Consider the following 216,580-nt stretch of genomic DNA (forward strand, 5'->3'; position numbering starts at 1 on the left):
AAATACGTAATGAGTGCTTGGAAAAAGATTGAGAATGCTTTGGTAGACGTAACTTACGCAGAAGTTGGTTGCGGAACCATTTGTACTTGCTGCAAACGCTGCGGAAAGTAGAAAAAGCGCCGAAAGGCGCTTTTCTTTTTTTGCAACGTCAAAACCAGAAAGAGCAAGTAGGGTCAGTATAGCAATTACTTGCCTCTATTAAAAAATATCTGATTCGTTATCACTCCTGTGGAAGTCATTCCGCAGGTTTTTTATTTTATCTGGGTAAGAGGCAAGCGTCTTTTTGGGACTGAAAAAAAGGAATGTATGTAAACTGTGTTGTAGTAAAGAGTGCCTCGTGTTTGTGCTATCGATGTAATAGTCTAAATTTACTGACGATATGTGATCGATAAAAAATTTTTATGAGAATGGTGAAAAAATTGAATTTTACTTTATGAGTCGCGAGGCATAGTTACTCTTTCAACGGAGGAAAACAAAATGAAATACGTAATGAGTGCTTGGAAAAAGATTGAGAATGCTTTGGTAGACGTAACTTACGCAGAAGTTGGTTGCGGAACCATTTGTACTTGCTGCAAACGATGCAGAAAGTAGAAAAAGCGCCGAAAGGCGCTTTTCTTTTTTGTAGAAGAAATAAAATATATGTAAAAAGTGAAAATTTTCACTAGTAGTTTTATTCGATACTTAACGTCTTAATAATAAAATGATACTGTTTTCATCCTGTGGAAGAAGTTCTACAGGTTTTTTTATTTTAAGAGAGAGTTTTATTGTTCGTTAAAATGAGTAGTGCAGTGATAAAAATATTAAAAATAAAAAATTTTCGACTATAAAATTAGCAAAAGATAGTTCTACCTACCTATAAAGATCTGTAATAGTGCATTATTTTCCAATAATAAGTTTTTTTCATGAGAATAGTGAAAAAATTGAATTTTACTTATCAGACAGTGAGGCATAGTTACTTTCTTAACGGAGGAAAACAAAATGAAATACATTATGAGTGCATGGAAAAAATTTGAGAATGCTTTGGTAGACGTAACTTTCGCCGAAGAAGGTTGTGGAACCAATTGTACTTGCTGCAAACGTTGCAGAAAGTAAAAAAGCGCCGAAAGGCGCTTTTTTTTGGTCTTCAAAAAGACCACAAGCATTCTTGACTTTGGCTGTGTTTGACAGGCAGGAAGTGGTTGGACGGTATTAGACGGAATCATATAGGAGAATTCATGACACGTTCGCCGGAAACACAGCCGCAGAAACTCCCAGGCCAATCTGCTGGCACGGATAAAAAGAAAAAGATTACCTTAGAAACAGTATTCCCCGATAATCCTGCATGGCAGCCCCTTCGTATTGATCCGGCTGTTGGAGAACGCATGGCGTACGACGGGCTTATTGGGGGCTATGGTTGTTGCTACGGTGCATTTTACAGCATAATAGGGCAGATGGCAGAATTACACGGTGCCCCGTATAACGAATTTCCATTCCATGTCATGAAGGCAGGTCGTGGTGGCGTTGGCGGTTGGGAATCGACTTGCGGAGCATTACTCGGTGCAGCGTTTGCCTATGGATTGTTTTACGAGAAGAAAGAACATAACGAACTCGTGCGCGAGCTATTTTATTGGCATGATACAACACCACTGCCGATTTATCGCCCAGCTACTAATTGCAAGCTTGATGTAGAATTGCCGAGTTGTACTATCGGTAATGTTCTTTGCACGACGTCTAAAGTCCGTTGGGCACATGCTTCTGGCTTTCCGGTCAAATCAAAAGAGCGTTCTGAGCGTTGTGCACGTCTGACAGCGGATGTTGCACGTAAGGCAATAGAGATTTTGAATGCAAAAATAGACGGCTCCTTTGTTCCGACCGTGGATAAGAAAGCAGCCATACAATATACTGTCGATGTAGGGTAAAAACTCCTCCGCATTTAATAACAAAAAAGGCTGGTCTTCAAAGATGAAGACCAGCCTTTGTATTTTCTAGTAGATTGCGAGACTAGTTAATGGACTGGGACTCGCTGTTGCAAGCTTCAACGGTGCAGCGTGCAGCTTCTTCTGCTTTCTGCGCCTGATATTCGTGAATTTCAACGAATTTGATTGCGCCGAATTTACATGCTTTTGCACATGCAGTGAGTTCTTCACCGTTTTTAGCGCGCCATTCAGAGCACTGGTCGCATTTAATTGCAACCTTGCGGGAAGTAGGAGCTGCATCACCAATGATTGGTTCGTTGTGAGCAACGTTGATAGCACCAAAAGGACAAACCATTACGCACATTTTACAGCCTACACAAAGCTGCTGACGAACACGAACCATACCCGGTTCACGAACGAGAGCTGCTGTTGGGCAAACGCGAGCACAAGGTGCGTTGTGGCACTGGTGGCACTGTACAGGAACTTTAGCTTTCTCAATTTTGCATACTTTGATGCGGCTCAAGTTGGTAGCTTTGTTTTTGATAATCTCTTTGCGTGTAAGGCTGGTGTGTGCTTCAACACAAGCGATTTCGCATTTTTTACAGCCTTTGCATTTCTCAGCGTCAACAACCAATGCGTATTCTTTAGTTTCCATGAGAATCATCCTTATTAACAGGTTCCACTTCGAGACTCTTTACTTGCAGTTCCCGACCGGTAACCATGGTAAGATTTGTATTTGAACATCGTGGACATGTATCCGCGACGCGTTGTTCGAACGTGTAGTGACACTCTTTGCATTTCCAGCTTGCCGGAACATCAATGTATGTCAGTTTTACACCTTTAAGAGGAGTGTTCTCTGTGCAAACTTCAAAGCAACCTTCGAGAGTGTGCTTTTCTATGCAGGTATGTTGACCAATTTCTATGCGAATTTCGCGAACGATGACGTCTTTGTCTTTCACGGTCTCGTTGACTATGGCGATCATACTCTGAGTGATAGCTAATTCATGCATCAGATTATTCCTCTTACTCTACTGAATACTGTTGGTTGTCTCCTTTGCGGGCATAAGGGCAACGCCCTTGCCGCCGGAGGCAACCAAACAGCTATTGTCTCAACGTTGGACTCTTAACGCTCTGTACAAGAGAGGCAAGGGTCAATGCTGTTTACGATAAGTGCGATATCCGCAACTTTCGCTTTATCCAGCATTACGCGCAGACCTTCCCAGTTTACATAGGTTGGTACGCGCCATTTAAGACGTTCTGGGTACATGGTGCCGTTGGTACGCATGTAGTAGATAAGTTCGCCGCGTGGTGCTTCGGAGCGTGCCACAGCCTGACCTGCCGGAATATCCGGAAGTGGATCACAGCAGATAGGACCTTTAGGCATCTGGTCGAGGCACTGTTCGATAAGACTGATGGATTCGAATATTTCACCGAGACGTACGAGTGCACGAGAGCGAACATCACAGCCTTCTCCAAGAACAACATTGAAAGCAAGCTTGTCGTAAGCAGCGTACGGTGTTTCTTTACGGACATCGTTATCAATGCCGGAACCGCGTGCTACAGGACCACCAAGACCGTATTCAATGGCAGCTTCCGGTGGGAGGATGCCTACGCCTTGAGTACGCGCTTTTACCTGTGGGTGAGTTGCGTACATATGTCTGAACTCTTCCACTGGCTTTTTCAATTCTTCAAGGGTCTTGCGGAGATACGCTTCGAGTTCGTCATCAAGATCGTACTTCGCGCCGCCAATGGTGTTGGCGGAAATATCCATTCGGTTACCCCAAATGGTTTCTTTGAGATCCTGCATGGTTTCACGTACTTCCATGGCATGCATGAAGAGTGTGTTAAAACCGATAACGTGCAGACCGATGCCCACGTTGAACATGTGAGAAGCAATACGTTTTACTTCGTCTGCAATAACGCGCAGGTATTGACCGCGTTCAGGAACCTGAATTTTTGCGATGTTTTCCAGCGCCATGCAGTATGTCAGCGGGTGGTTGTTGGAACAGAGTGAACATACGCGCTCTGTGAGTACGATGTTCTGGAAAAAGTTACGTTCAAGCGCAAGGCTTTCCATGCCACGGTGAGCGTGTCCGGCAAACATTTCGATGGACTGGACTACTTCACCTTTTACATCCAACTGAAAGTACATTGGCTCTTCAAGAGCAACGTGCAGGGGACCGACTGGGATAGTGTATGTATTAGACATGCTAGCTCTCCTCTCCTTTCTCACCCATAATTTTTTCCCAAAGTGAGTTGGTAGACGCACTGTTGGTCATGGTGGAAAGAGGAACAAGTCGTTCCATTGCTTCGGACTGTACACCCTCATGCAGGAACAGCGGACGCGGGTTAGGGTGGTTAGCAACGGTAATTCCGTAGCTTTCCGCCATTTCGCGTTCAGTCCAGTCTGCTGACTTATGCCACTGTGTAATGGAAGGCACAGTCGGCTCAACACCGGTAGGCAGTACGGTAACAGTTACGGAAAGACCTTTCATAACAAAGTGGTAACACACTTCGTGGAAGGACTTTGCGTCGTCTGCTTTAGCGTTACACGCAGAGATGGTTACAAGGCGTCCTTCCGGCAGAATTTTTTCTGCAAACAAAGGAAGGTCTGCAACATCATTAAGGGTAACCCAGCCGTACTGGTTTTCTTTAAGGTCGGCAGTCCAGCTAAGTTCTGCACCTTTCGGCATGGCTTTAACGAGTTCAATCACTCGTTCTTTCATTGTGTTAATCATGGATCTGAGCTCCAAACTGTTGTGCGGCTTTCTGTCTTCTGCACTCAGGACAAAGACTGTAGATGTTCTCGAGTTCTTTAGTCGGTGTTCCGTAAATGTGGTCGAGCATAGCATGCGGCATATGCGGCATTGGCTGGTCACATTCGGAGCAACGAGCGTATGCAATAAACTCGTGTTCTTTCATCTTGTATTTGTCTTCGTTGCGATGCGCGGTAGACCAGTTGTTGGTCAGGCGGATTGCATCAGTAGGACAGTAATGCTGGCATAACCCGCAGAATGTACAGGTGTTGTGCCATACGTAGAAATCCTTACCGGAGCCGTCTTCACGTTCTACGTGTTTGATTGCGTTACCTGCACAAACAGTTGCACAGACACCACAGCCAACGCAGGATTCAGGGTCAACAGTGACCTTGCCGCGAAGTCGAGCCGGAGTGAAGGTTTCACCGAACGGAAACGGGTCAGTGGAAGGACCTTGCTTAAGGTTGTTCCAAAGAACTTTAAAGATACTAAGCATCGTTCTCTCTCCTAGATCCGTGTTTTCCAAATATCCAGTGCCATAGCTACACCTTCAAGAATAGCCTGAGGGCGCGGTGGACAACCGGCTACGTTCACATCAACAGGAATAATATCGTCCAGCATAATCGGTACAGAGTAGCTACCTCGGAACACGCCGCCGGAAATCGGGCATACACCCACAGCAACGGTTACCTTAGGATCTGGAATCTCTTCATAAACACGCAGCACCTTATCTTTAACCATAGCGGTCACAGGGCCGGTGATAAGAACAATATCAGCATGCTTCGGGCTACCGCAGTATTTGCAGCCGAGGCGTTCAACATCATAGCGCGGAATAAGCGCAGTGGTAGCAAGTTCTACGTCACAACCGTTACAGGAGCCCGCGTTAATACGGTACAACCACGGAGAACGGACAGCCTTGCTTTTAATAGCATCGATAATAGACATATCAGCTTTCCTTATTTGAGCAGAAGGGTCAGTCCAAGACTCACGTATGCCAGTACAGACGGGTACTTGAGGTAGAACTTGAAGGTCTGGTCAGTACGCAGGCGTCCGGTTGCAGAGCGAACAATGGTCACGGATACAAGCATGAGCATGAAGCATTTGAAAATGAACCATGCAAGGTTGGCGAAAGCACCACCCGGAACAGTTCCCGGGAAGAAGAGTGCAACACCAAGTCCCATTACAACAACCAGCTTGAGCGCACTCATAAGGTTGAACATGGCAAGCAGTGGACCAGAGTATTCAAGCAGCGGGCCTTCAAGCAATTCCGGCTCAGCTTCCGGAAGGTCAAATGGAACAGCGCCCATTGTGCCCGGAATAAAGCAAAGGAATGCGATGAATGCTGGAAGCATTGTCAGGTTGAAACCAAAAGAGCCGTTTGCATGCTGGTAGGCTACAACCTGTGCCAGTGAGAACTCGGAACCGTCTGCGCCGCCTGCTTTGAGAGCAACAGTAAGAAGCACAACAAGCAGAGGAATTTCATACGCAAACATGAGAACCATTTCACGGGATGTACCGATTGCACCGTACGGGGAGCTGGACGCGGAACCTGCGAGCATAAACGCGATTGCAGGAATCGGCAGCAAGTACAGAAGCATCAGCATATCGCCAAGACCGGTAGCGCCATCCCATACACCCGGTACAGGAATAAGCATTGCTGCTACCATCATGCCCATGAAGCCAAATACAGGAGCAAACTTGAAGATTGCTTTGTTTGCGGTATCAGGGATGATTGTTTCTTTCTGACTCAATTTAATGATGTCGTAGAAAGGCTGAAGGATCGGAGGACCTACGCGGCGCTGGAGGCGCGCGCAGATCTTACGGTCAAACCCTTTCAAAAGAAGCCCCAGAAGCAGAGCGAAAAGTCCGCCCGGGAATATGAGTAAGTGAAAGCTATGTGAAAGCATATCTAACATGACTATTTTTTCCTTCTACCGGAAAGGAATTCAGCTGGAAGATTCAGCCACTGTTCCAGTACGGTCAGTGCAGGTTCGTAGAAGTTTGAGCCGCTGACATGAGATTTTTCTGCGCTGATGTCGGTAACACCACAACCGTGGGTATGACAGATACGCTCAGATTTATTCATGAAGGAGAGGATCAAACGAGCCACACCGTAGGAAATTGCCATCACCAGTGCACATGAAATTGCGTCCCACGCGCCTGAACCGGTAGCGATACCGCCGAGGTTAATGTCAAGCGGAGCGAATCCGGTAGATTCGATGATGGAGTTTACAGGTGCCAGAAGCAGTCCTGGGAACACGCCGAAGAAGAGGGACGCGCCAGCCAGAATTGCCATCGGCATACGCATAAGTTTGCCTACTTCTGTTACTCCTTCGAGTCTTGGGTTCAACTGACCGAAGAACGCGGAGTGCAGGAACTTAATCATATATGCAAGAGTAAGCACGGAGCCGGACAAAGCAAGCAGTGCCAGCAGAATTTCGCCCTCATCCATAAGACCGTGGTAGAGCATCCACTTGGAAGTGAAGCCGCTGAGTGGCGGAACACCTACAGCGGAGAATGCTGCAATGGCAAATACGGTGAGTGTAAACGGCATCTTGCGACCAATACCGGAAAGCTCGTCGAGCGTATCGGCATGGGTGCGGTACATGATTGCACCTGCTGCGAGGAACAGAAGGTTTTTAAAGAACATGTGGTTCACAAAGTGCATCAAGCCACCGGACACTGTCAGCGATGTTGCCATACAGATACCGAGAAGCACATATGCCATCTGGGAAACGGTGGAGTAAATCAGCACACGTTTAATAGATGTCTGCATTACTGCTTTAAGTGCAGCGTAGAAGATGGTGATGCCTGCAACCCATGCAAGAGTGTACATAATTGCCGGTTGCGCCCAGTAGCCGGACTTGCCTGCAAAGAACCCTGCGCCACCGATAATGAAGAAGAGCTTCATAAGTCCGAAAGGACCTGTTTTCAGCAGTACAGAGGAAATGTAACCGGAAACCGGAGTCGGTGCGGTTGCAGGGTGCATCCAGATATCAATTCGCAGTGGAAGCATTGCAGCTTTCATAGCAAAGCCAATCGCGATGAATGCCATTGCGTACATACCGGTGGAGCCGGACATAGTTCCGAGCGCCTGAGCAAGTTCACCGAATCCGAATACACCGGACTCTGCTGTGAGCATTGCTACACCGAAGAACATGAAGGATGCGCCAAGAATGTTGAATGTGAAGTACTTAAAGCCTTCTTTGAGAGCACTCTTGGACTCTTCATGGATAATGATGGAGTAAAGCGGCCAACTGGACATGATCTCCCAGAAAAGGAAGAACGTGAAAATGTTGGAGCTTGTTGCAACACCCAGCAGACCACCGATCATCAGCAGGAATAGGGTGAAGAAACGCCATTGGGTGTGGCTGTGATCCATGTAGTTTGCAGAGTATACGATGTTGAGAATACCCATGAGGATAATGAGGAGGCTGTAGCTGATGCTGAGCGCGTCCAGAGAACCCCATGAGAAACCAAGACCGATAAATGCAAGTACCAGAACGCCTACGGAACCCCATGCAGATTTTTCCAGATTGTCACGCAGGATGTACGGAACTACTGCGCCAACCATTGGAATTGCTGCGTAGAGCGGCCAGCCGACAGCTAAGTCTGGCAGAGGCTGAACTGCAATTTTGCCTGCTGCAAGCAGAGACTGCATTACAGGAACAACAATAACAAAGTTCAGCTGCGGGAATACGCCCAGCAAGAGACATGCTGTAGCAAGTACACCCATTGGTATGAGACAGGTAAGCGGAGCTTCTGCAACCGGCTCACCTTCGTATTTTTCAAAGAAGAGGATGCGTACAAGACGGGTGTAGTACACAACGCCCATCAGACCACCGGCAAGAATCATAACTGCCAGAAGTGGCTGACCTGCATCCATCGCTGCGTAAACCATGAGGAATTTACTTACAAAACCGCCGAATGGTGGCAGTCCCATAATACCCATGAGACCTGCAAACAAACAAAGACCGGTAAGCGGCATTGCGCGTCCCATACCTTTCAGCTTGCTTATAGTGTATGTTCCTGAGCGGAGGATAAGCATGCCAACACCGAGGAACAGCAGGTTTTTCATGATAGCATGGTTCACAACGTGCGCCATGGAGCCAGTGAGCGAAAGGTATGTTCCAAGACCAAGTACCGCTGCAATCTCACCGACTTGTGCCATGGTGGAGTATGCGAGCATGCGCTTAACGTTGGTCTGCATAAGTGCCATGACTTCTGCAAACAGCAAGGTTACTGCGCCAAGCACGGTAATCAGCGTTGTGATATTGAATGCGCCTTCCTGATTAAAGTATCCGGCTCCAAAGAGGGCAAAGCATACCATGAGCATGCCGTAGATACCGGTTTTTGTAAGAATACCGGAGAGCGGACCAGAAATGGAAGAAGGTGCCACAGGGTGAGCAGCAGGTAGCCAGCTGTGGAATGGTACAAGACCAGCTTTTACAGCAAAGCCGAAGAAACAGAGCAGCGCAGCAATACCGGCAAGCGCAGGGCTTATGTTTTCTGTTGCTTGAGCAATGGCAGCATAATCAAAGCTACCTGTTGCACTGTGGATAAGGAAGATACCGAACAGCAGGGCATATGCACCGGCTGCACACATAAAGAAGTATTTAAAGCCTGCTTTAAACGCGTTCTTAGTTTCTTCGTGAATAACGAGGAAGTAAGAGCTGAAGGTCATCAGTTCCCAGAAACCGTAGAGAGAGCCAAGGTGCTGGGTAAGAGTAAGACCAATCAAGGAACCCTGCATGAGAAGCAGGAAGAACCAGTAGCGGGTTGCGTTTTCTTTATGAATGTATCCACCTGAGTAGACGGTGACAATAAGTCCGATGCCGGACATGATACATGCAAAAAGTTTGGAAAGCGCAGGTGCGTCAGTAGTGGTGGTTGCAATCAGTGCAACTGCAGATAATGCAGTCGCCAGTGCAAAGCGCCAGTCAAAACGCTTGAGTGCTGCCGGAATGTACTGTGACGGAATCAGCAACAGGAATGCGCCGACATACGGAAGTGAAGCAGCAAGTGGCCAGTGAGCTTCAAACTCAGGCAGGCTGACTTCTGAACCGAATATCGCCATAACCGGATGCAGGATCAGATCTGGGAAAATGTGAGATACAGCAACAGCTGCACCAATTATTACGGTGATACCACCGAGAATCATGGAGGTAGCAGGCTTGTCTTCTGCATTTTCCGGTGCTTCAAAGCACAGTGTTTGAACAATGGTGATGGTGTACCACAAGGCAATACAGTTGCTTACAAGCAGCATGATTGCTGGCAGGTACATTTCAGCACTGATAAGTCCATATGTGAGAGCCAGTTTGCTTAACGCACCCTTGAACGGAGTAAATCCGATGGCAGAAAACATGGCAAACCCGAAGATTCCTGCGAAAAGTGGAGCACGCTTGAATGCGCCACGCAGGTTAGTAAGATCGAGTGAGCCAAACTGTCTTGCCAGCCCGAACAGTGCAAAAACAGCCAGACCTCTTATGGAGAGCTGATAGAAAAGGTGTAATGCAGCGCCTGCATTACCAGAGATTGTTCCTGTCCCGAACCCTGCAAGGACAGCTCCGATTTCCGCAATGCTGGAAAAAAGGAGTACGGTTGTTAATTTGTTAAACTGCTTGCAAGCCCAAATTTGCGTAAGCAGCAGAATCAAACACCCAAAGTAGACTGAGAAGTGAGAAGTGGTAACTTCAAGTAACATGCAATTCTTGCTCCTTATGAAAGAAGACAATACCGACTGCCCAGACGCACCTATAGCAGGTACATCCACGGTATTCTTCCAGTACACCGCAGAGGAAACCCCATTTCCCTGAATATAGCGCGGCTATATTCAATCTGCGGTGTTGTTTCTTTCAATCCGAATCCAGTGCGCCGTCGCAACACGGCTCAGCACTTCCTGTATGACGGACTGTTCAACTGCACGTTGCCCTTTTAGTGCGGAAGAAACAGTCATACGCATGACACTTTTTCGAAAAAACGGGTCGGCACTCCCGTAATTTGAAACTGTGTGGTGAAGTAGCTGGCAGCTCGTTATTTTTCAGTTTGGTGATTACCCTTTCAAAGAAGGAAAAGAAAATTGAGCTGATAGGACACGATTGTGGGAATTTTCTTAACCACAAATCTAATCAGCAATATAGTTCTTTTACATTTCTTTACACTTGAATGAGTAATCAATTAAACAATTTAGCGACCATTCGTCTCTTTTTTTGAGTATTTTGGTCTACATTGAAGAAGAGCGATGTACTACTTCCTAGATTAACAGCCTGTAATTTTGTAACTTATTTGCAAAAGCTGCGCTTTTTTTTATGAATGCTTTTGAAAATAAGGGTTAATGCCCATTTACTAGTAGGTGTTAATCTCATGGATTAATGGATTGATGTATTTTTATTGATTGATCATGCAGTGAACCTATAGCTTGTTTTGATTGATCGCACAATCTTTCTTTTGATTTTTGTGGTGTCGTGTAATGCCCTGAAAAAGCAGCATTTAGAAGAGAACGCTTGACCGCTGTTGATGGCTGTTTTGGAAAAAAAGACAATAATATCGCAGGGTGAAGTGAAAAAGCTTCTGAGAGAAGAAAAAATGATGTTTTTTTTGTATGTAGAATCGTGTTTTTTCTGAATAAAATGATGGAAAAAAATAACTATGAACAAAAAAATATCGTAGTAAAAAATGAAGTTGTTTTATTTTGGCTGAAGATAGATAAAAAAAATGCATAAAAAAATTTTTATACAATAAAATAAGAATAAAAATCGCAAAAAAAAATAATTAGTGTCTATTTTTTAAAAATAAGATTCTAAAAACTTTCATTTAACACGTAACTACTGTTTTTTGCTGTTGATAAAAAACTATCTAGGCTCCATAAAAAATATATCATAATTGATACATAGTGATAAAACTCACAAGCTAGTGATAAGGCAGAATAGTGTCACTAATTCAGGTGATTGTAAGTTAAGTATAGAGTGAAATTTTTGTTTTGCATTGAGATGTGGTGAAAGTAAGAGTTCATTATCATTAATTCTGTAATTTAAAACGGGTAGAACCAAAAATGTAGGAAAAGTGTTGCAAAGCCTAGATAGCATGTGATAGTTTTCACATGAAAGCGAAATCTATATTTTCGAATAGAAATGCAAGGCACACCGCATCATCTTTTCATATGTTTTACGCCCAATTAAGCATATGAGCGAAAATTACGCCAATAGATTTAAATAATGTATGAGGCTGAACCTTGGTTCAGCAGAAAAGCCTGACCATAAAAAATGGTCAGGCTTTTTTTTGTTTCTTTCAAGATGGGGCAGAGTGTTGTCGATAGGAGGGGGGCATGGGAGAAGAAGCTTAGAGTGACTAGGGAAATGTGCATCGAGCAAAAAAAAAGATCATACTTTCGTATGATCTTTTGTAAGTGCATGGTGCCCAGGGGGAGACTCGAACTCCCACGGGCGTGGCCCACTACCCCCTCAAGATAGCGTGTCTACCAATTCCACCACCTGGGCACTTATATGAGCTTCGCTAATGCGTCGCTCTGAGGTGCGTTAAGCTTTTGTCCCTCAACGCGGAAATGTGTTTATGTGGAATAACAAACTTTGGCAAGTGTTTTTTATGTTTTTTTTCAAAAAGTTTTGAATCTAATAAAATATCATGGCTGCTACTCCCTGAGAATGGGTTACTATGTACCGTGTTTTTTCGTGCAAGCGAGAACGCACCGGAAAGCTACATAGAGTATAATCAGGAGATATTTCATGAAATTAGTACGTATTTTTGCGATTACCGCAATCGTTATGAGCCTTGCTGCCTCATCATTTGCAATGAAACAAGATATGATGGCAAAACAACCGATGATGAAAGACGGCATGATTATGATGAAGATGAATTCTGATGGAAAGCTCATGCCTATGATGATGAAAGACGGCGGAATGCAGCCAATGATGATGAAAGACGGCATGGAAATGAAAGATAAAAAAATGCCGATGATGATGGCAAAATGCGGCGTAATTAAAATGCCTATGATGATGAAAGACGGCATGCTCATTCCAATGATGAAAGATATGAAAAACGACAAAATGATGATGAAAGATATGAAGATGGAATGCATGATGGTGCCAGTGATGACGGGCAACGGCATGGTTATGATGATGCCTGTGATGATGAAAGATGGTATGATGATGCCAATGATGATGAAAGACGGCATGATGATGCCAATGGAAAAGCCAATGATGATGAATGGTGGAAAAATGAAATAGCATCATAGGCTGAGGGCTGCTCAAGCTATATACTAGTTCAGAAAAAAGAGAATATTATCTCAAGGGTTAGAGAGATTTTTTCTTGATACAAGTATGGGCTTGGGTGTTGAACTTAAGCTATATGTTTTTTCTAGCCATGATTTTGTAGCTATTATCGAGCGCTCTGCATACGCAGGGCGCTTTTTTTGCTCGTAAGCCAAGACTGAGTAGACCGTATCTTTTGATCTTTGAATTTGCTGATGGAAAAAAAATGTAACAAAAATAGTATCGATAACTAATATCTTTACAAGGTGAGCAGAAATACTTATTTGGAAAATACAGCAAAATTAAAGCACAAAAGTTGATTCGGAAGATTACGAGCTGGATTTCCCAAAAGTATTATATGTTGTAAAAATGAAACGATTACATTGAGTTGTGAAAAGAATATTTTGCTTTAATAGCCTGAAATGAGGTACTATTAAATTTGACAAATGATAACTTGAACAAAGCAAGTGTAACAATGTTATGGAACAACTAGCTTCGTTGCGTTTCTAGTTATTCAACGCTGAATAATAAGTATTTTGGCGACATAATAAAAAAAGTTTCTGCCTCGCCCATTAGCGCAGGAACAAAATATTCAGGAGATGAGTGTGCAGCGTTCAGAATCTATTGAAAGAATTGAAAGTCAGGATGTGTGGGATGTGCTGATTATCGGTGGTGGCGCTACCGGACTTGGTTCCGGTGTAGATGCTGCTTCAAGAGGGTATTCAACCGTTCTGCTTGAATCTGCGGATTTTGGTCAGGCTACTTCCAGCCGAAGCACAAAGCTTGCCCATGGTGGAGTGCGGTACCTTGAACAGATGAATTTTTCTTTGGTATATGATGCGCTGCATGAACGTGGTCGCATGCGTCGCAATGCACCGCATCTGGTGGATGACCAATCATTTATTGTTCCAACCTACAGCTGGTGGGAAACACTTTATTATGGTGCTGGGCTTGTCGTGTATGACCTGTTGTCAGGGCCGTTCAGCTTTGGATTCTCGTATCCAATGATACGTAACCGCGTGTTTAACCATGTTCCCGGTTTGAATCCTGCAAAAGTAAAAGCAGGCGTCCGTTATCATGATGGTCAGTTTGATGATTCAAGGTATGTAATGGCGCTGGCGCTCACTATGAATGACCTTGGTGGCTGTCCGGTTAACCATATGCAGGTTGTATCACTCATCAAAGAAGAAGAAACTGTACGGGGTGTGGTTGCTGTTGATTTGCTAACAGGCAAAGAACACAAAATTTACGCACGTTCAGTTGTTAATGCGACAGGTGTCTTTACAGATGATATTCGCCAGATGGATGATCCTTCCGTAACGCCTATTCTGCAACCTAGTCAGGGAATTCACTTAATGCTCGACAGAGAATTTTGTCCGGGCGAGGCTGGTATTCTTATTCCTAAAACTGATGACGGGCGCGTTGTGTTTGTTCTGCCTTGGCATGATAAACTTATTATTGGGACAACAGATACAGAAGTTGATGCCCCGGAAATGGAACCAAGAGCGACTGATGCAGAAGTTGATTTTCTTCTTGAACACGTTGGGCGCTTCCTTGCTCGTAAGCCTCAGCGTAAAGATGTTCGCAGTGTATTTAATGGTATCCGTCCGCTTATTAAAGCAGAAGGCTCAGGCGCAACATCCACGTTGTCCCGCGATCACTATTTGACTGTTTCTCCATCAGGGCTTGTCACAATTGCGGGTGGTAAATGGACAACATACCGTAAGATGGCAGAAGATGTTGTTAACACCTGTGCGAAAACAGCTGGATTACCGGAAGCAGATTGCCGAACCAGCAACCTGCCGTTGCATGGCTGGACTCGTGACTTTTCTAAGAGTGACCCACTTCGTGTGTACGGCAGCGATACAGAGAAGTTATACGATCTGCTGGACGAAGATGATTGCTTGGCAGAATTGGTGCACAGTCGTCTGCCATACCGTAAAGTTGAGGTGGTATGGGCTGTGCGTTCTGAAATGGCGCATACTTTGTATGGTGTTCTTGCGCTTCGTACCCGTGCATTGCTTCTTGATGCAGAAGCGACAATAGAAGCTGCGCCGGAAGTTGCGCGACTTATGGCTGCTGAACTTGGTCTCTCTGGTGACGATGCAGATGCATGGATTGATGCACAGTTAGCAGAGTTCCGAGAAGTAGCAGCTCTATACGTTGCAGGAAATTGCTGCGAATTGTAACCTGCTTTGTTTTACGTAAATGAAACCCGCCTCCAGTTGGAAGCGGGTTTTTTGTTTTGTTCTCATTAATAATGCGAAATGAAATTTTGCTTTGGTGAGTAAGCTTCGAAAATACTCTTTATGTACAATTGAGCTATATATAATGATGTAGCTAATGTGCGCCGTATGTTTGAGCCAGCCATAACAACCTCAACTGGCTGGACATATAAGCGCTTTAGTCCAATCAGTTGAGATTGTTTACGGGAACGCCTAACTGGCGTGGAAGTAAGCTTCAGGAAGAGGACTGCCAGTGGCATTGTCTTCAGTTGCTGTAAATCCATGCTGATTGCATAACGCTTGCTCAGCTGTGGCGTAAATGTTTTCTGTGCCAATTTTTTCTAATAAATGAGCACGTTGTAAGACTGCAAGCACTGTTCGGTTCGCAGAGCATAGAGAAAAAGTTATGCCATGCGCATGTGCTTTTTCAATGCTCAGCTCCAAAGCTTCAGCGCCTGAGCAGTCAATATCGTTAATCCCTCCTGCGGAGAGGATTATGTGTTTGAGTGAAGCGTTTTCCGTAATTTTTTCTGTAACAATATCTTCAAGGAAGCTTGCGTTGGCAAAAAAGAGCGGACCTTCAAATTGAATGACGGAAGTGTCTTTACAGTGTTCAAGTTCAGATATTGCGGTGTCTGTATGTGTCTGTTCCGGTGTGCGTGAGAAAAAGGAAACATTAGGACGCATACTTTTGTATAGGAACATGGCTAAAGAAAGAGCTACGCCCAACATGATGCCTTTATCCAGATGCGGAGCATATACGAGTGTTGTAATGAAGGAGATTACTGAAATTGCACCGTCGTACCATTTCACTTTCCATGCATGCACAAAGCTGGAAACATTCAGCAGCCCGAATACAGCCATCATAATGATAGCAGCGAGCACTGCTTGTGGCAGATGGTAGAGCAGCGGTGTGCAAAATTGCAGCGTTAGCACAACCATAATTGATGTGAATACGCTAGACATTCCTGTAACAGCACCGGCTTGCAGGTTTACTGCGGAACGGGAGAATGAACCGGATACAGGATAGCTCTTGCCGAAGGCTCCTACCATGTTGGCAAGTCCTTGCCCGATAAGTTCCTGATCTGGATTGATGCGTTGTCCTGTTTTGGCAGCCATGGCTTTGGCAATGGAAATTGCTTCCATGAAGCCAAGCAGCGAAATAATAATCGCAAATGGAATGAGGTGGAGCACAACAGAAAGATCAAGCGTTGGGGTAGCAAAGCTCGGAAGCCCTGAAGGAATGGAGCCTACAACCGCGCCTCCACCCATTATTGTTATGCCGGTAGCGTTGAGCGGTGCATTACCGACGCGCAAGCGCCACGTTCTTCCATCGGCTTGCATACCTTCTGGTACGTTGTTGGTCGGATAAAACATCAGAGTTCCGTCAGAAAGTTCTACTCCGGCAAAAAGCATTTCTCTAAGGCTTTTGCGCAGGGTGTGACTCTGAGCTTTAACTTGGTCGAGCTGTAAAGCAATTGTGTTCAGCTCGTGCTGAATATTCAAAGCATGAAGCGGTTCGCCAGAAGCTTCAGCAGCAGAGAGCTTTTTGCTCAATTCAGTCCGCTTAGCCGCAAGACTTTCTGCCTGCATCAGTGAACTGTTGAACTCGGTAATAGCATGTTGCGCTTGCGAAGATGAAATAGATGCCACCGGCACGGTCATGTCATGATTAAAACCGGTTGCGTATGAAAGACAGGTGGTGATGACAACCGCAGCCAGTACATTTGGAATCTTTGGAAAATATCGCTTACATCCCACCATAATTGCAAAGGCAAGTAGCCCCATGCCCAGTGTTGGCAGATGTGTGAAGTTGAAAGCGCTTTGCGCGACGCGGATAAGAGTTTCGTAATGGTGGCTGGCTTTATCTACATACACACCAGCAAGTTTTGATACTTGTGACGTTGCAATGATGATAGCAGCCGCATTAGTGAATCCGTTGATAACTGGGTGTGAGAGAAAGTTAACAACAAGTCCGAGTCGAAGGACGCCTAAAAGGAATTGAAAACCACCTACCATAAGAGCAAGAAGGATTGCGTAGGCGATGTAGCCTTCGCTTCCCATTGTGGCAAGTGGCTCAAGAGATGCCGCTGTCATTAAAGACACAACTGCAACAGGACCGGTAGCCAGCTGGCTGCTGGAACCGAACAAGGCGGCAATTAGGGGAGTTAAGAATGATGCATAAAGCCCGTAGTACGCAGGGAGTCCGGCAAGCTGCGCGTATGCCATAGACTGAGGGATAAGAACAAGAGCCACTGTTAAACCGGCGATAACGTCAGAGCGCAGAGAGTCTGTATTGTAGTCCTTAATCCAGTTCGTGAAAGGGAAAAGATTGGCTAGCATTCCAAAAACTTTCCTTTAGCAGGCTGCATCATCCTTTGTCTTAAAGTACGGTACATTGAGTTTCACAATAAGAGCGATCATGCCAGGATGGTGCAGCAGGCAATCAATTGTCAAAAAAGCATGTAAATCACATTGGTACATGTAATTGTGAATAATTACTCAAGCACGAGAGTAAGCACTATCACCAAGAATTAAGGAAGAAAAGAGCAAAGTTAGTACGCGCTGACGTGTTTTTTTCTTTTTTCATGGAAAAAAGTTTTTGAAAACAGGTAGTTGTCTTGTGAATATGTTTTTAAAACTAAAAATATTTTGTGAAAAAAATAACTAAGTAGAATATTAGTTAATACTTCAATGGTTATAGTGGTTTGGATGTACTGTTGCTGGGCTGGGTGGGGCTACTGACTATAGAGGTGGAGCCATTACAGTAAAGGGTGGGAGTACGAAAAAAGAATGCAGAATGAAGTGTGTCAGTCAAAAGGCAAAAAAAAAGATCATACTTTCGTATGATCTTTTATAAGTGCATGGTGCCCAGGGGGAGACTCGAACTCCCACGGGCGTGGCCCACTACCCCCTCAAGATAGCGTGTCTACCAATTCCACCACCTGGGCACTTATATGAGCTTCGCTAATGCGTCGCTCTGAGGTTGCGTTAAGCTTTTTTCCCTCAACGCGAAGAAGGTATTTATGTGGATTCCGCGTGTTTGGCAAGTCTTTTTTATATATTAAGCGAAAAAAGTATGTCTGATTCAACAAAAAAAGGAAGGTTGAAGTGTTTGTGAAATATAACATTCTAAATTAACAGTGGTTTTTCATCTGTTTTTACGTATCTTGAAAGCAGGGCAAGGAAAAAAACATACACCCTAGGCTTGGGTAGATGCGCAAAATGTGCAGTCGTTAGCAGGATACGATATATGACGGGATTAGGACAACATAAGCTGGAATACGAAACCGTAGGGCCTTTTGTAACGCATGTTCATGTGCACCATAAAGATGGCAGCAACAAATTTGCGGCACGACCTGTTAGAAAGGGGGTGCGGTGGATTCGTCCGATGATGCTCAACAAGGAAGATCAGGCAAAGTATGTTGTCTGCACAAAGCAGATAAATTATTGGGTAGCGGTTTGTTTTATGATTGGTGCAAGTTTATTTGCTGCACCGGGGTTTTTGCCGGACTCTCTTGCAGCATATTTTAATGCTACCTTTTTTTGTGGCTCGATCTTTTTTACTTCCGCAGGGTATCTGCAATTTGTGGAATCAATTAATAAAGATATTACGAATCCAGATTTATTTCGAACAGAACATTGCCATTGGATTCGTGCGGCGTGGCGTCCAAAAAATTTAGGGTATTTGTCCTGTGCCGTGCAGTTTGTGGGAACTGTTTTGTTTAATGTAAATTGTTCATCTGTCTTTTTCCCACTCACGATTCTGCAACAGAATGTAATTACATGGGGCTCAGGCATGCTTGGGAGTATTTGCTTTTTGGTGTCATGTCTTTTTGCGTGGATGGAAATTTTTCGTGACCCGGCGGTTCATCCTGTTACATCAGTCGAATGGTGGATTGTATGGGTAAACATTGCTGGTTCTGTCGCGTTTCAAATAGCCAGCGCCATCTGCTTTTATCTTCCGAAAACAGGAGCAGTGTACGCGCCGGAGGAAAGCAGCTTTTATCTGACGCTTGGTGCAGTCTGCTTTTTTATAGGTGCTTTTTTGTTACGTGTAGAAGATATCGCAGATTCACGAAAATTTATCGGTGGGGAATATTAGCAATAAGTCACGGAATATTTTCCGTTAGCTGTGCGTCGTACTTGCCTGAGAGTACATAGTTGTCTGAAGTGCTGCGGGGAGAGTTGCTGTGAATTGAGTTGCGTGGTGTCTTTTGCCTCAAAGGATAAGGGAGACTTGTATGTTCTTTGGTGAGACGAGTGAGCAGGCTTTAGGGTAGAAGAGTTGTGTAGGTTACGTTAATAAGAAGATATAAAAAAAGCCCACCAAATTGGTGGGCTTAGATCGTCGAAGCTAAATTCGCTTAGTAGCGAGGGCGACGTTCACGAGGCTGTGCTTCGTTTACACGAAGGTCACGGCCCTGGAAGTTGGTGCCGTTGAGTGCTTCAATAGCCTGAGTCGCGCCGTTAGCATCCATTTCCACGAAGCCAAAACCACGGGAACGACCGGTTTCACGGTCTTCGATTACACGAGCAGATGCAACTTCGCCGAAATCAGCAAAAAGGTTGCGAAGGTCTTGGTCAGTACAGCCCCAGGAAAGGTTGCCAACATAAATATTCTTATTCAAAACAAAAAACTCCAAAGAAATGATTGTCCCCCGCCACAGAGTAAACTCTGTTTGGGGCGTGTGTGCTGCAAACCCGAGGGAAAACTGAAGCACGATGTAAATACGATTTATTGAACGTAGCCGTGATGGAGCTATTGGTCAATCGTTTCCTGAACTTTTTTGCTTTTATTTGGTAAAAAAATATCTAACATAGCCCAAAATGTCTTTAGAACTAACGTGCTGGTTTGATTATGAAAAAAAGTTATAGTTTTATATTTTGTACGATGAAGAAAATAGAAAATTGCACTTTTGTATACGGTTACACGATGGTGGCGCTTTTAAAAAAAACAGTAAAAACTTATTCAAACCCTGTAAATATAAGTAGATACAGCGAAAAGAAGTTTTTGAAGAGAGTGAATTTTTGGCGAGAAGGATTCTGTGTATATTTTTTTGAAAAAGTACACAGGAAGTGAAAATATAATGCGACGATTTCGCTGAGATAAAAAGTCAGGCAAAAAAAAAGATCATACTTTCGTATGATCTTTTGTAAGTGCATGGTGCCCAGGGGGAGACTCGAACTCCCACGGGCGTGGCCCACTACCCCCTCAAGATAGCGTGTCTACCAATTCCACCACCTGGGCACTTATACGAGCTTCGCTAATGCGTTGCTCTGAGGTACGCTAAGCTGTTGTTCCTCAGCGCGGAAAAGTGTTTATGCGGAACTGCGGTGCTTTGCAAGTGTTTTTTTATGTTTTTAGCACTTTTTATTTTGCGGAATATCGTTTGAAAAACATGATTCTTGTACATCTAGTTGATTAAATTATATCTTTGTTGTTTTCAGAGAAAAAAAGTTTTTTTAGGCACAAACAATATAGCTAGCTTTTTGTGGTGCATAAAATTAACTATGCAGATGAAGTTACCCGCTGCATTGTCCGCAAAACGTTTTTTGGGGTAGGGCAATGCAATTGTGGTGACATAACTCCTTTGGAGCATATATGAAATCGACTCTTTTTCTCGATATTGGCAGCGGAACTCAGGACGTTTTGTATTATCGCGACGATATGGAACTGGAAAATTGCAGTAAATTTGTGCTGCCGTCTCCGGCAAAAATGGTTGCAAAACGTATTATGGAGCTTACCGAAGCCGGACGAGACATATATATGTATGGCTCAAACATGGGTGGCGGATTTTTCGGCGCGATGAAGCAGCACCTTACTGCGGGGCTGCATGTTGCAATCCACCCAGAAGCTGCCTTTGCTCTTAATGATGATCCGAAGCGTGTAGCTGCACTTGGGATAACTATTTGTGAAGATTGTCCTACGGGGTATGTCCCGGTTGAGCTTTCTGATTTTAATGCAGGGTGGTGGGGTGCATACCTTGGAATGATTGGTTTACCATACCCTGATGAAGTGGTTATTGCTGCACAAGATCATGGTGTACACAAAGATGAGGGCAACCGTATAGGGCGTTTTCGGTTATGGCATGACCTGTTAACCAAGCATGAAGGTAATCCCTATTCGCTGGTGTACAAAAAGCCTTCTGAACCTTTGACACGACTGGCTACTATTCAAAAAGCTTCAGGTGGTGGCTGCGTGAGTGATAGTGCTTCCGCTGCTGTGCTCGGTGCGTTGTTTGTGCCTGAAGTGGCACAACGCAGCTGGCGTACTGGCATTACTGTGGTGAATGTTGGCAACAGCCATATTTCGGCGTTCCTCGTGTATCAGGAAAAAATTTACGGTGTTTACGAACATCATACTGGAATGCTTACTGAAGAAGAACTGCTTCATGATCTTAAAGAATTTCGCCGTGGTTGGCTGACAGATGAAATGGTGCGTGATTCTGGCGGACATGGATGTCTTTATTTAGAGTTACCAGACGAGGGCGAAGGATTTTTCCCTACCTACCTGCTTGGACCAAAACGCTCCATTCTGGACGGTAGCGGTGTAATGCTTGCCCCAGGTGGCGATATGATGCTCGCTGGGTGTTTCGGGTTGCTTAAAGCAATGCAGAATGGTGAATAAAAAATACAGCTTCGACAATGTCGAAATTGACATCGTTTGCTAGCTACGTATAATCCCTCTTCACTTAGAGAATAAGGGGTTGCAGAATGTTATACTTTGATCCGGCAGAGGGTTGGTCACGGGAAGAAATTGAACAGGCGCAGATAGCGCGTTTGCGTACAACAATTGCACAGGCAGCGAAGGCGCCTATTTATCAGAAAAAATTTGAAGAAGCGGGCATTACGCCTGATTCAATCAAGTGTGTTGAAGACGTACGCAAGCTGCCTGTAACAACCAAAGATGATCTGCGAGCCCAGTATCCGGATAAAATGAATACTGTTCCGCGTAAAGATATTGTACGGATGCACGCATCCAGCGGAACAACAGGCTCTCCTACCGTTATTCATTACACACAGAGTGATCTTGATAATTGGTCTGATCTTGTTGCACGTTGTCTGCACATGGTCGGTGTTCGTCCAGAGCATGCGTTTCAGAACATGACAGGGTACGGCTTGTTTACCGGTGGACTTGGTTTGCACTATGGTGCGGAGCGCCTTGGTTGCCTTACCATGCCTTCAGGGCCGGGAAATACAAAGCGTCAGTTCATGCTGATGAAAGACTTCAACACGTATGCGGCACATATTATTCCGTCCTATGCATTATACATGGGGGCAGCCTTGCGAGACATGGGAATGTCTCCTGATGATCTGCCGCTCGGTATCATTATAACAGGTGCTGAACCGCATACGGAAGAAGCTCGTCAGCGTATTGAGCAATTACTTGGTGCAAAAGCCTACAACTCATACGGGTTATCCGAAATGAACGGACCTGGTGTTGCGTTTGAATGTACGGAACAAAACGGTATGCACATTTGGGAAGATGCTTTTTTACCGGAAATTGTTGATCCGGTGACGCTGGAGCCTGTCGCAGATGGAGAAGTCGGTGAGCTAATTATGACGACCTTGTGTCGAACAGGGATGCCGATTATCCGTTACCGGACACGAGATTTGACCCGATTTATCACTGATGAATGTCCTTGCGGTCGATTGCATAGACGTATAGACCGCATATTAGGACGTGCTGATGACATGCTCATCATCAAGGGTGTTAATATTTACCCGATGCAGATTGAGCGTGTTCTTATGGAGTTTGATGAAGTAGGTGAAAACTATGTAATCGAGCTTGAAAGGGATAATTTTATCGATCAGTTGCGTGTCAAAGTGGAAATTAAAGCCGAACATTTTGTAGAAGACATGCGTGTGTTGCAAGGATTGCAGCGCAAAATTTCTTCACGGCTCTGTAGTGAAATTCTTATCACTCCGCGTGTTGAAATTGTTCAGCATAACAGCCTGCCGAAAGCGGAAGGTAAAGCACAGCGGGTGGTAGATAAACGCGAATAAGGGATTCTGAGTGGAAACACTTCTCGCAGTTGTATTTACAGCTTTGATGGTAGCATTTCTCGGTCTTCATTTTTTGAGCATGCCCGCAAACTTTTTAATTATGGGTTTGCTGGTATTGTGGAAATACATGTATCCTGCCCAATCTGCGGACATGAATACTATGTTTTTCTGCGTAACCGGTGGGCTTGTACTTCTTGGTGAAGCACTGGAATTTATATCCCAGTTGATGGGAGCAAAAAAATACGGTGGCTCTAAAAAAGGAAACTTGGGTGGTATTATAGGTGCTATTTGTGGTGCTGTGATCGGTGCTCCATTTTTCCTTGGACTTGGTGCACTACTTGGTGCCCTTGGTGGCGCATATGCTGGATGTCTGATTTTTGAAATAGCTCATGGTCGTGATTGGGGTGAAGCCATGGTTGCGGCAAAAGGGGCTTTCTATGGAAAGTTCCTCGGCATGAGTATTAAATTCGGCATTGGTGTATTTGTTGTTGTGTACGGTGCGTCGCACCTTTGGAGCTAGCTGAGCCGTTGTAGCTATCTTGAAAGAAGTCAAAATGGTAAAGACTGTAAGATTAGCTCTTACAGTTCCAGACTGCCGACAAAGTTTTTTTCTTTATTTGTCTCCGACGGGCAGGGGAAATAATTCCCCCTGCACCCCCTATTAGGCGAGAAAATTTCTTTTTTGATCACCAGCTCCGGCTTACCAAAGACTTTTTTGGAAAAAATATAGATTTATTATCAAAAAAAGACTGCAAGACTAGTTCTTGCAGTCTTTTTTTATTTGCAAACTAAGATAGTTGCAGGCAGATAGGTCGCTATAAGTGTGTATAATGTCTGTGTTGAAAAAAATAATGGGGAAGATGATAGCGTAGCGGTGCGTGTATCGATGAGAAAAGGGTAAGGATAAAGTAGTGGGAGGGCAGATGTGGCTACTATGCACAGTGGCTGTAATGCGGCAGTACCGAAATATTAGATGTAAAGCGCTAAAATAAAAATAAATCAAGCACATAAGAAAAGCCCCCGGCGGGAATAGGGGGCTTTAAGAGACTGCACTCACGAAACAGTGGGAACGGTGCGTATCAGTGAAGAGACCGAGTTTATTGCACCTTATACATTCCAACCGTACATGAGGTCAGCGTAAGAAATTTTTTTAGAGCATCAAGTTGGCGACAACAATTTGTAGCGCAACAACTGTGGAAGCGAATACAATTGTTTCAATAATATTTCGTTTGTTCATGGTGTAATCCTTCAAAGGCGTTTTAAAACGGGGAACAGGTTCTGCACCACCTGTTCCCTATTTTTATGGGTGCCTTACGGTTTCAGCATGCTGTACATTTTTGTCCGTGTGCGGGGCAGGACGGTTTGTTTTAAGAATCCGAGTTTTTTTGAAAAACTTACGGATTTCTCCAGCATGATGAGAAGAACTGATGCTGAGTGATTTTTTCATAGGCAACCCCTTTAACTTATGCTTTTAGTTTAGCAACAAGGTCGTTAGCCCATGCATCAATGTCAGACTGTTCAGCTTTAGGGTCACCGTCAATTTTGAGCGAGTCTGTAAATACAGTTGCGCCTGCATTTTTGCATGCGTCTTCAATGGCATCTACAGCGCCGCAGTAATATTCGTAGCTGCTGTCACCGCAGCCGAAGCACGCAATTTTTTTGCCGGAAAGATCAATATTTTCGATTTCTTCGAATACAGGAATAAAATCATCCTGCAATTCAATTTCATCATCTCCCCAAGTGGAACATCCAAGGCAGCAAAGATCATACGTTTTGGCAAGGTCCGCAACGTTGATGTCTGAAACATCTTCGATTGTTACTTCATGACCGTTTTGTTCCAGTGTGCGCTGAACACTTTCTGCAACATAAGCGGTGTTACCTGTAGTAGAGCCGTACGTAATGAATACTGATGCCATAATATTGTCTCCTGTTTGGTTGTGCTGTTGTACTGTAATACAACAGCTATCTACAGTAGACAGAGTAGGGTTGCGGTGTCCTTGCCGCGGACAGACCGGACCGTCGTTGGGGAGACGGTCCGGCAGACTGCGAAGGAGTAATACTGATGTGTGATTTGATCTTCATTTTATATCAACCAGCTATGTTCGGGTTGAATTCTTTATATTGAAATTGAAATTCTTTTTCAATTAAAAAATGCAAAAAAGATAAGAAAGTTTGTAATAGCCTGATTACTTTGATGGAATTGAGTTTTTCCATTGCTCCCATGTGCTCCATGAAGGAGGGCACATGGCAGCAAAAGAGCCTAGTTCAATTTGATAGTGGTGTAGATACATAGTTTCTGAATGATCCGTGCAAGCATCTGCATGTGCATTTAGAGACGCGGAAGGATTGTACAGCGGGTCACCTACAATAGGAAAACCTTGTGAGGCGATATGTGCACGAATCTGATGACGCGCTCCTTTGCTGATAGCAGCCATAAGAAGCGTGGCTGTGCTTGATGGAGCATCTGGAACCGTAGTTTCTAAGAGTGGAAGAAACGTTGTATGGCGGAGCGGGTCTGGGTCTGATTTTGGCAATACTTTGGTAAGTTTGCGTTTTGCCATATCCAGCTTGTTTGTCACATGAAGTGGCGTCGTGACTGAACCATGAACAAGAAGCAGGTACAACTTTTCGATAGCGCCCGCATTCTCGAGTTCACGAAACATGCTGGCTGCTTCTGTTGATTTTGCAGCGATCACCATGCCGGAGGTCAGGCAGTCGAGCCGGTTAACAAGAATAGGCTTACATGCTTCATCCATGCTGTGTTTTGCAAACAGATCATGCAGTTCCCCTTCAAGGCTGAGAGTTTTTTTCCCTGCAATCGCTGCCGTATGCATTCCATCTGGTTTGTAAATTGCGGCAAAGTGTTTGTCTTCATGCACAATGCGAAGCTGTGCAATAAGGTCTTTCTCGCTATCCCCTGAACGAACTGAATTTCCACCTTCAGACTGGGTATCTTCGGCTTCCGGCGCTGTTTTTTCTACAAGCAAAATCTGGTCGCCAGCTGAAACTGTATACCCTTTAGAGCGTGGGATGCCGTTGACGAGTATAGTGTGCGTATCGAAAAGACGTTTGCGGATGCGGATTCCAGCATCTGGAAGAAAAAGAGAAAGAGCACTGTCTAAACGTGTGCCGTCCATAGTGTTGGGAACAGTGGATGTGGAAAGATTTGGTATCATGGGATGTTGAAGGAAAAGATTAATCAGAAATAGCTTCGAGGGGAAAGCTTATAGTAAACTGTGTGCCGCTGCCGAGTGAACTTGCTACGTCTACACTACAATTATGGGCACTAGCAATACGCTTTACGATGTGTAATCCAAGCCCATGGCTGGATTCGCAGCCTGTTGGTGTTGCAGTGCCTTTAGAAAATGGTGAAAACAGGTGTTCAAGGTCGCATTCTGCGATGCCGGGACCTTCATCTTTTACTATCAGTTGTATGAGTTGCTCTTTTTTTGTGGTGCGAATGTGGATAGTGCTCTCAGGGGCAGAAAATTTGATAGCGTTCGAAAGTAAGTTATCTAAAAGTTGACCGATGCGCTTCGGGTCACCGTGAATATGCAGTTCAGGTTCAAGGTTCTGATGGATAGCAATAGATTTGCGTGCTGCGGATAATCCGGTGAGAGTTATCCGTTGGGTAGCAATTTCGCTAAGATCAATAGTTTCTTTTTTAATGGAAAGCAGTCCGCTTTCAATTGTTGAAACATCTAGAATGTCGGTAACAAGTGTGAGCATATCGCCACTCGCAGTTACAATTGCATCAGCAATTTCTTTTTGCTGCATTGTCAGTGCGCCTGCATAGCCTTCCTTTAAAATTGTTGCCAGTCCTTGTACTCCGGTTATGGGAGTGACAAGGTCATGTGCTGCCATGCCGAGCATTTTGTTTTTTAATGTATTCAATTGTTCTAAATGACTAAGCAGTTCTGTCATTTTTAAATTTTGCATTATCCGGCAGTATAATTCTTCACGCTTAATCGGTTTATTTAAAAAGTCACTGGCACCACTTTTTAAAAACATGGCAGAAATATGCAAATCGCTGTCACCGGAGATCCCGATAATGGAAGTATGCTCAGATGGAAAATTTTTGCGGATACTGCGGGTAAGCTCGACACCGGGCATATCTGAAAGATGTGAATCAATAAGAATAAGTGAAAAATTGTGCGCTTCCATTTTCATAAGTGCTTCAGTGCCGGATGCTGCGGTGACTGGGTTCAGCATGTAGTTTTTCAGAATGTGGGAAAGGTAGTGCCGGATGGAGGCGGAACTGTCGACAATGAGAACCTCTGTGTTCCGATTTTGATTCAGGCGGCGCACCACTTCTACTGTATTTGGCACAACATCACTGTTCTTGATGACAGTATCAATAATAGTGGGAGATAGAGTGCAGGCAGAATAGGCTTCAGTATAGTTGTTTGTAAGAAGCAGTGTTGGAATTGATTGTTCGGCAGTTACGTAAAAGAGACTTTCTGTTATGCCTGTTAAATCTGTATCAAGAACAGCCAATGGTAGCTGGTCGCTGTATCGTGATGTAAGCGTAAACGCCTCTGATGAGGTGACAGCCACAACACACGGCAGTCCACTTACTGCTTCAATGCCTTTTTTTAACTGCGCTGCCAGTAAGTCATCTGCTTCAGCAATGAGTATGTACTGATCTTTTTTGGTATGCATGACGTTCTTATGACTACAGGATGGTTGTTACAGAGGCGTAGCCCGTTACATCACACTCTGGCAGTAATTCAGCAAAAAGCGCGTTGACGTCTTGCTGTTCGGTTCTGCGAAGTACGGTGTCTACATATTCAATACGCTCAAATGTGTTGAAAAAGGCATCAACTAAATGAGGGTCAAAATGATTTCCTGCCCCATCTTCAAGAATCGAAAGAGTTTTTTCCAAGGAAAATGCTTTCTTGTACGAACGCTCGGAGCGAAGGGCGTCATAAACATCTGCCAGCGCGACAATCCGTCCTTCAATCGGAATATTTTTTCCTGCAAGTCCTGACGGGTATCCTTTTCCGTCCCATCGTTCATGATGATGCAACGCGATGATTCTTCCTGTTTCCAGTAAGCCTGATTTTGAATTTGCCAATAATTTTGCACCTACGGTTGTGTGCGTCTTCATTATGCTAAATTCATTGGTTGTGAGTGACCCTGGTTTAAGTAGGATAGCATCGGGTATACTGATTTTGCCTACATCATGCATTGCTGCTGAGTTGTATATTGTAAGTACTTGCTCACTTGGCAAGCCGACTGCATCGGCAAGTAAGGCACTGAAAAAGCAGATACGCTGAACATGGTGTCCTGTTGCTTCGTCTTTATACTCAACAGCCTGTGCAAGCCTGCTGATGGTGTCAATGTATGCCATTTCAAGATCACGGTGCGATTTTTTAAGCAGATTAATCGTGGTATCCAGATCTTCTGCATATTTGATAAGTTGGGCGTATGCTTTTTGTATTTTGACTTTACAGGAATCGTTTTCCGGCATTGTGCATATCCTTTTTCAGAAGCTCACAAAGGGTCGTGTACTTTGTAAGCATATGCCCCTCAGGTAGGGAGGAGCTATGAGAATGGATTGTATAGAGTGTATTTTGCCGAAGAATTGATATAGAAGAATAAATAATAGAAGTGAGCTTATTGCGATGCGTTCACAAACTGTTGGACGTGTTTAAGGAGATCAATCGGGCTGAATGGTTTTGTAAGATATGCCACAGCGCCGGATTGCAAGCTTTCTTCCTGAAAATTTTTCGATCCTGTGAGCATAATCACGGGGATATTGGTTGTTTCTGGATTGGAATGTAATATGTGGGTAGCTTTGATTCCGTTGTATTCCCCGGGCATATCGATATCCATAAGAATAAGATGCACTGGGTGTTGTGCTGTATAGTCTACGGCTTCCGGAGCGGTTTTGCATTCTGCCACTGTGTATCCGTCACTGGAAAGTGTTATGCGTACCAGTGTGCGTATTTCGGGATGGTCGTCTGCAATAAGAATTGTTTTTTGCATAAACAACTCCGGTAGGGATTGAGAGAAAAAAAACTGCCAGACGATCATATCAGACCGTCTGGCAGCAGAACATGAAAAATGTTTTACTACTCGTCAGTGAATGGGTGATCTGCTTCGAGAGCAACAGGGCTAAGCTCATAGCCAAGCTCTTTTGCCATAAATTCGAGAGCAGTGATATCTTTAGTGGCACGCATAATGTCAAGCAGAGTATCCGCACCAAGCTTGGCGCTCTGGTCATACGGATTTAGTTCACGCATCATAGTTGGATAAGGTTTGCCGATTTGTTCTGCTACCCATTTAGACTGCCGTGCGCCTAGAACCATGTTTTGTGTCACGCGAGTTACAGTTTCTCTCATAAAGCCATCCTTACGATCAAAGTTAGACGAATTACCTTATATCCGCAGTCGTTGTGAGGTTCTGCGGATACTCTCCTACTCTGATACAAAATAGACCATATAGTTCGTGATGCGTGAATTAGGCGCATGCTGTATTTTTGTATTGAGAGTATCCGTATTTTTATGGTAGGGTATAGCTGGATTACTACTCCTATAATGGTAGGAAGTAAGGATGGTTAGCGTGTAAAATGAGCAGGTGCGTGAGTTATTTGTGTCTGAATATTGGGGGTAAAACCTAAAGGCAGGCGTGATGATGGGAGAGTTGTATCGTGTTGTTTTAGCTGAAGATCATGTATTATTGCGTGAGGGGCTGAAATCATTATTGCAAACGTTTGAAGGCTTTGAGGTAGTAGGAGAAGCAAGTGACGGGTATCAGGCAGTAGAACTTTGTGAGAATACGGCAGTGGATTTGGTGTTGATGGACTTGTCAATGCCAAAGCTGGATGGCTTGAAGGCGACAAAAATCATTAAGCGTACTCTTCCTGAAATCAAAATTCTTATTATTACTCAGTACGACGCTAACGACTATGTTCATTCTGCATTGTCTGCCGGAGCAGACGGCTATATTTTGAAAGATGCAACCAGCGAGGAATTTTTACTTGCAGTTACAAGTGTACTGGAAGGAAAAACGTATATTTCTCCGGGAGTCGCAAATAATGTTATCAGAGGATATTTAAGTGGCGGAGCGGCGACGGAAGCCCAGTCTCCGTTGGCGGGATTGACCCCGCGCGAAGAAGAAATATTCCAACTGGTAGCAGAAGGCTATAAAAGTAGAGAGATAGCGGAAATGCTTGTAGTAAGCATTAAAACAGTTGAAAAACATCGCTCAAATCTTATGCATAAGCTGTGCGTACATTCTGCTGCGGAACTGCGGGAGTTTGCAACACGGCAAGGAATTATTTTTAAAAAGCCGGAGCTAAGCGCGTAAGCTGGTTCTACTTGGGTATAAAAAATAAAAAGGGAAAGCATCCCAAGGATGCTTTCCCTTTTCTCGTATTTGGAGTGGAGTAACGGTTAGTTTTCCAACTGCTGGATTCCGTCAAGCAACCACATGGAGTCATCTTTGTGCGCTTTAAGGAAATGCCATACTTCACGTACCTGTTCTGGATGCTGAGCGGATTTATCTTCGCGCATGAGTACGTCAAAGTACACAGTTGCAAGTACACCTTCAGCGTCTTCTTTTACTTCCAGCAAACGGGCGTTTGCCATTAGAATTTCTGTGTGTGAAGGTTGAGGGTCTTCTTTTGCCTGCTGTTTGATGGATTCGAAGACTTCGAGAGTCGTGAATTGTTTAATGTCATCAAGGTCACGACTGTCCCAGCTTTGTTGCAGACGGTTGAATACGATTTTTGCGCCTTTCAGGAATTCGTCAGAATCAAATCCTTCCGGAATAGTTACATCCGGCTGAACATCCTGAGCTTGGCTGCCTCCTGCTGGTGTACTGCGAAGGTTTGCCCATGCGTCTTGCGCTTGGCGCTGCATGTTTGAAAAATCTTCCTGAGGGGGGCTGTAAGACTGCTGTTGACTATAGTTCGCAGCGCCACTGCCCTGATAGGCTGACTGCTGGGACTCCATTTTTCGTGAGCGGAACATTTTTCGGATAAAGAAAAATGCTAAGCCCAACAGAAGGATGTCCATAAATCCGATGCCGCCGAAGCCGCCACCGAAAAGAAGGGAACCAAGTAATGTACCGGCGAGAAGACCGCCGAACATACCGCCCATGCCTCCGAAGAGACCTCTGCGCGGTTGTTGAGTGTTGTTAAATGCTGACTTGTTCTGGTTCAGCGGAGTTTTTGGTACGGGTTTGGAAAAACTTTTGCTGAACGCTGGCTTGCTGCCGAATGACCTACCCCCGCCAAGACGTTTGGCGTCTGCAAATTCTGACATGCCGATTACAAATACAGCTGCCAGAACCGGGATAAGGAGTAAGGCAATAGGGCGGATCATTTTCATACAGTTCTCCATGTAAAATAGATATACCGTACCATGTAACTATATTGAGGCATCAGTCAAGAGCCCTGATGCCTCAAAAAATCCCTATTTTTGGAAATCGTCAACGTGAATCCACGTAACAGCGCCTAATTCGACATCTTTTTCTTTTCCGTCAGGAGCAGGAAGTTTGTAGTCTGCTGTGGTAAGCGCAGCAAAGCCCCACCATCCGGCTTTAGGACAAGTTACAGTAAACACGCCATTGCTGTCGGTTTTTGTAACCATAGTAACGTGGTGTTCTGTTGGTGCTTTCAGCCCTTCTTTATTATATAATTCGTATTCCACTTCAGCTCCGGCAACAGGTTTTCCGTCTTTCAGAACCTGACCGGTGAAGCTGCTTCCTGCATATAAACCATATGGGCGTGTCAGCGGAATAATTTCTGTTGGTAGACCTGCTGGTGCGTCCCATTCTTCTTCGGAGCCGAATGCTGCAACATAGGTTTTGGTGTAGTGGATGATAAAGCAGTTTTCTTCAGGTTCCCAGTATGGGGTTGGTACCATTACAAACTGGTACACGCCTGGACGCTTGAAGCGGAAATTTGTTTTCCATGCAGCTTCGCCCATTACTTTCGTTTCAGAAAGTGTTGAGAGCAGATCTGTTTTTTTTCCGTCTGTGATGACAAAAAATTGTTCAGGCTTCACAAGAGTCATACCTGCACCTTCGAATGGATGAGAAAAAGAAAGGGCGAGGTTGGTACTGCGTGTTTTTTGAGTCGCTACGTTAGAATCCGGTATTACCATGCCGAAGTGAGCAAAAGCTGTGCTCGTGATAAATAAAAGGGCACACAGGGTAAGAATAATAGTCCGCATAACTGCTCCTGAATCGTCTAAATATGAATAGAGTTGAACATCTACGATTTGGTTACACGAATTAAATATTCGTGTCACTATTAAAATAAAAAGACTAAAACAGTGTCACATAGGCGACAAATTACATGCGGTGCAGCGTTAGATGAGGACAAGAGCGAGCGTAGCTATCGTGCCTCGGGAATAACATTTTGTGGTTCTGGTGTTTTCGCCATAATTGTAACTTCTACAGAACCGGCTCCACCGTCAAGAAGAGTTTTCGTCGCCTGTTGTAGGGTTGATCCAGTCGTTGCAATGTCATCAACGAGCAGTAGGTGCGCGTTGCGGAGCGAGTCAGGGATATGGGCGGAAAATGCGCCGGAAAGATTACGTGCACGTTCTTTTTTGCTCAGTGTGGCTTGTGGTGTGGTCTCTCGATTTCTTCGGAGAACTTCTGGGAGCAGGGGTACGTTAATTTTTTGCGCAATCAGTTTGGCGCACAACATGGTCTGGTTATGACCACGGTGCAATAAACGGGTGCTATGTAATGGAACTGGGATAACTGCCGTTGGAGCAGTGACTTTACATGTGTAGCGTGCTGCAAGGAGTCGCGCCAGAGTTAGTCCAGAATCCAGCCTCCCATGAAACTTATGCTGAAGGAGCAGCTTTCGTAAAAGTCCCTCGTACCCGCTGTAGAGGGTGATGTGTGTCCATGGAGGAGGAGAGAATAGGCAGGAGGAGCAGCGGGAAGGTGTACCTATAGCTTTGGCATAGAGCATACCGCAGATAGGGCAATATCCTTCTGTTCGTGGCGCTAGCTGTAGCAGACAGTCTGGACACAATTGTGGCTCTAAGTTCCATTGGTGATGAAAACGTAGCTGAGATTGCGTGTTGTTCGTGACGGTGATGTGATCTTTATAGAGAGCGTGAAACGATATGTCCGTCACGGGAGAGTACGGTTCAAGGCATGAAGCGCAGCGAGCTTCATCAACTCCCATAAGCGCAACAATGCGTTTAAGCACTCTCCGTATACTGAACATAGGTAACGGTGGAAGCTTATTTATATCTGGTTAGAAGAGGGACGGTGTCATTATAGGCAGCCGCGCCATAATCAATAACTTCTTGCACGGTTTTAGGATCGTTTTTCAGGTCAGTTGGACCGTCTTTGCCGTAAATGAGTAATGGTTCTGCAAGGCTGATATTGAGAGGAGTTAAAAAGTATTTGAGTGTAAGCAGCGAGCCGTGGAAAAGCTGGTCGCCTACAGGACGTGCTGCTATTAGACATACGTAGGCTTTACGTGGAGGCAGCGACAAAATATACGGATCGCGGTTGTGATGTCTGAACCAGAAGCACTGACAACGGTCAATAAATGTTTTGAAGATAGATGGCAGGTGGTAGAAGTAAATTGGAGACGAGAAGCATAGAGCTGGAGCTTCCAGAAGCATGGAATACAGTTCAGAGCTGTCGTCTTTACCTTCCTGAACGCACTTTTTGTTACCGGGAACAGCGCATGTTTCGCACGCAGTACAGTGGCGCACTGTATAATCTCGCATGAAACGAGTCTGTGTTGTTCCACCAGCTGCTTCATACCCTTGAGCAAACAATCGGGCGGCATAGTCTGAGTTGCCGTTCTTACGGGCGCTGCATCCTAAAATTTGGAGAGCATCAGCAAAAGATTGCGGTGCGGTCATACGTGTTCCTTCCTGTTAGTGTGCTACTTTTTTTTGACACTGCGTCGACATAAAACAGAGAGTTCGATGTGATTGTCAGTTTGAATTTCACAATGCCACTGAGGGTATTTTTCCAGCGCATATGCAAGCGGATCATGAGCATCGGGAGGGAGGACGAGAAGCACAGTATTCTTCTTTTGAAATCCGAGATAAAAACTTATCTCAAGTCCCAAGCCTCAGCCTATGTTCCGCAAATCTGCTACAGCAGTTTCTTTATCTTCAATGTGTGTTGCCATTTTTACTCCTGAGAAACAGGGCTATGCGTTGCTACTGGCAATTTGGGGAATAACGTTCAGGCACAGTGCCTGCACCTGAACATTTACCTAGCGTTGAAAATCAGAAAAATACGGGTTGTTGATCTGTTCGTCCTGAACAGAAGATTGTGGGCCGTGACCAGAATATACTACGGTTTCCGGTGGAAGAGCGAAGATTTTTTCTGTTACGGATTTTTTCAGTACGTCAAAGTCGCCACCTGGAAGGTCAGTTCGCCCGATGGCGCGGTAGAATAAGACATCACCTACAAACACCACTTGTGCAGCAGGGAAGTAGAATGACAGGCTACCCGGAGAGTGACCCGGAGTTGCCAGTACCTTGCATTCCAAATCCATAAAAGTTTGGTCACCTTCTGTAATAGGGGTGAAATCAAACATAGGAACTTTAGGGAAGCCCCACATACCACCTTTGCCGACTTCTGAATCGAGAAGAACTGCATCGTCACTGCCGCCGATCACAATTGCATTAGTGGCGTCATGCAGTGCTTTTACACCGTAAAGGTGGTCAAAGTGGAAGTGCGTTACAAGGATATGTGTGAGGGTAAGTCCTTCTTCACGTAAAAAATCGATAACAGTATCCGGTTCACCGCCCGGATCAACTGCAACGGCTTTTCCTTCGTGAAAAAGAACATAACAGTTGGTTTCAAGCGGACCTAAAGGAAATGTTTTTACTTGCATTAAAATTGCTCCAGCATAATATCTTCCAGCGGCTTGCGTGAGGAAGAACCTTCCTTTGCAGGTTCGCCGATGGTAATAAAAGTAATAAATTCATAGGTTGCAGGGTCAAGTGAAAGAATATCAAGTACTTTTTCGGCATTATTCATCATCTGTCCCAGCCATACGGAACCAAGCCCCAGAGAATGTGCTGCAAGCATGATATTCTGAATACACGCTCCTGCGGACTGATGATCTTTCAGTTCATGATATAAACTGTTTTTGTCGAGGAAAACGCCAATCATAAGCGGAGCACTCTTTACGACATGCGAGTAAATCGTGCAATCTGCCAGTCTGTCCATGCGCGGGTCATCAGAGCGAACTACGAGAAACCGGAACGGTTGATTGTTTTTGCCGCTAGGTGCCCATCTGCCAGCTTCCAGCATGGTGGTAATTTCTTCACGGGTAATGGGACGATTTGTATATTGTCGAATGCTGCGGCGTTCCAGCAGAGCTGTAAGAACAGGGTTAGACATAAGTTCTCCTTATTAATGCTGTGAGATCAAACCAGTCGGCTAAAAGATTCAAGCAATCACGAAGGGGGTTGTAGCGTTATTTCCAGTCTTTTTGCTGTCACCTGTGCTGCACCACTAGATGTAGTCCGGCAGGTAAAGGCGTTAGCTATAGTTTCACCTACTGTGGTAGCGTGTTTTGGTATTTAATTCTAGGGCGTGGTGCTCACGTGTAAACTTGTGCTGCTATCTTCTTTTCCTTACTGCATTAGCAGCAAGAAATTTGTTTCGACGTAGCGTTGCTACGCTTTTAACGTTTTTTCTTTTGTCTTGGCAGGAGAAAAAATTGTTTAGTATCTCAGTGTATAGAATATCGAAATCAACCCTGCAAATGTACTATGGTAAACATTGTTGTGTAGTTTCCCTGTGTCTCGGGGAAAATGTAATAGATTCTTTCCTTTATGGTATAACCCATGTATAAAAAATGGTTATGAAAGCGCAAATAGATATTCTGAATTCAGAGCGGACACAATTGAGCCGGTATGATCTCATAACGTATGAGCATTTCCTAGCGGAGTCGATAAAATCTATCATCAATTATTCGTCGTATAGTTTGTATTTTCCACGGAAAATACAAAGCCTTGAAGCTGTGTGGGATGCAAAAGAAAAAAAACTTTTGCTACCACTGGTGATGAATAATAAATTTTATGGGCAGTTTGTCGCCAGAGGGGTAACGATCAGGGCTCCTAAAACGCTTGTCGCTATATTACCGGCTGTAGCAACGCTCGCTCTTGAAAAAATACAGGGTATAAAATCCAGTATCACCAACGCAAAAAACGGGTTGTTTAATCGTGACTACTTACATCACGCAGCAAACCGTGAATTGCGTATGATTCGCGAAGGCTTTCATCTTTCGGGTGAGACAGCAGGAAGTGAAGAGTATAGAGCCTCAGTAGGTGTTGTGCTGCTTGATCTTTCTGGCTTGCGCTCTGTTGCGATGGATTTTGGACATCTTTTTGCCGAAGACTTGGCTGTTCAATTTGCGGATGCGCTTTCTTCGGTGACTCCTGAACAGGCGTTTGTCTGCAACAGCGGTGACTATGAGTATGCCATTTTGATTCCGACAGGTACTTCCAGTTCATGTCGAAAAATAGCCGTAGAAGCTGTGAATACGCTTCGGGCTATCCAAAAAGTGCATGACGTGACCGAACACAGGGTTGGAGTGGATGTTGCGGCGGGATATGCTGCATTCCCTCAGGATTTTGAAGGGGCACAGTTTGATTTGGATAGCGATGAGCAAAGCCGTTTGCTGATTCGTAAAGCGCGCATTAGTTCAAATGTTGCTAAACGGCTTGGAAAGACCCTTACCACTCCGCATGTGCTTGGCTTCAACCGTCTTTTGCATGAAGGTGGAGCTGTGCGTGAGGTTCTGCCGCTAAATCGTGTTGTTGTAGATGTTGGCGGTTCTATGGGAGCACGGGAAGGGCAGCGTTTTTCCGTATGGTCATGTAACTACAGCTCAAGCCAAGCTGGTGGCACGCCATCAAATTCGTTGATTAAGCGCCACCCTCTCTACAAGGGTGAGCTAGTACTTATGGAAGTACGTGAAGCAGATTCCATTGCAGAAATTATGCACATGGGTGACCCTACATGGTCCTTTGAACCGACTGATGCAATTAAGCTGTTGCCGGAAGAAAAAGGGATCAGTTCCGCCGTTGACAATAACGATACAGCAGAACAGTTCGATTCTTTAACAGGGCTGTACAAGCATAGAGATTTTATTGCGCGATTTACCAAGGAGCGTGAAAAGACAGACTCCTTCGCTCTCGCGCTGGTACGATTATCCCGCATGCCGCATGACAATGGTGGAGCAGGGGAACAAATCTTAGCGGAAGCAACTCAGCTGTGCCGCGATCTTCTTGGTAATGACATGATTGGCGGGCGGTACGGCATAAACTCGCTTATCTGCTTTTATCCAGAAGGAAAGCCGGAATTTGTACAGGTTCTTTTCAATGAACTTTGTGTGCGTTTACTGGCTACCCTTGGAATCGAAGCATCTGTGGGTGTATTTTGTTATCCGTACCTTGATTACCGCAAAGGTGATGCGCTGGAATGTTGTTTGAAAGCGCTTGAGTATGCAATGCTGTTGCCGGAGCCACGAGTGGGGATTCTTGATTCCCTTGCTTTGAACATCAGTGCTGATAAATTTTATTCTAAGAATGACCCGTTCGGTGCAATCGAGGAATATAAGCGGGCATTGCTTGCTGATGAAGACAACACCCTTGCCTGGAACTCTCTTGGTGTCTGCTATGCTGGCTTAGGGCGTAAGGAAGAAGCCCGTAAGCACTTTGAAGGTGCACTTGCTCGCGATGAAGACGATGTAATGGCATTGTATAATCTTGGGCACATATCGCAAACGCTTGGGCATTTTGTTGATGCACGACAATATTATGATGATTGTCTTTCGCGCGACGACAAGCATTTCTTCTCCCTTATCCGCTTAGGGCAGGTGAGTGAGCAGGAAAAAGATTTTGCTAAAGCCCGTGAATTTTTTGAGCGCGCCCGTGCGTTAGATGAGAACAAACCTCTCGTGGAACGAAACTTTGCACGATTATGCCTGAAAGAAGAGAATCCGGTTAAAGCCCGTGAGCATTTACATCAGGCACTGTTGTATAATCCGCAAGACGCTGTAGCGTTGGAGTTAATGGCGCGTATTTATCTGGATGGGGGAGAAGATCCTGAAATTGCAGAAGTGCTGGCACGACAGGCAGCAGCGTTGCGACCGGATTTTAAAGGAGCATGGCTCCAGCTTGCGCGTGCTCTAGAAGCATGCGGTAAGAAACAGGAAGCGCATCAAGCGCTGGTGAAAGCAGGTGAGTTATAGTGCGGCAACAGGTTAAGGCGTTTTTTTCGACACCGTATATTGCGGTGCCGATTGGTGCGTTGATTATTAGTTTTTCTCCGGTTTTGGTGCGGCTTACTTCTGTATCTCCAGATAACTCAGCCTTTTATCGTGTGTTGTTTGGTGGCATTACGCTTATGTTGCTTTCTGCTGCCAGCCGAGAACGCATTTCGGTTCCCCTTAAAATTTGGGGGCTTGTAACGCTCACGGCTGTCTTTTTTGCAATAGATCTTCAATGCTGGCATAGAGCCATTGTGTATGTGGGACCCGGTCTCGCGACGATTCTTGGCAATCTGCAAGTTTTCGTTACGGCAGCATTCGGTGCTCTTCTGTTCAAAGAAATTATTTCCAAACGGCTTATAGCGGCATTGCCGCTTGCTGTCTTTGGGCTATTTCTTCTGATTGGACTCGATTTAAATGAAGTCTCATCTGATATTTTGTGGGGCTTGTTTTTTGGTATTCTTACAGCGGTGTCTTACTCTTGCTACATCATTACGCTTCGGCAGTCGCAGTCAACACCAAAGAAGCTGCCATTATTTGCCAATATGGGGATAATTTCATTGTTGACAGCCGCTTGTATCGGCGTCGCTATGCAGGCAAAAGGTGGTTCGTTTGTTATTCCGACAGTGCATGACTGGGGATACCTTGTTGCGTACGGTGTTTTTTGCCAAGGCATAGGGTGGGCTTTTATCTCGAAAGGACTTCCCGAATTACCAGCGGCAATTGCGGGACTTCTTATGCTGCTGCAACCTGCGCTAGCCTTTGTGTGGGATGTATTGTTTTTCAATCGCCCTACAGGAGCTTACGGACTTTTAGGAGTGGCGCTGGTTCTCTTTGCTATAGGCATGGGAATATATGGTCAACAGGCTGTTGCGGCAAATAAAAGAGATTAATCTTTGTGATGTTGTTTTAAGTTTAAGTGAGTTTTCTTCGCGAACTTAATTATATTTCAAACACTAAAAAATGGCTGTCCTACATAAGGTAGGGCAGCCATTTTTTTGTCGTAATTAATTTTCTTACAACGAGCGAATAAAACTCTAGCGCGGCTACGAACAATGTAAACAAGAATAGTTAGCCGCTCGTAAAAGTTTTTGGAGATTTTTAAGAACCTTTTGTCGCAAAAGGTTCTTAAAGTCCCGCTGGCAAGCGCCGCCGGAGGCAATCAGGGTGTTACTTTAAAAAGGCAACAGCGATTTAATCAGTAACAAATACAGGAAGATCAGGCATTGGTTTGCCAGCTAGCTCGAATGCTTTTTCTAGTAACAGTTGGATGGCATACTCTCCGTCAGCACCAAGTTCCATTGAAAATTCGTTTACGAAGGTTGCAATGTGTTCTTTGATAACAGCATCATCCATTTCTTGTGCATGCTCTTTAATATAAGCAGTTGCTTCTTCTGGATGTTGTTGCACGTAACTCAGGCTTGCTCGAATTGCTTTTTCCAGCTGCCTTGCTTTTTCCATACCGAGATCCCGACGGATGGCGATAGCTCCGAGCGGCAATGGAAGGTTCGTTGTGTTTTCCCACCATTGACCGAGGTCGAGAACTTTTTTGAGTCCAAAATTTTCGTATGTGAAACGCCCTTCGTGGATGACAACACCTGCATCTACTGCACCGGACTGCACAGCAGGCATGACTTGATCGAAAAGCATCTCAACACGTTCTCCCTTAAGGGAATTGTTGAGCGAAAGAAGCATGTTGGCAGTGGTAAGCTTGCCGGGAATGGCTACTTTTTTATCTGCTTCCCGTGCGGACTGGAAGCAGGTGTCTTGCTTAGTTACAACGATAGGGCCACAGCCTCTGCCGAGCGCACCGCCGGTTCGCAGTAAAATGTAGTCATCAAGGCAGTCCGTCATGGCGGCAACAGAAAGTTTGGTGGCGCTGATATCACCTTTACGGGCGCGAATGTTTAAATCTTCTACATCTGCCATATACATAGTAATGTCGAACGGCATATCAATTTTCTTGTTTGCAAGGGCAAAGAAAATCCATGTGTCGTTAGGACAAGGAGAAATTCCGAGTTCCAGCTGCATAAAAAAACCTCCGGTGTACGGGAGTATGTTGTTCTGTTACAAGCGCACTTACAATGGGTTGTTTGTGCATATTCTTACGGTTGACATAGCGCGCATGCAGGCAGATACTCAGCCCGCCGAAGACCACACGCAGGTGTTGCCGCTTTTTTATTATACTGTGTATTAATTGTTAGGTAAATTGGAACGTTTTGATTTGCTTTGCATACTGCGGTAACAACAGTACATCAAGATACTGTCTTTTGATAACGCGTAGAGCGTGGTTGTTTTAGTAGACATCTGGAGACTGTAATTATGTTAGATGCTGATTACTACACCCGTCTTGGATTGGGTAGTGTATTTGAAAAGGTTATGAACGGCGAACGGTTATCCATTGAAGATGGAAAAAAACTGTTCGACTGTGAAGATATAAATGCCCTTGGCGCGTTAGCGCATCACGTTCGTACCCGTATGCACGGGGATTCCACGTATTATGTTCTTAACCGTCATGTCAATTACACAAATGTTTGCGTAAATGCTTGTCTTTTCTGCGCCTACCAAAAGGAAAAAGATGAGCAGGAAGGAGCATTTTGCTTAACTGTGGATGACATTATTGCAAAGCTCGATCCTAAAGATGGTCTTCCGTATGATGAAGTGCATATTGTTGGTGGCTGTCACCCGAAACTTCCATTGAGTTTTTTTGAAGAAGCAATTGCACGTATTAAAAAAACATACTCGGATATTGTTGTAAAAGCATTTACCGCAGTTGAAATTGCACATTTTGCAGAACTGGAAAATATTTCAACACAGGAAGTATTAGAGCGATTAAAAGCTGCTGGGCTTGAAGCAATGCCGGGTGGCGGTGCAGAAATTTTTGCACCTGAAGTACGTGAAAAAATTTGTCCGCGTAAAGCTACCGGTGATGAGTGGCTTTCTGTGGCGCGCGAAGCACATAATCTGGGTATTACCTCAAACTGTACCATGCTCTTCGGTCATCTGGAGTCTATTGAAGACCGGCTTGACCATCTGGATAAGCTCCGAAAACTTCAAGATGAAACAAACGGATTCTCGTGTTTTATCCCGCTTCCTTTCCTTACTGAAAACAGCATGCTTGAGTTGCCGGAAGAGCGTAAAGGTAAACACACCGGTCTGGATAAATTACGGACTATCGCAGTTTCCCGCCTGATGCTGGATAACATTCCGCATATTAAATCGTACTGGGTGATGCTGGGCGTTAAGCTTGCACAGGCTGCATTGCATTTTGGTGCAGATGATCTGGACGGAACTATTGTAGAAGAAAAAATCGGTCACGATGCCGGTGCACAGTCAGATCAGGCTATGACTATCCCGCAGCTGGAAGAGATGATTACTCGCTCCGGTTTTAATCCGGTACGTCGTAACAGTTTCTTCAAGCCCGTAATTGTAGAGAATCAGGAGGCGTAGCCGTGTTTGTTCATAGTCCTTTTCATGAAAACGACGCCGTAATTGAAATTTCTAAAAAAGTTCTTCGCGGCAAACGCATCGATAAAGGCGAAGCAAATGTTCTGTATAGTGAAGCAAGCTTGCATACTCTTGCATATCTTGCCAATCAGGTACGCTTTGCAAAACATCCTGAACGTATTGTGACATATGTTGCGGATCGCAATATTAACTATTCCAACATTTGTAGCTGCGCATGCCGCTTCTGTGCTTTCTTTGTTGCACCGGATAAAGCAGAGACTGATGGCGGGTACGTCATCTCTAAAGAAGAACTTGGGCAAAAAATTGAAGAAACCATAGCTCTTGGTGGAACACAGATTCTTATGCAGGGTGGGCATCATCCTGACCTGACAATGGAATTTTATGAAGACATGATTCTATGGATTAAAACAACGTACCCATCAATTCATGTGCATGCATTTTCTCCACCTGAGATTGTGTTCTTTGCCGAAAATGAAAATTTACTTGTTAAGGATGTTATTGCACGACTGCGTGCTGCCGGTCTTGATTCTATACCGGGCGGCGGCGCTGAAATTCTTGTGGATGATGTCCGCAAACGTGTTTCCCCTAACAAATGTAGTGCAACCCGCTGGCTTGCTGTGATGGAAGAGGCACACTATCAGGGGCTGAATACAACAGCGACCATGATGTTCGGACACGAAGAGACGTTGGAAGATCGTATTGAACATTTGTTTGCCGTGCGTGAAGTACAGGATAGAACAAACGGTTTTACAGCATTCATTCCTTGGACATTCCAGCCGGGTAATACCAATATTTCTTGCAGACCAGAGCCGAGCTCCGGCTATCTGCGCGTACTCGCCATGTCCCGTATTGTGCTTGATAACATCGACAATATCCAAGCTTCATGGGTGACTATGGGACCTGAGATTGCACAGCTTTCCCTTTCTTACGGTGCAAACGATTTTGGTTCTTTGATGATAGAAGAGAATGTTGTTGCGGCGGCAGGAACCTCTTTCCGTCTTACACGCGATGAAATTCATTCCATTGTTGAAGCTGCTGGATTTACTCCGAAACAGCGGACAATGGATTATTCTCTCATTGAAGGTAAGGAAGCCTAGTCTGTGCAGGAATCCAAAAAAGTACGGGTCGGGCGCATTCGATACCTGAATGTACTGCCTATCTATCATCCTTTGGAATCCGGTCAGCTTGGAGAAAATTTTGAGCTGGTCTACGGTACTCCCGCAGAACTTAATGAGCAGATGGAAGCCGGAAATCTGGATGTGTCTTCCTGTTCATCTTTTGAATATGCGCGGCATCCAGAAAAGTACTTTTTGCTACCTGACATTGCGATAGGCAGCGCCGGGCCTGTTATGAGCGTGCTGCTGATAAGTCAGAAGCCTATTTCAGAGTTGGATGGGGAAGAAATTCTCACCACAGCGCAGTCGCATACCTCTGCCGCACTGTTACGGATGTTATTCCGTGATTGTTTAAAGCAGGATGTTTCGTACAAAACAGGCTCTGTATCTGACTATATAGATAAGGGCGATTTACCCGTTGCTGCACTATGTATTGGTGACGAAGCCTTGCGGCTTGCAAACGACGAGCGTTACCCGTACCGGCTTGATTTAGGTGAAGCATGGCGAGAGTGGACTGGACTCCCTTTTATTTTCGGGGTGTGGATTGTCTCTCGAAAATCTGTTGAGTCTGGTTGTTTTTCGCAGAATCCTGTTGAGTTGTTTGCAAATGCTAAACAATGGGGACGAGACAATATCGAATACGTTATCCGTCTCGCAGAAAAAGCAGGATATATGGGGAGCGATGGGCTTACTCAATATTTCAATAGCTTAGTGTATGATCTTGGTGAGGAAGAGCAGAAAGGCTTACGTTTGTTTATGAAACGACTTGCTGAGGCTGGAGAAATACCGTTCGCTCCTGAGCTTGAATTTTATTCCCATACATGCTGATTTTACTATCACTTACTAATGATGAAGGGCTGTCCTACATATAGGACAGCCCTTTTTTCTGGGTAAATACTGGGAGGGGCTATTTTAACGGGATTCGTATTTCGGTGCGTAACTCTGCTTCCGCAGTAACTGACGGGCAGTTGAGGTAGACTTCGAGCGGTGGATGGTTTGTAAGCTCTTCGCCTGAATCTGGCAGCCAGTGCCCTAAAATAGCGGTAAATGTTTGTGGCATGGTAGCATATGAACCTTTATGGATGCAGCATGCGTAGCGTCCACCGTGAATTACATATTTGCGTGCCTCACCTGCAACAACAAAGTTTTCCGGTATAGCCATGCAAGCATCATAGCGCAATTTTTCTTGTGGGGTTGTTCGCGGGTCATCATAACTAACCCCGACTACAGGTCTGTATGTTCCGTAAAGTCCGTTTGCTCTTGACCATTTGTGTAAGGTTTTGAATGCGTTTTTGCAGTTAGCGTAGGGACCTGTATGTCTCACTGCTGCAACAGTGATTGGAGTACAATTTTTTATAGTTACGGTAAGATCAGAGGTGGGGAGCGTTGTGGTATTCATAAGTTTTCCTCCAGATAACGTATTATACTGTGGCTGTAGTTTTCTAAACTTGAGTGGTGGAAAGTCGAAGCGTTTTTTGAAAGCACGGGAAAATCCTTCTTGCGATTCGTACCCTGCTTCTAAAGCGATATTCATGATCGATTTGTCAGTGAGCAGTAGTTGGCGTGCTGCCCGTTGCAGGCATAATCTACGTTGATATTCCTTTACACCTTCACCGACCATACCGGTGAAAATTGAATGGAAATAGAGTGTAGAATAGCCGCACTGCTCGGCAAGCATCTCAAGTGTCACAGGGGTATCGAGGTGTTCTTCGATGTACCGCTGTACTTGTTCGATTCGTTTCCGGATATGTACTTTTTTGGCGTTCATGTTGATGTCTTTACCACAACGCGGATTGTATTTCTTGATCGTTTTTTAGAAATTTAAATAAAAAATGCGGGCAGAAAGTGAATTCAGCCCGCAATAAAAAATACTACTTTCTAAACCCGTGTAAAAAGCCTGCATCATAAAGTTTTGAAAAATGTTCTTTGTTGTCCTCTCCGGGGAGAACAAGGAAAACGGTTTGGCGGTTCAGATTATGTTCTGCAACCACGTCGCAAAGTTCGCCGATGGTTGAACGGATAATCTTTTGCTCAGCCCATCCAACGCGGTAGGCTATGACAACCACTACGTCATCCTCAAGTCCTCCGGCGCGTAGTTCTTCAACAAGGCGCTCCGGGTGGGCAGCTGAAAGGTACACAGCCATTGCACAGCGGTGCTTTGCCATATCGCGTAGCTTTTCTGTTTCAGGTACTGGAGTTCGCCCTTCAAGTCTTGTGATTATTACGGATTGTGATTGTTCTGGCACAGTGAGAGGGGCAGCGGAGGCAGCGGCTGCCGCAAAGCTTGCTGTAACACCGGGGATAGTGCCGTAGCCGATTTGCTCTTTATCCAGCAAGTGCATCTGTTCTCGTATGGCACCGTAAAGGCTTGGGTCGCCAGTATGAACACGCGCAACCGTACCGCCGTTGCGGACAGTCTCAACGATTGCTGCATGTGTTTCTTCGAGATTCATAGGAGCAGAGTCCATAACGGTTGCTGACTCTTTTGCACCTTCAATGATGACAGGGGGAACAAGCGAACCTGCGTAGAGTACGAGATCTGCTTCTGCAATCATGCGGGCACCTTTTACTGTTATGAGCTCAGGGTCACCGGGGCCTGCACCGATGAACCATACAGGTGCGGTGTTCCATTCAGGACGTGTGGTTGTCATATCTATTCCGTATCGTTTTATTTTTCAGTGTGGTTGCCTGATGCAGGCTTGTGTGCGCTGATTATAAAAATGGGGTTCATACTGTCCAGCCGGACATCTCCTGCCAAAGGATGTGACGTAGCGGACTGAATGAGTGTCACCGCATATTCCCATCCAAGAGCCTTGAAGTGATTTTTGGCAATCTCAAGGCTTGAGAGTAAGGTACAGTTGGCAACAATAATTCCGTTTTGTCGAAGCCTGTCGCAAAGCGGTTCAAGTAGTGTGCTGTCTGAACCAAGTCCGCCACCGATAAAAATTCTGTCGGGTGTCGGGAGGTCGTCGAGGTTCTTTTGCGCGTCGCCATGTCGCACGTCAACATTGACTGCCCCGAATCGGGCACGGTTTTGACGAATCAAATCTATCCGTTCGCTCTTACGCTCAATTGCATACACCGCTCCTTTTGAAAGAAGATGTGCAGCTTCGATGCTGACAGAACCACTTCCTGCACCGATGTCCCACATAGTATGCTGTGGCTTCAGTTCAAGGAGACCAATGGACACTGAGCGTACTGGGCGCTTTGTGATTAAGTTTCGTTCCGTAGTAAGTTCTGTGTCAGGAATACCTATGCGCAGGGCATGCGGAGGCTGTCCGATGCGTTCAAGAAACACTGCATTCAGCTTGGAAAAACTGCGGTTGCTTGCTTCTTCAAGAGAGCAGGTTGAAACGACTTCGTTTTCGGTTCCCATATCTTCAAAAATGCTCATGCGGAACCAGCTTACGCCTCTATCTAGAAGCTTTTGGGCGATAACAGCAGGTATGTTGATGTTGTCTGTGAGCACCGTAATGTAGTCATATTGCATCACAGACGTATATAAAGGGACGTAGTTATTACGCCCGTGCAACGATACCATATGCATGTGCTGCCACGACACTTTGGCTTTGCTGGCAATTGCCTGCACTGTAGCGGTGTTCGGGTGGATAATAACGTTTTCAGATCCAAATTCTTTGATAATTCTGTCACCTATACCAAAAAAGAGCGGGTCGCCATCTGCAATGACTACTACTTTTTTACGTGCATGGTAGCTGGATGCCATAGCTTCGAAGACGCTGCTCAACGGGGCAGTGATAGCGATGGATTCTGTGTCGGGGGTAGCGTATGCCGCAAGCTGTCGTTTGCCGCCTACCAGTACGTCGGCATCTGTAATGAGTTGTTTGTGAGCTTCAGGGAGTATATCCGGGTCAATTCCAAGACCGACAATATGAATAGCCATACTATCTCCAGCAGGTTTCAGGTCGCAATAGGTGTGCATTAAACAATGGTAAGAAGTGAGCCGTCAAAATCGAAAAGATACACTGTTATCTTTACATTGTTTTTTGCCCAATGCTGTGCTTTGTCTCGTGCGATGGTGGCTACGTGATGCAATGCAGCATCTTTTTTGGGGTCGTTACTGATAATATCAAGAACTTGTCGTGCGGTGTTCGCATTAATTATTTCTGGTAACAGAGTTTTGTTGATACCAGCTTCTTGGCACCATGCAGCAAGAGTCACGAAATCTATAGGGGCTGTTTTAGCGTGGGTATACGCATGGCCTTGTGCCAGCTTGACGAGTTTTCCGAAAAAACATGACCACGCTGCACACTTGAATCCTTTTTCTGCCGCAGATTCTAAAGAGAACTGGGCAAAGTCTGCTGCTTGTACAAAGGCAAGCTCTTTCCAGTCTGGCAGTGCTTCCATGAGGAGTCGTTCGCTCCGCCTGCCTGTGGAAAAGCCGATGCACTCAGCACCCGCTGCAAGGGCTACATCCATACCTTGCAGCACGGTCGCTTTCCATGAACTGTGGCTGTATGGCTTCACAGTCCCACGGGTTCCTAAAATGGAAATACCACCAAGAATCCCAAGTCTGGAGTTCATAGTATGCTTAGCCTGCTCTTCGCCTTTGGGAACAACAATGCGTACCTTGACTCCTCCGGCATATCCAGCTGCTGCACATGCTTCGCGAACTGCTGCCTTAATTTGCTCTTGCGGTTCGGGGTTGATTGCAGGGTTGCCTGCTGGCACAGGAAGTCCGGGAAGCGTTACCTTGCCAACTCCTTTTCCGCCTTCAAGAATGATTTCAGTACGATCTGGTAGAAGCGATACGTGGGCTTCAATGTGTAAGCCGTGTGTTGCATCAGGGTCGTCGCCGCCATCTTTTATAACACTGCCAACAGCTCCATATTCAGTAAGAATAACGGAGTGGACAGGAATAATTTTTCGATTGTTAGGCTCATCTGTAGCTCCGTTTTCAGGTAAAAACGGAGGGAGAGCTATTTCTAGTGATGTTACCGTTTGTTGCATAAGCAGCAAACGGAGTGCTGCACCAGCTGCCGCCGATGCTGATGAACCAGTGGTGTAACCTTCGCGTAGTCTCTTTTCAGCCATCTACGATGTATACTGCTGAGAGCGTTATATTGCAAAAAGTAGTTTGCTCTCATTATGAATGATTGGTGAATCTATAGATAAAGCTGATACGAAGCTTGTATTGTGATGGGTATTATCGATTTGATAAAAAAAATGAGGGTGATAATTTATACGGTATGAATGCGCTTAATAACCTGATTCCATGCTTTTTTCAAAAAACTGCCGTTATTGTTTGTGTACGAATTATCCTTGGGGGATTGTTTGTATATGCCGGAGCAGGAAAGCTTTGGGATATTCGAGGGTTTGCGCTTATCATCGAAGAATTCGGTTTAGTTCCGCTTGCGTTACTGCCGTATGTTGCGGTGGGGCTACCTGTCCTAGAAATTGTGGCAGGTATCGGTCTCATTTTTAATGTACGTGGGAGTCTTCTGGCAATTACTGCCATGACGATAGCGTTTCTGGGCGTGCTTGGATACGCTATTTATGAGGGCTTAGCGATTGCGGACTGCGGGTGCTTTGCTGCTGGTGAAGTACCAGCTGGATATGATGATGGCAGTGCTTTGAAGGAAGCATTCATTCGTGATGTAGGATTGTTACTGGCTTGTTGTTTTCTTTTTGTGACATCCAAGCAAAAGAAACAGACAACGATTGTTTCGTAACGCTTTTGTATAAAACAGTTTTGTGAACTGGAGTGTGTTGTGCGTAAAATTTTTGTTATTAGCATGTTGCTGGTAGGTGTTGTAATGCTGAGCGGCTTTATGGGCATCGGCGAATCTGAAGTAGAACTTGAAGGCAAAGCTATTAAGCTGGCAAAAGAAGTTCAGCGTGGTGATTATAAAGTAATTTCTACACAGGAACTGCATGACGCACTGGGTAAAAACGATATTCTCGTAATTGATACCATGCCGTACGAAGCATCTTACAAAAAGAATCATATCCCTGGTGCAAAACAAATTTTATTCCCAATTCCAGATATGGAAACATGGGATACTAAAGAAACTGCTGGTAAAACTCAGGCAGACTTTGAAGCACTCCTCGGTGCAGACAAAGACCGCATGCTCGTTTTCTACTGTGGTTTTGTTAAGTGTACCCGTTCTCACAATGGTGCTGCTTGGGCACGTAAATTAGGTTACACTAATGTATATCGTCATCCAGGTGGTATTAAAGCATGGAAAGAAGCTGGTTACCCTGTAGATGAAATTAAATAAGTATTCAGAAGCATCACCTGTTGATGCTGAATTATCGCCTGAAGCTGAAGCCGTTGTTGAGCGGCTGAAGCTTCAGGCGGAAAATTTATTCGAAACCCGCGCATTGTTGTGTGCAGAAGCGGTGATGGTTACTTTGAATGAGGCGTTTGACGGTTCTCTTTCAGAGGAAGAAGCCATTAACCTTGGCTCCACGTTTTGTATGGGAGTCGGAACTGCCGGATGCATGTGCGGTGCACTTGCGGGTGGGTTGGCATCAGTAGGCATGTTTACGGGAAAAGGGCGTCTAGCTGACAGCAATGCCCACGCCCGTGATTGTGGTAAAAATCTGCACGATGCGTTTGTCCGTAATCATAAGACCACCTGTTGTCGTAGTCTTACTCGTCATGTAAAAAATGATTCTGCTAAGCATTTTGCTCAGTGTACAATGCTCACAGGTAACGCTACGGAGCTTGCTGCCCGTATTATTATTGCAGAACGGCAGGACACACATATTACGCCTCGTAAGGCACTGGCTAAAGGTCATGTGCTGGCTATGCGAGCTGGAAATGTACTCCGTAATGTTTGCAAAAGTGTCTGGCGGTTAGCTCACAGGTAGTTATTACGTTTGGACAGTTCGATTTGTAAGATGTGTTTCGATGTGTTGGAACGCAAAAAAGCCGTATGCTTAGCATGCGGCTTTTTTGCGTCATAGGGTCTTTCAGGTCGTAGAATAAAAAATGGCGAACCGACAAGGTGTGGGCATGTCGGTTCGCCGATCGAGAGATTCTTTATATATGTTGCAGGCATATAGTAAATGCAGAGGAGAAGACCACTGCTCCCTCGGTGGTTCAATCTGCCATACACGGGCTAGTTGATGACAGACTGAGTGGCAATGAGTGCACCCGAAGGTGCGCAGAGTGAAATTTGTGTGTTCGGTCTATGTGGTTTTTCTAGTTTGTACACTCAATCAACTTCAGAAGCAAGCCCCAAGACTCCTGATTCTACGCTGAAAAATGTGTCTAAAAATAACAAGTGATTAATAACAATATGTTATTGAATTTAGAGGTTGCGCGATTACGTTGCTTTTTTGCTGTGGCTCGTCTTTTTTCTATAGAGGCGCTTTCTAAATTAAACTTACTCCATACTTGCATGGGCAACTTTCGATTGTGGCTGCTTCCACTAAGCAATTTTTCTCCCAATGACTAAGACGGTCAGTGATAATTCTAAGGAAAATTTTCGCTGCTTCAGGGTCTTTATCAAGTTGTGATAACGCTTTTGGTCGTGGAAGAATTAAGCACATTGCCGGTTCGAGAGCTTCAACGGAGAATAAACGCTCTGTGTCAGCAAGTAGTGCAAGTGTGCCGAACACGCGACCTTCTGTGATTGTGCCATGCGCAATAGATTTATCTACATATGTGTAGGTGATTGAAAGTGAGCCTTGAACCAGCAGGTAGGCTTTATTATCGTAATCACCTTGATGGAATACAAAGTCTCCTGCCTGATAGTTCATCCGTTTGACAAGCAGGGCATAAGTGCGAAGCCGTTCAATGGGGATTTTGGCAAAAATTTCGGCTTTTAAGAGTAGATCAAGGTTCTGATCGTATTCACAGCAGGGTGGGGCTTTTGTGGTATCCATATATTCTCCCGATTTTTTAGCATGGTGAGTGATGCCTTTTATGCACCGTGGATGAGTTCGTACAGAGCACCCTTTTGTTCCATAAGTTCTTCATACGTTCCTTGCTCAACGAGCTTTCCGCTTCGTAATACTGCAACTTTATCATACCCCGGCAAGGTATCGAGTCTATGCACAACTGAAAGTATTGTGGCTTTGCCTTTGAGCATTCGCTCCATAACATTTTGGATGCGTTGCTGGGATGCGTTGTCTAAAGCAGATGTTGCTTCATCAAAAATATAGATTGGAGGGCGTTTCAAGAAGGCGCGTGCAAGTGCGACCTTTTGGCGTTGTCCACCGGATAGGTCTTCACCCATGTTACCGACATTATGCTCCAGACCGATTTCGAGAACTGTCTCAAGAACTCCTTCAATAATAAGAAGCTGATTGATATGTTGCTGCACACGCTCTTCGGCTCCTGCGTTATCAAGCTTGATGTGACCGTATGCGATGTTATCCATAATGGAGAGTGTATGCACATAGCTCTCGCGGCAATACGCATTGAATGCCCCCGGCATATGTTCATCCATATATTTTTTGAAAGACTCACGAATTTCACTGATAGTTGCGTATAGAGCGTCTGGGATAGAAGCAATGGAGTGGCGGCTCGGAGTGAAATTTAAACTCAGGTATAAAAGAGCAAGTCGTGCTGATTCGTCGAGTAATTGCACCCCATCTTCGGGTGTATCTGCCTTGCTCAGTTGATCTACAATGCGGCTGTACGAAGCCAGCTCATTAGCAGGAACGGGGCTTCGCTGAAGAAGTTCTTGTTCGTCTGGTGAGTTGTGCGCCAGTTCAACTGTTCGAGTAGCAAGTGTGACACCGAGTAATTCTAGCGGGGGAAGTAACTTGTATTCGTTAAGGAAGGCTATGAACTGCTTTTGCTGGTGCAGGTTTTCCATAGAAATTTCTTCATCGCATGGAGCACCAAAAACTATATTCTCTGCGATAGAGGCGTATTGCAGATATTTTTCCGGATCAAAGAACTCAATATCATTATGTAACTGCACGCCGTGCCGTTGCTGGAATTGAGCACGGGCGCGGATGAGGCTTTCTATTAATTCCGGTGACTCATCTTTTTTAAGTGTCGTGCGTAATCCAAAACCAAGCACATCTACAAAAAGACCTACCTGTTGTGCTACTTCAATAATTCTATCGAGATCAGGCAATTCAGGATCTGTTTCACCTTGTTGACGAAGTAGAGCTTCACTGCTGTACACGAGGTTGTTGCGGATAGTGCCATCAAAAATAAATGGATGCTGGGCAACAATGCCCATGTTTTCCGCAATATCTTGCTTCGTCATTTGTGCAACTTCATGCCCATCAAGCTGCACACTGCCGCCTGTATATTTTAACATCTGACTGACTGCACTGGCGAGTGTAGATTTACCGCTACCGGAGAAGCCTACAAGTGCAAGGTGTTCGCCCGGGGTAATGTGCATGTTGATGTTATCAAGTAAGCGAATGTTTGAACCGATGGTGAACGAAAGGTCGTTGATAGCAATGTCACCGTTGAAGCGATAGACATCCCGACCTTCAGGAATGGAAGGAAATTCTGCCAGCAAATCGAAATAATCCATCACCTGCTTATAGCGGACAACACAATCCTGATAGAGCTGGTAGAACTCCATGAGTTCTTTCCACGGGTCGTAGAGCTTTTCATACGCGGAAAGAAATGCAACCAGTGCGCCTAATTGAAATTTTCCCTGAATTGCCAGATAGCCGCCGATCAAAAATAGAATAAATGGACCGAGAGACTGAAATAGATTGTTTGTGAACTTGATACCGAACTTAACAATTAAGAGCCGGTAGGTAATGTCATAGAGCCAATGAGCGGATTTTTTGAATTTGTTTTCCTCTAAAGAGTACGCACAGTTTCCTTGAATTTCGTGAATACCTGTCATGGATTCACTGATAATGCTGCTGGTGCGTCGCAAGCTGTTAGTTCGTTCGCGATTAAGTCTGTTGTACGCACGTTGTAAAATAGGAATAACTAGCATTTCGACAGGATAAATTGCGACAGAAAGAGCTGCCAGCAGCGGGTTGAGATATAGCATATATCCTGCGAACGCGAAAAAGGTGAGAATATTAACAAGCGGTGCGGAAATAGCCATGCCAGCAAATGTTGCCATGGGGAGCAACTCTGTCATGAGGGTGGAAACAACAAGCCCCGGTGAGGTTCTGCGGAAAAAGGGCATAGGTAGCGTTAAAATATGCTCATACAGGGCGTTTCGTAAGCGGTAGAGCGTTACTTCACCCACTTTTGCCTGAAGAATATTAATCGCATATTTTAAAATACCTGCCAGAAAGACCGCAGTGATGTAGATCATGCAGTAGTAGATGAGGGCATCAATCTTTTTTAGTTGAATAGCATCTGAAACGATGCGTTTTTGCATTTCGATTGGAACCAGTCGCATTCCGACCGTTATAATAATGATTGTAATCATAATTAATTGTAACGGTCTGTTTTTATATAGTACCCAAAAGTACATGGAACGTTTCGTAACCGGAGGAAGTTCTTTTGGCATGCTGGAGTATCCTTTGGTCTGTGAAAGGCACATTGCTCTGGCATCTATAACAATATTAAGAAGCAAGGTACGGTACTATGTGTAATGGCTCGAAAAAAATTAACCTTCTTTCATAGATTATCTCTGCGGTGGAAACTGTTCCTCACACTGTTTTTGTTCAGTGTGCTGCCTATTTGCGGCACTTTGGTCACTGTTGAACGACTTGAAACTGATATTAAAGAGTATCTATACGAAAGTACCCGCAATGACCTTGTGACAGAAGCAAGTCAGTCTATAGAAAAAATTGCGGTCAACTCTGCTTCTGACCTTGAAAACAGTGAACGCATGCGAAGTCTCATTGTTGAGGTTGTGGCGCTTGCGGCTCAATATTTTCTGAATATGCAGCCAGTAGATGGAGAAGACATTCTCTATTCAGATCAGATTGACCCTTCAATTCCGTATCCGGAAGATTTAGTCGTTGATCCGAAGCATGCCCCTACTCGTGAGCATATTGTCAAATATGGCACAGATATAGGGAAGTATATTTCTTATGGGAAGCTAGGCTTTTCTCTGCCGTGGAAAGAGCCGGAAAAGGCTGTTGCCATAAGGCAGGCAAAGCAACTGGTTCGGTTGGCTCCCCTTTTTAAGGCGTTGAAAAAATCATACGGAGATGTGCTGTATAATTTGTATATCGGTATGCAATCCGGTTTATTTCTTTATTATCCAGCACATGCCGGATTGCCCGAAAGCTACGATCCTCGCGAAAGGATATGGTATCGGTTGGCTCTTGAGGAAAAAGGCATAGTGTGGCGTGCCCCTTTGCGTGGAGCTTCAACTGGGCGGTTGCTTTTTACGGTGTCTGCACCGTTATTTAATGAAGCAAAAGAAATTGTTGGTGTTGTTGGCTTAGATATTCTGATGGAGCAAGGACTTACTGGTGGTAATGTTACCGCCGTATGGTCTAAGAATGCGCGGCTGATTCTTGCAGAGGAAGCTGATGACAAGGGAACTGGTAGTGCAGGGCTGCGTATGATTGCTCATACTTATACGCATAGAGAGAATCGAACGCGGTATAGCTGGGTGATGGGACGCGGTGATAAGCAATGGATAAAATTCGAAAATACGGAAGCCAAAGCAAAATTCATGAATGCTATAGCCTCCGGAACGTCCGGCACGTTGCGAATGCGGTGGGATGGGGAGGATAGTCTTGTCGCATGGGCACCATTTAAGCGGAACAGCTATTTCATTGCAATTGTACCGGAAAAAGATGTGATGCATCTTACCAATCAGATATTGGCGTATTTACATTGGGCAAGCTCCGCCCAGCAGCGCATTGTTGAAATTGCTGTTGTCGTTATCATATTCTTAACATTTCTTTTTGCCATGTATGCCAGCCAGACTATTTCTAAGCCGATGAATTTGATGATTGAGGCATTCAGAGAGTTGGCAAAGGGTAACTTTAGTGCGCGGGTTGATTTTAAAACTGGTGATGAGCGCGACACACTTGTGGACACCTTTAACACAATTGGTCCACAGCTAGAGCATTTGGTGGAGACGCAACAGGCGCTGGATGTTGCCCATGAAATTCAAGAAAATTTACTTCCTTCGACAGACCCTAAGTTACCGGGGTGGCAGATTTCCGGTGCTATTCGATATTGCGATCAAACAGGTGGCGACTACTACGACTACTATATGACTGCGTGTGAAGGCGTGCCGGTTCTTTCTGTGGTTGTCGGCGATGTCTCAGGGCACGGTGTTGCGTCTGCATTACTTATGACAACAGCTCGTGCGTTGCTGAGAGTGCACACAGAATGTACCCGCATTAGCGCAGCCAAAAGGATATCACAGGTAAATAATTTGCTGGTGCAGGATGTTCATGGCACCGGTCAGTTTATGACATTGTTTTATCTAGAAATTATAGGACATAGCAACAAGCTTTGCTGGGTTCGGGCAGGGCATGACCCCGCCATTGTGTATTCGCCTGAAGAGGACGAATTTACAGAGCTGCGGGGGAACGGTTTGCCACTAGGAGTTCTTTCACGTTTTGAATATGAGCAAAGTGAAATTGAACTTACACAGGAAGGCACGGTAATACTGCTGGGAACAGACGGAATATGGGAAGCACGTAAAGGTGGCAACGGGGAGTTATACGGTAAGGATCGGGTTCGCGAACTGATACGTGAACACGCTTCAGAATCTGCCGAAGACATACGGAACCGCCTTCTTGATGCTGTAGAGGCATGGCAAAAAAATGTTCCGAACGCGGATGATGTAACATTAGTTGTGTTGAAAAAGGATAAACATATACATACCGGTTGTAAGGACGTTGCCGTTTGTAATCTTGATTTCTTTATGAAGAAAGAGGGATAAATGAGTAGTGGGCGCTTGTGCTATAGATTGATACTTCGCTCGCGCGATGACTTTGTCAAACTGGTTTCTGCCATTGATGATATTGCGGGACAGCGTTCTATTGCGCCTTCTGTTGTATTTAAAATAACGCTGGCACTTGATGAGCTTATTGGAAATATTTTTGATTATGCATTCTCAGATGGGCAGAGATCGCAGGTTGATGTTGTGGTGTGCGTCTCCCGTGGTATATTCTTCGCTAAGATTATAGACAACGGTATGCCGTTTGATATTTCTAAAATTCAAGAGCCTGAACTTGATAAGCCGCTTGCGGAAAGAGAAAGACCGGTAGGGGGGATGGGAGTATTTCTTGTTCGTAAGCTTATGGATTCTTTTACGTACTATCGGCATGCTGGAAAAAATCACGTAATTATTTGTACTAAAGTTAATCCGGACAATCACTAGAAAGGAGCCTGATATGGCAATGAAAACCATTGAATTACCGAATTGTACGGTTCTCGCAATGAGTCACCGTCTGGATGGTTCCCATACAAAAGAGCTTGAAACCAAGGTGGAAGAATTAATCGGCGGTGGGTATTCCCGCTTGTTGTTCGACTTTGAAGAGCTGGATTATATTAACAGCGCAGGGCTGCGTATTCTCGTTATGGCGTATCAACAGCTTCAACCTAACGGTGGCAAAGTGGCGGTATGCTGTGCGCGAGATTATATTCAGGAAGTTTTTGAGATTTCCGGTTATGACCAATTGTTCGGTATGTACTCAAATCGAGACGATGCAGTAAGCGACTTTTAAAACACTGCGTGGCGTTATTCATTGTGGTGCAAAATTGAGCAATAAAGATGCGAATAACAATGTGTTGCAAGTGACGTCTGCGCCTCAATTGGTAGTCTCTTGGGGATAACATGCGACTACCCCGCAGTCTTTTTAAAAATAAAAAACGGTCAGTATTACCTGACCGTTTTTTCATGCTATTTTGAAATTTTTATTTCGACATCGCTACCCAGTGCATATCCTTTAAGAGATCCGAGCATACCTTCAATGGAACCTCGGATAATATTCTCTACAAATGGGTTCAGCCCTACTGGTGAGCCGTTAACCGTAATAGTTAAGCCGGAACTGTTGATAGATTTACACGCCTTCATGGTCGCTTTTCCAGCTACAATTTTTTGAGCAATAGCCTCACAGGTAGCTTCGCCACAAGCTCCACAGTCAAGTGCGGGAAGCAGAAATGCCTTTTCTTCAATACAGTCTACTAGTTCTTCAATGGTTGTTTCGTCGAAGTGGGGAACGCCATCGGCGGAGACAGTCCCATAGGAACCAATGGCAAGCCCCCTGTCCAGCGTTGCTTGCTCTTCAGTTTCGCGTAGCAAAATTACTCGGGGGAGCCAGCTTAGTGTCTTTCCTCCCTCTACCAGCAGATAATCCGCTTGCGCGAGTGGGAGTACATCTGGAAGCATTTTTTTAGCGCCCCAGTGGATGCCACATTCGCTTTCGCTAAGTCCGATAACAGTTCTGCCTTCTTTCGCAAATCGTCCGGTGTCAGTGTCCGGTTTAGTTAAGCCGGAATGGGTGAATTTTGCGATAGTTACCGTTTTACCGCGTGCTTCGAGTGCATCGGCAATTTTACGGGTGAGAGTTGTTTTACCGGACTTTTTGTAGCCAACAATGCTGACAGCTTTCATGGAGCACCTCGGTTCGTTGTGAAAAAATTCAGTTTCGGTCTGCGGTGGAGAAAATGCAAGAACTAATCAGGTTAGTTGCAGTCATGCACCACGTTGGAGATATTCAGATAATTATACTCAAAGCTGACAATGTTGAGGGGCGGAATTTACGAGACCAGTGCAGCATTAGCTTTTTTCAAAAGCTATCACTGGTATGTGGTGGTGATATATGCAGCGCGAGCTGCTCTGCGCTGGTGGCGAGTTGTATTAAAAAAAAGAGGCACGCATGTAGGGGATGCGTGCCTCTCGTATAGGGTTTCGCGAATTATTATGCCTTAGTGCCGAGCAAACGTGCAAACATTTGCTTACGGTTCATCATGACCGGGGAAGCTGCTGCAATTGCTTTTTCAAAATATGTGGTCGGGTCTTGTTGGAACAAGTAGACCACACGTATGTCGTCTGGGTCGCCTAGAACGGCTTTCGGGTAACGTTTTTTGGCAGCAGCCAGTCGCTCTTTTGCTAATGCGTCAATTTCATCTTCTTCACCGAACGTCATAGCGCCTGTAGGACAGGAAAGTACACAGGCTGGCTTCATGCCGTTCTGGATACGGTCGATGCACATGTCGCATTTGGAGAGCTGCCCCGAGACAGGATCCTTGCGTGGAATGTCGTATGGGCAAGATTCGCGAACGCCTTCGGCGTCAACATTTTTAGTGTATTCTGTAAAGACAACAGCACCAGTTGTTTCGTCCTGAATAACAGCACGTTCGTCATCAAGCTCCGCCTGACCTAAGCAAGGCGGTTCGTAGCAATGACGGCACTGTTCTGGGAAAAACAGCCAGTCAACTTTGCCGTTGACTACGACTTCTTCAAAGCGCACAAGTCGTATTGTGTTAAAGCTCAGATCCTTAGGGTTTTGGTGTGAGCCCCAGTTCACTGTTTCTTCCGCCGGAAGCTTTTTCCATTGTTTGCATGCTACCTGACAACCACGGCATGCCGTGCAGCGGGTAAGATCGACGAGGAATTTTTTAGCCATGGCTTACGCTCTCTTTATCTTGCTCACGTTAACCATGAACGCCTTTGTTTCCGGAATACCGGTGTTAGGGTCGCCCACAGAAGGAGTGAGGAGGTTTGCAGAATCACCACCGTTTTTCGGTGTCACCCAGCCATAGTGCCAAGGAAGACCGACAAGATGCACGTCCTGTCCCTGAACTTTGTATGGCTTGATGCGCTTGGTTACGATGGCAACACACTTGAGCTTGCCGCGCAGGCTGGAAACATTCACAGTTTCGCCGTTCGCAATGTTTTCTTTCTTTGCCAATTCTTCACTGATTTCACAGAACAACTGTGGCTCTGTTTCAATCAGCCATCCCTGATAACGAGTCATCAATCCAGTCTGCCAATGTTCTGTTACGCGGTATGTGGTTCCAACATACGGGTATTTAGGGTTGGCAACTGCTTTTTCCTCACTTGCAATTTGATATGCAGTAGGGTTGTGCAGCTGGGATGAGAACGGATGCTTTGCAATAGGGCATTCAAGCGGTTCATAGTGCTCTGGGAATGGACCTTCCTGACGTCCCGGGCCGTAAATCTGACCGAAGCCGTGCTTACGCATGATGAACGCATGCTTTGTTCCCGGTTTCCATCCACCATCAGGTACATCGCCCTGCCATTTGGTTTTATCGCCAGTCCAGTTAATAACCGCTTTTTTAGGTGCGTACGGTTTACCTGTAAGGTCAACAGAAGCACGGTTGTAGAGAATGCGGCGGTTTACAGGCCAGCACCATGCCCAGTTAGGGTACAGCCCGATATTCGCTTGTGCTTTGTTTTGTGTTTTGTCACGGCGGGCAGCCATGTTGCCTTTGTCAGTGTAAGAGCCACAGTAGAGCCAGTTACCGGAACATGTTGAACCGTCATCTTTAAGGTATGCAAAACTCGGAACCTGCTGACCTTTTTTGAACTTCTTACCCTTAACTTCGGTATCTTTCATAAAGTAACCGTTGATAAGTTTAGCAATGCCGTGTGGGTCAAAGTGACCGTGGCTGTTCTGCCAGTCGTTCAGTCCAAGGTTTATGATAGGGTCCGGATATGCACCGCCGTCCTTTTTGTAGAGTTGCTGGATTTTGTCGGTGAGTTTCAGGATGATGTCACCGTCAGGAAGAGTCTGTGCATATGGTTTCGGACCCTGATAACGCCATTGCATCCAGCGACCGGAGTTTGTAACGGAGCCTTCTTTTTCGATGGAAACAGCACAAGGCAGGAAGAATACTTCTGTCTTGATGTCCTCAGGTTTCATATCCGGTCCACGCCAGAATGAAGCTGTTTCGTTGTCGAAAATGTTGACGTTGACGAGCCAGTCAAGCTTGCCCATAGCTTCACGGTTTTTATTGGCGTTTGCGCCGCCGCATGCCGGGTTCTGACCCCAAGCAAAGAAACCGTCAAACTGCCCCTGATTCATTTTTTCAAACATGGACAGCCAGTAGTATTCTGTCATCGGCTTGTGTGCATCAAGCTTAGGCAGCATTTCGTACCCTTTTTCCGGTGTTGCCTTCGGGTACATTGCTTTTACGAAACTGGATACATACTTTGGCTTGTTGCCCCACCAGTTTGCGGACATAGGGTCTGCTGATTTAGGGGTACAGTTTTTGTTGTATGCTGCAAGATCAGACCACTTGGATTTAGGGGTTCCAAGGTATCCCGGCAGAATATGTACGAGGAGACAGTGGTCAGTTGAACCCTGCACGTTGGATTCGCCGCGCAGAGCGTTAACACCACCGCCAGCAACGCCAATGTTACCGAGAAGCAGCTGTACTATTGCCATGGTGCGGATGTTCTGAACACCTACTGTGTGCTGTGTCCAACCCATTGCGTACATGATGGTTGCAGATTTGTCCGGCGATCCGGAAGCTGCATATGTCTTGTATACCTTGAGGATATCTTCTTTAGGCGTTCCTGTGACGTCAGACACAGTATCTACATCATAACGGGCAAAGTGTTTTTTGAGCAGGTTGAATACACAACGCGGGTTCTTTAACGATTCGTCGCGAACAGGGACACCATTTTTGTCCAGTTCGAATGCCCATTTGGATTTGTCATATGAACCTGTTTTAGGATCAAAACCGGAGAAGACACCGTCATCAAATGTATAATCTTTGCCGACAACAAAAGATGCGTTGGTGTAGTTAACAACATACTCTTTGAAGTATTTGTTGTTATCGAGGATGTATTTGACCATGCCGCCAAGGAAAGGAATATCCGCACCGGAGCGAATAGGAGCAAACATATCGCACTTGGCAGATGTACGGGTAAAGCGCGGGTCAACATGGATGAGTGTTGCGCCCTTGTCTTTAGCTTTCATTACCCATTTGAAGGAAATAGGATGGTTTTCGGCAGCGTTACTGCCCATGATTAATACACAGTCACTGTTCTTAAGGTCGATCCAGTGGTTAGTCATCGCACCGCGTCCAAACGACTCTGCCAGAGCCGCTACAGTTGCGCTGTGTCAGATACGCGCTTGGTGTTCAACATACACCAAGCCAAGAGATCTGAGTAATGACTGGTATGCCCAGCATTCTTCGTTATCCATTGCGGCGGAACCGGCAGAAGCGATGGCTTCCGTGCGGTTAACTTGCTCGCCTTTTTCATTCTTACGTTGGAAAGACGTATCGCGGGTTTTTTTAACGCGCTTTGCAATTTCTGTCAGTGCCCAGTCCCAGGAGACAGGTTTCCATTCTGTGCTATTAGGAGCACGGTACAATGGAGTTTGGGGGCGGTTGTCGTTTTCAGCAAGCTGCCATATTGCAGCACCCTTAGCACACAGAGAACCTTCATTGATCGGGTGATCTGGATCACCTTCGACATTGATTGCACGACCATCACCGTCTTTAGCTGTGTTGACGATAAGTCCGCAACCTACAGCACAGTAGCAGCATACGGATGTTGTCTGCTTGGACCATTGTAGTTTTTGCAGCTCAGCTTTCGCGACGGTCGGCTTTAAAGAAATACCAAGTCCGCCAAAAGCAGATGCGGTGGCGGCACCTGCTGAAAGCTTGAGGAATTGCCTACGGGAGACTGTCATTGTTCCTCCTGATAATGAAGCTGGTCAACGTCCTCTAATTTCGCAACCAAACGCAAGGAGCATTGCAAATCCGTTACCATATCCTTTGCAGGCAGGCAGAGCATTCACTTGTGTCGGCTGCGGTATTTGAATCGGTATTTCTTTAGGGACAGGCGAAAGTTCACACAAAGTGGCACGTGTGTGTACGTCGGTCAGAGAAATTCCGAGTCCTGAAAAAGGAAGCAAAGTCGCTTCATCGTGTTGAGAACGATTTATACGTTCCATAACAAAAACCCCTTCCAACTTGATTGGAGTGCTGGCTGCACCACGCAATCGTCATCTGATAGAAGCAGGGTAGTCGTGAAAGAAGGTGTTCAACAATGGAAATAAACTTACAAGGTCTACTGCACTCGGTAAGTGCTATATTATTATAGAAAACAGTACTTTAAAGAATGTTGGATTTTGTATACGCACTGTTTGACACCGGATATGCGCACGGTTTGACACCATAGAGATGTGAGGTGTGTATCTTATTGAAAATAATGCAAACTTTGCCGTAAGTGCTTACTTTTTGAATGGGTCAAAGTCTGGAACAAGGTCGCATAACTGAGACAGCAATAAGGAGAGAATGTCTCCATCCTTGTTGTTATAGCGAAATTCCAGTTCTTTGAGGTAGAGCGGGAAACGTTGTGGGGTGATACCCTTAAAACGTTTTAAGCGGGAATGTCCGAATTCCCAGAAGGAGCCTTCCCGAATTGGGAAGTCATGGTCGTATTTTCTGATGTACTCGTATGGCAGGGAGTCATCGCCACATAGAATGAGCGCATCGTACTGGCGATATTTTCCAGTGTATATAATGTTACCCGCACGGAAGAGGGTAAGGTGGAAGCTGTGATTGAAGTGAAATACTGTTTCGGCTTCAATACCGCTCACTAAGTCAATAAAAACCCAGCCGTTGCGTTCCATTATGCCGAAAACAGGGATAGCACCCTTTGCTCTGACAGGCGGTGCACCGGTAAGTTTTTTTCCTTTAATATATCTGCCCAGTCCGGTTTCAGGACCAAGTAGCTGGCGGGCATCTGTTGCGTGTGCCAGCAGGGCAAAGCGAATAGTTGTTACTGCCTTGTAGGCAGCATTGTAGGAAAGATTAACTTCCTGCGCCAGTTCATGAACTGTGTATTCTTGCAGGAACATGTGAGCAAGGTGGAGCCATGTAGAAGGTGACAGGCTGCCGTTGTTAATCCAGCGTCCGCTGAAATCCTGAAATGTGTATTTGCAAGTGGCACAGCGATATCGCCCCCCAGAAAGAGTATAAAGCTTGTGTTGTCCGCATCTTGGACAAAAGCGTACACCGGAAGGCCAGCAAAAAGAAAGAAGGTATTCTAATGCTGCGTCTTCAGAACTAAGCATGGAGATGTCGAAAGCTGCTGTTTCTTGCATAGTCACTACTTACTGTTAAATTGACACTAGGGCAAGAACTACCTTTGTTTTAGTTGGTTGTACAATCAAAAGCGTGAGTGCTTCCTGCATTATACATTTTGTTATATACTGTGTTTTGAAACGTTATTCTTCTGCAAGAGCTGGTACTTACTTACAAAAAACTTGCGATTACGTATTTGAAAGTATACGTCATATAAGAAGTGTCCCTTTGTTTTTTCTGTTTTTCAAGGGAGAGTGTATGCGGCTAGCATTCAAGTTTGCGACTTGGGCTGTGTTCTGTATTGCGTTGCTGGGTTGTGAAACAAAATTAGAAAAGCCAGCGCAGTATGTGCGGGTTCCCGGTGTTTCTTCTACAGAAATTACTATTGGTTCCTCACTCGCTTTGGAAGGACACGCAAGTTATCTGGGGACACAGACCCTGCGTGGTGCGCAAAGTTATTTACGCAATGTAAATGCTCTTGGCGGCGTGCACGGAAGGCTCATAACTTTGCAGGCTATGGATGACGGCTATGACCCCACCAGATGTTTAGCAAACACGCACCGCCTTGTGAGCAGCGGTAATATCTTCTCTCTTTTCGGATTTGTCGGAACTCCCACCACCGTACGCGTACTGCCACTTATTGAAGAAGCAAAAATACCTCTCGTCGGTGCTTTTTCTGGTGCCAATGCGTTACGTGTACCGTTTAATCCCTATGTATTTAATATACGAGCTTCATACTATCAGGAAACAAAAGCGGCTGTGGAATTGCTTGTTTCACAAATGCAATGCAAACGTATTGCTGTTTTTTATCAGTATGATGCCTATGGATTTGACGGGCTTATGGGAACAGAACTTGCTTTACGTGAAGTAGGGCTTGCGCCTGTGGCGCGTGGCTCATATGTTCGGGGGGCTGTAGATATTGATGAGGCTCTGCATAAAATTGTTACGGCACAGCCTGATGCTGTTGTTCTTGTAGGTACATACGAGCCTTGCGCAGAATTTATTACTAAAGCGGATGCCCTCGGGTTGGATGCCGCTTTTTTTAATTTGTCTTTTGTCGGTGCAGAAGAGCTTGCCAGACTTCTACCTGACGACATAAAGGGAGACGTGCTTGTCTCGCAAGTTGTTCCTCCACCATTCTCCCCTCAGGTACATGAGTTGATGGGAATAGCAGAGGAGTATGTGCGGCATTTGAAAGAATTGTATCCAGATGACGTGCCGAATGCAGTCGGGCTTGAAGGATATGTGAATGCGAGGGTTATGGTGGAAGGGTTGCGCAGAGCTGGAAGAAATTTGACCCGCGAAAGTTTTATGAAAGCTCTGGAGTCAATGGGGAAATTTCCACTTGGGGGAAAAGCATCTGTGGCTTTTACACCGGAAGATCATCAGGGTTTAGAGATGGTATATTATACCGTGTTGGAAGATGGCGAATTTAAATTGATTGACGACACATACCTGCACTTAAAACGGAGTGCTGCGGTTAAATTTGAGGAGCAGGTTACCCAATGATTCGCTCAAAATTTGCACAGTTAAGTTTGAAGAATAAGTTCTTCTTTTCGATTCTGATAGTTATTTTGCTTATCAGCGGTACTATTGCGTTGCTTGCGCGCTGGATTCTTATTTCCGGTTTGACGCAAGAGCTGGAAATGCGTGGTACTGCGATAGCCCATAGTGTGGCAACTCGCGGTACTGAGTATATTCTAGAGAATGATACTGCGCATCTGTTGAATGTTCTTTTCGATGAAAAACAACTACATGAACGCAGAAATCTTGTTGCATACATATATGTTGAAGGAAAGAGCGGCAAAATTCTTAGCCATACCTTTACTACGCCTTTTCCAAAAAGATTAAAGGGCGTTAATCCGGTTACCGAAAAGGTAGAGAAGAGTGTGCAGGTTGTGCCATTTGGTGGGCATGAAGCATATGATATTGCAGTACCCATTAAAGAGGGTATTTATCAGATAGGAACAGTGCATGTGGGATTATCTAAAGCGCACATAGATAATCTTGTGGGTAAGTTGCGCGCAATGTTTCTGGGCTTTATCTCGGCGGTAATTATCATCACATTCTGGGTCAGCCATAGGATGGCAAAATATATTGCGGACCCTGTTATGACGTTGACACAGATTTCAGATGATCTGTCGCGGGGGAGTTTTACCTCTTCTGACCTTATTTATACGGATGAACAGGCGGGGTGTCCTGCCTTCCATGATACAGATTTGCCGTGCTGGCATTTTGATGAACAGCGGACAGGGGCGAATAATACTGGAGCCAGACCACATAGATGTAAGAAATGTGCATTTTACAATGAACCGGGTGACGGTGACGAAGTACAGCAGCTTACAACTTCGTTTCGGAATATGGTGTGGTCGATTCGTTTGTATCGTCGAAGACTTCAGGAATCTGAAAGCACGTACCGGTCTCTCTTCCGCAGTGGACCTGATCCTATTTTTGTTGTGGATGTGCTTACACAGAAGCTTGTGGATGCAAACCCGCGAACAGAAGAAGTCTACGGGTATACTCGCGATGAATTGGTAGGCATGCGGTATACGAGTTTCGGTCAAGAGCATGCCAAAGAATGTTTCGAATATTTCAGTAACGACGAACTGTGTGCTGAGGCTATGCGGTCTGCGCGTGTCGTGCATTTACGTAAAGGCAACATACCTATGTATGTTAACGTGACAGCGTGCTTTATCAGTTACCGTACACGTCCTGCCATTATCGTATCGACAACGGATGTTACTGATCTTGTTGAAAAGGATGCCCAGCTTATTCAGGCATCTAAAATGAAATCTCTTGGTGAAATGTCTACAGGTGTTGCCCATGAGCTTAACCAGCCGTTGAATGCTATTCGCATGGGCAGTGACTTTTTAACGATGGTGCATGAACAGGGTATCGATATACCTAAAGAACAGTATGCACAGGTTGTTACAGAAATCAGCACACAAGTGGACAGAGCGTCTGACATTATCAATACACTCAGGTCGTTCGGTCGTAAGGCAGATTTATTGCTTGAAGATGTGAATTTGAATGAACCTGTGGGAGCTGTTGTTTCGTTGTTGAGCAGGCAGTTCCTGATTGAAGATGTTCATATTGTTACAGAACTTGATCCGGTACTGCCGTATATCACTGCACAGCACAACAAATTACAGCAGGTGCTACTGAATCTGGTTATTAATGCACGTGACGCAATTGTAGAAAGAAATGAAGAGGGAGCGGGTGTGAGAGGCCGCATCCTGATTCGGACTGAATATGACGCTGAAGGAGTATCTGTTTCCGTAGAAGATAACGGAACCGGTATTCCTGACCATGTAGCACAGAAGGTTTTTGAACCATTCTTTACAACAAAAGCTACAGGGCAGGGAATGGGGCTTGGACTTGCCATTTCTTACGGCATTGTACGTGAATATGATGGGGAACTGAGTATTCAAAGTACAGTAGGTAACGGCACGTGCTTTACAGTTCGCTTCCCGCGTCAAGAGGTGGCTCAAGTAGCCAATTAAAAAAGGTACATAATTTAATGAAGATTTTAGTTATTGATGACGAGCAACCTACATTAACAATGTTTGAATTGTTATTAAGTACGTTAGGACACGAAGTCCTTCTGGCAAACTCTGGTGAGCTGGGGCTTGAAGTTTTTGCAGAACACCGTCCTCCACTGGTGTTAACTGATATTAAGATGCCGGGGATGGACGGTATCGAAGTTCTTGGTCGCCTCAAAGAAGAAGAGCCGAACGTCGAGGTAGTCGTCATTACCGGTCACGGTGATATGGATGTTGCAATCAAAGCGCTGAATCTTGATGCAACTGATTTTATTAATAAACCGCTTCGGATAGATGTGCTTGAGCAGGCGTTAGCGCGTGTGGAAGAACGTATTAAGTTGAGCACAGAAAAGTTTGCATCGCTTTCAACAGATTTTACTAGCGACACAATGGTAATAACTGTTTGCGGTACTCTTGGCACAGCTGATGAAGCTGAGATAAAGCATGTTTTTAAAGGTGCGGGCAAAGCCAGAAGAATTGTGTTGGATTTTGCTGAAAATACTTCAATCAACGGTGCTGCCATTGCACTGCTGACAGATTCTATCCGTTCGTTCTACAACGATGGCGGTAAAGTTATTATCTCCGGTTTGTCGGAGAATTTTCGTAATGTTTTTCAAATAATGGGTGTAACAAGATTTGCAACCTTTGTAGATAATATACAGGATGCAGAGTTATAGAGATTGCTCACGATACTTGATGGTTAGGACATGTGATGCGTTTTAGATACTTGAATTGACAGACTTTCACAAAAAAATCGTGTCCTGTAAGGTGACTTTTTTGTATTTTTTTACAAGGTACCTAATCATCAGGAGGTGAGACATGACCTGGTCAACACTAAAACGGTATCAACTGGTTCTGGTCTTGATTGCACTGACGGTTCTTGCGGGCTGCACAAACAGATATAACCCGAATGTTTATTCCGGCGATCAAGCAATGCAAGCTGACAGCATCAGCTATGGAACAATCACTCGAATGAATGCAGTTACAATTAAAGACGATAATACAGGTGTAGGACTCGTCGGTGGCGGACTTGCCGGTGGGCTTGTCGGCAGTACAATCGGTGGTGGTTCCGGTCGGGTCTTAGGGGCAGTCGGTGGCGCAATAGTTGGCGCTACTGCCGGTGCTCTGGCTGAAGACGAGTTCCAGAAAACAGATGGTATCCAGATTACAGTGAGATTGGATTCCGGACGCTCTGTATCAATTGTACAAGCGGCAGAAGGGTCTAATTTCAGCTACGGACAACGTGTTCGTGTTATTACATCGCCAAACGGAAAATCTAGAGTGCTTCCGTACTAGGCGAAACGTATAGCTAGAATGAAAACGGATAGATGTGATTTGCATCTATCCGTTTTTTTGTTGATGACGTAATGTGATGTAGCATCATCGTGATGATGCTTATCGAGGAATTTATCCGCCGATAGCGTTCATGCGGGTTTCTGCCACTTCATTTTGTCGTTTTGCATTAAGCAATTCAATTCCAAGCGGTTTACTGATGTTGGATTCATGAATGACATTGGCAATATCAGTGTCAGTTATTGAAGGGTTGCGAAGCATGGTGCGCAAATCGATTTCGTTGTCAGAGAAAAGACAGGTGCGAAGTTGTCCGTTTGCGGTAATGCGAAGCCTGTTACACGATGCACAGAAGTGGTTGGACATAGGGGTAATGAGACCAAGACGCCCTTTGCCGCCTTCAATACCAAAAAGTTTTGCCGGACCGGAGCGGCGTTCTTTCTTTTCAAGTTTTGTGAGAACAGCGAGTTTTTTTGCATCACTCAGAATTTCATCAGCAGACCAGAAGTTGCTTTCACTCCATGCGCTGGAACTTCCCATCGGCATAAATTCAATAAAGCGCACATCTACAGGGTTATTTTTTGCAAAATTAATAAAGACCGGAAGCTCATCGTCGTTAATGCCTTTGAGCGCTACGGTGTTAATTTTTACCCCCAGCCCATGCTCCAGACAGTCATCAATAGCCCGTGTCACATTGCGGAGCATGTCGCGACCAGTTATTCTCTGAAATTTCAAACGATTAAATGTATCTAAAGAAATGTTTACATAGCGCACACCAAGCTCGGCAAGTGCTTTTGCTTTGCCGTTCATCAGTGTTGCGTTGGTGGTAAGGCGTACGTCAAGATCGGGATGTTTTGTGAGCAACATCTCCACAAGATCAAGAAAATTGCGTCTGGCAAAAGGTTCACCGCCAGTAAGGCGGACTTTGCGCACACCCATTGCGACAGAAATATCGATGAGTCGGGCAATTTCTTCGTATGTGATAATGTTGCTATGCGGGATGAACTGCATACCGTCAGCTGACCAGCAGTACATGCAGCGCAGGTTACAACGGTCTGTAATTGAAACGCGGAGATAATCGACAGTTCTTCCGTGGTTGTCAGTAAGCGTAACGGATGAGCTGTTTTGTGTATGGATAGATGTATGTGTCATATTGCAGCTATGATCCGGCGGGCCATTTCAAGGTCTGCGGGATAGTTTACGTTAAAGAACGGTAGCGATTCCTGTTGAGAATACGACAAACGGTGCTGGTGTTCTTCGGGGATAACACGGCTCAGTTTGTATATTCCAAGATCGACAGCCCGTTCAAAAAGGGGCAGTGCCTCGAACTCATAGATGGAAACCAGAGCTTCGATGAAGCCTGTTTCCTTTTGCAAAAATGTTGTCTGTAATGTTCCCTCAGGGCGTGCTTTCCAGAAGTCGATGAGTTTTTGGAGCAGGGGTGTGTCCATGAACGGTAAATCGCAGGACAATACAAGCACAGGTCCCTGTGCTGCACGCAAAGAGGTCATAATGCCTCCAATGGGACCTGTGCCTTCAACTTCATCTTTGACCCAGAGATAGCCGTCAGCATGGGGTTTAACATCTCTGCTGGAAATCCATACCTCCGAGCATACCGACTCAAGCAGCTTGCATGTGTATACAAGCAAATCCGGTTCGGAATCTCCGTGCACATGAAGGCGGGTCTTGTCGTGACCCATACGGGAACTCAGCCCTCCGGCAAGGACGATTCCGGTGAGTCTTTCAGAATCGTCTTTGTACATTATGTCAGTACCCTAGGTGTTTGCAGATCATGGAAGACCGTGAATCGTTTTTCCTGATCGCGGGCAAAGCCAATGAGTGTAATGTCGTGTTCCTGCGCCATCGCAATAGAAGCACTGGTTACCGCAGAGCGGCTGATAATGAATTTATATCCGGCACGGATGGCTTTAGCGCATAAGCTTGCGGTTACTCGTGCTGAGACCATGAGTACCAGACCGGAAAGCGGTGTTTCGGTTCGGCTTGCCCATCCGGCAAGGCGGTCAATGCAGTTATGACGCCCGATATCTTCGGTGCGATGCAGCATAGTATGCGTTTTAGCATCATATGCGCCTGCGCGGTGAAAACATCCGGTGCCATGCCATTGACCTTCTTCGTCGATAAATTTTGCCATTGCGCCGAGCATTTCAGCACCATGTAATTTACCCGGATCAAGTTCGTTTTCTATGGCATCACAGAGTGTTACGTTGTATTCGTACTCGCCAATTTTTTCGACAGTCGTTTTGGCACTGCCACCGCCAAGATCAAGCAGAGCGTGACCGGCAACAAGGTCTTCAAGATATTCCGGCCATGCCCACAATGTGTGCGAAGTGCCGTTAAAATGGAATGTTACAGGTATTTCAATGCTCACTATGTCAGGGTGAACAGCCCATTGACCGTCTTTGTACTGGGTTACAGTAATCGGTTTGGGTTCGCAGTTAGAACAAGATTCGTTTTTTGGCATTAAAACCCCCAAGCTGAGAGTGTAGGGCGAGCGTATCCTTGTTTTCGTGCAAGAATGTCAAGCGTCAGAGATTCCAGATCATCAAGGACAGGGATGCTTACCCGATCAAATTCGCGGAAATCGCTGATTTTGATATAGCAGCTGCACGTTTTACAAACGTGAACTTCGTATCCTGCTTCGCCATCAGCTTTAAAGTATTCAAGTTTATTGTGGTCTTCTTCCCCGCAAAAAGCGCATTGTAAGCGTTTTGCGCGGTATTCAAGACGACAGAAAGAACATGTAAGATATTTAAGTCCTTCTTTTTCTTTTAACGAAGCAATCAGCGGTTGTGAACCACAATGTGGACAATGTCCGTATGGCCAAGGTTCTTCATCACTTCTGTGTTCTTTCAACAGCTCTGTTTGTGCCTGAAGAGAAGGAGTAACACTACCCTGAGCAAGGAAGCGTACAAGGCTTGGAGACTCAGGGATACGGGCTGCCCAGTCAGCAAAGAACATATTGTCGTCAGAAATAAAGGCGTCGCATGCTTCCTGAATGCTTAATTCTTTATCTTCAATTGCTTTGCGGATTTTTGTTGCGGAAGAGGCGAGCGGCTCTTCTGCTTTATCCAGCATAGCCAGCATTTTTCCAAAAAGAATAGCAGTTTCTTTAGGATCGTATGCAAATGCAGCTCTGTTAACAAGAGGAGCACCTTGAATATGCATGCCTGATGTAACCTGCGGTTGCAATGGTTGCACAGTAACATTGGCGCGGCTAGCAAGTTGAAGCACAGCTGTGTTGCTTACGATTTGTAAGAGTTCTTGAGGTAAAAAACCTTTTTCAGCGATATGTGTAAGCTTACGTTCAAGTCTCTTAGTTTCTAATTCCAAATTGAATTCCATGCTATCTCCTCAGGAAGATTTATATCTGAACATTCAGGAGCACGTACTGTATCGTGACTACGAAAGAGGACAACGCTTTTATTTCCTGCTCATAGTGTTACACAACGCGGCTTTTTGTAGAAAAGCATAACACGATGTTGCGTAACTAAAACAAACTAAAAATAACCAGAATGAACTTTGCTTGTTGATGTTGAAAAATATGTAACAGCATGCACAGGTAAAAGAAGAAAACTGCGCAGCCAGTCTAGGCATTGATAGAGCAAATGTATTTACAGGATGAATGCCGTTCTGTGAAGGAAGCACAAGGCATGCGAGGTGAACAGGGAAGGGCGTTGACTGTACAATTGTATTGTAAGGTGTGGATACGGTCTGTCAACGATGGAAGAGAATAGAATAAGGCACCGGAAATTTCGAATATGGTTTCCGGTGCCTTTTTTGTTTTAATATGCAAGTTGGCTAAGAGATTTAAGAATGAGAGTGCAGCCCATGGCAAGCATGCCTGTTAATCCCATGCCGCAAGAAAAACCAGCTAGCAATACCGGCGCATAGTGCCGCCACTCCTTGCCGTATTTTTTGAGGAAGAAGTACCTCCCCAATAGTGCGCCGATAACTTCCAATATGACCCCATGCGGTGTTGATTGCCCTAATCCGCGAACCACGCCGTAAATTAGCATGATCGGTAGTCCGAAAATAGAAAGGAAGCCGTATAGTATCAGCCCCAACCCGATTCCTGATCCGACATACACAACATTGAGTGCTTGATAGAATAACGAGTTGCCTTCGAGAGTCGAGGATTGCATCAGCAGTGAGTTAAGTGCTTGTAAATGCCATATTTTCTGCGCATACGGATAGCTTGCGGAAGGTATCGGGGCAAGTTTCCAAAGGAATTGGGAAAAAAGCAACGACGCAATAATTACAATTGGAAAGACGACAAATTCTGCTTTGATAATACCGCGTAAATTGGTTCCGGTCAGTTCAATTTCACGGAATTGCACTGTTGCTTCACCGTAGTTATGAAGCGGGATAGGGGCATACCATATCTCAATTCCGCTGTACCCAAAGTACTTGGCACCTGCTATAAAACTTGCTTCTCGCACAAATGGTAAGGAGACAAATTGTCCTACAATGCCTTCCATTCGGGCGCTGATGTATGATGCAATCGGCGTGTAGATAAATCCATACAACAGGAAAAATACCCACGGAAAGCTTGGAACCAACCAACGGCAGATCAGTATGTAGGCGATAGTTGAGAAAAAGTAGATGCCGATAGACAGCCAGAAGTTAATGTCACCGCGCCCCGGAGGTGGGTTAAGAAGCTTGGAAAAATCCAGTGTGCCGCTTTGTGTTCTAAACGAACGGATAACCTGCCATACACCGATAATGGCAATGGCAAGCCCAAGCCCGATACCAAACGACATATAAAAATCAAAGTTGTTGGCAAAAACTGTTTCAACAGTTTCCATCCCCGGTTTCCAGCGGTGCAAAATCCCCATGTCAAAGAGCACTGGGTTGGCAGCGATTGTTACTATCAGTCCGATTAGTCCGCCGATAACAGCCCAAAAAGGTAGTACCATACCGACAAAGACCAGAGTGAGGTCAAATTGTAATCCAGTGGCAACTGCCGGTAAAACTGACTCTGTATGACGGGTTAACTCAATCCACGGAATAGGGATGAGCCGTATCGGTTCTTCAAAAAGCAATCCCGAAAGCGCAGGGAGTAGAATATAGAAGAACCCAAAGATAAGTCCGATGACGCCACCCACTGAAAAGATACGCCATTTCCAGCCGGATTTACGATCTTCAGTGGATTCCGCAAGTGCCATTGTGCCCAGAGCACCAACAGGCGCCATAGGGAACGGCAGTTTTTCCACATCGGATGTCAGACGATACAAAGCATAGCCTAACCCAAAATGGTCAATGCGTTGTACAATCTGCGCTCCCACTAATAGCAGAATCGGTATGAGCCAGTCATTGTGGAAAAAAGTACGTTCTGCAAGCGCCTCGGAGCCGGGTTGTGGTGCAATCCACGTGGGAATAAATTCAGTCAAACCCAGCATCTTCGCAGCATCAGACTGCACAAGATACTGGTTCCATAGTAAGCCGGAAAATGGCGATGCGAGCGCAGCACCAGCCATGTAGAAAAGAAGAAAAACTTCCTGTTGTTTCAGTTCGGTATATGAACGCTTTGCAACTTCAGCAAAAAGAATAATCGTCACCCAACGTGCAGCGGGACCGATTCCCTGACCGATAACAAGCTGAAGGTACATGCTCCCCGGCATCATTAAAAAGCCGATGAATATTGCGCCAATGATGGTTTTCCAATCAAACCCTTGGTCAAATTGATCCGGCGGTTGTAGTAGATCACGATATTCTTGTAATTCTTTATCCTGATACATGGTCTACCCTCCCAGTTCCGGAAATACCGGATACACAATCCCTGAGAACAGGCTCACAATAGCCCACACGCCTCCCATAAGCATGTCACCGATAATCAACCCTACAAAGAGCATCTGTACTTTTCTGTATAGAGAGGTTCCGCCGTAGTGGAGAACAAGATAGTTGCAAAGCCAGCCGAGGAAGAAGCAAACCCATAGGATACGCATACTTTTGCTATATGCTGCAAGAAAACCGAGCGGATGTAGTGGCCACCACGGGAATTTATAGAAACAAAATACCAAGATACACATGAAGATAGCACCAAGCAGTGCAAAGCCGCTGATCCATGAATTCGCGCTGAGTGGTGCATCAATAAGTCTGCCTGCGTTTTCGTAAATTGAAAGTACGGATTGTGTTTCAACTTCAAGCTGTAAGTCACGAAGTCCAGTTTTGTAGCCAAGTACCAGCATTGAGCAGAATGCTGTGCAAACACATAATGCTAGAAGAATTGTCAGCGCTATGAAGAAGCGTCGTTTGCTTTGGGTATGTTCAGAAATTTTGTTGCCGTGAACGAGGTTCGGCATGAGAGATTCCTGCACATCAAGAAACATCATTTTTTGTATGACTGCCGTAATGGCAATACCGGCTGTCCCAAGGATGCGAGTTCCAAGAACACCGGCAGCGCCGTCTGATGGCGCAGCCGTCAGCATGAATTGTGGAAGTCCACCTTGTGTGATGACACGGGAGACGACCAGCATAATCATGAAGAAAACAAGAGGCATGACTACAGCACCACCAATCGACATACCAAACCAGTAGCACCAGATCATCATGATAAGTATACCGGCGATAGCTCCCCACATTGACCATGCCGCAGGAATAATTTCACCATGATGGACTTTAGTATCTTGCAAACCGGACTTAAAGACGCTGACGAGGTGTTCGCGCGCAAGCCATAGAATGAACAGAAAGAAAACAAAGGTTGAGCCGATAACGGTTGCTTCTGCCGGACGCGCAAGGTTGGGACCAAAGTTAATTCCCATAGCGGACTGAGGAATATTAAAGCCCATAACATACAAAATACCCATGAGCAGCGCACCGAAAATGTAGAAAAACCAAAAGCTGAAGGCAATTTGCCGAGTGGCAAGAAAGGCAAAGCCGACATAGGCTGGGACAAGGTACAATTGCAGTTTGTTGAAACCGGAAAAAAGTCCATATTTAGGAAAATATTGTCCAGCAAGAACAAGTAAAGGAAGTTGCGGTATAGACGGGTAGTGATAGCTTAACCCGTTAATCAGGTGAATAAATACCGGAATGCCAATCCCCCAGAGCAGAAATTTGTTGGAAAGGAATGTTCCCATTTTCCCTGCATCCAAAGCTTCGCTCAGAAATTGCGGTACGCGGAGCAGTGGAAAATTTACACGTTCGTTTTCAATCCACTGTCTACCAAAGAGGTTAACAAGGCAGAGCATCGTGAGATAAGCAACCATGATGAAGAATCCCCACAGGAGGAGGATGCCTATCCATGCTGACCATGGAATGGCTGCGAATATCTGTAAGAAATTCATGTCCCGTCCACCGGAAACACCTTCATAAAGTGGTTTTATCACGGTGGGGTCATTCATGTACCAAGAATCAGGAAGATATGGTGCAAGCGTGGTTACCCATGTGTACCCTCCTGTTGCGTAGTATGCTGGAGCAGTGATGTTGAGAAAGAAAGACTCGGCAAGTCCTGAGTACCCGATGCCGACACCGATAACCATAAAAAGCCATATGATGAGCTGCTCTGTGCCGTTAATAAGTGGTTTGGTTTTGGTGACAGCGGCGAGCATTGCTGTTCCCACAAAAAGAAAGAATGAAATAAAGAATGGTGCGAGGGGGAAGTGCCCGCCACCAAGCGGAGTTCCTCCAAGCCATGCCGTATTAAACGGACCAGCAGCACACATGAGTATACCAAGTAGAATGGCAAGAGCTAGAGCGGGGAGCCGTAACGGATTCATGCGCTGCCTCCTATTTTATCCATAGCAGTGGACGGTATATCTTTTCCTTTTTCAGCTAGAGCTGTTTGTAATTCTTCTTCATAGCTTCGTCGTGCGTCTTTATCTATTGACCGCCATACAAGAAGTTGTTTGCGCAGCCCATGCAGGAATGATTTATTCAAATTTTGCCAAACCCGTTTTTCGCCAGCCTCGCGGGTAAGAACCACATGAATCTCTTTGAAACCGTGGTGAGATTCAGAAGGGCACATAATCAACTGAACGTTCTGCCGCACACCAAAGTCAAACGGGGCAAGCCATGTTTTAAAGTCAAAATTCAAGCAGGCATCGCCAGCCATATCCTGTTGCACTGCTTCTGGGATAAGCCCTTTTTTTACAAGGTCATCCGGTGGGAGGAAGGAACATTTTATGTCCTCGGTAGAAAAATCTCCGTGCGAGATATCTGCATGCCCACTGTAGTATTCAAAAAGGAATCCTCCAGCAAAAGCCTGCTCTGAACTGCGCACAAGGAACGGCAGCTCGATGCGCATAACATCCCCTTCCGGCTCCGGTAGTTTCCATGCGCGTGTAACATCGGGAATGGCGATTTCTGATGCAACGCGGGACGGATAGATTGAAGAAATGAGGACGACAACGATGATAAGCAGCATTGCCATGACACCGGCAGTGGATGAGTAGTTTGCTGTCATACCCGCCCATAGCTCTGTGCCGGACATAAAGCCCGAAACCGTCTGAGCAATGAGGTAGCCGAAGACTGCGCTGATGACGGCAAAGGCTAATGATTCTGCAACAAACAGGAATGCAACATGCGACGGAGCAAGCCCGACAGATGTGTATACCCCAATTTCGCTGCGGCGTTCATACACAGAGCCGATCATGGTGTTCAGCACAATCAGTACGGCGATGCCGATAGGTATAAGAATAGTTGAGAGTCCGCTGTAGCTGATAAAGTTGGAAGCGTAGTACAGGTAGGTTCCTGTACTTGTTCCGCTGAATATAAGCATGCCGAAACGATAGCCGAGATCAAGGACGCCGTGGTTAACATCATCCGGCTGATTGTTTCCTGTTTTAATGGCAACGGCTTTTAGCGCTCCGCCTTCGGAGAGCAACGTACGCGCAGGAATAATGACCGTGCGAGCACCGCTGATATGTTCATAGCGGCTTTCATAGCGTAGCAGGTCTTCCCCGCGGCTCAGAGCTTCAGCTTCGGTTTCGCTTAAATCAGAAGCAGCAATATTAGGATAGATGATCGGTGTAATAGGTTCACCGTCAAGGTCACTGCTTTCTGCAAGCGCTTTATCTTTTATGATGCCGCGTACTGTGTATGGAATACCCCAGAATGTGATCTGTGGTGGTATAGCTCCAATGTTGGAAATACCGAGTTGTGCGGCTATTCCTTCCGGCAAAATGATCGCGTGCTGGTCGTCATCCGTAAACCATGAACCGGAAACAAGGTGCTGGCTCAGCGTGCTGACTTCGGTTTCATCCGGTGAAAGTCCTATGAGTGCCCGCGCTGACGATTCTTCACCCTTGTATTCCATAGGGAGGAACGGTGCGCGTGTTTTGTCTTCTATTTCAAACCAGACACGCGGGGCGATAATGCCTTGCCTGCCGAATAAGTCATTGGTGATTTGTAAGGCTTCAACCGGCATGTCACGCCAGTTCGGATTTTTGAGGAGCAGCCCGTAATAGGGTGTGGAGTTGCTAAATTCTACCCAGCCTGCGGTACGCACACTTTTGGTAGAGGTGAAGTTCATGATGGTGAATGTCAGGATTGTCAGCGTGATAATAGTTAACGCTGTACGCAACGGTCTGCGGCGCAGGTTACTGACACCGATAGCCATAGCGGCGGCAAATGCAGCACCTTTGTTTGCTTCGGATACTTGTATGTTATGGGCTTGTTCCTGAAAGTTTTTTACTTCTCGCTCGAACCTGAAGAAGATGAGTAACGACACAAGGAACGATAGCCCGATAATGAAAAATGCTAGAATTACAATTAACGGACTGTACGTAAGCTGGAATGCCGGATGAACAAAGTAGACGATAAAGATAGTTGTGCAGAGTAAGGCGAGGAAGGCGAGTATGCGCTTATAAATAGATGCGAAGCCGAAAAGCAGGCGTTCGAGGCAATAGGCAAACGGCACAAACAAGGCAACATAAAAGAGCACACCGGAGAGAACATCCCGCTGGGTTCCTTCAATATCGTTATACACGAGAGAAGCCGTCGCTAACGATGCACGAGACGTGTTTAGTAATCCGACCCAGTCTTTTGCTTCATAGTATTCATCAGCTTGCGCCAGTAATTGCTTCGCCTGCTCGTACAGTGTGGATATCCGCTCGTTTTGAATTCCCTTCTCTTCCAGATTTTGAATGCGGGGAATGAGCAGCGTCCACATGTCTTTTGCAGCACGGTATTCAGTGAATGGAATAGTAGGCCACTTGCTAATAAGGTATCCTTTGCCAAGTGGATTCTTTGGCGTGTTGTTCAGAAGAAGAACTTTTTTGCCAAGAACTGTGTCAGAAAGGGTCAGTTTAAATGGTACATCCGGTTCAAGGAAAAATGTTCCAAGCGTCGAACTGCGGGTATCCAAGCGAGAGTACCAGTAACGCAGCGGGCTTGTTTCTGTACGGGCATCGATAATTTCAGTCCGATACAAATATGCTAGCGTGCGGGCATCCAGCAGGTTGAAGAGTGTGGACTGTGCGCAGTCAAACATGGTGAGCTGTGTCCCCATTTCATTACGGCGCATTTTTACACGGTAATTACTTTTGCCTGTGCTGGGTTTATCCACAGCCCATACCGCTAAGCCGGTATCTGGATTAATTTTAAATGCTTCAATAACTGCTTTGTGGACAGTTTGCTGTGAAGTTGCAAGTCCCGGTAATTCAAACTCTCCATCTGTGTTTACCAGAGCATAAAATCGTGATGGACCTTGATACGTAAGCACAAGTGTGCCCACTGCGGGCTTATCGGGAAATGGTTCGCCTTGTCGTTGCAGGTTTACACTGCCGCCAAGGGTTGCAAAGCCGTCTCTACCACGTTTGATAATGGGTAACGAACCCGCTGCTATGTTTGTAATAAGTGATGTTGTAAATTCATTTTGTTCAAGTGCATATGCCCGATCTGTTGATTTCAGAACATCATATGGTGTGCCCCATAACGGACGGAAGTCATGTAATGAGGCGATAGTAATCATCGGGAATCCTGCAATAGCCAATGTTTCACTGCTGAATTTAGGGCGATCAGGAAGATAGCTTTGCCACGGGGTGGTAGGGGTAGGGTGCAACGAATCTTGCCAAAGTTCGCTGGCGTTTGGCAGTGCCATGGCACTTTCCGTAACGACCTCAACTAATGGTTCGAAGAACGATGTACGGTTGATGCTGGATTTTAATTCATACATATACCCGCGAGTGAAACCGCCAACACCTGTACCATGCGTGGATAAGTATAATCCGAAGCCTGCCTGCATGGTGCGCCCGTTGATCGCTTCTTTTAAGAGATGCTTACTTTCGGCGCTGCGCAGTCGGATAACAAGATCTGCAAACTTTTCCTGCTGCTCTGCAAGTGCCAGAGAAACAAGACCACGAAGTAGAGTTAGTTCTTCTGGCGGGATAGGGCGTTGTGCTTGTTGCCGTGAACTGATCCACACAAGATTTCGGAACGCAAGGCGTTTTGCGGCGATATCTTTTATGCGCTGGCTGTCTTCTTTACTGCCTGTTGCAGCAAGGCGCAGCCGGACAACTTCGCGGGTGAGCATATCGACCTGAGTTTTGGACACAGATTCTAATGCGGTACGGAGTAACTCCCGCTGCTCACTTGAATAGGAATTTAAAGATTCCGGTGTCGAAAGTAAGTCGGGATTGAGCAGTATGGCTATAGTTTCCCGTGCGTCCGAAGCTTTTTTTGCCAGTTCTTCGGACTGTTCTTGTATGTCTTCGAGAGATTGGGTGAGAACTTTGGCGAAAGAACGTATGCCTGCGTTTGTCTGGGTATGCCCTGAAGTGGCAAGAAGCAGTACGGATTCTTTCGGTGGATTTTTTGCCAACCGCTTTGCAATGGAAAGCAACGTTGCAATGGATGTGGATTCATCTGCACCGGGGGCGTGTTCTGGAACATAAGCTTCTGTGTCGTAAAATGCTTCTACAAGCATAAAAGCGGTGTCTGCATCATCCCCTGTGCCGGGAATAAAAGCCCATACGTTTTCCCCTTCTGCTTGAACCCAACGAACGTTTGCAGACACAGTAACCATCGACGCTGTATCTTTCGATGTTTTTTGTTGATAGAGCGTTTCAAGGTTACCAAAAATTTCTGTTGCTTGCTGATGTGAAATCCAGAACCGCGGGAAATTGATTGGTGTGAGTTCAAACTTATCTATGAAAAGTGCTTTTGTGGGTGGACTGGTCTGTTCAGAATCAACATAGATAACGGCGGACGCGCCTAGTTGAGCGGCGTTAATCCAGTTTTTACCGGATGCTAAGTCCATTAAAACCACAGCGCCCTGCACATCTTTACCGTTAAACTCCGCAAGTTCGCCGCTTTTGACATAGATGCTGTGTCCGGTGATGCCTTCGGCTGTCGTGGTTGGCGGCGTTACAGCGTTTAATCGTAACGGAGGCAGGGAAATTGATCGCGCAATTGCCGTGCCGGAATGTTTGAGCATTCCCTTTTTAAATTCAGTAACTGGAAGTAAAAAAGACTGGATGCCTGTGAGTACATTTTTTTGCTTAGCAAAATCTGTTTTGAAGTGCTCATGAATAAATCTGGCAGCTTCTTTCGCTCCTTCCGAACCGGTGTACCTGTCTTGTAATAAGGAAAGAGCGTAGATTGTTTTGTTAAATTTACTGGCACTTTCTGTTTTTTCTTCAGCAAAAGCGCATGACGGAAGAGCACAAAGTACAAGCCATACAATGACGAACAGTGCTATGCATACTACGCGGGCGTACGTATCTGCTGTTTTGGCAACGATGGAGTTCATTCGCGCTCCTTTTCTCCAATGGTTCCAAGAGAAATATTCAGTTCGTCGCGGTACTCTTCTTTATCAACCCGTCCGTCTTTAACCCAGACTACACGGTCGGAAACATTAATCATCTTGTAGTCGTGTGTCGCTGTAATAATGGTTACGCCGCGTTCCCTGCAAAGAGAGCGTAATAATTCAATGGCTTCTTCACCTGTTCTTTGGTCGAGGTTGCCCGTAGGTTCGTCAGCAAGAATAATTGCGGGGTCGTTGGCAAAAGAACGTGCAATTGCTACCCGTTGCTGCTGACCGCCGGATAATTCCAACGGCTTGTGCTGATGGCGGGAGCCTAGTCCTACAAGGTCAAGCAGTTGCAGTCCTTTTTCTGTAGAAGCATCACTATGCATACCCGCGAATGTCATGGGCAGGGTGACGTTTTCCAGCGCTGTGAGAGTGGGGATAATGTTGAAGGTCTGGAATATGTAGCCGATTTTACGGTTACGCAGCCATGCCAGTTCATAGGCATCCAGTTGAGAAATATCCACCTCATCAATGAATACCTTGCCTTCTGTCGGTTTATCCAATCCACCGATCATATTGAAAAGCGTCGTTTTTCCGCTACCGGATGCTCCCATAATTGAGAGGTATTCCCCTGCGAAAATTTCCAGATCTACACCGCGCAACGCGTGTACATGCTGTTTCCCCATCTTAAAGGTCTTTTTTACGCCTTCAACGCGGACAATTACTTGCTTTTCTTCCATCTAGCCTCTCCCTGACTCTGCGGTCGGGTATGCCCTTTAGCTGGAGTTGCCAGCTTGTGGGCGCGGATGGTTACTTCGAAAAATTTATCTGGAGTTATGGCAAATTCCTGATAGGTCGCTGCCAGTTTTTTACGTGTATAGATGGCACAAAGCGTGTTTGATGCATGGTACAGGTTTTGGTGCTCCTCTGGTGGAAGCCCGTCCAGAATTCCTGCCAGAACCGCCCAGCGAATTTTTTCCGGTGAGTCAGCGTAATCGTGCCATACGATCATGGAGTTATCATTTTTCAACAGAGAGAAAATATTACGGGTGTCACTGGCAACGGCTGCGGCATGATGGTCGCCATCAATAAAAATGAGATCGAATTTTGCGTTCAGGCGTGAAAAGTCGAAGCTAAGTGTATCGCAATTGATGCACATAATATTCGGGTATTGTTCAGGCGTAATAAAAAATCCGTCCTGCCGGATCATAGAGTTGCTGAACCCTGCCTGTGATTGTTGGGCTGGAGAAAGGCTGAGTGATAAGCAGGTATTTGTGAGCGGTGCGACATTGGTGATGGATTCGCCGCGCCACCTGCCAATTTCCAAGTAATCGCATGCTTCGTAAGAACGTGCCAACCCCTTCAACAACGCAATATCCATGGGCGTTGCGGCGGCTTCCAGCATGGCATAGGGGGAAATAGTTTCTTCAAATTCAGGGATAAGATCGAGCAGATCTACCTGAGGCAGACCCCGTTCCATATCGTATTGTTCTGTAACGTATTTTTGCCACCATAGTGCATCATGTCTGTCGCGGTAGATAGATTTGAGCGCTTTATGGGGCTTACGGAGTAAATACCAAAGAGCGGTGAGCATCCGGCGGCGCTTAGGCTGAGTCAGAGTGTTGGACATTGCTACTCCCTAATGTTGTGCATTGAGCGCTTTTACAGGTTCCATTCGAGCTGCAATAATCGCAGGATAGAGTACTCCAAGAATACTTAAAGAAAAGCCCACTGCCGTGGCTGTAAGAAATGAAATAAAAACGTCAGCTAGTGAGACAAGAATTAATGAGGCAACTCCGAAGTTTACGAGTCCGTTTAAAAACGCAAACACGATTCCTGCTCCGGAACCGATGGCAGCACCGATGATGCCGATAATGGCAGCTTCGATGAGAAACAGGCGTAAAATGATGGAGTCTAGCGCACCGAGACATTTGAATATTCCGATGATGCGAAATCGTTCAGTTACAGACATGAGTTGTGCATTGATGATGCCGACAGTGCACACAAGTAGAGAAAGGATAACAATCCAGCGTTCTTTAGGACCCGTTGAAACAGTGCCGAGGGATGTATCAACATCAAATCCCATTTCAGTGAGAAGCGGAGCAAATTTAGAACCGCCAAACTGAATAAGCCCTGTAGCGATGTTCAGGTTAACAAGAATAAAGGCAAGAAAGGCAACCGCAAGAATAAGGCTGCTCATTGTAATAAGTGAGCGTGTGAATCTATTACGCAGATTTTGTACGGCAAAATCAAAGGATTTACTCCAAGGAAACCCGATGTGCTGACTTGCCTCTTTGGTAAAAAATCCGGTTTTGGAGATGTGTTCCGACATAGCTATTCCTACGGTTGTTGCTCGTCGCCGCAGTATGGAACTGACGTTTGCGAATACATGCGGTGGAGAATGGTTGCATGTTCCGCATGCAATCAAATAGCTGGGAATGGACGAGCAGAATCATGAGTAACCGTCATCATAGCATATAGTAATTTATGGGAACAGGTTGAACGGGGTAGCTTTGTAAGATTATCAGGAGTTGTTGCAAAAAGTCTTCTGCGGCTTTGTTCATTCTGTCGTGGTGCAGCATTATGCCGCATCTGCCGGAAGCGATTCCTGCGCGTAATTCTGCCAGCAACCCGCTCCACCCTTTGGCTGCTGTGAGTTCGCTACGGGTATGCAAATCAACATTGATAGGGATATCGGGTAGGATATTTTGATGTGGTGCGGATGCCGCACGGGAAATGGCTTTAAAGCCTGTATCCTTAAGAAGTTGGATGTTGGTATTAGAAATGCGGTTCCACGGTGGCGTGAAAATCGGACAAAATGAATTTCCGAGCAGTGATTGCAGCGTATCGTATCCCTGTTGTAGGTCTTTAGCGCATTGGGGGGTGGATCTGTCATCGCCAAATTCACATTTGCGTCCTTGTTTAGCATTGTTTTCGTGCGCCCATCCGTGTTGGTGCCAGCACCACAACGCGTTTTTTTCAGGTGCGACGGAAAGTAATGTTTCAATATGCTCCGCAGTACTCCATGCAGGAACAGCTGCAAGACCAAGAGGGGTGTCAGTCTGTGCAAAAATTCGCAACATGGTTTTACAGCGGTCAGAAGGGATTGCAATGTCATCTGCACGGAAAAATATGGTGGGGGAGGCACTTACGGGGCAACCATTCGCTCTATGCTCTTCGATTCCTGCAAGAATGGTTTGAGCAAGCTGAGTTTTGATATCAGAAGGAACAGCATGCCATAACGCAGAAATATAAGGTCGTTGGTCAGCCATATGTTCGCTCCTTTTTGTTTGTAACTCCACAGGAGGCTATTGTGGAGATGTGTGCAAGGCTATCTATGCTCAAAGAATGTCTTTCTAGATTGTTGTGCTGTGCCTCTATCCAGTTGTGACCAGCCGTTCCAGAAGGCGTGCGGATTCTGTTGCACCATGAAGATTAATAGAGTGCTGTGGCTTCCTATTTGGTTTTGTAAGATATTTTGCAAGCAAAGAGCACAGGTTTTGCGGTTCCAGATCTTTTTGTTCGAGGATTGAAAGCGCTCCTAATTTTTCCAGACTGGAAGAGCGCATGCGTTGCTCACGATTTTGATCGAATGGATACACTAACCCGAATGTATTCACTGCGAGAAGATTCATTGTCGTGTTGTATCCTGCCATACTCACCGATAAATCTGCTGCGCTTAATTGATCGATAAAGTCTGCAATGAAATCTGTAACTGTGATGTGTGGATAAGCTGCACAAAGAGCACGGATTTGTTGCTGATACTCTTGCGGCATGAAAGGACCAGTGGATATGAGCAGCGAGTGTGGGGTACTTTCGTTGAGTAAAATGGAGGCTTCTGCAAGGTGCTGCATGAGTTCTGGATGAACAGAACCGCTACCGATGCTGCCGAGAATGAACGGAATAGTATCAGGTATGGAGTGTGATTTACGCACAATATCAGGTCGCACCTTAGCGGGGAGTGGGGTAATGTACCCTGTATTATATATGGGGATAGTTATATCGTCGATTCGAGTAAATGTTTTGTCCAGCGTAATAACTTGCGGGTCAGTATGTACAAGGACTGCATCAAAGTAAGTGTTAAGTGTAGAAACAACGCGTTCTTCAAACTTTTCTTGATGTTTTTTTTCAACAAGAATGTCACGAACACTGCATACCGTGTACATGTACGGAAATGCGTTTTGTGTTGCTAGCTGGAGAACAGGCATAAGTTCAAAGCTGAATTGCTTACGCCCGAAAGGAAAGAGTTCTACGAGAAAAATGTCCGGTTGCAGTGCAAGAAGTGTTTCAGTCAGAATTGTTGTTCGTTGCGCTTTAATACTGTCCAGTTCTTGCTCACGTAACACTCGTTTAGTGCCGTCTTCTTCTGTGTGTACAAATGCGCCAAAATTTTCATCCATTGAGAGTGACGGCAGTTCAATGACTTGAAGATGCGGTGGATACGTGATTGAGAGTGGAGAACCGCCGGTGATAAGTGTGACTTCGTGTTCAGCGAGAGCCTTATCTATCTCCAAACTACGGAAAAAGTGTCCCATGCCAAGAACATGCTGGCAGTAGTGTACAATACGCATTAGAGCGCCTCGTTCATGGCGATAAAAGAGTAGTGTGGAGCTTCGGTGTACTGGCTGTCTGCAATTAAGCGATGCAGGGCATGTTTTTCAACAAGCTTACCTTCTTCAGGAAGAAACTTTTTATCCATGAGATGGTTTGCAATAGTCATAATATTCCCCTGATGTGTCACTACGAGAATATTTTCACCTGCCCATTGCTGTGTTGCTTCGTGGAGCGCTTGTAGTGTTCGAGTGAGAACTTCGGTTCTGCTTTCACCACGAGGTGGAGTAAAATCCCAACCTGCTGCCTCTTGTCGTGCTACTTCTCCCGGAACAACTTTCCGTAGGCGCTGAATGGAGTCTCCCGTCCAGATGCCCCAGTCCTGTTCCCGTAAGCGCGAATCAATTTCAATCGGAATATCCAAATGTTGATTTAGAGCCAATGCGGTAAGGTAAGCACGAGACAAGTCGCTGGTGACAATACGTGACCACGGGTACTGCTTGATGACAGGAAGCCAGTCGTTGATGACATCGTAGCTTTCATGCAGCAGCGGAATGTCAAACTGACCTTGAATTCGTTTTGCGTTGTTCCACCCTGTTGGCGCGTGGCGCAGAAGACCTATATATGTTTCTTTCATAACTACCTCCTATGTGAGGAGAGCTTTACGAGTCTGCTTGCTCTTTAACTATGGCACGTAGCTTTGCTTCTAACGCAGCATAGTTGTGTTGAATATTATGATTGATGGCTGCATGTGTTGCTGCCGCTATTCCCATGTTTGCACGCAGAGCAGGAGATGCTGCCAGTTTGCCGATAGCCTGCGTAAATGCTTCCATGTCATATGACGGAGTGATTATTCCCGTTACGTTGTCATTCACAACTTGCGGTGCTCCGTCATGATCCCATGCTACGACGGGCAAACCACAACTCTGCGCTTCCAAGTATACCATACCAAGTCCCTCATTGATGCCGGGAAATGCGAAAATATCGCAGCTGGAGTACAATTGAGGGAGCTGTTGTGTTGGAACGACGCCAAGAAAATGATGTTTTTCCGGTAATAAATTTTGTGCAAGTGATTCAAGCTGAGCGCGCATTTCACCATCTCCGGCAATGACGAGAGAGATGTTGTGCCCCTCGGTCACCAGAGCATGGCAGGAGCGGATGACATGTTCGACTCCTTCAGCTTTTGTGCCTTTTCTGAGCATGGCAACAGTAAGAACTACAACGGCATTGTTTGCTTTCCACTTTGTGCGGTTTCTTGTGCGTTCAGACTCATCCCGTACAAATGCTGCTGTGCGAATTCCAGGAGGGATAAATGTGATGTTTGCAGGCGGTACAACCTGTTCTAAACATTCAATGTCCCGATGTTTGTTCGCAAAAATATGCGTTGCGTTTCGGAGTGCATCTTTATTGAGATAATATCCCGCTTTGGTGCTCCATGGCTTTTTGCGTTTGGGGGCATGGGAAGGGGCAAAAATTATGTACGGGATATTTCGGCGGGCAGCCAGTGTCCCTAAAATATCCGGCGCCTTGTAGTATGAATGATAGGTAAACCAGATGTCGGGTTTTTCGGCGCTTAACAGTGCTGTTTCAACCTGTTGCATGGTTGTATATGCCTGTCCCCACGTATAAGGCTTTTTCCAGATGTTGCGGGTGGAGATGTGCGGTACGTTCCACACATCGTGCCCTTGTTCCTGAAAAAAGTATGCGAGGTCTTTCGCAATGGTCACATCCCCCGATATCCGAGGGTGTGTCAGCGGCTTAAATGGGGTACAGAACGCAATCTTCATGAAGATGACCATTCCAGCTCAGATACGGTTTCGACTTGTTCGCGTATGACGCCATTTTGTTCAAAAATATCTGCAAGCTGAAGAATAAGCTGTCTGTTGTTGAATACTTGATGCACCTTGCGTTCAGCACTGGAGATAACACTTTGTCGCAAGGCGTTGTTTGTAAGGAGTACTTCTGTGGCATCTGCAAGTGCTTCAGGTTGTTCACACGGTGCAAGTAATCCGGAAACTTGATCTTCAACAAGCTCTGGTATGCCTGAGACTTTGGTTGCGACAACCGGAACTCCCATTGCCATTGCCTCCGCCAGCACATTCGGGATTCCGTCCCTGTCCCCGTTTTTTGCTAGCTTGCAGCCTAAAAGAAATACATCTGCCTTGCGGTAATGCCGTAAAACTTCTTCATGTGGCAGTGTGCCGGTAAAGTTCACAAAATCGCTTAGTCCGTATTCATACACTTTTTGTTTGAGAGTACTCATGAGAGGACCTTCTCCGATGAGCGTATATTGAAAAGAAATATTACGTAAAAAAAGCAGGCGTAGGGAATCAAGGATGGTAATCAGCCCTTTTTTTTCTACCAACCGTGCTACGGTGAGAATAGAATACGGTGTATGCGTAGTGACACCGTTTTGCTGCGTGGAAAAAAGGGATAAGTCGATACCGTGATATACGGTATGAACCGGACAATACCCCGGTTGCGGTGAGCGTACGGGGGAACCGTCAGTTAATGGAGGCAAAGCATAGAGTGGTGGGGCGTCTGGTGCCGGATATGATCGGGCGATGGTTTCTAGCGTAAGTTTGTTGTATTTTGTGCAGGTGACTGCAAAGAGGGCATGCCGCATTTTTTCTGCAACACGGCGGGGCTGCTGAGTGTAAATATCTTTAGCATGTGCTGTAAAACTAAAAGGGATATCAGCAAGCTTTGCGGCATACATGGCTACCGATGTAGGGGTATGCACAAAGTGGCTGTGAATGTGTGTGATATTGTACGGAGCTACTTTGTTCGCTACCACGCATGCCTGCATAAAATGTTTAATCCATGTGTGTATTTTTTCTGTTCCGGCAAATCGGGAAAGAAATAGCTTGAACGTCTTGTGGAAGGTTGATGTATGTAACAGGGCACAAAGGATTGTGTTCCACAACAGGCGTGGGAATCCTAGTGACAGATGTTCAGGCAGGTAGGTAACCTTGGCGTTGATACTTTTTACGGACTTATGCGAAAAATTTTCGCGGGGCTTTCTCATGGAGAATATATGAATGGTGAAACCTTGCTCTTCCAATAACTTTATTTCATTGGAAATGAAGGTTTCAGAGATTCGAGGATATCCTTTGAGAATAACACCAAGAGTGGGAGTACTATGCATCGATGGAATCTCCTTTGAAAGCGGATAATCTGGAGCGGATGACATCAAGTCCGGTCATAGAGAATGCGTTTATGCTTTGTTCATACTCTGTGGAGTCATTCAGCATGGAGAGAATTTTTTCACGCAGTGAAGAAGCGGTGAGGCAATCCCATTTAATGTAGTCTGCCAGCTTTGCAGATTGTAGAACCCGGGCACGTATTAATTGCTCAAGCCGTGGGCTTTCTCGTGGGATAATAAGAGAGGGTTTTTTCAGGGAAAGTATTTCGCAGATAGTATTATAGCCGCCCATGCTTACAACCAGATCTGCTGCTGCCATAATTTTTTCCAGCCGCTTGTGGAAAGTAGCAAAGATAACTCCCGCTTTTTTAGCTCGTTTTGCCAGAGCATCTTGTAGCTCATGCGGAACAAAAGGCCCCGAGACCATGTAGGTTTTAAAGGCAATGTCGGGTGTTTCTTCAACCATAGAAAGGTAGGTGTCGAGCATGTGGTAGCCGTCGCCACCGCCACCTGCGGTTACTACAATGAGTTTGCTTGAATCGCTGCTGCCGTTGCCATTTCCATTTATCAGCTGTTTGAGAGTGACCTCTTTTTTGGGTGTCTGGCGTGGAATGTATCCTGTGAAGACACACTTGTTACTGATAGATGACGGAAGCCCGTATTCAACAATGGGGTTGTAGAAATTTTCTTGACCGTAAATCCATATTTCAGAATAGAGGTCGTTTAAGACATTAAAGTAATTTTTGTCGTTCCACTCTGCGCGAGTTGAGGCAGAGTCGTCCAGAATATCACGTAGTCCTAATACTACTTTAGTATTAGGGCGTGATGTTTTGAACCATTGCAGAACGGGCAGCACTTCCCCTTTGAGTCCGACTGGTACTTTGTCCACAATAAACAGATCTGGGTCGAATGATTTTGCCGTTGCGGTGATGATCTCTTGTCGTATTTCAAGTGCTTTTTGCGGATCAACTTTGATGGAGTGGGGGACATATACTGTGTTGCTTTGCTTAATCATACCGGGGATGCGCACAAAGTCGACTCCGTAAGGAATGGGGAATCGACCGGCAATAGGAGAGCCAGTAAGAATAAGAATAGTAACTCCCGGAGCACTCAGGTTTCGCGCAATAGCCATTGTTCTTCGAATGTGCCCAAGCCCGTACGTATCGTGGGAGTACATGAGGATATTATAAGTAGAACTCATGAGTAATTACTACACCTTGGTAAGAAGTTCGCAGAAGTACGCAAGTATGTAATTCTGTGAATCATTCCGATGAAAAATAACATTATTGTTTTTGTAATGAGGATACTGCGCGTTATTTTTTATCCGTCATAGGGATTGCCTGCCCTGTTGCGGCGAAGTGTTCTGGGGTTGTGGCGCTTGGGCGCACTATTTCACTTAATTCTGGAGAGGTCGAAGGTGATTCCTCATTATCGAGGCTTTCTTCAACTAGTGTCAGGTTTTCTTTATACAGCATGATATGCGGATGGATTTTATGAGCACGCTCAAATAGGCGCTTCGCGTGCGCATAGTTTTCATTTTCCCATGCGATGACACCTGTGTTGTTTAATGCGCTGGAGTGTTCGCTGTCGTAAAGAAGTGTCTGGCGGAATGCGTTTGCAGCATTATTGGATGTGCCTGTGAGAAAAGCACGCATGCCTTCGATGAACCAGCCTTCAGCCGGATTCAGGTCAACATAATTGATTCCCTGACATGGGCATCTGTCCACAGCACAGGGGGTAGCTCTCGTGTTAAGCTTTACGTGGTCATGAATGTTCCCCAGAACCGTCTTGTCTCCAGGGCAACGGAAGATTGTTCCGTCCGGTTCCATTCGGACAAAAGAGTGTCCGCTTTTGCAGTCGACCCCACGGAAATTGAAGACCATTTTTATTCCTGCTGCTGGATGACTTGTAAAAATGTTTTTGATCGCTGCGGAATAGTTTTGCGGATATTTGACTCCATTGAATATTCCTTTAAACGGGCGTGGGGTGATAGGAACCCCGTGGTCGCGGAAGAAAGCAACATCGTCTGGATATCGTTTTTCTAAGGACGGATGCAGTACGTAGTTTACCTTGATGGTAAAGCCTGCATCAGCAAGTGTGTGGTAGTTTTTAATGAATTGTGGAACACCATTTCGTTTTTCACGTTCTTCAATGTGCAGGGATGCATAGATGTCGTTTACACGGTGCGGAGAAATGGCGTCAGCAAATTCATTAACCTGTTTAGTAAGGCTTAAATTAGTATCAAGCCCTATGTAGTGGTTCTTTGTAATTGCTTTACAAAGGGAGACAAAATTGGGGTAGAGTAGCGGCTCACCTCCTGTCATTCCCACTAACCAACTGTTGTTATCCGTATTTAAAAAGTAGAGTAATGTATCTACTGAAATTGGATTTTTTATTTTGCCGTTCGTGTGCGGGAAATAACAGTAGGAACATTGAAAATTACAATTTCTTGTCATGTTCCAGATCATTGATTTGTTGTAATTAAGCATAGTTAATAAGCCTTGATGTGGTTTGCAAATAATAGGTTGAAGTGGTAGGGAACCACTTCATTTTTTCATAAAAAATATTCCTGTTTAAATAAGTCAGATTGCTTCTGATGCGAGTACGCCGTAGGAGATGTGGTATAATGGATTTACGTATTTTAGCAGAATTAAAAGAATATCTTGCAATAAAACAGCATACACCAGGCAGACTGAAAGTTAAGGTTGATTTGGCAATTCGTAATCATCCAAAGCTTCCTGAGTTACAGAATGCTGCCAAGGGCAACACTTCTGCTATCAAGAAGACCAATCTGAATGTTTTTACGCAGACATTGACTGTAGATTACGACAGCAACGTGTTGCCATACGAAGGGTTGCAGGAACTGCTTACCAGTAGCGACCCTGAAAGAGTTGCACAGCTGGCAACAGAGCTTTCGGAACAAGTGACTGCGTAGTCGCTGTAGCTTCAATATGCTCTAGTAAAAAGATACAATTGCTGAACCCCGCAGATAGTACTATCTGCGGGGTTTTTTTGTTATTATAAATAGTAATAATATGTTGGTATTGTTAGTAAAAAAAGGCTGGATGTGGCTTTGCGGAAAGTTGTAGCAGCTTCTAGACGGAGAAACGCTTTAGAAACTGTGCCAATATATTGCAATTAATTTTGTTTTCCGTATGACTAAGAATACAGAGCATCCGTAATCTCATTCTTGTTTCATAATAGATGACAAATGTAGGGCTTTCTGGGTGAGGAGAGAACGTGTCGTTACCCTCAGGTAGAACGCATCGGAAAGAATGGACTGGGCTTATTCAGTGTTGTTTTTATGGTCTTATCAGGAGAATTTCATGCCCGATGTTTCAGGAAAGAATAGACAGGCATTGTCGCTGGATGATGAAGAGCAGTGTACTGGACGTTTGGAGCGTTTCGTAAAAAAAGAATCTTGCCAAACTGAAGAGTTGCATTGTGCTGTAGCTACTTGCTCTTCGCAGTCTATTCTTTTGGCTAAGCTGAATGCGATACTGAAAGAGCAGGCTGAGCAGAGCAAAAGACAGCAGCAAGCGTTGGCTGAAAGTGAAGAGCGATTTAAAAATATTTTTCTGAATAAACATGGAATTCGGTTTTTATGGGATGCGGAAACATGCTGCATTGAAGAGGCAAATATTGGTGCTGCCAAATTTTATGGATATGCGCTTGATACAATGATCGGGCAATCTGTGCAGCAGGTTACAGGCATGTCGAACTCTGCTGTTCAGGACAGAGTTGAAGAGGTCAAGCGATCAGGGCAAGCGTCATTTACTTCCTTGCACAGACAGGCTGATGGTGAAATGCGCTATGTGGAAGTGCACTTTGTCGGTGCGAAAGATAAAAATCGTAGGCTGATATATTCATTTACTATCGATATAAGTGAGCGGATTGAGGCTGAACGTAAGGTGCACGAGCATAAAAACAATCTCAAAGCACTTATGAACTCAACTAGTGACTGCGCGTTGCTGATCGACACTTCTGGGCAGGTTATTACAATGAATCAGGCAGCGCATAAAGAATTCAATGCTCCTGATTCGGATCTCTCGGATGTTAATATCTTCATGACGTTGGATGAACGGATTGCAAGCGCATGGCGTGGTGCATTTGATGGTGTGCTGGCAATGGGTACGGCGGAGCATATTGAAACAGACGGTGGCACTTGTTGGAGCGTATCCTTTTATCCTGTATTTACAGAAAGTTTAGATATTAGAGCCGTGGCGATTTACGCAAAGGACGTCACTGTAGAAAAACGCACGGCAGAGCAAATGAAACAACTTTCGAAGAGAGTACTGTCTGCGCAGGAGAGTGAGCGAAAACGTATCGGGCGTGAATTGCACGATAGTACTGCACAGACGATATCCGGTATAAAATATATGCTGGAAAGCGAAGTTGCGCGTATGGAACGCGGGGGCGAGGCAGACTCGACACGGTTGTCCAAGATGATTGAACTATTGCAGGGCGCTAGCGCTGAATTGCGACACATCATAATGGCATTGCGTCCTACCATACTTGATGACTTAGGATTGATATCCGCGTTGCGCTGGCTGTTGAATGAGGCAGCGCTTATGCATTCGGATATTTCATTTAGCAGCACATTTGACCTGTCAGAACAGGTGTTTTCTGAATTGCAGAAAACGGTGTTGTTCCGAGTGGCACAAGAGGCATTGTCGAACGCAATACGACATAGTCAGGGCGACAATGTATCATTACATATTAAGCAGGAAGCTGAAAGTTGCGTGCTGTATGTGCAGGATAACGGTAAAGGGTTCGTTGTGGATGCCTGTACAAAATCTGGTGTCGGATTGGGCAGTATGCGCGAAAGAGTGGAGCTAGCAAATGGTATTCTTGATATTCTTTCTGTAGAGGGAGAAGGCACGCTAGTTCGAGCAGCAGTTCCCGTCTGTGTAACTGATGTTGTAGAATAAGTATTATTTTAGAATGTTGGAAATAGATCGAGAAAGGCGCACATATTGAAATAGTTACTGTTTTTTCTACATGGGATTGTGTGGTTGTGTTGTCGTATTTACGCACTCTTGCGGGTAACCATCGCATACGAGTACACTGGAAAGCAGTCGATATTTGTGCATTATCTGATTAGACATTATTTTTAGTCTCAATTATCATTACAGCTAATTAGGGCGTGCCTCTAACGTGTAACGTTGTGCAGCAGTCTTTTTTTCCTCCACACTGGGTATTAGCAAAATATTTTTTTCAACGTAGCCTTGCTATGTTTCGAACGTATTTGTCTTTTCAGTCTTGGAAGAAACGAAGGTGGTTAGTTCATCTGCACATACAAATTAGCAACACGCCCAAGAACTATTTTGCATTTACTAACTTCGCAGGAGGAGCGGGTGGCAGATTCTACACCTGTTTGCCAGATAACTTGTGTTCATGAAGAGGCTGTAGCCAAGGTGCAACAGGCTATGCTTCCTGATGAACATTTGAGCAGCCTTTCAGAGATGTTCAAAATTTTGGGTGATAGAACACGTATGCGTATTTTGCATGCGTTGTCTCATCATGAATTATGTGTATGTGACCTTGTGACAATTATTGGCATGAGCCAGCCTGCTGTTTCGCACCAGTTGCGTTTGTTGCGAACAGCAAAATTGGTACGCTATCGTAAAGTTGGAAAAAACGTGTACTACTCTCTTGCGGACGATCATGTGATTGTGCTGCTTGCAACGGCTTTGGAACATGTTCTGGAAGAGTAAAAATCGTCGAAATACACCATAATAAATGGGGATTCAGGCATGCTTGCATGGTTTTGAATCCCTTTTTTTATGGTTAATGGTACGAATACACGTGAGCATTATTTTCGGAAATTCTTTATATATTTCAAGTGACGTTGGTAAGGTGCTTTTTTCTTAGAGGAGCATTTTGGGTTTACAGATGATTATGAGCTTGCTATCAAGTGTGAGATTGGTCTGACCAATCTTGCACAGTGTATGTCCACTCATGCTATAGTGTGCTGCATATGTAAGGAGTCGATATGTCACCAACGAAAAAGATCGTGAAGGCGCAAAATCCAAACCAGCGAAGAGTGCATGAAAGTATTGTAAAGCAATTGCATGACCTCATAACCCGTGGGGAATTTCCTCCGGGCAAGCGCCTTCCCTCAGAGCGTAAGCTGGCAGAAATTTTTGCAGTATCTCGTCACGGCGTGCGTGAGGCATTACGCAAGCTGGAAGAACAGGGACTAGTGTTTTCCCGACAAGGTGACGGGACGTATGTACGCAAAATAGAAGAAGTACAAGGCAGAAAGCCCGTTGCGGCGGCACTTGATAGAAATAAGTGCCGGTATGTTGAGGTACTTGAGCTACGCAAGGTCATAGAACCGCAGATAGCAGCACTTGCTGCACGGTACATAACGGAAGAAGAACTGGCTGAGTTGCGACGTGTCCTTGATGAGCAGATTGATGAGATTGCTCAGGGGCGAAACGGTGCCGAAGCTGACTGTGAATTTCATAAACTTATTGCTGCCGGAACTAGAAACAGCGTGATGCTGGAAATGGTGACACGTATTCACGACATTGTGGCGCAAAGCCTCGAATTTACTTTAGAGAACAGCCACCGAAGGCACTGGGCAGTTGAAACACATGAGCGCATATTGCGTGCCCTTGAAAATAAAGATCCTGAAACCGCACGTAAAGAAATGTATGAACATATAGCCTATGTAGAATCGCTTGCACTTTCTGAATTGGAAGAGGAAGAGTAAATCTATACATGCGGCTGCAAATAGTGTTCGGAGTTGTTTGGTTGAACTATCTTTCAGTGGAATACATATGCAGAGCGGGCAGCAGTGTACGTTACTGCACGATGCGTTGACGCTGGAAGGTATGGTGTGACTGGTATCAATCTGGAAATGGAGAGTGAGTATGATTTCTGTAATGCTGTTGTATCTGGCTGTCGGTGCGTTTGCAGGTGTATTAGCCGGTCTGCTGGGTATCGGTGGGGGACTGGTAATTGTTCCACTGCTCGTCTTTAGTTTTACGCTGCAAGGAATTCCTCAAGAAGTGCTTATGCACCTTGCGTTGGGTACGTCTCTTGCCTCTATTATATTCACATCAATTGCCAGCTTTAGAGCGCACAGTAAGCGCGGCGCTGTCCGCTGGGATGTATTCAGATTGATTACACCGGGGATTATTATTGGTAGCTTTTTCGGTGCAGAAATCGCCTCCCGTATGTCTTCTGGAGTACTAAAGGGCATTTTTGTGTGTTTCCTTTACTACGTCGGGACACAAATGCTGCTGGGAATTAAGCCGAAAGCAAGCCGTGAATTACCGGGTAAGGCAGGCATTACTGGTGTCGGCGGTGTGATCGGCACGGTATCTAGTATTGTAGGTATCGGCGGCGGCACTATTTCTGTACCGTTTCTTTCATTTTGTAATGTGCCGATGCATGTTGCTATCGGTACAGCTTCTGCAATTGGGTTCCCTATAGCTGTAGCATCCACCATCGGGTATATTTTTACTGGTTTTTCTGACCCTGTGACTCCTGCGTATTCGCTGGGGTATGTATACCTTCCAGCACTTATCGGAATTATCAGTGCAAGCTGGTTTACTGCGCCGCTTGGAGCTAAGCTTGCTCACTCATTGCCAGTGGCAAAACTGTCGAAAATTTTTGCGGTGTTGCTCTTTGTGGTTGGAACAAAAATGTTGTTCAGCTTGTTTTAATTGATAGAAGTAGATTGAATATATAAAGGCACTCTATCCATGTTAGATAGAGTGCCTTTTTTTGTTTGCAATGCTAAGGGAATGTGCAAGTTGGCGGTTGTTATTTTTACGCAGCCACAATACAGATTGTTGTAAAATTAGTTCTTGAAAAACACATAAGTATTGACTGCGGCTATGGTGTTAGATTGTGCCGTACAATTGACGACTCGAAGAATTTGCAAAAAAAATTCAGCCTGTTGATATGTGCAGGCTGTGAATACGTTGAGGGGAGTTATGAAATCATTTTTTCGTCTTTGCATGACAGGGCTGGCGTGCCTGTGCTTACTGTTTGCTGCCGGATGTGGTTCTGAAGAAAAACAGCAGGCTGTAAACGACTTGAGCTGGGATGAGCATGTAGAGCGTGCAAAAGGGACAACAGTTCGATTTTATATGTACGGCGGCATGAACAACGTAAACGACTGGGTTGATACTGTGGTAGCACCAGCAGTGAAAAAAAACTATGGCGTGACGCTTGAACGTGTACCCATGAGTGCTCCAGTCTTTATGAATAAAATGCTGGCAGAGAAAAGTGCTGGCAAAAAAACTGGCAGCATCGATTTATTATGGATTAACGGAGAGAATTTCAAAAACGCACGAAAAGCAGATTTGCTTGCTGGTCCTGTTACGCATTTGCTGCCTAATTTTGCAAAGTACGTGAATCAAGATGAAGCCGCGACAGACTTTGGATACCCTGTGGAAGGCTATGAAGCGCCATATGGTCGTGCACAATTTGTTTTTGAATATGACAGTGCCCGAACACCGAATCCGCCGACATCGTTTGTTGAACTTAAAGAATGGGTGAAGCAACATCCCGGGCGATTTACCTATCCATCTCCACCGGATTTTACGGGGTCTGCATTTATCCGTCAGGCTTTTTATGCTGTGACAGGCGGTCATGAACAGTACCTTGGTGGCTTTGATAAGGCACTGTTTGATGCCAATGCACCTAAGCTTTGGGCGTATCTTAACGAAATTTCTCCATACCTGTGGCAGAAAGGGCAAGCATATCCTAAAGACCCTGCTTTTCAGGCAACACTTTTTTCCCGTGGTGAGATTGATTTGATGATGGCATACCACCCGACCCATGCACAAAATCGAATTTTAGACGGAACATATCCCGAAAGTGTCCGAACTTTTGTCATGAAAGAAGGTTCAATTTACAATACGCACTTCACCGCTATTCCAAACAATGCTTCCAATGCCTCCGGTGCATTGGTTGTGATGAACTACTTATTGTCACCGGAAGCTCAGCTTTCTAAGTTTTCGCCAAAAGTCTGGGGAGATTTCCCTGTGCTGGATATGCAGAAGTTATCACCGGAACAGGCTGCACAGTTTGCAGACGTAGAACTAGGAGTAGCAACATTGAAGCCTGCTGAATTGGGGGCTGTGGCGGTTCCCGAGATTCCTTCAGAGTGGCTGGAAGCCCTTGAAAAAGGGTGGGAGAAGCATGTTCTTAAAAAGTAGTACTGCGATTCCGGTTGTAATTGATACTGACAATGCGTTTGGAATGCCTGTGCGCGATCTTGATGATGGTATCGCGTTAATCATAAGTCTTGTATCTGAACAAATTGATGTGAAGGCGGTAGTTGCCTCTGCATGTAATTGCAGAGCGCATGAGGCGGCATGCAATACCTTGCATTTGTTAACGCAATTTGGTTGTACGAATATCCCCGTTGGGCTAGGCGCTGAAATACCTCTGTCTGGCGATAGGGAGCCGCATCATCAATATTTAGATACAAAGGCAACAGGCAAAGATATTGCCTACTGGCGCAGTGCACCAGAAATTCCCGCACAAGATGTTGCCCAGTTGCGTTTTGGCGCTGACGTTTTGATTGATACTGTGCGGGCTAATCCGCATGAAATTGTTGTGGTTGCACTTGGAAGCTTTACTAACATTGCGCTGGCATTGCAAAAAGCTCCAGATATTGCCCCTCTTATTAAAGAGATCGTCCACATGGGCGGTTCTTTTGAGCCTCAGGAAGGGGAGCTTGCTTTTGAATGGGATACAGGGGACATCCCTCAAGAAATATGGGAAACCACACTTAGATTTAATACGTGGTACGACAAGCAGGCAACCGCAATTGTTCTGCAATCATCTGTCCCCGTTCGTTTCATAACTGCAAATGTGACCAGCCATTTTTATTTGCGGCAAGCGCATATGCAAGAATTGCATGCCGCTGCTCGCGGTGCGCTTGGTGAATATGTGATGCGAACAATACAGCCATGGGTCGAATGGAGCATTGCGGAGCGAAAACTTGTTGGTGCGCATATGCATGACCCGTTGACGATCATCTCGTTGCTGGAAGAGTCAGTGTGTACCTACCGTTGTATTGACGCGGATGTGTGCGGATTTATAGCAGGATACGAACTTTTTCCACAGAAAGAGGAAAGTCTGTGGAAAACACCTGCGAATAAGGTTGTTCCCAAAGTGAAGGTCGCCGTTAACGTGCAGACTGCAAGGGCGGAACAGCTATTGTGCAATTTGCTACTCAGGGCTGTTGTATTAGAATCTAAGCCATAAATAAATAATAGGATTTTAAAGACGTTGCTTGCTACTGTTAGCATGCTTAGCGTAATGATCTTATTTATAGTTGAACCATTTTTTGAGCTTAAAAACTTCTGTGTATCATTAAAATACTTGGATTTGTTCCTAACTTTCTTGCAGTTGTGGAAAAAAATATACTTGTTGCAAAACTACCTCCGGTCTAGTGTGCATTTCAAGCAAGAGAAAGAAATGCTTTCAGGGTAAAAAGTCCTGTAAAATTAAATAACTAGAACACACTTTCTAGGGATGATGTAACAAAATCCTGATAGCTGAGTTTTTCTGTAAGGCAGGAAAATGAAGCACAAAAAAGAAAGTGAAATAGATACGCTGGAGGGGCACCGTGCTCAAATATACAATGGATACTATGATTGTAAAACTTGGGAAAGAGTTCTCTGAATTTTCTGGAACATTACGTTCTGTAAAGAAAAATGATTGTGGCGATTTTGTCGTCTCTCCTGAGATAATGCGCAACATTGTGGGGCATGTTGAGAACCTGTTTGGAACAATGCGTGAAACACAAGAGTCTGTGCAATTAGCTCTGGAAAGCGAGTTGCTGCAAGCGGAGAGGAAATGGATTGATTTGCTTGATAACGTAGATATGACTACAGAGCATTAAGCTATTATCATATCAAGCTGTTAGGCGATTTAGTTGTGACATGTGTCCCCTTGGTGCAAAGGCATCAAGGGGACGTGTGTTTTGTAAGCAAAACAGTGTTGTTTGCGCAAAAGAAAAGCGGGAGATAAAAATCTCCCGCTTTACATGCTCAAACTGTAAGATCTGCTGACTATACGCAGCCGGTAGGCTTAGGAAGACCAGCCATCTTACATGCTCCCTTACCTGGGCCGGAAGGGAAGAGTTCGTATACCTGCTTCAGTTTGAAGCCGGTGTTTTTAGAAAGGATACGCACCATAGGAGCGATACCGTTCTTTTTGTAGTAATCCTGAAGGAAGTCGAGGATTTTCTGGTGATCTTCAGAGATCTCAGTGATACCTTCAGATTCTTTAACGTAATCTACCCACTCAGGGCACCATTCTTCGAACTTAAGCAGGAAGCCGTCTTCATCAACTTCGAAAGTTTTACCTTCATAAGTAATTTCAGCCATTTTGTCCTCCTTGGACATGGTCTATAAGCGTTTTTTTAGCTCAGACATATGCCGGGTTGCAGCAACAGCTGACAACCTGATGTGAAGCAGTGATCCACTGCTTGTCTCCATCCAGATTTGCTCAATAAAGCAAACACTGACTTGTTAAAGCCGTGATAGTCACTTTGTCAATGGGCAAGCCCAGAAAATTCGATTTTTCTTGTTGTATTACGAAACAGAAAAAAGAAAAAACAAGTGCTAACAACCGCGCTAAGATGCCATAGTGTGTCAAAAAACACAAGCGTCCAGATGCGAGCTTATTGTCACAAATAATAGAGGGTTACGGTGGGTAGAATAAATTAAGAGTACCTTTTTAGTACGGATTGTAGAGCTGTAAAGGAGTGAATTGTCTGCCAAGGTATACAGAAGCAGTTTTGTGACGGTGAAAAAGTAACCAGAATGGAATTAGGAAAGAGCGCATAAGGCACAAGAGCATTGCAATACGCCATAAAAAAGCGGCTCATGCAGAGCCGCTTTTGGCATACCCAAGTTGAAGGTTCTATTGAGGGTGCACGTTGTCGCGTGCCCAAAATATAACATCAAATTGTTTTTTCAGGACATCAATAATCTGGTTTTCCTTGGTTCGTTCCATAGGCATAATACGGATGTTGACCTCACGTGTACCTTTCCCTTCCTCTTCTTCCATAGAGGAGAGAATAGAAACGATACGCGCTTTGTGTTCGCGCATTACGTTCAAAATAGGACGCAGGGTTCCAGCTTCGTTTGGCAGCCGTATACCGAATTGCACACCGCCTTGGCGTACACCGGTAATGCTGATGAGAACATTGAAAATGTCGCTTACGGTGATAATACCCACAAGCTTGCCGTCGTCATCAACCACAGGAAGCCCGCCAAAGTCTTTTTCAATCATCATCATAGCAGCGTTTTCAACCGTGTTGGTCGGGCTTGTAACAAGCGGGTCAACTGTCATGATATCTTTAACTTTGATTTCTGAGAGCAGGTAGTACAGCTCATGAACATCAAGTGTTGTTGCTTTGGAAGGAGAGGCTTCTTTAATATCCCTGTCAGAGACAATCCCTACTACACGACCTCTGTGATCCACTACGGGAATACGGCTAATGTCGTGTGCTTTTAAAGCCTTGGAGGCCTTCATCATTGATGTATCGGGCGAGACAGTAATTACATCTTTTGCCATCCAGTCGCGAATCAGCATGATTTTTCCTCCTGAAATACACTCATACGCTTGAACTTTTATAGTATACTTGTTTTATATATAAGCATTTATTTTATGGGTGAACAAGCGAAAATTGGCATATTACCATGGCTGTACTTTGTACTATTGTTAGCTTAGTAGTTATTAGATGAAATTTGTCTTAAATACCGGTTATTACCTTGGGTAATAGCGTTATTGATTTTTGTGATGAAAGGATACTGAGATGAAGACACTGTATTTGGATTGTCGATATGGACTTGGCGGCGATATGTTTTTGGCTGCCATGTATGAACTGGGTGTCAGCTTATCTCAGTTACAGCGCATTTTTATTGAGGCTGGCGTGTATGTTTCAATTGCGCCGGTAAGTACGCTGCGGCAATCAATTGTGGGAGCGAGTCTTTCCATAGAATGGCCGGAAGGGCAGCCAATGCGCCATTTGCCGGAAGTTATCACGATAATCAAAAAGCTGGCAGTGTCAGAAGAAGTGCAAGCCCGCTCCATACGTGCGTTTCAACGCCTTGCAGAGGTTGAAGCAACCGTACATGGGAAAGCAGTGCAGGATATTCATTTTCATGAAGTCGGTGCGATAGACACGCTTGTCGATGTTGTTGGAGCCTTTTGGGCAGTCGAACAGCTGGGCATTGCCGAAATTTATGCATCAAAGCTCCCGTGGTTTTCTGGAACGGTAGAATGTGAGCATGGTGTCTTGCCGCTCCCTGCTCCTGCTGTGCTGGAACTGCTCCAAAAAAAGCCTGTGTTTGCTACAGACGAAGAACAGGAACTTATCACTCCAACAGGTGCGTTATTAATCGACCAGCTTGTGACTAATTTTACGTCAGGTGCTGAAGGTATGTTAGTGAAAACCGGCACGGGCTATGGTCAACGTGAGTCTGGTGGCGGTTTGCGGGTAAGTTTATTTGAATCAGAATTTTCAACAGAACAACCAGCAGAAACAGCTGAATCTGATGCAACTATTGATGAGATTTATGTACTTGAGAGCCACATTGACCACTTAACTGGTGAAGAACTGGGACGCTGCTTTGATATTTTCATGGACTCCGGTGCGTTGGATGTCTTTTTTACTGCTGGAATAATGAAGAAAAACCGACCTGCCGGAAGCCTTAAGGTGTTGTGCAAGCCGGAAGATTTAGCAAAGATGGAGCAGCTATTCTTTGCGCATACGCACACTCTTGGTATTCGCAGGCAAAAAACAGAGCGGGTGCTATTGCCACGAAAAGAAGAGCGCACAGGTACTCCTTTTGGTGAAATGGACGGAAAAAGTTATACAATCGACGGACTGACTATTTCTAAACCGGAGTATGAAGAGCTGGTAAAGTTTTCTAAAAAAACGGGGCGTAGTTTACCGGAATTGAGGTACATGTTGTTTGGAGACGCGCAAAAGAACAACAAAAGTTAGATAACACAATATATAAAGGCAGCCCTGAATAAGCAGGACTGCCTTTTTTAAACATATTGCAAACAGCAAGCGCAATATTTCGTGCTTCTGCTTGAATGTTGTTAGTCTTCAATCTCTACAGGCACAAAAGAGAAGGTGGTAACATCAAATAGACCGCCATCCGTAAGTTTGAGCGCCGGAATTACAGGCAGACTCATAAAGCTGAGTGTCATGAATGGCTGTAATTTGGGATTGATGTTGAATTCTTTTGCCAGAGTCAGCAGCTCTTCCATTTGGGTTGCTACTTCCTGCGCTGGCTGGTCGGACATCAGTCCTGCGATTGGCAGTGAAAGATGACCAAGGACTTTTCCTTCACGAACCAGAGTGATGCCGCCGCCAATCTCTTTTAGATCATTAATGGCAACAAGCATGTCTTCGTCGTTATCACCTGCTACCACGATGTTATGTGAGTCGTGAGCTATTGTTGTTGCAATTGCACCGTTCTCAATGTGGTAGTTTTCAAAAATACCTAGACCGACATTGCCAGTAGCATTGTGACGCTCTACAACTGCTATTTTAGCAAGTCCTTTGTTCTGCTGTGCGTTAAAGCAGCCTTCCTCGTCTAAAATAACTTTTTTTGTGACTGATTCTGTCAGTACCGTATCTGGGATGACGTGAATAGTCCGTACGTTGTTGCTGGAAAGCTTGAGCTTCAGGTCGTCAAGTTTGATGTCGGAAATATTAACGGTATCGCGCACGGTGTCGCGGACAAGCTCTTGCGGCTCAACAAGTAGCGTGCCGTTTTCTGCAATTTGTTTACCGCTTGTAAATACATGACTTACTTCAAACTGAGTAAGATCACGTACGATCATTATGTCTGCATCATACCCCGGAGCAATTGCACCTTTGCCTTTTAAACCATAGCATTCCGCTGCGTTCAGTGTGCCGATGGTGATAGCTTGAAGTGCGTCAATGCCTTCTTCAACAGCAATCTTGAGGTTCTTATTGATGTGACCATTTGCGATAATATCTGCTGGCTCACGGTCATCTGTGCAGAAAACACAGCGGCGGTAGTTAGCATCTGTCAGCCCTTTTGCAAGGGTTCGTAAATCTTTGGTTGCAGAGCCTTCGCGGATAAGGACATACATGCCAAGGCGAATGCGTTCTTCCATTTCTTGGACACTTGAGCATTCGTGGTCGGTTTTAATGCCTGCTGCGGCGTATGCAATGAGATCCTGACCGGTTAAGCCGGGGGAGTGACCATCAGAAAGCAAGCCGTGGGAAGTCGCCATGTCAATTTTATCCAGCACAGATGGGTCGCTGTTTATGACACCCGGAAAGTTCATGACTTCTGCAAGTCCGTGAACCCCTTCGTGATCGATGAGTTCGGATAACTCTTTTGCACCGAGGGTAGCGCCGGAGTTTTCAAATGGTGTTGCCGGTACGCAGGATGGAAGCATTATACGTACATTCAACGGCAAATCTTTCGATGCATCCAGCATATAGCGGATACCTTCGAGACCGCATACATTTGCGATTTCATGCGGGTCGGCGATAATAGTTGTTGTGCCGTACGGGAGGACGCATTTTGCAAACTGCGCCGGAGAAACTACAGAAGATTCAATGTGTACATGACCGTCGATGAGTCCCGGCATAAGGTAGCCGTTTTTAGCATCAATAATTTTTTCTGCTTTATATTCTCCAAACCCTACAATTTTTCCATCGCCGATAGCGACAGAACTTTCAAAAATGGTCTGAGAAAAAACGTCAACAACCTTACAGTTGGTAATAAGTGTGTCTACGGGAATTCGTCCGGCAGCCATATCAATGCGACGGGCGAGGGCTTCACGTTCTGTCATGTTTTGTCCTTATTATATATGATGTGCAACAGTAGTCTGTTGGATTACGTGCAGAGCAAATATCATGTAACACTTCCAGATGAAAGGAGAAGGCGTGTATTTTTTGAACCTGCATCTAACGTATTGATGATATTGTATTGTACCGTTGCATCATTATGAAAACGTTATTTTTTGCTGCGCAGTGCAGCTCCGGTTTTGTAGTAATTTTGGAGCTCATCTGGAGGAACCATGCTTCCGCCTGTGCCCCATACAATGTGGGTGGCAGAGTGCATGCTGTCCTGCAACTTATGCTGATGTATGTATTCTTCGCAATTTTGGATGCGTGCAATGCCTGGCATTCCGGCAAGAGCAGATGGTTCCAGTAGAATATCTTCTGTGTCGGAAAGTAGGGCGAGCAGTGTGAACATAGTATCATCACTGACGGTGAAAGCACCATTTATGAGATGCTGCATTGTGTTGCTGACAAATCCTGAAGGGCGCCCGACTGCAAGCCCGTCCGCAGCTGTGCGGTTGTCGATATCAAAATCTTGTACACAAACATTGTCATGCAGCTTTGTGTAAAGACCCAATAGCATGGCAGGGGAGCGGGTTGGTTCTGCAAAGAAACAGTGGACGTTGTTACCAAACGTAAGTTTAAGTCCGAATGCCACTCCGCCGGGGCCACCCCCAACACCACACGGTAGGTACACAAACAGCGGATGCTTTGCATCGACCACGATATTTTGTTCATCTAGCTGTTCTTTAAGTCGCTTTGCTGCTACAGCGTAGCCGAGAAACAGGGTGACGGATCTTTCATCATCAACAAAATAACAATGCGGGTCGCTGTCAGCCTGTAGCCTGCCCTCGGCAACCGCAACAGAGTAGTCAGAATCATGCTCTACAACCACTACGCCTTTTGAGCGCAGCATGTCTTTTTTCCATTGCCGTGCGTCAGATGACATATGTACGATAACGGAAAATCCTAGCCTAGCCCCCATTATTCCTATGGATAAGCCAAGGTTGCCAGTGGAACCGACGGCTATAGAATAGTCACTAAAAAATGTCCTGAATTCTTCTGAATCAAGTTTAGCGTAATCGTCATATTCTGAGAGCATTCCTGCTGCGAGCGCTAATTTTTCTGCGTAGTTCAACACCTCGTAAATTCCACCTCTGGCTTTAATAGAACCGGAAATGGGAAGGTGGCTGTCACATTTTAACAGGAGATCTCCAGAAAGGGACTTTGCAGCGTACTCAGCCAACGCTGCCTGCATATGCGGAATACGGCGCAGCGGCGATTCTATGAGTCCCTGCGTTGCTTCTGTCTCAGGAAAGACTTTAGCAATATAGGGGCGGAACCGTTCGAGCCGTGCTTCTGCATCTGCAACATCAGCTGCGGAAAGTGCAATGTCCTTAGTTGCTTCATCGAAAGAGAGAATGTCTGGATTGAGCCAAATTGACTCTGTAAGTGCTTTCAGGTTTTGAATGAAAGCGTCCTCGTTCCAGTTTTGAATGCTCTTATTCGAATCAGCGGACATGGAGACCTCCTGTCTAAGGCAGTAATTAGCTAGAGCTTACGTTTTGAATGGCAGTGCGAGCACGGTCAGGGAAGTCGGAAATCAAACCGTTTGTTCCCCAGTTTGCAAACGTGTGTAGTTCGTGTTCGCAGTTGATTGTCCAGATATTAACCAGCATACCAGCTTCGTGGAGTGCTTTAATATCATCTGAAGTCGTGAAGCGACGGCAAGGGTGATAGGCCGCTGCGTGAAGTTTTTTGCAATATTCAACAGGCTGTTCAATACGTTCTTCAGTTAAAACGCCGAGTGGCATTTCAGGCATTTCTTCATGAATTGTTTTGAGGTAATCATGGTTGAATGAAGAAATCATGGTTTGATTTTTAACATCAAATTTGCGGATATGCTCGAGCACTGTGTGCACAATAGTATGGCTTTGATCGCCAATTTCCGTTTGATCTTTGATTTCAAGGTTTAGCAACATTCCTGATTCTTTAATGAAGGCAAGCAGTTCTTCCAGAGTTGGAATGCGTGTTCCTACAAAACCTGCCGCAGTCTCTTTAGAAACAGTCCCCTCTTTGATTTGTTCAAATGGATCATTTTCCATGTACCACTTGCCTGCATCAAGAGTGCGAACTTCTTCGAGCGTAAGGTCGTGGATGCCAGTCTTTTCACCTTTTTTTTGTAACGCTGGAAGCTCTGCGATATTGGTTGTACGGGTAAGTACATAATCATGATAGATTACGGCGACACCGTCTTTAGTTAAATTGACATCAAGTTCGAGAGCTTCTGCTTTAAGCTCAAGAGCTTTATGAAATGCGGGCATGGTGTTTTCCGGTGCGTAGCCACGGGCTCCGCGGTGTGCATGCGTGATGTGTGCATTCGTTTTATCGGTAAACACAGTTTGCTCCTGTAAAGGCTGCCAGTAGTGAAATGAAAAAACGGCAAGATGTGACGGCAGCAAGCGCACTTGCTTGAAATGATATGTCTATGAGGACGCCATAACACTCATAGAACAGAGAGTGAAGCACATAAAATGTGCCACTTGCAGTAAACAATACACTATTACACAATAAAATTGTCGCCTGATTATTGTTTGATTCTCGGTGTATTGCAGTAGGAAGGAAAAAACATCAACGTGTTGCAGTGAAAAGTGAAGAAAAACACGTAATCTTCACTAAGTGACTCGGTAAGGGGTTTCTCTAGGAGGATGTACCGAGCCACATAGTGAAGGAGGACGCGTTATTGTTGTAAATCATCGATAAGCGTTTTTAAGCTCTGTGCTAGTCTGGAAAGCTCAAGAACTGCATGTGCTGATTCCGTGAGAGCTTGGGCGGATTCATCTGCAAGGCGGTTCACTTCGCCTGAAGCGCCTGAAATCTGTTCAGCAGCAGCAGATTGTTCTTCCGCAGCAGTTGCGATTGAACGGACTTTATCTGAAGCTCCTAAAACCGTATCAACAATCTGTTCAAGCGCTTTTCCTGCTTGTTGTGTGTGGGCTGTGGTACCTTCAATAAGGCTCGCAACCTCATTCATGTAGGTAAGAGTGCTGGCGCTGCTGCTTTGAATACCTTGAACCACTGATGCGACTTCTTTTGTTGCATTCATGGTTTTTTCTGCAAGCTTACGTACTTCATCTGCTACAACAGCAAAGCCTTTTCCTGCTTCACCTGCTCGTGCAGCTTCAATTGCTGCGTTTAATGCAAGCAGGTTCGTCTGGTCAGCAATGTCATTAATAACATTTATGATGTTTCCAATGCCGTCAGCTTGAGTGCTCAGTTCGCTCAGAGTGCTTTGCATACGTTCTGTATGAGAATGAACTTCCTCTGCGGAGCTGATAACTTCTGTAACCACTCCAGCACCTTCTTCAGCAATTGTTTTTGCATTTTCTGCTGTTTCTGCTGCATCGGATGCATTGCGAGCTACTTCGAGAGTCGTAGAGTTCATTTGCTCAATAGCAATGGCAGATTCGCTAATTCGCTCTGCCTGAATTGATGCCCCAGACCTACATTCCTCAACTTGTGCAGAAAGTTCTTCAGATGCAGACGAAACTTGATCTGCAATGGAGTAGGCTTGTGCTGCGGTGTCGGCAATGCGCTCATTTTGACGAACAATGGTGGCTTGGCTTTCGCGGATTTCGGTTATGTCATGCCAGAAGGCAACAGAACCGAGTAGCGTTCCATCCATGTCGTAAAATGGTGTTACACTAGCGTAAACATACAATTTTTTTCCTGATGGGTGTGTGTATTCAACTTCTGTTTGAATTGGTTGTTCTGTTCGGATTGCTTTGTCGGAAATCGTTTCGACATTTTTATCTTTATAGAAAAATTCGCCAGAGCGTACACCAACGTAACTTTCAGGCGTTCCGCTTTTGGCAATAAAGGTACAGAGTTCCTGATTAACCCATAGTACATTAAAGTCAGAACCGATAATGGAACACGGCATTGGTATTCCGTTAAGTACCCCTTCGGAGAACCCAAGCTTATTTTTTAGCTCTGCAACCATAGCATTGATTGATGTGACAGTGCTGCCGATTGCGTCGTCTAGCTCGTAATTTGAGCGGGCATTAAGGTCGCCTTCAGCAATTTTTTGTGCGGTGTCGCTAAGGTCTTCAAGCGGTGATAAAAGCTTGCGAAGAAGAAATACAAGTACAATACAGGAGATGATAATTCCACAAACGATGCTTGCGATGCTCAACTCCATAAGTGTTTTGTCTGCTCCGAGGCTAAGGTCTTTGACAGGCAACGTAAAATAAATATGCCAGTCTCTGGATTCGATTGTGTGGACAAAAGAAAGTCTTTCCTCGCCTTTATATGTATAGTGCGTAAATCCAGATTTGTTTTTTCTAATTTCTTCACCTGCCTCCATATTAGACAAATTACCATTTTTCATGAGGGAAGAGTCTGGATGGTAGACAAAGCTTCCGTCAGAGCGGGTGATAAATGGGTAGCCGTGACCATCGTAGGTGATCTTTTCAATCATATCCTGCAATGGTTTTGTCATCATAGGGCGTCCACAGTAAACTACGGCGATGATGTTACCATTTTTATCTTTGAGAGGCTTATATGTGGTGACAAACCAGTCGTTTACTACAAAAGCTTTACCCGTGAATGTATTGCCGTTCACGACAGTTTTATACACTGGACTGCTGGAAGGAATGTAGGTTCCGGTAGCGCGGCTGCCATCAAGTTTTTTTACGTTGGTAGATATGCGGAGAAGTTTATCAGGGAGAACCTGAAAGATAGTAGCAGTGCCACCGACAATACGTTGAATGTCGTCTACAAGCTTGTTGCTGTTATTGAGTGTTTTTCTTCCAATGCCTGCGCCTAGGGATAGAGTAGGGATGGTTACAGAATCGGAAACTTTAGTGACCTGATTGGTAATTGTAGTAGTAATAGTATTCGATGTATCTACATGTAGTTTACCATTACTATTAATTTCAAATTCAAAAACGCTAATATCTGTTGCAAGTTTTTCAAGTGTAATTTTGTGTTGCATTTCTACACTGTCTTTCAAACTAACAACCATGGCACTAATAAATTGTTTTCCGAGCTTGTCGAAAGTGCCATGTGAAACTTTATAGTTAGTAAAGCTCAGAACACTGAGCAGAGTCACTATCACACATAAAACAGATAAAATTAATTTTTTATTGAAATTCAGCCCCATCTTCCCATCCCCTGAAATTTGAAATTGATCTAGAGAATTCGTCGTGTTTTTGGCGACGACGCAAAAAAGTCATGAGCAGGTCTAAAAAGCACAGTGAGTGCTAGGTATATTCGATATTCTCCCAAGCAGAATGAAGTAAGTGTTCGATACAGCGCCTTGCAGTACAGGTTTGCTGTTGCGCGTTAACAAGCTATATTTAATAATGAATATTATAGCAATTCTCCTTTATTACATATCGGTATTTTCCTGTATGTCTTTAAATGTAGTGAGTTTCACTTTTGATAAAAGTATAGGCAATATATTGGTATCATTCGGAGAAAAAATTTTAGTGACCCGTCTTTTTTGTATAAAAAACGGTGTCAGAGTACGACCAAGAAAAGAAGTAGGCAGTTCTTTGTATGAAGAATAAAAAATTAGCTTGACTAAATTCAAACAATGTTTGAAATAACGATTCAAACGTTGTTTGAATTTTATTGCTTATGAGGATTTATGGGAAAGGTTGTTGGTCCAGAGCGATTTAGGGATATTGCAGTCAAATATTTCCAATTGCGTGACAGTTCTTTACAGGCGTGGCAGGAGCATCGTGCTCAAGTGCAGAGTGCGCCTGATACGCGGAGTCGTATTTTTAATACCGCGCGTACAGTTTTTGCCCAACACGGGCAAAGTGCTACCGTTCGGGAAATTTGTCGTGCTGCTAATGCAAATGTGTCAGCTGTTAATTACCATTTTGGAAATAAAGACAGGTTGCAGGCATCAGTACTGGAAGATTTTCTGTACGAAATACGAGGCATCTACCCTTTGCATGGTGGAGTAGATGACTCAGCAGAGCCGGAAGAACGGCTGTTCGGTTTTACGCTTGCCTGTATAAGCGGCATGCTCATTTCGCATGGTGATGAGTATTGGAACTTAAACAGGCTGCTGCATGATGCTTTTATCAATAGATTTGAAGCATTTCAAAATGTTGCACACGAAAACAATATGCTGCTGCGAGGGATAGTTACCCCGATAGTAGATACGTTGACAGGGCATAAATGTAACGAACAGCAACTGGACGCCTTATTGAGCGGATATTTTTCCCAACTGTTTTTTTATGTAATGCATATCGATGACTTGCTACTGGCTAAAGAGCAAAAGTTTTTTACGGATAGTGATGCTTACGGTATCGCACAACATATTACTGCCTTCTCCATTGGAGGCATTAAGAATTATTCGGAGTTAATGGATGCAGAAATTGATTTTCCAAGTTTGTGGTGTACTGCTTGCTGTGAGTCTACTCGTTATCCAGATGGGGTGCAGTAACGGCGAAGCAAGCGAAACAGCAACAAACGTACCTTCAACAAACGAATATGTCGTAAAAGTAAAAGTAGAAAAGATAGCTCCGGCAGCCATCACTGATACTATTATGCTGCCGGGTGAAACAGAAGCGATGTACGATGTTGCCTTGGCTGCTGAACAGGAAGGGCTTATCGAATGGGTTGGCGTGACTGAAGGTGATTCTGTTAAAGAAGCTGGAGAGATCGTTCGCATTGATTTGAAAGCACTTACCGCAGTTAAAGATCGTGCTGAAGCAAACCTCAAGATGAAACGACATCAGCTCAACCGACGCAAGAAATTGTATGACGGTAATGTGCTGTCTCAGGAAGAGCTGGAACGTGCAGAGACAGAATTTACTGTTGCAAAAACAAACCTTCAGGAAGCTGAAGTAAACTACGAACACGGTATTGTTGTCTCACCTGTTTCCGGCATTGTTAATAAGGTCAATGTTGATCCCGGTGAATATGTTTCCAAGGGTGCTGCTATCGCGAATATTGTGAATGTCGATCAGATTAAAATAACCTTCAACGTGCCGGAAATGGATGTTCGTTTCCTTTCAAAAGGGCAAGATGCACCTGTTGTTTTTGATGCATACCCTAACGAGAAATGGAGCGGTGTTGTCGATTTTGTGGCATGGAAAGCTGATCCTGCGACCCGTACATTTCCAGTACGTATCATCGTCAAAAATGATGATGGAAGAATCCGTCCGGGCATGATTGCCCGTGCAAGTTTTGTACGTCGTGCACTTAATGATATTGTTTCCGTACCTCTTTTCTCTATTATTGATAAAGGTGGAGAACGTATCGCTTTTGTCGAAAAAGACGGTGTTGCACAGGCTCGTACTGTCACCCTTGGTGTTATCAACGGTGATAAGGTGCAGGTTCTTGCCGGATTGAACGTTGGAGATCATCTGATTATTGCAGGGCATCGTGAAGTTGAAGACGGCGTGAAGGTGGAAGTTCGATGATTCTTAATCAGGTAGCGTTGAAAAGACAGCCTGTTGTCTTTGTTCTGTTGTGGTTGATAATTCTAGCCGGTTTAAGCAGTTACTTCTCACTGCCGCGTGAAGCGGAGCCGGATATCACAATTCCATATGTATTTGTTAATACATATTATGAAGGGGTAGCACCGGAGGATATTGAAAAGCTTGTTACTATCCCTCTGGAAAGAAAGCTGAAAGGTCTTTCGGATGTCGAAGAATTGCGATCAACCTCTAAAGACGGTGAATCTGCTATCGCCATTAAATTTTTGCCTAACGTCATTATTGATGATGCGCTGCAAAAAGTACGCGATAAGGTAGATCAGGCAAAAGGCGATCTCCCGAGTGACCTTGAAGACGACCCGTTTATTTCTGAAGCGAACTTTGCGGACATGCCGACCATGCAGGTTGTATTGTCCGGTCCGTTCAGTTTGAAACGGCTGAAGGTTTTTGCAGAAGATTTAGAAGATAAACTTGAGTCTGTTCCAGGCGTGTTGGATGCCCGTCTTATCGGGGGGCTTGAGCGTGAGATTCATGTTGAATTCGATCTTGATCGTATCGGCGCATACAATGTTCCTTTCAGCTCACTGGTGAACGCTGTTCAAAAGGGTAACGTGAACATGCCGGGCGGCTCCATGAATATTGGTGATGCCCGTTATCAGGTTCGTGTGCCGGAAGATTTTCAAAACCCTTCTGAAATAAATAACATTGTTGCATTTGTGCGCGATGGTAAACCTGTTTACCTGCGCGATATTGCTTCGATCCGCGATCATTATAAAGACCCGACAACGCGAAGCCGTATGAACGGTCAAAATGCCGTAACGCTACAAATTATTAAGCGAAGCGGTGAAAATATTATTAAAGTAAACCAAGGGGTAACTGAAGCTCTCGAAGAATCGAAGAAGTTTCTTCCGCCCACCCTTGATTTAGATGTCGTTGGTGACATGGCAGAAGACGTGCGCAATATGGTTTCCGACCTTGAGAATAACATTCTTACAGGTCTGGTTCTTGTACTTGCTGTTGTGTTCTTCTTTATCGGCGGCAGGTCTGCTTTCTTCGTGTCTATTGCTATTCCTCTGTCTATGCTCATTACCTTTGTACTACTGCGCTTGCTTGGGATTACGCTTAACATGGTTGTGCTGTTCTCACTGATTCTCGCTCTTGGGATGTTGGTAGATAACGGTATTGTAATCGTAGAGAATATCTACAGGCATATGCAGGAGGGCAAAAGTAAAGCTCAAGCTGCTTTGGACGGAACAAACGAGGTTGCCTGGCCTGTAATTACATCCACATTAACAACTGTTGGTGCATTCTTTCCGATGATTTTCTGGCCGGGGATTATGGGGGAATTTATGTCCTACCTGCCTCGTACAGTAATCCTTGCGCTATTTGGTTCGCTTTTTGTGGCGTTGGTAATCAACCCTGTGTTTTCAGCACGGTTCCAGACTGCTGCTGCACCAAAGTTTGCAGATGATGGAACAGAATCAATAACCGGTGCACGCCGTGTGTATCTCGGCATGCTGAAGTGGTCGCTGAATCATCGTGTTATTGTGCTGGCGATTTCGGTGCTCATGTTCTTTGCCTCCATTTTCTCCTTTGGGGCATTTGGTAAGGGCGTAGAGTTCTTCCCTAAAGTTGAACCAAAACGCGCCAATGTAAACATTAAAGCGCCTGTAGGCACTAACCTTGATGCGACCGACCGGCTTATGCGCGTCGTAGAGCGTGCAGGTAAAGAATATAAAGATGTCCGGTTTGTTATCGCAAATACGGGTTCCGGTTCTGGAGGTACTTTCGGCGGTGGCGGCACTGGTACACATCTTGGTGCTGTAACTCTGGACTTTGTGCCGATTGCTGAGCGTGGTGTATCTTCATTTGATGTTATTAATGAAATGCGTGAGCGCCTTACAGCAATGATTACCGGTGCCGAAGTGCGCGTTGAGGAAGAAAAAGGTGGGCCGCCTACCGGTTCTCCAGTCAACCTTGAAGTGTATGGTAAAGACATGCGTGAACTGGGTGCTGTTGTTGAGAAAATACGCAGTGTGTTCCGTGAAGTCTCAGGGCCTGTTGATATTAAGGATGACTTTGTTTCCGGTAAGCCGGAAGTACAGATTCGTGTTGATAAAGAGCGTGCAGCACTGCTTGGGCTGGATACATACGCCATTGCGTATACCATCAAGGCTGCAATTAACGGTGTAAAAGTTGGCGTGTACCGAGAAGGTAAAGACGAGTACGATATTCTGACAAAATTGCCGGAAAGCGAACGTCAGTCTATCGAAGCCTTGCGTCGTCTTACTGTTTCCGGTCCTAGTGGGGAACCTATCCCGCTTACTTCAGTGGCGAGTGTAAAGCTTGCGTCTGGACTGGGTGCAATTAACCATAAAGACCAGAAGCGTGTTGTAACTGTATCTGCAAACGTTGAAGGACGACTTGCTAACGACGTTATTCGTGACATTGATGCCCGCTTGAAGCAAATGAGCTGGCCGCGTGGATATTCGTATACATTTACCGGTGAGCAGGAAGAACAGCGCAAGGCATCTGAGTTTTTGACAGAAGCCTTTGTTGCAACGATCTTCTTGATCTTCATCGTCCTTGTTGCACAGTTCAACTCTATGGCAACTCCGTTTATTATTCTTACTTCGGTATTGCTGTCGCTTATCGGTGTATTCGGCGGACTTCTTATTTGTGGAATGCCTTTTGGTATTGTTATGACAGGTGTAGGGGTAATTTCCCTTGCAGGGGTTGTTGTTAACAACGCAATTGTTCTTATTGACTACTTTGAACAATTGCGTGCCAGAGGTCTGAATACTCGTGATGCGTTGCTTAAAGCTGGTCTGACTCGCTTCCGCCCTGTATTGCTTACAGCAATTACAACCATTTTGGGGCTGCTGCCGATGGCAGTAGGGGTTAGCTTTGACTTCTTTACGTTTACGTTCATTACGAAGTCTGACTCTACAGCGTGGTGGAGCCCTATGGCTGTCGCCGTTATCTTCGGTCTGTTTGTCGCAACAATGCTGACCTTGCTTGTTGTGCCAGTGCTTTGTTCCCTTAAAGATGGTGCGAAAGCACGTTGGGAACGAATGACCAATAAAAAAGCACAGAAACAGAACGATGCTGATAGAGCGTTGCAGGAATCCATTGAAGAAAGTGAAAAGCGTAAAGGGTCACCTGTCGCACCGGGAGATGCCGCTTAGCCGCTACCTGTTATCCTGAAATAGTAAATGCCCCTGATAGAACATCTGTCAGGGGCATTTTTTATGGTAACTTAATTGGTGAATCGTTACGTAAGGTGACATGTGCTAAAGGCTTCGTTCACTTCTTCTTCGGTCATGAATCCGAGCTTGGCAGCTGCCTGTGCAACTGGAATTCGTTCTTTTAGAGAAAGTTTGGCGATATCTGCTGCTTTTTCGTAGCCGATAACTGGAACAAGTGCTGTTGCCATAACTGAGCTTTGAATGAGCAATTCGTTGCATCGGTCTTCATTGGCGGTAATGCCGTTAACACATTTAGTCGCTAGCGCGTGCATTGCATTTACAAGCATGTGTACGGACTGAAGTACATTCAAAATAATAACAGGTTCCATTACATTAAGCTGAAGCTGCCCTGCTTCTGCTGCCATGGTGACAGTGACATCGTGCCCAATGACCTGATAGGCTACTTGGTTAACAACTTCTGGAATTACAGGGTTTACTTTACCCGGCATAATCGATGATCCAGCCTGTACTGGCGGCAGCGAAATTTCTCCAAAGCCTGCGCATGGTCCACTACTAAGGAGCCGAAGGTCATTGCAAATTTTAGAAAGCTTTACGCTTATGCGGCGCAACGTGCCGGAGAAGGTAACGAAGGCTCCCATGTCGGAAGATGCTTCAATGAGGTTGGCTGCGGGGATAAGCTCGTATCCAACCAATTTGCTGAGATGCCTAACTGCTTTGTAAGAAAAATGTGGTGGTGTGTTGATACATGTGCCGATGGCGGTACCACCAAGGTTAATTTCTTTGAGAAGCTGAGAGAGTTGAATAACACGCTCTACGTCTTCTTCAATAGTCACAGCATACGCGGCAAATTCTGAGCCCAACGTAATAGGTACAGCATCTTGTAGCTGAGTTCTGCCGACTTTAAGAATGGTGCTGAATGCCTCTGCACGTTCTTTAAATGCTGCGCTTAGTTCCAGTTGCTGGTCGGTGAGTGCCTTGCACTTGCTTAACACCGCAATGCGGGCGCTTGTCGGGTACACATCATTCGTAGACTGCGAGCAGTTAACGTGGTCGTTTGGATGCAGGTGCTCGTATTGACCTTTAGCGTATCCCATTTTTTCCAACGCGAGGTTTGCAATAACCTCGTTGGCATTCATGTTGGTTGAGGTTCCAGCACCGCCTTGCATCATATCAACAATGAACTGATCGTGATGATCGCCTTCTATAATGTCGTCACATGCTTCAATAATGGCGTTGGCTTGAATATCTGTGAGTAACTTACTTTCAAAGTTAGTAAGCGCGCATGCTTTTTTAACGCGTGCAAGAGAAACTACAAGTTCTGGAAAGTGATGTAGTGGGATGCCGGTGATGGTAAAATTTTGTGCAGCACGGGCTGTGTGAATTCCGTAGTATGCATCTTTAGGGACGCTAAGTTCGCCCAGAGAGTCGTGCTCAATGCGGTACTGATCGTTCATAAGGACTCCGCAACGTAGTGGCTGTTAGTGGAAAATAACCATGTCCAGTAATAACGGTATACTCAGTTAAACATGAAACACAGTTAACCGCGAGTGTTATCTGGCAGTGCGGGATGATGGGAGTTGTATTGGTATGTGTGAATGGCGTAGGATGACTCTGCTGAACAGCAGGCACAAAAAAAAGGGTTGTATCTTTCGATACAACCCAAATAAACACTGGCGATGAGGGAGAGATTCGAACTCTCGATACGCTTTTAAGGCGTATACTCACTTAGCAGGCGAGCTCCTTCGGCCAACTCGGACACCTCACCGTGTTTTGTGGTCTTAACGAAGTCGTTCCTTCGTTGCGACGAAAGAGTGTTTACAGAAAACGGGTGGTAACTGTCAAGCACAATTTTAAAAATATTTTTACTTTATACGGAGTTTTCTATCAAGTTACACGAAAGTCGTTGCTAACTGCGATAATCCGCGTTGATAGAAATATACTCGTGTGTGAGATCAGATGCAAATAATTCCGCTTTACCTTCGCCATTTCCTACCACAATGTCGATGAGAATATCACGTTCTTCTAAATATGGCTTCAGCAGGGTGTCAAAATCAACATCTGAAGGCTGTCCGTTTTTGAATAATTCAATACCGCACATGGTAAGCTGAACGTCTGTTGCTTCAAAGTCTGCACCGCTTCGACCGATTGCAGCGACAATGCGACCCCAGTTTGCATCTTTGCCGTAAATTGCTGTTTTGACAAGCGGTGAATGTCCTACGGTGCGGGCAATCATATCTGCTTCAGCGTTATTTTTTGCGCCTGAAACAAGAATCTGCATTACCTTGGTAGCCCCTTCACCGTCCTGCACAAGCTGGTATGATAACTCACGCATAAGTGATGTAACAGCCTGTTGGAATTCTGTTTCGGTTGCATCTGTGATATAGGCTTCGCTTGCACCGTTGGCTAACGCTAACACGCAATCGTTTGTAGAAGTATCGCCATCTACCGAAACGCAGTTGAACGAACCATCAACAGCAGTTTTGACGATTCGTTTCCATAGAGCACCATCAATTTGAGCATCAGTAATAACAGTTCCCAGCATGGTTGCCATGTTTGGGCAAATCATACCCGCACCTTTTGCCATACCTGCAATGGTAACAGTTTTTCCATCAACAATGATGGAACGGCTTGCAGTTTTCGGGAAGGTGTCCGTAGTCATTATGGCGTTGGCAAAATCATCACCTGTGTGCTTGCCCACTGCATCAACTAATACAGGCGCGGCGGCTTCCCATTTTTCCATATCGAATTGTAAGCCGATAACTCCTGTAGAAGCAGGCAGTATAGCATCAGAGCGAAGTCCAAGGCGGGAAGACACCAGCTCAAGTGAGCGCTTGCAGTTGGCAAGCCCTTCTTCGCCAGTACATGCGTTGGCACTGCCAGCGTTAATCATAATTCCCTGCACGTTAGTAGAGTTTTCTACAAGTTCTTTTGCCACAACTACAGGAGCAGCCTGAAATTTGTTTGTGGTAAATGTTCCAGCAGCCACGCAAGGTGTGTCGCTGACGATGAGCGCAAGATCGAGTCTGCCAGAATACTTTAGATTCCCTTCAATGGCAGCGTATTTGTATCCTTTAGGAGTATCCACAGCATTTCTCGTATTTGTTAGTGTTTAGAATATAGTACTAGCCAGTACCGCTTCATAATTTGCGAGACTTTGCAGAATGTCAATGAGGAGTTCTGGTTACCTGAGAAGAACGCTTTTTTTGTTGGCATACCGTAAAATGTATTGTGAAAAATTATGCTGTAATGAATGATGACTAAAGTGTGTTTCCAAACAGTATGATCATAAAAAAAGGGTGGAGTAAAAACTCCACCCTTTACCAAAGCATAATTAAGCCGTGGCTGACTGTTGAGACGTAGGTTCTTCGCTTATCGGGTCAAGGGGGATTCCCCCTTGCGGGGTGGAGGGGCAGAGCCCTTCCCCGTCGGAGACACCAGCAAAACATACGCGCCGCAGGCTTGCTTTTTTATACAAAGCACCGCAGGCACATTCTTTGACTACGTAATACTATGCACCACAGCATTTTTTGTATTTTTTGCCACTGCCGCAAGGACACGGTGCATTGCGACCGATTTTAGGCTCGGCGCGCTTTGCAGGCTTGTTATCTTCTTCACCACCGGAGTAGGTGACAGCAGTTTCTTCTTTGTGACGGAATTCATCACGCAGCACTTCCTGCTCTTCTTCTTCGGCACGCTGAATACGCAGACGGGTAAGTGCTTTGAACACGTTTTCGCGAATGCGGAAAAGCATATCTTGGAAAAGTTCAAAGCCTTCACGTTTGTATTCCTGCTTAGGGTCACGCTGACCGTAACCGCGTAAACCGATGCCCTCACGAAGGTGATCCATGTTGAGAAGGTGTTCTTTCCAGCAGCGGTCAAGTTCTTCCAGCAGGAAGTAACGGAGCACATCTTCGTATACTTCGTTTGCATCGTTTTTAAGAACAGCAAGCCGCTCTTGAACAGCCTTGTGTGCATATTCTTCTGAAGGAACAGATGTAAGGTCGATGGATGCAGAAAGGTTGAAGATTTCGTCAAGCTGAACAGGCAGTGCTTCGGCAAGTTCGCCGCGATCTTCCGGCTTGGTTGCGTTCCACTCTTCGTAAAGCACATCCATGAGGTCAGAGAGAAATTCCTGAATCAGTTCTTCCTGACTTTCATTCATCATGATTTCACGGCGAAGGGTGTAGATAACCTCACGCTGCTGGTTCATAACGTTGTCGTAGTCGAGAAGCGTTTTACGAATTTCGAAGTTGCGACCTTCAACACGTTTCTGAGCATTTTCGATTGCTTTAGAAACCATGCTGTTTTCGATAGGCTCACCTTCATCCATGCCGAGTTTCTGCATCATGTTAGACATACGCTCGGAAGCAAACAGGCGCATCAGGTCATCTTCAAGAGACAGGTAGAAACGTGAAGAACCCGGGTCGCCCTGACGACCGGAACGACCACGCAACTGGTTGTCGATGCGTCGGGATTCATGGCGTTCTGTACCCAGAATGTGGAGACCGCCAGCTTCTTTTACGCCTTCACCAAGCACGATATCAGTACCACGACCCGCCATGTTGGTTGCGATGGTAACGCGACCTTTTTGACCGGCTTCAGCAACAATCTGCGCTTCCTGCTCATGGTGCTTTGCGTTCAACACATTGTGAGGAATGCGGCGCTGTTTGAGCAACTGAGAAATAAGTTCGGATGTCTCGATAGAAATGGTACCGACAAGAACTGGCTGATTGTTCTTATGCAATTCTGCAATGGAATCGGCAATTGCATTGAATTTTTCGCGATTGGTGCGGTAAATGACATCAGGGAAATCTTTACGGGTCATCGGACGGTTTGTCGGAATGGAGCAAACTGCCAGATTGTAAATTTGCTGGAATTCAACAGCTTCTGTGTCCGCTGTACCAGTCATGCCGCCCAGTTTTTCGTACATGCGGAAGTAGTTCTGGAAGGTGATGGAAGCAAGTGTCTGGTTTTCTGCTTCAACTTTAACGCCTTCTTTAGCTTCCAACGCCTGATGCAGACCATCGGAGAAACGTCTGCCCGGCATGAGACGACCGGTAAATTCATCAACAATAACAACCTGACCTTCTTTAACAATGTAATCAACATCGCGTTTGAAGATTTTATGCGCTTTCAACGCCTGCAAAACGTGATGCTGCAAGGTGATGTTTGTCGGGTCGTACAAGTTGTCGATTTTAAGAAGCTGTTCGACACGGATGACGCCTTCATCTGTGAGAGATACAGAGCGGGCTTTTTCATCCATTGTGTAGTGCGTTTCTTCTTTAAGGGAAGGAACAATATTATCAATTTGACCGTACAGAGCGGTGGAATCTTCAGATGCACCGGAAATAATGAGTGGTGTACGGGCTTCATCAATGAGGATGGAGTCAACTTCATCGACAATCGCAAAGTGATGAGGGCGCTGAACAAGCTGCTCTTTGTAGAACTTCATGTTATCACGGAGATAATCGAAGCCGAATTCGTTGTTTGTACCGTAGGTAATGTCGGAGCCGTAGGCTGCTTTGCGCTCTTCATCACTCAGACCATGAACAATGATGCCGGTAGTAAGACCAAGGAAGCTGTACAGCTGTCCCATCCACTGAGCATCTCGTGTTGCAAGATAGTCGTTAACGGTGATGACGTGTACACCTTTGCCGGTAAGGGCATTCAAAACAACAGGCAGTGTTGCTACAAGAGTTTTACCTTCACCGGTTTTCATTTCAGCAATTTTACCGTCGTGCAGCGCACAACCACCGATAAGCTGAACATCGTAGTGACGCATGCCGAGTACACGGACACCAGCTTCACGGACAAGTGCAAAAACTTCAGGGAGAATTTCTTTAAGTTCTGTTCCGTTGGCAACTTCTTCCTTGAGTTCGGCTATGCGTGCTGGAAAATCTTCATCCGGTAAAGCTTGAATAGTTGGTTCGAGGTCGTTGATCTGCTTGATAACCGGACGCAGACTTTTTAGATAGCGGTCATTTTGAGTGCCGAACACTTTCTTTATAACGAAGTTGATCATTATTTCTCCTGAAAAACAGTATAAAACTCCATATAAGTATGGAGAGAAAATTTATAATAGCCGCAGAGTTATGCCGACCGTGCATTATTCTGCGTTAGTTTGAAAAAAAATCACTGTACTATACGCATTAACAGTATGCTTTTCTTTTATCTTTTTTCTGTTTACCGAATTATGCGGCTACACAGTGTGGTGCATAGACTGTATTTTGAACGTAACTAAGTACAGAAGGGCGTGTTTGTGACTCAAACACAGGTCAATCCGGTAATAGGTACTGGAAATCAATTAATAACGCAATGAGGATTGGCAAGGGCTAACAGCTTCTTTTTTTGCTTTTCAAAGCGTTTCTTAGAGCACTATGGCTCAATGATATCCAGCCAATGCCCAACCTTTACTTTTTCTCCATTACAAACTGGAGCGGTGCCGCGTAACTGAAGGGTGCAGCCGCTGCATCCAGTGATGACTAAATACGTGGATTCGACTTCGGTACAGAGGTCGGATTCAAGCTCGTCTTCGTCATCATACAGGTCGCATAAGCAGTTCCCCATGGGCTTGCTGTAGCAAGGGATGCTGTCATCCTTTTTCGGTGGTTGCTGTAATAAGTTTTCCCAGCAGCGGGTGGCTACCTTGCGAGTAAGTTTTCGGTTGCCAAGCTGAGCTATACCGCCCATACCGCAGCATGAGGCGGAGTCGGGGGAGCTTATTTCATCGTAGAGAATTTCTTTGAGCCAAGTGTAGTCAAGGTCATTGCCGTGCCAGTGGCAGGGTTGATGATAACGGATGACAAGATTGCTCGGAGTATCCACTGTAAAAAGAGAGTTTCCCCATAAGGTAGAAATGGGACGCAATGCTTTTGACCATGCTTCCTGTTCGCCTTCCGCCCAACCTAGCGAATCATCGCGAACATATTCTGCAAGTCCAAGATAACAGGTTGCACAAAATGTTACGATGAGCGGACGCTCTGCTGCACGCCATGCCCGCAGGTTTTGCATGCGACTTTTGTGCGCGGCTTCCGGTGCTCCGGCATGATCCAGTGTTAGCCCGCAACATGTTAAATCTTTGGTAGGAAGCAGGGTATAGCCAAGATTTTTGAGTATCGATTCGCTTTTGTACTTCCAACTTTTTTGAACACGGTTGGCTGTGCAGCCGGAGAAAAGCAGTACATGCTGACCTTCTCCTATTTCTTTGTCATATGTTGCAACAGATATGTAGGCAGGAATATCAGTTGCAGGCTGCATTGCCTGAATAGATTGCACTAAACGGGTTGCTTCGTTTTTACCTTTTGAATCTGGTGCAGCTTTGCTCAATGTAGAAAGCATTGGCCAGAGAACAGCACCTTGGTTAATCCAGCGCTTCCACATCCATTGTTTCCAACCGGGGTGTGCGGCTCGCATGTTTGCAAGCTGTTGCGGAAAGTTGAGCCCTTGCGGGCAGGTTTTAGCACATTTTCCGCAGGAAAGGCACATTTCAGCAAGTTTAGTACAGTCTGTGACTTTGAGCTGCTGCGCATTTTCTTTCAGGGCAGCAATAGTACGCTGCTTTGCTTTGGGGGTAAGCTCTTCCTGCTTTGTAGAAAGATATACTGGGCAGACTGATACGCACTTTCCGCAAAGAATGCAGGCAGCCTCGCGTTGCTTGGGAGTTTGTGCTTTTTCAGGAGAGGTAGTGGTTGTGGCGTTGTCTTGAGTCATACTACTGTTCCCCTAAAATGCTTTGCCCGGATTCATAATAGAGTGGGGGTCAAAAATTTGTTTGATTTGTTTCATGAGCAAACGCTCTGTCTTACTAAGCTGTAAGTGCACATATGGAGCCTTGATAAGCCCTACACCGTGTTCGCCGGATAGTGTTCCTTGCAGTGAAAGAACAAATTTTGAAATTTCTGACTTGGCAGATTTTGCCCGTGCCAGCTCCTGCGCGTCAGATGCATCGTGCATAATGTTCACATGAATATTGCCATCGCCGACATGTCCAAAAGTAAGAATCGGTAACGTGTGTTTTTCCGCAATATCACGAATGCCTGTTACAGCTTGAAGCAGCTTGCCGCGAGGGACGGTAACATCGTCAGAAAATTTGTTGGGTGCAACTTTAAAGGACGCAGGGTTGATAGAGCGGCGCACATCCCATAATGGCTCCTCCTCTTCTTTACCCATACCTGTGGTAGACCATAACACGTTGCATGCTTTGAAAATGGCTTCGGCTTTTTCTACATCAGCTTGCAAAGCCTGATGTGAACCGTCAAAGCGCAATAAGAGAGAGGCTGTTACAGTGGAAGGCCACGCTACAGCTCCCGCATCTGACAGGGCTGTAAGAACTTCCGGCCCCATAAATTCGAGCGCAGCCGGAAGCATCCCCGCTTTAAACATAATTTTGATTGCGTGCAGTGCTTCTTCAAGGTTCGCAAAACCTGCGAGGATAGAAGCTGTTGATTCCGGCTTTGGGATTAACTTCAGCGTCAGCTCAGTCATAAAGGCAAGTGTGCCTTCGCTGCCTGTAAGAAGACGAAGCAGGTCAAGTCCGACAACATTTTTGTGGTTGCGTCCACCGCAGGTAATTGTTTTACCTCCGGGGAGTACCGCTTTGCAGCCAAGCACCCATTCGCGCGTCACACCGTATTTCAGTGCACGCATCCCACCAGCACACGTTGCGACATTTCCGCCGATGGTGGATATCCCCAGACTGGCAGGGTCTGGTGGGTAGAAGAGTTTTTCTTGCTCGACCCGTTTTTGCAAATCGCCGGTGATGACCCCCGGTTCGACGCGGGCAATAAAGTCATCTGAATCAACCTCAAGAATCGAATCCATTTTGAGGGTTGAAACAACGATGCCCGGTTTTTTAGGAACACAAAGCCCTACAACGTTTGTTGCACGGGCACGAGGGTAGAGCGGTATGCGCTCTGTATGTGCCCAGCGCATAAGCTCGACAATCTGCTCTTCTGTTTCTGGACGAACCACAGCAAGCGGTGTCCCTTCAAGGCGGCTTGCATCGGCTTCAAATACAACCATTTCTTCCGGTGTCAGCAGACAATCTGAACAGGGAAAAAGGTTTTGCAAAAATCTACGTTGGGGAAGAGAAAGTAACGTCATACAGCTATCCTGAAAATGGTGAAAAAATTGTTAGCAAAATTTTTACACCAGCAGTTACTTGCAAATATACATTTGTGAGAGGGCAAAAGGGCAGTGATCTGGTAAGTACAATCCATTCGAAATGCAGGAATTAATGGTGCAGGTTCGTTTGTGGATTCTAGTATGACTTCAATATGTCCCTGCTTGTCACTCTCATGGTATTTAACAATAGAATATGCCGGAAAGAACGCACTGATGCGCTGTTTCCGGCATATAAAAAACGTTAGCGATCCATCATCTGTCGCGCAAGGTCGCGGGCTGCATCGCGCTGCTTGATGGTTTCACGTTGGTCATGTAATTTTTTACCACGGCACAAACCGATTTCCAGTTTGATTCGTGAGTTTTTGAAGTAGAGTTTAAGCGGTACAACTGTGAGTCCACGTTGCTCTACTTTAGTCATCCACATTTCAATTTCTCGACGGTGGAGGAGAAGCCTGCGGTCACGGTCTGGATCGTGTTGTGAATAGCCAGCATTTTCATAAGGGGCAATGTGCATCCCTACAATCCATGCTTCACCATCTTTGTAGCTGATATAGCTGTCGGTGAAGGCTACTTGTCCGGCACGCATAGATTTTACTTCTGTGCCCAGCAGCGAAAGACCTGCTTCCTGTGTATCAAGCACTTCGTAATAACGACGTGCTTTTTTATTAACGGCAATAGAGCTGCCGCCACTTTTCTTTTTTTTCTTTTTGCTCATTACGGTTCCGTTATATCATCCTGCTCAATGAGTGACGCAAAGAAGGACAGTTCTTCAGGGAAGCGTTTAAAAATACGCTTGCGAACTTTTGTATTGATTCTGGAGACGGTAGCGTGCGTGAGCACATCCCCTAGCAGTTCAATGCATTCTTCCATGTCAATTTGGCGGATTACGCGTTTAATTCCCGGAATAGCTTGCGGCGCAATAGAAATTCCGTCAACTCTCATACCCATTAAAATAGGTACGCAATACGGGTCGGATGCCACCTCGCCGCAGACTGAGGCTTCAATACCTTCCTTGTGCGCTGCATCAATAACGAATTTTATCGAGCGCACAATGGCTGGGTGAAGCGGTTGGTAAAGATACGAAACATGTTTATTGGTTCTATCAATACCCAGTGAATATTGAATAAGATCGTTTGTTCCGATGGAGAAAAAATCTACTTCGCGGGCAAGAGTGTCTGCAATCATTACAGCGCTTGGCAACTCAATCATAATCCCGACTGGAATATCCGGATTGTATGCAATGCCTTCCGCATCAAGCTCGCTCTTAACAGAGTTAAGTACAAAACGTGCCTGACGCAACTCTTTTAAGCCGGAGATCATCGGGAACATGATGCCAATATTGCCATGAACGGATGCACGAAGCATTGCGCGTAACTGTGTGCGAAAGACTTCTTGGTACCGCAAACAGAATCGGATGCCACGAAGTCCTAGCGCAGGGTTAGCTTCTTCGAGCATCGCATGCTTGTCTAACAACTTGTCTGCGCCGACATCAAGTGTACGCAAAATAACTTTTTGCGGTGCAAGCTGCTCCGCAAGGGTTGCGTACTCTTCGTACATGTCTTCTTCGTCCGGCATTTTTTTCTTATTAAAAAATGCATACTCGGTACGGTAGAGTCCTACCCCTTCGCCACCATTATCTTTTACTTGAACAAGTTCTTCTGCAAGCTCAATGTTGGCACATACCTCCAGACGGTATCCGTCTACTGTTTCCGCAGGAAGATGGCATTGTTTGACGATGGCTTTCTGGTAGTCTTCGAACTGATATTTTCTGTCGCCGTAATGGGCAAGCTCATCTTCGCTTGGGTCGATGAAGATAAGCCCTTTAAGCGCATCAATAATGACAAGATCACCATCTCGAATGGAATCTTCAAGGTCTTCAACACCGACGATGGCTGGAATTTGCAACGAACGGGCAAGGATACCAGTGTGGGAGGTTTTGCCGCCTTCTGCCGTAGCAAACGACATGATTTTGTTGAGCTCAAGCTCGATGGCGTCTGCCGGAGTTAAGTCATGCGCCATAAGAACGCGACGACCTGCGGGTAAATCGACAGGCTTTGGCGTTCCCATAAGTGCTTGCATGATTTTATCACCAACAACACGTACGTCCTGCATGCGCTCTCGGATGTACGGGTCATCAATAGCGCTGAAAGCTTTTGCAATGGTATCGATGGAGCGTTCCAGCGCCCACTCGGCAGTGATTGCGCGTTCCGCAATATTATTTGCTGCGGATTCAATAAGCTTAGGGTCCTGACAGATCATCAGGTGGGAATCAATAATAGCTCCGTGCTCTTTCAATTCTTCAGGAACGCGCGCACGAGCATCCATGAATCCCTGTCGCACTTCTTCTGCCGCATTGCGGAGGCGCTGGGTTTCAATTGCCACCAGATGGTGTGGAATGGTTTCGCGCGGGATGCGGCGCTCTTTCTGGCGGTTAACAAAGTAAGCCTTACCGATAGAAATACCTGCTGAAACAGGAATGCCGCGAAGAATTTTACGAGCCACTATGTATCCCCTTCGAACTTGTCATAAAAAAGTTGACTGATCTGTTCAAGGGCTTCACTGGCATCTGTGCCGGAAGCTTTAATACAAATTTCTGTGCCCTGCGGTGCTGCAAGAGCTAAGATATCCAGAATGGATTTTGCGTCTGCTCTTTGGTCTGCCATGCAAAGAGCAATATCAGCTTTAAATGTTTGCGCCAGTTGAGCAACTTTACCAGCGGGGCGTGCATGCAGCCCTAGCTCATTTTCTACGCAAACAACTGCCTCTAGGCTGTTATTTTCACCTGTAGGTTCCATTGATTGTCAGTTCCTCTAGATTGGGGAAAGTGGAATAACTGTGCTAATCCACGGTAGTATAAAAAACATTAGAAAGCATAAAAGATATACAAGTAATACACGTGATAAATGCAGTCTTCCCACAACAAAACTTGCGCTTAGTAGTGTGCCCGCAATAAGCGACCACTCAATAGTGCTGTGGGTTCCCGGCCAGAACAGGTAGAGCATGAGAACGAGGATGAGGGAGTTTGCAATTTTGATGCGTTCCCCCCAGTTGATTAAGTCCCAATTTTTGAGAGTCGTAATCATTTGCAGCCCATTCCGGACTCCTGATACAAAGGTGACGAATTTAAAGACCTGCAAGGCTGCAAAAAGTAGCAGCGTCCATGACAGGGCAAGAGCTTTGAAGCCTGTAACAAGCATACAGACACTCGATAATGCCCACATTGCGAGCAGGCTGCCGCCAAAAAAAGAATCGCCGATAGCAGAGAGGGTATACGTTGTTGTTTCTTTAACAGAGCTAAGCATTTTAGGAGGCAGATTGCCCCGTGCAATGTGAGACTCCAGTGAAAGGAACACACCGACCAGCAGAGGGGTCCAGAAAGGGTGGGTGTTGTAAAGCTCTAAGTAACGGCTTCTGGCTTCGCGCAGTGCTTCAGGAGTGTTATACAGTTCCCGCAAACCCGGTTCCATAACAAACACCAAGCCTGTATTTTGCAGACCACGAGTGTTGAATCCGGTACCTATAAGGTACGTACGGAGAAAGCAGGTAATAAGAGTGCGGGCAGTAAGCATATAAGTTCCTGATCGTACGATGTATCTGGCTTAAGTATCTTGCATGAACTGGTATACAGCTTTTACTGTCCAGCCGGAAGCTTCTTCCTTAACTCGGCGCGCAATTTCTTTCGGTTTACCACCAAGTTCTGTTTCTTCAGCAATAAGCTTGAGCAGTTCAGCTTCACTTGTTTTTCCACTGGATTCAGGCGGGCCGATAACAACTGTTATTTCGCCCAGCAAATCCTCTGGAATTTCATCATGTTTTTCAAGTCTGCCTAAGATAAACTCCTCATGCCGCTTGGTCAATTCACGAGCGACACATAGTTCCCTTGCTCCCAGAATCTCATACGCCGTTTTAAGTGTTGCGGCTAAGCGATTTTTGCGCTCAAAAAAGACAAGGGTAGAACGGAGATTTGAAAATTCTTCAAAAAGTTTTTTCTGATCGCTGGTTTTACGTGGAGGAAAACCTACGAATGTGAACGGTTGCGGAGCTATTCCGCTGGCTGCAAGTGCTGTAAGTGGTGCACTAGGACCCGGAACAACAGATACGTTGATGCCGTTTTCACGCGCGAGTTTCACAAGGCGGTAGCCGGGATCTGAAAAAAGCGGCATACCTGCATCAGAAACAACGGCAAAGACCTGTCCTTCCTGCATTGCTGCGATAATACCGGGTGCTTTCGCTTCTTCGTTATGATCGTGGAAGCTGACCAGTTTTTTGGCGGTAATACCTGTAGATTTTAAAAGCAGACCGGTGCGGCGGGTATCTTCCGCAAGTAAAATATCGACAGTCTGGAGCACTTCTCGTGCTCTGGGAGAAAGATCACCATGGTTGCCAAGCGGTGTTGCCACCACCCAAAGGCTGGGAGAGTTCGAAGGCATCTTGAATGTGCTCCACCTGATACCGTTCACCGGTTTTGGTGACTGCAAGCAGGTCGAACCGGCAAGGGGTATCCCAAAGATTGTTTTGAGAGATATAGTGCTGTGCAGCGTTGCACAGCTTTTTTATTTTTGATGCAGACAGGGCGTTGATAGCCGACTCCATGCTGGAGCAGGAGCGTGTTTTGACTTCTGCAAAAACAACATACTCACCCTTTGTACAGACAATATCCAGTTCGAGGTGTTTAGCACGCCAGTTGCGGGTCACAATTGAGTACCCGTGGTCAACTAAATAGGCGGCGGCTGCATCTTCTCCGGCTATGCCTGTTCTAAGGTGTGATGCTACCATAGTAGGTTTTGTTCTTGTTTTGCAGGTTCCGGCTTTACCTTCGCAAAGGTGAGCCTGTGCATTTTACACGGTCCCTTTGCTGCAATGGCTGCAATATGTTCTTTAGTGCCGTATCCTTTATGGCCTGCAAAGCCATAGCCACCATATCGTTTATCGAGTTTGACCATAAGGTTGTCTCGGAACGTTTTGGCGAGAATAGATGCGGCGGAGATTGCTTGAATTTTTAAATCACCCTTAACGATGCTCTGCTGCTCAATGGTGCCTGCTATCTCGGTAGGTATAGTTGCATTGCCGTCAATAGCAAGAAAAACAGGGGCAACGCCCAAGCATTGCACTGCTCTGTGCATCGCTTGAAAGGTTGATTGCAAAATATTAATGCGGTCAATTTCTTCCGGCCACGCAACACCAATTCCCCAAGCAAGAGATTTTTCTTTGATTTGAGGATAGAGTGCTTGCCTGCGTTTTTCAGTCAGCTTTTTTGAGTCCGTGAGTCCTTCAATTGGATTGGAAGGATCAAGAATACAGGCACCTGCTACAACAGGTCCAGCAAGACAGCCGCGACCGGCTTCATCAATACCGGCGAACGGTGTTGGCCAGTCTGTCTCTTCAAGCGAAGCAGTAAAAAGCGTGAGAGTATTTTGTTTCATAGCGGGCTGTTACATTCCTGTACGCAGGGTAGCATGTGTTGGAAAGAGAATACAGAAGTTGTTGATCGTAAAAAAGGGAGCTGGCATCGCCAACTCCCTTAGAAAAACTAATCGATGCAGTCTTGAGACTACCAGCGGTTTTTCGGCTTGATACGAGCAGCTTTACCTTTGAGGTTACGGAGGTAGTAAAGGCGGCTACGACGTACGCGACCTTCCTGAACAACTTCAACGCGCTCAATAGATGGGGAATGCATTGGGAATACACGCTCAACGCCAACACCGTCAGAAATTTTACGAACAGTGAAAGTTGCGTTGGTTGTACCGTTGCTTACACGGATTACTGCGCCCTGGAAAACCTGAATGCGTTCTTTTTCGCCTTCGATAATACGCATGTGAACTTTTACAGTGTCACCAGCTTTAAACTCAGGGATATCCATGCGAAGCTGTTCGCGTTCGATTTTTTCAATAATATTCATTTTAAAATGCCTTTTTTCGCAGCACAAGTCTGCGTTAAAAAATTACGTTACGGGTCAGCCCTATAAAGCATCACCCAGTATCCGGTCAATAATGATAGCAGCAGCAGTTCTTACAGATAAGTGGTTGTACCCATCAAGGTATCTAACCGGACGCAGCATTCTGTCACACATATCCAGAACCTGCGGTGCAAGACCATGAGCTGTACCAAACAGGAGCAGTATCGGTCGGTCCACCATTACGTCACGTAGTTGTTCGTAATGCATGTCGCCAGCCCCTCTGGCACTCGTCGCAACCAGTAGAGGGCGTTGGCCGGTACGCTCTATAATATCCTCGATCGCTTCCTGAACATAGCGGACGCCCTTGATAATCTGTAGGGCTTCCCCTCTATCCGGGTTAGCTGTTGTTCCCGCCCCTGTTACCCAGTGCTTGAGAATATCTGCAAGCATCTGTTGCTGGTCTTCAATCGGGGTAGAAATATAGTACCCACCAAGACCATAGGTGCATGAACAGCGGGCTATATCGTGGATGTCAAGATTTGTCAAAGAAACGGCAACAGATTTATTTTCTTTATTGACCACAGGGTAGTGCACCAGTGCGCAATAAAGGTTTCTTCCTATTCGTTCTCTGTCTTCATTCTTCAATGTTTCCATATCATTAGCGTCGAGTGGGGCACTATGAAGAATGTCGGGTCTTTCGTGCAGAGTAAGTTTTAAAGATTGTTCCTTGCGCCACTCTGCAATGCGCTTATGATCACCGGAGCGAAGAACCTCGGGAACTGTCAGCCCTTCATACTCGACGGGACGAGTATAGTGTGGGTATTCCAACAGTCCAGAGGAAAAGCTTTCCTCTTCACCGGAATCTTCGTGCCCCATGTAACCCGGAACAAGGCGGGCGGTAGATTCGATTATTGAAAGAGCAGCTGTTTCGCCACCGTTAAGAACGTAGTCTCCAATGGAAACCGGCTCGATGTCGAAAAGCTCTTCTAAACGGGCATCAAACCCTTCGTACCGACCGCAAATAATCGTGATATCTTCTTCCTTGGAAAGCTCTTTAGCCATGGACTGGGTAAATGGCTTTCCTTTAGGCGCCATCATAAGAATGCGCCCCGGCTTTTTGATATTGCGTAATGTTTGCACCAGCGGATCAAGCATCATAACCATACCGGGACCACCGCCATAAGGGCGATCATCAACAGTTTGGTGTCTGTCGGTCGCAAATGCACGCGGATTGTGAAAATCAAAAGCGACCAGACCGGAGTCCGACGCTTTTTTCATAAGTCCGCATGTTAACGCAGAGTCAAAAAACTCTGGGAAAAGGCTGACAATATTAAATTGCATAATGTGCGCTACTTCTCGCTTAGGTAAAGATCCAGCAAGCCGGGAGGCGGCGCTATGGTTACTGTATTTTCGTCAAGATCGATGTTGCTGACAAACTCTTCTGTAGCAGGGAAGAGTACTTCTTTTTTGTCTGTAGTTGTAATAACCCAGACTTCAGCTCCAAGGTTGAACTGAAATGCAGTAATACGACCAACTACAGAGCCGTCTTCTTGCACAACAGTCATTCCTTCCAACTGATGGAGGTACACTTCTTCTTCAGTAAGTTCCGGCAATTCAGCATCAGGAACCAAAACCTTCACATTACGTAACTCTTCAGCACAGTTTCTATTACGGCAACTTTCAAGCGTGAGTAATTCCTGCCCCTTGTGAGGGCGGGAAGAAATAACCTTGTGTTCAACAGGTTTATTTTTGCCTTTTTGAAGCCAGACTGTGTCTTTCAAGAGAAAAGGGGAGTCCGCGAAGTAATTAACGCAGACTTCCCCCCGCAATCCGTGTGGCTTGACTATCAATCCAATTTCAATGAAATGAGTTTCAGTCATATGCCCTTAGGACGTTCTATTCAAGAATTTCCAGAACAGAACGTTTCTTGGCTTTTGTGGAGGCGGCGCCGAGGATGGTCCGCATTGCACGAGCAGTGCGTCCCTGTTTGCCGATTACCTTGCCAAGGTCTTCTTTTGCAACCTTGAGTTCCAGAACAGAGGTCTGTTCACCTTCAACTTCGGTAACGATAACTTCGTCAGGGTTGTCCACCAGTGACTTAGCGATATACTCAACTAGATCTTTCAACACGACTCACCTCCACTCGTTGTTCAGCATGATATCAATATCAACTATCGATGACCTGCTGAGAGAAAGCTGTCAACAGAAAAAGCTACTTAGCTTTCTTGATAAGACCACGAACGGTTGGAGTAGGCTCAGCGCCTTCTGCAAGCCATTTCTCGATCTTTTCCATGTCGAGCTTGATTTCAGCTGGTTCTACCATAGGGTTGTAGTAACCGAGGTACTCAAGAGGACGTCCGTCGCGACGGCTCAGGTTGTTAGCAGCCACCACGCGGTAAAATGCACGCTTCTTGTTGCCCATACGGGTCAGTCTCAACTTAACGGCCATATTGGTGTTCTCCCATTATATTTTGTAATCATATGGTTTTTTTTCAAGAAAGCAATACTGACATTGTTGAGTCAGCGTATTTCTTTAACAGGAGCGAAATTATTTCTTTTTGCGCCCTTGTTTTTTCTTTTTCTTTGCTTTTTTGCGGGCGTCACGTTTTTTCTGGAGTTCCTTTTTTGTAGGGCCGGAGGAATCATCCATGCCCATTCCAGGAAATCCACCCATGCCCGGGAGTCCACCCATACCGGGTAAGCCACCCATGCCAGGCATGCCGCCCATGCCGCCAAGAGCATTCATATCAGGCATTTCGCCGCCACCTAAACCGCCCAGACCAGGAAGTTTAGGGAATTTGCCTTTTTTGCCCTTACCGCCACCCATCATTTGTTTCATCATTTGACGCATTTGGGTAAAGCTTTTGATAAGGTCGTTAACGTCTTTGAGTTTAAGACCACAACCTTTAGCAATACGCTCTTTGCGGCTCTGATTGATGAGCTGCGGATTGCGACGTTCCTGATTCGTCATTGAGTTGATAATAGCTTCAATGCGATTCAGTTCGCTATCCGGTACATTAAGATCGCCAAGTTTGTTCTTGAGCGCTCCCATGCCCGGAATCATTTTTAAGATGCTGTCCAAAGAGCCGAGTTTTTTCATACGGCGCATTTGAGTGCGGAAATCTTCAAAGTCGAATTCCGCTTTTTGCATCTTGCGCGCCATTTCTTCGGCTTCTTCTTCGCTTACTTCAGCTTGCGCTTTTTCAACGAGCGTAAGCACGTCGCCCATTCCAAGAATGCGACCTGCTATACGGTCCGGATGGAAAATTTCCATCTCAGAAAGTTTTTCACCCATACCGACAAATTTAACGGATTTGCCAGTGACGGATTTAATGGAAAGTGCTGCACCACCGCGTGCGTCACCGTCCATTTTGGTGAGTACTACACCAGAAATTTCAAGCTGGTCATTAAAGGATTCCGCAACAGTTACGGCGTCCTGACCGGTCATTGCGTCAGCAACAAACAGAATTTCCTGTGGAGAAACATCTCGTTTAATATTCGAGAGTTCTTCCATCAGTTGTTCGTCAATATGCAAACGACCTGCGGTATCGATGAGGACAACGTCGTATTCGTTCTCTTTTGCTTCAGCAAGAGCGGCGTTGGCAATATCTACCGGATTCATGTCCGGTGTTGACTGATACGCAGGAATACCAAGCTGTTTTGCCAGAGTATGCAACTGGTCAATCGCAGCAGGGCGGTATACGTCAGCAGGAACAAGGAAAGGTTTCTTGTTTTGCTTACGCAGTAAATTTGCAAGTTTTGCAGAGGAGGTAGTTTTACCGGAACCCTGCAAACCGACCATCATGATAACTGTCGGTTTTGAGCCAGAAAGATTGAGTTCTGTGGTGTCACCACCAAGCAGATCCACAAGCTCGTCGTGTACTATCTTGATTACCTGCTGTGCAGGGTTGACACCTTTCAGTACATCCTGACCAAGACATTTTTCGCCAACACGGGCGATAAATTCTTTAACAACTTTAAAGTTAACGTCTGCTTCGAGCAGCGCAAGGCGCACTTCTCTCAGGCCAGCCTGTACGTTTTCTTCGTTCAAGGTCTTTTGACCACTGAACTTTTCAAATACACCGTTTAATCTGTCAGATAAGGTCTCAAACATCAGCACTCCGCAAGATAGACATAAGAGATGGTTCGTTAAGTGAGATTACGAAATAAGTCAAGTTTAGAATGGCAAATGCCCAAGCCCTGACCGGCAAGCGAGGTTTACTGTATTTCATAATGAAAAGAAAGTATGCATTTTATCTAAGACAATGAGACGCAACGCTTATTATATTTATTTACAATATTTCAATATGTTAGAATTGAGTAGTTGTTTTTTGTCTGGTGATGGAGTGGTCGGTTTGTGTGTGAGGTTAATCTGAGCTCGTTGTAATCTGTTTGAATGTCGACTGAAAGATTGTTGAAAAAAAGTGCATAAAGTTTGAATGCCATTTCTGCGTATCAAGCGAGTGAATGGTCTGTAAGGGTAAGACCGTTAGTCAACGTTACCATGCGGAGTTTTACCTTTGCTTGCAGGGATTATGTGTCTGCTCAGATTACGCTTATGTCATGTGCGGGAAGTAACTGCTGCAACACATATGTCTTGTGGATGGATGCTGCTTGGTAGAATTTAACGATATCTAACTCTGTGATGAGTGCGCAGTCAGGACAGCTTGCGAGTTCTTCACATCTGTTTTTCCACATTTGCCCTTGGTATGGGGGGATTTCTTCCTGTCGTCCTTGCAGGAACGCTCCTTGCTCCATCGCAAGCTGCCAATATCCAGACCGCTGGTGTTTGTTGCCGGGGCTTGCAAAAATGATGGCAATTGAATCTTGAATTTTTTCAAAAGGAACTGGGTGAGGGTCGGAAAGGTCTGGTCTGCGTTCAGCAAATTGGATGAAAAGAGAATAAAGAGCCTCTGCGGCTTCCATGAAGTCGTCAGGATTATGTCTTCGGATTTTTTCACCCTGCGCAGTGGGTTGGTATGACCACGTCAGGTAGGGGATATCTGGAAACGAGGTCGCAGCACCGTGTCCTAGTGCTGCTGTTGTTTGCGCTGCTTGGATGTCTGGTTGAATGTATTTGAATTTATCTAGAAAGTGGGCACGCTCCGAATCAAGGGTTGCAACCTCGGTTACAGGCTCATGTATTGCGATGGTTTCTTGCGTGATTTGATTGTACTGAGAACTGGCACCGGAAAAATTATGATGAGAAAAGGTATCTGCGATAACATGTGCGGCTATACCTATTAGCATAGGGGCAAAAGTAGTGTCTGCCAAAAGCAAGTGATGTGCTGCCATTTCAGCAGTCGTCGCACTGTTTTTTTTGCAGATGAGGCGTTCTGTAAAGGTGCCGCCGGAGGCTCCCGGTAGAAAATGAAATGGAATCCAGATGTTGCGTTGTGCGTCTGTAGAACAGTGCGCTGTTTGCTGGAAGTGGTGTCCTGTCGGAGTAGTGTTTAGTTGTCCACCATCTGCAAAACAAATGGATGATGATTCGACATTATCATCCACAAATTGAGAGGCTGTGGCAACAAGCTCTGCAGTCTCTTGATTCAGTCCAGCTGCACGTGCAAGTGTATATGTTCCGTAATAATGCATATCTATCTGCATAGGGTTCTCCTAGTTCAGCGATGATAGTGTAGAGCCACCCCGATGCAGAAGACATAGTTTTGTTGAGATTAGAACTCAGTTATTTAATACAATTTCTTCTTTTGCCTGATGCTATTAGAAAAGGGTGCAGCCTTCACGGTTGCACCCTTTTTATGTAACTAAAATGTGTTTTGCGGTTATGCGAAGCTTTCAATAGCGCGTTTAAACCCGTCAGCTGATCGTTTGATGACTTCTTCTTCTACGCAGAAAGTGAGTCGGAAATATCCAGGGCCGCCAAATCCGGAACCTGGTACTGCGAGGATTTTTTCTTCCATAAGACGGTTGCAGAACGCCACATCGTCTCCACCCGGTGCTTTAGGGAAGAAGTAGAATGCACCTTTAGGCAAGTGGAAGTCATAGCCTGCATCAGTAAGAACTTTTGCCATAGCATCGCGGCGTTTTTCATAAATTACGGGATCAACCTGAGCGGTAAGCGCTGCTTTGAGCATATGTTGTCCCACAACCGGAGGGTTCACAAAACCGAGGATGCGGTTTGTAAGCATCAGTCCGTTAATAAGCTCCTGACGAGCTTCCATGCGTGGAGTAACGGCAATATACCCGACTCGTTCTCCTGCCATAGACAGGTTTTTGGAGAACGAAGACATAACAATTGCGTAGTCATACAGTGGAAGGACGCTTGGAACATCTATGCCGTCAAAAGCCAGAAAGCGGTAAGGTTCATCAGAAATAAGGTAAACAGGGCGATTGTTCGCCTTGGTATGTTTTTCAAGAACCGCTGCAAGTGCTGTGAGCTCTTCTTTAGTATATACAGCGCCTGTAGGGTTGTTTGGAGAATTTATGATGAGTGCCCGAGTTTTTGGTGTAATGGCTGCATCAATTGCGTCAATGTCTAGTTCGAAGGTGTCCGGCTTGGACATAACAGTGCGGAACGTGGCTTGATGGTTGGAGGCGTAAAAGCCGTATTCAACAAAAAAAGGTGCCACAGCGAGTACTTCGTCACCCGGTTCCATGACTGCACGGAAGAAAGCATTCATAGCACCAGCAGCGCCGCATGTGAGCACGGTGTCTTCTGCTGTGATTGCAACGCCTTGTTCCTTCAAGACTAAATCAGCAATAATCTGGCGTGCCCACGGAAAGCCGCCGTTCGGCATATAACCGAAGGTAAACGGGGTAGTTGTCTCTTTTGCAAGATCGCCGAGGATGTCGCCTATCATTGATGGTGCGGGAACGTCAGGGTTGCCGAGACTAAAGTCGCAAACCGCATCTGCACCATATTGTTTCTTTAAAGCGATGCCGGATTCAAACATTTTTCTGATCCATGAAGAGTTTTCGATGAATCCGGAAATTTGAGAGGAAAGAAGTTGCATGAGATACCTCGTATAAAATGCGTCAAATTTTACTAAATTGTTATCAAAAATTGATAGGCAATCTTGCGCGAAGTGTCCAGTTAAGGGCTACAAAAAAACGCCGCACTCAAGAGTACGGCGTTTTTCGCTTTAAAAAGGTTCAGCTTCCATGCGGAGTCTGTTCCGTCTGTTCACTGCAAACTGTCTGTTGACTTCTGCAATGTTCTTTTTCTGACGGTTTTCATGAATTTCGCTTGCATGGAAAATTCCTTTTGCAGGATTTTCTGAAGCAACGAGTTCGCGAAAAGCGTCTTCAATGGCTTTCAGCTCGCTGTCATATTGCTTAATCAGCGCTTCTACCTCTGGAATTGTTGTCGGCAAAGACTCTACGTCTTTTTGGTTTGTCTCCACTCATTTCCTCCCTAGGCTTACGAACCATAGTTGGTTCTGGAAGTGTATTGTAGAACATCCAGAATGTAGGCATCAGGTCTGTGATGGTGCCAGGGTTGGACAACTGAAGCGGACGGTTGATGAACGCAAGCTGTCCAAGAGCCATGGTCCAGAACGCATCTGGGCTTGTCCAGATTTTGGCATGAGGAATGTCTGCATTTGGATGCACTTTGTTATCTTCAAGCAGCATGTTGGCTTGAGCTACAAAGCTTTCGATAACTTCAACAGAAGTACCGGCAGGTGCAGCAGGCAACTCAACAGGGCTTTTGGTGGCAGCAGCCTTGATGCAGGTAAGTGCCATTGCCAACGGGAAGTAGTTGGAAGACAGGTTCTGCATGTTAACAGCGTCGGTGGAGTGACCGCGTTCAGGCTTGGTAGCTACAATGCTATCCGGCTTGATTGCAATTGTAAGACCGACAGATTTAAGCAATGCAACAACAGCATCACCTTCGGCAGTATCAAGCGGCCATGTACCGCGCAGTGCAACTTTACCGCCTGCAAAAGCAGGGTAGGCAAGGATGCTTGCACAGATTGTCGGGTCCATGGTGATTGCCGGATATACAGGGAAATCTGGTTCTTCTGGAGAAATAGCGCAGCTAGTGCCTTCGATGCTGTATTCAATACCTGCGGATTCGAAGATAGGGTCGACGATTGCAAGTGCATTGGTAGCCGCAGCGTTTTGTGAAAGATCAATTGTAACGTCTGCTTTCCATGTAGTTGCAGCAACGAGTACTGCAACAACAGCTTCTTCAGAAAGATTTTCTGGAACAACGACTGTCTCTGGAATGATGCCGGAGCATTCGAGACGAGCAGGCAGTCCATTGGAGCGTGGTATAACATGCGCAATACGTGCTCCAAGCTGTGGAAGGAAATTGCGGAATGCAGAGAGGTCTGCATCCTTTAATGTAGAGCCGCCTGTCAGCTTGAGTGTGCCGTGGCTTGCCGCAGCCTGAAGAGCTAAGAGGTATACGTTGAATTCGCTGTTACCTGCGAAAATAACCTTGTCGGCAAAGTCAAGAGCTTTTGATTCTTTGCAGAAAAGGTCGTTGCCTTTCCAGCTAAGACGTGCGCCAGCCTGATTAAAGCCTTTTACAAGGTCGGATACCGGATGAGCAGTAGAAATACCTGTGAGGTTGCACTCTACGCCGTTTGCAGCTGCGAGAGCAATCCAGATTTGTGTAGGACAGAGCGCAGCAGGACCTGTAATGTCAACATTTACAGGCTGTGTGTTTGGTGCAAGACCAAAGCTGTTCTGGTCTTCTGCATCGTCACGAGAGATAAACTCAATGTCCTGAAGCAGTGTAAACATCTGATGCGCGAGGCGAGGGTCTCTGCTGAATTTGGTAGCAGATTCTTCCCATGCCAGACGAATTCTTTTTTCATTAGAAATTGAATCTGTGCCCGCGCCTTCTTTTTTGCGGCGGCGGGTTTTCTTAAGAAGCTTGGATCGACGAGCCAACAGTTTTAAAAGCTCGACATCAAGCTCGGAAATTTCTTCAACGAGGGTCATATTTTTTTTCATTAGAATGTAGCCTTACTTTGGTGGTGTGGCGTTCCCCCTAGCCTGAAACCGCGTGAGTCGCAAGTGGAAATTGGGCTTTCAGAAAAAAAGTCGCGTTTTAAGAAATGTAACATACCAATAGAAGCCGTGCGATTGATAGACAACAAGCTTGCGATATTTAGAAAGGACTCAATGGCATGCTGGAGCAGGTATTAACTGAGCACTCAAACTAATGTGATATTTTTCACAAGGGTGTGGATTGAGTAAAACAGGATAGCTATCGTGAATGAGTGAACAAGCTGTAAAAGAGGTGAGTGCGTGCGACTCTCTGTTTAACTTATTGAATTTAAGTACTATTTGCTGGATGGTGCTCAGAGGCTATATGAGCAAGTGAAAAAAGGTATAAAGTTCTGGCTGAATCGCTTGCAACATCCTGCCAATAATTGTAAATGTCTTGTGTCCATTAGGTCTTATCCAGTGGGGCAAGATTTTTGTTTCTTGAAAAAGTGAATGTAAAAACAGTAAGTTAAAGAAAAAGGCAAAGTCTTTGTGAAAAAAGTGAACAAGACGCTTGACCTTATCTCCAAAGCTTTGTTAGAACTTTCACAAGCGATACGGAAAGCGCCCGTATCGTAGTCTCCCTCTGATTCGGTGGAGCCTAGATGAGGCAGGAACAGATTCCTGCTTTATCGACTCCATCGAGTGGTGGACCCCATCGTGGGAAAAAAGTTTTTAGGTAAACCCCTTAATCGTTGTGTTGGAGGATTAGGTATGCCGACATATGTAGACCCGTCCAAGTGTGATGGCTGCAAAGGTGGCGAGAAAACCGCTTGCATGTACATCTGCCCCAACGACCTCATGATTCTCGATGCAGATGAAATGAAGGCCTTCAACCAGGAGCCAGAAGCATGCTGGGAATGCTACTCCTGTGTTAAAATTTGTCCTCAGGGCGCAATTACAGCACGTCCATACGCTGACTTTGCACCTTTAGGTGGCACTTGTATCCCAATGCGTTCCGCTGATTCTATCATGTGGACCGTTAAATTCCGTAACGGTAATGTAAAACGCTTCAAATTCCCAATCCGTACTACTCCTGAAGGCTCCATTAAGCCTTTCGAAGGTAAGCCGGAACCAACAGATCTTGACAACGAACTGCTCTTTACTGAAGCAGAGCTTGTTGCTCCGATCGAAGCTATGGGTCAGAAGTTTGAAGTTGCAGATGCTGACATCACAATGGTCAAAAAGGCCTCTGCAGTTTAATTTTTACGGAATTTATTCCTAAGGAGATATTATCATGCCGATGATTCCCGCAAAGGAACAGCCAAGAGGCGTAGCAATTGCTGAACCTGCAATTGTAGAACATGATGTTGATATCCTCATGGTTGGCGGTGGTATGGGTAACTGTGGTGCAGCATTTGAAGCCGTACGTTGGGCTGAAAAATACGCACCAGAGCTGAAAATTCTGCTCGTTGATAAAGCTGCACTCGAACGTTCCGGTGCTGTTGCACAGGGTCTTTCTGCTATTAACACCTACCTTGGTGATAACACTGCAGATGACTACGTTCGTATGGTTCGTACTGACCTCATGGGTCTCGTACGTGAAGACCTTATCTTCGACCTTGGTCGTCACGTTGATGACTCTGTTCACCTCTTTGAAGAGTGGGGCCTCCCTTGCTGGATCAAAGACGAGAACGAAAAGAACCTCGACGGTGCTGCTGCTAAAGCTGCTGGCAAGTCTCTCCGTAACGGTGACGCACCAGTTCGCTCCGGTCGCTGGCAGATGATGATTAACGGTGAAGCATACAAATGTATCGTTGCTGAAGCTGCTAAAAACGCACTCGGCGAAGAGCGCATTCAGGAACGTATCTTTATTGTTAAGCTTCTTCTCGACGCTAACGAAGAAAACCGCATCGCTGGTGCTGTTGGCTTTAACCTTCGTGATAACGAAGTACACGTTTACCGTACCAATGCTATGGTTGTAGCATGTGGTGGTGCTGTTAACGTTTACAAGCCACGTTCTACCGGTGAAGGTATGGGTCGTGCATGGTACCCAGTATGGAACGCAGGTTCCACTTACACCATGTGTGCTCAGGTTGGCGCAGAAATGACCATGATGGAAAACCGCTTCGTACCAGCTCGTTTTAAAGATGGTTACGGTCCGGTAGGTGCATGGTTCCTTCTCTTTAAAGCTAAAGCTACTAACTTCCGTGGCGAAGACTACTGCGTAACTAACCGCGCAATGCTCAAGCCATACGAAGATCGCGGCTACGCTAAAGGTCACATCATTCCGACCTGTCTGCGTAACCACATGATGCTCCGTGAAATGCGTGAAGGTCGTGGTCCAATTTACATGGATACCAAGACTGCACTTCAGACCACATTCGAAACTCTTACTCCTGCTGAACAGAAACACCTTGAGTCTGAAGCATGGGAAGATTTCCTCGACATGTGTGTTGGCCAGGCTAACCTCTGGGCTGCAATGAACATTCAGCCTGAAGAAACTGGCTCTGAAATCATGCCTACAGAACCTTACCTCCTCGGCTCCCACTCCGGTTGTTGTGGTATCTGGACTTCCGGTCCAGACGAAGAATGGGTTCCTGAAGACTACAAAGTACGTGCTGCTAACGGTAAAGTATACAACCGTATGACTACCGTTATGGGCCTCTGGACTTGTGCTGACGGTGTTGGTGCATCTGGTCACAAGTTCTCCTCCGGTTCTCACGCAGAAGGTCGTATTTGTGGTAAGCAGATGGTTCGCTGGTGCATCGACCACAAAGATTACAAACCTGCAGTTGCTGAAGACTCCAAAGATCTCGCTAAGCTGATCTACCGTCCATTCGACAACTACATGGCTGGTAAAGACGTATCTACTGACCCAGTTGTTAACCCAGAGTACATCTCTCCTAAGAACTTCATGATGCGTCTGGTTAAAGCAACTGACGAATACGGTGGCGGTGTTAGCACATACTACACCACTTCTGAAGCAGCATTGAACACAGGTTTCCACCTCCTCGATATGCTCGAAGAAGACTCCCTCAAACTGGCTGCTCGTGACCTTCACGAACTCCTCCGTTGTTGGGAAAACTACCATCGTCTCTGGACTGTACGTCTCCACATGCAGCACATCGCATTCCGTACTGAAACCCGCTACCCTGGTTTCTACTACCGTGCTGACTTCATGGGTCTTGACGACGCAAAATGGAAGTGCTTCTGTAACTCCAAATACGATCCAAAGACTGGTGAAACCACCGTCTTCAAGAAGCCTTACTACCAGATCATTCCTACTGCATAATCTGTAGAGCTTCTTACTGAACGTCCGGGGCGGTTGCGGGACACCGCAATCGCCCCTTTTTCTTCCCTTATCAATCCGGTCTAAGCTGAGACAGTGAGCGCTCAACTTATTGTCTTAGCTTAGGCCGTTTTGACTATAGGCCCGAAACAATTGTAGGGAGGATTGCTAAATGTCGAACTCCATACTCGTCGTCGGAGGCGGATTCAGCGGCCTTACAGCCGCCCTTGAAGCTGCTGAGCTCGGCTACGAAGTGTACATCGTTGAGAAATCACCATTTCTCGGCGGCAGAGTGGCACAGCTGAACAAATATTTTCCAAAGCTCTGCCCTCCATCCTGTGGATTGGAGATTCAGTACCAGCGCATCAAAAAGAATCCGAATGTTAAGTTCTTAACTATGGCTACTGTGGATTCTGTTGAAGGTGAAGCTGGAAACTTTACTGTTAAAGTTTCTATTGCTCCACGCTGTACTGCTCCGAGCAGTGCTGATCTTGGTGAACTTGCTGCTTCTCTTGAAAGTGAAGTTGCAGATGAGTTCAACCTTGGTCTTGCAACCCGTAAACCACTTTACATGGACACGCCGTTTGCGTTCCCGAACCGTTACGTTCTGGAACCGAATAAACTGAGCAGTGCTGACGCAATTAAAGTCGGTGCTTCTGAAGCGTGTGATATGAATGAAGCTGCAAAAGAGATCGAACTCTCAGTTGGCAGCATCGTTCTTGCTACTGGTTGGAAACCATATGATGTAACCAACCTGACCAACCTTGGCGCAGGCCAGATTACCAACTGTATTTCCAACATGCAGATGGAACGCCTCGCATCTCCTAACGGTCCTACAGATGGTGCTATCTCTCGTCCTTCAGACGAAAAAGCACCTGAAAACATTGCTTTTGTGCAGTGTGCAGGTTCCCGTGACCAGAACCACTTAGGCTTCTGTTCTTACATCTGCTGTATGGCTTCTTTGAAACAGGCTCTGTACGTTCGCGAACAGTACCCTGATGCAGATGTTACCATCTACTACATTGATATGCGTACTCCTGGTCGTTACGACAAGTTTATGCGCAAAGCTATTGCCGACGAGAAGCTGCACCTCGTTAAAGGTAAAGTAGCTGGTGTAGAAGAAGATGCTGCAACAGGCGATGTGATTGTTGAAGTTGAAGATGCTGTTAAAGGCCACAAAGCCAAAATTCGTCATGACATGGTAGTTCTTGCTACCGGTATGCAGCCAAGCCTTGCAGGTGAAGCTAACCCGTTTGGTGTCACTCTTGATGACGAAGGCTTTGTTGTAGATGGCGAAGCTAAAGGTATCTTCTCCGCTGGTTGTGCTCAAAAGCCTCTGGATGTTATGCGTACTGCTCAGTCTGGTACTAGCGCTGCGCTTAAAGCAATCCAGACGGTTCGTGGGAGGTAGGTAGAATGGCCGAAAAAATTGGCGTATATTTTGACCAGTCTGCATTAGGCATCATTGATGCTGAAGAGCTGAGCACTGGCGTATCTAACAAGTTTGGCGATGCCTGCCCTGTAGTAAAAGTTTTTCCTGTGCTTGCAGCACCAAGTGCACGCGAAGAAATTAAAAAAGACATCGTTGAACAAGGGTTGGACGGAATCGCAATTTGTGGTTCTTCCCCTCGTGTTGACTGGGATATCTACGAGTTTGAGAACGTTATTGTAGAGCGCATTAACCTGCGTGAACAATGTGCAATGGCGTACAAAAACCCGGATGGAACTATCCCTGCTGCTGGCGGCGCTGCTCCTGAATTGCTTATGGCCATGGCTAAAGACTACGTAACCATGGGTATTATTAAGCTTCAGAAAACAGCAGTACCAGAGCCACCTGAGTTTGAAGCTGTTAAAACCATTCTCGTTCTCGGTGGTGGTTGGGCAGGTCTTACTGCAGCAAAACAGGCTGCTGATTACGGCTATGATGTAATTCTTGTGGAAAAAGATGCTCAGCTCGGCGGTAAAGCGCTGAACATGCTCAAAACTGTTCCACTTGAGTTCCCGTATGAAGAAGCTCACGACACTGGTCTTGAAGCAAAAATTGAAGAAGTAACAGCACACGAAAAAGTTACAGTTGTTCTCAACGCAACTGTTGAAAAACTTGCTGGTACTCCAGGTCAGTACACTGCACAGGTTGCTGGTCAGGAATACAGTGTAGGTGCAGTTGTTCTTGCTGCTGGCTGGAAACCAATGGATAACGAACTGCTCGCTCCATTTGGTTACGGTAGCATGCCGAACATTGTTACTTCTGCTGAATATGAAAAGCTTGCTAAAGAAGGCAAACTTGACGCTAAGCGTGTTGCATTTATCGTTAACACCGAAACTGTGACAGGCGGCGACATTTACGCAGCTCCGGAAGAAGCAGAAGCTACTGAATCTGATGAGGAAGCGGAAGACGGTTACGTACATGAGGACTTAGAGTCCGTTCGTCACCTTGCTTACTCAAGCTACGTAAACTCAATGATTGCTCTTAAACAGGCAAACTACCTTTGTGATGCGCATGAAGATGCACGTGCATATGTATTGTACGATTCCATGGTAGTTCCAGGTATTCATGAGCGTTACTACAAAGCAGCTCAGGATCGTCTTGGCATTATGATGTCCAAGGCTGATATCAAAGGCATTACTGAAGAAGAAGGCTCTCTCGTAGTTTCAGCTGGCAACACTCTTATGGGTGATGACGTTGAAATTCCAGTAGATATGGTTGTTCTTCCTACCGGTATTGTTCCTGCGACTGCTAAAGATCCGGTAATGAACTTTGAATACCGTCAGGGACCTGCGTTCCCTGATCTCGACCTCTTCGACGGTTATGCAGATTCTAACTACATCTGCTTCCCATATGAAACTCGTCGTACCGGTGTTTATGCAGCAGGTTGTGTTCGTCAGCCAATGATGATGGACGCTGCTGAAGAAGATGCAATCGGTGCTACCATGAAAGCAATTCAGTGTGTTGAATCTTCCAACCACGGTGTTGCAGTTCATCCTCGTTCCGGTGACCTTAGCTACCCTGTATTCAACTTTGTTCGTTGTACACAGTGTAAGCGTTGCACCGAAGAGTGTCCGTTTGGCGCTTTGGATGATGACGAAAAAGGTACTCCGCTTCCAAACTTCAGCCGCTGTCGCCGCTGTGGTACCTGTATGGGTGCATGTCCAGAACGTGTTATCTCCTTCGATAACTACAACATTGACCAGATCGGTTCTATGATCCGTGAAATCGATGTACCGGACGACATGGAACAGGGCGGACCGCGTGTTCTGATTCTCGCATGTGAAAACGACGCATACCCTGCACTCGACATGGCTGCAATTCGTGGCAAATCATGGAGCCCATACGTACGTATTATTCCAGTACGTTGTCTTGGTTCTGTTAACGCCATCTGGGTTGCTGATGCAATGTCCAAAGGTATTGACGGCGTTATGCTGCTCGGTTGTAAGTACGGTGATGACTACCAGTGCCACTTTGTAAAAGGCTCTGAGATTTGTAATCGTCGTAAAGACAACATCGCTGAAACTCTGGAACGCCTTGGTGTAGAACCTGACCGCGTAGAACAGTATGAAGTTGCAATTGACGAGTACGACAAAGTACCTGGCATGATTGATGACTTCATGGACATGGTCTTCGAGAAAGGTCCTAACCCATTCAAGGGCTACTAGGAGGAGATGGAAAATGGCTCAAAGAATCGAACCTGATCTTCAGTTTGTGAAAGAATTGCAAGCTGTAGGTGGGGACTCGCTGAAAAAGTGCTACCAGTGCGCCACATGCAGCGTAGCCTGCCCCATCTCTCCGGCAAGCAATCCTTACCCTCGTAAGGAGATGGTATGGGCTTCTTGGGGGCTTAAAGATAAGCTCCTGAATAACCCGGATATCTGGCTTTGTCACAACTGCGGTACTTGTTCCGACATGTGTCCGCGTGGTGCAAAACCGGGCGATCTTCTTGCAGCTCTGCGTAATATGGCATACCAGCGCATCAACCCGCTGCCGGTAATCGGTAAATGGCTTTCTAGCCCTAAATACCTGATTAACCTCATTGCCATTCCTGCAATCATTTGGGCCGTTGTCTGGTTCATTCGTGCAGGGCAGATCGGTTCCTTCTTCCCTGAAGGTGAGATTGTTTACGGCAAGCTTTTCCCTGGTGATTTCACCATTGACCCTATTTTTATGATCACTTTCTTCGGAATGGTGGGCATATTCTTCAAGGGAGCTAAAAATCTTCTGGCTACCTTTAAGCCGGAAGGTGAAGTACTCGTACTTGGTAAACAAAAATCCATGTTCCGATGCTTCATTGATGTCCTTGTTGAAGAAGTGGCAACACATAAGAAGTTCAAAGATTGTGGCGATGATAAGTCTGATCGCAAAACCGGTCACTTGCTTGTTTTCTACGCATTCCTTGCTCTTATGGTCGTAACCGGACTTATTGCTGTATCCCACTGGGGCGGCAAACTTATCCCGATGATTGATCTTTTGCACACACCACTTAACCTGCTTAACCCTGTTAAGATTCTGGCTAACCTCGGTGCTATTGCTTTGATCGTTGGTATGGCAATCCTTACCAATAACCGTCGCGGTAAAGATCCGGAAAAAACCAAGTCTAATTACTACGACTGGTATCTGTTGAATGTTATCTGGGCAGTCGCTCTGACAGGCGTATTATCCGAGCTTTTCCGCTTGGCCGCTATCCCCCAGATTGCGTACTCCGTGTACTACGTTCACTTGGTAACTGTATGGATGCTCTTCGCGTACCTTCCTTGGTCTAAACTTGGCCATATTGTGTACCGTACCATCGCGCTTACCTATGTACGTCACATGGGACGCCAATAAGAAACGACTATGTGCCTGCTTAGGCAGGCACACTTCTTAAAACAAGAAAAGACAATCACAAAAACAAATCTTTCCTTGATAATAGGAGGCCCCAATGTCTGATGAAGCTCGTAGAGTTTTCAAAATGGAAACAATTCTCGGTTTAATCGCTGGTAAAGGCGGTACCGATGTTTCTGATTTGCTTTGCTACCTCACCCAGCGTGAACTTTCCGCTGAAGAAGAAGGTGTAGTAGCACCTATGTCTAAAGGCTGGCTGTACAGCATGGAACCTCGTTTCATGCAGTGTTGCTACGAAGAAGGCGAACCATTTGATGCTTGGACTAAAAAACAGGCATCTAAGCTGGGCGGCAACGTTTCCGTTGAACCAATTCCAGCTGCTGATATGGCTAGCATTTCTATTGTTCTCGATAAATTGGCAGACGCTAAAGCTACAGTAGCAGAACAGGCTGCAGCAATCGAAGGTCTTCAGGCTAACGTTGCTGAGTTTGAACCGTTCAAAGCTCAGGCTGCTGATCTTGAGAAAAAAGTTGATGATCTTTCTGGCAAGCTTGAAGCTGCTCAGACTGATCTTGCAAAAGCTAAGAAAGAACTCAAAACTTTCGATGGCAAAGTTGCAATCAACGAAACAGAAGTTGAGTCTTCTGTTAAAGATATCGTTTCTCGCGCAGTTAAAGACGCTCTTGCATCTCTTCCTGCTGGCGCAGCAGTTGCTGCGGCAGGCGATGCTGAAGAAGCTCCAGCTACAGAAGAAGCACCAGTTGAAGAAGCTGGTGGCGGCGTACCGGATGATTTCGGTTTCGGTGCTTCTGGCAGCGACGATAGCGGGTTTGGTTTCTAAGCATAGCTCAGCTTTACCCCATCCAGTATTAAAGCCCAACTGTTATTCAGTTGGGCTTTTTTTGTCGGTAGTGAAAAATAGCTTTGGATTGAAGTAGCTTATTTAGGGGGATAAGCGCTGTACAAACTTTAGTGGTAAGGAAGTGCTCTGGGAGCTAATAAGAAAATATCAGATGAGGTTACGATAGAACTGGTCAGGTAAAGAATAGGTTAGCGGCTAGTATGAAAAAATGAGAGGGCGCGGTCGCTTAGGCTTGTATGGTTAATAAAAGACTAGTAGCTTTGTTCCTGCAAATGTCATTGAATAGGGTGGTTGGAAGCTTATCGGAAAGTTAGCTATTAGCTAACAGTTCGAGTTGTTCATTAATTTTACTTGCTTTGCTTTGACGCTTCATATCGTACATTGAAGCATCAGCGGCTTTAAGCAATTCTATGACAGTGCTTCCATCTTCTGGGTGCTGGCTTACCCCAGCGCTAGCAGATATATAGTGAACAGCGCCACTGAGTTGGATAGGCTCTTCAATTGCTTTAAGCATTGCGGCTGTTTTCTTTCTCAACATTTCTTTGTTATTAATGCCTTCCAAGATAACGATGAATTCATCACCACCCAATCGAGCTACAAAATCTGTACGGCGGCAACCTTTGGCAAGACGCTGAGCAATAATTTCGAGTACCTTATCACCAGTATAGTGTCCGTGGTTATCGTTAATAGGTTTAAAGTTGTTGAGATCCAAAAAAATGACAGCAAACGGCACGGAAGGCTGGGCATTGAGAAGAGTGGTAAGGTGATTCTCTAGTGCGTTTCTGTTGCTGATACCTGTCATGCTATCGATAGAAGCACAGCGGGCTAGCTCCAGCTCAGATTGTTTTTTCTGTGTTATGTCAGAAACGATTGTTGCAATAGACTCAAGCTCACCATTATCATTAAATTTTCCACTGGAACTAATTTTCATCCAACCATATGTGCCATCTTTTCGCACAAACTCGTACTCATAGCCGACAGCAGTTTTATTTTTCAAGATAAGACTACGGTATTCTAAGCGCTGCTCTGGATAGCGCCAAAGCTGGTCTACGAATTTCACTTCATCTAAAAGTTGTGTTGGAGAATCATAGCCGCACATAGCCGCAACAGCAGGATTCGCCTCGGTGAGTCGACCATCGCGTTGCACTGTGGTGATCCCTTCAGCTGCATTCCAGAAAATATTTTTGTAACGGTGAGTGGTATCGCGCAAATCTTGTTCAATCTTTTTGCGGTGCGAAATATCTGAAGCCACCCCAACTTCACCATAAATTTGTCCATCTTTCTCTTTAAGAGGGCGACGCTGGACTTCGAAGTGGTGCAGGTTGCCGTTCATTGTTGTTGTAAATTCTGCCTGATACGTTGCAGAATCAATCATGAGCAGGTTTGTAAAGTTTGCCTGAATGTCATGTTCGTTAAGATCAGATGAAACTAAGAAAGAATATTTATTCGAAGAGTCGTCAGTTACGTTACCGAATGTTTCGGTAAATGCTTTGTTAGTAAAAAGACATTGGTGGCTTTTGTCATTAACAAACACAGGAACGGGCAAAGCGTTGAGCACGTTTTGCAAGAAGAGGTATTGATCTTCAATTTTTTGATAAATGTTCATGTGCTTTGTAATGTTGATGAACATTGCTTCAACATCATCATTGGTATCTTTTTCTGCTGTAATAAGAATATTTAGTACAGTGTCGTTGATACTGCATGTCGCAGGATAGTTTTCGACACGACTATTTTTATCAAGTTTCTGGAGCAGCGTGTCTTTTGCATCTCCTAAGAGAACATCTTCAAGAAAAAGTTTCTTTGATGGATCTGTAAGATTAAGAATAGTTGCAGTTGTTGCAGTGATGGGGATAAGTTCCCCCGTCTTGATATTAAAACGGATAGCGAGCACTGCACCACTTTTGTAAAGATTAGAACGGAAATGTGGGCTGAATCTTTTTCGGTTATCAAGCATACCCAAACTATTGCATACCCAGTTGTAGATAAACCGTGGTTTTCTACGGACAAGCACAAAGTACATACCTGTAACTATTGCACAGGTATACAGGAATAGTAAAAGAATACTAAGGGATGGAGATTGGGAATATAACATAGATTTATGTTCTATACTATCCGACAAAAAATAAGTAAATGGCGCAACTACTTAATCTTTTCGTAGTTGCGCCACATATACTATAGATGAAAGAAAAAGAAACCGATTATTCTTATTTATCAACCAGATTGAAGTCTACTTTAATTTTATAAAGAGCGGTTGCTGGAAGATTAAGAATTTCTATGCCGGTTTTTTCTGTAATACCATTTAGCGTGTCTACCACCGCATCCCAATTTGGACCAATGAATGTGAACCAGATATTGAATTCGTGGTCGCGCAAGTAGTTATGTGTCACTCCTGCGTGGGAATTAACTTCGGCAACGAACTCTTCGACTTTTTCTTCAGGAACTTTAGCAGCGCATAATGTAGAGCGCCAGCCAAGTCCTTTTGAGTTAAAGTTTGCACCAAGTCGTCTGATAATTTTACGCTCTTTTAAGGAGCGAACGGTAGCAAGTGCTTCAGCTTCTGTCAGTCCAACCTGCTCGCCGATAACCTCGTACGGGCGTGGAGCAATCGGAAAACCGGATTGAATAATTGTCAGAACTTTACGGTCAGTGCTGCTTAATGCAGATTCCAGTTGTTTATCCATTTCGACCTCGATGGTGTGGCGTTACAGGCTGTGTTATTTTTGACGGCGCGGAGTGTAGCTGCACAGTGGCTCTTCCGCCATATGTGAGCCTTTCATGGAATATCCACGTGCTCGGCAGCCGCCGCATACATTGTGGTATTCGCAGACACCGCATTTTCCGTCGTATTCTTCTTTGGTTCGGAACTGACGGAAGTGTTCAGATTTGCGCCAGATTTCTGGGAATGGTGTCTCTTTAATCTGTCCACAGTCCAGCTCTAAGTAGCCGCATGGCTGAACTTGTCCTGTGTGTGAGATAAAGCAAAAACCGGTACCGCCAAGGCAACCGCGGGTGAAGGCATCCATACCGAAGTTTTCAGCATTGACTGCAAGTCCTTCTTCTTTCGCACGCTGGCGCATAATGCGGTAGTAATGCGGTGCACATGTTGCTTTAAGGTGCATGTTAGTTGTTTTGCGGAAATCATAGAACCAGTTGAGCACTTCTTCGTACTCTTCAGCGGTAATAACTTCTGCGCCCATTTGTGCTGCGCGTCCGGTAGGGACAAGCAGGAAAATGTGCCATGCAACAGCTCCAAGTTCTTCACACAAATTAAAAATTTGTTTGAAGTACGGCAGGTTTTGACGGGTAACAGTGGTGTTAATCTGGAACTCAATGCCTGCCTCTTTGAGGAACTCAATACCACGAAGAGACATGTCAAAAGCACCTTCGACACCACGGAAATCATCATGAAACTCTGCACTTGGGCCGTCAATGGAAATAGAACAGCGTTGCACGCCGGACTCTTTCATTTTTTGCGCGGTTTCTGGAGTAATCAGTGTTCCGTTAGGAGACATAACACAACGCAGACCCTTTTCTGTCGCATAGGCGACAAGTTCGTATACGTCAGGGCGCATCATAGGGTCGCCACCTGTGAAGATGATGATAGGATTCCCTACATCAGGAAATGTATCGATCAGTGCTTTTGCTTCATCAGTATCCAGCTCTCCTGGATATGGCTCTTCATGTGCTTCAGCACGGCAGTGTTTGCACGCAAGGTTACAGGAGCGGGTTACTTCCCACGCAATGAGTTTGCAGGATGGTGAACCGTCTTCCAGAGTGCGAGCCATAGAGCCGGAAAGACCGCTGGCATGAGGATGCCCCGCTGGCATTTTTCCACCGGGATGTCCGGCAGGCATAGGGTGACCTGCTGGCATTTGCGGATGTCCTTCCGGTTTGGCAGGGCGGTTCTGTGGTGGCAGCCCTGTGTCAAGAATTGCTTCTTTATGAGCATGCTTATGATCGAGCGGTGCTTTTTCAGCAATGCGCCCAATATCTTTTGAAGCGCAACCGCAAAGGGATTCTTTTTTATTAGACATACTATTGTACCAACCCGCGTTTAATAAGGTCTTCAGCAAAATATGTGATGATTAGGTCAGCTCCTGCACGTTTGATGGCAAGGAGTGATTCCATGGTAACAGCATCAAGATCAATCCAATCATTTTGCGCTCCTGCCATAATCATAGAGTACTCTCCGCTTACTTGATACGCCGCCATCGGCTGGTCGAAACGGTCACGCAGCATGCGAATAATATCAAGATATGGACCTGCCGGTTTTACCATGAGGAAATCGGCTTCTTCCAAAACGTCTGCTGTTGCTTCGCGCAGTGCTTCGCGACTGTTTGCAGGGTCCATTTGATAGCTTTTGCGGTCGCCGCTTTGAGGGGTAGATTCTGCTGCATCGCGGAATGGACCATAAAATGCGGATGCATACTTAACAGCGTATGACATGATTGGCAGGTTAACAAAACCTTCTGCATCCAGAGCTTCGCGTAACGCTTGAATGCGACCATCCATCATATCTGAAGGAGCAACAATATCAGCACCTGCTTTTGCATGAGAAACTGCAACTTTTTGAAGAAGAGCAAGTGTAGAATCGTTTGCTACGGTCACATCATCTTCAACGTGCTGAAGAATACCACAATGCCCATGGTCTGTGTATTCACAAAGGCAGACATCAGTCACTACAACAAGCTGCGGATGACGAGCTTTTGCAAGGCGTACTGCTTGCTGTACAATCCCGTCTTCTGCATATCCTTCGGTGCCTGTAGCATCTTTGCATTTAGGAATGCCGAATAAGATGATGGCGCGCAGCCCTGCTTCTACAGCTTCTGCAAGCTGCTTTTCAAATTCATTCAAGGACAGCTGAAATTGTCCGGGCATGGAAGGAATTTCTTTGCGGAAACTGGTATCGTCAGTATCTACAACGAAATATGGCATGATAAGGTCTTGTGCTGTTACACTATGTTCACTCACAAGTGCGCGTAAGGCTGCTGTGCTACGAAGACGTCGTCCTCTAAAGAAGTCCGCCATTGTATCCTCCTGATCTTTGGAGATCGGTTCATTGTATGTTTCAGTATGATGAGTAGAAGTGAAAAGAACCGGTGCACTGTTGCAACCGTGCAGGGGTTCGGTGCTGAAACAGTATGTATAAAAGGGCTCCCGCTCTTCCAGAGCGGAACAGCGGGAGCCGATAGAATCATAATTTAGCAGTAGGGGCTGTTACTCAGGACGAATTTCGTCGTCGGTGAGGTAACATGCCGGATCCTGTGCCCACTCGTCGCCGTATACAGCTTCTGCACGAGCACGGAAGTTACCGCCACAGATGTTGAGGAAGCGACATTTTGCACAGCGACCGCCAACATACTGTTTTTTATCTTTCATTTTAGCAAGCAGTTCGATATTCGCATCGTCCCAGATTTGGGAGAAAGGACGTTCAAGAACGTTACCGAATACTTTTTCTCTCCAGAACTGGTCTGGGTGAACGCTGCCATCCCAGCTGATACAACCGATACCGCGACCGGAGCTGTTGCCTTCGTTGAACTGAAGCAGTTCAAATACTTCTTTTGCACGCTCTGGGTCTTCACGCAGCATACGCATCCACACGTATGGACCGTCTGCATGGTTGTCTACAGTCAGAACTTCTTTTGGATGACCTGCATCGTGAAGTTTTTTGGTTTCATCCATGATGAGATCAACAACGTCACGAGTTGCCTGATGATCGAGATCTTCTTTAATGATTTCGGAACCGCGACCGGAGTATACGAGGTGATACAGACAGATGCGCGGGATTTCCATATCTTTAAGAAGCTGGAAAACTTTTGGAATTTCAGGAGCGTTCTGTTTGTTGATTGTAAGACGAAGACCTACTTTAAGACCTTCTGCTTTACAGTTCTCAATACCTTCGAGTGCTTTTTTAAATGCATTTGGAACGCCGCGGAATTTGTTGTGTACTTCTTCCATGCCGTCAAGTGAAATACCTACGTAGGAAAGACCAACTTCTTTAAGTTCGCGGGCTTTTTCTTTGGTAATAAGTGTTCCGTTGGTAGAAATAACAGCACGCATACCTTTGTCGGTTGCATGTTTAGCCAGTTCTACAAGGTCCTTACGAACGAGTGGCTCGCCACCGGAGAAAAGCATAACTGGTGCGCCGTACTGAGCAAGATCGTCAATGATCTCTTTACCTTTTTCTGTGCTGATGAGGTCTTTATGCTTATCTGGATCGATAGCATGTGCGTAACAGTGAACACATTTAAGGTTACAGCGCTGGGTCATATTCCATACGACAACAGGCTTTTTATCTTTTGAAAACTGCAGCAGGTGCGAAGGAAGTTTGCCAGACTCCCTGCCGTAACGCAGTGCGTCGGAAGGTTCTACCTGACCACAGTAAAGTTTTGAAATGCCTATCATTGTAACTCCTTATAATATGAAAAGGCGTAAAGCCATCTGACCCGATGAGGGACTGTAGTAGTCCCGATAATAAATAAAAAAAGAAAATATCCTTTTTTTACACAACGTCTATGTAATTAGCTGGCGCGCAGAACGAACAACGTACGAACAACGCAGCTTTTCCTTACCAAACTACCTTGTACAGCGCAAAGAATTTCCTGAATCGTGAATGGAATCAAATTTTTTGTGTGATTTAGTACCACTAACATTGGGAAGGCAGTCTTTGCATTCATACACATATAACGGTAATGGTAGCTTTGTGCCGTGCAGCGTGATTTCTTCTTGGGTTTGATTTTCTAACTAGTAATTTAGTAGTAATCATTACTGGTATGTCCAGTTATATACCGCATAATTCTACTATGTCCAGCATGCTCTGCGTTTAATTTTTACAACGAATAGTAATAAAATATGCCAGTTACACTTCTTGAGCCGTATTTGCGACCAACAAAGTTTTTTTCTGCACAGCATTCATCACGCTCCCTGCTAGGCAATCTGCTTTTTGCTGTTACAGTATTTGCCAGTATTCCTTTTCTTCGGATTGGGCTAGGAAATATTGTGGGGATGCTGGGTGAAAGATATTTTGATCCTCATGTTGTTATTTTTGCCTTTTCATTGTGGCAGACCCCGTTGGCTGCTGCGCAACAGCAGGTAATGCTTGTACCGTTTTATGCTATTGGTTTACTATTGTTCGGTATATGGTTGCATGGTCTACTATGGCTTGCAGGGGGTAAAAAAGCTTCTTTTACTGCAACAATGCAATGTGTATGCTATGCTGCACCATGCTTTTGCTTAACAATTTTCCCATATTCAGGAACACTGACAGCAGAAGTGTATTTTTCTATTTTTCTTGCATACAGTCTGCGTGCGACGCATGATACCCGATGGAGCCGAGTGTTACCCGCGGTTGCGTTGAGTTTTCCGGTGGTTTTTATCGTAGGCAACCTGCTCTTTCCCTAAGGTCATAATTTGTATATTGCATTGATGCAGGTCACACACAGTGAAAATTTGTAGTACTCTGGAAGCTGGTACGTACCGTTCCGGAGATAGCGTTATATATAAGGATAGAATATGGAAATCCGTTGTCCAGAGTGCGGCTATACTCGTAAAATAAATCCAGATTCAGTTTCTCCAGAGTTGACTGTAGCCACCTGTCCTAAATGTAGTTCTAAGTTTCGCTTTCGCCCTTCAGAAGACAGCATTTCATCACAGGAACCGGAAAGCGAACAGCTTGAGATAGCAAATTCTGATATGGCACAGGAACAAAATTCTGTTGAAAAGACTGATGAGCAGAGTCGCCCTGTGCGTCCTGAGGATCTTTATCCTCCTTCTGTTCATGCCGAAAACGGTTCGACTTCTGAGCAAAGAGACTTTTCAAGCAAGAAGTTGGATGATTTTGAGGATGAGCAGCGCGAGGAGTTTACTGACGATCCTTTGCGCATGGTATATTCCGACGGTAAACCCTTAGATGGTATGCCTTCAGATGTCCCATGGGCAGAAGTAAAAGAACTCGGCTTTTTCCCTGCGATAGCAGCAACAATCAAAGGCGTATTTTTTAAGCCGACGCTATTTTTTGAAATTATGAACAAGAGCGGAAAGTTTTCGATTCCGTTCAGTTACTTTATTCTTATCTCGCTTACAGCTGTGCTGGTAGAAACGGTGTGGCAGGGCATTTTCGGTAACCCGCTCCTTCCTGCTGAAGGTCAGGCTATGGGCATTGAGGAATTATTTTCCGTCATGTTCATCAGTCCGCTGATTCTTGTTGTCTATTTATACACAACAGCCTTGGTATTGCATGTTGCATTAAAACTGACAGGGGCGGCGAAAAAACCTATAGGCGTTACACTGAGGGTTCTTTGCTATGCCTCAACTGCTGATTTGTGTTCGATAGTTCCGGTGGTTGGACCGTTGATCGGGGGCATAATGAAGCTGGTGATTATAGTAAAAGGACTTAAGACCGCGCATAACACTACGTATTCACGAGTAATTCCACCCGTGGGTATTTTGGTTCTTGTTATTCTTTCGGTAGTGGTTCATACATTACAATCTTTAGGGACTTTTGCATTTTAAGTATGCAGTGCGCAGCCCTCAGCACCAGTATTTACCGCCGTTTTATGTACATATACAGCGCGAGAAGTTTCGATTTTAAGAGGATTGGTTCATGCTTATAACATGTCCTGAGTGTCAATTTGCTCGAAATATTAATGCCAGCTCAATTCCTTCTAAGGCACAGCTTGCAACATGCCCGCGATGCAAGACAAAGTTCAGGTTTCGTATTTTACATGATGAAGAAAAGCTTGTTGTAGAAGGTATTGAAGAGAGACCTGAAGCACAGCCTGTATCTGAGCCTGAAGGGCGCCAGAGTGAACCGCATGGAGACGATGCTGTTCATGCCGATGCTGGAGCATATGAAGAAGCGGTGCAAGGTGAGCCGGATGCTGCTGACGACTATGTTGATTCAGCAATGGTTGATGCAATGCAGGAAGAGATCGAGCAGTTACTTGGTGGCGGGGATGTAGACGCTTCTGTAGATTCGGATGGAATTGCAGGTGCTGTTGTTGGTGATCTCTTAAAAGAGCTTGAGGAAAATGAACAAGCGGATGCATCGGAAAATGTTTCAGATACAGCGGTGCACGGTGCAGAGGAACTAGTAGATAGCTCTGAACATAGTTCGGTGTCTGCTGATTTAGCAGATCATGAAGCAGTAGATGTTGCTGACAACGCACAGGATAAGAGCTTTGAACAATCTGCTGAAGTTGCTGCTTCTGTAGATGAAGCTGCTTCAGTAGGTTCCGAGCGTCAGGAAATAGACGGTATTGAAATTTCTCCGGCAAAAATGATGGATGCTACTCCGACAGAACAGGTACGTGATGCTGTTACAGAAGAGAGTAGTGAAGCTGAAGAAGAGGCAATAAAGCGTTATATACAGGTGCAGGAATCCAGCGAGCGCGAAGCCGCTTCTGCGCACATTGTCCCAGCAGCCAAGGAAAAAACCGATATATGGGATGCCATTGCCGCAATGGGCGAAGAGCATGAATGTACGGAAAGTTTTATTCCTGGATGCGGAGCGCATGTGCATATTCTTCCGTGGGAAGATGGGCGCTTAGGCACTCTGGGGCGTGTGGTCAGCACATTTACCAGTTTGTACGGAAGTCCTGTACGCTTTTGGCGTGGCATCAATGCTAAGCCTTCAGCATTGCCCTCGGTATTGTTTTTCCTGCTGATGTCACTGATTGGTTATGGCATTGTTGCTGGTTGGACACATGTTTTAGTGAATAATTGGGCAGATATTTATGCCGCTATGCAATCGGTGTTGCCAGTTGCTGATGTGTTGCCACAGGCTTTAGTTCTTCCACAGTTGACCCTTTCCAGCGGACTAGCTGCCATTGGTGGAGCTTTAGTGTTACTGCTGCTTGTTGGCGGCATAACACATGCAGGTGCAAGAGGGCTTGGTGGTGAACCAGCGCCGCTTAGCAGTGGCATAAAGTGTGTAGCGTATAGTTGTGGTGCTTTTGTGTGGCTATTGCTACCAGTGATTGGTGTCATTGCTACCATCATATATTTTCCTTTGTTATATGTTAGCGGCATTCGTGCTGGTTATAATTTGTCATTATTCAAAACAGTTGTACTTGTATTGACAGTTTTTCTTTTGGTTGCAGCTTCAGTGTTTTTTGCGACAGCTGCCGGAGTTACCTTTATGTAGCATAAGGAGTAGCGAGCATGTTTGCATGGCTTGCCAAAGCATTGAGCAGTATAAAAGATAGTATTCGCTACAAGGAAAAAGTTTCACCTGAAGCTATTCGAATCCTTGCTGCCGAGTTGCGCGAACTTGCTCGGGCGGCGGAAATGTTTGCGAATGAGGAAGCAGCTCCCATTGACCGAATTAAACGGATTCAATCTGAAACCGGACAATTAATTGAACTGACGGGGAAAGCAGAATTTCGTAAGCTTTCCGTGCAGCGTCGATTAGAACTGCATGAATCGTTGGTTGACTCAAAACGCCATTTGCTTAACACAATGCAGGAAACTCCAGTCGCGACAGATGTTATTCAATAAGAATAAATAGTTAGTATATAAAAGAACGCCTGATAGCAGCCAGTAAATTAACTGGTAATGCTATCAGGCATTTTTTTTGCATAATGAGACATGTAGTTAATAAAATGCCATTTTCCTGACATTGTGAGTAAAGGTTGTTATGAAAAACATCGTATCTTTTGGTTTGCTGGTAATGTTGTGTGTTGTCTCACTAACTCTTGGCGGTTGTTCTACTCCAACAGTACAGACAGCCATTGAGCCTATTCCATCCGGATTCACACCTTCTATGCTGTGGAATGAACAATTTGTGTGGGATGAGTGGGTTCGCAGTAGTGAAATGCGCGTTTCCGTATATCCGCAGACAAAGCCGGATGCCGCTCCAACAGCGGTGTTCTTTCCATTTATACCTACTGTGACTGTACGTGACCCGCTTGATACAGGCACTATTGTCGCAAAAGTTTTTTGGCAGGAGTGGTTGCGCGAAGCACCATTTTCTGTGCTTGAATTTCGTGAATTGACGACTTCATATACGCCTGCATATGCAGTTAAGCTTGCTAAAGAACGTGGTGCGCTGTTTGCCGTAACAGGTACTTTGACTGATTTTTATGATGGCGGCAGTGTTACCGGTGCACGACTCGGCGTAACATTGAATATTTACGACACACGAACTGGTGCGTTGATTTGGTCTATGAACCAGTTTGCGTATATGGATAAAGATAGGACTCGTGATTTTCTGCTATTTAAAGCAAGAACACGACTGCCGTCTGATCCTATGTGGGTAGTTACCACAGCTATAGCAGAATGCATGAAAAAGCCTGTGAAGCAATGGACTGGGCAATGGGCTGCTGTTGAACAGCAGAACAATGCAGAAGAAAATGCCGCTTTCTAGAAGAGTGAAGCTGACAAGGCATGCAGTGTTACCCTGTAAGGGTTAAGTGAGCTACGTCTTCTTGATGTTTGCTATAATGGTATTGGTGGATATGCCAAATTGGATAGCGGTTTTTGCCTAGTAGATGTAGCACAATGTGGCTTGCAAATTGATATATGAAACTTTTGATCTTGCTGAGTAGAATTACTATTGTTGCTCCATAGAAGATAGGAAAAATGTTCAGCATAAAAAAAGACCGCATCATAACGATGGGGTCTTTTTTTACGCTTAATGATAAGCGAGGGGGCGCTACCGAGTTGGTTAAGAACCGGCAACTTTTTGGTACATCGCAGCGCCAGCACGTTTTGCTGGTTGAGCGACAGGCTGCATCGGTTGCTGATTGAATACACCGGAATTTGCGTGGGCAGTGGTTTGTGTGCTTGGCAAAGACTTGTTGCTCTTCATAGCTTCAATAGCTTCCGGGGTATCAATAATCTGAGCATACGCATCGCGTACGCCGTCAATAATCTTGATAACCTCGTCAATAAGAGCTGTGTCCATATTCAGGTTTGCTTTCAGCAACCGAGTGTTACAGAAGTAGTAGAGTTCGTGAAGGTTTTTCGCAATATCACCACCAGCTTCTGTGTTGAGGCTACCATCAAGTTCGTTGATAATGTCCATTGCACGGGTGATGAGCATGCCCTTTTTTGCCACATCTTTTTCTTCAATGCTGGTCTTTGCCTGATTCAAGAATTTAATGCAGCCCTCATACAGCATAATCAGTAATTGACCCTGTGAGGTAGTGGAAACTTGAGTAGAGAAATAGGCTTGTGCGGCCGTTTTCATTGCGTGCTCCTCATAACTTCTGACAAACGATTATAGATAACTGGGAATTGCAGCGATAGTACGGAATTTTCCGTTCGGGAAAAGTATGCAGTCATAATGCGGCAAAATTTTCCTGCTTGCAATAATCCCTAATAGATAAAGCAAAGTAAATGCCAATAGGGGGCGGTAAGTTCTTCCACTTCCCCTTGTTTCTGGCGCTTACTAAGAGTATCGGCATTTGCGACGATGCCTTTAGAATTTGATTAGTAAGAATAAGTAAAGAAGCCTGTATGCTCATGCTAATCGAGCTGTTACTACACTAGTTGGTAGCAATAACGTGTGTATCTGAATGTACTATCTGGAAAAAATAGTTTTTTGACTGGGTACAATAGAGGTCTTTTTGGTTATAGCTCGAATGATAGTATACTACTACTGTAGTATTTTAAGTACTGCAAAACTCTGAGGGTAAGATTAATGGCAAGCTATGGCAATGTAGCAAGGCAGTGCTGGTGACGCGAGAAATAAGAAAAGGTGAAGTCTGTGACTTCACCTTTTTTATACTATCGTGAAATGTAATCTTGCCTGTAACGCCAACTTGGCAGTTAGCTATTCAGGTAAGGTTGTTGTGAGCCTCGCCAGACGCTGGCGGGCTTCTTCAGGGTCAACACCTTTCATTGATACAATGTAGTCCAGATTTTCCTCTGCGTCGCATGGACGCAAGTACAACGGATCAACTGGGGCATCTCCGTATTCTAATGTTGCTGCAATATCCAGCAATGTCTCTGGCTTTGGATGTGAGAAGCGTTCATTGAGCAGGGTGGCATTAGAAATGGCATCTTCAAAAAACTCACGGTTCTTTTGCACACCAGTACCGAGGAGGACTGATGCTGCATCTCGTGAATTAATAGTCTCAGCAAGGAACTCAATAGTGCCTGCCGCAGGTTGTGTTAACGGGATTGGCAAGCCGTCAAGAGCTACCCCCTGAAATGCTTGGTAATGCACCTGACCACGTCGTGCGTGGGTGATGACCCAAACCTCTTTGTCTGTAGCGGCACACACATCCATTGCAACTGCTGGAAGATAATCAATTCCTGCCATTGGAAAGTCATGTGCACGGGCAAGACCGAGCGCTGTTGCAAGCACAAGGCGAAGACCGGTAAATGAACCGGGTCCACGAACACAAGCAATTTTGCCGATATTTTCTAACGACAATGACATTTTTTCCAGCCCTTCCATCAGTGCCGGTAACAGTACTTGCATGCCTTGTCGTGGAGAAAAAAGTTCTTTTGAAAAAAGCAGTTGTCCTTTTTGTCCGCAAACTATTTGCAAACGGGCTTCTGCGCTATTGAAAACAAGAGTAATTTTACTAGAGAAGTCTGCTGACATCGTTGAATGTAGCCCATACCATGAGAGTTAACAGTAAGAAAATTCCGACGCGAATAGAGTAGTCCATGACTTTTGCAGGAACTGGTTTGCCCACGATTGTTTCGTAAACCAGCATGACAAGGTGACCGCCATCCAATACTGGTACAGGCAATAAGTTGAGGACACCAAGGTTTATGCTGATAAGTGCAGCAAGGGCAAGAACAGCAACGAGCCCTTGTTCTGCCTGCTGGCTGACCAGTTGAGCAATCATAATAGGACCGCCAACCGTTTCTGCCGGAATAACTCGCTCGATAAGTTTAATGAATCCCTCAACGGTGAGCACCGTCATAGACCATGTTTGGTCAAGTGCCGCAGCCGCAGAACCTATGAAACCAAGACTGATGTTTTCAGTCTTTCCTGCTGCCTGTACACCGATGAGGTATGTTTTTTCGTCTTCACCAAAAAGATTTTTGCGGGAAAGCAATGACGGAGTCACTTTGAAAGTAAGGTCTTTGCCGTCTCGATTCACTAGGATTGTTAATTCCTTGCCACCGTGTTTAGCAATGGAGTCGGAAATATCTTCCCAGTATTTGATTTTTGTGCCGCTAATGGACAGAACAGAGTCGCCTTTTTCAAGTCCTGCAATAGCAGCGGGACTGTCGGGACGGACAGCACCAATTTCTGGAAGCAGCTGGAATTGACCATTGGCAACAAACAGTGCCCAGTAAATTAAAAAAGCAAGCAAAAGGTTGGCAATAGGACCGGCGGCAACAATGCACATACGCTGCCATGGCTTACGCTTAGTAAAGCTGTCCTCTTCGGTAAACTCGCTGTTTTCAGGAGAGTTGATGTCGTCATCCGGACTTTCACCGACCATGGAAACATATCCGCCGAGAGGAATTGCAGAGAGTTTATACTCAGTTCTGCCGCGCTTGAACTTGTACAACGCAGGTCCGAATCCAAGAGAGAAGGTGCGGATGCCCACACCGAATGCACGGGCTACACTAAAGTGCCCAAGCTCATGGAAGAAAATAAGCCCGCCCAGAACAAGAATGATTGCTATTGCACTGCTTAGCATACTGTTTAGGTACTCCGTAGTTTATATATACTGGTTACAGCGTACGTGCCCATTCCAGAGAATGTGCACGTGTTGCGGAATCCAGCGCGATTATGTCGTCAATAGAAGCCGGGGTGACCATGTCATGTTTTTCTATAGCCTTTTTGATAAGCTGCGGAATTTGCAGAAACTCAATGTTGCCTTTCAGGAAAAGGTCAACAGCAATTTCGTTTGCTGCATTAAGAACTACACAAAGCCCTTTACCGCCCCGTAATGCTTCGCGTGCCAATTCAAGGCATGGAAAAGAAAGTATATCAGGTTTTTCAAAGGTCAAGTCGCCGCAGGAAATTAAATCAAGAGGCGTAACGCCCGTCTTCATTATTTTTGGCCAGCCAATGCAGTAGCCTATGGCAATACGCATGTCCGGTGGTCCCATATGGGCGATTTGTGAACCGTCATTATATTCCACCAGAGAGTGAATTATAGATTGAGGGTGCACTACAACCTCAATAGTGTCCAGTGGAACACCGTATAAATGATACGCTTCAATGACTTCAAGACCCTTATTCATAAGTGTTGCAGAATCGATACTTATTTTGGGTCCCATAGACCAGTTTGGATGGGCGAGTGCCTCCTTGCTGGTTACGGTGGAAAGAAAATCTCGTTTTTTACCGCGGAACGGACCGCCGGAAGCAGTTAGAATGATGCGGCGAACTTCGGCTTTGTCGTGTCCTGAAAGCGCTTGGAAAATAGCGTTATGTTCGGAATCGACAGGCAGAATAACTGCCCCTGTGCGCTGGCAGACATCGCGTATCAAATCGCCTGCAAGAACGAGTGATTCTTTATTTGCAAGGGCAATGACTTTTCCTGCTTCTGCTGCTGCAAAAGTGGCACGTAACCCAGCTGCGCCTACCTGTGCAGAAAGTACGGTGGAAGCTTCTTCAAGACGTGCCATGTGGGCATAGCCATCACCGCCAACGAGAATTGTCGGGGTATAGTCCGCAGGCAGTTTCTTTTGCAATTCAATTGCAGCATCATCTGTCAGAACTGCAAGGTACGCAGGGCGCCAGCGCATGGCTTGTTCTGCAAGCAGGCTGATATTGCGTGCTCCAGCTAAACCAACAACTGTAAATTGCTCCGGCTGTTCTTCAACTACTTTGAGCGCACTTGTTCCAATGGAACCGGTTGAACCCATTATAACAAGTGAACGTGGAAATGTATCCGCATATGCCGTGTTCGGCATTGATGATATGTACTGTATCACAAAATATCCTAAGCATGTAGAGCTGCAAGCTTTGCGCCTGCCTCGGTCATAAAGTTGAATAGCAGCGTTATATCATCACTGGTTGTGCGGTGATTGGCAACACACAGCCGGATAACGCCTTTGCCGCAAATGCGGGCGGGAGTCATAAAACCGAGACCACTTTTTTCAAGCTCGCCTAGAATTGCGACTTGTAAATTGTCCAGCTCTGCTTCTGACCAGTCACAACAGTTATCGGGAATGTACCGTGCACACGCCATAGAAAGCTCTACATCGCAAACAGTTTCCCAGTTTGGAGAATTTTGAGTGAGGGAGTAAAATAGTCTGGCATGCTCGTGATTGCGTTCAACAATTTCCGCAAGACGTTTGATGCCGTATGTTTTAAACGCAAACCAGAGTTTTAATGCGCGACCTTGTCGGGAAAGTTGAAAGTTTGTATTTTTCAAATCCCAGTCTGTCTCTTGACCAAGGTACACTGCTTTTGCAACAAATGTCTCTTTTTGTTGCTTTTTATTTTTAAAAAGCGTTATGCCGCACTCAAGTGGAATAAAAAACCATTTATGCGGGTCTACCGCAATAGAGTCTGCGCGCTCAATGCCGCTGAGGATAGGGCGCAACTTTTCAGAGATCATAGCCGCGCCACCGTAGGATGCATCTACGTGCAGCCACAGATTCAAATCTTCGCAGATATCCGCAATAGCATTGAGCGGGTCAACAGAACCGGTTGAGACAGCGCCAGCTTGTGCAACAACACAGTATGGTTGCATACCGGCAAGCCTGTCAGCCTGTACCATGCGCTGTAATTCCTCAGGAATCATGCGGCAGTGTTCGTCTGTTGGAACGCTGCGTACATTATCATGCCCGATGCCAAGCAGCATTGCAGAACGGTATACCGACATGTGCCCTTGATCGGAAACATAGACGGTAAGAGGTTTTTCGAGGGACTGCATTCCCTTGTCGGCGACCTCTGGAGCATGCGTGTGGCGACCTACTGTCATCCCCATAAGGTTGGCAACAGTGCCGCCAGAGACAAGTGTTCCACCCCATGTATCAGGGTAGCCGAACATTTTTGCAAACCAGCCGAGAACTACTTTTTCTAGAATAGTAGCAGGCGGACTGCCTTTATACAGTAACGGTGCCTGATTGAAGCCGACACTGAGCAGTTCACCAATGGTGCCAGCTGGCGCAGGGCTTGTTGTTATCCATGCCAGAAAGCGAGGATGACCAATACGGGTGCAAACAGATTTAAACGACCTTTCGACCTGATCGAGAACTTCATCCGGCGGGGAACCCTCCATCGGAATATCTTCAAACAGAGATTCCTTGATGGTTTCCATTGGAATTTGAGTAACCACCGGAGCATCTGAAATATGGGCGACATAGTCACCGATAATTGAGGCTACCCGTTGTAGGTGGTCGTCAAAGTGTTCTAGATCGAGAGACTGATGCTTATGTTTGTCACCCATAAGTCATTCCTGTCTGGTTAAAAGAATGAATAAATACTCTGTGCAAACCAGTACGTTGGCAATACCAATAAAATGGAGTCAATACGATCAAGTACGCCGCCATGTCCTGGCAGGATAGCTCCAGAATCCTTTACGCCGACGGTACGTTTGAGAGCAGATTCAAAAAAGTCACCAAGCTGAGAAGCACAGTTAAGAACGATGCCAAGCAGAATAAGAAGATACCAAGGAGCTGTGCCAAACGCCAGACCAAGGCTGACTGTAACAAGACAGCAGCCAAGCATGCCGCCGAGGGAACCTTCTATGGTTTTTTTAGGACTTACACGAGGCCAAATTTTGTTTTTTCCAAAGAAACGTCCGGCGTAGAAACCGCCGATGTCTGATGCAAATGCTGCGAGCAGAATAAGAATGAGTTCAATGCGTTGAAAGCTGAATACAGCCTGAAGAAGTACTGGCAGGTACAGTACGCCGCCAGTGATAATCTGGGACTGCGGGAAGCTTGCATCGTCGCGCATGGTAATGCCGTATTTACCGAGGAAAGCAAAGTTGCTAATCCAGAATGTTAGAGCAATAAATCCGATAACGGCATGCGGCAGGTTCAGGTAAGATGCGATAAGGATTGCAATACCCATAAGGCAGCCGAACAATTTAAGCGTCATCTTTTCGTTGCGCGCCCAGAACATGGTGTAAAATTCGTACTGTCCTATAACGCTGGCAGCAAGGATGCCTGCGAGCAGTGCCCAATCACCAATAACGAGAATGGCTATAAGTACAGGTAAGGCAATAAGTGCGGTCATCCAACGCTGTCTGTGAGAATTAGTCATTGTTAAGCTGGTCTCCGGTCTTTCCGAAACGGCGTTCCCGTGCGGCATAAGCCCTGAGCACGTCGTGGAATTCCTCAACTGAGAAATCCGGCCATAAGGTTTCGGTAAAATACATTTCGCTGTAAGCATGCTGGAAGAGCATGAAGTTTGAGAGGCGAACCTCTCCACTAGTGCGGATCATCAAGTCGGGGTCAGGGATGCCGGAAGAATAGAGTCTTGCGGCAAAGTTTTCTTCTGTTACGTCATCAACCGTTACGGAATCCGCTACAAGCTGCTTTGCAGCACGAATAATCTCATCTCTTCCTGAATAGTTTAAGGCAAGATTAAGCGTCATAGAGGTATTCTTTTGGGTTTTCTTGATGGCATGTTGTAAGGCTGTGCGTGCAGCAAGAGGTAACTCATTAATTTCACCAAAAATATTGAGTTTGATATCTTGCTCCATAAGATCGGGAAGCTCTTTTTTCAAAAAACTTACCAGCAGTTCAAAAAGAAAGCTGACTTCTTTTTGCGGGCGTGCCCAGTTTTCACGAGAAAACGTGTACAGGGTCATGTGCTTAATGCCCAATCTGCGAGATTCACGTACAATACGCTGTACTGTTTCAGACCCGGCACGGTGTCCTGCCGTGCGTTCGTCACCCCGTCGTTTTGCCCAGCGTCCGTTTCCATCCATGATGAATGAAACATGAACAGGTAGTGCTTCAGGGGAAGTCCAGTCCTGTAATTGTGAATTTGACAAAACATACCTCAGCATGCGTTTGAGTAATAAAAGAAACGTTGAGTTATAATGGGAAAGCCTATCCTCCGTCAAGAAAGCGAATCGGCTGACAAAAAGCGTGTGGAGGATGGGGACATACGTGAAGGTACACTCGCATTGAACGGCATTCGCTGCAAGGTAAGAGTCTGCTGCGGCTTGATATATATCCTGTAAATACGTTTTGTATGCAGTCGGCATTAGCTGGAAATACCATCAAAAAAAAAGGTCGGACATGATGTCCGACCTTTTATGACTGAAATTCAGCCGAAGCATTCAGGAAATTAAATTTCCATAATCTCTGCTTCTTTTTCACTTCCTTTTACGTCTGCCTTAGCAACGAATGAGTCAGTAAGTTTCTGAACCTCATCCTGACCGCGGTGGCAATCGTCTTCGGAAATGTCTTTTGCTTTTTCGAGCTTTTTCATCTGCTCGTTAGCGTCACGACGAACGTTGCGGATAGCAATTTTTGCATCTTCCACACCTTTTTTAGCAAGCTTAACAAGCTCGCGGCGACGTTCTTCAGTCAGCATCGGGATAGAGATGCGAATGATTTTACCGTCGTTCATCGGGGTAAGACCGAGATCGGAATTAAGGATAGCTTTTTCTACAAGAGCAAAAGCGCCTTTATCCCAAGGCTGGATAGTGATTGTGCGGCTTTCCGGAACAGCAACAGATGCAAGCTGTCCAATCGGAGTTGGTGCGCCATAGTAGTCAACAACAATGTGGTCAACAAGGCTGGCGTGCGCGCGACCAGTGCGTAAGCGGCTGAATTCACGATCCAGAGCAACTAACGCTTTTTCCATTCTTTCTTCGGCATCAAGAAGAATATCATCCATGATTAGCCTCCGTGTACGATTGTACCAATTTCTTCACCAAGAATAACTTTACGAACGTCACCCTTGAATAAGTTACAAACCAAAATTGGCACATTGTTTTCCATGCACAGCGAAATGGCAGTAGAATCCATTACTCGCAAGTTTTTCTGAAGTACCTCAATAAAGCTGAGAGACTTGAACATCACTGCATCATCGTTTGATACAGGATCTTTATCATAAACGCCATCTACTTTGGTAGCTTTAATGATAGCCTCACATTTTAATTCCATGCCGCGCAGTGCTGCTGCTGTGTCGGTAGTGAAAAACGGGTTACCGGTACCTGCCGCACAAATAACAATGCGACCTTTTTCCAGATGACGTTCAGCACGGCGTCGGATGTATGGCTCACAAACTTCCTGCATGGTGATAGCGGAAAGAACACGTGTAGGGTGACCGTGTTTTTCAAGGTGATCCTGAACAGCTACTGCGTTCATAACGGTTGCCATCATACCCATGTAGTCAGCAGAGGAGCGATCCATACCCTTTGCAGAGGAGGAAAGTCCACGGAAAATGTTACCACCGCCGATAACCAGAGCAATCTGTAAGCCCATGTCAGCAAGTTCTGCAATCTCGGAGCAAACACCTGCAACAGTTTCAGGGTCAATACCAAACTTGCCGTCACCAGCAAGTGCTTCGCCGCTCAGTTTAATCAGCACGCGTTTAAAGCGTAATTCGCTCATACATATCCTCTTTTCAGTTATAAAAAAATAACAACACAGGGTAGTGTCTTAGTTGTCAGCATCAAAAGGAGCACCCCAGTTGCCTTCCGAAACACGAACGTATTTGAGGAACGCGTAAAATGCTCCATGTATTGCATTAATAAACCCGGCTTTGCCATCGAGAAAACCGAGTTTAATGAAATAAAGTTTAATAAAACGCATTGTGCCGTGGGTAATTCCTTTCCCCAGCCCGCCTTTTTTCCCTTTGGCGTGTAGGTCATCTGCACCTTGCTGTGCGTAGGAATCAATTTTCTGCAAGTGCTGCGAAAAGCTCATGTAAGGGTAATGTAGGATTTCAGCGTCCAATTTCTCAGTCTTGCCTTTCGGGTGGAATGAGTAGTGCGCACCGCTTACCTTTACTTCGAGTTTTTCCGGTCTAAAAACACGGAGTAGCCAGTCGGGATACCAGCCGGAGTGTTTCATGAACCGATTGTAGTACCAGCTTTTGCGTTTTGTGTAGTAGCCTGCTGTATCCTGCGGAGCATTGGCGATGGCTTCAACTATCTTTGCCTTCAGTGACGAGGTGCATACTTCGTCCTGATCGAGACTGACTACCCAGTCCGCATTGATTTGAGAAAAAGCAAAGGTGAATTGAGCCGCAGGTCCGTTCCATGCATTCTGGATAACGGTCGCACCAAGGTTTTCAGCTATTGCAACGGTCTTATCAGTAGAAAATGAGTCAATAACAACAACTGAGTCGCAAAAGTGTAACGATTCAATACATTGTTTCAGTGTAGCTTCACCGTTGTATGTTAATATTAAGCCTGTGGTGGTTGTCGCCATAATGTTCTCTGTAGGTATGCTGTGGCAGTGTAAAATAGTCGGCTACAGTTTGTGTAAAAATTCAGATGCGATTTCGATAACCTGATCTGTACTGTCGTTTGTCAGGTCGTAGTACATTGGTAAACGTACCAACGTTTCGGAAACAGAATCTGTTACCGAAAGCGTGCCGCTTGTGCGTCCATACTTCACGCCTGCCGGAGCAGAGTGCAGCGGCACATAGTGGAATGGCGCTGCGATATCGTGCTGCTTCAAGTGGCTGATGAAGTTGGTGCGGACTTCAAGGTTCGGAAGTAAAATTTCGTACATGTGGGCATTGTGCGTGCAGTGCTCAGGAATAGTCGGGCATTTGATAATGCCTTTTTCTTCGAAAGGACGGAATGCTGCATCGTATCGATTCCAGATATCCAGCCTGCGTGCCGTAATGGCTGAGGCATCTTCCAGAAGAGAGTAGAGACATGCTGCAATAATGTCGCTTGGCAGGTAGCTGGAACCAGTATCTACCCATGTGTATTTATCTACTTGCCCACGGAAAAATTTGCTGCGGTTTGTGCCTTTTTCACGAATGATTTCTGCGTGCTCGGAATACGATGTGTCGTTGATGAGCAGCGCACCGCCTTCGCCGGACATGATGTTTTTTGTTTCGTGAAAACTGAGGGCGCCAAGTTCACCTATGGAGCCAAGGGCTTTGCCTTTGTATGTAGCCCCGAAGCCTTGGGCGGCGTCTTCCAAAATTGGAAGGTTGTGTCGCTTGGCAATATCGCAGATAGTATCCATTTCGCAGCCAACGCCAGCGTAGTGAACAGGTACAATGGCTTTGGTGCGGGGGGTGATAGCCTCTTCGATGCGTGTTTCGTCGATATTGTACGTATCCGGTCGGATATCTACAAAAACCGGTGTTGCTCCACGGAGAACAAACGCATTTGCTGTAGAAACAAAGGTGAATGAAGGCATGATAACTTCATCGCCAGCTTTTACAGAAAAAAGAAGAGCACCCATTTCGAGTGCTGCGGTACAGGAGTGGGTAAGAAGAGACTGAGCTACAGAAAACTGTTCTTCGATCCATTTATTACACAGTTTGGTGTAGGCGCCGTCACCAGCAGTTTGGTTACGCTCAAAGGCATCGCAGATGTATTTGAGTGTGTTGCTGTTATGACAAGGCTTATTGAAAGGAATGTTCACGGTGTAACCTTTATATGTTTCTTGCTCGTGTCAATATACACACAATAGTAGGACAGCGGTAGGAAAAAAACAGCCAGTTTTACGTTTGGTTCTACAAAATTTTGGGCTACGCGTAAAAAAGGGGGAGAGAAAACTCTCCCCCCTTATAAGCTGTTAGATAACCGTAAGGTTTCTATTCAGCGTCTTCTGCTTTAGCGTCGTCTTCACCAAGTTCGAAGCGAGCGAAAGAAGCAATAGATGCGCCTTTAAGAAGGTCGCGAATAGTCATTTTGTCGTCACGGATGTAAGGCTGGTTAACAAGGGTGATTTCCTTGAAGAATTTAGCCATACGACCGTCAACGATTTTGTCAACGATATTCTCTGGTTTACCTTCTTCGAGAGTTTTCTGACGCTGAACTTCACGTTCACGTTCAACAATCTCAGCAGGTACGCCGGACTCATCGATAGCTACTGGGTTGGTTGCAGCAATCTGCATTGCAACGCCTTTAGCCATGTCAGCATCGTCAGAACCGATGATCTCTACGAGAACGCCGATTTTGCCGTTGGAGTGAATGTAAGAACCGATGATGCCTTCGCCGGAAAGTTCCATGCGGTGTGCACGGCCAGCAGACATGTTTTCACCGAGGGTAGCGATAGCATCGTTAACTTCAGCTTCAACACGAGATGTGAAATCTTCAGCACCGTTTGCAAGAACGTCAGCAGCGAATTTAGCAGCGATTTCCTGGAATTTTTCGTTACGAGCAACGAAGTCAGTTTCGCATTTAAATTCAGCAAGAGCAGCGCAGTTGCCTTCAACTACACAACCAACGAGACCTTCAGAAGTCGCGCGGCCTGCTTTTTTAGCAGCTTTAGACAGACCTTTCTGGCGGAGCCAGTCGAGTGCTGCAGCTTCGTCTGCGTTGTTTTCTACGAGTGCTTTTTTGCAGTCCATCATGCCAGCGCCGGTTTTTTCGCGCAGGCTTTTAACCATAGCAGCGGTAATAGTAGCCATGATCTCTATCTCCCTCTGAATAAATTATTCGGATGCGGTAGCAGCAGCTTCTTCAGCTTCAGCAGCTTTAACCATCTCAGCTTCAGCGTCTTTGCCGTCTTTAGACATAGCGCCGCCTTCAGCACATGCATCAGCAATGTGAGAAACGAAAAGCTTGATAGCGCGAATAGCGTCGTCGTTACCTGGAATGATGTAATCAATAACGTCAGGATCGCAGTTGGAGTCAGTTACCGCAACGATTGGAATACCAAGTTTGCGACACTCTTTTACTGCGATGTCTTCACGTTTAGGGTCAACAATAAACGCGAGCTGTGGCAGGCGTTCCATGTTTTTAATACCACCGAGTGTAGCTTCGAGTTTGTCCATTTCGCGACGAAGACGAAGGATTTCTTTTTTCTGGTAGCGGTTAACGCTGCCATCTTCGAACATAACTTCGAGCTTTTTGAGGCGGTCAATAGATTTGCGGATAGTCTGGAAGTTGGTGAGTGTACCACCCATCCAGCGGTTGGTTACGTAGTACTGATCAGCACGGCCAGCTTCAGTTTTCACAGCTTCGTGAGCCTGACGCTTGGTACCGATGAAGATAACTTTGCCGCCATTAGCAACAGTTTCTACTACTTTGTCGTGAGCACGACGGTACAGTTTTACAGTCTGCTGAAGGTCCATGATATGGATGCCGTTACGAGCACCAAAGATAAATGGACGCATTTTTGGGTTCCAACGACGGGTCTGGTGACCGAAGTGAACGCCGGTTTCCAGCATTTGTTTCATAGTTACGTAAGCCATTGTAATCTCCTTCAATGGGTTTTTCTTCCACCCCGTGCCAAGTCCCGCCACCTTTACAATCTTACGTATTGCATAGGCACCCAGGGAAGATGCATCGGAGTGTGCTTTGTATTAAAAGGCAGGGATACATACTGCGAATAAGTGAGTTTGGCAAGCATTCTTACCGCTCAAACGCATTTTTATATGTATGCATTCTTTCCTTCAATGGCTGAGTGTAGCGCAGATTCTATTGAACAGGAAGCCCTGTAGAGCCTTCGCGCTTTGTAAAGTTTTTAACTGGATTGATAAGTGTGCCGATACCGTCGATTTCAACCTGAATTTCGTCGCCATCCTGAATAGGTCCGATTCCATGAGGGGTTCCGGTCAAAACAACATCACCGGGGAGCAAAGTCATAACATGGGAAATATTCGCCACAAGTTCCAGCGGGCTGAAGAGCATATCGGAAGTATGCCCCTGTTGTACGAGCTGATCGTTTTTGTATAACTTTACGGACAAATCTGAAGGGTCTTGAATATTGGTTTCAAGCCACGGGCCAATAGGTAAAAACGTATCAAACCCTTTGCATCTGCCGAACATTCCGTCGCTTTTTTGCAGGTCACGCGCAGTAACGTCGTTCGCACAGGTGTATCCGAAAATATGGTCAGGGACAGCATGCGTAGAGAGGAATCGAGTTTCGCGTCCTATAATAATGGCAAGCTCGGCTTCGTAATCTACTCTGGTGGATTGCGGCGGAATGTATATGGGCTGTCCGGTGTTGATGATGCTGGAAGGTGGTTTAAGAAAGAACATAGGTTCTTCCGGCAACGGCATGCCGAGCTCTGCCGCGTGCCCTTTGTAGTTCAATCCGACACAGACCACTTTGGAAGGGTTCACAAGTGGAAGCAGTTGTGCTTCTTCCAGCCGGAACCGCTCCGTAACACCAATTTGTGGGGTGAGGCAGCGTAAGAGTCCTTCTTCAAGCGCGGCATAAAATGTTTTATATTGATAATGGACTCTGACTATTTTCATGACACACTCCTGTTCTGTTCTTTACATCTTATACAAAGACATACTTTCAAAACCTATATCCATAGCTGTACACTAACAGTTCTATCCATGGCTATGGTGTTTTCAGTATAAATTGCGGGTATAGGTGAGAAAAAAGTGTTAAATTACTTTTTGTTATGTACTATTATGTGATTTATCCAATTATTATTGGAGTTAGTTAGGGTGTGTTTACAATTAGAAAAAAATTTTGCTGGTTCAATATAAGAATTTTTAAGCACACGCGACTCTGACTACTATTGGATCTAACTGTCGTCAGGAAACTGGAGGGAAGATGCCTCACATGACTGGAACGGGAATGCTGGCAATGTTTGCACTGTGTCTTGTCGGAATAACGGTGTATTCCTTTCTGATCTTTTTACCTTGCTGGATAATTGCGAAACGACGAAATGTTGCGGGTAGTTGGTGGAATTGGGTGATTCCGTTATGGAATTCATATATTGCCTTCCGTCTTGGAAACGGGTCTATTAAACAGGCGACAGTAGTTGCTCTTTTGCTTGTGGCAGGCGCTATAGGATTTGTGCTTAAAGATATTTCACAAATAGTAATGGTTGCAGGCGGGTTGCTGCTGGGCAGTGCGGTCGTGATGTTCTTTTATATATCGTATAATTGGTTAATGCAGATAGGTATTCTTGCCGGAGTGCATAAACATTTATTGCCGATGGTTTTGCTTGTGCTGCAAGTTACAGTGGTGGTGGGGCTGGTTGCATATTCAATTCTAGACTTAGGAACAACGGAGTATGTCGGTGTTATCGATAACACCGTTAACCTGTTATCGTGGATATTCTTTTTGATTGTTGCTGTACGAACTCCCCGTGCAGAGAATCCCCCGCAGGCATTGCTTTGAAAAAAGGAGGGCGTTTATGAGTTTGTTGAATTCAGTGCTTCCTGAGTATGACGTGAAAGAGCATCATGAGATAATTGTGAACAAACCTGTGGAAGCTGTTTTTGAAGCTGCGAATACGGTGGATTTCAGCACGTCAAAAATTATTGTCATCCTTTTTAAGCTGCGAGGCATTCCGGTAGGGCGACTGGATTTACAGGGCATGGTGGAAGAGGGCAGGTTTGTCCGCTTTGGTGAAATGCCTCCTTGGGAAACGGTCTTAGGTTTTACGGAAGCAGATGCAGTGAAAACGATTGATGATGTTGCAGCATTCACAACAAACACCATAGATGCAAAATTTCGCGTTGCATGGAACTTTCAGTGCGAAGCTCTTGATGAAAACACAACACGGCTGAGCACTGAAACTCGCGTAGCTTTGCTGGGGACATTTCTAAAAATATTTTTCAGGTGCTATTGGTTCTTCATCAAACCATTCAGTGGTTGGATTCGAACTATTATGCTGCGGCTTATAAAGGAAAAAGCGGAGGCGTCTTGAGACAACAAAAAAAGCCTCTGGAAAGATAGACCATCCAGAGGCGTTGTATTCGTAGAAAGCGTTGCTTGTCGATAAATTATACCATCGTAATAACAGGAACAACTACAGGGTCGCGTTCCAGTACTTTTCGGAAGAAGCGGCGTAAACCGGAGCGGATTCTGTCCTGCAAGAGTTCGATATCTTCAGGACCTATGTTTTCGAGCAGTTCCAGAATAATGCATTTTGCGTCCTCAAGAACATGATCGAAATGTGCTTCAAAAACAAAGCCTTTGGAAACAATGGTAGGACCATGTAAGATTTCCCAAATTTGCTCGTCGAGTACCATGAAGACTACAACCATTCCTTCGCCGCCAAGTATCTGGCGTTCTTTTAGAACCGTTAGCCCCACATCGCCGACGCCTTTTCCGTCAACTAGAATTTCTTCCAATTCCAGCGGTGTTTCTTTGGTGAGCGTGCCGTCGCAAAGTGTTACGGGTTGACCGTCCTCAACTATCAACGTGTTTGCTTCTTCCACACCACATTCTTGTGCAAGACGGCAGTGTTTTACAAGATGTCGATACTCCCCGTGCACAGGAATAAAGTGCTTAGGAGAGACCGTGTTGAGCATTTCGCATAATTCTTCACGGTAGGCATGACCTGATGCATGAATATTGCGGAAGCTTTCGTAAAAAACTTCGGCTCCCATGCGGTACATATCATTAATCATACGTGTGATTGCAAGTGTATTGCCCGGAATAACACGGGAAGACATTACGACCGTGTCGCCTTCCTGAATGGCAAGATGTTTGTGTTCACCACGAGCAATTCGAGAAAGCGCAGAAAGTGGCTCCCCTTGAGAACCTGTGAGAAGAAGCACTGTTTCTTCATCCGGCAGTTCAGGCATTTCTCGTGTATCCATGTATACAGGAGTGCGGATACGTAAGAATCCAAGCTCATTTGCGATTTCGATATTTTTAACAAGACTGCGACCAGATACAGCAATTTTACGTCCGTAGCGGGCAGAGATATCCAGCACTTGCTGAATACGTTGAATATGACTGGAAAAAAGAGTGACGATGATACGTCCTTTTGCGTTGGCAAAAAGATCTTCAAAGGCGCTTTTGATATCACGCTCGCTTAGCGAATATCCTTCGCGCTCGATGTTTGTAGAGTCGGAAAGAAGTAGTTCAACGCCGTCTTTTGAAAAATTATGAAAGCCTTCAAGGTCGGTTCGATGATTATCAAGAGGCGTTCTGTCGAGTTTAAAATCGCCTGTATGAACAACCTTGCCCGCAGGAGTTTCAACACCGATACCGTATCCTTCAATAATGGAATGGCATACAGGGAAAAAGTTGAATGCCATATCGCCAAGCTGGATACGTTCTCTTGGGGAGACAGGGATAAGTTCTGTGCGGTGCAGCAATTCTGCTTCGCGCAATTTGCTTTCAACAAGTGCAAGTGTGAAGCGGGAGCCATAAATCGGAACACTGAGCCAGCGAATAAGCCAAGGGAGAGCGCCGATGTGATCTTCATGCCCATGTGTAAGCACAATCCCTTTTACTTTTTCTTTCTGATTAAGGATGTGCTCAAACTGGGGAATAATAACATCAACACCGAGATGGTAGTCATGTGGAAACATAAGACCGCAATCGACAATGACTGTTGTGGTGTCTGTAGACCACATGGTGCAGTTCATGCCGATTTCACCCATGCCGCCGAGCGGTGTGAGTGTTAGGCTTGCTTGTGATGGCATGCGCGCATCTCCATGTATTCTTTATTCATGACATCCCGGAGCATATCGCTAAATTCGTTACGCTGCTTTAATGTGTACTCTTCTGTGCTGATTGGTGCCAACGCTTTAACGTACACTTTTCTGCGAGGGCTTAATGCAATACGCCCTTTAGGGAGAATGTCACCTGTACCTTCTATAATAACAGGAACAATAGGAACACCGGCTTTCAGTGCCAGCATTATTGTGCCTGTTTTAAATTCACCAAGTTCCTCGTGCTGCTCCTGACGTGTGCCTTCTGGAAAAATAATAACAGAGCGACCTTCGCGGATCATGGCGGCGGCAGTATCGAGTGATTTCATTGCAGCGCGTCTGTTGCTGCGATCTACAGAAATATTACCGAACAGATTGAAGCAACGTCCGATCAACGGAAGTTTTTGCAGGCTTGCTTTTGCCATAAAAGCAGGCAGTGCTTGCTCAAGTGCAACAAGAGAGAGTGGAATATCAAACTGGCTTTGATGGTTTGCGGCAAAGATAACAGGTTCGTTTGTCGGGATAGCATCTGTTTCTGTAATTAATTCTATCTGAGAACAATTGCGTGCCGCTTTACACCAGAACAATGCGTAATAGCGAACCATTTTTCCAGATTTATCAAGTGCTGCCGCAATGGGCATAGCAATACAAACATACAATGTTGTAAGCAGGAAAGAAACATAAAACCAGATTGTGCGTATCATATCGTATCCAATAAAATGAGCTGGTAAATTATCAAAAAGGTGCACCAGGCTCCAATTAATAAAGCCGCAGCGCAATGTAATGGTGCGGTGCTTGTAGCATGGAGGCATGAAAAGTCGATAGTACTTTATTGCGTCAGAAAAATTTATGGGTAGAAGAGGTTACCGGCTCGCGCTGTGGCTGCTCAAAAACAATACATACACAACTGGTTAGAGTGCGTAATAAAAAAGAGCCTGTCGCTAGAACAGGCTCTTTTCTCGTTGTGTTGCTGGTGGGGAATTAGCTTGCTTTTTCCGCCACAACTTTATCAATTACAGGTGGTGGTGCTTCTTCGTAATGGTCAAACTCCATTGTGAAGACACCCTGACCGCCTGTGATGGATCGGAGATCTGGTGCATAGCGGAGCACTTCGCCCATTGGCACATGTGCTTTAATTTCAGTTATGCCCGCTTTTGAGTCAGAACCGAGAACCTTACCACGACGTGAGGACAAGTCACCGATAACATCACCCATAAACTCGTCCGGTATATGCACAGTCATTAAAACAACAGGCTCAAGCAACGTAGGCTTTACCTGATCCATTGCGCCCTTAAGAGCCAGTGAACCTGCAATTTTAAATGCCATTTCAGAGGAGTCTACAGAGTGATATGAACCGTCGTAAAGTTTTACCTTAAAGTCTACAAGCGGGTATCCTGCAAGACAACCACGCTGTGCTGCTTCCTGAATACCTTTATCGACTGCCGGAATATACTGACGAGGAATAACACCGCCCACGATGGCGTTTTCAAACTCATATCCAAAGCCTTGCGGCATACCTTCAATTTCAATCCAGCAATCACCGAATTGTCCGCGTCCACCGGATTGTTTTTTGTGTCTGCCTTGAACTTGCGCTTTACCTTTGATTGTTTCGCGGTATGGAATTTTTGGAGTTTTCAAGACCATGTCGCACTTGTAGCGGCGCATGGCGCGTTCTACACTTGTTTCAATATGAAGCTGTCCCATGCCGGAAAGTAGAATGTCACTGGATTCTGCATCACGGGAGAGGGTAAGCGTGATATCTTCATCAAGCAGCTTTTGAACCGCAGCATAGATTTTGTCTTCGTCGCCTTTTTCTTTAGGAGCGATAGCGTATGAAATAAGAGTCGGTGGAAGGTCCGGCATAAGAACTTCAAAACTATCTTTTGGCTCAGCCAGCGTATCGCCTGTCTTGGTCACCTTGAGCTTTGGTACAGCAATGAGCGAACCTGGACCGATCTCGCCTTTGGCTGGAGAGTGATCCTTACCATTCATGAATAATGGCGAGTTGATGCGTTCCACTTCGTCTTGATTCACATTTTTAAGGGATGCGTCTCCTGAGAACGAACCGGAAACAACGCGCATGACTGAAAGTTGACCGGAGAATGGGTCGGATAACGTCTTAACTGTAAGCAATGCAAGAGGCTCATCTGGTGATGATGCACGCTCGTTACCTTCTTTATCCATCCACGCAGGGTGTTGTAGCGGTGAAGGTAATAAATCTTGCACAGCATTAAGAAGTTCTGCTCCACCTCTATTTTCTAGAGAAGAGCCAAGCATGACAGGGATAAGCTCACGCGAGAGCACACCGTCACGCAAACCGGTGGTAATTTCTTCTTGAGTAAGTTCGCCAGTCTCAAGATAGTTTTCCATTAATTCTTCATTACTTTCAGCAATGTTCTCAATGGTAGTTTCGCGGAGTACAGAAATTTCATCGGCGAGGTCTTCCGGTACATCACCTTCTGTTGTTGAACCATCTTCATTGTAGAAGAATGCTTTGTTGTTAAGAACATCAACATAGCCTTTAAAATTGTCACCCTGTCCAATTGGCATTTGCAGCAACACAGGGCGGATTCCAAGGATTGAAGAGAGACCGTTGAATGCTGTGTCGAAGTCAGCGCGGTCACGATCCATTTTGTTGATGAAGATGATGGAAGGAAGGCTAGCGTTTTGGACAAAGTTCCAAAGACGGCTGGTTAAAGGGCGGACGCCGTCTACTGCGTCAATAACAAAAATGGCGCTATCAACCCCGAATAACAGGTGGTTGATATCGCCAACAAAGTTATTATCGCCGGGAATGTCCATGAGGAAGTGACGGTTCTTGTTCCAGTCCATGGTGGCAAAACCGGGCTGGATGGAACCACGTCGTTTTACTTCCTCTGGTTCATAGTCAAGCGAAGTGGTGCCTTCTTCAATTTTTCCAAGGCGATTGATAACCCCGGACTGAAACATAAGCATTTCAGCCAGCGAGGTTTTCCCACTTCCTCCTGTGCCCACAAGGGCATAAGTTCTCTGAGAATCAAGTGTCTTGGCCATATACCTCTCCCTTAGTGTGGTTTTAGGGGATTAAGCCTGCTAAAATTGCAAACTGCGGTGTTCCATTACTTGTCTAGAGGGGGTGCCGGTGCGATGCGTCAGGGGACACCCCTATAGTTCCACCTTGTATAACGCTTCATCAGTTGTCAACCTTTGATGCGAAAAATTCAAATTCTCAAATGGATAGTGATCTTTATGTTGAATTTTATCGTAACTTGTAGAAGTATAATCCGTCGTGAATTTTTTGACCTGCCAATGTCGTTGATTCAGGAGTCCATATGTATATCAATATACTCATCGGAATAATTTTTATTGTACTTGTTGTGTGGATAGTGCGGGACTTTTTAGCGAGTCTAAAGTCGCCAGCGCGAATTATGAAAGACGAATTGACGTTGCGGCGGGAAAAACATGAACAGGTGAATGCAAACATAGAGCGATTACGCGAAACAGGTGTGAAAAAACTTGTGCCAGTGGCTCGTGCTTTACAGGAAATGAACGAAGCGCTGCCTAAAGAAAAGCGGTTTACCGTAGAAAATAATCATGACACTGTGGCGATTATTTTCGAAAAATCATATGTAGAAGTTACTCACAGACTGACGCAATTTTCGTTGAGTGGTAATGAACAGGATTTTACTGATGACGTGGAAGCGCATCAGACGTTCATTATCGAGCGTAAGGATGCTGAAGGGAATGTTATAAGTATTCGCGAAGCAGTAACGGAAGAAGAAACAATACGCCTTATTGCCCGCGAAATTGCTGCCGTTGTAGAACCTTGAGCAAGCATGGCTAGCTTGCACAACCCCTGATGCGTGTTGTTTTCATACATTATGGATGGTAAGTTCTACGCATTTGCTGCGTCTGTTGTTCAATTTGTTTTACTGTACTACTTTTTCCAAATGGGGGCGAAATGTCGAAAGAATGTACCCTGTATGCACTTTCCACCTGCATTCATTGCAGGAGAATGAAGATTTTTTTAGAAGACCATGAAGTGGATTTTGATAATATTTTTGTTGATAAGCTTAAGGGCGATGAGCGGAAAAATATTATCGATACGATTAGAAATTATAATCCGAAACTTTCTTTTCCTACCTTGGTCGTTAAAGAGGGTGAGTGCATAATTGTAGGCTTCCATAAAGACCAGATTGAGGAGGCACTGAACTTATGAGTAAGAAAATGACTGCTGAAGAGCTGTACAAGATGCTCAAAAAGATTCAGGAGCCGCGTGGATTCTATTTCAATAAAGATATGGAAATAACCATGCCGCTGTTGGAAAGCCTGTTAATAAACAGAGACGAATATGGGTACATGGCGTGTCCGTGTCGATTGCCAAACGGTGAGTTTGACAAGGACAGGGATATCGTTTGCCCTTGTGAGTATCGCGATCCGGATTTAGAAGAATTTGGTGTATGCTACTGCGGGCTGTATGTAACCGAAGAATACAATCAGGAAGATCACGATGAAGTGGCAATTCCTGAACGTCGTCCGCCAGAAAAAATTTTAGGATAATATCCCCGCTGCCGGATGGCTCTAGCGGCGCGAATACGATAGTTACTATTGGGACAGTCGTATTTGCCGTGTAGCGCAGGTTGATCCTATAGCAAAGCATATAGAGTGAAAAAAGCGATGCAACTCTTGTTACTACAGGAGTTGCATCGCTTTTTTTGTACTGTGGCTTCGGAAGAAAAAAGAGATAACGTACTTATGTTACGTTAAGCCTAACAACTCAGCGCCATTGCTCAGGAAGGTTTCGAGCTTTGAATTTGAGAGCTTGAGTCGTTTTTTGAGCTTAATCAGCTCTTTGTCCGGGCTGTACAGTGGGTAATCCGATCCGAACAGAATTTTTTCATGCGGATGCTTTTTCATGATTGCATTAAGCGTGGTGTCGTCAATGAAATCAAGCGTGCTCGACGTGTCGATGTAAATGTTTTTTCCAATAAGAACCTTTAACGCATGATCCCATTGGTGATATCCCCCGAAGTGCGCGGCAACAAAGCGTGCGTTAGGGAATTGATCGATCAGTGCCGAAAGTTTGTACGGACAGGATGGATTATCTTCCGGTGCTAGCTTGTCTCCGACGTGGAACAGGATGACGAAATCTTTTTGTGCTGCTTCAATGATAGGCAGCAGACGTTTTTCATCCATTCTGAAGCCTTGAAAATCTGGGTGCAGCTTCAGTCCCTTAATACCCCGTGCTTTTAAGCGTGCCAGCTGGTTTTCCCAGTCGTCGAAGTCTGGATGGATTGTGCCGAAAGGAATTGCATCTGGATGAGCTGCTTTAAGCGAAAGAGCAAAATTGTTTGCAGGAATAACTTGTGCGGCTGAGGTTGCTGCACAGAGTACCACCATTTTATCCAGACCGGCTTTTTTAACCCGGCGGATAAGATCATCCATAACACCTGTGCACTGACATGTAATTCCATAGTGGGAATTTAAATGTTCGACTGCTTTGGCGGCAATTTTGGGATGAAACGCGTGAGTGTGGAAATCAATATACATAATAGTGCAGCGTTCTTCTTAGATTATAGTTACTATCCGAGAAAGAGGTCTTTGAGCCATTCAGGGACTTTAACAGGACGACCTTTTTCATTTGTACATGCGTGTTCAGTGCTGCCGGTAGCAAGCACAGTGTCTTTTGATTCGTTGTAGATTTCGTATTCAAAAGTCATGGATGCACGTCCCCACTTACTGATGCCGACACGGAGATGCAGCAGGTCGTCAAAGCGGGCAGGGCGTTTGTAACGGCATTTGGCTTCGCGTACCGGAAGGTATATGCCCCGTTTTTCTACTTCGCTGTAGCTCATGCCGTGTTCGCGGATGTATTCGCTACGACTTCTTTCAAACAAATGAAGATACTCAGCGTAATACATGACGGACATAGCATCGGTTTCACCGTAGGAAACACGATGCGTAAGCCATGTCTCTGGCGTTGGGAATGTATCCATATCGTTTCCTTTATTGCTTCAGTCTTTATATATGATGCTGCAAGTACGGAACATCAATATGTTGCCGTCTGCGCCATTCCGTACGTGCTCTGCAAAGCTCTTTACCGGTTTCGTCATGGGAAACAGAGTGCAGGTAATCGCCGTCAGCAGTGGTGCCGGACTTGCTTGTGAGCTTTTGTAACGCGCCGCATTCAGTTCGGTAACTAATGTCAATGAGTGCTGGCTCATATTCCATTAAGAAATCTTCTGGGACAGATTCTTGAATCCACCCAAGGTAGCGCACGTTGTTTACATGTCCGTTTGTGTCGATATCTGTCTTTCTGCTTACGAGCGGAATTTCATATTCCACGTTTTTTAGACGAGGAACAACACGCGTTGGAAATTCTTTGCAGCACGGAGTATTCTTTGGGTAATTGGCTGTAATAAATTCCGGTACGGACACAAGCTTCCGTTTTGCAATATCTATTACAAGCCAAGCTGTTGTGCCTTCTGCAATAAGCGTGTTCTGTGCATCGAATACTTCAAAACAACGGAGTGCAAGCGTAGGCGTGTGGCTTGAAGGCCATGTGTGCACTGAAATGGTTTCACCGGTAACAGGATAGCGATCTACCGTTATGGTTAATCTGCTGAGTACCCATGCAATGCCGTGCTCAAGTAAAAATTCCCCCGGAAACCCGTGGAGCCGTGCGTTGTTGGCTGCTGCTTCTTCAAAAAAAGCGGCAAACGTGGCAGGGCATGCCTTTCCGAATCTGTCTGTATGGTAGGTCTTAATAGTGTAAGACTCTATCCCCTTTCCAGTCATATATAATTCCCCTTCAATGCAGCCGTACTAGCTAGCACTGACAGGTGTTGAGAGCAATAGTGTGCATGTTGATTATTTTCCGGTAATTACAATATGGTTACTATATATTGTAATTACCGGAACAAGTTAGATATCTTTCAAATGATTATACGGGTCGAGAGAAAAGGATATAGGGGCGTAGATGGCATGATCTGCGCGTGTATCCAGTGCCCAGCGTTGTGTTCCGTATTCGTAATGCCACCATTCGCAGTGGAAGTTCACAAACCCTGCCTGTGTCATAACAAAGTACAGAAGTCTGCGGTTGTAGAGAGCTTCCTCTTCTTTTGCGGTGAGCTTTTCGTTTTGTTCGAGTTTTTTCTCGAAATAATCAGTGCTGGATATTTCATTCGGGAAATCAAACGGAGCACCAAAGAAAAGTTTTTTACCAGCCTTATCGGCGATGGTGATGTCTATGGCACCACCAGTGGAGTGTGGAGCAGGCATGGTAATGTCTGTCATAGGCTTGGCAACATATTGCTGTGCTTTGCGACTAATTTCTTCTTCTGTCTCATCTGGATGCATTGTGCTGAATGCGTTGGTGCATTCGGTAAACAGAAAAGATTGAACTTGTGTCGAGCGCCAGCCATCCAGCACTACAAGACGCAAGTGTGACGGCAGCAGGGAAGAGGCATGCAATAGACGCTCAAGAACACCTTCTCGTGCGTAACATTCCGGCAAAGCCCCTGCAATCTGTCGCTCAAAATATATAGAGCGGCTCAGCATATGTTCCGGTGCCAAAGACAGTGGAACGAGTTCTTCATGTGAGTCCGTGCAAGGAACAGCATAAACAGACTCCCATGATGCTTCTGAGAGTCCATGAATAGGCGGTACTATTTTATCAGGCATAATTAGATCCAATAATATGTGTAGGTAAATGTGCCGCATACTCTGGCTGGTATTTTGTGCAGAGGACTATGTGTGGCACAACAATAAGCAGTCTTTGGCAAATAAACCTAACTATCGGAAAAGGCTAGAATTTGTTTGTATGAATATCAAAGGATTTTTGAGGTAGCTCGCTGGGGTGACGATACGAGATGGTTGGTGACATCAGCGATTGCGCAATACGTCCAGCACATCCACATTTGAAGCAACCCATGCAGGGTAGGCTCCCGCAAAGATGCCAAGCAGGCAGGAGCCAAGGCTGACTACTGCTATGAGAAGCGGATCATATATGAACGGATACCCCGCGGTGTAGTAGATTATTGTTATAAGAACGATGGCGATAAGTGCACCTAACGTTCCACCTATGCCTGAGAGTAGACTCGATTCTAATAAAAATTGGGACATGATTGCGCTGCGGCGGGCACCAATGGCGCGCCGGACGCCGATTTCTAACTTACGGGTTTGCACGAGCAAAATCATGATAGATAAAATTCCCATTGCGCCGACTGAAAAAGATATAGACGAACTCATGATTCCGAGAATCCATACCAGCTCTAATGCTTGCGTTTTTAGCTTGGAAACATCCTTTGCAGCCAGCACTAGAAAGTCATCTTTTTCTGTTGGCTGTATTTTATGTTGTCGTCGCATAATGTCGATGGATGATTGTTTTGCTTCTTCTTCTGCCTTGTCCGTGTATAGCGTCATAAAGACACCGGATACCCAATCCTGATTCGACATTCTTCGCATATACGTTGTAATGGGAACAAACACTTGCTCGTCTTGGTCTGTACCAGCGAGGTCACGTCCTCTTTTTGGCATCACACCTATGACCTGTAAGTTTGTGAGTCCGTAGCGTATGATTTTTCCGAGAGCCTGCGTATGGTTTGCAAATAGCTGATTGGCGATGGTGTATCCCAGCACACAGACTTTTGCTCGTTGTTCGACTTCTTGCTGTGTAAAAAAACGTCCGTATGCAACTGTAGCTGCACGGACAGAAGGAAAATTAGCATTTGCTGCAATAAGTTGTGATGAAACAAGGTTGCGGCGGTAGCTGATTTTTAAATTTTTGGTAACAAAGGGGGTTCCTTCTTTTACAAAGGGGTTGTTTTTTAGCAGAGCATCAGCATCATCCTGCTTGAAGGTGGTAATTACTCCCCCATACCGTATTGAACCGCTCCGCCTGAACGTAGGTTGACCTGCAAGAGCCACTAACAGGTTGGGACCTAATTTTTCTGTTTCCAGCCGTGCCTGTTCTTTTAGTGCTTCTGAAACATGGATGACTCCTGTGAGCGCTAATGTGCCAAGAAATACACCAAGCATGGCAAGTGCAGAGCGTAATTTGTGGGCAGCCAGTGAACGCAGGGCAATGCGTAAATAACTTAACATTACCCGTCTCCGCGTAGCGCACGTATCGGGTCAAGGTCTGCTGCCTGTCGTGCCGGACTTAACCCAAAAATTAATCCCACGGTCATAGCCGCCCCAAGAGCAGATACAAACATTTTTAGGGAAAGCCGTATTTCAATAAGATTAAAAATGAAAAGTGCCTGTGCTAGCGCAAGCCCCAGTGCGATTCCAAGTAACCCTCCTAAAATTGTTAAAAGAATAGCTTCGAGCAAAAATTGTCTGATTATTGCGCCTTTGCTTGCCCCAATGGCGCGTTTGAGTCCTATCTCTAGTGTTCGTTCAGATACCGAAAGATAGAATAAATTTGCCAGAACAAAACCGCCGACGAGCATTGCCGTAACTGCTGTAACGCCAAGAAATATAGTCAGTCCGCCTTTGATAATAGATAAAAATTGCTGGACTTCTTCTGCGGTGAGAATGGTGAAGTCATCAGGATCACTAGGGGCAAGATTGTGAAGTTTTCGCAAGTAGCTCGTAAGGTTTTCTACGTTAGCGCGCATGTTTTCAGCATCAATATATTTGATTCGAAGTCCTCTGAAGTATTGTCTGTTCACACCGAATCGTTGCGCCATAGTTGTAAGCGGGATGATGATGCGGTCATCAAGACTGGAACCACCGCCACCTGAATATCCTCTGTAGGAAAGCTCTCCAATTACTGTAAATGGAATTGATCCCACAAAAATAGTTTTGCTGATGGGGCTTTCGCCTTTGGTAAACAAGGCCTTAGCGACGGTTTCGCCGATAAGGCATACTTTTAATGCCCGTGTTACGTCTTGCTCCGTAAAATCCCGTCCGGAAATAAGCGGCCAGTTCCATGCTTCACTGTAATTGGCTGATGAGCCGATTATTCGCGCAACGTTCCAATTTTTATTTTTATATCGAAGCGTCTTACCTGCTACAGAACGAAGCGGGATGACAAGGTATGTTCCGGGTAATGATTGCCTGATGTTTTTCAGGTCACTCCATGAGAGTGTGAGTGTACGTTGCCCTACAGGACGGTTGAAAATATCGCCGCCAAGAACGAGAACGGCATCCGGTCCAAAGGATTCAGTTAATTCTTCTGCTTTTTGATTGGCTCCGTCGTGTGCGGCAATGATGACAGTAAGGGAAGCAATTCCAAGCGAGACAGACACTATGACAAAGAGCGAACGAATTTTGTACGCCCAGAGTGCTTGCAGCGCTAAGAGTCCTGTTCTGCCAAAGTGGGCTAAATGTGATCTAACATCTTCGAGTTTCATTCATTTTATTGTAGCGCAGATGAATGTACGAACAAGAGCGATTACGTATAAATTTAACAGTGCGTTAGAGGTATCAATCTAAAATAATGCCGCTACTGACCTGAATATAAAAAAGCGTCCGGTTTTCTTTGCTGATTAAGAAACCGGACGCAGGGAGGTGTCAAAAGAGGGTACAATGTTTAGATGATAAGCACTGCCCATCATATCCGCAGGAGAGCAAAGCTGGGATGTTTTTCAACCAATACAGAAACAAAATGCAGGAATGTTTCTGTAGTATTGTTTGTGTTGAGTGAGGCTGGCTCAACTGCACACCATACGGCTCTTTTGACCAGACAGGTTATATTGAAGAATACGTTGTGTTTCACCTTTATGCACATGTTGTCGCATAGATTACGAACAGTTCTGCCAGCAAAGCTGAATATGGTCCTTAGCAAGACTTCGGGAGAAAAGGCTTACTCCGACAGCCAGTGCGATGGATATCGGCAGAGCAACAACATTTGGGTCAACCCACTGAAGGAGAAACATAGTGCTACCCGGTGCTGCATCAGCAACAAGAGTTACCTTGCCAAAAAGAGTCTGGCAAAGCCCGATGGCAGCAGCTTCTTTTTTGTGGATAAACAGCATCCACAACATAGAGATAGTAAAACCACCGACGATGGACATTTTTGCACCTGTTTTTGTGATGCCTTTCCAGTAAAGACCAAGAACGTATGCTGGTAAAAATGTTGCGCCGCTTAATCCAAAGAAGAACGCGGTTGCGCGTGCAACAATGGAAGGAGGAAGCAGCCACGCCCACACAAGAGTAGCAATAATGGTAGCAACAATACCGAGCTGGTTGATGGATGGGACACTCAGTGTGTTTCTACTACGCATAATTGTTCGGGAGACATCATGCGCAAGAGAGGTTCCGCCAATGTGGAACTGGCTGGAAAGTGTGGACATGGCTGCGGCAAACATAGCAAGCAGAAACATGGCAGAGAACCATGGCGGCATAACTTTTTCGATAAAGACGGGAACAATTTTATCAAGGTTGCCGCCAGCCATCTGAATGCTTATTTTGCCAAACTGGTTAAAGAAAATTGCGTTTGAAAGTGCACCTACTACGTAGATGACCCCAATGGTCAGCAGGATAAAAACGGAACCGTAGAGCACAGCACGGTTTAATTCTTTGTCGCTGGAAACAGTCATAAAGCGTACAGCAAGCTGTGGCTGCGCAAGTACACCTATGCCAACACCGTAGACAATGGTTGTGTAGATAACGAGCCAGAGTGGTGAGCCTGTCTCAGTTCCTTGAGTCCAGCCGAGGATTCCGCCTTTTTGCAGTGAGTCGGGAACCAAGTGCGCCATGGAAGTAAGAGTTTCATGAGCGGGAATAACACCACCGAGCAGGTAGTAGGTGTAGCCAAGCAAAAAGACCATCATGCCGACCATGATTGTTCCTTGAAAAGCATCCGTGTACATAACAGCTTTCATGCCGCCGGTAATAACGTACAGGGATAAGATTGCAGTAATGCCGATAAGCATCCATTCGTATGGTAATCCGAGGGATACTTCTGTCATACGACAAATACCTGTCAGGACAGCTGCTGCGTAAACGGGAATAAAGAAAAAGATAATTCCGCCGGAAAATCCTTGGATAAATTTTGAATTGTAGCGTTTGCCAAGTAGTTCTGGGAAGGTATGACAGTTAAGCACCAATCCCATGCGACGGGTTCGTTTACCTAGAAAAACCATGGCGAGGAAAATGCCGACAAAAATATTTAAGAATGCCAACCAAAGGAGTGACATACCGAACATTGCAGCTACACCACCGAATCCGATGATAGCTGAAGTGGAAATAAAGGTAGCGCCATACGACATAGCCATAACAAATGGATTCACGGAACGTCCGGCGAGCATGTAGTCTCCGGCGTTCTTCGTTTCTTTCCATCCTTTCCATCCCAAGTAGAAGACAATTCCAAAGTAGAGCAGTGATGTTATCAGTTTGATGACCATGTCGTATTCTCCTGCTAGTTGTCAGTGCTTTCCTGCACTAGCGATTCTATATTTACGTTGTCCGGCGTTCCAGCGTTGTTCCAGTTTGTAATGCCGTAAACAACACAGCCAATTGTTGATATGATGCACAGCCAGTAAGGCAACGCAGTTTCAATGCTTCCGAGACCTAATAGCATACTATTCTCCTTATAATAAAAAAAACCGCAGGCTCTCACCTGCGGTTTTTTCGGTATACGTTTTGTATCGTTGTGTACTGTCAAACACACTCAACCGATCCGCAGGTCATTGAGACGCGGTAACCATAATATGCGTAAAAATAGCTGTTCATATGGCGGTTGATTGTGTTCATGGAGTCTCTTCTACTCGCTATGATACAAAAATGTCAAGTTCGATAAAGTAGAAAATGGCATTTTTTTCGATATAGTCGAAAATGAAAAGTGAAAGGAAGGCGCGGGAGGAAGCCTCCGGCGGCGCTTGCCAGCGGGACTTTATGAACCTTTCTCGAAGAAAGGTTCGTAAAAATATCCAAAGACTTTCAAGGGCAAAGAAATCTTTTTTGTAAGACCTTGGAAGCCGCGAGAAGCGATATCCTTAAAAAGTAAAGGGTTGTTCTATGTGTGCAGAACAACCCTTTACTTTGAATATAAAGAAAGCATTACCGAATACAGTAGATACAAGCGGTAAGCGTTGGTTTGACGTTTATTAAAATTAGTAGGGCGGCTGCTCTGTGGTTACAGAGCAGCGCAAGTTAGTCGTAAGTGATCTCGCGAATTGTGTTGGAATAAGTACTCTTGGTTGAACTCTTGTTCCCTTGAGGGGGCGATGCCACCTCCATGCGGGTAGGTTCACGAACATATTTTCCTTTACGTATTTTGCCAGCAGAGCTGAATATGATCTTCTGCAAGGCTTCGGGATACAAGGCTAACGACTACAGCAATTGTGATAGCCACGGGCAATGCCACTACGTTGGGGTCTACCCACTGGAGTAGAAACATTGTGCTACCGGGTGCTGCATCTGCCACAAGGGTGACTTTTCCAAAGATAGTTTTGCAAAGTCCGATTGATACCGCTTCTTTTTTGTGGATGAAAAGCATCCAGAGCATGGAAACGGTGAATCCACCGACCATGGACGTTTTGGCTCCTGTTTTGGTCATGCCTTTCCAGTAAAGCCCGAAAACGTACGCTGGGAGGAATGCGGCTCCGGTAAGTCCGAAGAAGAAAGCTGTTGCACGCGCCACAATGGAAGGCGGCAACAACCATGCCCATACCAGTGTCGCAAGAATTGTTGCAATAATCCCAAGCTGGTTTACTTGTTTGGTATCCCGTTTGGTGGGCATAACTACCTGTGAGACATCGTAGGCAAGTGAGGTTCCACCAATATGGAACTGGCTTGAAAGAGTAGACATTGCTGCGGCGAACATGGCGAGCAAGAATGCTGTGGAGAACCAAGGCGGCATGATGCCTTCAATGAAGACAGGGATTATTTTATCAAGGTTACCACCTGCCATTTGGATACTGATTTTGCCAAACTGTTCGAAGAAAATTGCATTAGAAAGCGCACCTACAACGAAGATAACGAATACTGTGAGCAGAAGAAAAATTGCGCCATAGAGAACTGCACGGTTTAATTCTCTGTCGCTGGAAACAGTCATGAAGCGCACAGCAAGTTGCGGCTGTGCTAGTACGCCTATGCCGACGCCGTAGACAAGTGTTGTATAAATAACAAGCCAAAGCGGAGTGCCCTGTGCGGAGCCTTGTGTCCAACCCAAGATGCCACCTTTTTGTAAAGCCTGTGGCATAAGATGGGACATGGCTGTGAGTTTTTCATGTGCCGGAATAACACCACCGAGCAGGTAGTAGGTGTAGCCAAGCAGGAAGAGCATCATGGCAGCCATAATGGTTCCCTGAAATGCATCCGTGTACATTACAGCTTTCATGCCGCCGGTAATTACGTACAAAGACAGAATTGCGGTTATTCCGATAAGCATCCATTCATACGGCAGACCGAGTGATACCTCTGTCATACGGCAGATACCAGTGAGCACTGCTGCTGCATAAACAGGAATAAAGAAAAAGATAATACCGCCGGAAAAGGACTGTACGAACTTGGAATTATAGCGCTTACCAAGAAGTTCCGGAAATGTGTGACAGTTGAGTGTTAGCCCCATGCGGCGAGTTCGTTTTCCAAGAAACACCATAGCGATGAAAACGCCGACAAAAATAGTAAGAAATGCAAGCCACAGCAGAGGCATGCCGAACATTGCCGCAACGCCACCAAAACCGATGATGGCAGAAGTGGACACAAATGTTGCACCATATGACATAGCCATAATAAACGGGTTAACAGAACGACCTGCAAGCATGTAGTCGCTAGCGCCTTTTGTTTCTTTCCAACCCTTCCAACCCAAGTAGAATACAGCTGCAAAGTACAGCATTGCGGTGATAAGTTTGGCGGCCACGTCAAGTTCCTCTCTTATTGCTTTGTGTTATCACACACTATTGATTCAACTTCTGCCGTGATGGTGTCCGGCTCGCCTGCGTTGTTCCAGTTCTTAATTCCGTAAGCAATACAGCCTATGGTTGAGAGGATACAAAGCCAGTAAGGTAACGCGGTTTCAATGCTTCCGAGTCCAAGTAACATATCTGTTCTCCTTGTAATTACGTGCAAAAAAAAACCGCAGGCTTTCGCCTGCGGTTTCATCGGTGTATAGAATTATATTGTGTTACGTTTGAACACACTCAACCGATCCGCAGGCCTGAATGCCGCGGAAACCAAAAAACGCAAAAAGGAAGTTGGTGTTGAGTTTGTTCATGAAGCCAACCTAAATGTGGTTAGACAAAAATGTCAAGTTTAGTTTGAAATTAAAATTTTGTTTCCAGAACATCTGCGGCTCGCTGACCATTTGCCGCCTTAATATTGCCAACCCATTGGCGAACCACATCAAGGTGTCCTTTAATCCATTCAGTTGCGGTTTCTTCAGGTGTTTGTTCTTTTATTGCAACATCGTATGTCCACTTACCTTGGGTCTTTTTGTCGACGTTGATGCGTGAAAGGAACAAGTACGGGTCTGGATATTGCTTTTTAATCTTTGGTCTGATGACAGTATTGATAGAGTTTTCAGCGATCAGTATGCCAGAACCTTTTACGCCATCCAGATACCGCATATCGAGAGTTACGTTTGTCCAGTGCGGTTGCCAGCATCCGAAAACAATCCATTGTTTTTCTTTAAAAGATTTAAGTACTTGTTTGAACAGGGCATCAATTGGTTCGCCTTGCTGCTTCCAGCTGCCGAGTCCTTCAAAATCATCAAGAATTAATTGATCGACAATGTTGTACAATCCTGAACCAGCTTCGAGGTTATAGATTACAGAACCAAATTTTTCGGCATTGGGAGCAAGGTCTGCAATAGATTTCACCTTTGGGTCAACGTAGTCGGGAATGCATAGTCCTGTGCGGGCATTGGCTACGTTAACTCCGGCAATATGAACAACTTTTTCTTCAAGCAAAGGGAGCAGCATTAATTTATGTAAGGGAAGCCACGCACTCATGAAAACATCTGCATCACCGTTTTCAAGAGATCTATACGCCTTTTCGGGTTCTTCTGTGGTCATAGCTGTGGGAAAACCAATTGCCTCAAGTACCTGCATAGCAATTTGTGCCTTAACCATACCGCCTGCCCATGGCGGAACGATGAATGTTATCGGCTTGGCATTAACCGTTGCTGGATGGCAGATAAACGCGAATGCAAACGCAAACAAAAGAGCCGCGAATTTTTTACGCATAGTGTTCTCCTCGCTTATTGGTGCATAGTCTTCTGTTTGTCCGAAGCGGTATGTTTTTTTGTACGGACAGGTTGCTGTTTTTCGTCAGTTGCTACTTCACCGTCTTTAAACACGATGCGGCGCTTGGCACAGTCGGCGGTGAGCGGGTCATGAGTGACTAAAATAATAGTTTTGCCTGTGTTGTTGATTTTCTCAAACAGATCGAGAATTTCGTTACTTGTGTTTGTGTCAAGCTGTCCTGTGGGTTCATCTGCCAACAGTAATGGCGGATTATTGAAGAGCGCACGTGCTAGCGCGACACGTTGTTGCTGTCCGCCGGACAAGCTTGACGGTTTAAAATCCATACGGTCTCGCAATCCTACGGAATCGAGTAATTCCTCTGCCCGTTGGCGGAGGCGTGTTTGTTTGCCTTTGCGGTAGAGACCGGGAAGCATAACATTCTCCGCTGCCGTTGCGTAGGGAATGAGATAAAAATTTTGAAAAACAATGCCAGTAAGTCTGTTTCTGGCATCGCTTTGTTCATTATCTGACATTTGTGCTGTATCCGTACCATCAAGAAAGTATGAGCCAGCAGTAGGACGGTCTAGCAGGGCGAGAAGATGCAGGAGCGTAGATTTTCCCGAACCCGAAGTACCTTGGATTGCAACCAGCTCGCCATGGTCAATGACCATATCAAGTGGTTTTACGGCATTGATAGTCAGCCCACCTTGCGAAAAGGTTCTTGTTAATCCTTTTGTTTCGATAACTGGCTTGCTCATTCTGCTACTCTTTAGATTGATTGCTTGGCAGGATAAGCCGTGTTGCGACTAGGTCACCGTTATTAATGCCCGATAATACCTCTGTATTGTTAGCTCCCATTGTTCCGAATTCTGGTGAAACTGGGGTTGCGCGATTATTTTCATCCACGATGTATACATATTGTTTGCCATCCACCCACTTGATGGCGTTGTTGGGTACTACCAGAACGCTATCTATTTCTTTTGTGATAATAGAACACTGAGTTGTCATTTGCGGTCTGAGCTGGATAGCTGTTTTAGGCTTAAGAGGAACCAGTGCTTGATAGTATACAATATTATCTTGGATGACAGCTTCAGGATATATTTTTGACACACTTCCTCTGAAAATAACGCTAGGGTAGGCATCAACGGTAAAGTTAACTGGCATTCCCCGTGTGACGGTTCCCACATCGGTTTCATCGACGTAAATAAGCATTTCAAGGCGAGTAGGGTCTAAAATTGTAATCAGGTTAGCTACTTGTAATCCTGCAACTACAGTTTCGCCTTCTTGCGCTGTAACCTGACTGACCAGCCCGTCGATTGGTGCATAAATTTCTGTATAGCTGATTTGAATGCTAGCGTTGTCCAGCTCTGCCTGTGCAGAAACTACAGCCTCTACGGCGTTAATGACGTCTGTAATGTAATTTTCTTCCAGCAACCGCAAAGCATCTTTGTTCGATTTTGCCTGTGTGGCTGCCACAACGTAGTCCTGATAGGCTTCATCTAGTGAAGATTGCTCAAGCACTCCTGTTGCAACAAGGGCAATACGTCGTTGCCATGTGAGATATGTGAAGCGGCGTTGCGCTAGCGAGCCGTCAAGAGTCGCCTGAGCCTGATCTATCTGAATGGGATATGTTTTGTTAACATTTTCCAGTTGTGCTTGTGCCTGCCTGAGCGCTGCTTCTTGTGCTACGTAGTTTGCGCGTTGTTCTCTATCGTCTATTTTGGCGATTAAAATACCTTTTTCGACCCTGTCTCCAACACGCACGAGCATTCGTTCTATCACACCAGTAGCACGCGTACCTGTTTTAACAATTGCACCAACTTGAGCTTGGATAATTCCAGTGGATTGCAGCTGAACGGCAACGCTTCCTTTTTGTGCTTTGGCGATTTCAAGAACCTTTGCTCCATCTGCGTCCTGTTGCACTACAAAGTACCACACTGTTCCAGAAATGAGCAGTATGGTAACGAGCACGATGAGGATAAAGGCAGATTGTTTTCGCATGCAAGAGTATCCTTCTGGAGGTAAAGGGTACTCAACTGTACGCTAGGTGCAAACGTGATAGCTATTCTAGAGAAGAAAAATCTGAATAAAAATACATGGATTTAAGAAAGTTCGGGAGAAGGTATAAAAAAAGACCACTGCAAGGCAGTGGTCTTTTATGGGCGTAATAGCGGCGACGCTAAAACAGGTTGGTTGCGTATGCTGCGTTGAGCAATGATGTATACTTGCTGTCGTAGCGCTTTTCATCCTTTTGCAGGGCTAAAGCAGCTTCGGCAGGTGGTATTGCTTCAGCGTATGTACGTTTTGTAATCATGGCGCTGAAGGAGTCAGCCACAGCAGTTACTCTACCAAGCCAACCAATGTCGTCACCTTTGAGTCTGTTAGGGTAACCAGATCCATCCAACCGTTCATGGTGCTGCATAATTGCCTGCACCATTTCATCGAAAGCAAAACCGAGCTTATGTACAATCTTGCCTCCCTGAAGGGAGTGCTCAAGAATCTTAGCACGTTCATCATGCTTCAGCGGCTCTGTTTTGGTCAGGATAAAGGAAGGTACTTTAGACATTCCTATATCGTGCAGCAACAGCGCCAGCGTGATTTTATCAAGTTCTCTGCGTTTGAAATCCTTGCGGGTTTCAAAGAACAACCAAAGACCTGCGATAGTCGTGTTAAGAGAATGCGTACTAAGCCTATGCTCTTCCGTTGATATGCGACGCATAAAAAGCTTCATGCGGAACTTGTCCTTACTCAGAAACTCGGTGAAGACCATTACATCCTGATATAGTGCTTCAAACACTGGGCGCACAGGCTGGTCAATGAACTCATCAAGGCGGATGGTTAACGCCTGAATTATTACTTCAGCGATTTCTGTATCTTTCAAGTTCTCATCAATAAGCACAAGGTCAAGCTGTTTGACAATATGCTTAAAGTATACCGCATGGTCAGCTCGGGCAACGAACAGGTCGCCATTGGAACAAAGGGTCTGGACTTCATCTACCTGCTCATTAGAGAGCCTTGCACCCTTACGACAGTAAGGTTCAAGTGTAGCAGACTCATCCTTAAACACAAACAGATCCAGTGGCGGTCTGTACTTTGGGAAGCTGTCCAGAATAGTTTTAGCTATCTGGTAATACGCTTCTCTAAAGCTTTCGGAAGCAGCGGATTGATCAGTTGTCATACTTACTTATGGTAGATTTTCACCAGGTTTGTTCCCCTGGCTTGTCCTCCCGGTTTAGGCTGACCTGCTGTAATAACAACGCGGTCACCGGCACGGAATTCAGGGGATGTTTCAACAAATGTTTCAGCCCGTTGTAGGTGGGCTTCAATAGATTTGTCAACAGGGTCGGTTACAACACCCCATGAGAAGTTCAATGCACGGCGAACAGCTTCGTCCGGTGTAAGCGCGTGAACGAGCTGGTCTGGACGACGTGCGGACATAAGACGAGCAGATGCACCGCTGTTGGAATGACATACAAGAGCTTTAGCTTCTACTTTTTCAGCCATGAGACATGCAGAGTATGCAAGGAAGTCCGGAGTAGACTGACCTTTGCTTGGAGTCATGTCACGTTCCTGCTCAAAGTAGTACTTTTCTGCTTCCTGCGCGATTTTGGTCATGTATTTCACAGTCTGCACAGGGAAGTTACCCATAGCAGTTTCTTCTGAAAGCATGAGACAGTCAGTACCGTCGAGTACAGCGTTTGCTACGTCAGTTGTTTCTGCACGGGTAGGAACAGGGTTGTTCACCATGGACAGAAGCATCTGGGTTGCAACGATAACTGGTTTGCCTGCGCGGTTACATGCTTCGATGATGCGTTTCTGCATAGCTGGAAGCTGTGGAAGCGGACATTCAACACCAAGGTCACCACGAGCAACCATGATGATGTCAGTAACATCGAGAATAGCTTCGAGGTTAGTAACAGAGTTCTGACGCTCGAGCTTAGCGATGATAGGAATGTTTTTACCGGCTTCGAGGATAATTTTACGTGCAACTTCAATGTCAGCAGGAGTCTGAACAAAGGAGAGAGCACAAGCATCAACACCGAGACGCAGACCGTCGCGAAGATCTTTCTGATCTTTTTCGGTCATAGCCGGAAGGTTGATTGGTTTACCCGGAAGAGCAAGACCTTTACGGGAAGTCAGGAAGCCATCGTTGCGACACTCAATCTCGAATGCACCGAGGTCGAGTTTTTCTGTTACGCGGAACGGAAGTACGCCGTCTGCGAGAACAATTTTGTCGCCGATTTCCAGAGTTTCCATGATCTCAGGAACATCAAACGGGATGAAAGGAAGTTGACGCACGTGTTCGGTACCTGAAGGGCCGAGAACGAGACGATCATGTTTTTTCAGTGTGTAGCTATCTTCACTGAGCTGACCGATACGCATCTTAGGGCCGGAGAGGTCCTGAAGAATTGTAATAGGAGTATCGTACTCTGCTTCGAGTTCGCGGATAAGTGCAATAAGACCTTCAAACATGGTTGCATCGCCATGTGAGAAGTTAAGCCTGAAAATACGTACACCGGCTTCAATAAGTTCAGACAATTTCTGTCTTGAGTTACTGGCCGGACCAATGGTGGCAATAATTTTAGTTCTCATGATAAGGATATTTTGTGATTTACAACATATTGTCAAGGCATATTGATATGTGAAACCGGTTTTAGTTTGAATACGCCCCTTTACAACTTCAGACGCACGCCTTTCTTATAATGGTTGGGGTGGTAAAGTGTGGTAAAAGGTGGTAGAGGTGACGTATGTATTTCAGAGGCCGATCCCACCGAAGTCTCGATAACAAAAGCAGAGTAATGCTGCCCACTGCCTTTAGGGACATCCTTCTCTCTCGCTCGGAAGGCGGGAAACTTGTCCTTACCACCTATGATAGGTGCGTAATGGGGTTTCCATTGCCTGATTGGGAAGAGTTCGAGCAAAAATTCCATCGATTAAAAAATCCATCTCTTAAGTTGCGTCATTTCCGAAGACTCGTTATTGGCGGAGCCGAAGAAATTGTTGTGGACAAGCAGGGACGCATCAGGCTTCCTGCTGACCATGTCTCGTATGGTGGGCTTCAGAAAGAAATCGTGCTTGTCGGACAGGGAAGTAAATTTGAGATTTGGGATAAAACCCGCTTCGAAGAACTTATGGCTCTCGATTTCGACGACGTGGCTGACGAATTAACAGAAAGCGGAATTGATTTTCCGATTTAGGAATAAGGTGACCAGTAATGACTTCCGAACAGGATAGCGCACAAGACCAGCAAATGTGGGACGATCATGTCTCCGTACTGCTGAACGAAGTGATAGACTACCTCGACCCTAAACCCGGTGGATACTATTTAGACGGAACACTGGGGCTTGCAGGGCACAGTGAAGCTTTGTTGAAAAAAGCAGATGGTAAAGCGCATCTTCTCGGTATCGATAGAGATTTAGAAACGCTTGAGCGCGCTCGAAAGCGTCTTGAGCCGTTTGGCGATAATGTTGTAACAGCCCACGCCAGATTCAGCGAATTTGAAATGGTTTTGCGGGATGTCAACTGGGATGAGCTTGATGGTGCACTTATTGATATCGGTGTTTCGTCAATGCAGATCGATCAGCCGGAACGAGGTTTCAGTTTTAAAACTGAAGGTCCGCTTGATATGCGGATGGACCCTTCCGGTGGTATGCCGCCTGCAAGCTCTATCGTTAACAAAGCGTCGTATGAAAAATTAAAATTTATTATTGGTCGATACGGTGAAGACCCTATGTGCGGACGTATTGCAAAAGCAATTCTCGAAGCCCGTTCCGTATCACCTATTGAAACAACAACGCAGTTGGCATCAATTGTTGAAAAAGCGTATCCGGCTAAGTGGCGCGCTAAATCCAGAAACCACCCTGCAACACGCACATTCCAAGCATTGCGCATGGTGGTTAACAGTGAGTTAGAAGAGCTGGAAGCATTTTTGAAGCGCATTTTGGATCACTTGCGCCCGGGTGGTCGCCTTGCTGTAATCACCTTCCACTCCTTGGAAGACCGTATGGTAAAGCGCATGTTCAAAGAAGAATCTACCGGATGCATTTGCCCAAAACAGATTCCTGTTTGTGTTTGTAATCATACCCCGAATGTTACGTTGATAACCCGAAAGCCAGTTACCGCAAGTGCGGAAGAGCTTAAAATCAACTCTCGTTCTTCAAGTGCAAAATTGCGCGTGGTTGAAAAATTGTAGCGGGAAGCCGATGGCAAAAAAGATTGATGTGTGGATTCTTGCATTGATTCTTTCTGGAGTACTCACACTGGCGTTGTGTTTAACCACTGTGTGGTTGAATATTGAGCAGGTGAATATGGGGTATGCCCTTAAAGAGCTTCAAGTAAGCGTCAACAAAAAGAAAGCACATACAGCCAGACTTCAGCTTGAGCGGGATAATTTGTTGTCTCCGTACCGATTAAAGAAAGAAGCCGCTCGACTTGGGATGCAAGCTGCTCAGGTCGGGCAAATACGCCGGATGGCTGAAACACCTGTTAAGGAATAATGGAGTGACTGTGGTCAAGGCAGCGCGGAAAAAACGAATTCCAGAACAAAAAGAAACGTAAAGAAACGTGAATCCGTTTTTAAAGGGCGGGACTGGAGTCGTGTGCGTTTTCTGTGTGTTGCTGCATTCATTGCGATATTATGGTGCTCCCTGTGGGGAAGAGCTTTCAGCTTGCAAGTTGTCGATCCGCAAGAACTGGGACGACGGGCACTGCGCCAGCATCTGACGTCGGAGCTGGTGACAGGACGTCGCGGAAAGATTCTTGATAGAGACAACAGAGTCTTGGCATCAACACTTGCCATTAAATCTGTGTTTGTGCGTCCATACGAAGTGGAAAGTCCGTATACAGTTTCTGTGCGTCTTGCAGGTATTCTTGGTGTTGATCCCAAGTTTATTCGGAAGAAAATCAGAAAAGGTCGCAACTTTGTCTGGATAAAACGAAAGATTGATGACCGCGCAGCAGCTGCAATCAAAAAGCAGGGGCTGAAAGGTGTCTACCTCCAGACTGAGTTTGGGCGGGTTTATCCGAACAAAATGTTGAGCGGCAACTTGCTTGGCTATGTTGGCATTGATGAAAAAGGTCTTGCCGGTATCGAATACGCGTTCAATAAAACCCTCACCGGTTCTTCCTCTAAATTTGTTGTGCAGCGCGATGCCGCAGGGCGCAGGCTCTTTTTGCAGGGCGCAGAAGAAACAACGCCTCTTCAGGGCGATGATATTAGCCTGACTATTGATTCGGAAGTGCAGTTCTTTGCTGAACAGGCAGTACAATACGCTGTTAATGCCTACGATGCGAAGTGGGGCGGCGCAATGGTTGTAGATGTTGCCAGCGGGGATGTTCTTGCGTGGGCACAGGCGCCGATGTTTAACCCGAACGTATTCGGACAATATTCATCCAGCCAGCGTCGCGATAGAATTGCTCAGGATGCCTTTGAAATGGGATCAACCATCAAACCATTTTTGATGGCAGCAGCACTTGAAGAAAATATTATTGAGCCTGATACGCTGGTTTTTTGTGAAAACGGAAGATGGCGTTTGCATAACGTCCGAATCCGTGACACGAAAAAATTGCAGTGGCTGACAGCAAAAAAAGTACTTTCCTACTCTAGTAATATTGGTACCGCAAAAATAGGGCTTGATCTTGGCGCAACCAAGTATAGAGACTATTTGGTGCGGTTGGGATTTGGCAAAAAATCTCCTTTACCGCTGGCAGGACAGTCGTCGGGGATTCTTCGTCCGCTGAAACGGTGGACGCAGGTTGACCTTGCCAACGCAGCTTTTGGTCAGGGCTTTTCGGCAACCATGCCGCAATTGGCAGAAGCCTATTTGGCGCTCGCTAATGGTGGCGTTCGAAAACCGCTTCGACTGGTAAAAAATTTTTCATTAGCTGAAAATGTGCAAAAAGAACGTTCGCAACGGATTTTTTCCGAAGAAACAGCACGGAATGTACTCGCGATGATGCAGGATGTTGTGGAACATGGCACAGGAAAAAGTGCTGCCATATCTGGTGTTTCTATCGGCGGAAAAACTGGGACAGCGCAAAAAGCATCCCGCAGCGGCGGCTATGGCGGCAAGTATACTTCGTCATTTGTCGGGCTGGTTCCGGCACAGAATCCGAGGTTCATCACATTAGTTGTTGTTGATGAACCCGCCAAAAACTATTACGGGAGCAAGGTTGCCGCGCCAGCGTTTAAAGAGATCGCAATGCGGTACATGGCTCTCAATGGCACATTGCCCGACTCTGAGCAGTCCCGTCTGTTTGCAACAACAGCACCGGCAAAACGGAAACCGACATATGGTGAACGACGTTTTGATGTAGGTGGCAAACCACAGATTTCTGGGGAATCAGTTCCTGATTTACGGGGTAAGTCGGTACGTTTTGCAATGGAAATTTATGCTCGTCAGGGCATTATTCCTTCTGTACAGGGGAGTGGTGCTTTTGTGAAAAAACAAAAACCGGCAGCAGGCGCAAAGTGGTCTGCCGGTGCTAAACAGCAATATATACTCTGGCTATCGGAGCAATCATAATATGGCGCAGACTATACCTATGGAACAGCTTGAGCAGCAGGTTGCGACTGGCTTGCTCACTCTGCATATTGATTCCCGCAAAGTAAAACAGGGAGACGTCTTTGTTGCGCTTCCCGGCGCTACTGTGGATGGCGGGAAATTTATCGAGAACGCCATTGAAAATGGTGCAGCATACATTGTGTGCAGCGAAGAAAATATTCCAGCAAACCCTGTAGATGCAGTGTTTGTTGTTACAGAAAATACAAAAGAAACTCTTGGCAGACTGGCATCTGCCCGTTTTGGCACTGCCAATCTTAATCTACAGCTTGTAGGTGTTACTGGCACAAACGGCAAAACAACCGTTACCAGTATCTTAGAATACCTTTTTGCTGAGGCAGGTCGCAAAACTGGTGTTATCGGCACGGTTGCATATCGCTGGCCGGGTACAGAAATTGTTGCCAACATGACAACACCGGATTGCCTTAAGTTGCATTCCCTGCTTTCCCGTATGGAAGCGGCGGGGGTTGAAAATGCATTCATGGAAGTTTCTTCACATGCGCTTGACCAGAACAGAACTGCCGGAATCCGTTTTGCCGGTGGTGTGCTTACAAACGTAACGCAGGATCATCTGGACTACCATGGTGATATGGAAACGTATTTTGATGCAAAGAAAAAGTTGTTCACCACTGTTCCTGATGTAGCCAAGCTGGGCGTAGTCAACCTTGACGATGCCTACGGCAAGCGTTTGCTTCCAGAGCTTTCCAACGGTATCGGTTTTACGCTGACTGGTGCTGATGTAGAAGGCTGCCGTGTCCTGCGTGGTGAGATTCTTGAATCCACAGTGGATGGCTTGAAACTCCATATGTCTTTTGAAGGGCAGGAGTGGAATATTACGTCACCGATGGTAGGTACGCATAATGCCTCCAACCTGCTTGCAGCTATGGCTGTAGGGGTGGGAATGGGGCTTACCATACAGCAAATGCAGAGCCTTTCCGGCTATACCGGAGTTTGTGGACGTCTTGAACGTATCCCGACTACTAAAGGCATTTACGCGTTTGTTGATTATGCACATACCCCTGATGCGTTAGTGAATGTACTGTCTGCATTACGCAAAACAGGATTTGAACGCATTATTACTGTGTTCGGTTGCGGCGGAGACCGTGACCGTACTAAGCGTCCTCTTATGGGGGAAGCAGTAGCAAAAGGAACTGATGTTGCGGTGCTTACATCTGATAACCCGCGTACAGAAAATCCTGACGCTATTCTTGAAGATGTGAAGCCGGGGCTTGCTGATTGTAAGGAAGTGCTTGTAGAGGTCGATCGTAAAAAAGCGATTGAGCTTGCAGTATCCATTGCAAAACCTGGTGACTGCATTCTTGTTGCCGGTAAAGGGCATGAAGACTATCAGGTTCTTGGCACTAAAAAAGTACCATTCAGCGATCAGGCAATCCTGAAGGAGTTGCTCTAGTGAAGTTAACGCTCGATCAGATTCAAAGCGCAATGGGGGCAGTAGGTTTTCTTGGTGATGCTGGAGAACTGGCACCTCTTGGTATACAGACTGACAGCCGCGTGCTTAAGCGTGGAGAATTGTTCTTTTGTATTTCAGGCGAGCGATTTGATGGTCATAACTTTGCTAAGGCGGCGTTAGAACGTGGCGCATGCGGTATTGTTGCAGAACGACCTCCGTTTTCCATGGATGAAATGATGGGGATGGAGTGTTGTGACGGTGGCGTACCATTGCTTATGGTACAGGATTGTGTTGCTGCGTTGGGCAAGCTGGCAACTCATTATCGCCAGCTTACACGAGCTATTGTCACCGGCATCACAGGTACGGCGGGAAAAACTACCGTAAAAGAGCTGCTTGCAGAAATTCTTTCCGTTCGTGGCGAAACAGCACGTAACCATTTGAACTTGAATAACCAGATTGGCTTGCCAGTATCCATACTTGGAGCAACTGGTGATGAAAAATATTGGGTTATGGAAGCAGGTATCAGCCAGCCGCACGATATGGATGAGCTTGGCGCTATTCTGCGTCCTGATCTGGGGATTATTGTAAACGTGGGAGAAGGTCACACAGAAGGACTGGGTGACAAGGGTGTTTCTCACTATAAATCGCAGCTTCTTAAATATATTCAGCAGGGTGGTGTCGGACTCGTTTCCGTAGATTATCCTGATCTGCTGGAAGCATGTGACAGAAAATTCGATGAAATGCGGTATTTCAGCATTAAAGATCCTGAATGTGCATACTACGCTGAATATGCAGGTGCAGTGTCAGAAGTGCAGGGGAAATATCACGTAAACCTTTGCGGAAAAGAATTTGATGTCACTGCGCCGTTTAGAGGCGCTTTTGCCGCTGAAAATGTTATAGCGGCGGCAGCAGCAGCGGATATTATGGGACTTACGTCCAAAGAAATTATTCAGGGATTCGAGCAGGCGACGTTGCCGGAAAAACGATTTAATTGTTCGCAACGCGGTAACTGGCTTGTCATTGACGACTGTTACAACTCGAATCCATTATCTTGTGCCCGTGCGCTGGAAACAGCTGCTGAACTGGCAGAAGATAAGCCGCTTGTTCTGGTGTTGGGTGAAATGCTGGAACTGGGGGAGCAGGCTTATGAGGCACATAATGATATTGGCAAAAAGATTACTGAATCTAAGGCTGATGTTGTGTGCTGGATTGGCAAAAATAGCACTGCGGTGAAAGATGGTCTTAATGAGACCGACTTTACCGGGGAATTCCACTGTGTGGAAACACCGCAGCAATTTCTTAACCTGTGCAAAACGCTCTGTGTAAACGACGGAACCATTTTATTCAAAGGTTCCCGTGGTAATAAGTTGGAGCGTTTTGTTTCTGTGTTCTGCGACAGCTTTTGTCCTAGCAGAACAACGGGGATAACTGGTGCTTTATAATCTGCTTTACCCGCTCAGTTCAGACCTGAGCTTTTTGAATGTATTTAAATACATATCGTTTCGAACTGTTGGAGCGTTGTTGACGGCGCTTGTACTTTCAATTGCTCTTGGTCCTTATTTTATTAACTGGCTTAAAAAAATTAAATGCGGACAGTATATTCAGTCAGAAGTAGCCTGTCATACCAATAAAGCCGGTACGCCTACAATGGGCGGCATTTTGATTGCATTTTCACTTATTACAAGCACATTACTCTGGTGTGATTTGAGTAACCCCTATGTGTGGCTTACTTTGCTTGTATACACAGGCTTTGCGCTTGTAGGGTTTGTGGATGACTATACGAAACTGCGTCGCAAAGAAAATCAGGGACTTTCTGCCCGTGCCAAGTTTCTTGGACAAATAGGTATTTCGGCAGTAGCGCTGTACCTGTTAGTACAGCTCCCTGCATATTCAACGGAACTGTATGTTCCACTCTTCAAAAATGTGAGTCCTGATCTGGGATTCTTTTATATTCCGTTTGCCATGCTGGTTATTATCGGCTCATCAAACGGTGTGAATCTGACAGACGGTATGGATGGTCTTGCTATCGTGCCGGTTGTCGTCACTACACTTGTCTACGGGGTATTCATTTATGTTGCCGGTCACGCCGCACTTTCGCAGTATTTGCAGGTCGCAGCGGTTCCCGGTGTAGGTGAAGTTACCGTATTTTGCGGGGCACTTGTTGGCGCAGGGCTGGGTTTCCTGTGGTTCAACGCGTATCCAGCACAGGTGTTTATGGGTGATGTAGGTTCACTTTCTCTTGGCGGTACTCTTGGGTTCATTTCAGTGCTCTGTAAGCAGGAACTGATGATGGTTGTCGTTGGCGGCTTGTTTGTTGTGGAAACCCTGTCGGTCATTCTTCAGGTAGGTTCCTACAAGTTGCGCAAAAAACGAATATTCAAGATGGCGCCTATCCATCACCACTTTGAAATAAGTGGTATTCCGGAATCTAAAGTCATTATCCGTTTTTGGATTATATCAATCCTGCTCGGTGTAATGGCTCTCAGTGTTCTCAAATTGCGTTAGGAGTTACTCGTGGAAAATAGACCACAGGTAGTTACGCCGGGATGTAAAGCTGTTGTCGTAGGCACTGGTCGTTCAGGTCAGGCTGCTGCTGCGCTTTTGCATTCCCTTGGTGCTTCTGTACGTATTGTGAATATGAATGAGGAATCTGTTCCGGACTCCTTCCGTAAAGTAATAGCTGAGTGCGGTTTTGAAACCGCGTTCGGTCCTCATACCGCAGAGCAATTTGCAGGTGCAGATATTGTTGTGCCCAGTCCGGGCGTTCCTATGCTCAAGCTTGCTGCGTTTGTTCCTGAACAAGCTGTTGTGTTGGCAGAGATGGAGCTTGCATGGTCATGCATCCCCGATATTCCAGCCATCGCTGTGACGGGAACAAACGGTAAGACAACTACTGTCCGTCTTTGCGATGCAATGCTTCGCAAGGCAGGAAAGCGCGTGTTCCTTGGTGGTAACATCGGGACGCCGCTCAGTGAGTTTGTATTGGAAAAACAAACAGCGGATGTGCTTGTTTTGGAAGTCTCAAGCTTTCAATTGCAAACATGCCGTCACTTCCGCCCATCCGTGGGGCTGTTGCTAAACGTTACAGAAGATCACCTCGATTATCACCACGATATTCAAGAATACATTGATGCCAAGTTGCAAATGTTTTCCAACATGAAAGAGGGGGATGCGGCATTGCTTGGCGAAAATGTTCAGGCACTTGTTGCCAAGGCAGCGAATGCCGGACTTCAGCAGGCTGACGTCAGTGTATTTTCTGATACTGGACGCTTTGCATCCGCTTCATTGAAAGGTGAGCACAACCGATTGAATATGGAAGCTGCCTTTGCTGCGACCAGACAATTCGGAGTGTCGCTTGATGATGCTCTTGCAGCTGTAAAAGATTTTTCTGCTGCCCCTCATACGTTGGAAGTTGTTGCTGAAGGTAACGGAATTGTTTTTGTGAACGATTCTAAAGCGACAACCGTTGATTCTGTGCGGGCGGCACTGGAAAGCTTTGCAGAACCTGTATTGCTTCTTGCCGGTGGTCATTATAAAGGCGGCGATCTTACATCTCTTACTGATTTGCTGAAAAAGCATGTTCGTGCTGTAGGTCTGTATGGTGACAGCAAAGAGGTGTTTGAATCTGCTTGGACTGGCGTTGTTGATCTGGAGTGGCATGAGGCTATGGAAGATGCTGCCCGATCCTTGATGCAAAAAGCGCAGGAAGGCGACGTAATGCTGCTTTCTCCTGCGACGTCCAGCTTTGACCAATATGCAAACTACAAAGCACGCGGCGATGATTTTACACGAATTGCCCGTAACCTCAGTGAATAACATAAGAAAGAAGCCGAAATTCCGGCTAGGCGTGGAGTCATTGCATGGCTGATAAACGACAGGACACAACCATCTCACTAGACTGGATACTGTTAATTGCAGTCCTGTGTGTTCTTGCGTTCGGGCTGATAATGGTTCTGAGTTCCAGCGGCATTATGGCAGAGCGTAACTTTGGTAGTAAGTACCACTTTTTCCAGAGACAATTGATGTTTGCAGGCATTGGGCTGATAGTTATGGGCTTTTGCTCCATGCTGCCGAAACGCCTTATCTACGCGATGCACTATCCGTTGCTTGGTGCGACCATGTGCGCGCTGATAATTACGCTTTCCCCGTTAGGGGTAAAGGTAAACGGTGCAAGCCGTTGGATAAGTATAGGACCTTTTTCGGTTCAACCAATGGAATTTGCGAAGATTTCTCTGGTGCTTTACTTGTCGTATTTTTTCAGCACAAAGCAGGAACTTGTTAAAACGTTTTCCAGAGGTGTTCTTCCACCTTTCCTTATAACTGCTGTTTTATGCGGATTACTGTTGCTCCAGCCTGATTTTGGCGGCGCGGCAGTATTGGCAGCATTACTTTTCTTTATGTGCTGGTACGGGGGGACACGTCCTCTGTATCTAGGCGGTTCTGGTTTGCTCGCACTCGGTGCAGGGTATCTGCTTATTGTGCAGTCACCATACCGATTCAGACGTTTGCTGGCTTTTCTTGATCCTTTTAAGGACGCAGATAGCATCAGTTATCAGCTTGTACAGTCTCTGTATGCCTTCGGTTCTGGCGGATTCAGCGGACAGGGACTTGGTGCAGGTAAACAAAAACTGTTTTATCTGCCGGAAGCACATAACGATTTTATTATGGCTGTTGTCGGCGAAGAACTCGGTTTTCTAGGAATGTCCCTCTTTTTTCTGTTAATGGGAACAGTGCTGTTTAGAGCATTTGTTATTTCCTATAAGCAGACAGAACTTCGGGATAAATTTATCACCTTTGGACTGACTCTTATTATCTCTCTTGGCGCTGTGTTGAACCTAGCTGTAGTAATGGGTGCTGCTCCTCCAAAAGGAATTGCCATGCCGTTTATGAGTTATGGTGGTAGTAACCTTATTGCTATGCTGCTTTGCACTGGTCTCTTATTGAATTTTTCCCGTTCGCAAGTTGAGCGCGAAGAGTGGGGTAGAAAATGAAACGAGTAGTATTAACCACTGGCGGTACTGGCGGGCATGTTTTTCCTGCTTTGGCTGTTGCCGAAGAAATTCGTAGACGTTTTCCGAATGTTGAGTTTCTTTTTATTGGCGGAAAATACGGTCCAGAACGGCAGATGGTAGAAAAAGCAGGTATCCGGTTTGTAGGATTACCTGTACGCGGCGTACTTGGTCGCGGCATAAAAGCAATCGGCGCAGTGGTTGGGCTTGGTTTATCCACACTCAAATCTATGCGCATTATTCGTAGTTTTGCACCGGACGTTGTTATCGGCTTTGGCGGGTATGCTGCTGTTGCCGGATGTCTGGGTGGGAAAGCATGCGGTATCCCCGTAGCAATTCACGAGCAGAACTCTGTTCCCGGACTAACAAACAGATTGTTGAGCAAAATTGCACAGCGAATTTTTATCTCATTACCGGATGAACATGAATATTTTGAACCAGATTACACCGTCCTGACTGGTAACCCTGTACGTGCAGCCATTGCGGATATTCGCAGTGCATCAAAAAAGTATGACGCTGCTGCACCGTCTGTTTTGATTTGTGGCGGAAGTCTTGGCGCAAAAGCTGTGAACAGTGCAGTGGTGGATATGCTGCCTACTCTTAAAGAGCTTGGCTGTTCTGTCCATCATCAGACTGGCAAGGCGGATTATGAGCGTATTAAGTCCGCCTATGTTGCAGCGCAAATGCAGAACTGCATCGTTGAACCTTTTGTAGACGATATGGCAGCGGCGTACGCTTCTGCTGATCTGGTCATCTGTCGAGCTGGGGCAACAACCATTGCCGAGCTGACAGTTGCTGGAAAACCTGCACTGTTTATTCCTTTCCCTCATGCAACGCATAATCACCAAGTGCATAATGCCCGTTATCTGGAAACAAAGGGCGCTGCTGTTGTGGTGGAAGAACATGAGCTTGTTCAAAAAGATATGAACGCACTTGTGACTGAGTTATTGCAAAGTAACGAAACGCTCCAGTCTATGAGTGATGCAGCGAAAAAACTTGGTAGACCAGAAGCCGCAGCAAATGTTGTGAGCTGTATTCTTGATTTGCTGCCCAAAGCTCCCCTTGAATCTCTGGTGCATCCTTACAAGGATGAGCCGGAAACTAATGAATCAACGGATTAGAATATGATTTCTAAAATTAAAAATATTCACATGGTCGGCATTGGCGGTTCTGGTATGAGCGGCATTGCTGAAGTGTTACTTAATCTTGATTTCACCGTGTCCGGTTCAGACCTGTCTGACGGTGCACCTGTGCAGCGCCTTCGTGCTCTTGGGGCAACTGTTAATATTGGACACGCGGAAGAGAATATTACGGATGCACAGGTTGTTGTGCGATCTACAGCTATTTCTGAAGAGAACCCAGAAATCAAAGCAGCTGCAAAGCTGGGGATTCCTATTATTCCTCGTGCCGAGATGCTTGCAGAGCTTATGCGCTTGCGCCTTGGTATCGCCATCGCCGGAACTCATGGCAAAACGACAACCACCTCATTAACCGCAGCTATTTTTGACGAAGCTAATACAGACCCTACCGTTATCATCGGTGGTCGTTTGAATGCTTACGGTGCTAACGCTCGTTTGGGTGCAGGTGAGTTTTTGATTGCGGAAGCCGATGAGTCTGACGGCTCGTTCTTGTGTTTATTCCCGATTATCACTGTTGTTACCAATGTAGATTGCGATCACCTCGATTTTTACTCCGGTCAGGAAGAAATCGATGCTGCATTCATCCAATTTATGAACAGCGTTCCTTTCTATGGAGCTAACGTAGTTTGTGGTGATGATAAAGGGGTTCAGCGTCTAATCCCGCAAGTAAAACGGCGGGTTATTACCTACGGTTTCGATGAAGAAAACGATATCCGTGCTGTTGAAAAGTCCTGTAGGGAAAAATCAGAATTTACTGTTTTTGTGGATGGAAAAGAAGTTGGCGATGTGCTGCTTTCTCAACCGGGACGTCACAATATTTTAAATGCACTGGGCGCAATAGGTGTCGCAATTGAGTCCGGCATTGCCCCTGAAAAATGTATTTCCGGTTTGACGGGTTTTAATGGCGTTGGACGTCGCTTTGAGCGTAAAGGTGAACGTAACGGTATACTCGTTATTGATGATTACGGTCATCATCCTGTAGAGGTTGCAGCCACTATCCATACCGCTCGTCAGTGTTTTCCTGACCGCAGGCTGGTTGTGGCGTTTCAGCCGCACCGTTTCAGCCGCACGCAGGCGTTGTTCGGTCAGTTCTGCACTGCATTTGAAGGTGTAGATAAATTATTGCTGACTGAGATTTATCCAGCATCAGAATCTCCGATTCCGGGCATTAATGGCGAATCATTAGCGCACGGCATTCGACAGGCGTCTTCCACTAAGGTTGAATATTGTGAAGATTTCGCGGCTGTATCTGCAAAGCTACCGGATGAACTGAAAGAAGGTGACGTGTTTATTACCCTAGGCGCGGGCAACATTTGGACTGTCGGTCAAGGGTATTTGGACGGAGCTAACTAATGGCAATTACTGTTCACCAATCATTTTCATTCAGCAAACGTACGACGCTTCGCATGGGCGGCAACGCTCTTGCAGAGGTTGTGTTGACACATGCTGATGATTTTGAGCAGTTACCGGAAATTCTGCAATCGCTGGGTGGTGAGCCGCTTGTTATCGGGCGGGGTAGTAACTTGCTTGCCAAAGATGGTGACCTGCCCGTTGTAATAGTTAATCCGGCGATCACTAGTGAGCCTGCGTGTATTGAGGATTTAGGCGAAAGCGTTTTAGTATCTGTCGGGGCGGGCTACCGCCTGCCTCGTTTTTTACATTGGTGTGCTGCGAACGGGTACGCTGGGCTGGAAGGATTAGCTGGAGTGCCGGGAACTGTCGGTGGAGCTGTAGCTATGAACGCCGGATCGTACGGCTGTGAAGTTGCCGACTGTTTAGTCTCTGTAGAAGTTTTTACAAAAAAAACTGGCAATGCAGTGTTCAAAAAAACAGATGTTGTATTACAGTATAGACATTTTTCTATTCCGGCTGTAAACGATCAACCCGTTATATTGAACAGCACCTTCAAATTGCGTAAGAGTGATCCTCAAAAAATAAAAAATGTTATTGATGATAATCTAAAGAAGAAAAAAGCAACTCAACCCGTTTCTGCACATAGCGCAGGCTGTGTTTTTAAGAATCCAGAGCAAGGTGTTAGCGCAGGTAGATTGCTAGATGATGCTGGATTTAAAGGAAAAAATTTCGGCGGTGTTGCTTTTTCTCCGATGCATGCAAATTTTCTTATTAACATAAATAACGGCACAAGCGAGCAAGCGTTTGAGTTGTTACATACAGCACAACAGACTGTTTTGAACCAGTTCGGCTATTCATTACAGTTGGAAGTCAAAGTAATCGGATAAAGCATAATGGCTGCTAGAAGGAAAAAAAAAGCACCTTTACCCTTAGTGAAGAAAAGCTATAGACGTTTGTTTTCCGATTTTTTCCATGCAAAATCTACTTCTTTGTTGCTTTCTTGGGCGATAACCCTCTTTACTGGATCGGCATTTATTGTCATAATAAGTATTGGACTGTTATTCAGTTATCGTTTCATTACAAACAGTAGTTTTTTTGCGGTACAAAAAATTCAAATTTCCGGAAATGTTCGACTGGAACAAGATGATGTTTTGAATCTTGCTCATCTTAAAAGTGGTGACAATAGTATCGCAGTAAATATTTCAGAGATAGAATATAAACTGCTACGCAGCCCTTGGGTAGATAGCGTATCAGTTAAGCGTCAGTTGCCGGGTAATCTCGCCATTACCATTAAAGAGCGGGAACCGCGCTATTGGATGCGGCAAGAAAACCGTATCGTGTATGCAGATGAAAAAGGAAACCCCATTGACTATGTTGGCACGTATAAGTTTGCCTCCCTCCCTTTTTTGTCTGTAGATGCCGGAACAGAACATCTTTTGCAGCGTTTGCCGCAACTGCTGGCAGAACTTGATTCGTCAGGACTGCCGCTCGCATCGCAAAATGCTGCATGGATAAAGCTTAGCCTGAGCGGTGGTATTACGTTGTTTCTGGAATCGGAAAATATTCTATTGAGTATTGGAGTAGAAAACTGGACTTCTAACTTGCGCCATCTTGTCGCAACCATTGACGATATGAAGCGGCGTAGCGAATTTACAAATATTCGCAGCATTAAGGCGGAAGATCGAAATGTCTGGATTAATACTAGTACTTCCCAATCGGCAAGCTAGATAAAGAGGAGTGTTGCATGTCTAAATCAGACCTCATTGTGGGCCTTGATATTGGAACGACAAAGATTTGTGCCGTAGTCGGAGAGCCTTCTCCGAGCGGGGTCGATATTGTTGGCATCGGAACAGCTCCGTCCACTGGTTTGCGTAAAGGTGTAGTGGTAAACATTGAGCAGACAGTGCAGTCAATAAAGAAGGCTTTAGAAGAAGCTGAACTGATGGCTGGCTGCGAAATTGCCTCTGTGTATACCGGAATAGCTGGCAGCCACATCAAAGGATTTAACAGCCATGGCGTGATTGCTGTTAAAGGCGGAGAAGTGTGCAGTAGAGATGTGGATCGCGTGATGGATGCGGCGAAAGCTGTTGCTATTCCGCTTGATCGTGAAGTTATCCACACATTGCCACAGGAATTTATTGTTGATGATCAGCATGGTATTGCTGATCCGCTCGGCATGGCGGGCGTCCGTCTTGAAGTTAGGGTGCATATCGTAACAGGTGCAGTGACAAGCGCACAAAATATTGTACGTTCGTGTCACAGAAGCGGTCTTGATGTTTCCGATATTGTGCTCGAAGCATGGGCGTCTTCCAAAGCTGTACTTACAGCGGAAGAAAATGAAATTGGTGTTGCACTGGTCGATATTGGTGGGGGAACTACTGATATTGCTGTGTTTGCTGACGATTCTGTCAAGCATACCGCGGTGCTTCCACTTGGTGGACAAAATCTTACCAATGACATTGCTTTTGGTTTGCGTACTCCAATGGTGAGTGCGGAAAAAATTAAAATGAAGTACGGCTGTGCACTCGCTGAAATTGTGCAGGGTGACGAAGTTATTGAGGTGCCAAGTGTTGGCGGAAGAGAGCCACGGAAGCTTTCTCGTCAGGTTTTGGCAGAAATCTGCGAACCTCGTATGGAAGAGATCCTGACCCTTGTAGATCAGGAACTTATCCGTTCCGGCTTTAAAAACCTTATTGGTGCCGGTATCGTTTTGACTGGTGGCACTTCTCTTATTGAAGGCTGTCAGGAGCTTGGTGAGCAAATCTTCGGTCTTCCAACGCGAATTGGATACCCGCGCGGCGTAGGCGGTCTTAAAGATGTAGTAAACAGCCCTAAATTCGCAACTGCGGTTGGTTTACTTAACTATGGCTCTGAAAAAGAAGATTTTGATATCCATTTCAGTAGCAGTAGTCCTAATCGTGAAAGCACCATGTTTACCCGCGTGCTTTCGACAATGAAAAAATGGTTTACAGATGTCTCTTAGACGCTCCTGTAAGTAGTAATACGTTAATGGGTCTACAAGTAACCTAGGTATTGGCAAAAGGAGAGGCGTATGGAATTTCATGAAATTGAAAACGACAGCCAAGCGAAGATAAAGGTTGTCGGCGTTGGTGGCGGCGGAGGCAATGCTGTCAACAACATGATTAGCTCCGTACTGAAGGGTGTTACGTTTATTACTGCAAACACTGATGTACAGGCGCTGAACAATTCTCAAGCAGAAATTAAAATTCAACTTGGCGATAAACTTACTAAAGGTCTCGGCGCAGGCGCTAACCCTGCTGTTGGACGTGAAGCAGCTCAGGAATCTATTGACCAGATTCGCAATGCTATTGGCGAAGCGGATATGGTTTTTGTTACCGCTGGCATGGGGGGCGGCACCGGTACTGGTGCAGCACCTGTTATTGCACAGGTAGCAAAAGAAATGGGTGCTCTTACCGTTGGTGTAGTAACCAAGCCGTTCTTTTTCGAAGGAAAAAAGCGTCAGGAAGCTGCTGACGCTGGTATAGAGGCATTTCGTGAGCATGTAGATTCACTTATCACCATTCCAAACGATCGTTTGCTTTCTTTGGCTTCCAAAAAAGCAACTTTTGTAGAAATGCTCAAAAAAGCTGATGAAGTATTATACTTCGCAGTCAAAGGTATTTCTGACCTCATTATGGTTCCGGGTCTTATCAACCTTGACTTTGCTGACGTAAAAGCAGTCATGGGTGAGTCTGGCTTGGCTATGATGGGTTCCGGTAGCTCTATTGGTGAAGGCCGTGCGCGTGAAGCTGCAATGAAGGCTATTACCAGTCCGCTGCTGGAAGATGTATCCATTGATGGCGCTCGTGGTGTTCTTATGAACATTACTTGTGGTCCAGACCTTACCATTGATGAAGTCAGTGAAGCAGCTGGCGCAATTCAGGAAGCAGCACATGATGATGCACGTATCTTCTTTGGTACTGTATTTGATGATACTGTTGGTGATGAAATGCGTATTACAGTTATTGCTACTGGCATTGACACCATGGATACAGGTACCCAGGGAAACGGATCAGGCGTTGCGGTTAACAGCAATGGTGCACGCAGCGTAACGTCTCTTTCATCCGCGCGTGCTAGTGCACCGCGTGCTGAAGCTGCTCCAGCTCAGCAGGCACAAGCATATCAGGCTCCACAGTCACAGGCTCCAGCGCAGCCAGCTCCAGCAGCTCAGCCAACTCCGGCACAAGCACCTGCTTCAGCTTCTGCAACTCCGTCTGTTCAACCTGTACAGCCAGTACAACCAGTACAGCCTGTTCAGCCAGTAGAGCCGGTTCAGACTGCACCTCAGAGTGTCCAGCCTGCTCCTGTTCAAGCTGCGCCGCAGCCGGTTAGAGAGCCTGCTCCAGCACCGCATGTTGAACCAAAAATGGATATCACTCATCCAGAACCAGCACGCGAAGGATATGCTTTTAAGGCTGACGACACTAATGTGCCAACATACATTCGTCGCAGTGCACAGGCTGCACAGCGCGCACATAAAGTTCGTCATGCTCATGAGCCAGGAAAAGATACTTTTGTTTTCGAAGAAGACTTTGAAATCCCGTCTTTCATTCGTAAGCAAGCAGATTAAAAATGAAGGCGCACTTATGTGCGCCACTAAGATCGTCAGAGCTTGTTTTTTTCGGGGGAAAATAACGCTCTCTAGCGATCTTGCGTTTAAGATAGTAGACCCTGTCTCTGAGCAGTATTCACGCCTCTCTGCTTAGAAACAGTATGAAGCGCTGTTCGGTTTTACCGAACAGCGCTTTTTCTTTTTGAAGATAGAGTTGCAATGGGACTGGCTATTGATGCCGTTTTATGTGGAAAACTGCTCGCCCTTCAGCTTGCAAGGTGTCTGGTGTGGAGGCGCTGAAGATTTTAATATGCACGTTTGCTATAGATTTTGAAAGCATGCGTACCTCGCCTTCTCCTATTAAATCTTCCAGCATAGCTGGACGCTGATAATCTACTCGCAGGTCAATAGTCGCGGTTTTGTCTTCAGGGGCAAGGTGTGTCCATAAAGAAGATGCAGCAACAATATCAACAAACATCGCAGATATCCCACCGTGTAATATTCCACGTTCCATGTTCCCACCGAACTCAGGTTTATAAGGCAGTTGTAGCTTTATGAAACCGGGTTTGGCTTCAAGAACTTGGATGTTGAGAAACGAATGAAATGGGCTGCCGGATTCGATAAAGTCTATAAGTTCGTGATGAATATCGTTCATCGGTGTATTCTATGGATAAACATTCTTTCCTGCAATATGACTGAGAAGTTGTCTGCATCATTCATTCGGCAGATCACATGATTCTGTTCCAGTGGTTTCGCCAGTCGCATCTTCGCGCACTTTTTTCATGCGTTGTTGGGCATGTTGATTGAATATATGCAAAATTCCCATGCCGCCGTGTCCAAAGTAAAAGAGTACAAAAGGTATTGCCACAATGCGGTGGGCAGCGAGAATGTCCCATGATATATCCAGATTTTGAAGCCAGCAGACAAAAAAGAAGAAGCCCAAGGTGGTAAGGAGTAGCTGTATAATAAGTCCTAGTCCTTGTACTACTGCACCTAGTCCTCTAGGGCGTAACCTTGGAAGTTGCATTTGTTCAAGAATAATGAACGGGCGGGTTTCTTTATCTACTTTTTTTAGATCACTAACTTTGAGTCGTATCTGGAAAAGTGTTTTGAAATCATCTTTTATTTCGGCAAATTTTCCGAATGCATACGGATACAGCCATTCCAATCCTTTTCGTTTTATCACGTCGTAGCTGAAAAAAATTGTTACACCGAGCAACACAAGCCCGTTTAGCATGTGTAGCCATGTTGCAACAAAGTGGTATCCAATGTGCGAAACATTGCCGTCAGGTAAAAATGCTATAAATGGCGCAGCAATAAGCTGCACGGTTGTTCCTAGCATAATGTAAACGTGAGGGTATCTGATTCGTTTTAATCGCTGATGGGTTTTGAAATATGTGGTGAAAATGTTTCCAAAACACGAGGTTAAAAAGCTTAGTGATATTTTTTTGCGCCGCATATAGTTCTCCATATGTTGAATCGAACTATATTTTACGCAGTGTGGTAGCTGGCAAATAGGATTTTTTGTGAAAGCGAGTTGGGGGAAGAATGGCGGGATGCTGTGGTGGTGCAGGGGAAAACAAAAACCGAGGGGGTGTCGCCTTGTATGCGCTCCCCCTCGGTTAGGTTATTATGCATTACGAATTCACTTGAATTACATGAAAATTTTCTAGCTCGCGGCATCAAGCGTTGTAATGGTTGTCCAATCTTGTGTCTTTGCTTCTCGGTATGCACGCTGGAAATTACGCTTAACTTTCTGGCGAGTGAAGTATGGAATATATAAATTCAGTTGGCTACGATAGATGCGACGGTTTTTTTGAAAATCAATTAAAACAGGAGTGTTGTCGTCACGTACAAGAATATTCCTGAGTGCTACACCAAAGTGATCGAGCGAATGCTTGTGGAACACATCGCGTCGCAGCTGTTCTAATTTATGAAAGAATGCATCTGGCAGAGGAGTACCTTTGTAATGATCTAGACTTGGAGCTGTTGTTCCTTCGCTAGTCATAACTCGCTCCATAACAAGCCCTCGTTCTCCGCATGAGGTCATGTGCATGCCGTCAATGTGTACAAAGTTTTCTTTAAGTGCATCAGGTACATGCTTAATGATTTTTTGATAATTGGAGTATTCAAATTCAAGCATGTTATCGATGCCGTATTTTTTCTTTGCAACAAGATTCGGATCGGGCTTGTCACCACGGTAGCTACGGTGCGGTGCCAGCACTTTAACACACATATCCGGTGCATCTTTAACAACATAGATATTACTCCAGCCACCGACTGAAGAAATTAACTCGCCAAGTTCAATCATAATTCTCTCTATACAATCATTAAATACTACTGGGGCAAAGACTGGGTTGTAGCGTCTTGCAAAACACTTATCAAGCTCCAGTAAGGGGGATGTCCATAAACGGAAGATTTTATATGGAGGCGAGGAATGTTTTTCCCTGAGATAGGCGCGGGTAAGGTAGGCAGACTAACGTTGGGTATGTTCTTGGCACGTAAAAAAAGGTCTCGCAATTGCGAGACCTT

At 45.5% G+C, this 216,580-nt stretch carries 185 protein-coding genes and 4 tRNA genes; 66 read left to right on the plus strand and 123 right to left on the minus strand.

All coding sequences use genetic code 11. The annotated features are described in order from the left end of the window. Positions 1-1,214: 1,214 nt before the first annotated feature. A complete protein-coding gene (locus tag N4A56_RS04075; RefSeq protein ID WP_295545209.1) occupies positions 1,215-1,898 on the plus strand; it encodes a C-GCAxxG-C-C family protein in 684 nt (227 codons plus the stop codon). 82 nt (positions 1,899-1,980) lie between these two features. Here the strand turns inward: N4A56_RS04075 and N4A56_RS04080 are convergent, their stop codons facing one another. The 9 genes from N4A56_RS04080 to N4A56_RS04120 form a co-directional block, all read right to left on the minus strand. Beyond that, entirely contained in the window at positions 1,981-2,550 is a 570-nt protein-coding gene (locus N4A56_RS04080) for a 4Fe-4S dicluster domain-containing protein (RefSeq protein ID WP_293670168.1), read from the minus strand. After that, positions 2,540-2,905 carry a hydrogenase maturation nickel metallochaperone HypA gene (hypA, locus tag N4A56_RS04085; RefSeq protein ID WP_293670166.1) on the minus strand — a complete coding sequence of 122 codons (366 nt, stop codon included), beginning with the start codon at positions 2,903-2,905 and terminating at the stop codon, positions 2,540-2,542. The genes N4A56_RS04080 and hypA overlap by 11 nt, the downstream gene beginning before the upstream one ends. Before the next feature lie 113 nt (positions 2,906-3,018). Next, the gene (locus N4A56_RS04090) at positions 3,019-4,104 is read right to left on the minus strand and encodes a nickel-dependent hydrogenase large subunit (protein ID WP_295545211.1); all 1,086 of its coding nucleotides are present in this window, start codon (positions 4,102-4,104) and stop codon (positions 3,019-3,021) included. Position 4,105: 1 nt separating this feature from the next. Further along, positions 4,106-4,633, minus strand: coding sequence for an NADH-quinone oxidoreductase subunit C (locus tag N4A56_RS04095; protein ID WP_293670162.1), 528 nt, complete (start codon positions 4,631-4,633; stop codon positions 4,106-4,108). After that, on the minus strand, positions 4,626-5,147 hold the full coding sequence (locus tag N4A56_RS04100; protein ID WP_293670160.1) for a 4Fe-4S dicluster domain-containing protein: 522 nt from the start codon (positions 5,145-5,147) through the stop codon (positions 4,626-4,628). The genes N4A56_RS04095 and N4A56_RS04100 overlap by 8 nt, the downstream gene beginning before the upstream one ends. Positions 5,148-5,158: 11 nt before the next feature. Next, positions 5,159-5,596, minus strand: a complete 438-nt coding sequence (gene nuoB / locus N4A56_RS04105) for an NADH-quinone oxidoreductase subunit NuoB (RefSeq protein ID WP_293670158.1) — start codon at positions 5,594-5,596, stop codon at positions 5,159-5,161. 11 nt (positions 5,597-5,607) lie between these two features. After that, on the minus strand, positions 5,608-6,567 hold the full coding sequence (locus tag N4A56_RS04110) for a complex I subunit 1 family protein (RefSeq protein WP_293670156.1): 960 nt from the start codon (positions 6,565-6,567) through the stop codon (positions 5,608-5,610). Positions 6,568-6,569: 2 nt separating this feature from the next. Next, entirely contained in the window at positions 6,570-10,355 is a 3,786-nt protein-coding gene (locus N4A56_RS04115; RefSeq protein ID WP_295545214.1) for a proton-conducting transporter membrane subunit, read from the minus strand. Between the two features lie 1,706 nt (positions 10,356-12,061). Next, a tRNA-Leu gene (locus tag N4A56_RS04120) sits at positions 12,062-12,147 on the minus strand. Positions 12,148-12,393: 246 nt separating this feature from the next. Here N4A56_RS04120 and N4A56_RS04125 point away from each other — a divergent pair. Together N4A56_RS04125 and N4A56_RS04130 are read left to right on the plus strand one after the other, a co-directional pair. Next, entirely contained in the window at positions 12,394-12,894 is a 501-nt protein-coding gene (locus N4A56_RS04125) for a hypothetical protein (protein ID WP_295545216.1), read from the plus strand. Between the two features lie 623 nt (positions 12,895-13,517). Continuing rightward, entirely contained in the window at positions 13,518-15,107 is a 1,590-nt protein-coding gene (locus N4A56_RS04130) for a glycerol-3-phosphate dehydrogenase/oxidase (RefSeq protein ID WP_295545218.1), read from the plus strand. Positions 15,108-15,356: 249 nt separating this feature from the next. Here the strand turns inward: N4A56_RS04130 and N4A56_RS04135 are convergent, their stop codons facing one another. Together N4A56_RS04135 and N4A56_RS04140 are read right to left on the minus strand one after the other, a co-directional pair. Further along, positions 15,357-17,486 (minus strand): SulP family inorganic anion transporter, encoded by a 2,130-nt coding sequence (locus tag N4A56_RS04135; RefSeq protein ID WP_295545220.1) that lies wholly within the window; start codon positions 17,484-17,486, stop codon positions 15,357-15,359. 522 nt (positions 17,487-18,008) lie between these two features. Then, positions 18,009-18,094 (minus strand) — tRNA-Leu (locus tag N4A56_RS04140). Between the two features lie 302 nt (positions 18,095-18,396). On the opposite strand from N4A56_RS04140, the gene N4A56_RS04145 reads away from it, so the two are divergent. Next, a complete protein-coding gene (locus N4A56_RS04145; protein WP_295545222.1) occupies positions 18,397-19,248 on the plus strand; it encodes a hypothetical protein in 852 nt (283 codons plus the stop codon). A gap of 262 nt (positions 19,249-19,510) precedes the next feature. Here N4A56_RS04145 and N4A56_RS04150 read toward each other — a convergent pair whose 3' ends face one another. Beyond that, positions 19,511-19,774: an RNA-binding protein gene (locus N4A56_RS04150; RefSeq protein WP_293671280.1), complete on the minus strand. Its 264-nt coding sequence runs from the start codon at positions 19,772-19,774 to the stop codon at positions 19,511-19,513. A 534-nt stretch (positions 19,775-20,308) separates the two neighbouring features. Further along, positions 20,309-20,394 (minus strand) — tRNA-Leu (locus N4A56_RS04155). A gap of 354 nt (positions 20,395-20,748) precedes the next feature. Here N4A56_RS04155 and N4A56_RS04160 point away from each other — a divergent pair. The 3 genes from N4A56_RS04160 (at position 20,749) to N4A56_RS04170 (ending at position 23,673) form a co-directional block, all read left to right on the plus strand. Then, positions 20,749-21,774: a DUF1786 domain-containing protein gene (locus N4A56_RS04160; protein ID WP_293670316.1), complete on the plus strand. Its 1,026-nt coding sequence runs from the start codon at positions 20,749-20,751 to the stop codon at positions 21,772-21,774. An 86-nt stretch (positions 21,775-21,860) separates the two neighbouring features. Then, a complete protein-coding gene (locus N4A56_RS04165) occupies positions 21,861-23,153 on the plus strand; it encodes a phenylacetate--CoA ligase (protein ID WP_293670318.1) in 1,293 nt (430 codons plus the stop codon). A gap of 10 nt (positions 23,154-23,163) precedes the next feature. Continuing rightward, a complete protein-coding gene (locus N4A56_RS04170; RefSeq protein WP_293670320.1) occupies positions 23,164-23,673 on the plus strand; it encodes a DUF456 domain-containing protein in 510 nt (169 codons plus the stop codon). Between the two features lie 943 nt (positions 23,674-24,616). On the opposite strand, the gene N4A56_RS04175 is transcribed toward N4A56_RS04170, so the two are convergent. The 6 genes from N4A56_RS04175 to N4A56_RS04200 all read right to left on the minus strand — a co-directional run bounded on the left by N4A56_RS04175 (position 24,617) and on the right by N4A56_RS04200 (position 29,500). After that, positions 24,617-25,069 (minus strand): flavodoxin, encoded by a 453-nt coding sequence (locus N4A56_RS04175; protein ID WP_293670324.1) that lies wholly within the window; start codon positions 25,067-25,069, stop codon positions 24,617-24,619. A gap of 270 nt (positions 25,070-25,339) precedes the next feature. After that, positions 25,340-26,329, minus strand: coding sequence for a pseudouridine synthase (locus tag N4A56_RS04180; RefSeq protein ID WP_295545225.1), 990 nt, complete (start codon positions 26,327-26,329; stop codon positions 25,340-25,342). A 19-nt stretch (positions 26,330-26,348) separates the two neighbouring features. Then, complete coding sequence (locus N4A56_RS04185; protein ID WP_295545227.1) at positions 26,349-27,815, minus strand: hybrid sensor histidine kinase/response regulator; 1,467 nt, start codon at positions 27,813-27,815, stop codon at positions 26,349-26,351. Positions 27,816-27,828: 13 nt separating this feature from the next. Continuing rightward, positions 27,829-28,626 carry an HD domain-containing phosphohydrolase gene (locus N4A56_RS04190; protein ID WP_295545229.1) on the minus strand — a complete coding sequence of 266 codons (798 nt, stop codon included), beginning with the start codon at positions 28,624-28,626 and terminating at the stop codon, positions 27,829-27,831. A 146-nt stretch (positions 28,627-28,772) separates the two neighbouring features. After that, positions 28,773-29,144 (minus strand): response regulator, encoded by a 372-nt coding sequence (locus tag N4A56_RS04195; protein ID WP_295545231.1) that lies wholly within the window; start codon positions 29,142-29,144, stop codon positions 28,773-28,775. Between the two features lie 86 nt (positions 29,145-29,230). Beyond that, entirely contained in the window at positions 29,231-29,500 is a 270-nt protein-coding gene (locus tag N4A56_RS04200) for a phage regulatory CII family protein (RefSeq protein WP_066856319.1), read from the minus strand. Positions 29,501-29,789: 289 nt separating this feature from the next. Here N4A56_RS04200 and N4A56_RS04205 point away from each other — a divergent pair, with 289 nt between their 5' ends. Continuing rightward, positions 29,790-30,467 carry a response regulator transcription factor gene (locus N4A56_RS04205; RefSeq protein ID WP_293670334.1) on the plus strand — a complete coding sequence of 226 codons (678 nt, stop codon included), beginning with the start codon at positions 29,790-29,792 and terminating at the stop codon, positions 30,465-30,467. Between the two features lie 86 nt (positions 30,468-30,553). On the opposite strand, the gene N4A56_RS04210 is transcribed toward N4A56_RS04205, so the two are convergent. From N4A56_RS04210 to N4A56_RS04235, 6 genes are all read right to left on the minus strand, one after another. After that, the gene (locus tag N4A56_RS04210) at positions 30,554-31,492 is read right to left on the minus strand and encodes a TIM44-like domain-containing protein (RefSeq protein ID WP_295545234.1); all 939 of its coding nucleotides are present in this window, start codon (positions 31,490-31,492) and stop codon (positions 30,554-30,556) included. Between the two features lie 84 nt (positions 31,493-31,576). Continuing rightward, complete coding sequence (locus N4A56_RS04215; RefSeq protein WP_293670338.1) at positions 31,577-32,338, minus strand: DUF4198 domain-containing protein; 762 nt, start codon at positions 32,336-32,338, stop codon at positions 31,577-31,579. A 164-nt stretch (positions 32,339-32,502) separates the two neighbouring features. Beyond that, a complete protein-coding gene (locus tag N4A56_RS04220) occupies positions 32,503-33,336 on the minus strand; it encodes a ComF family protein (RefSeq protein WP_295545236.1) in 834 nt (277 codons plus the stop codon). Between the two features lie 34 nt (positions 33,337-33,370). Then, positions 33,371-34,006, minus strand: coding sequence for a flavodoxin family protein (locus N4A56_RS04225; RefSeq protein WP_293670342.1), 636 nt, complete (start codon positions 34,004-34,006; stop codon positions 33,371-33,373). A 362-nt stretch (positions 34,007-34,368) separates the two neighbouring features. Continuing rightward, a complete protein-coding gene (locus N4A56_RS04230; protein WP_295545239.1) occupies positions 34,369-34,995 on the minus strand; it encodes an MBL fold metallo-hydrolase in 627 nt (208 codons plus the stop codon). Beyond that, the gene (locus N4A56_RS04235) at positions 34,995-35,507 is read right to left on the minus strand and encodes a nitroreductase (protein ID WP_295545241.1); all 513 of its coding nucleotides are present in this window, start codon (positions 35,505-35,507) and stop codon (positions 34,995-34,997) included. The genes N4A56_RS04230 and N4A56_RS04235 overlap by 1 nt, the downstream gene beginning before the upstream one ends. A gap of 667 nt (positions 35,508-36,174) precedes the next feature. On the opposite strand from N4A56_RS04235, the gene N4A56_RS04240 reads away from it, so the two are divergent. After that, the gene (locus tag N4A56_RS04240) at positions 36,175-38,367 is read left to right on the plus strand and encodes a tetratricopeptide repeat protein (RefSeq protein WP_295545243.1); all 2,193 of its coding nucleotides are present in this window, start codon (positions 36,175-36,177) and stop codon (positions 38,365-38,367) included. Further along, positions 38,367-39,278, plus strand: coding sequence for a DMT family transporter (locus N4A56_RS04245; protein ID WP_293670350.1), 912 nt, complete (start codon positions 38,367-38,369; stop codon positions 39,276-39,278). The genes N4A56_RS04240 and N4A56_RS04245 overlap by 1 nt, the downstream gene beginning before the upstream one ends. Positions 39,279-39,579: 301 nt before the next feature. On the opposite strand, the gene N4A56_RS04250 is transcribed toward N4A56_RS04245, so the two are convergent. Continuing rightward, positions 39,580-40,416 carry a 1,4-dihydroxy-6-naphthoate synthase gene (locus N4A56_RS04250; RefSeq protein WP_295545246.1) on the minus strand — a complete coding sequence of 279 codons (837 nt, stop codon included), beginning with the start codon at positions 40,414-40,416 and terminating at the stop codon, positions 39,580-39,582. A 291-nt stretch (positions 40,417-40,707) separates the two neighbouring features. Here N4A56_RS04250 and mqnE point away from each other — a divergent pair, with 291 nt between their 5' ends. The 3 genes from mqnE to N4A56_RS04265 are packed head-to-tail and all read left to right on the plus strand — an operon-like array spanning position 40,708 to position 43,796. Further along, positions 40,708-41,835 (plus strand): aminofutalosine synthase MqnE, encoded by a 1,128-nt coding sequence (mqnE, locus tag N4A56_RS04255; protein ID WP_295545247.1) that lies wholly within the window; start codon positions 40,708-40,710, stop codon positions 41,833-41,835. Between the two features lie 2 nt (positions 41,836-41,837). Beyond that, positions 41,838-42,950 (plus strand): cyclic dehypoxanthinyl futalosine synthase, encoded by a 1,113-nt coding sequence (gene mqnC / locus N4A56_RS04260; RefSeq protein ID WP_295545248.1) that lies wholly within the window; start codon positions 41,838-41,840, stop codon positions 42,948-42,950. A gap of 3 nt (positions 42,951-42,953) precedes the next feature. After that, the gene (locus tag N4A56_RS04265) at positions 42,954-43,796 is read left to right on the plus strand and encodes a menaquinone biosynthesis protein (RefSeq protein ID WP_295545250.1); all 843 of its coding nucleotides are present in this window, start codon (positions 42,954-42,956) and stop codon (positions 43,794-43,796) included. A gap of 79 nt (positions 43,797-43,875) precedes the next feature. On the opposite strand, the gene N4A56_RS04270 is transcribed toward N4A56_RS04265, so the two are convergent. From N4A56_RS04270 to cbiD, 4 genes are all read right to left on the minus strand, one after another. After that, positions 43,876-44,736, minus strand: coding sequence for an AraC family transcriptional regulator (locus tag N4A56_RS04270; RefSeq protein ID WP_295545252.1), 861 nt, complete (start codon positions 44,734-44,736; stop codon positions 43,876-43,878). A 103-nt stretch (positions 44,737-44,839) separates the two neighbouring features. Beyond that, on the minus strand, positions 44,840-45,619 hold the full coding sequence (gene cobM, locus N4A56_RS04275) for a precorrin-4 C(11)-methyltransferase (protein WP_295545254.1): 780 nt from the start codon (positions 45,617-45,619) through the stop codon (positions 44,840-44,842). Between the two features lie 17 nt (positions 45,620-45,636). Continuing rightward, the gene (cbiE, locus tag N4A56_RS04280) at positions 45,637-46,869 is read right to left on the minus strand and encodes a precorrin-6y C5,15-methyltransferase (decarboxylating) subunit CbiE (protein ID WP_295545256.1); all 1,233 of its coding nucleotides are present in this window, start codon (positions 46,867-46,869) and stop codon (positions 45,637-45,639) included. A 38-nt stretch (positions 46,870-46,907) separates the two neighbouring features. Next, a complete protein-coding gene (cbiD, locus tag N4A56_RS04285; RefSeq protein ID WP_295545258.1) occupies positions 46,908-48,020 on the minus strand; it encodes a cobalt-precorrin-5B (C(1))-methyltransferase CbiD in 1,113 nt (370 codons plus the stop codon). Between the two features lie 155 nt (positions 48,021-48,175). On the opposite strand from cbiD, the gene N4A56_RS04290 reads away from it, so the two are divergent. The 3 genes from N4A56_RS04290 to N4A56_RS04300 are packed head-to-tail and all read left to right on the plus strand — an operon-like array spanning position 48,176 to position 49,802. Continuing rightward, positions 48,176-48,658, plus strand: a complete 483-nt coding sequence (locus N4A56_RS04290) for a MauE/DoxX family redox-associated membrane protein (protein ID WP_295545261.1) — start codon at positions 48,176-48,178, stop codon at positions 48,656-48,658. A gap of 39 nt (positions 48,659-48,697) precedes the next feature. Continuing rightward, complete coding sequence (locus tag N4A56_RS04295) at positions 48,698-49,207, plus strand: rhodanese-like domain-containing protein (RefSeq protein ID WP_295545272.1); 510 nt, start codon at positions 48,698-48,700, stop codon at positions 49,205-49,207. Further along, positions 49,194-49,802: a C-GCAxxG-C-C family (seleno)protein gene (locus tag N4A56_RS04300; protein WP_295545273.1), complete on the plus strand. Its 609-nt coding sequence runs from the start codon at positions 49,194-49,196 to the stop codon at positions 49,800-49,802. The genes N4A56_RS04295 and N4A56_RS04300 overlap by 14 nt, the downstream gene beginning before the upstream one ends. A 507-nt stretch (positions 49,803-50,309) precedes the next feature. On the opposite strand, the gene N4A56_RS04305 is transcribed toward N4A56_RS04300, so the two are convergent. Next, positions 50,310-50,822, minus strand: coding sequence for a cyclic nucleotide-binding domain-containing protein (locus N4A56_RS04305; RefSeq protein WP_293670369.1), 513 nt, complete (start codon positions 50,820-50,822; stop codon positions 50,310-50,312). A gap of 38 nt (positions 50,823-50,860) precedes the next feature. Continuing rightward, complete coding sequence (locus N4A56_RS04310; RefSeq protein WP_295545274.1) at positions 50,861-53,386, minus strand: ABC transporter ATP-binding protein/permease; 2,526 nt, start codon at positions 53,384-53,386, stop codon at positions 50,861-50,863. A gap of 84 nt (positions 53,387-53,470) precedes the next feature. On the opposite strand from N4A56_RS04310, the gene N4A56_RS04315 reads away from it, so the two are divergent. Genes N4A56_RS04315 through N4A56_RS04325 form a run of 3 tightly spaced genes read left to right on the plus strand, consistent with a single transcriptional unit; the run spans position 53,471 to position 56,522 of the window. Then, complete coding sequence (locus tag N4A56_RS04315) at positions 53,471-55,735, plus strand: SpoIIE family protein phosphatase (protein WP_293670372.1); 2,265 nt, start codon at positions 53,471-53,473, stop codon at positions 55,733-55,735. After that, positions 55,736-56,176, plus strand: coding sequence for an ATP-binding protein (locus N4A56_RS04320; protein WP_295545275.1), 441 nt, complete (start codon positions 55,736-55,738; stop codon positions 56,174-56,176). It begins immediately after the preceding gene. Between the two features lie 13 nt (positions 56,177-56,189). After that, complete coding sequence (locus N4A56_RS04325; protein ID WP_293670376.1) at positions 56,190-56,522, plus strand: STAS domain-containing protein; 333 nt, start codon at positions 56,190-56,192, stop codon at positions 56,520-56,522. Positions 56,523-56,698: 176 nt separating this feature from the next. Here the strand turns inward: N4A56_RS04325 and N4A56_RS04330 are convergent, their stop codons facing one another. The 5 genes from N4A56_RS04330 to N4A56_RS04350 form a co-directional block, all read right to left on the minus strand. Then, positions 56,699-57,412 (minus strand): molybdopterin-guanine dinucleotide biosynthesis protein MobB, encoded by a 714-nt coding sequence (locus tag N4A56_RS04330; RefSeq protein ID WP_295545277.1) that lies wholly within the window; start codon positions 57,410-57,412, stop codon positions 56,699-56,701. A 307-nt stretch (positions 57,413-57,719) separates the two neighbouring features. Then, positions 57,720-58,427, minus strand: coding sequence for a 4Fe-4S dicluster domain-containing protein (locus tag N4A56_RS04335; RefSeq protein ID WP_295545279.1), 708 nt, complete (start codon positions 58,425-58,427; stop codon positions 57,720-57,722). A gap of 3 nt (positions 58,428-58,430) precedes the next feature. Further along, positions 58,431-61,469, minus strand: a complete 3,039-nt coding sequence (gene fdnG / locus N4A56_RS04340) for a formate dehydrogenase-N subunit alpha (protein WP_295545281.1) — start codon at positions 61,467-61,469, stop codon at positions 58,431-58,433. 24 nt (positions 61,470-61,493) lie between these two features. Next, complete coding sequence (locus N4A56_RS04345) at positions 61,494-61,733, minus strand: hypothetical protein (RefSeq protein ID WP_295545283.1); 240 nt, start codon at positions 61,731-61,733, stop codon at positions 61,494-61,496. 279 nt (positions 61,734-62,012) lie between these two features. Continuing rightward, entirely contained in the window at positions 62,013-62,888 is an 876-nt protein-coding gene (locus N4A56_RS04350) for an IS1595 family transposase (RefSeq protein ID WP_293670384.1), read from the minus strand. 238 nt (positions 62,889-63,126) lie between these two features. Between N4A56_RS04350 and N4A56_RS04355 the strand changes: the two genes are divergently transcribed. The 4 genes from N4A56_RS04355 to N4A56_RS04370 all read left to right on the plus strand — a co-directional run bounded on the left by N4A56_RS04355 (position 63,127) and on the right by N4A56_RS04370 (position 67,706). Next, the gene (locus tag N4A56_RS04355; RefSeq protein WP_293670385.1) at positions 63,127-64,377 is read left to right on the plus strand and encodes an ABC transporter substrate-binding protein; all 1,251 of its coding nucleotides are present in this window, start codon (positions 63,127-63,129) and stop codon (positions 64,375-64,377) included. Continuing rightward, the gene (locus tag N4A56_RS04360) at positions 64,374-66,371 is read left to right on the plus strand and encodes an ATP-binding protein (protein WP_293670387.1); all 1,998 of its coding nucleotides are present in this window, start codon (positions 64,374-64,376) and stop codon (positions 66,369-66,371) included. The genes N4A56_RS04355 and N4A56_RS04360 overlap by 4 nt, the downstream gene beginning before the upstream one ends. A gap of 17 nt (positions 66,372-66,388) precedes the next feature. Beyond that, complete coding sequence (locus N4A56_RS04365; protein WP_293670388.1) at positions 66,389-67,087, plus strand: response regulator; 699 nt, start codon at positions 66,389-66,391, stop codon at positions 67,085-67,087. A 142-nt stretch (positions 67,088-67,229) separates the two neighbouring features. Further along, positions 67,230-67,706, plus strand: coding sequence for a glycine zipper 2TM domain-containing protein (locus tag N4A56_RS04370; protein ID WP_293670390.1), 477 nt, complete (start codon positions 67,230-67,232; stop codon positions 67,704-67,706). A gap of 111 nt (positions 67,707-67,817) precedes the next feature. Here N4A56_RS04370 and moaA read toward each other — a convergent pair whose 3' ends face one another. The 17 genes from moaA to N4A56_RS04455 all read right to left on the minus strand — a co-directional run bounded on the left by moaA (position 67,818) and on the right by N4A56_RS04455 (position 90,597). Then, on the minus strand, positions 67,818-68,852 hold the full coding sequence (gene moaA / locus N4A56_RS04375) for a GTP 3',8-cyclase MoaA (RefSeq protein WP_293670392.1): 1,035 nt from the start codon (positions 68,850-68,852) through the stop codon (positions 67,818-67,820). Next, the gene (locus N4A56_RS04380) at positions 68,849-69,463 is read right to left on the minus strand and encodes a molybdenum cofactor guanylyltransferase (RefSeq protein ID WP_295545286.1); all 615 of its coding nucleotides are present in this window, start codon (positions 69,461-69,463) and stop codon (positions 68,849-68,851) included. The genes moaA and N4A56_RS04380 overlap by 4 nt, the downstream gene beginning before the upstream one ends. Further along, the gene (locus N4A56_RS04385; RefSeq protein WP_295545288.1) at positions 69,463-70,182 is read right to left on the minus strand and encodes a formate dehydrogenase accessory sulfurtransferase FdhD; all 720 of its coding nucleotides are present in this window, start codon (positions 70,180-70,182) and stop codon (positions 69,463-69,465) included. The genes N4A56_RS04380 and N4A56_RS04385 overlap by 1 nt, the downstream gene beginning before the upstream one ends. Next, the gene (locus tag N4A56_RS04390) at positions 70,182-71,063 is read right to left on the minus strand and encodes a formate dehydrogenase accessory protein FdhE (protein ID WP_295545289.1); all 882 of its coding nucleotides are present in this window, start codon (positions 71,061-71,063) and stop codon (positions 70,182-70,184) included. The genes N4A56_RS04385 and N4A56_RS04390 overlap by 1 nt, the downstream gene beginning before the upstream one ends. Before the next feature lie 440 nt (positions 71,064-71,503). Continuing rightward, positions 71,504-73,459, minus strand: coding sequence for a peptide transporter (locus tag N4A56_RS04395; RefSeq protein WP_295545291.1), 1,956 nt, complete (start codon positions 73,457-73,459; stop codon positions 71,504-71,506). 3 nt (positions 73,460-73,462) lie between these two features. Continuing rightward, the gene (locus N4A56_RS04400; RefSeq protein ID WP_295545293.1) at positions 73,463-75,439 is read right to left on the minus strand and encodes a DUF6785 family protein; all 1,977 of its coding nucleotides are present in this window, start codon (positions 75,437-75,439) and stop codon (positions 73,463-73,465) included. Beyond that, complete coding sequence (locus N4A56_RS04405) at positions 75,436-80,412, minus strand: FtsX-like permease family protein (RefSeq protein ID WP_295545295.1); 4,977 nt, start codon at positions 80,410-80,412, stop codon at positions 75,436-75,438. Before N4A56_RS04405 ends, N4A56_RS04400 begins: the two co-directional genes overlap by 4 nt. After that, on the minus strand, positions 80,409-81,152 hold the full coding sequence (locus tag N4A56_RS04410; RefSeq protein WP_293670406.1) for an ABC transporter ATP-binding protein: 744 nt from the start codon (positions 81,150-81,152) through the stop codon (positions 80,409-80,411). Before N4A56_RS04410 ends, N4A56_RS04405 begins: the two co-directional genes overlap by 4 nt. Further along, positions 81,134-82,042, minus strand: coding sequence for a class I SAM-dependent methyltransferase (locus tag N4A56_RS04415; RefSeq protein ID WP_295545307.1), 909 nt, complete (start codon positions 82,040-82,042; stop codon positions 81,134-81,136). The genes N4A56_RS04410 and N4A56_RS04415 overlap by 19 nt, the downstream gene beginning before the upstream one ends. A gap of 9 nt (positions 82,043-82,051) precedes the next feature. Continuing rightward, entirely contained in the window at positions 82,052-82,744 is a 693-nt protein-coding gene (locus tag N4A56_RS04420) for an FtsX-like permease family protein (RefSeq protein ID WP_293670410.1), read from the minus strand. A gap of 136 nt (positions 82,745-82,880) precedes the next feature. Then, positions 82,881-83,684, minus strand: a complete 804-nt coding sequence (locus N4A56_RS04425; RefSeq protein WP_295545308.1) for a polysaccharide deacetylase — start codon at positions 83,682-83,684, stop codon at positions 82,881-82,883. A 105-nt stretch (positions 83,685-83,789) separates the two neighbouring features. Next, the gene (locus N4A56_RS04430; protein WP_295545310.1) at positions 83,790-84,983 is read right to left on the minus strand and encodes a glycosyltransferase; all 1,194 of its coding nucleotides are present in this window, start codon (positions 84,981-84,983) and stop codon (positions 83,790-83,792) included. Further along, entirely contained in the window at positions 84,983-85,600 is a 618-nt protein-coding gene (locus N4A56_RS04435) for a histidine phosphatase family protein (protein WP_295545312.1), read from the minus strand. The genes N4A56_RS04430 and N4A56_RS04435 overlap by 1 nt, the downstream gene beginning before the upstream one ends. Positions 85,601-85,625: 25 nt before the next feature. After that, the gene (locus N4A56_RS04440; RefSeq protein ID WP_295545314.1) at positions 85,626-86,750 is read right to left on the minus strand and encodes a glycosyltransferase family 4 protein; all 1,125 of its coding nucleotides are present in this window, start codon (positions 86,748-86,750) and stop codon (positions 85,626-85,628) included. After that, entirely contained in the window at positions 86,747-88,111 is a 1,365-nt protein-coding gene (locus tag N4A56_RS04445) for a glycosyltransferase (RefSeq protein ID WP_295545317.1), read from the minus strand. Before N4A56_RS04445 ends, N4A56_RS04440 begins: the two co-directional genes overlap by 4 nt. Then, positions 88,104-89,309 carry a glycosyltransferase gene (locus tag N4A56_RS04450; RefSeq protein WP_293670422.1) on the minus strand — a complete coding sequence of 402 codons (1,206 nt, stop codon included), beginning with the start codon at positions 89,307-89,309 and terminating at the stop codon, positions 88,104-88,106. The genes N4A56_RS04445 and N4A56_RS04450 overlap by 8 nt, the downstream gene beginning before the upstream one ends. Positions 89,310-89,421: 112 nt before the next feature. After that, positions 89,422-90,597, minus strand: coding sequence for a radical SAM protein (locus tag N4A56_RS04455; RefSeq protein WP_295545320.1), 1,176 nt, complete (start codon positions 90,595-90,597; stop codon positions 89,422-89,424). Positions 90,598-90,734: 137 nt separating this feature from the next. Between N4A56_RS04455 and N4A56_RS04460 the strand changes: the two genes are divergently transcribed. The 8 genes from N4A56_RS04460 to N4A56_RS04495 all read left to right on the plus strand — a co-directional run bounded on the left by N4A56_RS04460 (position 90,735) and on the right by N4A56_RS04495 (position 98,987). After that, positions 90,735-91,043 (plus strand): hypothetical protein, encoded by a 309-nt coding sequence (locus N4A56_RS04460; RefSeq protein ID WP_293670426.1) that lies wholly within the window; start codon positions 90,735-90,737, stop codon positions 91,041-91,043. Between the two features lie 391 nt (positions 91,044-91,434). Further along, entirely contained in the window at positions 91,435-93,039 is a 1,605-nt protein-coding gene (locus tag N4A56_RS04465) for a PAS domain S-box protein (protein WP_295545323.1), read from the plus strand. A gap of 426 nt (positions 93,040-93,465) precedes the next feature. After that, positions 93,466-93,825, plus strand: coding sequence for a metalloregulator ArsR/SmtB family transcription factor (locus N4A56_RS04470; RefSeq protein ID WP_295545325.1), 360 nt, complete (start codon positions 93,466-93,468; stop codon positions 93,823-93,825). Between the two features lie 278 nt (positions 93,826-94,103). Continuing rightward, positions 94,104-94,829, plus strand: coding sequence for a FadR/GntR family transcriptional regulator (locus N4A56_RS04475; protein ID WP_295545326.1), 726 nt, complete (start codon positions 94,104-94,106; stop codon positions 94,827-94,829). A gap of 160 nt (positions 94,830-94,989) precedes the next feature. Next, positions 94,990-95,787: a sulfite exporter TauE/SafE family protein gene (locus N4A56_RS04480; RefSeq protein ID WP_295545328.1), complete on the plus strand. Its 798-nt coding sequence runs from the start codon at positions 94,990-94,992 to the stop codon at positions 95,785-95,787. 273 nt (positions 95,788-96,060) lie between these two features. After that, positions 96,061-97,290, plus strand: coding sequence for an ABC transporter substrate-binding protein (locus N4A56_RS04485; RefSeq protein WP_295545330.1), 1,230 nt, complete (start codon positions 96,061-96,063; stop codon positions 97,288-97,290). Continuing rightward, on the plus strand, positions 97,274-98,347 hold the full coding sequence (locus tag N4A56_RS04490) for a nucleoside hydrolase (protein ID WP_295545333.1): 1,074 nt from the start codon (positions 97,274-97,276) through the stop codon (positions 98,345-98,347). The genes N4A56_RS04485 and N4A56_RS04490 overlap by 17 nt, the downstream gene beginning before the upstream one ends. Positions 98,348-98,711: 364 nt before the next feature. Beyond that, on the plus strand, positions 98,712-98,987 hold the full coding sequence (locus N4A56_RS04495; protein ID WP_293670437.1) for a hypothetical protein: 276 nt from the start codon (positions 98,712-98,714) through the stop codon (positions 98,985-98,987). Positions 98,988-99,156: 169 nt separating this feature from the next. Here N4A56_RS04495 and N4A56_RS04500 read toward each other — a convergent pair whose 3' ends face one another. Continuing rightward, positions 99,157-99,474, minus strand: coding sequence for a TusE/DsrC/DsvC family sulfur relay protein (locus N4A56_RS04500; RefSeq protein ID WP_290921078.1), 318 nt, complete (start codon positions 99,472-99,474; stop codon positions 99,157-99,159). Positions 99,475-100,012: 538 nt separating this feature from the next. Next, positions 100,013-100,687: a CBS and ACT domain-containing protein gene (locus tag N4A56_RS04505; RefSeq protein WP_293670439.1), complete on the minus strand. Its 675-nt coding sequence runs from the start codon at positions 100,685-100,687 to the stop codon at positions 100,013-100,015. 223 nt (positions 100,688-100,910) lie between these two features. On the opposite strand from N4A56_RS04505, the gene larC reads away from it, so the two are divergent. Then, positions 100,911-102,104 (plus strand): nickel pincer cofactor biosynthesis protein LarC, encoded by a 1,194-nt coding sequence (larC, locus tag N4A56_RS04510; RefSeq protein ID WP_293670440.1) that lies wholly within the window; start codon positions 100,911-100,913, stop codon positions 102,102-102,104. A 101-nt stretch (positions 102,105-102,205) separates the two neighbouring features. Here larC and ade read toward each other — a convergent pair whose 3' ends face one another. The 4 genes from ade to N4A56_RS04530 all read right to left on the minus strand — a co-directional run bounded on the left by ade (position 102,206) and on the right by N4A56_RS04530 (position 109,098). Next, positions 102,206-103,942, minus strand: coding sequence for an adenine deaminase (gene ade / locus N4A56_RS04515; RefSeq protein ID WP_293670442.1), 1,737 nt, complete (start codon positions 103,940-103,942; stop codon positions 102,206-102,208). Positions 103,943-104,106: 164 nt separating this feature from the next. Next, complete coding sequence (locus N4A56_RS04520; RefSeq protein ID WP_295545338.1) at positions 104,107-105,456, minus strand: D-serine ammonia-lyase; 1,350 nt, start codon at positions 105,454-105,456, stop codon at positions 104,107-104,109. A 25-nt stretch (positions 105,457-105,481) separates the two neighbouring features. Next, positions 105,482-106,333 (minus strand): glycerophosphodiester phosphodiesterase family protein, encoded by an 852-nt coding sequence (locus N4A56_RS04525; RefSeq protein ID WP_293670444.1) that lies wholly within the window; start codon positions 106,331-106,333, stop codon positions 105,482-105,484. 341 nt (positions 106,334-106,674) lie between these two features. Further along, positions 106,675-109,098 carry a Cache 3/Cache 2 fusion domain-containing protein gene (locus N4A56_RS04530; RefSeq protein WP_295545341.1) on the minus strand — a complete coding sequence of 808 codons (2,424 nt, stop codon included), beginning with the start codon at positions 109,096-109,098 and terminating at the stop codon, positions 106,675-106,677. A gap of 489 nt (positions 109,099-109,587) precedes the next feature. Here N4A56_RS04530 and N4A56_RS04535 point away from each other — a divergent pair, with 489 nt between their 5' ends. The 3 genes from N4A56_RS04535 to N4A56_RS04545 are packed head-to-tail and all read left to right on the plus strand — an operon-like array spanning position 109,588 to position 114,582. Continuing rightward, positions 109,588-110,397 (plus strand): TetR/AcrR family transcriptional regulator, encoded by an 810-nt coding sequence (locus tag N4A56_RS04535; protein ID WP_293670447.1) that lies wholly within the window; start codon positions 109,588-109,590, stop codon positions 110,395-110,397. Then, a complete protein-coding gene (locus tag N4A56_RS04540; protein ID WP_293670448.1) occupies positions 110,321-111,379 on the plus strand; it encodes an efflux RND transporter periplasmic adaptor subunit in 1,059 nt (352 codons plus the stop codon). Before N4A56_RS04535 ends, N4A56_RS04540 begins: the two co-directional genes overlap by 77 nt. Next, positions 111,376-114,582, plus strand: a complete 3,207-nt coding sequence (locus N4A56_RS04545) for an efflux RND transporter permease subunit (RefSeq protein ID WP_295545343.1) — start codon at positions 111,376-111,378, stop codon at positions 114,580-114,582. The genes N4A56_RS04540 and N4A56_RS04545 overlap by 4 nt, the downstream gene beginning before the upstream one ends. A gap of 86 nt (positions 114,583-114,668) precedes the next feature. On the opposite strand, the gene N4A56_RS04550 is transcribed toward N4A56_RS04545, so the two are convergent. The 23 genes from N4A56_RS04550 to N4A56_RS04660 all read right to left on the minus strand — a co-directional run bounded on the left by N4A56_RS04550 (position 114,669) and on the right by N4A56_RS04660 (position 138,547). Then, positions 114,669-116,057: an aspartate ammonia-lyase gene (locus N4A56_RS04550; protein ID WP_295545345.1), complete on the minus strand. Its 1,389-nt coding sequence runs from the start codon at positions 116,055-116,057 to the stop codon at positions 114,669-114,671. A 217-nt stretch (positions 116,058-116,274) separates the two neighbouring features. Then, a tRNA-Ser gene (locus N4A56_RS04555) sits at positions 116,275-116,368 on the minus strand. Positions 116,369-116,509: 141 nt separating this feature from the next. Further along, positions 116,510-117,688: a bifunctional glutamate N-acetyltransferase/amino-acid acetyltransferase ArgJ gene (gene argJ, locus N4A56_RS04560; protein ID WP_295545347.1), complete on the minus strand. Its 1,179-nt coding sequence runs from the start codon at positions 117,686-117,688 to the stop codon at positions 116,510-116,512. Positions 117,689-118,111: 423 nt separating this feature from the next. Beyond that, on the minus strand, positions 118,112-120,625 hold the full coding sequence (secA, locus tag N4A56_RS04565; RefSeq protein ID WP_295545349.1) for a preprotein translocase subunit SecA: 2,514 nt from the start codon (positions 120,623-120,625) through the stop codon (positions 118,112-118,114). A gap of 353 nt (positions 120,626-120,978) precedes the next feature. Further along, positions 120,979-122,313, minus strand: coding sequence for a (Fe-S)-binding protein (locus N4A56_RS04570; RefSeq protein ID WP_295545351.1), 1,335 nt, complete (start codon positions 122,311-122,313; stop codon positions 120,979-120,981). Between the two features lie 12 nt (positions 122,314-122,325). After that, entirely contained in the window at positions 122,326-123,705 is a 1,380-nt protein-coding gene (locus N4A56_RS04575) for an FAD-linked oxidase C-terminal domain-containing protein (protein WP_295545353.1), read from the minus strand. A gap of 262 nt (positions 123,706-123,967) precedes the next feature. Beyond that, positions 123,968-124,441 carry an SsrA-binding protein SmpB gene (smpB, locus tag N4A56_RS04580; RefSeq protein WP_293670460.1) on the minus strand — a complete coding sequence of 158 codons (474 nt, stop codon included), beginning with the start codon at positions 124,439-124,441 and terminating at the stop codon, positions 123,968-123,970. Further along, positions 124,441-126,228, minus strand: coding sequence for a phosphoenolpyruvate--protein phosphotransferase (gene ptsP, locus N4A56_RS04585; RefSeq protein ID WP_293670461.1), 1,788 nt, complete (start codon positions 126,226-126,228; stop codon positions 124,441-124,443). The genes smpB and ptsP overlap by 1 nt, the downstream gene beginning before the upstream one ends. Continuing rightward, on the minus strand, positions 126,228-126,521 hold the full coding sequence (locus tag N4A56_RS04590) for an HPr family phosphocarrier protein (RefSeq protein WP_293670463.1): 294 nt from the start codon (positions 126,519-126,521) through the stop codon (positions 126,228-126,230). The genes ptsP and N4A56_RS04590 overlap by 1 nt, the downstream gene beginning before the upstream one ends. Positions 126,522-126,536: 15 nt before the next feature. Continuing rightward, positions 126,537-127,295, minus strand: coding sequence for a PTS system mannose/fructose/sorbose family transporter subunit IID (locus N4A56_RS04595; protein WP_293670464.1), 759 nt, complete (start codon positions 127,293-127,295; stop codon positions 126,537-126,539). 30 nt (positions 127,296-127,325) lie between these two features. Continuing rightward, a complete protein-coding gene (rsmI, locus tag N4A56_RS04600; RefSeq protein ID WP_293670466.1) occupies positions 127,326-128,156 on the minus strand; it encodes a 16S rRNA (cytidine(1402)-2'-O)-methyltransferase in 831 nt (276 codons plus the stop codon). Next, positions 128,098-128,502 carry a YraN family protein gene (locus N4A56_RS04605; protein ID WP_293670467.1) on the minus strand — a complete coding sequence of 135 codons (405 nt, stop codon included), beginning with the start codon at positions 128,500-128,502 and terminating at the stop codon, positions 128,098-128,100. The genes rsmI and N4A56_RS04605 overlap by 59 nt, the downstream gene beginning before the upstream one ends. Beyond that, positions 128,496-129,149, minus strand: coding sequence for a ribonuclease HII (locus N4A56_RS04610; protein WP_295545358.1), 654 nt, complete (start codon positions 129,147-129,149; stop codon positions 128,496-128,498). Before N4A56_RS04610 ends, N4A56_RS04605 begins: the two co-directional genes overlap by 7 nt. A 128-nt stretch (positions 129,150-129,277) precedes the next feature. Further along, complete coding sequence (rplS, locus tag N4A56_RS04615; protein WP_295545361.1) at positions 129,278-129,625, minus strand: 50S ribosomal protein L19; 348 nt, start codon at positions 129,623-129,625, stop codon at positions 129,278-129,280. A gap of 60 nt (positions 129,626-129,685) precedes the next feature. Next, positions 129,686-130,963 carry a tRNA (guanosine(37)-N1)-methyltransferase TrmD gene (trmD, locus tag N4A56_RS04620; RefSeq protein WP_293670473.1) on the minus strand — a complete coding sequence of 426 codons (1,278 nt, stop codon included), beginning with the start codon at positions 130,961-130,963 and terminating at the stop codon, positions 129,686-129,688. An 8-nt stretch (positions 130,964-130,971) separates the two neighbouring features. After that, complete coding sequence (rimM, locus tag N4A56_RS04625) at positions 130,972-131,502, minus strand: ribosome maturation factor RimM (RefSeq protein ID WP_295545363.1); 531 nt, start codon at positions 131,500-131,502, stop codon at positions 130,972-130,974. A 16-nt stretch (positions 131,503-131,518) separates the two neighbouring features. Continuing rightward, the gene (locus N4A56_RS04630) at positions 131,519-131,752 is read right to left on the minus strand and encodes a KH domain-containing protein (RefSeq protein ID WP_066852339.1); all 234 of its coding nucleotides are present in this window, start codon (positions 131,750-131,752) and stop codon (positions 131,519-131,521) included. A gap of 82 nt (positions 131,753-131,834) precedes the next feature. Continuing rightward, a complete protein-coding gene (gene rpsP / locus N4A56_RS04635; RefSeq protein ID WP_066852338.1) occupies positions 131,835-132,071 on the minus strand; it encodes a 30S ribosomal protein S16 in 237 nt (78 codons plus the stop codon). 99 nt (positions 132,072-132,170) lie between these two features. Further along, positions 132,171-133,736 (minus strand): signal recognition particle protein, encoded by a 1,566-nt coding sequence (gene ffh, locus N4A56_RS04640; RefSeq protein WP_293670480.1) that lies wholly within the window; start codon positions 133,734-133,736, stop codon positions 132,171-132,173. Positions 133,737-134,167: 431 nt separating this feature from the next. After that, a complete protein-coding gene (locus tag N4A56_RS04645) occupies positions 134,168-135,229 on the minus strand; it encodes a DUF6765 family protein (protein ID WP_295545366.1) in 1,062 nt (353 codons plus the stop codon). A 176-nt stretch (positions 135,230-135,405) separates the two neighbouring features. Next, complete coding sequence (locus N4A56_RS04650) at positions 135,406-136,596, minus strand: pyridoxal phosphate-dependent aminotransferase (RefSeq protein WP_295545368.1); 1,191 nt, start codon at positions 136,594-136,596, stop codon at positions 135,406-135,408. A 129-nt stretch (positions 136,597-136,725) separates the two neighbouring features. Beyond that, positions 136,726-136,986, minus strand: coding sequence for a hypothetical protein (locus tag N4A56_RS04655; RefSeq protein ID WP_295545370.1), 261 nt, complete (start codon positions 136,984-136,986; stop codon positions 136,726-136,728). Further along, positions 136,919-138,547 (minus strand): 3-phosphoshikimate 1-carboxyvinyltransferase, encoded by a 1,629-nt coding sequence (locus N4A56_RS04660; RefSeq protein WP_295545372.1) that lies wholly within the window; start codon positions 138,545-138,547, stop codon positions 136,919-136,921. Before N4A56_RS04660 ends, N4A56_RS04655 begins: the two co-directional genes overlap by 68 nt. A gap of 750 nt (positions 138,548-139,297) precedes the next feature. Here N4A56_RS04660 and aprB point away from each other — a divergent pair. The 6 genes from aprB to N4A56_RS04690 all read left to right on the plus strand — a co-directional run bounded on the left by aprB (position 139,298) and on the right by N4A56_RS04690 (position 147,472). Further along, on the plus strand, positions 139,298-139,786 hold the full coding sequence (gene aprB, locus N4A56_RS04665) for an adenylyl-sulfate reductase subunit beta (protein ID WP_293670489.1): 489 nt from the start codon (positions 139,298-139,300) through the stop codon (positions 139,784-139,786). A 34-nt stretch (positions 139,787-139,820) separates the two neighbouring features. After that, on the plus strand, positions 139,821-141,818 hold the full coding sequence (aprA, locus tag N4A56_RS04670; RefSeq protein ID WP_293670491.1) for an adenylyl-sulfate reductase subunit alpha: 1,998 nt from the start codon (positions 139,821-139,823) through the stop codon (positions 141,816-141,818). Positions 141,819-141,987: 169 nt separating this feature from the next. Next, positions 141,988-143,226 (plus strand): FAD-dependent oxidoreductase, encoded by a 1,239-nt coding sequence (locus tag N4A56_RS04675; protein ID WP_293670493.1) that lies wholly within the window; start codon positions 141,988-141,990, stop codon positions 143,224-143,226. Positions 143,227-143,231: 5 nt separating this feature from the next. After that, complete coding sequence (locus N4A56_RS04680) at positions 143,232-145,469, plus strand: hydrogenase iron-sulfur subunit (RefSeq protein WP_293670495.1); 2,238 nt, start codon at positions 143,232-143,234, stop codon at positions 145,467-145,469. 13 nt (positions 145,470-145,482) lie between these two features. Further along, positions 145,483-146,634: a quinone-interacting membrane-bound oxidoreductase complex subunit QmoC gene (qmoC, locus tag N4A56_RS04685; RefSeq protein ID WP_293670497.1), complete on the plus strand. Its 1,152-nt coding sequence runs from the start codon at positions 145,483-145,485 to the stop codon at positions 146,632-146,634. A 94-nt stretch (positions 146,635-146,728) separates the two neighbouring features. Then, positions 146,729-147,472 carry a hypothetical protein gene (locus tag N4A56_RS04690; RefSeq protein ID WP_295545376.1) on the plus strand — a complete coding sequence of 248 codons (744 nt, stop codon included), beginning with the start codon at positions 146,729-146,731 and terminating at the stop codon, positions 147,470-147,472. A 331-nt stretch (positions 147,473-147,803) separates the two neighbouring features. Here the strand turns inward: N4A56_RS04690 and N4A56_RS04695 are convergent, their stop codons facing one another. The 5 genes from N4A56_RS04695 to ahbC all read right to left on the minus strand — a co-directional run bounded on the left by N4A56_RS04695 (position 147,804) and on the right by ahbC (position 153,898). Continuing rightward, positions 147,804-149,447, minus strand: coding sequence for a diguanylate cyclase (locus N4A56_RS04695; protein ID WP_295545378.1), 1,644 nt, complete (start codon positions 149,445-149,447; stop codon positions 147,804-147,806). Positions 149,448-149,697: 250 nt separating this feature from the next. Next, a complete protein-coding gene (locus N4A56_RS04700; protein WP_293670502.1) occupies positions 149,698-150,174 on the minus strand; it encodes a siroheme decarboxylase subunit alpha in 477 nt (158 codons plus the stop codon). A gap of 33 nt (positions 150,175-150,207) precedes the next feature. Further along, positions 150,208-151,320, minus strand: coding sequence for a heme b synthase (ahbD, locus tag N4A56_RS04705; protein ID WP_293670595.1), 1,113 nt, complete (start codon positions 151,318-151,320; stop codon positions 150,208-150,210). Between the two features lie 208 nt (positions 151,321-151,528). Next, a complete protein-coding gene (gene hemB / locus N4A56_RS04710) occupies positions 151,529-152,521 on the minus strand; it encodes a porphobilinogen synthase (protein WP_295545381.1) in 993 nt (330 codons plus the stop codon). 189 nt (positions 152,522-152,710) lie between these two features. After that, positions 152,711-153,898, minus strand: coding sequence for a 12,18-didecarboxysiroheme deacetylase (gene ahbC / locus N4A56_RS04715; RefSeq protein WP_293670506.1), 1,188 nt, complete (start codon positions 153,896-153,898; stop codon positions 152,711-152,713). A gap of 447 nt (positions 153,899-154,345) precedes the next feature. Here ahbC and N4A56_RS04720 point away from each other — a divergent pair, with 447 nt between their 5' ends. From N4A56_RS04720 to N4A56_RS04740, 5 genes are all read left to right on the plus strand, one after another. After that, the gene (locus N4A56_RS04720) at positions 154,346-154,894 is read left to right on the plus strand and encodes a YIP1 family protein (RefSeq protein ID WP_295545384.1); all 549 of its coding nucleotides are present in this window, start codon (positions 154,346-154,348) and stop codon (positions 154,892-154,894) included. Between the two features lie 111 nt (positions 154,895-155,005). Next, a complete protein-coding gene (locus tag N4A56_RS04725; RefSeq protein WP_295545386.1) occupies positions 155,006-156,004 on the plus strand; it encodes a YIP1 family protein in 999 nt (332 codons plus the stop codon). 91 nt (positions 156,005-156,095) lie between these two features. After that, complete coding sequence (locus N4A56_RS04730; protein ID WP_295545388.1) at positions 156,096-157,637, plus strand: zinc-ribbon domain-containing protein; 1,542 nt, start codon at positions 156,096-156,098, stop codon at positions 157,635-157,637. 17 nt (positions 157,638-157,654) lie between these two features. Then, positions 157,655-157,990 (plus strand): hypothetical protein, encoded by a 336-nt coding sequence (locus tag N4A56_RS04735; RefSeq protein WP_293670512.1) that lies wholly within the window; start codon positions 157,655-157,657, stop codon positions 157,988-157,990. A gap of 139 nt (positions 157,991-158,129) precedes the next feature. Beyond that, on the plus strand, positions 158,130-158,858 hold the full coding sequence (locus N4A56_RS04740) for a hypothetical protein (RefSeq protein ID WP_295545391.1): 729 nt from the start codon (positions 158,130-158,132) through the stop codon (positions 158,856-158,858). A gap of 300 nt (positions 158,859-159,158) precedes the next feature. Here the strand turns inward: N4A56_RS04740 and fliS are convergent, their stop codons facing one another. The 14 genes from fliS to N4A56_RS04810 all read right to left on the minus strand — a co-directional run bounded on the left by fliS (position 159,159) and on the right by N4A56_RS04810 (position 172,728). Beyond that, positions 159,159-159,683 (minus strand): flagellar export chaperone FliS, encoded by a 525-nt coding sequence (gene fliS / locus N4A56_RS04745; protein ID WP_293670516.1) that lies wholly within the window; start codon positions 159,681-159,683, stop codon positions 159,159-159,161. Positions 159,684-160,268: 585 nt separating this feature from the next. Then, a complete protein-coding gene (gene tsaB / locus N4A56_RS04750) occupies positions 160,269-161,048 on the minus strand; it encodes a tRNA (adenosine(37)-N6)-threonylcarbamoyltransferase complex dimerization subunit type 1 TsaB (RefSeq protein ID WP_295545394.1) in 780 nt (259 codons plus the stop codon). Then, positions 161,029-162,105 (minus strand): RIP metalloprotease RseP, encoded by a 1,077-nt coding sequence (gene rseP, locus N4A56_RS04755; RefSeq protein ID WP_295545396.1) that lies wholly within the window; start codon positions 162,103-162,105, stop codon positions 161,029-161,031. Before rseP ends, tsaB begins: the two co-directional genes overlap by 20 nt. 34 nt (positions 162,106-162,139) lie before the next feature. Further along, positions 162,140-163,348, minus strand: a complete 1,209-nt coding sequence (locus N4A56_RS04760; protein WP_295545398.1) for a 1-deoxy-D-xylulose-5-phosphate reductoisomerase — start codon at positions 163,346-163,348, stop codon at positions 162,140-162,142. A gap of 8 nt (positions 163,349-163,356) precedes the next feature. Continuing rightward, on the minus strand, positions 163,357-164,811 hold the full coding sequence (locus N4A56_RS04765; protein WP_295545401.1) for a pyridoxal-dependent decarboxylase: 1,455 nt from the start codon (positions 164,809-164,811) through the stop codon (positions 163,357-163,359). A 17-nt stretch (positions 164,812-164,828) separates the two neighbouring features. After that, positions 164,829-165,632 carry a phosphatidate cytidylyltransferase gene (locus N4A56_RS04770; RefSeq protein ID WP_293670523.1) on the minus strand — a complete coding sequence of 268 codons (804 nt, stop codon included), beginning with the start codon at positions 165,630-165,632 and terminating at the stop codon, positions 164,829-164,831. Further along, positions 165,625-166,368: an isoprenyl transferase gene (locus tag N4A56_RS04775; protein WP_293670524.1), complete on the minus strand. Its 744-nt coding sequence runs from the start codon at positions 166,366-166,368 to the stop codon at positions 165,625-165,627. Before N4A56_RS04775 ends, N4A56_RS04770 begins: the two co-directional genes overlap by 8 nt. Before the next feature lie 299 nt (positions 166,369-166,667). Next, on the minus strand, positions 166,668-167,222 hold the full coding sequence (gene frr / locus N4A56_RS04780; RefSeq protein WP_293670525.1) for a ribosome recycling factor: 555 nt from the start codon (positions 167,220-167,222) through the stop codon (positions 166,668-166,670). Between the two features lie 2 nt (positions 167,223-167,224). After that, positions 167,225-167,941, minus strand: a complete 717-nt coding sequence (gene pyrH / locus N4A56_RS04785; protein ID WP_293670526.1) for a UMP kinase — start codon at positions 167,939-167,941, stop codon at positions 167,225-167,227. Positions 167,942-167,989: 48 nt separating this feature from the next. Continuing rightward, positions 167,990-168,763 carry a glycosyltransferase family 2 protein gene (locus N4A56_RS04790; RefSeq protein ID WP_295545404.1) on the minus strand — a complete coding sequence of 258 codons (774 nt, stop codon included), beginning with the start codon at positions 168,761-168,763 and terminating at the stop codon, positions 167,990-167,992. Between the two features lie 42 nt (positions 168,764-168,805). Further along, positions 168,806-169,942 carry a dTDP-4-amino-4,6-dideoxygalactose transaminase gene (gene rffA / locus N4A56_RS04795; protein ID WP_295545407.1) on the minus strand — a complete coding sequence of 379 codons (1,137 nt, stop codon included), beginning with the start codon at positions 169,940-169,942 and terminating at the stop codon, positions 168,806-168,808. Positions 169,943-170,114: 172 nt separating this feature from the next. Continuing rightward, entirely contained in the window at positions 170,115-170,933 is an 819-nt protein-coding gene (gene tsf / locus N4A56_RS04800; RefSeq protein ID WP_293670529.1) for a translation elongation factor Ts, read from the minus strand. 24 nt (positions 170,934-170,957) lie between these two features. Beyond that, entirely contained in the window at positions 170,958-171,719 is a 762-nt protein-coding gene (rpsB, locus tag N4A56_RS04805; RefSeq protein WP_293670530.1) for a 30S ribosomal protein S2, read from the minus strand. 226 nt (positions 171,720-171,945) lie between these two features. Next, entirely contained in the window at positions 171,946-172,728 is a 783-nt protein-coding gene (locus N4A56_RS04810; RefSeq protein WP_293670531.1) for a fumarylacetoacetate hydrolase family protein, read from the minus strand. Positions 172,729-173,038: 310 nt separating this feature from the next. Here N4A56_RS04810 and N4A56_RS04815 point away from each other — a divergent pair, with 310 nt between their 5' ends. Then, on the plus strand, positions 173,039-173,611 hold the full coding sequence (locus N4A56_RS04815; RefSeq protein ID WP_295545411.1) for a hypothetical protein: 573 nt from the start codon (positions 173,039-173,041) through the stop codon (positions 173,609-173,611). Positions 173,612-173,627: 16 nt separating this feature from the next. Next, entirely contained in the window at positions 173,628-174,143 is a 516-nt protein-coding gene (locus tag N4A56_RS04820) for a hypothetical protein (protein ID WP_295545413.1), read from the plus strand. A gap of 76 nt (positions 174,144-174,219) precedes the next feature. On the opposite strand, the gene N4A56_RS04825 is transcribed toward N4A56_RS04820, so the two are convergent. The 3 genes from N4A56_RS04825 to N4A56_RS04835 all read right to left on the minus strand — a co-directional run bounded on the left by N4A56_RS04825 (position 174,220) and on the right by N4A56_RS04835 (position 178,917). After that, positions 174,220-175,875, minus strand: coding sequence for a ribonuclease J (locus tag N4A56_RS04825; RefSeq protein WP_293670534.1), 1,656 nt, complete (start codon positions 175,873-175,875; stop codon positions 174,220-174,222). After that, positions 175,854-176,588: a lysophospholipid acyltransferase family protein gene (locus tag N4A56_RS04830; RefSeq protein ID WP_295545415.1), complete on the minus strand. Its 735-nt coding sequence runs from the start codon at positions 176,586-176,588 to the stop codon at positions 175,854-175,856. The genes N4A56_RS04825 and N4A56_RS04830 overlap by 22 nt, the downstream gene beginning before the upstream one ends. A 277-nt stretch (positions 176,589-176,865) precedes the next feature. Then, positions 176,866-178,917: an elongation factor G gene (locus tag N4A56_RS04835; protein ID WP_295545417.1), complete on the minus strand. Its 2,052-nt coding sequence runs from the start codon at positions 178,915-178,917 to the stop codon at positions 176,866-176,868. 278 nt (positions 178,918-179,195) lie between these two features. Between N4A56_RS04835 and N4A56_RS04840 the strand changes: the two genes are divergently transcribed. The 3 genes from N4A56_RS04840 to N4A56_RS04850 all read left to right on the plus strand — a co-directional run bounded on the left by N4A56_RS04840 (position 179,196) and on the right by N4A56_RS04850 (position 180,423). After that, positions 179,196-179,693 carry a hypothetical protein gene (locus N4A56_RS04840; protein ID WP_295545419.1) on the plus strand — a complete coding sequence of 166 codons (498 nt, stop codon included), beginning with the start codon at positions 179,196-179,198 and terminating at the stop codon, positions 179,691-179,693. A 131-nt stretch (positions 179,694-179,824) separates the two neighbouring features. Further along, positions 179,825-180,082: a glutaredoxin family protein gene (locus N4A56_RS04845; protein WP_293670538.1), complete on the plus strand. Its 258-nt coding sequence runs from the start codon at positions 179,825-179,827 to the stop codon at positions 180,080-180,082. Then, positions 180,079-180,423 (plus strand): ferredoxin-thioredoxin reductase catalytic domain-containing protein, encoded by a 345-nt coding sequence (locus N4A56_RS04850; RefSeq protein ID WP_293670540.1) that lies wholly within the window; start codon positions 180,079-180,081, stop codon positions 180,421-180,423. The genes N4A56_RS04845 and N4A56_RS04850 overlap by 4 nt, the downstream gene beginning before the upstream one ends. Before the next feature lie 198 nt (positions 180,424-180,621). Here the strand turns inward: N4A56_RS04850 and N4A56_RS04855 are convergent, their stop codons facing one another. The 15 genes from N4A56_RS04855 to pyk all read right to left on the minus strand — a co-directional run bounded on the left by N4A56_RS04855 (position 180,622) and on the right by pyk (position 196,595). Next, positions 180,622-181,413 carry an amidohydrolase family protein gene (locus N4A56_RS04855; RefSeq protein ID WP_295545423.1) on the minus strand — a complete coding sequence of 264 codons (792 nt, stop codon included), beginning with the start codon at positions 181,411-181,413 and terminating at the stop codon, positions 180,622-180,624. Between the two features lie 32 nt (positions 181,414-181,445). After that, positions 181,446-181,859 (minus strand): thioesterase family protein, encoded by a 414-nt coding sequence (locus tag N4A56_RS04860; RefSeq protein WP_295545425.1) that lies wholly within the window; start codon positions 181,857-181,859, stop codon positions 181,446-181,448. 25 nt (positions 181,860-181,884) lie between these two features. Then, on the minus strand, positions 181,885-182,661 hold the full coding sequence (locus N4A56_RS04865; RefSeq protein ID WP_295545427.1) for an acyl-ACP thioesterase domain-containing protein: 777 nt from the start codon (positions 182,659-182,661) through the stop codon (positions 181,885-181,887). A gap of 126 nt (positions 182,662-182,787) precedes the next feature. Further along, complete coding sequence (locus N4A56_RS04870) at positions 182,788-183,546, minus strand: M15 family metallopeptidase (protein ID WP_295545429.1); 759 nt, start codon at positions 183,544-183,546, stop codon at positions 182,788-182,790. A gap of 201 nt (positions 183,547-183,747) precedes the next feature. After that, positions 183,748-184,968 (minus strand): ABC transporter permease, encoded by a 1,221-nt coding sequence (locus tag N4A56_RS04875; RefSeq protein ID WP_295545430.1) that lies wholly within the window; start codon positions 184,966-184,968, stop codon positions 183,748-183,750. After that, positions 184,968-186,224 (minus strand): ABC transporter permease, encoded by a 1,257-nt coding sequence (locus N4A56_RS04880; protein WP_295545433.1) that lies wholly within the window; start codon positions 186,222-186,224, stop codon positions 184,968-184,970. Before N4A56_RS04880 ends, N4A56_RS04875 begins: the two co-directional genes overlap by 1 nt. A 390-nt stretch (positions 186,225-186,614) precedes the next feature. Then, positions 186,615-188,219 carry a sodium:solute symporter family protein gene (locus N4A56_RS04885; protein ID WP_295545435.1) on the minus strand — a complete coding sequence of 535 codons (1,605 nt, stop codon included), beginning with the start codon at positions 188,217-188,219 and terminating at the stop codon, positions 186,615-186,617. A 14-nt stretch (positions 188,220-188,233) separates the two neighbouring features. Then, positions 188,234-188,395, minus strand: coding sequence for a symporter small accessory protein (locus N4A56_RS04890; RefSeq protein ID WP_293670555.1), 162 nt, complete (start codon positions 188,393-188,395; stop codon positions 188,234-188,236). A gap of 687 nt (positions 188,396-189,082) precedes the next feature. Further along, entirely contained in the window at positions 189,083-190,678 is a 1,596-nt protein-coding gene (locus tag N4A56_RS04895; RefSeq protein ID WP_295545437.1) for a sodium:solute symporter family protein, read from the minus strand. A 14-nt stretch (positions 190,679-190,692) separates the two neighbouring features. Further along, positions 190,693-190,860, minus strand: coding sequence for a symporter small accessory protein (locus N4A56_RS04900; protein WP_293670559.1), 168 nt, complete (start codon positions 190,858-190,860; stop codon positions 190,693-190,695). Positions 190,861-191,081: 221 nt separating this feature from the next. Beyond that, entirely contained in the window at positions 191,082-192,002 is a 921-nt protein-coding gene (locus N4A56_RS04905) for a glycine betaine ABC transporter substrate-binding protein (protein WP_293670561.1), read from the minus strand. 14 nt (positions 192,003-192,016) lie between these two features. Continuing rightward, positions 192,017-192,760: an ABC transporter ATP-binding protein gene (locus N4A56_RS04910; RefSeq protein WP_295545439.1), complete on the minus strand. Its 744-nt coding sequence runs from the start codon at positions 192,758-192,760 to the stop codon at positions 192,017-192,019. A 4-nt stretch (positions 192,761-192,764) separates the two neighbouring features. After that, positions 192,765-194,003: an efflux RND transporter periplasmic adaptor subunit gene (locus tag N4A56_RS04915; RefSeq protein WP_293670565.1), complete on the minus strand. Its 1,239-nt coding sequence runs from the start codon at positions 194,001-194,003 to the stop codon at positions 192,765-192,767. Between the two features lie 178 nt (positions 194,004-194,181). Continuing rightward, entirely contained in the window at positions 194,182-195,180 is a 999-nt protein-coding gene (locus N4A56_RS04920) for an HD domain-containing phosphohydrolase (RefSeq protein WP_293670567.1), read from the minus strand. Between the two features lie 2 nt (positions 195,181-195,182). Continuing rightward, on the minus strand, positions 195,183-196,595 hold the full coding sequence (gene pyk, locus N4A56_RS04925; RefSeq protein ID WP_293670568.1) for a pyruvate kinase: 1,413 nt from the start codon (positions 196,593-196,595) through the stop codon (positions 195,183-195,185). 155 nt (positions 196,596-196,750) lie between these two features. Here pyk and mraZ point away from each other — a divergent pair, with 155 nt between their 5' ends. The 15 genes from mraZ to ftsZ all read left to right on the plus strand — a co-directional run bounded on the left by mraZ (position 196,751) and on the right by ftsZ (position 214,066). After that, positions 196,751-197,200: a division/cell wall cluster transcriptional repressor MraZ gene (gene mraZ, locus N4A56_RS04930; protein ID WP_293670570.1), complete on the plus strand. Its 450-nt coding sequence runs from the start codon at positions 196,751-196,753 to the stop codon at positions 197,198-197,200. 17 nt (positions 197,201-197,217) lie between these two features. Beyond that, positions 197,218-198,195, plus strand: coding sequence for a 16S rRNA (cytosine(1402)-N(4))-methyltransferase RsmH (gene rsmH, locus N4A56_RS04935; protein WP_293670572.1), 978 nt, complete (start codon positions 197,218-197,220; stop codon positions 198,193-198,195). 10 nt (positions 198,196-198,205) lie between these two features. Next, positions 198,206-198,499, plus strand: a complete 294-nt coding sequence (locus N4A56_RS04940) for a hypothetical protein (RefSeq protein ID WP_293670574.1) — start codon at positions 198,206-198,208, stop codon at positions 198,497-198,499. A gap of 102 nt (positions 198,500-198,601) precedes the next feature. Further along, on the plus strand, positions 198,602-200,527 hold the full coding sequence (locus N4A56_RS04945) for a penicillin-binding transpeptidase domain-containing protein (RefSeq protein ID WP_295545443.1): 1,926 nt from the start codon (positions 198,602-198,604) through the stop codon (positions 200,525-200,527). A 1-nt stretch (position 200,528) separates the two neighbouring features. After that, positions 200,529-201,974, plus strand: coding sequence for a UDP-N-acetylmuramoyl-L-alanyl-D-glutamate--2,6-diaminopimelate ligase (locus N4A56_RS04950; RefSeq protein ID WP_295545445.1), 1,446 nt, complete (start codon positions 200,529-200,531; stop codon positions 201,972-201,974). Next, positions 201,974-203,416, plus strand: coding sequence for a UDP-N-acetylmuramoyl-tripeptide--D-alanyl-D-alanine ligase (murF, locus tag N4A56_RS04955; protein ID WP_295545447.1), 1,443 nt, complete (start codon positions 201,974-201,976; stop codon positions 203,414-203,416). The genes N4A56_RS04950 and murF overlap by 1 nt, the downstream gene beginning before the upstream one ends. Next, a complete protein-coding gene (gene mraY / locus N4A56_RS04960) occupies positions 203,406-204,479 on the plus strand; it encodes a phospho-N-acetylmuramoyl-pentapeptide-transferase (RefSeq protein WP_293670580.1) in 1,074 nt (357 codons plus the stop codon). The genes murF and mraY overlap by 11 nt, the downstream gene beginning before the upstream one ends. Positions 204,480-204,488: 9 nt before the next feature. Next, entirely contained in the window at positions 204,489-205,790 is a 1,302-nt protein-coding gene (gene murD / locus N4A56_RS04965; protein ID WP_295545449.1) for a UDP-N-acetylmuramoyl-L-alanine--D-glutamate ligase, read from the plus strand. Positions 205,791-205,834: 44 nt separating this feature from the next. Continuing rightward, positions 205,835-206,965 (plus strand): putative lipid II flippase FtsW, encoded by a 1,131-nt coding sequence (gene ftsW / locus N4A56_RS04970; protein WP_293670583.1) that lies wholly within the window; start codon positions 205,835-205,837, stop codon positions 206,963-206,965. Then, complete coding sequence (gene murG / locus N4A56_RS04975) at positions 206,962-208,104, plus strand: undecaprenyldiphospho-muramoylpentapeptide beta-N-acetylglucosaminyltransferase (RefSeq protein ID WP_295545451.1); 1,143 nt, start codon at positions 206,962-206,964, stop codon at positions 208,102-208,104. Before ftsW ends, murG begins: the two co-directional genes overlap by 4 nt. Positions 208,105-208,107: 3 nt before the next feature. Next, complete coding sequence (gene murC, locus N4A56_RS04980) at positions 208,108-209,475, plus strand: UDP-N-acetylmuramate--L-alanine ligase (RefSeq protein WP_293670585.1); 1,368 nt, start codon at positions 208,108-208,110, stop codon at positions 209,473-209,475. Continuing rightward, a complete protein-coding gene (gene murB, locus N4A56_RS04985) occupies positions 209,475-210,362 on the plus strand; it encodes a UDP-N-acetylmuramate dehydrogenase (protein ID WP_295545453.1) in 888 nt (295 codons plus the stop codon). Before murC ends, murB begins: the two co-directional genes overlap by 1 nt. 6 nt (positions 210,363-210,368) lie before the next feature. Then, positions 210,369-211,202 (plus strand): FtsQ-type POTRA domain-containing protein, encoded by an 834-nt coding sequence (locus tag N4A56_RS04990; protein WP_295545455.1) that lies wholly within the window; start codon positions 210,369-210,371, stop codon positions 211,200-211,202. Positions 211,203-211,219: 17 nt separating this feature from the next. Next, positions 211,220-212,458 (plus strand): cell division protein FtsA, encoded by a 1,239-nt coding sequence (gene ftsA / locus N4A56_RS04995; RefSeq protein WP_293670590.1) that lies wholly within the window; start codon positions 211,220-211,222, stop codon positions 212,456-212,458. Between the two features lie 69 nt (positions 212,459-212,527). Continuing rightward, positions 212,528-214,066 carry a cell division protein FtsZ gene (ftsZ, locus tag N4A56_RS05000; protein ID WP_295545458.1) on the plus strand — a complete coding sequence of 513 codons (1,539 nt, stop codon included), beginning with the start codon at positions 212,528-212,530 and terminating at the stop codon, positions 214,064-214,066. A gap of 211 nt (positions 214,067-214,277) precedes the next feature. On the opposite strand, the gene N4A56_RS05005 is transcribed toward ftsZ, so the two are convergent. From N4A56_RS05005 to N4A56_RS05015, 3 genes are all read right to left on the minus strand, one after another. After that, positions 214,278-214,703: a PaaI family thioesterase gene (locus N4A56_RS05005; protein ID WP_295545459.1), complete on the minus strand. Its 426-nt coding sequence runs from the start codon at positions 214,701-214,703 to the stop codon at positions 214,278-214,280. 57 nt (positions 214,704-214,760) lie between these two features. Continuing rightward, complete coding sequence (locus tag N4A56_RS05010; protein ID WP_295545460.1) at positions 214,761-215,390, minus strand: hypothetical protein; 630 nt, start codon at positions 215,388-215,390, stop codon at positions 214,761-214,763. Positions 215,391-215,717: 327 nt separating this feature from the next. After that, a complete protein-coding gene (locus N4A56_RS05015) occupies positions 215,718-216,359 on the minus strand; it encodes a YrbL family protein (protein ID WP_295545462.1) in 642 nt (213 codons plus the stop codon). Positions 216,360-216,580: the final 221 nt, after the last annotated feature.

The sequence above is a fragment of the Halodesulfovibrio sp. genome, from assembly GCF_025210605.1.
Lineage (GTDB): Bacteria > Desulfobacterota > Desulfovibrionia > Desulfovibrionales > Desulfovibrionaceae > Halodesulfovibrio.

Bases quoted from the DNA above. Each gene is read 5' to 3' on its own strand.
- N4A56_RS04100 (WP_293670160.1), bottom strand. From the start codon at position 5,147: ATGCTTAGTATCTTTAAAGTTCTTTGGAACAACCTTAAGCAAGGTCCT.
- cobM (WP_295545254.1), bottom strand. From the start codon at position 45,619: ATGACAACCACACGTCCTGAATGGAACACCGCACCTGTATGGTTCATC.
- N4A56_RS04175 (WP_293670324.1), bottom strand. From the start codon at position 25,069: ATGGCATCAGTATTCATTACGTACGGCTCTACTACAGGTAACACCGCT.
- N4A56_RS04940 (WP_293670574.1), top strand. From the start codon at position 198,206: ATGGCAAAAAAGATTGATGTGTGGATTCTTGCATTGATTCTTTCTGGA.
- N4A56_RS05015 (WP_295545462.1), bottom strand. From the start codon at position 216,359: ATGATTGAACTTGGCGAGTTAATTTCTTCAGTCGGTGGCTGGAGTAAT.
- aprA (WP_293670491.1), top strand. From the start codon at position 139,821: ATGCCGATGATTCCCGCAAAGGAACAGCCAAGAGGCGTAGCAATTGCT.
- cbiD (WP_295545258.1), bottom strand. From the start codon at position 48,020: ATGGCTGAAAAGAGACTACGCGAAGGTTACACCACTGGTTCATCAGCA.
- pyk (WP_293670568.1), bottom strand. From the start codon at position 196,595: ATGAGAACTAAAATTATTGCCACCATTGGTCCGGCCAGTAACTCAAGA.
- N4A56_RS04200 (WP_066856319.1), bottom strand. From the start codon at position 29,500: ATGAGAGAAACTGTAACTCGCGTGACACAAAACATGGTTCTAGGCGCA.
- N4A56_RS04390 (WP_295545289.1), bottom strand. From the start codon at position 71,063: ATGGAATTCAATTTGGAATTAGAAACTAAGAGACTTGAACGTAAGCTT.
- ftsA (WP_293670590.1), top strand. From the start codon at position 211,220: ATGTCTAAATCAGACCTCATTGTGGGCCTTGATATTGGAACGACAAAG.
- rimM (WP_295545363.1), bottom strand. From the start codon at position 131,502: ATGACTGAAACTCATTTCATTGAAATTGGATTGATAGTCAAGCCACAC.
- N4A56_RS04365 (WP_293670388.1), top strand. From the start codon at position 66,389: ATGAAGATTTTAGTTATTGATGACGAGCAACCTACATTAACAATGTTT.
- N4A56_RS04845 (WP_293670538.1), top strand. From the start codon at position 179,825: ATGTCGAAAGAATGTACCCTGTATGCACTTTCCACCTGCATTCATTGC.
- fliS (WP_293670516.1), bottom strand. From the start codon at position 159,683: ATGAAAACGGCCGCACAAGCCTATTTCTCTACTCAAGTTTCCACTACC.
- N4A56_RS04735 (WP_293670512.1), top strand. From the start codon at position 157,655: ATGTTTGCATGGCTTGCCAAAGCATTGAGCAGTATAAAAGATAGTATT.
- rpsP (WP_066852338.1), bottom strand. From the start codon at position 132,071: ATGGCCGTTAAGTTGAGACTGACCCGTATGGGCAACAAGAAGCGTGCA.
- N4A56_RS04520 (WP_295545338.1), bottom strand. From the start codon at position 105,456: ATGTCCGCTGATTCGAATAAGAGCATTCAAAACTGGAACGAGGACGCT.
- N4A56_RS04915 (WP_293670565.1), bottom strand. From the start codon at position 194,003: ATGCGAAAACAATCTGCCTTTATCCTCATCGTGCTCGTTACCATACTG.
- N4A56_RS04860 (WP_295545425.1), bottom strand. From the start codon at position 181,859: ATGGATACATTCCCAACGCCAGAGACATGGCTTACGCATCGTGTTTCC.
- N4A56_RS04400 (WP_295545293.1), bottom strand. From the start codon at position 75,439: ATGAATCCGTTACGGCTCCCCGCTCTAGCTCTTGCCATTCTACTTGGT.
- N4A56_RS04695 (WP_295545378.1), bottom strand. From the start codon at position 149,447: ATGCTTGATAACCGAAAAAGATTCAGCCCACATTTCCGTTCTAATCTT.
- N4A56_RS04885 (WP_295545435.1), bottom strand. From the start codon at position 188,219: ATGGTCATCAAACTGATAACATCACTGCTCTACTTTGGAATTGTCTTC.
- N4A56_RS04110 (WP_293670156.1), bottom strand. From the start codon at position 6,567: ATGTTAGATATGCTTTCACATAGCTTTCACTTACTCATATTCCCGGGC.
- N4A56_RS04290 (WP_295545261.1), top strand. From the start codon at position 48,176: ATGAATGCGCTTAATAACCTGATTCCATGCTTTTTTCAAAAAACTGCC.
- N4A56_RS04330 (WP_295545277.1), bottom strand. From the start codon at position 57,412: ATGAAAGCTGTCAGCATTGTTGGCTACAAAAAGTCCGGTAAAACAACT.
- N4A56_RS04675 (WP_293670493.1), top strand. From the start codon at position 141,988: ATGTCGAACTCCATACTCGTCGTCGGAGGCGGATTCAGCGGCCTTACA.
- N4A56_RS04485 (WP_295545330.1), top strand. From the start codon at position 96,061: ATGAAATCATTTTTTCGTCTTTGCATGACAGGGCTGGCGTGCCTGTGC.
- N4A56_RS04610 (WP_295545358.1), bottom strand. From the start codon at position 129,149: ATGAAACAAAATACTCTCACGCTTTTTACTGCTTCGCTTGAAGAGACA.
- rplS (WP_295545361.1), bottom strand. From the start codon at position 129,625: ATGAATATTATTGAAAAAATCGAACGCGAACAGCTTCGCATGGATATC.
- N4A56_RS04195 (WP_295545231.1), bottom strand. From the start codon at position 29,144: ATGCAAAAAACAATTCTTATTGCAGACGACCATCCCGAAATACGCACA.
- ahbD (WP_293670595.1), bottom strand. From the start codon at position 151,320: ATGCCAGCGGGGCATCCTCATGCCAGCGGTCTTTCCGGCTCTATGGCT.
- N4A56_RS04880 (WP_295545433.1), bottom strand. From the start codon at position 186,224: ATGAAACTCGAAGATGTTAGATCACATTTAGCCCACTTTGGCAGAACA.
- N4A56_RS04430 (WP_295545310.1), bottom strand. From the start codon at position 84,983: ATGCGTATTGTACACTACTGCCAGCATGTTCTTGGCATGGGACACTTT.
- N4A56_RS04790 (WP_295545404.1), bottom strand. From the start codon at position 168,763: ATGGCGACAACCACCACAGGCTTAATATTAACATACAACGGTGAAGCT.
- N4A56_RS04830 (WP_295545415.1), bottom strand. From the start codon at position 176,588: ATGATACGCACAATCTGGTTTTATGTTTCTTTCCTGCTTACAACATTG.
- N4A56_RS04815 (WP_295545411.1), top strand. From the start codon at position 173,039: ATGCCTCACATGACTGGAACGGGAATGCTGGCAATGTTTGCACTGTGT.
- N4A56_RS04405 (WP_295545295.1), bottom strand. From the start codon at position 80,412: ATGAACTCCATCGTTGCCAAAACAGCAGATACGTACGCCCGCGTAGTA.
- N4A56_RS04425 (WP_295545308.1), bottom strand. From the start codon at position 83,684: ATGGCTGACCAACGACCTTATATTTCTGCGTTATGGCATGCTGTTCCT.
- N4A56_RS04590 (WP_293670463.1), bottom strand. From the start codon at position 126,521: ATGGAACCTACAGGTGAAAATAACAGCCTAGAGGCAGTTGTTTGCGTA.
- N4A56_RS05005 (WP_295545459.1), bottom strand. From the start codon at position 214,703: ATGAACGATATTCATCACGAACTTATAGACTTTATCGAATCCGGCAGC.
- N4A56_RS04320 (WP_295545275.1), top strand. From the start codon at position 55,736: ATGAGTAGTGGGCGCTTGTGCTATAGATTGATACTTCGCTCGCGCGAT.
- N4A56_RS04910 (WP_295545439.1), bottom strand. From the start codon at position 192,760: ATGAGCAAGCCAGTTATCGAAACAAAAGGATTAACAAGAACCTTTTCG.
- N4A56_RS04855 (WP_295545423.1), bottom strand. From the start codon at position 181,413: ATGTATATTGATTTCCACACTCACGCGTTTCATCCCAAAATTGCCGCC.
- N4A56_RS04660 (WP_295545372.1), bottom strand. From the start codon at position 138,547: ATGAAAAAAAATATGACCCTCGTTGAAGAAATTTCCGAGCTTGATGTC.
- N4A56_RS04360 (WP_293670387.1), top strand. From the start codon at position 64,374: ATGATTCGCTCAAAATTTGCACAGTTAAGTTTGAAGAATAAGTTCTTC.
- N4A56_RS04825 (WP_293670534.1), bottom strand. From the start codon at position 175,875: ATGCCATCACAAGCAAGCCTAACACTCACACCGCTCGGCGGCATGGGT.
- cbiE (WP_295545256.1), bottom strand. From the start codon at position 46,869: ATGGCTATTCATATTGTCGGTCTTGGAATTGACCCGGATATACTCCCT.
- rseP (WP_295545396.1), bottom strand. From the start codon at position 162,105: ATGCTAAGCAGTGCAATAGCAATCATTCTTGTTCTGGGCGGGCTTATT.
- N4A56_RS04475 (WP_295545326.1), top strand. From the start codon at position 94,104: ATGTCACCAACGAAAAAGATCGTGAAGGCGCAAAATCCAAACCAGCGA.
- trmD (WP_293670473.1), bottom strand. From the start codon at position 130,963: ATGCAATTTAATATTGTCAGCCTTTTCCCAGAGTTTTTTGACTCTGCG.
- aprB (WP_293670489.1), top strand. From the start codon at position 139,298: ATGCCGACATATGTAGACCCGTCCAAGTGTGATGGCTGCAAAGGTGGC.
- N4A56_RS04395 (WP_295545291.1), bottom strand. From the start codon at position 73,459: ATGTATCAGGATAAAGAATTACAAGAATATCGTGATCTACTACAACCG.
- ffh (WP_293670480.1), bottom strand. From the start codon at position 133,736: ATGTTTGAGACCTTATCTGACAGATTAAACGGTGTATTTGAAAAGTTC.
- N4A56_RS04650 (WP_295545368.1), bottom strand. From the start codon at position 136,596: ATGCAACTTCTTTCCTCTCAAATTTCCGGATTCATCGAAAACTCTTCA.
- N4A56_RS04460 (WP_293670426.1), top strand. From the start codon at position 90,735: ATGGATTTACGTATTTTAGCAGAATTAAAAGAATATCTTGCAATAAAA.
- N4A56_RS04205 (WP_293670334.1), top strand. From the start codon at position 29,790: ATGATGGGAGAGTTGTATCGTGTTGTTTTAGCTGAAGATCATGTATTA.
- N4A56_RS04770 (WP_293670523.1), bottom strand. From the start codon at position 165,632: ATGACTAATTCTCACAGACAGCGTTGGATGACCGCACTTATTGCCTTA.
- N4A56_RS04435 (WP_295545312.1), bottom strand. From the start codon at position 85,600: ATGAAAGAAACATATATAGGTCTTCTGCGCCACGCGCCAACAGGGTGG.
- N4A56_RS04570 (WP_295545351.1), bottom strand. From the start codon at position 122,313: ATGACTCAAGACAACGCCACAACCACTACCTCTCCTGAAAAAGCACAA.
- N4A56_RS04215 (WP_293670338.1), bottom strand. From the start codon at position 32,338: ATGCGGACTATTATTCTTACCCTGTGTGCCCTTTTATTTATCACGAGC.
- N4A56_RS04450 (WP_293670422.1), bottom strand. From the start codon at position 89,309: ATGAGTTCTACTTATAATATCCTCATGTACTCCCACGATACGTACGGG.
- N4A56_RS04445 (WP_295545317.1), bottom strand. From the start codon at position 88,111: ATGCATAGTACTCCCACTCTTGGTGTTATTCTCAAAGGATATCCTCGA.
- rpsB (WP_293670530.1), bottom strand. From the start codon at position 171,719: ATGGCTTACGTAACTATGAAACAAATGCTGGAAACCGGCGTTCACTTC.
- N4A56_RS05010 (WP_295545460.1), bottom strand. From the start codon at position 215,390: ATGCTAGGAACAACCGTGCAGCTTATTGCTGCGCCATTTATAGCATTT.
- N4A56_RS04545 (WP_295545343.1), top strand. From the start codon at position 111,376: ATGATTCTTAATCAGGTAGCGTTGAAAAGACAGCCTGTTGTCTTTGTT.
- N4A56_RS04350 (WP_293670384.1), bottom strand. From the start codon at position 62,888: ATGCAAGAAACAGCAGCTTTCGACATCTCCATGCTTAGTTCTGAAGAC.
- N4A56_RS04890 (WP_293670555.1), bottom strand. From the start codon at position 188,395: ATGCTATTAGGTCTCGGAAGCATTGAAACTGCGTTGCCTTACTGGCTG.
- N4A56_RS04820 (WP_295545413.1), top strand. From the start codon at position 173,628: ATGAGTTTGTTGAATTCAGTGCTTCCTGAGTATGACGTGAAAGAGCAT.
- N4A56_RS04075 (WP_295545209.1), top strand. From the start codon at position 1,215: ATGACACGTTCGCCGGAAACACAGCCGCAGAAACTCCCAGGCCAATCT.
- N4A56_RS04410 (WP_293670406.1), bottom strand. From the start codon at position 81,152: ATGGAAGAAAAGCAAGTAATTGTCCGCGTTGAAGGCGTAAAAAAGACC.
- N4A56_RS04950 (WP_295545445.1), top strand. From the start codon at position 200,529: ATGGCGCAGACTATACCTATGGAACAGCTTGAGCAGCAGGTTGCGACT.
- murC (WP_293670585.1), top strand. From the start codon at position 208,108: ATGATTTCTAAAATTAAAAATATTCACATGGTCGGCATTGGCGGTTCT.
- N4A56_RS04680 (WP_293670495.1), top strand. From the start codon at position 143,232: ATGGCCGAAAAAATTGGCGTATATTTTGACCAGTCTGCATTAGGCATC.
- N4A56_RS04230 (WP_295545239.1), bottom strand. From the start codon at position 34,995: ATGCAAGTAAAAACATTTCCTTTAGGTCCGCTTGAAACCAACTGTTAT.
- N4A56_RS04440 (WP_295545314.1), bottom strand. From the start codon at position 86,750: ATGAAGATTGCGTTCTGTACCCCATTTAAGCCGCTGACACACCCTCGG.
- secA (WP_295545349.1), bottom strand. From the start codon at position 120,625: ATGATCAACTTCGTTATAAAGAAAGTGTTCGGCACTCAAAATGACCGC.
- N4A56_RS04455 (WP_295545320.1), bottom strand. From the start codon at position 90,597: ATGCTTAATTACAACAAATCAATGATCTGGAACATGACAAGAAATTGT.
- N4A56_RS04315 (WP_293670372.1), top strand. From the start codon at position 53,471: ATGGCTCGAAAAAAATTAACCTTCTTTCATAGATTATCTCTGCGGTGG.
- tsf (WP_293670529.1), bottom strand. From the start codon at position 170,933: ATGGCTACTATTACCGCTGCTATGGTTAAAAGCCTGCGCGAAAAAACC.
- N4A56_RS04185 (WP_295545227.1), bottom strand. From the start codon at position 27,815: ATGCATACCAAAAAAGATCAGTACATACTCATTGCTGAAGCAGATGAC.
- N4A56_RS04380 (WP_295545286.1), bottom strand. From the start codon at position 69,463: ATGTACAAAGACGATTCTGAAAGACTCACCGGAATCGTCCTTGCCGGA.
- N4A56_RS04135 (WP_295545220.1), bottom strand. From the start codon at position 17,486: ATGCTAGCCAATCTTTTCCCTTTCACGAACTGGATTAAGGACTACAAT.
- ade (WP_293670442.1), bottom strand. From the start codon at position 103,942: ATGACAGAACGTGAAGCCCTCGCCCGTCGCATTGATATGGCTGCCGGA.
- N4A56_RS04355 (WP_293670385.1), top strand. From the start codon at position 63,127: ATGCGGCTAGCATTCAAGTTTGCGACTTGGGCTGTGTTCTGTATTGCG.
- N4A56_RS04270 (WP_295545252.1), bottom strand. From the start codon at position 44,736: ATGAACGCCAAAAAAGTACATATCCGGAAACGAATCGAACAAGTACAG.
- larC (WP_293670440.1), top strand. From the start codon at position 100,911: ATGAAGACACTGTATTTGGATTGTCGATATGGACTTGGCGGCGATATG.
- N4A56_RS04500 (WP_290921078.1), bottom strand. From the start codon at position 99,474: ATGGCTGAAATTACTTATGAAGGTAAAACTTTCGAAGTTGATGAAGAC.
- N4A56_RS04465 (WP_295545323.1), top strand. From the start codon at position 91,435: ATGCCCGATGTTTCAGGAAAGAATAGACAGGCATTGTCGCTGGATGAT.
- N4A56_RS04840 (WP_295545419.1), top strand. From the start codon at position 179,196: ATGTATATCAATATACTCATCGGAATAATTTTTATTGTACTTGTTGTG.
- N4A56_RS04740 (WP_295545391.1), top strand. From the start codon at position 158,130: ATGAAAAACATCGTATCTTTTGGTTTGCTGGTAATGTTGTGTGTTGTC.
- N4A56_RS04645 (WP_295545366.1), bottom strand. From the start codon at position 135,229: ATGCAGATAGATATGCATTATTACGGAACATATACACTTGCACGTGCA.
- N4A56_RS04550 (WP_295545345.1), bottom strand. From the start codon at position 116,057: ATGAACGATCAGTACCGCATTGAGCACGACTCTCTGGGCGAACTTAGC.
- frr (WP_293670525.1), bottom strand. From the start codon at position 167,222: ATGGATGATATTCTTCTTGATGCCGAAGAAAGAATGGAAAAAGCGTTA.
- N4A56_RS04595 (WP_293670464.1), bottom strand. From the start codon at position 127,295: ATGCTTACTGCCCGCACTCTTATTACCTGCTTTCTCCGTACGTACCTT.
- murG (WP_295545451.1), top strand. From the start codon at position 206,962: ATGAAACGAGTAGTATTAACCACTGGCGGTACTGGCGGGCATGTTTTT.
- N4A56_RS04605 (WP_293670467.1), bottom strand. From the start codon at position 128,502: ATGGTAGCATCACACCTTAGAACAGGCATAGCCGGAGAAGATGCAGCC.
- smpB (WP_293670460.1), bottom strand. From the start codon at position 124,441: ATGAGCAAAAAGAAAAAAAAGAAAAGTGGCGGCAGCTCTATTGCCGTT.
- N4A56_RS04905 (WP_293670561.1), bottom strand. From the start codon at position 192,002: ATGCGTAAAAAATTCGCGGCTCTTTTGTTTGCGTTTGCATTCGCGTTT.
- hemB (WP_295545381.1), bottom strand. From the start codon at position 152,521: ATGGCGGACTTCTTTAGAGGACGACGTCTTCGTAGCACAGCAGCCTTA.
- N4A56_RS04530 (WP_295545341.1), bottom strand. From the start codon at position 109,098: ATGGGGCTGAATTTCAATAAAAAATTAATTTTATCTGTTTTATGTGTG.
- N4A56_RS04370 (WP_293670390.1), top strand. From the start codon at position 67,230: ATGACCTGGTCAACACTAAAACGGTATCAACTGGTTCTGGTCTTGATT.
- murB (WP_295545453.1), top strand. From the start codon at position 209,475: ATGGCAATTACTGTTCACCAATCATTTTCATTCAGCAAACGTACGACG.
- N4A56_RS04160 (WP_293670316.1), top strand. From the start codon at position 20,749: ATGAAATCGACTCTTTTTCTCGATATTGGCAGCGGAACTCAGGACGTT.
- N4A56_RS04505 (WP_293670439.1), bottom strand. From the start codon at position 100,687: ATGCTGATTCGCGACTGGATGGCAAAAGATGTAATTACTGTCTCGCCC.
- N4A56_RS04325 (WP_293670376.1), top strand. From the start codon at position 56,190: ATGGCAATGAAAACCATTGAATTACCGAATTGTACGGTTCTCGCAATG.
- N4A56_RS04540 (WP_293670448.1), top strand. From the start codon at position 110,321: ATGCAGAAATTGATTTTCCAAGTTTGTGGTGTACTGCTTGCTGTGAGT.
- N4A56_RS04900 (WP_293670559.1), bottom strand. From the start codon at position 190,860: ATGTTACTTGGACTCGGAAGCATTGAAACCGCGTTACCTTACTGGCTT.
- ftsZ (WP_295545458.1), top strand. From the start codon at position 212,528: ATGGAATTTCATGAAATTGAAAACGACAGCCAAGCGAAGATAAAGGTT.
- N4A56_RS04835 (WP_295545417.1), bottom strand. From the start codon at position 178,917: ATGGCCAAGACACTTGATTCTCAGAGAACTTATGCCCTTGTGGGCACA.
- ahbC (WP_293670506.1), bottom strand. From the start codon at position 153,898: ATGATAGGCATTTCAAAACTTTACTGTGGTCAGGTAGAACCTTCCGAC.
- N4A56_RS04080 (WP_293670168.1), bottom strand. From the start codon at position 2,550: ATGGAAACTAAAGAATACGCATTGGTTGTTGACGCTGAGAAATGCAAA.
- rsmH (WP_293670572.1), top strand. From the start codon at position 197,218: ATGACTTCCGAACAGGATAGCGCACAAGACCAGCAAATGTGGGACGAT.
- N4A56_RS04165 (WP_293670318.1), top strand. From the start codon at position 21,861: ATGTTATACTTTGATCCGGCAGAGGGTTGGTCACGGGAAGAAATTGAA.
- N4A56_RS04700 (WP_293670502.1), bottom strand. From the start codon at position 150,174: ATGGATAAACAACTGGAATCTGCATTAAGCAGCACTGACCGTAAAGTT.
- N4A56_RS04850 (WP_293670540.1), top strand. From the start codon at position 180,079: ATGAGTAAGAAAATGACTGCTGAAGAGCTGTACAAGATGCTCAAAAAG.
- N4A56_RS04335 (WP_295545279.1), bottom strand. From the start codon at position 58,427: ATGGCTAAAAAATTCCTCGTCGATCTTACCCGCTGCACGGCATGCCGT.
- N4A56_RS04415 (WP_295545307.1), bottom strand. From the start codon at position 82,042: ATGTCCAACACTCTGACTCAGCCTAAGCGCCGCCGGATGCTCACCGCT.
- N4A56_RS04240 (WP_295545243.1), top strand. From the start codon at position 36,175: ATGAATAATAAATTTTATGGGCAGTTTGTCGCCAGAGGGGTAACGATC.
- N4A56_RS04690 (WP_295545376.1), top strand. From the start codon at position 146,729: ATGTCTGATGAAGCTCGTAGAGTTTTCAAAATGGAAACAATTCTCGGT.
- N4A56_RS04480 (WP_295545328.1), top strand. From the start codon at position 94,990: ATGATTTCTGTAATGCTGTTGTATCTGGCTGTCGGTGCGTTTGCAGGT.
- N4A56_RS04765 (WP_295545401.1), bottom strand. From the start codon at position 164,811: ATGGGTGACAAACATAAGCATCAGTCTCTCGATCTAGAACACTTTGAC.
- nuoB (WP_293670158.1), bottom strand. From the start codon at position 5,596: ATGTCTATTATCGATGCTATTAAAAGCAAGGCTGTCCGTTCTCCGTGG.
- N4A56_RS04865 (WP_295545427.1), bottom strand. From the start codon at position 182,661: ATGACTGGAAAGGGGATAGAGTCTTACACTATTAAGACCTACCATACA.
- N4A56_RS04990 (WP_295545455.1), top strand. From the start codon at position 210,369: ATGGCTGCTAGAAGGAAAAAAAAAGCACCTTTACCCTTAGTGAAGAAA.
- ftsW (WP_293670583.1), top strand. From the start codon at position 205,835: ATGGCTGATAAACGACAGGACACAACCATCTCACTAGACTGGATACTG.
- tsaB (WP_295545394.1), bottom strand. From the start codon at position 161,048: ATGTCAGCAGACTTCTCTAGTAAAATTACTCTTGTTTTCAATAGCGCA.
- N4A56_RS04130 (WP_295545218.1), top strand. From the start codon at position 13,518: ATGAGTGTGCAGCGTTCAGAATCTATTGAAAGAATTGAAAGTCAGGAT.
- rsmI (WP_293670466.1), bottom strand. From the start codon at position 128,156: ATGCCTTCGAACTCTCCCAGCCTTTGGGTGGTGGCAACACCGCTTGGC.
- mqnE (WP_295545247.1), top strand. From the start codon at position 40,708: ATGTTAGATGCTGATTACTACACCCGTCTTGGATTGGGTAGTGTATTT.
- hypA (WP_293670166.1), bottom strand. From the start codon at position 2,905: ATGCATGAATTAGCTATCACTCAGAGTATGATCGCCATAGTCAACGAG.
- N4A56_RS04125 (WP_295545216.1), top strand. From the start codon at position 12,394: ATGAAATTAGTACGTATTTTTGCGATTACCGCAATCGTTATGAGCCTT.
- N4A56_RS04420 (WP_293670410.1), bottom strand. From the start codon at position 82,744: ATGTCGGAACACATCTCCAAAACCGGATTTTTTACCAAAGAGGCAAGT.
- N4A56_RS04345 (WP_295545283.1), bottom strand. From the start codon at position 61,733: ATGGAACGTATAAATCGTTCTCAACACGATGAAGCGACTTTGCTTCCT.
- N4A56_RS04385 (WP_295545288.1), bottom strand. From the start codon at position 70,182: ATGCCAAAAAACGAATCTTGTTCTAACTGCGAACCCAAACCGATTACT.
- qmoC (WP_293670497.1), top strand. From the start codon at position 145,483: ATGGCTCAAAGAATCGAACCTGATCTTCAGTTTGTGAAAGAATTGCAA.
- N4A56_RS04235 (WP_295545241.1), bottom strand. From the start codon at position 35,507: ATGTCTAACCCTGTTCTTACAGCTCTGCTGGAACGCCGCAGCATTCGA.
- N4A56_RS04190 (WP_295545229.1), bottom strand. From the start codon at position 28,626: ATGCCGGAAAACGATTCCTGTAAAGTCAAAATACAAAAAGCATACGCC.
- N4A56_RS04870 (WP_295545429.1), bottom strand. From the start codon at position 183,546: ATGCCTGATAAAATAGTACCGCCTATTCATGGACTCTCAGAAGCATCA.
- N4A56_RS04225 (WP_293670342.1), bottom strand. From the start codon at position 34,006: ATGACCGCACCGCAATCTTTTGCTGATGCTCTCCAAATTTTAGGATGC.
- N4A56_RS04210 (WP_295545234.1), bottom strand. From the start codon at position 31,492: ATGAAAATGATCCGCCCTATTGCCTTACTCCTTATCCCGGTTCTGGCA.
- N4A56_RS04305 (WP_293670369.1), bottom strand. From the start codon at position 50,822: ATGGATACCACAAAAGCCCCACCCTGCTGTGAATACGATCAGAACCTT.
- N4A56_RS04875 (WP_295545430.1), bottom strand. From the start codon at position 184,968: ATGTTAAGTTATTTACGCATTGCCCTGCGTTCACTGGCTGCCCACAAA.
- moaA (WP_293670392.1), bottom strand. From the start codon at position 68,852: ATGACACATACATCTATCCATACACAAAACAGCTCATCCGTTACGCTT.
- N4A56_RS04575 (WP_295545353.1), bottom strand. From the start codon at position 123,705: ATGACGTTACTTTCTCTTCCCCAACGTAGATTTTTGCAAAACCTTTTT.
- N4A56_RS04090 (WP_295545211.1), bottom strand. From the start codon at position 4,104: ATGTCTAATACATACACTATCCCAGTCGGTCCCCTGCACGTTGCTCTT.
- N4A56_RS04810 (WP_293670531.1), bottom strand. From the start codon at position 172,728: ATGAAAATAGTCAGAGTCCATTATCAATATAAAACATTTTATGCCGCG.
- mraZ (WP_293670570.1), top strand. From the start codon at position 196,751: ATGTATTTCAGAGGCCGATCCCACCGAAGTCTCGATAACAAAAGCAGA.
- N4A56_RS04095 (WP_293670162.1), bottom strand. From the start codon at position 4,633: ATGATTAACACAATGAAAGAACGAGTGATTGAACTCGTTAAAGCCATG.
- N4A56_RS04490 (WP_295545333.1), top strand. From the start codon at position 97,274: ATGTTCTTAAAAAGTAGTACTGCGATTCCGGTTGTAATTGATACTGAC.
- N4A56_RS04180 (WP_295545225.1), bottom strand. From the start codon at position 26,329: ATGATACCAAATCTTTCCACATCCACTGTTCCCAACACTATGGACGGC.
- N4A56_RS04145 (WP_295545222.1), top strand. From the start codon at position 18,397: ATGACGGGATTAGGACAACATAAGCTGGAATACGAAACCGTAGGGCCT.
- N4A56_RS04115 (WP_295545214.1), bottom strand. From the start codon at position 10,355: ATGTTACTTGAAGTTACCACTTCTCACTTCTCAGTCTACTTTGGGTGT.
- N4A56_RS04730 (WP_295545388.1), top strand. From the start codon at position 156,096: ATGCTTATAACATGTCCTGAGTGTCAATTTGCTCGAAATATTAATGCC.
- N4A56_RS04535 (WP_293670447.1), top strand. From the start codon at position 109,588: ATGGGAAAGGTTGTTGGTCCAGAGCGATTTAGGGATATTGCAGTCAAA.
- N4A56_RS04720 (WP_295545384.1), top strand. From the start codon at position 154,346: ATGCCAGTTACACTTCTTGAGCCGTATTTGCGACCAACAAAGTTTTTT.
- N4A56_RS04920 (WP_293670567.1), bottom strand. From the start codon at position 195,180: ATGACAACTGATCAATCCGCTGCTTCCGAAAGCTTTAGAGAAGCGTAT.
- N4A56_RS04300 (WP_295545273.1), top strand. From the start codon at position 49,194: ATGAAATTAAATAAGTATTCAGAAGCATCACCTGTTGATGCTGAATTA.
- N4A56_RS04250 (WP_295545246.1), bottom strand. From the start codon at position 40,416: ATGCAGCTGGAACTCGGAATTTCTCCTTGTCCTAACGACACATGGATT.
- N4A56_RS04725 (WP_295545386.1), top strand. From the start codon at position 155,006: ATGGAAATCCGTTGTCCAGAGTGCGGCTATACTCGTAAAATAAATCCA.
- N4A56_RS04310 (WP_295545274.1), bottom strand. From the start codon at position 53,386: ATGCCAAAAGAACTTCCTCCGGTTACGAAACGTTCCATGTACTTTTGG.
- pyrH (WP_293670526.1), bottom strand. From the start codon at position 167,941: ATGAGCGAATTACGCTTTAAACGCGTGCTGATTAAACTGAGCGGCGAA.